196 protein-coding genes, 1 other RNA gene and 1 pseudogene (1 of these 198 cut by a window edge) are annotated in these 230,686 nt (G+C 41.0%); 79 read left to right on the top strand and 119 right to left on the bottom strand.

Annotation, left to right across the window (positions count from 1 at the left end; genetic code table 11):
• The 13 genes from NU09_RS04995 to NU09_RS04935 form a co-directional block, all read right to left on the bottom strand.
• Positions 1 to 933 carry the 5' portion of a glycosyltransferase gene (locus NU09_RS04995; RefSeq protein ID WP_129750160.1) on the bottom strand. Its footprint begins 63 nt before the window's first position, so 933 of the gene's 996 nt are visible here — the first part of the coding sequence; the start codon lies at positions 931 to 933; the stop codon falls past the left edge of the window.
• 113 nt (positions 934 to 1,046) lie between these two features.
• A complete protein-coding gene (locus tag NU09_RS04990; protein ID WP_165357665.1) occupies positions 1,047 to 6,182 on the bottom strand; it encodes a fibronectin type III domain-containing protein in 5,136 nt (1,711 codons plus the stop codon).
• Between the two features lie 408 nt (positions 6,183 to 6,590).
• Positions 6,591 to 11,738: a GEVED domain-containing protein gene (locus NU09_RS04985; RefSeq protein ID WP_129750158.1), complete on the bottom strand. Its 5,148-nt coding sequence runs from the start codon at positions 11,736 to 11,738 to the stop codon at positions 6,591 to 6,593.
• 282 nt (positions 11,739 to 12,020) lie between these two features.
• Positions 12,021 to 12,836: an enoyl-ACP reductase gene (locus NU09_RS04980; protein WP_129750157.1), complete on the bottom strand. Its 816-nt coding sequence runs from the start codon at positions 12,834 to 12,836 to the stop codon at positions 12,021 to 12,023.
• Between the two features lie 61 nt (positions 12,837 to 12,897).
• The gene (fabV, locus tag NU09_RS04975) at positions 12,898 to 14,088 is read right to left on the bottom strand and encodes an enoyl-ACP reductase FabV (RefSeq protein ID WP_129750156.1); all 1,191 of its coding nucleotides are present in this window, start codon (positions 14,086 to 14,088) and stop codon (positions 12,898 to 12,900) included.
• A gap of 60 nt (positions 14,089 to 14,148) precedes the next feature.
• Positions 14,149 to 15,801: a DNA repair protein RecN gene (gene recN / locus NU09_RS04970; protein ID WP_129750155.1), complete on the bottom strand. Its 1,653-nt coding sequence runs from the start codon at positions 15,799 to 15,801 to the stop codon at positions 14,149 to 14,151.
• Positions 15,802 to 15,838: 37 nt separating this feature from the next.
• Positions 15,839 to 16,723 carry a DUF4835 family protein gene (locus NU09_RS04965; protein WP_129750154.1) on the bottom strand — a complete coding sequence of 295 codons (885 nt, stop codon included), beginning with the start codon at positions 16,721 to 16,723 and terminating at the stop codon, positions 15,839 to 15,841.
• Entirely contained in the window at positions 16,716 to 17,927 is a 1,212-nt protein-coding gene (gene coaBC, locus NU09_RS04960; protein ID WP_129750153.1) for a bifunctional phosphopantothenoylcysteine decarboxylase/phosphopantothenate--cysteine ligase CoaBC, read from the bottom strand. Before coaBC ends, NU09_RS04965 begins: the two co-directional genes overlap by 8 nt.
• 6 nt (positions 17,928 to 17,933) lie before the next feature.
• Positions 17,934 to 18,251 (bottom strand): DNA-directed RNA polymerase subunit omega, encoded by a 318-nt coding sequence (locus NU09_RS04955; protein ID WP_129750152.1) that lies wholly within the window; start codon positions 18,249 to 18,251, stop codon positions 17,934 to 17,936.
• A gap of 9 nt (positions 18,252 to 18,260) precedes the next feature.
• Positions 18,261 to 19,067, bottom strand: coding sequence for an outer membrane protein assembly factor BamD (locus tag NU09_RS04950; RefSeq protein ID WP_129750151.1), 807 nt, complete (start codon positions 19,065 to 19,067; stop codon positions 18,261 to 18,263).
• A 150-nt stretch (positions 19,068 to 19,217) separates the two neighbouring features.
• Positions 19,218 to 19,730 carry a ferritin gene (locus tag NU09_RS04945; RefSeq protein WP_129750150.1) on the bottom strand — a complete coding sequence of 171 codons (513 nt, stop codon included), beginning with the start codon at positions 19,728 to 19,730 and terminating at the stop codon, positions 19,218 to 19,220.
• 33 nt (positions 19,731 to 19,763) lie between these two features.
• A complete protein-coding gene (dapA, locus tag NU09_RS04940; RefSeq protein ID WP_129750149.1) occupies positions 19,764 to 20,642 on the bottom strand; it encodes a 4-hydroxy-tetrahydrodipicolinate synthase in 879 nt (292 codons plus the stop codon).
• 8 nt (positions 20,643 to 20,650) lie between these two features.
• Complete coding sequence (locus NU09_RS04935; protein ID WP_129750148.1) at positions 20,651 to 21,175, bottom strand: DUF6913 domain-containing protein; 525 nt, start codon at positions 21,173 to 21,175, stop codon at positions 20,651 to 20,653.
• Between the two features lie 51 nt (positions 21,176 to 21,226).
• Here NU09_RS04935 and NU09_RS04930 point away from each other — a divergent pair, with 51 nt between their 5' ends.
• The 3 genes from NU09_RS04930 to NU09_RS04920 are packed head-to-tail and all read left to right on the top strand — an operon-like array spanning position 21,227 to position 23,432.
• Complete coding sequence (locus NU09_RS04930; protein WP_129750147.1) at positions 21,227 to 22,006, top strand: 5'-nucleotidase C-terminal domain-containing protein; 780 nt, start codon at positions 21,227 to 21,229, stop codon at positions 22,004 to 22,006.
• Between the two features lie 2 nt (positions 22,007 to 22,008).
• Positions 22,009 to 22,914, top strand: a complete 906-nt coding sequence (locus NU09_RS04925) for a metallophosphatase (protein ID WP_129750146.1) — start codon at positions 22,009 to 22,011, stop codon at positions 22,912 to 22,914.
• Between the two features lie 47 nt (positions 22,915 to 22,961).
• Positions 22,962 to 23,432 carry a hypothetical protein gene (locus NU09_RS04920; protein WP_129750145.1) on the top strand — a complete coding sequence of 157 codons (471 nt, stop codon included), beginning with the start codon at positions 22,962 to 22,964 and terminating at the stop codon, positions 23,430 to 23,432.
• A gap of 34 nt (positions 23,433 to 23,466) precedes the next feature.
• Here the strand turns inward: NU09_RS04920 and ligA are convergent, their stop codons facing one another.
• From ligA to rpsF, 5 genes are all read right to left on the bottom strand, one after another.
• Positions 23,467 to 25,464: an NAD-dependent DNA ligase LigA gene (gene ligA, locus NU09_RS04915; protein WP_129750144.1), complete on the bottom strand. Its 1,998-nt coding sequence runs from the start codon at positions 25,462 to 25,464 to the stop codon at positions 23,467 to 23,469.
• Positions 25,465 to 25,582: 118 nt separating this feature from the next.
• Entirely contained in the window at positions 25,583 to 26,050 is a 468-nt protein-coding gene (locus NU09_RS04910; RefSeq protein WP_129750143.1) for a DUF6495 family protein, read from the bottom strand.
• A gap of 105 nt (positions 26,051 to 26,155) precedes the next feature.
• Entirely contained in the window at positions 26,156 to 26,596 is a 441-nt protein-coding gene (rplI, locus tag NU09_RS04905; RefSeq protein WP_129750142.1) for a 50S ribosomal protein L9, read from the bottom strand.
• Positions 26,597 to 26,611: 15 nt separating this feature from the next.
• Complete coding sequence (gene rpsR / locus NU09_RS04900) at positions 26,612 to 26,908, bottom strand: 30S ribosomal protein S18 (protein ID WP_114678073.1); 297 nt, start codon at positions 26,906 to 26,908, stop codon at positions 26,612 to 26,614.
• Between the two features lie 2 nt (positions 26,909 to 26,910).
• Positions 26,911 to 27,252, bottom strand: a complete 342-nt coding sequence (rpsF, locus tag NU09_RS04895; RefSeq protein WP_129750141.1) for a 30S ribosomal protein S6 — start codon at positions 27,250 to 27,252, stop codon at positions 26,911 to 26,913.
• A gap of 174 nt (positions 27,253 to 27,426) precedes the next feature.
• Here rpsF and NU09_RS04890 point away from each other — a divergent pair, with 174 nt between their 5' ends.
• Positions 27,427 to 28,128 (top strand): LytR/AlgR family response regulator transcription factor, encoded by a 702-nt coding sequence (locus tag NU09_RS04890; RefSeq protein ID WP_129750140.1) that lies wholly within the window; start codon positions 27,427 to 27,429, stop codon positions 28,126 to 28,128.
• Here NU09_RS04890 and priA read toward each other — a convergent pair.
• The 4 genes from priA to nadC all read right to left on the bottom strand — a co-directional run bounded on the left by priA (position 28,125) and on the right by nadC (position 32,996).
• Entirely contained in the window at positions 28,125 to 30,575 is a 2,451-nt protein-coding gene (gene priA / locus NU09_RS04885) for a primosomal protein N' (protein ID WP_129750139.1), read from the bottom strand. The two genes, NU09_RS04890 and priA, sit on opposite strands and share 4 nt — an antisense overlap.
• 187 nt (positions 30,576 to 30,762) lie before the next feature.
• Complete coding sequence (locus tag NU09_RS04880) at positions 30,763 to 31,191, bottom strand: DUF2147 domain-containing protein (RefSeq protein WP_129750138.1); 429 nt, start codon at positions 31,189 to 31,191, stop codon at positions 30,763 to 30,765.
• A 21-nt stretch (positions 31,192 to 31,212) separates the two neighbouring features.
• A complete protein-coding gene (locus NU09_RS04875; RefSeq protein ID WP_129750137.1) occupies positions 31,213 to 32,139 on the bottom strand; it encodes a YihY/virulence factor BrkB family protein in 927 nt (308 codons plus the stop codon).
• Positions 32,139 to 32,996, bottom strand: coding sequence for a carboxylating nicotinate-nucleotide diphosphorylase (gene nadC / locus NU09_RS04870; RefSeq protein WP_129750136.1), 858 nt, complete (start codon positions 32,994 to 32,996; stop codon positions 32,139 to 32,141). Before nadC ends, NU09_RS04875 begins: the two co-directional genes overlap by 1 nt.
• Positions 32,997 to 33,116: 120 nt before the next feature.
• Here nadC and NU09_RS04865 point away from each other — a divergent pair, with 120 nt between their 5' ends.
• The 4 genes from NU09_RS04865 to rlmH all read left to right on the top strand — a co-directional run bounded on the left by NU09_RS04865 (position 33,117) and on the right by rlmH (position 35,104).
• The gene (locus NU09_RS04865) at positions 33,117 to 33,587 is read left to right on the top strand and encodes a hypothetical protein (RefSeq protein WP_129750135.1); all 471 of its coding nucleotides are present in this window, start codon (positions 33,117 to 33,119) and stop codon (positions 33,585 to 33,587) included.
• On the top strand, positions 33,587 to 34,081 hold the full coding sequence (locus NU09_RS04860) for a hypothetical protein (RefSeq protein ID WP_129750134.1): 495 nt from the start codon (positions 33,587 to 33,589) through the stop codon (positions 34,079 to 34,081). The genes NU09_RS04865 and NU09_RS04860 overlap by 1 nt, the downstream gene beginning before the upstream one ends.
• Positions 34,078 to 34,563 carry a hypothetical protein gene (locus NU09_RS04855; RefSeq protein WP_129750133.1) on the top strand — a complete coding sequence of 162 codons (486 nt, stop codon included), beginning with the start codon at positions 34,078 to 34,080 and terminating at the stop codon, positions 34,561 to 34,563. Before NU09_RS04860 ends, NU09_RS04855 begins: the two co-directional genes overlap by 4 nt.
• Before the next feature lie 67 nt (positions 34,564 to 34,630).
• Positions 34,631 to 35,104, top strand: a complete 474-nt coding sequence (gene rlmH, locus NU09_RS04850) for a 23S rRNA (pseudouridine(1915)-N(3))-methyltransferase RlmH (RefSeq protein WP_129750132.1) — start codon at positions 34,631 to 34,633, stop codon at positions 35,102 to 35,104.
• A gap of 112 nt (positions 35,105 to 35,216) precedes the next feature.
• Here the strand turns inward: rlmH and folP are convergent, their stop codons facing one another.
• The gene (gene folP / locus NU09_RS04845) at positions 35,217 to 36,041 is read right to left on the bottom strand and encodes a dihydropteroate synthase (RefSeq protein ID WP_129750131.1); all 825 of its coding nucleotides are present in this window, start codon (positions 36,039 to 36,041) and stop codon (positions 35,217 to 35,219) included.
• 86 nt (positions 36,042 to 36,127) lie between these two features.
• Here folP and NU09_RS04840 point away from each other — a divergent pair, with 86 nt between their 5' ends.
• From NU09_RS04840 to NU09_RS04810, 7 genes are all read left to right on the top strand, one after another.
• Positions 36,128 to 36,670, top strand: a complete 543-nt coding sequence (locus tag NU09_RS04840) for a DUF1599 domain-containing protein (protein ID WP_129750130.1) — start codon at positions 36,128 to 36,130, stop codon at positions 36,668 to 36,670.
• 58 nt (positions 36,671 to 36,728) lie between these two features.
• On the top strand, positions 36,729 to 37,712 hold the full coding sequence (locus NU09_RS04835) for a TlpA family protein disulfide reductase (protein ID WP_129750129.1): 984 nt from the start codon (positions 36,729 to 36,731) through the stop codon (positions 37,710 to 37,712).
• Between the two features lie 2 nt (positions 37,713 to 37,714).
• Entirely contained in the window at positions 37,715 to 37,951 is a 237-nt protein-coding gene (locus NU09_RS04830; protein ID WP_129750128.1) for a hypothetical protein, read from the top strand.
• A 203-nt stretch (positions 37,952 to 38,154) separates the two neighbouring features.
• Positions 38,155 to 39,231 carry an ABC transporter permease gene (locus tag NU09_RS04825; RefSeq protein WP_129750127.1) on the top strand — a complete coding sequence of 359 codons (1,077 nt, stop codon included), beginning with the start codon at positions 38,155 to 38,157 and terminating at the stop codon, positions 39,229 to 39,231.
• A 124-nt stretch (positions 39,232 to 39,355) separates the two neighbouring features.
• Positions 39,356 to 39,868 (top strand): TlpA family protein disulfide reductase, encoded by a 513-nt coding sequence (locus tag NU09_RS04820; protein ID WP_129750126.1) that lies wholly within the window; start codon positions 39,356 to 39,358, stop codon positions 39,866 to 39,868.
• A complete protein-coding gene (gene tpiA / locus NU09_RS04815) occupies positions 39,868 to 40,620 on the top strand; it encodes a triose-phosphate isomerase (RefSeq protein ID WP_129750125.1) in 753 nt (250 codons plus the stop codon). Before NU09_RS04820 ends, tpiA begins: the two co-directional genes overlap by 1 nt.
• Positions 40,621 to 40,847: 227 nt before the next feature.
• Entirely contained in the window at positions 40,848 to 44,780 is a 3,933-nt protein-coding gene (locus NU09_RS04810) for a choice-of-anchor I family protein (RefSeq protein WP_129750124.1), read from the top strand.
• Between the two features lie 95 nt (positions 44,781 to 44,875).
• On the opposite strand, the gene NU09_RS04805 is transcribed toward NU09_RS04810, so the two are convergent.
• Positions 44,876 to 46,093 (bottom strand): porin, encoded by a 1,218-nt coding sequence (locus NU09_RS04805; RefSeq protein ID WP_129750123.1) that lies wholly within the window; start codon positions 46,091 to 46,093, stop codon positions 44,876 to 44,878.
• 199 nt (positions 46,094 to 46,292) lie between these two features.
• Between NU09_RS04805 and prmA the strand changes: the two genes are divergently transcribed.
• Both prmA and NU09_RS04795 read left to right on the top strand, forming a co-directional pair.
• Positions 46,293 to 47,126, top strand: a complete 834-nt coding sequence (prmA, locus tag NU09_RS04800) for a 50S ribosomal protein L11 methyltransferase (RefSeq protein WP_129750122.1) — start codon at positions 46,293 to 46,295, stop codon at positions 47,124 to 47,126.
• Between the two features lie 23 nt (positions 47,127 to 47,149).
• Entirely contained in the window at positions 47,150 to 47,425 is a 276-nt protein-coding gene (locus NU09_RS04795; protein WP_129750121.1) for an ATP-dependent Clp protease adaptor ClpS, read from the top strand.
• Positions 47,426 to 47,479: 54 nt separating this feature from the next.
• Here NU09_RS04795 and NU09_RS04790 read toward each other — a convergent pair whose 3' ends face one another.
• Entirely contained in the window at positions 47,480 to 48,013 is a 534-nt protein-coding gene (locus NU09_RS04790) for a hypothetical protein (RefSeq protein ID WP_129750120.1), read from the bottom strand.
• Between the two features lie 476 nt (positions 48,014 to 48,489).
• On the opposite strand from NU09_RS04790, the gene NU09_RS04785 reads away from it, so the two are divergent.
• From NU09_RS04785 to NU09_RS04750, 8 genes are all read left to right on the top strand, one after another.
• Positions 48,490 to 49,371, top strand: a complete 882-nt coding sequence (locus tag NU09_RS04785; RefSeq protein ID WP_129750119.1) for a T9SS type A sorting domain-containing protein — start codon at positions 48,490 to 48,492, stop codon at positions 49,369 to 49,371.
• A 135-nt stretch (positions 49,372 to 49,506) separates the two neighbouring features.
• Complete coding sequence (locus tag NU09_RS04780) at positions 49,507 to 52,308, top strand: triple tyrosine motif-containing protein (protein ID WP_242501827.1); 2,802 nt, start codon at positions 49,507 to 49,509, stop codon at positions 52,306 to 52,308.
• Positions 52,309 to 52,542: 234 nt separating this feature from the next.
• Entirely contained in the window at positions 52,543 to 55,605 is a 3,063-nt protein-coding gene (locus tag NU09_RS04775; RefSeq protein ID WP_129750118.1) for a SusC/RagA family TonB-linked outer membrane protein, read from the top strand.
• A 4-nt stretch (positions 55,606 to 55,609) separates the two neighbouring features.
• Entirely contained in the window at positions 55,610 to 57,091 is a 1,482-nt protein-coding gene (locus NU09_RS04770) for a RagB/SusD family nutrient uptake outer membrane protein (RefSeq protein ID WP_129750117.1), read from the top strand.
• A 12-nt stretch (positions 57,092 to 57,103) separates the two neighbouring features.
• Complete coding sequence (locus NU09_RS04765) at positions 57,104 to 58,654, top strand: hypothetical protein (RefSeq protein ID WP_129750116.1); 1,551 nt, start codon at positions 57,104 to 57,106, stop codon at positions 58,652 to 58,654.
• A gap of 10 nt (positions 58,655 to 58,664) precedes the next feature.
• The gene (locus NU09_RS04760; protein WP_129750115.1) at positions 58,665 to 60,317 is read left to right on the top strand and encodes a family 16 glycosylhydrolase; all 1,653 of its coding nucleotides are present in this window, start codon (positions 58,665 to 58,667) and stop codon (positions 60,315 to 60,317) included.
• A gap of 84 nt (positions 60,318 to 60,401) precedes the next feature.
• Positions 60,402 to 62,693, top strand: coding sequence for a beta-glucosidase BglX (bglX, locus tag NU09_RS04755; protein ID WP_129750114.1), 2,292 nt, complete (start codon positions 60,402 to 60,404; stop codon positions 62,691 to 62,693).
• Between the two features lie 7 nt (positions 62,694 to 62,700).
• The gene (locus NU09_RS04750) at positions 62,701 to 63,480 is read left to right on the top strand and encodes a family 16 glycosylhydrolase (protein ID WP_129750113.1); all 780 of its coding nucleotides are present in this window, start codon (positions 62,701 to 62,703) and stop codon (positions 63,478 to 63,480) included.
• A gap of 65 nt (positions 63,481 to 63,545) precedes the next feature.
• Here the strand turns inward: NU09_RS04750 and NU09_RS04745 are convergent, their stop codons facing one another.
• The 3 genes from NU09_RS04745 to NU09_RS04735 are packed head-to-tail and all read right to left on the bottom strand — an operon-like array spanning position 63,546 to position 64,973.
• Positions 63,546 to 63,992, bottom strand: coding sequence for a DUF3592 domain-containing protein (locus NU09_RS04745; RefSeq protein ID WP_129750112.1), 447 nt, complete (start codon positions 63,990 to 63,992; stop codon positions 63,546 to 63,548).
• Positions 63,992 to 64,405, bottom strand: coding sequence for a DUF6691 family protein (locus NU09_RS04740; protein WP_129750111.1), 414 nt, complete (start codon positions 64,403 to 64,405; stop codon positions 63,992 to 63,994). The genes NU09_RS04745 and NU09_RS04740 overlap by 1 nt, the downstream gene beginning before the upstream one ends.
• 7 nt (positions 64,406 to 64,412) lie before the next feature.
• Positions 64,413 to 64,973, bottom strand: a complete 561-nt coding sequence (locus tag NU09_RS04735) for a YeeE/YedE family protein (RefSeq protein WP_129750110.1) — start codon at positions 64,971 to 64,973, stop codon at positions 64,413 to 64,415.
• Between the two features lie 111 nt (positions 64,974 to 65,084).
• Here NU09_RS04735 and NU09_RS04730 point away from each other — a divergent pair, with 111 nt between their 5' ends.
• The 8 genes from NU09_RS04730 to creD all read left to right on the top strand — a co-directional run bounded on the left by NU09_RS04730 (position 65,085) and on the right by creD (position 71,890).
• Positions 65,085 to 65,540, top strand: a complete 456-nt coding sequence (locus tag NU09_RS04730) for a 2-dehydro-3-deoxyphosphooctonate aldolase (protein ID WP_129750109.1) — start codon at positions 65,085 to 65,087, stop codon at positions 65,538 to 65,540.
• Positions 65,541 to 65,607: 67 nt separating this feature from the next.
• A complete protein-coding gene (gene kdsA, locus NU09_RS04725) occupies positions 65,608 to 66,426 on the top strand; it encodes a 3-deoxy-8-phosphooctulonate synthase (protein ID WP_129750108.1) in 819 nt (272 codons plus the stop codon).
• 30 nt (positions 66,427 to 66,456) lie between these two features.
• Positions 66,457 to 67,317 (top strand): hypothetical protein, encoded by an 861-nt coding sequence (locus tag NU09_RS04720; protein WP_129750107.1) that lies wholly within the window; start codon positions 66,457 to 66,459, stop codon positions 67,315 to 67,317.
• A gap of 133 nt (positions 67,318 to 67,450) precedes the next feature.
• Positions 67,451 to 68,044, top strand: coding sequence for a hypothetical protein (locus NU09_RS04715; RefSeq protein ID WP_129750106.1), 594 nt, complete (start codon positions 67,451 to 67,453; stop codon positions 68,042 to 68,044).
• A 2-nt stretch (positions 68,045 to 68,046) separates the two neighbouring features.
• Positions 68,047 to 68,343 (top strand): winged helix-turn-helix domain-containing protein, encoded by a 297-nt coding sequence (locus NU09_RS04710; RefSeq protein ID WP_129750105.1) that lies wholly within the window; start codon positions 68,047 to 68,049, stop codon positions 68,341 to 68,343.
• Between the two features lie 54 nt (positions 68,344 to 68,397).
• Positions 68,398 to 69,057: a DUF1361 domain-containing protein gene (locus tag NU09_RS04705; RefSeq protein ID WP_129750104.1), complete on the top strand. Its 660-nt coding sequence runs from the start codon at positions 68,398 to 68,400 to the stop codon at positions 69,055 to 69,057.
• Positions 69,058 to 69,103: 46 nt separating this feature from the next.
• A complete protein-coding gene (locus NU09_RS04700; protein WP_165357664.1) occupies positions 69,104 to 69,526 on the top strand; it encodes a hypothetical protein in 423 nt (140 codons plus the stop codon).
• 969 nt (positions 69,527 to 70,495) lie between these two features.
• Positions 70,496 to 71,890: a cell envelope integrity protein CreD gene (gene creD, locus NU09_RS04695; protein ID WP_242501826.1), complete on the top strand. Its 1,395-nt coding sequence runs from the start codon at positions 70,496 to 70,498 to the stop codon at positions 71,888 to 71,890.
• Positions 71,891 to 71,924: 34 nt separating this feature from the next.
• Here creD and NU09_RS04690 read toward each other — a convergent pair whose 3' ends face one another.
• The 3 genes from NU09_RS04690 to NU09_RS04680 all read right to left on the bottom strand — a co-directional run bounded on the left by NU09_RS04690 (position 71,925) and on the right by NU09_RS04680 (position 75,863).
• Complete coding sequence (locus tag NU09_RS04690) at positions 71,925 to 72,317, bottom strand: hypothetical protein (RefSeq protein WP_129750102.1); 393 nt, start codon at positions 72,315 to 72,317, stop codon at positions 71,925 to 71,927.
• A gap of 96 nt (positions 72,318 to 72,413) precedes the next feature.
• A complete protein-coding gene (locus tag NU09_RS04685; protein ID WP_129750101.1) occupies positions 72,414 to 74,078 on the bottom strand; it encodes an MFS transporter in 1,665 nt (554 codons plus the stop codon).
• 24 nt (positions 74,079 to 74,102) lie between these two features.
• Positions 74,103 to 75,863 (bottom strand): family 43 glycosylhydrolase, encoded by a 1,761-nt coding sequence (locus tag NU09_RS04680; RefSeq protein WP_129750100.1) that lies wholly within the window; start codon positions 75,861 to 75,863, stop codon positions 74,103 to 74,105.
• A 491-nt stretch (positions 75,864 to 76,354) separates the two neighbouring features.
• Here NU09_RS04680 and NU09_RS04675 point away from each other — a divergent pair, with 491 nt between their 5' ends.
• Entirely contained in the window at positions 76,355 to 77,056 is a 702-nt protein-coding gene (locus NU09_RS04675) for a hypothetical protein (RefSeq protein ID WP_129750099.1), read from the top strand.
• Positions 77,057 to 77,131: 75 nt separating this feature from the next.
• Here NU09_RS04675 and bglX (NU09_RS04670) read toward each other — a convergent pair whose 3' ends face one another.
• From bglX (NU09_RS04670) to NU09_RS04640, 7 genes are all read right to left on the bottom strand, one after another.
• Positions 77,132 to 79,375 carry a beta-glucosidase BglX gene (bglX, locus tag NU09_RS04670; protein ID WP_129750098.1) on the bottom strand — a complete coding sequence of 748 codons (2,244 nt, stop codon included), beginning with the start codon at positions 79,373 to 79,375 and terminating at the stop codon, positions 77,132 to 77,134.
• Positions 79,376 to 79,418: 43 nt separating this feature from the next.
• Complete coding sequence (locus NU09_RS04665; protein ID WP_129750097.1) at positions 79,419 to 80,123, bottom strand: prolyl oligopeptidase family serine peptidase; 705 nt, start codon at positions 80,121 to 80,123, stop codon at positions 79,419 to 79,421.
• Positions 80,123 to 81,520 carry a glucoamylase family protein gene (locus NU09_RS04660; protein ID WP_129750096.1) on the bottom strand — a complete coding sequence of 466 codons (1,398 nt, stop codon included), beginning with the start codon at positions 81,518 to 81,520 and terminating at the stop codon, positions 80,123 to 80,125. The genes NU09_RS04665 and NU09_RS04660 overlap by 1 nt, the downstream gene beginning before the upstream one ends.
• Positions 81,521 to 81,575: 55 nt before the next feature.
• Complete coding sequence (locus NU09_RS04655) at positions 81,576 to 82,991, bottom strand: RagB/SusD family nutrient uptake outer membrane protein (protein WP_129750095.1); 1,416 nt, start codon at positions 82,989 to 82,991, stop codon at positions 81,576 to 81,578.
• Between the two features lie 10 nt (positions 82,992 to 83,001).
• Complete coding sequence (locus NU09_RS04650; RefSeq protein ID WP_129750094.1) at positions 83,002 to 86,088, bottom strand: SusC/RagA family TonB-linked outer membrane protein; 3,087 nt, start codon at positions 86,086 to 86,088, stop codon at positions 83,002 to 83,004.
• A gap of 242 nt (positions 86,089 to 86,330) precedes the next feature.
• Entirely contained in the window at positions 86,331 to 89,075 is a 2,745-nt protein-coding gene (locus NU09_RS04645; RefSeq protein WP_129750093.1) for a histidine kinase, read from the bottom strand.
• A gap of 61 nt (positions 89,076 to 89,136) precedes the next feature.
• The gene (locus NU09_RS04640) at positions 89,137 to 90,357 is read right to left on the bottom strand and encodes an NAD(P)-dependent oxidoreductase (protein WP_129750092.1); all 1,221 of its coding nucleotides are present in this window, start codon (positions 90,355 to 90,357) and stop codon (positions 89,137 to 89,139) included.
• 205 nt (positions 90,358 to 90,562) lie between these two features.
• Between NU09_RS04640 and ssrA the strand changes: the two genes are divergently transcribed.
• From ssrA to NU09_RS04620, 4 genes are all read left to right on the top strand, one after another.
• Positions 90,563 to 90,961: a transfer-messenger RNA gene (gene ssrA / locus NU09_RS04635) on the top strand.
• Between the two features lie 299 nt (positions 90,962 to 91,260).
• Positions 91,261 to 92,562, top strand: coding sequence for a site-specific integrase (locus NU09_RS04630; RefSeq protein WP_129750091.1), 1,302 nt, complete (start codon positions 91,261 to 91,263; stop codon positions 92,560 to 92,562).
• A 51-nt stretch (positions 92,563 to 92,613) separates the two neighbouring features.
• Positions 92,614 to 93,096 carry a DUF6934 family protein gene (locus NU09_RS04625; RefSeq protein ID WP_242501825.1) on the top strand — a complete coding sequence of 161 codons (483 nt, stop codon included), beginning with the start codon at positions 92,614 to 92,616 and terminating at the stop codon, positions 93,094 to 93,096.
• 97 nt (positions 93,097 to 93,193) lie between these two features.
• A complete protein-coding gene (locus NU09_RS04620) occupies positions 93,194 to 93,391 on the top strand; it encodes a hypothetical protein (protein WP_129750090.1) in 198 nt (65 codons plus the stop codon).
• 51 nt (positions 93,392 to 93,442) lie between these two features.
• Here the strand turns inward: NU09_RS04620 and NU09_RS04615 are convergent, their stop codons facing one another.
• The 19 genes from NU09_RS04615 to NU09_RS04525 form a co-directional block, all read right to left on the bottom strand.
• Entirely contained in the window at positions 93,443 to 93,724 is a 282-nt protein-coding gene (locus NU09_RS04615) for a hypothetical protein (RefSeq protein ID WP_129750089.1), read from the bottom strand.
• 2 nt (positions 93,725 to 93,726) lie between these two features.
• Positions 93,727 to 94,002, bottom strand: a complete 276-nt coding sequence (locus tag NU09_RS04610) for a helix-turn-helix domain-containing protein (RefSeq protein WP_129750088.1) — start codon at positions 94,000 to 94,002, stop codon at positions 93,727 to 93,729.
• Positions 94,003 to 94,044: 42 nt separating this feature from the next.
• On the bottom strand, positions 94,045 to 94,329 hold the full coding sequence (locus NU09_RS04605) for a hypothetical protein (protein WP_129750339.1): 285 nt from the start codon (positions 94,327 to 94,329) through the stop codon (positions 94,045 to 94,047).
• Positions 94,330 to 94,331: 2 nt separating this feature from the next.
• Positions 94,332 to 95,462 carry a hypothetical protein gene (locus NU09_RS04600; RefSeq protein WP_242501824.1) on the bottom strand — a complete coding sequence of 377 codons (1,131 nt, stop codon included), beginning with the start codon at positions 95,460 to 95,462 and terminating at the stop codon, positions 94,332 to 94,334.
• Positions 95,459 to 96,310 (bottom strand): conjugative transposon protein TraN, encoded by an 852-nt coding sequence (gene traN, locus NU09_RS04595; RefSeq protein ID WP_129750087.1) that lies wholly within the window; start codon positions 96,308 to 96,310, stop codon positions 95,459 to 95,461. Before traN ends, NU09_RS04600 begins: the two co-directional genes overlap by 4 nt.
• 11 nt (positions 96,311 to 96,321) lie before the next feature.
• Complete coding sequence (gene traM, locus NU09_RS04590; RefSeq protein WP_129750086.1) at positions 96,322 to 97,596, bottom strand: conjugative transposon protein TraM; 1,275 nt, start codon at positions 97,594 to 97,596, stop codon at positions 96,322 to 96,324.
• Positions 97,586 to 98,125 carry a hypothetical protein gene (locus NU09_RS04585; RefSeq protein WP_129750085.1) on the bottom strand — a complete coding sequence of 180 codons (540 nt, stop codon included), beginning with the start codon at positions 98,123 to 98,125 and terminating at the stop codon, positions 97,586 to 97,588. The genes traM and NU09_RS04585 overlap by 11 nt, the downstream gene beginning before the upstream one ends.
• Positions 98,070 to 98,690, bottom strand: coding sequence for a conjugative transposon protein TraK (gene traK / locus NU09_RS04580; RefSeq protein ID WP_129750084.1), 621 nt, complete (start codon positions 98,688 to 98,690; stop codon positions 98,070 to 98,072). The genes NU09_RS04585 and traK overlap by 56 nt, the downstream gene beginning before the upstream one ends.
• Positions 98,691 to 98,705: 15 nt before the next feature.
• On the bottom strand, positions 98,706 to 99,914 hold the full coding sequence (gene traJ / locus NU09_RS04575; RefSeq protein WP_129750083.1) for a conjugative transposon protein TraJ: 1,209 nt from the start codon (positions 99,912 to 99,914) through the stop codon (positions 98,706 to 98,708).
• Positions 99,915 to 99,926: 12 nt separating this feature from the next.
• On the bottom strand, positions 99,927 to 100,532 hold the full coding sequence (locus NU09_RS04570; RefSeq protein WP_129750082.1) for a TerB family tellurite resistance protein: 606 nt from the start codon (positions 100,530 to 100,532) through the stop codon (positions 99,927 to 99,929).
• Between the two features lie 26 nt (positions 100,533 to 100,558).
• Positions 100,559 to 101,179 carry a hypothetical protein gene (locus NU09_RS04565; RefSeq protein ID WP_129750081.1) on the bottom strand — a complete coding sequence of 207 codons (621 nt, stop codon included), beginning with the start codon at positions 101,177 to 101,179 and terminating at the stop codon, positions 100,559 to 100,561.
• An 11-nt stretch (positions 101,180 to 101,190) separates the two neighbouring features.
• Positions 101,191 to 101,886: a conjugal transfer protein TraI gene (locus NU09_RS04560; protein WP_129750080.1), complete on the bottom strand. Its 696-nt coding sequence runs from the start codon at positions 101,884 to 101,886 to the stop codon at positions 101,191 to 101,193.
• 4 nt (positions 101,887 to 101,890) lie between these two features.
• Positions 101,891 to 104,371: a TraG family conjugative transposon ATPase gene (locus NU09_RS04555; RefSeq protein ID WP_129750079.1), complete on the bottom strand. Its 2,481-nt coding sequence runs from the start codon at positions 104,369 to 104,371 to the stop codon at positions 101,891 to 101,893.
• A gap of 11 nt (positions 104,372 to 104,382) precedes the next feature.
• On the bottom strand, positions 104,383 to 104,700 hold the full coding sequence (locus NU09_RS04550; RefSeq protein WP_129750078.1) for a DUF4133 domain-containing protein: 318 nt from the start codon (positions 104,698 to 104,700) through the stop codon (positions 104,383 to 104,385).
• Positions 104,701 to 104,711: 11 nt separating this feature from the next.
• Entirely contained in the window at positions 104,712 to 104,990 is a 279-nt protein-coding gene (locus NU09_RS04545; RefSeq protein ID WP_242501831.1) for a DUF4134 domain-containing protein, read from the bottom strand.
• Positions 104,991 to 105,164: 174 nt separating this feature from the next.
• Positions 105,165 to 105,524, bottom strand: a complete 360-nt coding sequence (locus NU09_RS04540) for a hypothetical protein (protein WP_129750076.1) — start codon at positions 105,522 to 105,524, stop codon at positions 105,165 to 105,167.
• Between the two features lie 270 nt (positions 105,525 to 105,794).
• Complete coding sequence (locus tag NU09_RS04535; protein WP_129750075.1) at positions 105,795 to 106,991, bottom strand: hypothetical protein; 1,197 nt, start codon at positions 106,989 to 106,991, stop codon at positions 105,795 to 105,797.
• A 4-nt stretch (positions 106,992 to 106,995) separates the two neighbouring features.
• Complete coding sequence (locus NU09_RS04530) at positions 106,996 to 107,838, bottom strand: helix-turn-helix domain-containing protein (protein ID WP_129750074.1); 843 nt, start codon at positions 107,836 to 107,838, stop codon at positions 106,996 to 106,998.
• A 23-nt stretch (positions 107,839 to 107,861) separates the two neighbouring features.
• Positions 107,862 to 108,578 carry a hypothetical protein gene (locus NU09_RS04525; protein WP_129750073.1) on the bottom strand — a complete coding sequence of 239 codons (717 nt, stop codon included), beginning with the start codon at positions 108,576 to 108,578 and terminating at the stop codon, positions 107,862 to 107,864.
• Between the two features lie 306 nt (positions 108,579 to 108,884).
• Between NU09_RS04525 and NU09_RS04520 the strand changes: the two genes are divergently transcribed.
• A complete protein-coding gene (locus NU09_RS04520) occupies positions 108,885 to 110,546 on the top strand; it encodes an AraC family transcriptional regulator (protein ID WP_129750072.1) in 1,662 nt (553 codons plus the stop codon).
• Positions 110,547 to 110,597: 51 nt separating this feature from the next.
• On the opposite strand, the gene NU09_RS04515 is transcribed toward NU09_RS04520, so the two are convergent.
• From NU09_RS04515 to NU09_RS04445, 15 genes are all read right to left on the bottom strand, one after another.
• On the bottom strand, positions 110,598 to 111,677 hold the full coding sequence (locus NU09_RS04515; RefSeq protein WP_207209758.1) for a BsuBI/PstI family type II restriction endonuclease: 1,080 nt from the start codon (positions 111,675 to 111,677) through the stop codon (positions 110,598 to 110,600).
• A 2-nt stretch (positions 111,678 to 111,679) separates the two neighbouring features.
• On the bottom strand, positions 111,680 to 113,395 hold the full coding sequence (locus NU09_RS04510) for a class I SAM-dependent DNA methyltransferase (RefSeq protein WP_242501830.1): 1,716 nt from the start codon (positions 113,393 to 113,395) through the stop codon (positions 111,680 to 111,682).
• Positions 113,396 to 113,611: 216 nt separating this feature from the next.
• Entirely contained in the window at positions 113,612 to 113,965 is a 354-nt protein-coding gene (locus NU09_RS04505; RefSeq protein ID WP_129750070.1) for a hypothetical protein, read from the bottom strand.
• Between the two features lie 98 nt (positions 113,966 to 114,063).
• Positions 114,064 to 114,366 (bottom strand): hypothetical protein, encoded by a 303-nt coding sequence (locus tag NU09_RS04500; protein WP_129750069.1) that lies wholly within the window; start codon positions 114,364 to 114,366, stop codon positions 114,064 to 114,066.
• A 123-nt stretch (positions 114,367 to 114,489) separates the two neighbouring features.
• Positions 114,490 to 115,203 carry a hypothetical protein gene (locus NU09_RS04495; protein ID WP_129750068.1) on the bottom strand — a complete coding sequence of 238 codons (714 nt, stop codon included), beginning with the start codon at positions 115,201 to 115,203 and terminating at the stop codon, positions 114,490 to 114,492.
• A 14-nt stretch (positions 115,204 to 115,217) separates the two neighbouring features.
• The gene (locus NU09_RS04490) at positions 115,218 to 116,243 is read right to left on the bottom strand and encodes a phage exclusion protein Lit family protein (protein ID WP_165357661.1); all 1,026 of its coding nucleotides are present in this window, start codon (positions 116,241 to 116,243) and stop codon (positions 115,218 to 115,220) included.
• A 38-nt stretch (positions 116,244 to 116,281) separates the two neighbouring features.
• Complete coding sequence (locus NU09_RS04485; protein WP_129750066.1) at positions 116,282 to 116,620, bottom strand: hypothetical protein; 339 nt, start codon at positions 116,618 to 116,620, stop codon at positions 116,282 to 116,284.
• Positions 116,621 to 116,696: 76 nt separating this feature from the next.
• On the bottom strand, positions 116,697 to 118,271 hold the full coding sequence (locus tag NU09_RS04480) for a hypothetical protein (RefSeq protein ID WP_129750065.1): 1,575 nt from the start codon (positions 118,269 to 118,271) through the stop codon (positions 116,697 to 116,699).
• A 1-nt stretch (position 118,272) separates the two neighbouring features.
• Positions 118,273 to 118,599: a hypothetical protein gene (locus NU09_RS04475; protein ID WP_129750064.1), complete on the bottom strand. Its 327-nt coding sequence runs from the start codon at positions 118,597 to 118,599 to the stop codon at positions 118,273 to 118,275.
• Positions 118,600 to 118,612: 13 nt separating this feature from the next.
• On the bottom strand, positions 118,613 to 119,044 hold the full coding sequence (locus NU09_RS04470; RefSeq protein ID WP_129750063.1) for a DUF1801 domain-containing protein: 432 nt from the start codon (positions 119,042 to 119,044) through the stop codon (positions 118,613 to 118,615).
• Positions 119,045 to 119,121: 77 nt separating this feature from the next.
• Positions 119,122 to 119,514: a hypothetical protein gene (locus NU09_RS04465; protein WP_129750062.1), complete on the bottom strand. Its 393-nt coding sequence runs from the start codon at positions 119,512 to 119,514 to the stop codon at positions 119,122 to 119,124.
• A 47-nt stretch (positions 119,515 to 119,561) separates the two neighbouring features.
• On the bottom strand, positions 119,562 to 120,470 hold the full coding sequence (locus NU09_RS04460; RefSeq protein ID WP_129750061.1) for a hypothetical protein: 909 nt from the start codon (positions 120,468 to 120,470) through the stop codon (positions 119,562 to 119,564).
• Positions 120,471 to 120,552: 82 nt separating this feature from the next.
• A complete protein-coding gene (locus tag NU09_RS04455) occupies positions 120,553 to 121,002 on the bottom strand; it encodes a hypothetical protein (RefSeq protein ID WP_129750060.1) in 450 nt (149 codons plus the stop codon).
• Between the two features lie 8 nt (positions 121,003 to 121,010).
• Positions 121,011 to 121,976: a restriction endonuclease gene (locus NU09_RS04450; RefSeq protein ID WP_129750059.1), complete on the bottom strand. Its 966-nt coding sequence runs from the start codon at positions 121,974 to 121,976 to the stop codon at positions 121,011 to 121,013.
• Positions 121,977 to 122,090: 114 nt separating this feature from the next.
• The gene (locus NU09_RS04445) at positions 122,091 to 122,315 is read right to left on the bottom strand and encodes a transcriptional regulator (protein ID WP_129750058.1); all 225 of its coding nucleotides are present in this window, start codon (positions 122,313 to 122,315) and stop codon (positions 122,091 to 122,093) included.
• 618 nt (positions 122,316 to 122,933) lie between these two features.
• Between NU09_RS04445 and NU09_RS04440 the strand changes: the two genes are divergently transcribed.
• The 3 genes from NU09_RS04440 to NU09_RS04430 are packed head-to-tail and all read left to right on the top strand — an operon-like array spanning position 122,934 to position 129,989.
• A complete protein-coding gene (locus tag NU09_RS04440) occupies positions 122,934 to 125,939 on the top strand; it encodes a SusC/RagA family TonB-linked outer membrane protein (protein WP_129750057.1) in 3,006 nt (1,001 codons plus the stop codon).
• An 11-nt stretch (positions 125,940 to 125,950) separates the two neighbouring features.
• A complete protein-coding gene (locus NU09_RS04435) occupies positions 125,951 to 127,363 on the top strand; it encodes a RagB/SusD family nutrient uptake outer membrane protein (protein WP_129750056.1) in 1,413 nt (470 codons plus the stop codon).
• Positions 127,364 to 127,373: 10 nt separating this feature from the next.
• A complete protein-coding gene (locus NU09_RS04430) occupies positions 127,374 to 129,989 on the top strand; it encodes a S9 family peptidase (RefSeq protein ID WP_129750055.1) in 2,616 nt (871 codons plus the stop codon).
• A 61-nt stretch (positions 129,990 to 130,050) separates the two neighbouring features.
• Here the strand turns inward: NU09_RS04430 and NU09_RS04425 are convergent, their stop codons facing one another.
• From NU09_RS04425 to NU09_RS04395, 8 genes and pseudogenes are all read right to left on the bottom strand, one after another.
• Positions 130,051 to 130,338 (bottom strand): DUF6520 family protein, encoded by a 288-nt coding sequence (locus tag NU09_RS04425; RefSeq protein ID WP_129750054.1) that lies wholly within the window; start codon positions 130,336 to 130,338, stop codon positions 130,051 to 130,053.
• Positions 130,339 to 130,413: 75 nt separating this feature from the next.
• A complete protein-coding gene (locus NU09_RS04420; RefSeq protein WP_129750053.1) occupies positions 130,414 to 131,427 on the bottom strand; it encodes a hypothetical protein in 1,014 nt (337 codons plus the stop codon).
• Between the two features lie 135 nt (positions 131,428 to 131,562).
• Positions 131,563 to 131,907: pseudogene (locus tag NU09_RS17280) on the bottom strand (MauE/DoxX family redox-associated membrane protein); the annotation flags it as partial.
• A gap of 151 nt (positions 131,908 to 132,058) precedes the next feature.
• Positions 132,059 to 132,355: a hypothetical protein gene (locus NU09_RS04415; RefSeq protein ID WP_129750052.1), complete on the bottom strand. Its 297-nt coding sequence runs from the start codon at positions 132,353 to 132,355 to the stop codon at positions 132,059 to 132,061.
• A gap of 501 nt (positions 132,356 to 132,856) precedes the next feature.
• The gene (locus NU09_RS04410) at positions 132,857 to 136,018 is read right to left on the bottom strand and encodes an AAA family ATPase (protein ID WP_129750051.1); all 3,162 of its coding nucleotides are present in this window, start codon (positions 136,016 to 136,018) and stop codon (positions 132,857 to 132,859) included.
• On the bottom strand, positions 136,011 to 136,556 hold the full coding sequence (locus tag NU09_RS04405) for an ABC-three component system middle component 1 (RefSeq protein WP_317125760.1): 546 nt from the start codon (positions 136,554 to 136,556) through the stop codon (positions 136,011 to 136,013). The genes NU09_RS04410 and NU09_RS04405 overlap by 8 nt, the downstream gene beginning before the upstream one ends.
• Entirely contained in the window at positions 136,543 to 137,829 is a 1,287-nt protein-coding gene (locus NU09_RS04400; protein ID WP_129750049.1) for a serine protease, read from the bottom strand. Before NU09_RS04400 ends, NU09_RS04405 begins: the two co-directional genes overlap by 14 nt.
• Positions 137,826 to 139,049 carry an MBL fold metallo-hydrolase gene (locus tag NU09_RS04395; RefSeq protein ID WP_129750048.1) on the bottom strand — a complete coding sequence of 408 codons (1,224 nt, stop codon included), beginning with the start codon at positions 139,047 to 139,049 and terminating at the stop codon, positions 137,826 to 137,828. The genes NU09_RS04400 and NU09_RS04395 overlap by 4 nt, the downstream gene beginning before the upstream one ends.
• A gap of 274 nt (positions 139,050 to 139,323) precedes the next feature.
• Between NU09_RS04395 and NU09_RS04390 the strand changes: the two genes are divergently transcribed.
• Genes NU09_RS04390 through NU09_RS04375 form a run of 4 tightly spaced genes read left to right on the top strand, consistent with a single transcriptional unit; the run spans position 139,324 to position 143,947 of the window.
• Positions 139,324 to 139,707 (top strand): plasmid mobilization protein, encoded by a 384-nt coding sequence (locus NU09_RS04390; protein ID WP_129750047.1) that lies wholly within the window; start codon positions 139,324 to 139,326, stop codon positions 139,705 to 139,707.
• On the top strand, positions 139,695 to 140,966 hold the full coding sequence (locus NU09_RS04385; RefSeq protein ID WP_129750046.1) for a relaxase/mobilization nuclease domain-containing protein: 1,272 nt from the start codon (positions 139,695 to 139,697) through the stop codon (positions 140,964 to 140,966). The genes NU09_RS04390 and NU09_RS04385 overlap by 13 nt, the downstream gene beginning before the upstream one ends.
• Positions 140,967 to 140,978: 12 nt before the next feature.
• Positions 140,979 to 142,961: a conjugal transfer protein MobC gene (mobC, locus tag NU09_RS04380; RefSeq protein ID WP_129750045.1), complete on the top strand. Its 1,983-nt coding sequence runs from the start codon at positions 140,979 to 140,981 to the stop codon at positions 142,959 to 142,961.
• A gap of 11 nt (positions 142,962 to 142,972) precedes the next feature.
• Positions 142,973 to 143,947: a YhcG family protein gene (locus tag NU09_RS04375; RefSeq protein ID WP_242501823.1), complete on the top strand. Its 975-nt coding sequence runs from the start codon at positions 142,973 to 142,975 to the stop codon at positions 143,945 to 143,947.
• A gap of 16 nt (positions 143,948 to 143,963) precedes the next feature.
• Here the strand turns inward: NU09_RS04375 and NU09_RS04370 are convergent, their stop codons facing one another.
• Together NU09_RS04370 and NU09_RS04365 are read right to left on the bottom strand one after the other, a co-directional pair.
• On the bottom strand, positions 143,964 to 144,905 hold the full coding sequence (locus tag NU09_RS04370; RefSeq protein WP_129750044.1) for a hypothetical protein: 942 nt from the start codon (positions 144,903 to 144,905) through the stop codon (positions 143,964 to 143,966).
• A gap of 79 nt (positions 144,906 to 144,984) precedes the next feature.
• On the bottom strand, positions 144,985 to 147,162 hold the full coding sequence (locus NU09_RS04365; RefSeq protein WP_129750043.1) for an AAA family ATPase: 2,178 nt from the start codon (positions 147,160 to 147,162) through the stop codon (positions 144,985 to 144,987).
• A 191-nt stretch (positions 147,163 to 147,353) separates the two neighbouring features.
• Here NU09_RS04365 and NU09_RS04360 point away from each other — a divergent pair, with 191 nt between their 5' ends.
• From NU09_RS04360 to NU09_RS04345, 4 genes are read left to right on the top strand one after another with little or no spacing between them, the layout of a single operon-like run.
• Entirely contained in the window at positions 147,354 to 148,796 is a 1,443-nt protein-coding gene (locus NU09_RS04360; RefSeq protein ID WP_129750042.1) for an exodeoxyribonuclease VII large subunit, read from the top strand.
• Positions 148,774 to 148,977, top strand: a complete 204-nt coding sequence (gene xseB / locus NU09_RS04355) for an exodeoxyribonuclease VII small subunit (protein WP_129750041.1) — start codon at positions 148,774 to 148,776, stop codon at positions 148,975 to 148,977. The genes NU09_RS04360 and xseB overlap by 23 nt, the downstream gene beginning before the upstream one ends.
• 6 nt (positions 148,978 to 148,983) lie before the next feature.
• Positions 148,984 to 149,343, top strand: coding sequence for a hypothetical protein (locus NU09_RS04350; protein WP_129750040.1), 360 nt, complete (start codon positions 148,984 to 148,986; stop codon positions 149,341 to 149,343).
• Complete coding sequence (locus NU09_RS04345) at positions 149,343 to 150,080, top strand: GIY-YIG nuclease family protein (RefSeq protein WP_129750039.1); 738 nt, start codon at positions 149,343 to 149,345, stop codon at positions 150,078 to 150,080. The genes NU09_RS04350 and NU09_RS04345 overlap by 1 nt, the downstream gene beginning before the upstream one ends.
• An 18-nt stretch (positions 150,081 to 150,098) precedes the next feature.
• Here NU09_RS04345 and NU09_RS04340 read toward each other — a convergent pair whose 3' ends face one another.
• Both NU09_RS04340 and NU09_RS04335 read right to left on the bottom strand, forming a co-directional pair.
• Positions 150,099 to 150,344 carry a hypothetical protein gene (locus NU09_RS04340; protein ID WP_129750038.1) on the bottom strand — a complete coding sequence of 82 codons (246 nt, stop codon included), beginning with the start codon at positions 150,342 to 150,344 and terminating at the stop codon, positions 150,099 to 150,101.
• A gap of 27 nt (positions 150,345 to 150,371) precedes the next feature.
• Positions 150,372 to 151,139: an XRE family transcriptional regulator gene (locus tag NU09_RS04335; protein WP_129750037.1), complete on the bottom strand. Its 768-nt coding sequence runs from the start codon at positions 151,137 to 151,139 to the stop codon at positions 150,372 to 150,374.
• A 97-nt stretch (positions 151,140 to 151,236) separates the two neighbouring features.
• Here NU09_RS04335 and NU09_RS04330 point away from each other — a divergent pair, with 97 nt between their 5' ends.
• The 5 genes from NU09_RS04330 (at position 151,237) to NU09_RS04310 (ending at position 157,986) form a co-directional block, all read left to right on the top strand.
• Positions 151,237 to 151,974, top strand: a complete 738-nt coding sequence (locus tag NU09_RS04330; protein WP_129750036.1) for an ImuA family protein — start codon at positions 151,237 to 151,239, stop codon at positions 151,972 to 151,974.
• A gap of 47 nt (positions 151,975 to 152,021) precedes the next feature.
• The gene (locus tag NU09_RS04325) at positions 152,022 to 153,467 is read left to right on the top strand and encodes a Y-family DNA polymerase (RefSeq protein ID WP_207209757.1); all 1,446 of its coding nucleotides are present in this window, start codon (positions 152,022 to 152,024) and stop codon (positions 153,465 to 153,467) included.
• Positions 153,440 to 156,643: an error-prone DNA polymerase gene (locus tag NU09_RS04320; protein ID WP_207209756.1), complete on the top strand. Its 3,204-nt coding sequence runs from the start codon at positions 153,440 to 153,442 to the stop codon at positions 156,641 to 156,643. Before NU09_RS04325 ends, NU09_RS04320 begins: the two co-directional genes overlap by 28 nt.
• Before the next feature lie 67 nt (positions 156,644 to 156,710).
• Entirely contained in the window at positions 156,711 to 157,322 is a 612-nt protein-coding gene (locus NU09_RS04315; RefSeq protein WP_129750034.1) for an alpha-ketoglutarate-dependent dioxygenase AlkB family protein, read from the top strand.
• Between the two features lie 199 nt (positions 157,323 to 157,521).
• Positions 157,522 to 157,986, top strand: coding sequence for a hypothetical protein (locus tag NU09_RS04310; protein WP_129750033.1), 465 nt, complete (start codon positions 157,522 to 157,524; stop codon positions 157,984 to 157,986).
• 80 nt (positions 157,987 to 158,066) lie between these two features.
• Here NU09_RS04310 and NU09_RS04305 read toward each other — a convergent pair whose 3' ends face one another.
• The 3 genes from NU09_RS04305 to NU09_RS04295 form a co-directional block, all read right to left on the bottom strand.
• Positions 158,067 to 160,232, bottom strand: a complete 2,166-nt coding sequence (locus NU09_RS04305) for a KAP family NTPase (protein WP_262708014.1) — start codon at positions 160,230 to 160,232, stop codon at positions 158,067 to 158,069.
• 372 nt (positions 160,233 to 160,604) lie between these two features.
• On the bottom strand, positions 160,605 to 161,873 hold the full coding sequence (locus NU09_RS04300; RefSeq protein ID WP_129750031.1) for a type II toxin-antitoxin system HipA family toxin: 1,269 nt from the start codon (positions 161,871 to 161,873) through the stop codon (positions 160,605 to 160,607).
• A 2-nt stretch (positions 161,874 to 161,875) separates the two neighbouring features.
• Positions 161,876 to 162,139: a helix-turn-helix transcriptional regulator gene (locus NU09_RS04295; RefSeq protein WP_129750030.1), complete on the bottom strand. Its 264-nt coding sequence runs from the start codon at positions 162,137 to 162,139 to the stop codon at positions 161,876 to 161,878.
• Positions 162,140 to 162,378: 239 nt separating this feature from the next.
• Between NU09_RS04295 and NU09_RS04290 the strand changes: the two genes are divergently transcribed.
• From NU09_RS04290 to NU09_RS04245, 10 genes are all read left to right on the top strand, one after another.
• Complete coding sequence (locus NU09_RS04290) at positions 162,379 to 163,839, top strand: amidohydrolase family protein (protein WP_129750029.1); 1,461 nt, start codon at positions 162,379 to 162,381, stop codon at positions 163,837 to 163,839.
• A gap of 6 nt (positions 163,840 to 163,845) precedes the next feature.
• On the top strand, positions 163,846 to 164,952 hold the full coding sequence (locus NU09_RS04285; protein WP_129750028.1) for an alpha/beta hydrolase: 1,107 nt from the start codon (positions 163,846 to 163,848) through the stop codon (positions 164,950 to 164,952).
• Between the two features lie 365 nt (positions 164,953 to 165,317).
• Complete coding sequence (locus NU09_RS04280; RefSeq protein WP_129750027.1) at positions 165,318 to 165,731, top strand: single-stranded DNA-binding protein; 414 nt, start codon at positions 165,318 to 165,320, stop codon at positions 165,729 to 165,731.
• Positions 165,732 to 165,769: 38 nt separating this feature from the next.
• A complete protein-coding gene (locus NU09_RS04275) occupies positions 165,770 to 166,813 on the top strand; it encodes a DUF932 domain-containing protein (RefSeq protein WP_129750334.1) in 1,044 nt (347 codons plus the stop codon).
• Positions 166,814 to 166,860: 47 nt separating this feature from the next.
• Positions 166,861 to 167,229 carry a hypothetical protein gene (locus NU09_RS04270; protein ID WP_129750026.1) on the top strand — a complete coding sequence of 123 codons (369 nt, stop codon included), beginning with the start codon at positions 166,861 to 166,863 and terminating at the stop codon, positions 167,227 to 167,229.
• Between the two features lie 15 nt (positions 167,230 to 167,244).
• Entirely contained in the window at positions 167,245 to 167,868 is a 624-nt protein-coding gene (locus NU09_RS04265) for a prtrc system protein e (protein ID WP_207209755.1), read from the top strand.
• Positions 167,813 to 168,031 carry a PRTRC system protein C gene (locus NU09_RS04260; protein WP_129750025.1) on the top strand — a complete coding sequence of 73 codons (219 nt, stop codon included), beginning with the start codon at positions 167,813 to 167,815 and terminating at the stop codon, positions 168,029 to 168,031. Before NU09_RS04265 ends, NU09_RS04260 begins: the two co-directional genes overlap by 56 nt.
• A 16-nt stretch (positions 168,032 to 168,047) precedes the next feature.
• The gene (locus NU09_RS04255; protein WP_129750024.1) at positions 168,048 to 169,211 is read left to right on the top strand and encodes a hypothetical protein; all 1,164 of its coding nucleotides are present in this window, start codon (positions 168,048 to 168,050) and stop codon (positions 169,209 to 169,211) included.
• A 1-nt stretch (position 169,212) separates the two neighbouring features.
• Positions 169,213 to 169,899, top strand: a complete 687-nt coding sequence (locus tag NU09_RS04250) for a PRTRC system protein B (protein WP_242501822.1) — start codon at positions 169,213 to 169,215, stop codon at positions 169,897 to 169,899.
• Positions 169,899 to 170,681, top strand: coding sequence for a PRTRC system ThiF family protein (locus tag NU09_RS04245; RefSeq protein WP_129750022.1), 783 nt, complete (start codon positions 169,899 to 169,901; stop codon positions 170,679 to 170,681). Before NU09_RS04250 ends, NU09_RS04245 begins: the two co-directional genes overlap by 1 nt.
• Positions 170,682 to 170,758: 77 nt before the next feature.
• On the opposite strand, the gene NU09_RS04240 is transcribed toward NU09_RS04245, so the two are convergent.
• Genes NU09_RS04240 through NU09_RS04230 form a run of 3 tightly spaced genes read right to left on the bottom strand, consistent with a single transcriptional unit; the run spans position 170,759 to position 174,870 of the window.
• Positions 170,759 to 171,025 (bottom strand): helix-turn-helix domain-containing protein, encoded by a 267-nt coding sequence (locus NU09_RS04240; RefSeq protein ID WP_242501821.1) that lies wholly within the window; start codon positions 171,023 to 171,025, stop codon positions 170,759 to 170,761.
• Between the two features lie 22 nt (positions 171,026 to 171,047).
• Positions 171,048 to 172,871, bottom strand: coding sequence for a UvrD-helicase domain-containing protein (locus tag NU09_RS04235; protein ID WP_165357658.1), 1,824 nt, complete (start codon positions 172,869 to 172,871; stop codon positions 171,048 to 171,050).
• A gap of 1 nt (position 172,872) precedes the next feature.
• Complete coding sequence (locus NU09_RS04230) at positions 172,873 to 174,870, bottom strand: ATP-dependent nuclease (RefSeq protein ID WP_129750019.1); 1,998 nt, start codon at positions 174,868 to 174,870, stop codon at positions 172,873 to 172,875.
• Between the two features lie 249 nt (positions 174,871 to 175,119).
• On the opposite strand from NU09_RS04230, the gene NU09_RS04225 reads away from it, so the two are divergent.
• Complete coding sequence (locus NU09_RS04225; RefSeq protein WP_129750018.1) at positions 175,120 to 175,476, top strand: DUF983 domain-containing protein; 357 nt, start codon at positions 175,120 to 175,122, stop codon at positions 175,474 to 175,476.
• Positions 175,477 to 175,584: 108 nt separating this feature from the next.
• Here the strand turns inward: NU09_RS04225 and NU09_RS04220 are convergent, their stop codons facing one another.
• The 3 genes from NU09_RS04220 to NU09_RS04210 all read right to left on the bottom strand — a co-directional run bounded on the left by NU09_RS04220 (position 175,585) and on the right by NU09_RS04210 (position 181,020).
• Complete coding sequence (locus NU09_RS04220) at positions 175,585 to 176,451, bottom strand: T9SS type A sorting domain-containing protein (RefSeq protein WP_165357657.1); 867 nt, start codon at positions 176,449 to 176,451, stop codon at positions 175,585 to 175,587.
• A 336-nt stretch (positions 176,452 to 176,787) separates the two neighbouring features.
• Positions 176,788 to 178,737 carry a sigma 54-interacting transcriptional regulator gene (locus tag NU09_RS04215; RefSeq protein WP_129750016.1) on the bottom strand — a complete coding sequence of 650 codons (1,950 nt, stop codon included), beginning with the start codon at positions 178,735 to 178,737 and terminating at the stop codon, positions 176,788 to 176,790.
• Between the two features lie 18 nt (positions 178,738 to 178,755).
• Positions 178,756 to 181,020, bottom strand: a complete 2,265-nt coding sequence (locus NU09_RS04210) for a tetratricopeptide repeat protein (protein ID WP_129750015.1) — start codon at positions 181,018 to 181,020, stop codon at positions 178,756 to 178,758.
• 325 nt (positions 181,021 to 181,345) lie between these two features.
• Between NU09_RS04210 and NU09_RS04205 the strand changes: the two genes are divergently transcribed.
• Complete coding sequence (locus tag NU09_RS04205) at positions 181,346 to 182,212, top strand: helix-turn-helix domain-containing protein (protein WP_129750014.1); 867 nt, start codon at positions 181,346 to 181,348, stop codon at positions 182,210 to 182,212.
• 63 nt (positions 182,213 to 182,275) lie between these two features.
• On the opposite strand, the gene NU09_RS04200 is transcribed toward NU09_RS04205, so the two are convergent.
• The 6 genes from NU09_RS04200 to NU09_RS04175 form a co-directional block, all read right to left on the bottom strand.
• Entirely contained in the window at positions 182,276 to 185,818 is a 3,543-nt protein-coding gene (locus tag NU09_RS04200) for a hypothetical protein (RefSeq protein ID WP_129750013.1), read from the bottom strand.
• 21 nt (positions 185,819 to 185,839) lie between these two features.
• Positions 185,840 to 186,487, bottom strand: a complete 648-nt coding sequence (locus tag NU09_RS04195; RefSeq protein ID WP_242501820.1) for a RidA family protein — start codon at positions 186,485 to 186,487, stop codon at positions 185,840 to 185,842.
• Positions 186,488 to 186,615: 128 nt separating this feature from the next.
• Entirely contained in the window at positions 186,616 to 186,915 is a 300-nt protein-coding gene (locus NU09_RS04190; RefSeq protein ID WP_129750012.1) for a tautomerase family protein, read from the bottom strand.
• A gap of 215 nt (positions 186,916 to 187,130) precedes the next feature.
• Positions 187,131 to 188,135 carry a zinc-dependent alcohol dehydrogenase family protein gene (locus NU09_RS04185; RefSeq protein ID WP_129750011.1) on the bottom strand — a complete coding sequence of 335 codons (1,005 nt, stop codon included), beginning with the start codon at positions 188,133 to 188,135 and terminating at the stop codon, positions 187,131 to 187,133.
• Between the two features lie 47 nt (positions 188,136 to 188,182).
• Positions 188,183 to 188,626, bottom strand: a complete 444-nt coding sequence (locus NU09_RS04180; protein WP_129750010.1) for a nuclear transport factor 2 family protein — start codon at positions 188,624 to 188,626, stop codon at positions 188,183 to 188,185.
• Positions 188,627 to 188,637: 11 nt separating this feature from the next.
• Positions 188,638 to 189,453, bottom strand: a complete 816-nt coding sequence (locus tag NU09_RS04175) for an SDR family NAD(P)-dependent oxidoreductase (RefSeq protein WP_242501829.1) — start codon at positions 189,451 to 189,453, stop codon at positions 188,638 to 188,640.
• Here NU09_RS04175 and NU09_RS17175 point away from each other — a divergent pair.
• Positions 189,428 to 189,583, top strand: coding sequence for a hypothetical protein (locus NU09_RS17175; RefSeq protein ID WP_242501832.1), 156 nt, complete (start codon positions 189,428 to 189,430; stop codon positions 189,581 to 189,583). The genes NU09_RS04175 and NU09_RS17175 overlap by 26 nt on opposite strands.
• Positions 189,584 to 189,595: 12 nt before the next feature.
• On the opposite strand, the gene NU09_RS04170 is transcribed toward NU09_RS17175, so the two are convergent.
• A complete protein-coding gene (locus tag NU09_RS04170; protein ID WP_129750008.1) occupies positions 189,596 to 190,540 on the bottom strand; it encodes an NADP-dependent oxidoreductase in 945 nt (314 codons plus the stop codon).
• Between the two features lie 2 nt (positions 190,541 to 190,542).
• Entirely contained in the window at positions 190,543 to 191,625 is a 1,083-nt protein-coding gene (locus NU09_RS04165) for a Gfo/Idh/MocA family protein (RefSeq protein ID WP_129750007.1), read from the bottom strand.
• A gap of 96 nt (positions 191,626 to 191,721) precedes the next feature.
• Between NU09_RS04165 and NU09_RS04160 the strand changes: the two genes are divergently transcribed.
• A complete protein-coding gene (locus NU09_RS04160; RefSeq protein WP_129750006.1) occupies positions 191,722 to 192,093 on the top strand; it encodes a winged helix-turn-helix transcriptional regulator in 372 nt (123 codons plus the stop codon).
• A gap of 129 nt (positions 192,094 to 192,222) precedes the next feature.
• Here the strand turns inward: NU09_RS04160 and NU09_RS04155 are convergent, their stop codons facing one another.
• The 5 genes from NU09_RS04155 to NU09_RS04135 all read right to left on the bottom strand — a co-directional run bounded on the left by NU09_RS04155 (position 192,223) and on the right by NU09_RS04135 (position 196,486).
• Positions 192,223 to 193,188, bottom strand: coding sequence for an MBL fold metallo-hydrolase (locus tag NU09_RS04155; RefSeq protein WP_129750005.1), 966 nt, complete (start codon positions 193,186 to 193,188; stop codon positions 192,223 to 192,225).
• An 18-nt stretch (positions 193,189 to 193,206) separates the two neighbouring features.
• Positions 193,207 to 194,187: an alpha/beta hydrolase gene (locus tag NU09_RS04150; RefSeq protein ID WP_207209753.1), complete on the bottom strand. Its 981-nt coding sequence runs from the start codon at positions 194,185 to 194,187 to the stop codon at positions 193,207 to 193,209.
• 251 nt (positions 194,188 to 194,438) lie between these two features.
• Positions 194,439 to 194,975, bottom strand: coding sequence for a carboxymuconolactone decarboxylase family protein (locus tag NU09_RS04145; RefSeq protein ID WP_129750004.1), 537 nt, complete (start codon positions 194,973 to 194,975; stop codon positions 194,439 to 194,441).
• Positions 194,976 to 194,987: 12 nt separating this feature from the next.
• Entirely contained in the window at positions 194,988 to 195,563 is a 576-nt protein-coding gene (locus NU09_RS04140) for a DUF417 family protein (RefSeq protein WP_129750003.1), read from the bottom strand.
• A gap of 65 nt (positions 195,564 to 195,628) precedes the next feature.
• The gene (locus NU09_RS04135; protein WP_129750002.1) at positions 195,629 to 196,486 is read right to left on the bottom strand and encodes a helix-turn-helix domain-containing protein; all 858 of its coding nucleotides are present in this window, start codon (positions 196,484 to 196,486) and stop codon (positions 195,629 to 195,631) included.
• 230 nt (positions 196,487 to 196,716) lie between these two features.
• Here NU09_RS04135 and NU09_RS04130 point away from each other — a divergent pair, with 230 nt between their 5' ends.
• Entirely contained in the window at positions 196,717 to 197,772 is a 1,056-nt protein-coding gene (locus NU09_RS04130; protein WP_242501819.1) for a type I glyceraldehyde-3-phosphate dehydrogenase, read from the top strand.
• Between the two features lie 75 nt (positions 197,773 to 197,847).
• Here NU09_RS04130 and NU09_RS04125 read toward each other — a convergent pair whose 3' ends face one another.
• The 4 genes from NU09_RS04125 to NU09_RS04110 form a co-directional block, all read right to left on the bottom strand.
• Entirely contained in the window at positions 197,848 to 198,957 is a 1,110-nt protein-coding gene (locus tag NU09_RS04125; RefSeq protein ID WP_207209752.1) for an alpha/beta hydrolase, read from the bottom strand.
• 50 nt (positions 198,958 to 199,007) lie between these two features.
• Entirely contained in the window at positions 199,008 to 199,439 is a 432-nt protein-coding gene (locus NU09_RS17230; RefSeq protein WP_129750001.1) for an OsmC family protein, read from the bottom strand.
• A gap of 5 nt (positions 199,440 to 199,444) precedes the next feature.
• Positions 199,445 to 200,053 carry an HPP family protein gene (locus NU09_RS04115; RefSeq protein WP_129750000.1) on the bottom strand — a complete coding sequence of 203 codons (609 nt, stop codon included), beginning with the start codon at positions 200,051 to 200,053 and terminating at the stop codon, positions 199,445 to 199,447.
• A gap of 599 nt (positions 200,054 to 200,652) precedes the next feature.
• Entirely contained in the window at positions 200,653 to 201,012 is a 360-nt protein-coding gene (locus NU09_RS04110; protein ID WP_129749999.1) for a winged helix-turn-helix transcriptional regulator, read from the bottom strand.
• 116 nt (positions 201,013 to 201,128) lie between these two features.
• Here NU09_RS04110 and NU09_RS04105 point away from each other — a divergent pair, with 116 nt between their 5' ends.
• Positions 201,129 to 201,734, top strand: coding sequence for an FMN-dependent NADH-azoreductase (locus NU09_RS04105; RefSeq protein WP_129749998.1), 606 nt, complete (start codon positions 201,129 to 201,131; stop codon positions 201,732 to 201,734).
• Positions 201,735 to 201,794: 60 nt separating this feature from the next.
• Positions 201,795 to 202,844, top strand: a complete 1,050-nt coding sequence (locus NU09_RS04100) for an LLM class flavin-dependent oxidoreductase (protein ID WP_129749997.1) — start codon at positions 201,795 to 201,797, stop codon at positions 202,842 to 202,844.
• 107 nt (positions 202,845 to 202,951) lie between these two features.
• On the opposite strand, the gene acnA is transcribed toward NU09_RS04100, so the two are convergent.
• From acnA to NU09_RS04065, 8 genes are all read right to left on the bottom strand, one after another.
• Entirely contained in the window at positions 202,952 to 205,729 is a 2,778-nt protein-coding gene (gene acnA / locus NU09_RS04095) for an aconitate hydratase AcnA (RefSeq protein WP_129749996.1), read from the bottom strand.
• A gap of 127 nt (positions 205,730 to 205,856) precedes the next feature.
• The gene (locus tag NU09_RS04090; RefSeq protein WP_129749995.1) at positions 205,857 to 206,228 is read right to left on the bottom strand and encodes a (2Fe-2S) ferredoxin domain-containing protein; all 372 of its coding nucleotides are present in this window, start codon (positions 206,226 to 206,228) and stop codon (positions 205,857 to 205,859) included.
• The gene (locus NU09_RS04085; protein WP_129749994.1) at positions 206,218 to 207,021 is read right to left on the bottom strand and encodes a nickel permease; all 804 of its coding nucleotides are present in this window, start codon (positions 207,019 to 207,021) and stop codon (positions 206,218 to 206,220) included. Before NU09_RS04085 ends, NU09_RS04090 begins: the two co-directional genes overlap by 11 nt.
• Before the next feature lie 3 nt (positions 207,022 to 207,024).
• Positions 207,025 to 207,360, bottom strand: coding sequence for an SH3-like domain-containing protein (locus NU09_RS04080; protein ID WP_129749993.1), 336 nt, complete (start codon positions 207,358 to 207,360; stop codon positions 207,025 to 207,027).
• Between the two features lie 18 nt (positions 207,361 to 207,378).
• On the bottom strand, positions 207,379 to 208,053 hold the full coding sequence (locus NU09_RS04075; RefSeq protein WP_207209751.1) for a nitrile hydratase subunit alpha: 675 nt from the start codon (positions 208,051 to 208,053) through the stop codon (positions 207,379 to 207,381).
• A complete protein-coding gene (locus NU09_RS04070; RefSeq protein ID WP_129749992.1) occupies positions 208,023 to 208,337 on the bottom strand; it encodes an SH3-like domain-containing protein in 315 nt (104 codons plus the stop codon). The genes NU09_RS04075 and NU09_RS04070 overlap by 31 nt, the downstream gene beginning before the upstream one ends.
• Before the next feature lie 1,120 nt (positions 208,338 to 209,457).
• Positions 209,458 to 209,592 (bottom strand): hypothetical protein, encoded by a 135-nt coding sequence (locus NU09_RS17225; RefSeq protein WP_262708011.1) that lies wholly within the window; start codon positions 209,590 to 209,592, stop codon positions 209,458 to 209,460.
• Positions 209,593 to 209,755: 163 nt separating this feature from the next.
• Complete coding sequence (locus NU09_RS04065; protein ID WP_129749991.1) at positions 209,756 to 210,136, bottom strand: hypothetical protein; 381 nt, start codon at positions 210,134 to 210,136, stop codon at positions 209,756 to 209,758.
• 634 nt (positions 210,137 to 210,770) lie between these two features.
• Here NU09_RS04065 and NU09_RS04060 point away from each other — a divergent pair.
• From NU09_RS04060 to NU09_RS04035, 6 genes are all read left to right on the top strand, one after another.
• Positions 210,771 to 214,988 (top strand): hybrid sensor histidine kinase/response regulator transcription factor, encoded by a 4,218-nt coding sequence (locus NU09_RS04060; protein WP_242501817.1) that lies wholly within the window; start codon positions 210,771 to 210,773, stop codon positions 214,986 to 214,988.
• A 191-nt stretch (positions 214,989 to 215,179) separates the two neighbouring features.
• Positions 215,180 to 218,260: a SusC/RagA family TonB-linked outer membrane protein gene (locus NU09_RS04055; RefSeq protein WP_129749989.1), complete on the top strand. Its 3,081-nt coding sequence runs from the start codon at positions 215,180 to 215,182 to the stop codon at positions 218,258 to 218,260.
• Positions 218,261 to 218,273: 13 nt separating this feature from the next.
• The gene (locus tag NU09_RS04050) at positions 218,274 to 219,749 is read left to right on the top strand and encodes a RagB/SusD family nutrient uptake outer membrane protein (RefSeq protein ID WP_129749988.1); all 1,476 of its coding nucleotides are present in this window, start codon (positions 218,274 to 218,276) and stop codon (positions 219,747 to 219,749) included.
• A gap of 77 nt (positions 219,750 to 219,826) precedes the next feature.
• Positions 219,827 to 220,885, top strand: coding sequence for a glycoside hydrolase family 130 protein (locus tag NU09_RS04045; protein WP_129749987.1), 1,059 nt, complete (start codon positions 219,827 to 219,829; stop codon positions 220,883 to 220,885).
• On the top strand, positions 220,885 to 222,177 hold the full coding sequence (locus NU09_RS04040) for an MFS transporter (RefSeq protein ID WP_129749986.1): 1,293 nt from the start codon (positions 220,885 to 220,887) through the stop codon (positions 222,175 to 222,177). The genes NU09_RS04045 and NU09_RS04040 overlap by 1 nt, the downstream gene beginning before the upstream one ends.
• 18 nt (positions 222,178 to 222,195) lie before the next feature.
• Entirely contained in the window at positions 222,196 to 223,914 is a 1,719-nt protein-coding gene (locus NU09_RS04035) for a hypothetical protein (RefSeq protein ID WP_129749985.1), read from the top strand.
• A 71-nt stretch (positions 223,915 to 223,985) separates the two neighbouring features.
• Here NU09_RS04035 and NU09_RS04030 read toward each other — a convergent pair whose 3' ends face one another.
• The gene (locus NU09_RS04030) at positions 223,986 to 225,779 is read right to left on the bottom strand and encodes a hypothetical protein (protein ID WP_129749984.1); all 1,794 of its coding nucleotides are present in this window, start codon (positions 225,777 to 225,779) and stop codon (positions 223,986 to 223,988) included.
• A 280-nt stretch (positions 225,780 to 226,059) separates the two neighbouring features.
• Between NU09_RS04030 and NU09_RS04025 the strand changes: the two genes are divergently transcribed.
• Positions 226,060 to 230,686 (top strand): PKD domain-containing protein (locus NU09_RS04025; protein WP_129749983.1); only part of this gene is annotated, 4,627 nt, incomplete at its 3' end.

Genomic DNA, 230,686 nt, shown 5'->3' with positions numbered 1-230,686 from the left:
CAATGATTCCGCATAGCCGTAACCATAACCATAAAACTGTATAAACGCAGCCACTACCGACAGAAAGCTTATTTTAAGGCTTTTATTTTGTATAGCTGAGAGTACAAACAGTAAACAGAAGTACAAAATATAAACATCTATAAAGAAATGCACATTAATTAACAGTAATATAAGAGAAACTATAAGTCCGAACATAAAAATCGACGGAAACAGAAACACCGGCTTTTTATATTCAGGATGCCACAAATCCAGTATTGGCCTTGCTTTACCAAACTTATTTACCTGTATATAAAATTTTTCCCAATCTATCCTGCGTTTATGAAAAACAAAGCTATCCTTAAACAGTTTTGTAGTGTAGCCCAGCTTCCATAACCTTATGGAAAGATCAGGATCTTCGCCCGGATGGATATTACCAAATCCTCCCGAAGCTTCAAAGGCCTGTTTGGAAATTCCCATATTAAAACTTCTTGGCTGGAACTTTTCTATTTTCTCTGATTTGCCCCTTACCCCTCCTGTAGTTAAAAATGAGGTCATGGTAAAGTTTATGGCTTTTTGCACATCACTAAAAGATTCGTGTGCAGCATCGGGGCCGCCAAAACAATCGGTATAATCTTTCTCAAGATTATCTGCAATGCTTTGCATGTAGTGTGGCGGTAAAATACAATCGGAATCTAAAATGATAAAATAGTCTCCCTTTGCTATTCTCATACCGTAGTTACGGGAGTCGCCGGGACCGCTGTTCTCCTTAAAGTAATAAGAAATCATCAACCTGTTCTCATAGCTGCTCACCACATCTTTACAGGTAACAGAAGAACCGTCTTCAACAATTACTATTTCAAACTGCTGTTTATATGTTTGTTTTGTAAGGCTTTCCAGTAATTCCTGTATTTCATCGGGCCTGTTGTAAACAGGTATAACAAGAGAGAAAAACATCTAGCTATTTTTTTTTAACAAAGTTACTCTTAAAAAAACAAAAAGCCACCAAAAAAATGGTGGCTTTTACTTTTTTTTAAAACAAGTATTCAAATACCCGTTTTATAACATGATTATTGTTTTTTAACTACCCTTATTGTTTTAGTCGCCGTTTCTGTAGCAACTATTACAATGTAAGTACCTTCTGAAAGATTAGCCATATTAACAGTACCTTCAAGAGCATTGATTTGCTGAGATATAACCGGCTGACCAAGCATGTTGTATACTGTAGCCGAAGTTATAGCCGAAGAGTAAGAAACAGTAAGCACATCTTTTACAGGGTTTGGCCAGTAAGCAAAGTTAGCTGAATCGAAATCTTTAGTGTCAAGCACTACAGAAACCGTTACCGCAAAAGGCTCACTAGGACAACCATCTAGAGTTTGTACAGCATAGTAAGTAGCTTCATTTTCAATTACATAATCATCACCAAGAGAGTTTTCGTTGTTAATAGCATCCTCTTCTGTAAGGTACCATGTAATAACACCACCTTCTACACCTGTTACTTCTATAAGGCTTATATCAGCAGTTTCGCCTGCATAAACACCTATTTCCTGAACTGATTCACCCTGTGGTGCCGGAGTAATATTAACCGTAACCTCAACAGCTACCCTTGCACTTTCGCAACCATCTATCATTTGAGAAACAAAATATGTTCCGGTTTCAATAGCAGTTTCTTCTGTAAGAACCTCATCAGCAGTTTCATCAGCATACCACTGGATATCGTTACCATCAGCAGTTAAGTCTGCCACGGTAGAAGCACCACAAAATGTTTGTTCTGCATCTGCAACAGGAGTTTCTGTTACGTTCACATTAATCGTAACATCGGCAGTAACCGAACATCCGGCAGCATTAGTAGCTGTTGCCGTATAAGCAAACTCACCTGCTTCGTTAGACATGAAGTAAACCATATCAACATCGTCACCTTCTGTATATGCAACTGTACCTTCTTCATCTGTATAAAGGTTTGTAGCCGGTGCCCATGTTACAGCATTAACCACGCTGTAGTTAAAGCTTATGTTTGGCCTGCTTGTAGATGAATTTGAAGTATCATAAGAAGTAAGAGCGTCAAAACTTGCCACACCTGCAGGCGTAACACCATCTTTCGCACCATAGTATACACTTGCAAACCCTGTTGTGGTAGTATTTGTTCTTGTACCACTACCGTTACCATTATTACCCTGATTGTGTACTACCTCTACAATAAGGTTACCACCTGTCCAGGTATAAGATGTTGAAAGGTTAAAGTCAACAAATCCTGTAGTACCACTTACCGAAGTAAAGTTTTGGTTATATACAGTTTGTAAAGCAGCTGAAGTTACAAAGCCACCTTCCATATTTGTATTAGTAGTACTACCCATCCTGATAGTTAAATCGTTACATGCATTAGCAACCGAAGCATTAAAATCAAAAGCTAAAGAGCTAATTTGTGCACCTATAACCAGACCCTGAGCTAAAAGCTCCTGTTCTGTATACAATATTTGTGTTTTAACACCTCCGTAGTATGCACTAAGCGGATTAGGATAACTTGTAGTTGACGGAGCAGTTGTACCGTTACCTATTACCACCTCGCCAGATACATTAGCTCCCTGAGCTGTAAGCGGCTGTAATGCATTACCACAAATTTCAATTGGTTCTTCGGCAATTGTTATTTCATCCGGAAGAAGGTTTACAGTTACTGTAATTGTAGCTGTTTCTATACATCCTGAAACCTCATCGGTAGCTGTTACCGTATAAGTTGTAGTCTCTGTAGGAGATACTGTTTGTAAAGCTCCTTCAAGGTCACCCGGTGTCCAAACATAAGTATAATCTGTATTATCACTTGTTACAGAAAGATCTGTACTACCACCTATACAAATTGCCTCTTCTGTTGCTGCCGGAGTAATATCAGGAGCATCTGTTACTACAACTTCAACCTCTTCACGGCTTGAGAAACAAAGTCCGTTACCGTTAAATATAAACTGTGGCCTTACTGAATAGGTAAGCACAGTACCACCCTCTGTAGCAGCACATGCGTCTGCACCAGAAGTACTCTCACTAAAGTGATGTTTAATAGTAGAAACATAAGCTGTTACGTCACTTTTCACAGTTCTGCTCATTGTTGCAGATGACGAACTGTTACCATGACAAAACTCTACTACTATATTAGAAGTACCATCCCAGTTAAACAGAGTTTCAAAATCAAATGTATTAACTCCTGTTACAGGAAGGTATGACACATTAGTATATACAACACTAAACGCATCGTTTGCAACAAAAGCTTCCATATTAACAGCTGAAGAAGTACCTATCTTAATTGTAAGATCTTTCATAGGCAGTGTTCCTGCAGATGTAACATCAAGAGCAATTGAATTAATATCACCCGCAGATAATCCTGCAGCTGTAAGTTCGGCAGCTGTAATTAAATGTTGTGTATGGTTGTTACTCCAAGCCGAGTATAACGGGTTGCTGTACGTATTTGTAGTAGCTGCACCCTGACCAACTTTTACAAGAGCACCAACACTTGTTTGAGCGCTACTTACATAGAAGCTCGTAGTTTCAGTAATATAAGGAATCTCAAAAGTAGTACCTTCTCCTAAAGGTAAAGCAGCATCTTCACTTTCAAACCAGTATACAGTACCTGTAGTACTTGACGCCTCAAGCTCTGTAGTACCTTGTCCGCAAACCTCACCCGGCTCAGTAACCGTTAAGTCAGACGGAGTACAAGCTGTCATAAACGATACCGGACCAACCCATTCGCTTTGAGCATCTTCACTACAATTAGATCTTACCCATACATAGTTTCTTGTACCCGATGTTAAATCGGTCACTTCAGCAGTTAACACACCTGCTTCAACACTTCCTGTAGCTTCGGTAGCCGGAGTAGGAACTGTGCCATCCTCGTTTACATAATACTCATATCCGTTTGCCGGAGCTGTAGCCGGAGCCGTCCATGATATCTGAACTGAATTTTGTGCTACATCAGAGTATACTAAATCAATAGGTAATGCACAAGCAGGCTGAACATCAACAACAAAATTATCAATATAGAACCTACTATCCGGAGCATCGTCCTCACTGTGGGCGTAGAAACCTATTTTAATTATACCTGTATAACCCTCAAGAGAAATAATATCAGATACTCCTCCGGCAGGGATATTATCTCCGCCATATGTTTTTATAACATTAACAAGATCCCAGGTATTACCTGCATCTGTAGAAACAACAATTTTTACAAACTTGTCTTCCATATCTGCAATTGGAGTACTGCCAGACCAAGGTATTACTGAAGCATCAAGACTTAACTGATACGTTACAGAGCCATCACCTAAATCAATAGCCGGAGATACAAACCAATCGTCTAACTCTTCATATAAATTAATGTAAGCCGCTTTACCGTTAGCATTTCCCGAATTATTGTTATAGTTACCGCTTTGCCAGCTACTATCTGTATTTTCTAATACAACTGCAGTACCTAAAACTCCTGTTTGCTCTTTCCAGCAATCGCCCGGTATGCTTTCTGTATAATCTGTAAAATCCTGCATTACCACCGGAGTTACAGCATCACATTCAGTTCTGAAAGAACCACCGCTTATCCACTCGCTGTAAGTTCCACTACAGTTACTTCTTACCCAGTAATAATACACCGTATCAGGATCAAGTGTAGTTAACGACAAGGTTATCTCTTCGGTATTACCTGTAGGTGTTGTTTCATCTGTAGGAGTTGTATTTTGTGTGCTATAATAATAGTCGTAACCTCCTGTTGGGGCAGTTTCTAAAGCTGTCCACGATAAAGTAATCCCTTCATAAGTAACCACATGATTTGCTTCTTCGGGAGCAAAACAAGTAACCTCAGTTACACTAATATTATCAACTGCCGCAGCTGGTGATGAACCTACTCCGTCATCATTTATCCATTCAAATACCAGTCTTACTGTTTGCCCTGCATAATCTGCAGCATCAATTACATATTGTTCAGTTAAGAAAGCATCGCCGCTAAGGCTTAGCTCTTCCACAACCTGTAAACCGTCTGTGTCTTCAATTTCTTCTCCTGCAACAGGAATATAAGTAACAGGAACTACCCATACAGAAAGATAATCGTAACCATCTTCTCCTGTACCTTTCCAGTCAAAAGAAACCATTGCCTGAACAATATTAGCAGGAAGTGTTATATCTCTGTAAGCGTGTACAACAGAAGTTGAACCATTGTTATAATCATTGGTAGTACCATTATCATTTGATATATATAATGAGCTTGAGCCTCCATTATTTACAGCAGTACCAATAAACCATTTGTTTGTTTGAGTACCGTTTGCAACATTCCAGTTTGGTGAAGTTTCAAAATCTTCACTAAATGGCATTGTTGCAGGAATCTGGAAAGTTGTAAAAGTAATTGCAGAACTCCAGTCTGAAGTTTCATCTCCACAATCAGATCTTACCCATACATAATATTGTGTAGTTGGGTCCAGTGTTAGAATTACACTTGTTTCATCTGTATTATCAGTAGGAACTGTTGCCGCTGTAGGTGCTGTACTACTTTCAGATACATAATAGTCATATCCGTCAGCAGGTGCTGTAGTAAGAGCATTCCATGAAATAACTGCCGAACTGTTTGTGATGCCCGAAACCGCTAATCCCGAAACCGGGAAACATGCTGGTGGCGGAGACATTGTAAACTGTATCTGTGGTTTAAAGTTATTTGCAATATCTGTAGCAACACCACATCTTGAAGAGTTGTCTGATCTTGCAAACCTACTGCTGTTATCTGCAGTACCGTAGGTATAAACAGTACCAAACTCTGCTGTGTATGTCACAGAACCATAACAAACATCAACTAAGATATTACTGGTTCCATCCCATAAAAAAGGCGTTGTAAGATCTATCATATCAAATCCCAACGCCGGAGTGTAGTCTCCACTGTAAACTTCTGTAAGTTCAGCCGTATTATTTGAAGCTGAATCTGTAGCATCTGTTAATGCAAATCTGATTTTGTAGTTAGGAAGTGTACCTGCATTAGGCAGCGCTGCCACATTCCAGCCCATTTCGTCAATAAAACCTTGGGCACCACCCGCTGCTGTAATCTCTGCAGCTGTGTAAACTACCTGATAACGCATGTACTCATAATATCCGTTTACAGGACCTAAGCCAGAACCGACCGTAGAGTTCGTTGAAGTATTGGTTCCGGAACCAATTGTAACTGTTTGTGCATTTACCCCCGTAAAGGCAAGACACATAACAAAAAAGAGTAAAAATCGGGAAAACCGATTTTCGGTCAAATTCCCGAGGTAAGGCCGGAAATTAACCCTTGAAGTAATTTTGTTCATGAAATTATATTGATTTTAATTAATTAGTTTGCTAAAAATATAAAAATACAGCCCAGATATGTGTTAATTTTAACATATACATGTTATTTTTAAAATAAAACGATTTTTTGTTATATTTTAATGTAAATATTGTACTACAATTGATATTTATTTAAAAAATCAATTACACGACAATAATAAAATGTTATATTTTTTGAAGCTTTGTTAAATTAAAATCAATATGTTATTAAAATAAAATAAAAAAGCCGTCATTTTTATGACGGCTTTTGAATATTTGAAACTAAAACAGCCAAAAAGACTGTTTAGTTATAATATGGATTATTGTTTTTTGACAACTCTTATAGTTTTTGTTGCAGTTTCTGTAGCAACTACTACTATATAAGTACCATCTGAAAGATTAGCCATGTTAACAGTACCTTCAAGAGCATTGATTTGCTGAGATATAACCGGCTGACCAAGCATATTGTATACCGTTGCCGAAGTTATAGCTGAAGAGTAAGAAACATTAAGCACATCTTTTACAGGATTTGGCCAGTAAGCAAAGTTAGCTGACTCAAAATCTCTGGCATCAAGAGTAACTGAAACCTCTACTCCAAACGGAGCACTACTACAGTCGCCTATATACTGTACTGCATAGTAAGTATTACCTGAAACAAGTACTGCTCCCGGAGCTAACTGGTTAGTTCCGTTCATAGCATCTTCCATAGTAGCATACCATGCAACTGTAGCACCATCTGCAACAGTTATTTCAATATCTTCGATAACTGCATCTACTCCGGCATCAACTGCAATTTCCTGCATAGACTCACCTTCAATTTCAGTTACTGTAGTTATGGTTACCATAACAGCAGCCCTTACTGCACTTTCACAACCTTCATACATCATAGAAGCGTAGTAAGTTAAGCCGTCTTCAAGAGCTGTTTCTGCTGCAAGAGGCTCACCTCCCATTTCGTCTGCATACCACATAACCTCGTCGTCAGCCATTAAATCTGCCACAGTAGCACTCCCACAAAAAGTTTGTTCTGCATCTGCCATTGGTGTATCAACCACATTTACAAATACCGCTACAGGAGCTCTCATTAAACTCTCACATCCGTCTACTGTTTGAGAAGCAAAGTAAAGAGCGATACCTGGCTCAAGTTCAGCAGCAGGATCTAGTGGCTCGCCACCTGCAAAATCAGTATACCATTGTATATCTGTACCTGTTGCCATTAAATCTGCCACAGTACCAGAGTTACAAATAACCTGTACATATTCTTCCATTACAGGAGCAGGAGTTGTATTTACTACAGTTGCTACCATAACTCTTGCTACGCTCTCACATCCGTTTACTGTTTGTGAAGCATAGTATGTTGTACCATCGTTAAGCATTACAGTATCGGCAAGAGGGCTACCCCCTGTAGATGAGTAATACCATTTAACCATTTCGCCATCTGCTACTAAATCTGCTACAGTGGCACCTGCACAAAATGTTTGTGTTGCATCAGCTGTTGGAGCCGGAGTAACAACAATTGTAAGATCTGTACTTGCAGAAACTGAACAACCAAATTCACTTGTTACGGTTGCTGTGTAGCTTGCATCAGCTGTAGCATAGTAATATACCGTTCCTGCCGGTTGGCCTGTATATGGCATAGTAGCAGCAGCATCTGTATAAAGACCTCCTTGTGGAGACCAAACATAATCTACAGGGTTTGCAGCACCTGTAATATTTACATTATAATCTTCATATTCGCCATAACCATCAAAGAAACAAGAGTCTGCCACATCTGATAACACATTATAGCTACAGAACACCCTCATTCTTGTAACACCGTTGTAAGCTGTTGCAGGGATTGTAACTGTACCTGTAAATACTACTGACGAGTTACCTCCTGTTACTGAGTTATAAACACTCTCGTCTGCACCAAACACACCATCCTGGTTGTAGTCAATCCAAACTCTAAAGTATTCAGTCCAGGTAGGGTTACCAGCCTGTAATGATATAGTATAGCTTTGTCCGCCACTTACGTTAGCAGTAAGGGCACTATAATAAGTATAGTCACTAGCTGCATCACCAGAAGCATTGTTTACAATGTTTGCAAAAGTAAAGTTGTTAAGGTAGTCACCAGAAGCTCCATCTTCTCCTACTGTAGGAGAACAGTATGGCTGTGTAATAATTGTACTTCCTCCTGAAGCCATAAGGGCAACAACAGAGTTTTGACAAACATCTGAAGAAGCAGGCATTATTGTTACAGCAGACGGAAGCGGATTAACCACAACTGTTACTTCCTGCACTGCAACACATCCTGTATTAGGATCTGTAGCTGTCACCATATAAGTTGTTGTTTCAACCGGAGATACAGTTTGCATAGCACCAGAAAGGTCACCAGGCATCCATACATATTCATAATCAAGGTTATCACTAGTAACAGAAAGATCTGTACTTCCACCTTCACATATTGCTTCCATAGAAGCTACTGCTGCAATTGCAGGTGCTTCTGTCACAGTTGCAGTTACCGCAACCCTAGGGCTTGAACAAATAGCTGTACCATTTAAAATCATTTTAGCCCTGTTGTTAACTGTTGTTGTGTTACCAGAACCATTAACACCACCGGTTACGGCTGCACAAATATCTGCTGCACTCTGGTTATCAGCATAAGTATAAGTTGTAGATACAAAGCCTACGTTATCATACTGTACTGATGATGATGAACCACCAAAATTCACGTTACTGTAACATACCTGTACCACAATGTTACTTGAACCATCCCACATAAACGGAGTAGTAAAAGTATAAGTATTAACACCTACAGTTAATGGCTGAGCCGCATTACTGTATACAGGAGTTAATCCGTCAATATGTGTAGTAGTAGCTGCATTTTGAGTAGTTGCCCCCATACTTACAGCAAAGTTATTGAAGGTTGAAGTACCTAATGAGGTAATTGTAAAGGCAACAGAATTAATAGGACCTGCATATAAACCAGCTGCGTTAAGCTCTGAAGCTTTTAAAATATATTGTGTTTTAACTCCGCCCCAACCATGATAGTAAGGTGAGTTACCACCGCTTGAACTTGTACTGCCTCCGTTACCAATAGTTACATTTGTATCTGGAGTTGGTACACCAGAGCTAACATAAAAGTCAGTAGTTTCAGTAATTAAAGGAGTAGTAAACATTGCACCTTCACCAAGTAAGTTACCACCTGTTTGTGCATCATACCAAGCAAGTATACCTCCGTCTTCAGTAGTAGCATTAAGTTCTGCCTCACCTTGTCCGCAAACTGAACCACCGTCGGTAGTTAAAATGTCCGGGTAATCACAAAGTGTAGTGAATGTTTGAACTAAAGCCCAGTCACTATACACATCTGTACATTGTGTTCTTACATATACATAATATGTAGTGGAAGGAAGTAAACCTGTAACGTCTACAGAAGTTTCTGTAGTAGAATCACCTGATGCCGGAGCGGTATCAGAAGTTATAACCGCATACTCATAACCCGTAGGAACACCTACCGTTGGTGCAGTCCATGAAACAGTTACACCGTCTTTAAGTATGTCTGAAGGAGCTGCCAATACAGGCACATCGCATGCAGGAAGCTCTTCAATAAGAATATCAGCAATATGGAAATCATAATCAGGTGACTGATCAAGAGGACCGTCTGTTGCCTGGAAACCTATCTGGATGGTTTGGCCTGTATAAGCCCCTAACATTAAAGTATAGTCTGTTAATACATTCGTTAATGTAGTTGTGTTTGCTGCCTCAAAAGTATAAAGAGGAGTCCATGTTGCACCACAGTCAACAGAAACCATAACTTTAACTTTATCATCTGTACCCTGCATACGTGACGGATCAGCAGATGAACTTGCAAAATCAGTTATAGCTGCTTTAAATTTAAGCCTTGAGTTTGCAGTAAGTGTTATTTTAGGGCTTATTATCCATGCATTCGCATTACCTAAATATAGGTTAAACTTAGCAGTAGGAACACCTAAAGCATTACTGTTAATCCAATCTGAAGAAACTCCCGAAGGATTAGCCGACGTAGGTTCTACGTTTGTTGTGCTTGAAATAGCAGCCTCAAACCATCCCGGAAATACTACACCTAAGTTTGCACCTGTATAGCCCGTAAAGTTATTTGTTATTGGTAAAGCACCTGCACTGGCAGGAGCAGTAATTGTAAGCGCATTTGTTCCTGCTGTTACATTTATATATGTATCATAAGGACCGCTACCGCATCTGTTATACTCATAAACTTTTACAAAGTAAGAAGTACCGCAAGTTAAACCAGTTACTGTAACAGATGAACCTGTACCGTCAAATACTATTTGCTGACCACCTGCATAAGTAGAAGAAGCTGTGTAAGCCGCTATACCTATTCCATCGATAGGATCTACAATAGCAACATTACTAACCACTACCATTCTGCGACCACCGTTTCCGTTCGTCCAGCTTAAAGCAGCTGCTGTATTACCAATATTACCTAAAATTAAAGCTGTAGCCTGAGTATCAGGAGCAATAACAGGATTAAAAGTTACTGCATCAGAATAATCCATTGCAGCACCATTAGCACAAGTTACCTTTAAACGGTACTGAATACTTGCACCGGCAAAAGCTGCCGGAGTATATGAAGCTGTTGTTGCTCCCGTACCGCCTGTAACATCTGTCCAGTCTGTACCAGCATTAATAGATTGCTGCCACTGATATGAAATACCAGACACAGCTAACGGACTCGCACCTGTAACTGTAATTACAGAAGGTGTAGCACCTGAACAAGCACTACGTACTAAATCTCCTGATACAGCACCTCCTTCAGGAGTACCACTACAAGGTGGCTGAAGCTGCATGAAGAAACGAACTCTTGGCTTAGACGAAGAGTTATTGTTTGAAGTTGCATTTCCACACAAATCTGATCCATCCGCCTGACGGCTTCGGAAATTATTAGCTACACCTGTATAGTTCCAACATTGCCCGTGTACTCCACCCGACAGGTATGGCGCAGTATTAAAACAAATATCAACTAAGATATTGTCTGTACCGTTCCAGTTAAAAGGAGTATCAAAAGTAATGTCGTTAAAACCTAATGCAGGAATGTAACTAAAGGCAGTTTTAACTGTAGTTAATGGCTCCACATAATCTGCTGTAGGAATATCAGCCGTAGTGATGTGGGTCATTTTAATAGTGTAGTTTGGAAGTCCTCCCCCGCTCCAGTAAACGGCTGAAACGTCCCAGGCAAGTTTTTCAATGTTGCCTGCCGCAGCACCTCCGGCCAATAGCTCTGAGGCTGAGTAGACAATCTGAATCCTGCGGCTATTATAATAACCGCTTACAGGGCTTTGTCCGGTATTACCGCTTTGGGAGCCCTGTGTCCCTAGGGTTACATAACCCTGTGCAAAAGCATCATTGCCCATTGTTAAGAAAAGGATGCTCAAGATAAGGTAATGCAATACCTTCATCCCCCCTTTAACAAAGGAAGTTTGTGTAGTTTTTTCCATAAAAACATCAATTTTAATTAATAGTTAATAAAATTATAAATTTTAACCTTAAAATTTAGAGTATTTCACAAAGGGTGATATTTTTAAAGAAAAAAGACATTTTGTTATATTTTGTTATATTTTATTCATTACAGACTACTTATTTCTAATTATTTATATTTTAAATAATGTTTTTATGTTAATTCTTTAACATCTTAACTTAACATAATTCTTAAGATTTACTTAAAATAAAATAAAAAAGCTCCTTCCGGAGCCTTTATTGTAAAATATATGTTAAAAATATTAATCTTCAGGATATAACTTTTCCATCATAGATGCACTTACACCTGTAGAAGAATACCCTCCATCGTGGAAGAGATTTTGCATGGTTACCATACGGGTTAAATCCGAAAACAATGTAATACAGTAATCTGCACACGATTCGGCATCGGCATTACCCAGTGGGGCTATATTATCTGCATAATCATAAAAGTCACTAAACCCTTTAATTCCTGCACCTGCCGTGGTTTTTGTAGGCGATTGCGATACCGTGTTTACACGTACTTTCTTAGCCACACCATAATGGTATCCAAAACTCCTTGCAATAGACTCCAGCATGGCTTTAATATCTGCCATATCGGTATAAAAAGGATAGGTACGCTGAGCAGCCATATAGGTTAAGGCCACTACACTTCCCCCCTCGCTTATAGCATCCATTTTCTTAGCAACACTAAGCATTTTATGGAATGATAATGCCGAAACATCTATCCCTTTCATAAAATAATCGTAGTTAGACTCCACATAAGGTATTTTTTTACGAATGTTTACACTCATACCTATAGAGTGAAGTACAAAGTCTATCTTACCTCCCAGTATCTCCTGAGCCTGGGTATATAAATTTTCTAAATCCTCTGTATTGGTAGCATCTGCAGGAATTATCTGAGAACCTGTCTTTTCTGCAAGTTCATTAATTTCTCCCATTCTCATGGCTATAGGAGCATTAGTCAATACAAATGTTGCACCCTGCTCATGAGCTTTTTCAGCAACTTTCCATGCAATGGAATTCTGATCCAGTGCTCCGGTAATAATCCCTCTCTTACCTTTAAGTAAATTATTCATATTTCAAATATTTTGGTTAAAATAAAAAGTCCCGCCTTAGCGGGACCTCCATTTATATATCTTATTGTAAACTCTTTACAGGAACAACCTCGTTTACGTCTGCTTTATAATCTACTCCTTCGTAATCAAAACCAAACAGGTTATAAAAGTCTTTTCTGTATCCTTCAAGGTCACCTAACTGTTCAAGGTTTTCAGTAGTTGCCTGTTCCCAAAGCTCAGCCACTTTTTGCTGAATATCATCTCTCATTTCCCAGTCGTCTATTCTTATACGGCCTTTCTCATCAACAGGAATATCTCCACCTGTATAAAGACGCTCTGCATAAAGACGCTGCATCTGTTCTATAGTGCCTTCGTGTATGCCTGCTTCTTTCATTATTTTGTATAATAATGAAATATAAAGCGGAATTACAGGAATAGCAGAACTTGCCTGAGTTACCAATGCTTTGTTTACAGAAACATAAGCCTTAACGTTAAGGTCTTTAAGTTTGTCTGTAATTTCAAAAGCTGTAGCTTCCAAATGGTCTTTAGCACGGCCAATAGTACCTTTTCTGTAAACCGGCTCAGTAAGCGCAGGGCCAATATATGAGTAAGCTACTGTAAGAGCACCGTCTTCAAGAACATCTGCTGCTTTAAGTGCATCCATCCACATAGCCCAGTCTTCACCTCCCATTACGGCAACCGTGTTTTCAATATCATCATCTTTACAAGGCTCAATTGAAATTTCAGTAACCTTACCTGTATGGAAGTCAACTGTTTTATTGCTGAATGTTCCACCAATAGGCTTTAGTACACTACGGTGAGTAACACCTGTTTCAGGATGTGTACGTACCGGAGAAGCAAGACTGTAAATTACAAGATCAACCTTACCAAGGTCTTCTTTAATAAGATTAATAGTCTGCTCTTTTATTTCTTTGGAGAACGCGTCTCCGTTTATACTTTTTGCATAAAGTCCGGCTTTGTTTGCTTCGCTTTCAAAAGCAGCCGAATTATACCAGCCCGGCGAACCCGGTTTGCCTTCGCTTGGTGCTTTTTCAAAAAACACACCTATAGTAGCTGCATCGCTACCAAAAGCACTGGTAATTCTTGATGAAAGTCCGAATCCTGTAGAAGCACCTATAACAAGTACTTTTTTAGCACCGTTAATAGGTCCTTTAGACTTTACATATTCAATTTGATTCTTTACATTTTGCTCAGCTCCCGTTGGGTGGGCAGTTAAGCAAATAAATCCTCTCATTCTTGGTTCTATAATCATACCTAGAAGTAATTTATATCAATACAAATAATTAATTCTTTACAAATATAGGCTGTTTTTTCAGTTGAGCAACGCCTTAGCATGGTTAAGAGCAGAATCGGTAATATCTTTACCCGAAAGCATTTCTGCAATTTCCCTAACCCTCTCATCTTCAGTAAGCAATTTAAGCTCTGAAACTGTTGTATCAGCCTGTGTGGTTTTAAATACTTTATAATGCTGCACGCCTTTTCCTGCAATTTGCGGCAGGTGTGTTATGGCAAACACCTGCATTTCGCTACTCATTACCTTCATAATGTCACCCATCTTATTGGCAATTTCACCCGAAACCCCGGTATCAATTTCATCAAAAATAATGGTAGGAAGCTGAGAATAATTAGCCAGTACAGCTTTTACAGCCAGCATAATCCTGGACATCTCCCCTCCCGAAGCTACCTTTTTAAGCAGCCCGAAATCTGTACCTTTATTAGCCGAAAACAGCAGGCTTATTTCATCCTTACCGTTTGGCGTATAGTTTTCCTTATGTGTAATATTAAACTGAAAACGTGCATTAGGCATACCCAGCTGGGTAAGTATAGCAGTAACCTTATCGGTTAATACCGGTATTGCTTTTTGTCTGTTTTCAAAAATTGTTAAGGCAGTTCCATCAGCTTCCGCTTTTGCTTTTTCCAGTTGAGCTTCCAGTTTTTCTATTGTACTGTCAAGTTCATCTGCCATTACAACCTTACCATCCAGTTCTTCCCTTATAACAATAAGCTCTTCTACAGTAGCTACCTGATGTTTTTTCTGCAGCATGTAAATCAGCTGTAGTTTTTGATTTACCAGTTCCAGCTGCTGCGGATCGTCTGCAAGCTTTTCCGCGTCCTGCCCTACTTCATTGTTTATATCATCAAACTCTATAAGCAGACTGGAAATTCTTTCATGAAACTCATTATACTGGGCACTTATACCACTTATTTTTTGAAGCGAAGCCTTAATCTCTTTAAGATTTTGCAACACTCCCATCTGTTCTTCGTTTGCTATGGAAACTACTCTGGCTAGCGATTCCTTAATAAACTCTACATTACTAAGCTTATCAAGTTCTGCTTCCAGCTCTGCCTGCTCTCCTTCTTTAAGATTTGCTGCCATAAGCTCCTCAAGCAAAAATGTATTGTAATCCTGTTCTTTTGACAATGATTCTTTTTGCTCTTTCGCTTTCTTTAAACCAGACTGTGCCGACTTAACAGCAGTAAGCTCTCCTTTGTACTTAGTAATAAGCGCAGTATTATCTGCAATGGCATCCAGAATCTGCATCTGGTACTGCTCATCAGATAATTCGCGGGTTTGTTGTTGTGAGTGTATATCTATAAGGAAATCGCCCAGTTCCTGGAGCTCCTGCAGGTTTACAGGGCTGTCGTTTATAAATGCACGCGATTTACCACTGGGAAGTATTTCCCTTCTAATTATTGTAATATCCTCATAGTCGAGGTCATTTTCGGCAAAAAATTCCTTGAGGTTATAGCCGTTTATTTTAAAATGTGCCTCGATAACACATTTCTGCTCCTTATCCTTAAGTGATGTCAAATCGGCACGCTTACCCAATACAAGCCCAAGGGCACCTAATAATATAGACTTACCCGCACCTGTCTCACCTGTAATGATAGACAGCTTATCGGAAAACTCGATATCAAGATGCTCTATAAGAGCGAAGTTTTTAATTGATAATGATTGTAGCATATTAAATGGTGGCTGTGTTTTTGCTTACACAAATGTACTATTTAATATTACTCCATTTATTAGAATTAAGCGGAGAAATTCTATTTAAGATATCAACAAGGTCGTTAATACTAACCATAGGCCCTCCCGAGAAAACCGATACAATTTCATCGGCTTTTGCGTCAAAAAACACTCGGGTTAAAAATGCATTTGGCCTTGCCCTGTTAACTTTATTAAGCGTTTTAATAGCTTCAAGTATTTTTTCTTTTCCTGCTTTAGGGTTGTCTGCCATAACATCAAGCCCTAAGCGGTGGTAGTCATAAAGTGCTACCCTAAAATCTTCAAAAGTGTTAGAAAGTACGTTGTCTACCAGTGCAAACCTGGTTTGGTTACCATCCTGCTGGCTCCAACCCTTATAACCACTTTGCTGTGCAGACGATACAATTCTTTGTGCAACCGTAAAGTATGGAGAACCTCCGTTAACCACATAGGTGTCGGCATCCATACCAATAATCATGTTTGCATAAAACGATATAACACTTACAAGGTTTGAGTTAAAACTTTCAGGGTTATATACAAGGTTTTCATATTCCGTGTAACTAAAACCAAAGTCCTTATCGTTATAGTTACAAACCGGAGACTCATAAGTAGAATTAAATACAGGCCTTGCAGACTGTACCTGTAATGTAGCATTAAACTGATTTGATTCGTATGCTGTTACTGTGATAAAAAACGAACAGTTTATTCTTTCGTTTCTTTCAAAATTCCTGCTTGTAAACTTAGTGTTGTTTATAAACTCGGTAAGCGATGTTTGTAATGTTTTAAATATTTGCGGATTAGCATCGGTAATAAAGCTGGCATTAACCTGCACCGTAGCGTTAAGCTCCTGTCCTTTTGCAGTAAAAGAAAGAAACATCAACAATAATCCTAAATATCTATACATTGTACCGTGTTTTAATTTTATTAATAATATCCTGCGCCACCTGTTCTTTAGATTTAAGCTCATGAGGCTCTGTATTAAACGCTGCATCTATAAAGGTAACCTTATTGGTAGGTTTTCCAAAACCTGCTCCTTTATCATTGAGTGAGTTTAAAACAATCAAATCTAAGTTTTTTTTCTTAATCTTTTGCTTTGCATGTTCAATTTCATTCTCGGTTTCAAGCGCAAAGCCTATTAAGTACTGGTGCTTTTTCTTTTCGCCTAACGACTTTAAAATATCGGTCGTTTTTTCCAGCTCAAGCGTAAGATTATCTTCGTTTTTCTTTATTTTCTGGTCGGCAACGTTCTTAGGCCTGTAATCTGCAACCGCAGCTGCAGCGATAGCCACATCCACATCATCAAAATACTTATGACAGGCTTCATACATATCCCTGCCCGAAACAACAGGTACAAGTGTAATGCCGTCACCCTGCACTTTTAAATGGGTAGGCCCGCTAACCAAAATAACCTCTGCACCTTCTTTTGCTGCTGCATGAGCTATATCAAACCCCATTTTACCGGAAGAATGATTACCTATAAAACGCACAGGATCTATAGCTTCGTATGTAGGACCTGCTGTAATAAGTATTTTTTTTCCTCGCAGCGGAAGTTTCCTTTCAATATCCTTTTCAATAAACGCAACGATATTTTCAGGTTCTGCCATACGACCTTCTCCCGAAAGTCCGCTGGCAAGCTCACCGGATTCGGCTGGTATCATGATATTACCATACTCCTGCAAAGCCTTGAAACTGGCAATTGTAGAAGGATGTTTGTACATATCAAGATCCATTGCCGGAGCAAAATACACCGGGCATTTAGCCGATAAATAAGTAGCAAGTAAAAGATTGTCGCAATTGCCCGAAACCATTTTAGACATGGTATTTGCAGTAGCCGGAGCAATTAAAAAGAGGTCGGCCCAAAGGCCCAGTTCGACGTGGTTGTTCCACACCGCGTTTTCATCCTCCTCATCAAAAAAGGAAGAATGAACCGGGTTTTTAGATAATGTGGAAAGCGTTAACGGAGTAACAAAATCTTTAGAAGCAGGCGTCATGACCACGCGTACATCGGCGCCTGCTTTTATAAGTAACCTTACCAGTGAAGCTGTTTTATAGGCGGCAATCCCTCCTGAGATTCCCAGTAATATTTTCTTACCGCGTAAAACAGACATGGTAAATTATTTGTTTGGTTCCCTGTAAGCAACTTTTTCTTCCAGCCACTCCTGTACAGCTAGTGCGTGAGGCTTAGGAAGCTTTTCGTAAAATTTAGACACTTCAATCTGCTCTTTGTTTTCAAAGATCTCTTCAAGACTGTCGTTGTAAGTAGCAAACTCCTCAAGCTTCTCGATCAGTTCCTTTTTAATTTCGGTATTGATCTGGCTTGCTCTCTTAGCTATAATAGTAATAGCTTCATAGATGTTACCTGTAGGCTCTTCAATTTTGCTTTTGTTGTAGGTAACTGTGTTTACCGGAGCAGTTGTCTTCTTTAAATCCATCACTCGTTCTTATTTAGAAAATTTTTGTAATTCCGTTTCAATTTTAGCATACATCTCGTCTGCCTCCTGCTTGTATTTAGTATCAGGCCTGTATTTAAGAAGCGCCTTATAATTTGCTTTTGCATCAAGCAAACGCTCTTCCATTTTACTTGCAATACTGTTTATTGCAAACCTGTAAGAGGAGTCAAACTTATAGAACAAAGCATCTTCCTTAAGTTTTGTACCCGGAAAGTCTATCAAAAAGTTATCAAACGTTTTGATGGCTGCCGTATAATCACCAAAGAAATCAGCCGTTGTATGATACTGCTTAGCTATTTCAAATGCTTTTTTCTCAAGCTTCTCTCTCATCTCCTTTGCTAACTGGTTAGCCTCATCCATGTACTGAGACTCAGGGTATCTGTCTATAAAAGCCTGTAGAGCATCTACCGCCCTATATGTTTCATTTTGGTCTTTAGAGTAAACCGGAGACAGCATATAGTAACATTTAGCACTTAAAAAAGCGGCTTCTTCAACCATATCGCTTTTAGGATAGCTGCTAACAAAGCTGCTAAACTCATAACCTGCATTATAGTACTGCTTTTGCTTGTACATAGACATAGCGTAAATAAAGAACAGTTTTTGCCCTGAAGGTTTCCCTTTCATAACCGGTTTAAGTTTCTCGGCAAGGGTTATCACTTTAGCATATTTTTCTTTTTCATACATTTTTACGGCAACATCATACTGAAGCTTAATATCATCTGATTTTAAGGCTTTTTGGTATTCGTTACACGAAGAAAAAAGTACCGCTAGTAATAATAAATAAAAGTATCTGCTCATGTTTTGTTGTTTACGCCATAATTTGGCCGCAGTTTTAAAAGCAACTGCAAATTTAGTTAATAATTAGAGAATACAAAATCTTTTTTTACGGTTGTAAAACAATAAAAAAAGATGCCCGCAGGCATCTCTTTAAACTGTTTTTATATTTTTTTATTGTACGATATTATGACCTGTAGAAGAAAAAACCTTCATATCATTATCAAACAGGTACAATCCGCCTTTATCATCACCTATTAAGTCTATCTTATCAAGTATCACTTTTGCGGTAGCTTCCTCCTCTATCTGTTCAGAAACGTACCATTGTAAAAAGTTATGTGTAGCATAATCTTTTTCGGATAAAGCAATATCAACAAGATCATTAATGCATTCTGACACCCTAACCTCATGCTTGTAAAGCTGGGTAAAAAGCTTTTTAAAAGAAGTGTAATCCAGTTTAGGTTCTTCAAGAGCAGAGATAGCTGCCTGGCCTCCCCTTTGGTTTACATATTTTACAAGCTTAAGCATGTGCGCCCTTTCTTCATCAGACTGCTTAAACATAAACGTAGCTATACCCTCAAACCCCTTTACTTCTGCCCACGAAGCCATAGCCAGGTAAATTTGTGATGATTCAGCCTCAACTTTTATCTGCTCGTTAAGCGCAGACTGCATTTTATCAGATAACATGGCTTTTCGTTTTAATGGTTTATCACCACTAAATTAACGAATTTTATCAACAAAAGCGTTAAGTCTTCCTGCTAAATCTTCGTTAACATTAACAAGCGGAAGCCTTACTGTATCTTCGCTAAGCCCTAAAGCCTTAAACACGTGTTTGATACCTGCAGGGTTACCCTGTTCAAAAATCATATCAATAGAATCTGCTAAAAGGTAATGTAACTTATAAGCCTCATCTACTTTTCTCTCAAGACCTAACTGCACCATTTGAGAAAACTCTTTAGGGAAGCCCTCGCCTATTACAGAGATTACACCTGCACCACCGGCAAGAACCATCGGAAGGGTAATCATATCATCACCTGATATTACAAGGAAACCTTCAGGAGTACCGTCAATAAGTTTCATTGCCTGAACAATATCTCCGGCCGCTTCTTTAATAGCAACTACATTTTTAAAATCGTTCGCAAGACGTATTACCGTAGACGGAAGCATATTGCTTGCTGTTCTTCCCGGCACGTTGTATAGTATTACAGGAATTGGCGAAGCCCCGGCCACAGCCTTAAAGTGCTGGTAAATACCTTCCTGTGTAGGTTTGTTATAATATGGAGAAACCGAAAGTATAGCTGTAAAAGCAGAAAGGTCACGTGTTTTAAGCTCGCTTACCACCTCATGTGTATTGTTACCTCCCACACCAAGAACAAGCGGAAGTCTTCCGGCATTTGCTTCAATAACAGTCTTTATTACAAGTTCTTTTTCTTCCTTGTTTAAAGTAGCTGCTTCTGCTGTAGTACCAAGAACAACAATGTAGTTTATACCGTTTTCAACCTGGTAATTCACAATTCTCTTTAGCGCATCGGTATCAACTGAAAAATCTTTTTTAAAAGGGGTTACCAGTGCAACACCCGTACCTATTAATGACTGCATAGTTCTGTTTATATTATATTTAGGATTTTTAAATATCTGAAAAGTTCTGCTATATACTCTTTATACCTTTCAGCGCCTTCGGCTATGGTAAAATCGTTAAGCCTTTTGTCTACGTTGGCAAAACCTACCTTAAACTTAGCCTGCGACTCCAGTGTAGCCAGCATAAGCAAAGGCTTCTCGGTATCATAATAGCTTATCAGCATATCAAAAGGGGTTTGCACAAAGGTTTTTATTTCCTCTTTTTTCAACTTGCTTCCTGTCGAGATATCCTTTCTCGTATACACCGGATAATCAAGCTGCGCAGCCTCTTTTGCCGAAACTTTTTTCTTACAAACAAGCAAACTTATGTTTTCTTCTTTTATACCATATCCGGTAATCTCGTTTACAACACGTTCCCTGTCGGTAAACCATGCCTCGTCCATCAACAACCCTACGGTTACCACCTTAGCTGGCATACCTGCGGGTTCATACTGAGCTAAACATTTCTTAATGTTTTTTTTCAGCCCAACGCCCTTAATAAACTTTAAAAACATAGTACCTTTACTTGTTTGATTGCAAAATTAATTTAAATAACCTACAGTACAATGCCATTACCTAAAAAGTATAACACAACGCTAAACAGGTTTGTTTTATTTTTAACTTTCTTATTAATCCTCTCCTGTAGCACAAACAAACTGTACAACAACAGGATTGAAGGAAAAAATATAAGCATTACAACAGAGTACAAAGATAATACCGAAATTGAGAATTTTATTACTCCTTACCGCAATCATATCAATAAAGATTTAGACAGTGTACTGGCCTACTGTCCAGAGACTTTAGACAAGAGCCAGGGTAAATGGCAAACCTCTATCGGCAACCTTATGGCCGATGTTACTTTTGAGACAGCTGACAAACTTTTACTGATCCGCGAAAACAAACATTTAGACATTTGTCTGCTGAATCACGGTGGCATCCGCTCTATAATACCTAAAGGCAATGTCACTACACGAAACGCCTATGAGATTATGCCTTTTGAAAACAGCCTTATAGTTGCAGCCCTTAAAGGCGAACAGGTTAAGGAGATTGCCCAGTATATGATAGACGGCAAAAAACCGCACCCGCTTAGCGGCATGCAGATTGTTATCGATTCCAACAACACCATTAAGAGCATAACGGTACAGGGCAAACCCATAAACGATAGTCAGGTTTATTATGTAGCCACATCAGACTATCTGTTTAACGGCGGGGACAATATGGATTTCTTTAAAAAAGCCATTGCACAGTATGATATGGACTACAAACTTAGAAACCTGCTTATTGATTATTTTAAAGAAGTGGATACGCTTCCGGTTATTACTTCACAACGTATAGTTAACGAATAGCCATGAAAAGAAGAGACTTTATACAGAAAACAGCAGCCGGTTCGGCATTAGTGTTAGGCGGTTTATCGTTAAGCAGTTTTAACGACCCTGTAAAGAAGATTACCATACTACATACTAATGATGTACACAGCCATATAGACCCTTTTCCTGCCGATGATCCTCGAAATGCTAACATGGGCGGTGTAGCAAGAAGGGCGACACTTATAGAAAGCATCAGGCAGGAAAACGAAAATGTACTGCTGCTTGATGCCGGTGATATTTTTCAGGGAACCCCTTACTTCAACTACTATGGCGGAGAGCTGGAATTTAAGCTGATGAGTATGCTAAAGTACGACCTTGCCACCTTGGGTAATCATGACTTTGATAATGGTATAGACGGCTTTTATGCACAACTGCCTCATGCAAAGTTTGATTTTGTATCTGCCAACTACGATTTTAAAAACACCATGCTGGACGGTATTGTTAAGCCCTATAAGGTTTTTGTAAAAAACGGAATAAGGATTGGTGTTTTCGGTTTAGGAATTGAACTTGCCGGACTCGTAGACAAACGTCTTTACAAAGAAACAGTATACAACGACCCTATTGAAGTTACAAAAGACATAACCAAAACCCTTAAACAGGATGAAAAGTGTGATCTAGTTATCTGCCTGTCACACATTGGATTTCTGTATAAAAATGATCCTGATAAAGTGTGTGATATTACACTGGCTCAAAAAACAAGAAACATTGACCTGATTATAGGTGGTCATACCCATACCTTCCTTAAAAAAACTTACATAGAGAAAAACCTTGACGGCGAAGAAGTACTTATCAATCAGGTTGGGTGTTACGGACTTAACCTAGGGCAGGTTGATTTTTACTTTGAGAATGGCTCCAAAACCTTTAACGGGAGAAGCATTACGGTATAGATAATTATAATTATTTATATATTGCGATAACCAACCACAATAATTACATGGAAAAACAGTATTTTAAATATCGTTTTGGTTATATAAATATTGATGATGAAAACCTGTATTTAAACGAAATAGGAAACTGGTCTTACATCGAAAAATTAAAAGAAAAAGAAAAGGCTTCCCCTCCCCAAAAACCTATTACTACAATAATTTACAAATCAATATTCCTTCTTTCATCAATAGTAATATTATTATCTATAATATTTTACAACATGTCATTTATCAATGTAGCAATCATATTTCTTAGCTATTCAGCTATTTATTACTTCGTATTTAAGTATCTCAACCTAAAAACAGATTTTAATTACAAAATTCCGTTATCTAAAATAAACAGCATCACTCAAAAAGGCAATATACTGGAAATAAACTTTCGCCTAAAGGACAATGTTCAAAATCAAAAATTTATATTGGACAAAATTGACCCAAAAGGTTTTGAGATACTTACTCAAATGAATTTACTGAAAAGCTAAGGCGCCTAGTAACTAAGCACCTTAGTATCTATAATTATTTTACAAGCTCTATAAAATCGTCTTCACTTATTATGGCAACACCCAGCTTATTGGCTTTTTCCAGTTTGGCAGGTCCCATATTGTCTCCCGCCACCACATAATCGGTTTTAGCGGAAATGGAACTACCTACTTTACCACCGTTATCTTCTATAGCTTTTTTAAGTTCGTCGCGTGAGAATTTCTCAAACACTCCCGAAACCACCAGCGTTTTTCCGGCTAGTTTATCGCTTACTGTAGTATCTTCTTTTGCTACTGCTTCCAACTGAACCCCATAACCTTTAAGGCGTTCTATAATCTTCTGGTTCTCTTCGTTGGCAAAAAAATCAACCACACTCTGAGCTATCCTCTCACCTATCTCATCCACAAGAATAAGATCCATTAACGATGCTGCCGCAAGATTATCTATAGTTTTATAATGTTTTGCCAGTTTTTTAGCTACAGTTTCACCCACATAGCGTATACCTAAAGCATACAGAACACGCTCAAACGGAATCTCTTTTGACTTTTCAATACCGTTTACAAGGTTCTCTGCCGATTTATCTGCCATACGCTCTAACGGAACAATCTGTTCCTTTTTAAGATCATATAGGTCGGCATAGTTTTCAATAAGCTCTGAGTTGTACAGCAAAGCAACCGTTTCTCCTCCCAGACCTTCTATATCCATCGCCTTACGCGAAATATAATGCTGTACCCTGCCTATAATTTGCGGAGGGCATCCGTAAAAATTAGGGCAGTAATGCTGTGCTTCACCTTCTTTACGCTCCAGTTCGGTAAAACATTCAGGGCACTGGTGTATATAAACCGTAGGCATAGAGTCTTCTGGCCTTTTGGCAAAATCGACAGCTATAATCTTAGGGATAATCTCCCCTCCTTTTTCAACAAAAACCTCATCACCCACACGCACATCCAGTTTTTCAATCTGGTCGGCATTATGAAGCGATGCACGCTTAACCGTAGTACCTGCCAGCTGTACAGGCTCAAGGTTTGCTACCGGAGTAATAGCACCGGTACGACCTACCTGATAGGATATTGAGTTAAGCCTTGTAGAAACCTGCTCTGCCTTAAACTTGTAGGCTATGGCCCATCTTGGTGATTTTGCGGTATAGCCAAGTTCCTCCTGCTGATGCAGGTCGTTTACTTTTATTACCACACCATCAGTTTCATACGGAAGTTCGTGGCGATGGGTATCCCAGTAATCAATAAAAGCCATTACCTCATCTATACTCTTTGCCAGTTTAGCTTCTTTAGGCACTTTAAAACCCCACTGACGCGCTTTTTCAAGCCCTTCAAACTGAGTGGCTATCGGCAGGTTACTGCCTATAATTGAATATAACAAACAATCCAGTGGACGTCTTGCAACCTCAGCACTATCCTGCAATTTAAGACTTCCCGAAGCCGTATTACGCGGATTAGCATAAGGTGTTTCCCCTATTTCAATAAGATCCTGATTCATTTTGGCAAATCCTTCTAACGGAAGTATAATTTCGCCACGAATATCAAACTTTTCAGGATAGTCGCCTTTCAGCTTAATAGGTACGGCACGAATGGTCCTTATATTATTAGTAACCTCATCACCCTGAAAACCGTCACCCCTTGTTACCGCTTTAACCAACCTCCCGTTCTCATAAGAGATACTTATGGAAGCTCCGTCATATTTCAGCTCACAGGTGTATTGCACATCTTCTGTACCCAAACCTTTTTGTACACGCTTTTCCCACTCCAAAAGCTCTTCTTTCGAATAGGAATTATCAAGCGAATACATTCGGTATTCATGCTGAATGGTATTAAAATTCTTGGTAATACTACCACCTACACGTTGTGTAGGCGAATCTTCGTCAAAATATTCAGGATGTTTGGCTTCCAGTTCCTGTAATTGTTTAAGTTTTGCATCAAACTCAAAATCGGAAATGGTTGGGTTATCTAATACGTAGTAATTGTAATTGTGCTGATTAAGCTCTTCCCTAAGCGCCTGAATAGTCTGAAGGATATCCATTTAATAAAAAGTTAGTTTACGGTACTAATTTAGCCAACTTTTAAATAACGGGAAACGATTTTTAATTCAAAAAAATTAAAAACCATTTATTATAAAAAAATCGCCCTAAGGCGATTTATTAAAACATATCTTCAAATTGCTTGTAAAGCTCTCCGTCACTTAAAATTGCGCCTTGTTTTAAAATATCAAAAACTTCGGCATTCCTGTCTTCACCAAACGATTTTTTACCACGTTTGATTTCCACTTCCTTGCTAAAAATATTTTCGTTAAGCCACTGTAGTCCGCCTTCCGTTAAAAAGTCGGCATGAGGCACATGAGAATGAATAACTATACTCTCCATCTCTTCCTTACCCAGCTTAAATAAAAAAATGTGGTTTTTAGAATAATGCTCCAGGTATTCGGTTTGGTTTAGTACACCTTCCCAAATCAGGTCTGAAAAAACATCCAGTTCCTGCTCGGCAACCTCAGGTTTTTCAGCCTTAAGCTTATCCCACTCCGGCTTATCAATTTGCTGTGAAGCTAAAAAGTTAGCAAACTCTTCGTGCAGCTCTTCAAACTGTTCTTTTGTTAACCTTATGTATTTCATACTACTATTTCTGTTATTAACACTTCCCTGTCAATTTTTAGAAAGGAAACAAGTGTAAAAAAAAAGCCTCCCGTAAACGGAAGGCTTTTGCTATAATTTTGATAATTACTGCTCAGCAACGATTTCATACGGAAGCTCAACGATAACATCTCTGTGAAGTCTTACGTTAGCAGTGTACTTACCAGTACGCTTAACGATACCACTGTTGATGAATTTTTTCTCGATAGCCTGACCGTTTTTCTCTAAAGCTTCAGCGATATCTGCATTGGTTACAGAACCAAATAGTTTCTCACCACCTGCTTTAGCAGTAATTTTGATCTCTAATGCTTTAAGAGCTTCAGCTGTTTTCTTAGCGTCATCAACTAATTTCTGCTCTTTAAATGCTCTTTGTTTTAGGTTCTCAGCTAAAACTTTCTTAGCTGTTGGAGTTGCAACAACTGCAAATCCCTGAGGTATTAAAAAGTTACGACCGTATCCCGGCTTAACTGTTACAACATCATCTTTAAAACCTAGGTTTTGTACGTCTTGTTTAAGTATAAGTTCCATAATATTGCCTCCTTTTTATTTTAATAAATCAGCCACATATGGCATTAATGCTAAATGACGTGCTCTTTTTACAGCTACAGACACTTTTCTTTGGTATTTTAAAGAAGTACCTGTTAAACGACGAGGAAGGATTTTACCTTGCTCGTTAACAAATTTCAATAAAAAGTCAGGATCTTTGTAATCTACATATTTGATACCTGATTTTTTGAAACGGCAATACTTTTTAGTCTTGTTCGTCTCTATGTTTAAAGGCGTTAGATATCTGATATCCCCGTCTTTTTTTCCTTTAGCTGACTGTTCTATACTTGACATAATTAGTTTGCTTTAGCTTTTAGTTTTTCTCTTCTTCTCTCTGCCCATGAAATAGCGTGTTTGTCAAGAGCTACCGTTAAGAAACGCATAATTCTCTCGTCACGTCTGAATTCAGTTTCAAAACCGATAAGGATATCAGCAGGTGCCTGAAATTGTAATAAATGGTAAAAACCACTTTTCTTGTGCTGGATTTCATAAGCCAGTTTTTTAAGGCCCCAGTCCTCTTTTGCCACGATCTCGGCCCCTTTAGAAGTAAGATAATCTTCGAACTTACTTACTGTTTCCTTTACCTGGGTTTCAGATAAAACGGGATTCAAGATGAAAACAGTTTCATAATGATTCATAATACAATGTATTTATTTGTTATAAAATTGGGTGCAAATTTAGTCAATAAAATTAAACCTGCAAGCGCAAAAAGTAGTTTTTTAAAAGTTAAAAAGTAGATTTTTTATCTATATTTGTATTTATCCAAACTAAAACAAGAAAAACATTGCTAAACGTTACAAATCTAACTAATCATGAAACTTAACTGTGTTGTTGTTGACGATAGCACAATACATAGGATCACGATTGCCAAGCTCGTAAACGATCACCCGGATCTAAACCTGGTAGGTGATTTCTCTAATGCATCGGAAACACGTAATTGCATACTGAGCAAACCTGTTGACCTTTTGTTTCTGGATATAGAAATGCCGGTACAAAGCGGGTTTGACCTACTTGACGGGCTTAAAAAAAGACCTCAGATTATTGTTGTATCGTCTAAACCCGATTATGCGCTTAAAGCATTTGATTATGCTGCAATAGATTACCTGCATAAACCTATTACAAAAGACCGCTTTAATAAAGCCGTTGAAAAAGCGCTTAACCTGCAGAACCTTAAAAAGGAAGGAACGGAAGACGAAGGTGATTTTATCTTCATAAAAAGTAACCTTAAGAACTTTAAGATTTTTATCTCTAAGATTAAGTGGATTGAGGCTTATGGCGATTATGTAAAGATTATTACCGAAGACGAAAATCATTTGGTGCTATCTACCATGAAGTCTTTTGAGAACGAACTTCCAAGCGACAAATTTATGCGTGTTCACAAATCGTTTATTATAAACATAGACCGCATAGAACGCTTTAACAGCAAATTTGCTGAGATTGGCCCGGTAAAAATTCCGCTGAGCCGAAACAAAAAGGAAGAACTCGCGCAGGCGCTTAACAAATCGTCGTCTTAATAAGGATCTACGTTAACTGTAATCTTTATTGATTTATATTGCGGGACAGCGTCAAAACTGTCCAGTATCTTTCGTATTGCCTTTTTCGTACCCCCCAACGAATTCCCCTGAGGCAGTTTTATCATTATCGTACGGATGTACTCATTTCTTATTCTGCTGATTGCAGGTTCTTCAGGACCAAGTACTGGCATATTTAAATTTTGAGACAACACATTGTACACCCACAGTGCGCCATCCTTTAGCTTTTCATAATCCCTTTGGCGTAGCGTTAGCCTTATAAGCCTGTAAAAAGGAGGATATTTAAAGTTATGCCTTTCATACACCTGCTCTTTATACATGGCCGGATAATCGTTATCGGTAACCTGTTGGATTATATTGTGCAACGGATTATAGGTTTGAATAAGCACCTTACCCCTAACATCCTTACGCCCGGCTCTCCCTGCTACCTGAACCATCATTTGGAAAGCACGTTCAAAAGCACGAAAATCAGGCTGATACAGCATATTATCAGCATTAAGGATACCTACCAGGCTTACATTATCAAAATGCAGTCCTTTGGCAAGCATCTGTGTACCCACCAGTATATCTATTTCCTTATTTTTAAAGGCATCTATAATTTTTTCGTAACCAAATTTACCCCGTGTGGTATCCTGATCCATTCGCCACACATTTTTAGTCGGGAACAGCTCTTTAAGTTCCATTTCTATCTGCTCTGTCCCAAAACCTTTGGTAGACAAATCGGTCGAGTGGCACTGATGGCAATGCGTAGGGTTTGCAATACTATAGCCACAGTAATGGCAGCGCAACTGGTTTTTAAACTTATAGTAGGTTAAACTCACATCACATTGCGGACATTGCGGTACGTGCCCGCAGGTCATACATTCCACCCATGGTGAAAATCCTCTCCTGTTTTGAAACAATATTACCTGCCTGCCCTCGCTCAACGCTTCGGCAATAGCTTCATTAAGCGTATCGCTAAAGTGGCCCGTCATGCGTTTGCGCTTGTATTTATCCTTAAGATCTACCAATACAATCTCGGGAGGCATTACGTTTCCGTATCGCTCCTTAAGTTCCACATAACCATATTTCCCTCCGATAGCATTGTAGTAGGTTTCTATTCCCGGAGTAGCCGACCCAAGCAGCACCTTAGCATCAAACATTCCGGCAAGCACTATAGCCGCATCACGGGCGTGATAGCGCGGCGCAGGATCCTGTTGTTTGAATGTTTGCTCATGCTCTTCATCTATAACTATTAGTCCGAGATCCTTAAACGGAAGGAATAAAGCCGATCTTGCCCCTATTATTACCCTTGCTTTTTCGGAATCCTCCAATACGTGTTGCCAGGTTTCTATACGTTCGTTATTGGAATATTTTGAGTGGAAAACCGCCACCTGATTACCAAAATAAGCCGTTAACCTAACAACCAACTGAGTGGTAAGGGCTATTTCGGGCAACAGGTATAATACCTGTTTACCACTATTTATAAACTCTTCTATTAGTTTTATATAAATCTCGGTCTTACCACTGGAGGTTATACCATGCAGCAGCGTAACCTGAAATTCCTCAAAACTATCTTTAATTCCATCAAAGGCTTCCTGCTGTTTAGGACTTAATCCAAACGCCGAATCATCTGCCTTTTCAAACTGCACACGGTCTTCTTCAAGATGATATTCCTCAAAAATATCTTTATCTACAAGCGATTTCACCACCGCTGCCGTAGCTCCCGAAGCCTCCATAAAATGCTTTACGGCTATCGGTTTCTTTTCCCTTGCCTGCAACTGGAAATAATACATTACCGCTTCCCTTTGTTTTTGGGCGCGGGATAGTATTTCCATCAGTCCGCTCAGGTTGTCTTCCTGAAGGAACTCAGGCTGCATCCTAATATAGCGTATGGTTTTTGGCTTGTATTTTTCATTTATTTCTTCCTGTAGCGATATGGCATTCTTAGCAATAAGCTTATTGATTACCGGCAGGGTTGTCTTTTTGTTGAGAATGGCTGCCACCTCCTGTATTTTGAGTGCCGACTGCGTTTGCAGCGCTTCATATACAAGATACTCCTCATCAGAAAGCTGAGTATCATTTATACTGAAATCTTTCTTAGAAGTAATAATGGTTTCACTTTCTAAAAGATAGCCGCTTGGCATAGCCGATTTATACACATCGCCTATACTACACATGTAATAAGAAGCTATCCATTCCCAGTGCTTTAACTGAATTTCGGTTACTATAGGAAAATCATCCAGTATCTGATGAATTTCTTTTGCCTGATAAAGTTGTGGCGGAGTTTGATGCAAATCGATAACAAGGCCTGTATAAATTTTATTACGCCCAAAAGGTACTGCCACACGCATGCCTTTTTTTATAAAACCATACTCTGCCTCATTAATGGCATAAGTAAAGGGTTTTGGCAGCGCTAACGGTAAAATTACTTCTATAAAAAAGGGCATACAGGCTTGTAGTTAGATTTTAATACAAATATAAAACAACCGGATAATATATTTAAGGCTTGCTGTATTGATATTCACTCATACAACTTAACCAACTTAGCATCTTAACAACTCAGAAACTAAAAAATAAAAAAAAACACTCCGTTACCGGAGTGTTTTCCCTCTATTGTGTTTGTTTATTTGGTATTTACTTTACCCTGTGCCACGTTTGGGAACGACCGATGAACGAAAATCCAACGTATCCCCTTACATCAAGCTTGTCCTTACCATCAAGCTTAACGGTACAGCTGTAAAGTTTTCCTTTATTAGGATCAAGAATATCACCATCGGTATATTCATCACCATCTTTTGTAAGTCCTTTTATAATTACAAGTCCTAAAATAGGCTTGTCTTTATCCGCACCCGAACATTTAGTACATTTTGCATCTTTCTTCGCCGGATTTAGTATCTCTACTACTTTTCCGTAAATTTTACCATCCTTCTCATAAATCTCTACAATAGATTTTTCCTCACCAGTCTCATCATCAATGGTTTTCCATTTTCCGGTTACCTGAGCACTTGCCGAAAATACTCCGGCTATTGCAATAAACAATACTGTTAAAAAGTACTTCTTCATAAAAAATGCATTTAAGTTTTGTTAAATATATAAATTTTTCCGTTTTAATTTATGAATTAACGCATTTAATTCGAATCCTAAAAGCAAAATAAAACAGTTAATCCATATGTAAAGCATAAGTACAAGAAGCGTACCAATTGATCCGTATAGTTTATTGTACTGCGCAAACCTTAGCACGTAAATACCGAATACATAAGACGTTATTACAAACAGTATAGTGGTAAAAACCGAACCATAGCTAAAGAATGCTGCACCCTTCGTCTCCTTAGCTGCAAACTTAAAGAGCAACGAAGTAATTGTTAATACCATAAGGATAAGGAAAGCATAACGGCCAAGTTCTAAATAAATAACATCATCGGTTAAAAAGCCACGGCTTTTAAGCTGCTCTATAATTACCTGTAATGTAACGATAGCCGCAACAGTGATCAGTAATATTACAGACAGCATTAGCGACAGCCCGATTGCAACTGCATACTGCCTGAAATAGCTGCGTTTTATGGTAATGTGCAGTGACGACTGAAATCCGCTAAGGATGGCGTTCATTCCGTTAGACATCAGTAGAATGGCCAGCAAGATACCTGTAGAAAGGAGGCTGCCGTAACTGTTTTCCATAATATCGTCCAGAATGTCCTTTATGGCATAAAAAGTATTGGGCGGAACGTTTTCCTGCACAAACTGCATAAAGTCGGCCTGAAAGCCCTGTACCGGAATTTTAGGTATAAGGTTAAGTATAAACAGCGCAAAAGGAAACAGCGACATAAAAAAGCTGAATGCAATGGCACCGGCACGGTAAGACACGTCGCCTTTTACAATACCGGTTATATAAAGCTCTGTAAGGTGATACAGCGTAAGCCCCTCCCCCCATGGCAGCTTGATACTTTTACCAAACTTTACCAGGTACTTTATAACGGGCGTGCGCTCCAGTTTATGTTCCAGTTCTAGTGACATTAAAAGGCTTTTAAGCTTAAGTCAAGATTATAGATTGAATGGGTTAACGCCCCCGATGATATAAAGTCTACACCACACTCGGCATAATGGCGCATGGTATTTTCGTTTATACCTCCCGACGATTCGGTTTGGCAGTAATCGCCAATAAGCGCTACGGCCTCTCTGGTTTGCTCATAATCAAAATTATCAAGCAATATACGGTGTACACCCGGGTTTGCTATTATTTCGCGAACCTCATCCAAATCACGTGCCTCAACAATTATCTTAAGGTCAAGATTATTAGCTTTAAGATACTCGTTTGTTTTTGTAATGGCCTGGGTAATTCCACCTGCAAAGTCGATGTGGTTGTCTTTAAGCATTACCATATCATACAGGGCAAAGCGGTGGTTTTCGCCCCCTCCTATTTTCACGGCCCATTTTTCCAGTGCGCGTATTCCCGGAGTGGTCTTGCGGGTATCCAATACTTTTGTACCCGTACCTTCCAGTATATCTACATATTTTTTTGTCTTTGTTGCAATGGCACTCATACGCTGCATGGCGTTAAGCACAAGCCTTTCGGCTTTAAGGATAGACTGCGAACTACCAGAAACATGAAAAGCTACATCGCCATATTTTACGGGAGTACCATCCTGTAAAAACACTTCTATTGCAAGGTTTGGGTCTACATAGGCAAATACCTGTTTTGCAAAGTCTACCCCGGCAAGTATGCCTTCGTCCTTTACTAAAAGTTTAGCGCGTCCTGTAGCTGTTGCGGGTATACAAGCCAGCGAACTATGGTCGCCGTCACCTACGTCTTCCCTTATGGCATTTGCAATAATTATATCGAGTTCTTTTTGAAATTGAGTATCCGAAATCATCAGTATTTATTATAGTAACGCTAAAGTAATGGTTTTTTTTGGAAATGGGAAGCGAATGTTTGCAGAGGTAACGTAAGGGTAATTTTCTATATTTGCTTTATAACCTTACTTACCACACCAATGCAAAACCTACTTAACGAAAAAGATTTTGTCAAGCCAGTAAAATACAATCCGTGGAAATGGTTTATTACCTACTACGGGATAGCGTTTGTTTTTTTGGGACTTGTAATAAATCTGGTAAATATTATTCCTCATCGAATTACATCAATTGCCTCTGTAGCAATGTTCGTATTTATTATGACTTCTCCATTCATAATGGTTTTTGGAAAAAACAAAACTATTTACCATACCGACTACCCAACGCTTATTACTGCTGTAACACTAATGGCTTTTAACTCTTGGTTTTTTACTACATTACATATCAAGCTTGGAGAAGCTTTAAAGTTAAATAACTTTTCTCTACTGCTACCCGGACACTTTTTTAAACGTCAGGATTTTACAGGGTTATTAGTTTTTATGATTTATGGAGCCGTTTCATTACTTATTATTCTATTTATTGTAAAATATAAACGTAAAAAAGCAACTATATAATGCAAAACCTACTTAACGAAGAGGAATTTATACAACCTAAAGCCTATAACCCCTGGAGATGGTTCTTCCTGTGCTATGGAATTGAAATAAGCATTGTATTCCTTTTTAATATGATATTATTTTTTTTCGGACAGCCGGACATGACTCTAAACATTTCAACCATTGCCTTATACATTTGCATTGGCTCAATATTCCTGTTACCCTTTGTAATTACTTTCGGAAAAAAAAAGAATATCTACAAAACACAATATAAGACTATTTTATTAGCCGTGATGCTGGGAGTGTACTGCTCTTATTTCTTTTCTATACTATGGCGATTAACAATGGGGTTTATAAATGGTATGAACAAAGACAGTTTAACTTCTATCATTGATGAAAAAATATTTATGGGGGTATTATTTATGACTCTTTATGGAATCGTCTCATTTTTACTATGCCTGCCTATTTTAATTTACCTTCGTAAAAAGAAGCAAAAACAGATTATTACAGCATGAATGATTTATTAAGCGAAGAAGAATTTTTACAACCTAAACCTTACAATCCGTGGAAGCGGCTTATAATGTTTTATAGTATTGCAGCTATACAGACATTTTTGCTTGGATTAACCATTTTTTTGGCAGACGATAGCGGTATCTGTATTTTACAATCTGTTATATATGGAGCATGTGTGCTGTTTATACCTTTTGTTTTAGTTTTTGGAAATAAAAAGTTTATCCTATCAAAAAATAGTATAATAGCTCTAGGTTTATTAATCTTAAATTTTGTTTATAGTTTATTATTCTTTATCCCCGCAATAATAGGATCTGTCTTGAATGCTAATTTTCCTGACAGAGAAGCCCTTGCTTTTGCATTAGTAATTATTACCTCATATATATTTACAACTCCATTTATTTTTATAATGAAGTATTTCAGCTTAAAAAGAATCAAAAAGGAAAACAAAACTGCTGTTGAAAAGCACATTAGAGATTTCTCCTAATGTTGAAATGACAGCTTCTATATAACTTTGTATCTTTGCAACTCTAAACGCTGCAACTCTAAAAAGCATGAATATTAAACTGTTCGCTATAGGCAAAACCGATAACAAAGCCCTGCAAACGTTAATAGACGATTACACAAAAAGGCTGTCGTTTTATGTAAAGTTTGATTTGGAAATTATACCGGACATAAAAACCGTAAAGAACCTTAGCGAAGCGCAACAAAAGGAAAAGGAAGGTGAACTGATACTATCTAAGCTTTCCCCTACCGATCAGCTAATTCTGCTTGACGAAAACGGAAAATCGTTTTCCAGTGTTGGTTTTTCAGAAGAACTGCAAAAGAAGATGAACTCAGGGGTAAAAACACTGGTTTATGTTATTGGCGGCCCATACGGATTCTCACAGGCGGTATACGCTAAAGCACAGGGTAAAATATCACTTTCGGCTATGACCTTCAGTCACCAAATGGTACGTCTTTTCTTTATCGAGCAGCTTTACAGGGGCTTTACCATTTTGAGGAATGAGCCTTATCATCATCAGTAAGAGGCATTATTTTAAATTCTGAATTTTAGATTTTAAATTGAGATCCCTCCTGCGTCGGGATGACAAGCTGCATCTTCATTTGTAAAGAATGAAGCGAAACCTCATTTAAAATTTATAATTTAAAATTCATCATAATTTTTACTGCCTCAACCGCTTCCTTAACATCGTGTACCCTTAAAATATTGGCACCCTTACTTAGTGCTACGGTATTTAATACGGTAGTTCCGTTAAGTGCTTCCTGTGGCGTTATACCAAGCAGTTTATAGATCATCGATTTACGGGATACACCCGCTAATATTGGGAGTTCTGTCATTTTAAACAGTTCCATTTTGTTAAGCACTTCATAGTTTTGCTGCAGTGTTTTTGCAAAACCAAAACCGGGATCTATAATAATATCATCTATACCAAAACTACGGGCTTCGGCTGTTTTTTGAGAAAAATACAGCAACATTTCTTTTACGATATCCTCATAGTCAGTAAGCTTTGTCATGGTTTGCGGCGTACCACGCATGTGCATCATTATGTAAGGTACTTTAAGCTCCCCTACCGTTTGCACCATCTTATCGTCAAGGCCTCCGGCAGCAATATCATTCACTATGGCAGCACCGGCCTCAATAGCTGCTTTGACAACGGCTGCCCTAAATGTATCTGCCGATATAATCGCTTCCGGAAAATGCTTCAGTATCAGCTCAACGGCAGGCACCATTCTAGCCAGTTCCTCTTCTTCGCTTACAAAGTCGGCATTAGGCTTGGTTGAGTAAGCTCCTACATCAATAAAATCGGCACCTTCGGTTAAAATACGCTCTGCCTGTTTTATAAATTCGGTTTCCGCTTTATACTTCCCTCCGTCAAAAAAAGAATCGGGTGTACAGTTAAGTATCCCCATAACTTTGGGTTGTGTAAGGTCTATAAGAGTGCCTTTGCAGTTAATGGTCATAATTAGCCGTATTATTAAAAAAGCGCCTTTGGGAGTTGGGTGCTTTTTAGTACATTTGAAAAAATTTCAAGCAAATATACACCGAAATGAGGAATACTTCTCAGGAATATGATAACGTAATTGCCTACTGCAGGCAGCTATATACAAACAAAATGAAGGACTATGGCTGTGCATGGCGCATTTTACGCCTTCCTTCACTAACCGACCAGATTTTTATTAAGGCACAGCGCATACGCAGCCTTCAGGAAAATGAAACCCGCAGGGTTGACGAAGGTGAAGCTCCTGAGTTTGTAGGTATTATTAACTACTCCATTATGGCGCTTATACAAATTGAACTTGGCGTTGCAGAGCAGCCCGATCTAAGTGTAGATGAAGCCACAAGGCTGTATGACGAAAAGATTACCCTTACCAAAGAGCTTATGGAGGCTAAAAACCATGACTATGGCGAGGCATGGCGTGATATGAGGGTGAGTTCGCTAACCGACCTTATACTTCAAAAAATACTTCGCGTTAAACAGATTGAGGATAACAAAGGAAAAACCATAGTATCGGAAGGGATAGACGCCAATTATCAGGATATGATAAACTATGCGGTATTTGCACTGATACACATGAAGTTCCACCAATAACATCTCATTAACAAAAGCTGGGGACATATCCCCTATTTTTGAGAAAACTATACATCCAATGGAAAGCACAAAAAGATTTTTACCTGTACTATTAAGGCTTATTGTCGCCTTTTTGTTCATAATTTCGGCAATAGCCAAAATGTACCCATCACCTTATTTTGCTATCTCAACCTTTGAGGTTAAGCAGCTTTACCCTATGGGCTTTACGCCGGAGGTTGCTGTTTTCTTCTCCAGGATACTTATTGGTATCGAGCTGGCATTAGGACTATTACTTTTACAGTCGCATTTCCTTAAAAAACTGGTTATTCCGGGTACTATCTTACTATTAGTTGTATTTATAGTTCACTTAACCATACAAACCCTAAGCGGTGCGGGTGGTAACTGTGGCTGTTTTGGCGAACTGTTGCCAATGACGCCAGTTGAGGCAATCATTAAAAATGTTATTGCCGTAGCATTACTTATATGGCTTAGCAGGTTATTACCTAAAGGGTTTGACAGAAAGAACTTCTGGGTAGTTACCACTATTACTTTAGCTAGTGTGCTTATGGTATTTATGCTTGCTCCTATTAAAGCATCTCAATATGATACAGAAAATCCAGCTACGGCTACAGGCAATGGTGCTGTAGATACAGACGGACCTGCTCCAGTACAGTCGGCTTACTCTAAATACTTTGCCGAGGTTGATAACGGAAAGAAAATCATGGCATTTTTTGCCCCTGGCTGCGACCATTGCATGGAAGCTGCAAAACAGCTTACAGAGCTAAAGGCTAAAGACGAAAACTTCCCTGAAATGTATATCATATTTATGGATGAAGAACCTGAAAAGATTCCTGATTTCTTTAAATATGCAGGTGCAGAATACCCATACAAAGTTCTTGATGTGGTTGCCTTTTGGAATGCTATAGGCAATACTAAAGATACTCCGGGAGTAAGCTACCTGTGGAACGGTAACGTTATTAAAGAATGGGAAGGTATTAATGATAATAAGTTTGTACCTGCCGAACTGGAAGAAGTATACAAACAACCTTATTCAGGCAACTAATTATGGAAGAAAACAACAATCAGAATACCCAGCCGGAAGCACCAAAAAGAAAACCTGCCCCATTATTTGCAATCGCTTTCTTTTATCTGCTTGGCTTTATGCTAACCAGAAAAGGTTCTACCGAAACTACACTAAGCACCATTATGCTTGTTTTAGGATGGGTACTGTTGGCAGCATCTATGGTATTGTCTGTAATCTTTTTTGTAAGAACTTTTAAAGACATCTTAAAAAAGAAATAAGAGTTTATGAAGGTGTTCAGAACATATTTAAGTTTTTTACCAATGTGCTTGGGACTATATCATGTTTTTATTGCAAATCATGATATAACTACCGCTAATGGAATATTCATGAGAGCAATAGGTTATATACTTAGCAGTAATTATGGCTACTATTTTTTTAAATGGGTATACTCTTTTATTCAATCATTTAATAAAACATCCCATTGATAAAATACCTTTTATACAAAACAGGATATGCACTGCTAACACTTTTTGGTGTGATTACAGTCATATTTTTTTTGTTTACGGTATTACCCGGCGACCCTGCCCGACTGATGCTCGATCAAAACGAAAACTCAGAGCAGATAGCCATTATCAAAAAGAAATACGGGTTTGACCAACCCATCTCTAAACAATACCTGTACTACCTAAACGACCTGTCGTTTATTTCGTTTCACAGTACAAATCCGGATGATTATACACATCTTACTGATGGCAAGTATAGTGCAGTAAAGCTTTTTACCATAGGCAGTACAACAACTGTACTAAAAGCGCCTTACCTGCGTGAAAGCTTCCAGAAAAACGGAAAGAAGGTTACTCAGGTTATAGGTGATACACTACCAAACACGGTTGTACTGGCAATATCGGCCATTGTAATAGCCATTATAATAGGTATAATACTGGGTATAATATCGGCATTATATAAAGACACCTGGCTGGACAGGCTTATTGCTTTGGTAAGTACATTAGGCATGAGCCTTCCCTCCTTTTTTGCTGCCATATTATTTGCCTGGGTATTCGGATTCCTGTTACATAAATATACGCATCTCGACATGACGGGCAGCCTTTATGAAGTAGACGACTTTGGCGAAGGCAAATACATAAAATGGAAAAACCTTATCCTGCCTGCCATAGTATTGGGTATACGTCCGCTTGGGGTAGTAATACAGCTTATGCGTAACTCCCTGCTGGAAGTATTGAGTCAGGATTACATCCGTACGGCAAGAGCAAAAGGATTGAGTGAAATACGCATCATCCGCAAACATGCTCTTAAAAATTCGCTTAACCCTGTAGTTACTGCTATTTCGGGTTGGTTTGCTTCCATGCTTGCCGGAGCCGTTTTTGTGGAATACATTTTTGGCTGGAACGGACTTGGTAAAGAGGTTGTAGAAGCCCTAAACACCCTTGACCTTCCTGTTATAATGGGATCGGTATTGGTAATAGCCACCACTTTTGTTATTATCAATATCCTGGTAGATATCATTTACGCCTACCTTGACCCTAAGATAAGGTTAAGCTAGATACACTGCTGTTTTACGAAAACGATATAATTGTTTTTCCTTAAGTTTTCCTGCTAAATATTTAGTTTTTAAACGATATTTGTTGCTTTACTTATTGTAAATTTGTTGTTCTAACAATTAAAAAATGAAAAAAATACTGTTATTACCATTGATCTTTTTCGGGCTTTTTTCGTGTGGAGAAAAAAATGACGGACCTGCCCCAACAACATTTTCTGAACAGGCTCTTGAGGATAATATGAAATCGGCTGATGGTACCGAAGTTCCTTTTAAAGAAATACTGGAAAAATACAAAGGCAAAGTAATTGTAGTTGATATATGGGCATCATGGTGTCCGGACTGTATAAAAGGAATGCCTAAAGTACACGACCTGCAGGATCAGTTTCCCGACGTTACTTACCTATTCCTTTCGTATGATAAAACCGAAGAAGACTGGAAAATTGGCATAGACAAATACAATGTAAAAGGCGAACATTACCTTATAGGCTCTAAATGGAAAGGCGGAGCATTTAGCGAAGCTGTAAAGCTGGACTGGATTCCACGTTACATGGTAGTGGACAAAGAAGGTAAAATAGCGCTTTTTAAAGCTATTGAAGCCGATGACGAACAACTTATAGCGACACTAAAACAACTAAAATAATGAGAAAACAGATTGTTGCAGGAAACTGGAAGATGAATAATGACAGCCAGCAGACTAAAGATTTACTGACCGAAATCTTAATTAAAAAACCACAAAACCCTACTGCTAAAATTGTAGTGGCACCTACTTTTGTTAACCTGGAAAGTGCAGTTAACAAAACAGCAGGAAGCAATGTAATAGTAGCAGCACAAAATATGCATCAGGCAGAAAACGGCGCTTATACAGGTGAAATTTCTGTTAGCATGCTAAAAAGCATAAAAGTAAACACCGTTATATTAGGCCACTCTGAAAGAAGAGCTTACTTTGGTGAAACTAACAGTATACTTGCCGAAAAGGTAAATACTGCTCTAAAGCACAATCTTACTATCATCTTTTGTTTTGGCGAAGAACTAGCCGACAGGCAAAGCGGCAACCACTTTAACGTAGTGGAAAGCCAGTTAAAAGAAGGATTATTCCATATTAGCGAAAACCAGTGGCCAAACGTAGTATTGGCTTACGAACCGGTTTGGGCTATTGGTACAGGTGAAACTGCTTCTCCTGAGCAGGCACAGGAAATGCACAACTTTATAAGAACACTTATTAAAGAAAATGTAAGTGCAGATGTAGCTGAAAACACCTCTATCCTTTATGGAGGAAGCGTGAAACCGGACAATGCTAAGGAGATTTTCTCTAAACCTGATGTAGACGGCGGACTTATAGGTGGAGCATCTCTTAAAGCGGATGATTTCCTTGCCATAGTAAATGCTATATAATATTCAAGCAAGCACAAATAGTAAGGCGGTAACAATGTTGCCGCTTTTTTTATGCCTTAACTCCAAATATTCCGGTAGTTAACCTTAACATTACCTTCTTTACATAAATTTTACTATTTACAAACACTACATCGTTATATCTTAATACTTCATTATTCCACATTTAATGGTAAAGTAAAAAGAGACATAGATTTTTGCAGCAATATTAAACACCACAAAAAAATCGTATGTCAAAAAATTACTTCACAAAACTTTTGCTGGTTTTAGGGATTTTACTGGTATCTCAGCTATCAGGAGCTCAAACCCTTATCCACTATTGGAACTTTAACGACAATGCATCGGAAATAGCTATCACTACTCCGTCTCAGTCGTATGTAACAGGTTCATCAATCACTGCTAATGCAGGAACAGGTAGTATTATCGATTTTGCAGGCGGTACAGGACAGAACTTTGACGTTCAGAACCTGAATGCACAAAACGGCGATGCTGCCGGTTCACACTTACGTTTTAATGATCCTATAGGAGGTGGCCTTGTATTTGCCCTGCCTACTACAGGTTTTGAAGATATCATGGTAAAATTTGCTACCCGTCGTTCGGGCTCAGGTGCCGGTACTCAAAACTGGTACTACTCTACCGATGGTACAAACTTTACCCTTTTAACCACAGTAACTCCTAACAATGGCGATCCTGGGCTTGCAACGCTGGATCTTACAGCTATTACAGCCGCAAACAACAATGCCAACTTTAAACTAAAAGTTGAGTTTGAGCAAGGTGGTGGCGGTACAGGCGGTAACAATCGTTTTGACAACTTTACAGCCGAAGGTGCTGTAATAGGCGGTGGTGACCCAATCGCTCCGGTTGCTACAATTACTCCGGCAAATGAAGCTATTAATATATTAGTATCTCAACTGCCTACAATCTCTTTTAATGAAGACGTAAGGCTTGCTGACAATACAGCAATCACTAATACAAATATTGATGCAGTAGTAGAACTTCGTTTAGACAACGCTACAGGAACTGCTGTTCCTTTTGATGCTACTTTCGCAGACAACACCATTACAATTACCCCAACTGTTGCTCTTTTAAACAGTCAGCAGTACTATGTTGCCCTTCTTCCTAACACTATAGAAGATATGAGCGACAATGCAATTACCGAAACACAATCGGCTATATTTACTACTATATCAGTACAAACTGCATTTACAGCAGGAGATATGGCTTTTGTAGCTTACAGAATGAATGCTAGCGGAACGGAAGACCAAATTGCCCTGGTTACTTTTGTTGATATCGCTCCGGGTACATTCATCACGCTTACCGATTCTAAATATACTACTAACCTACAACCACAATGTACAGACGGTATCGTTTGGACTGCTACAAACTGTGTACCTGCAGGTTCGGTTATTTCTATACAAACAGGTGCTCTTGTTGCCAGTACAGGTACTGTAACTGGTGGTGATTTCGGACTTAGCTCAGGGGGTGACCAGGTTATTGTTTATGCCGGTACAGCTACAGCTCCTAACTATATTACTGCAATGTCATCTAACGCATGGCTAACTGCAAATACTGAGTGTGGCGGAAGCAACTCTATGCTGCCTTTAGGATTAGTTGACGGTACAAGCTCTGTTAACCTTAGTACTGCTGCAGGTAACGTTGACGGCAATACTGCAAACGCATATTACAACGGTACTCAGGAAGGAACTCCTTCTCAACTTAAAGCTGCTATATTAAACCCTGCTAACTGGGTAGGTGTTGCAGCAGGTACTCCTGCACAGGAATGGCCAACATGGGGCTTCCCTAGTTCGCCAACAGTTCAAAACGTAGCTGTAGTTAATGCTACAACTATCGAACTTACTTTTAATAACGAACTTAATGCAACAAGTGCTGCATTATTAACCAACTATACAGGTATTACCGGACTTACTACAGCAGTTGCAAACGGAAACGTAGTAACACTTACTTATACTACAGCTTTTGAAGCAGGTATGGAATATACATTGACTGTTAACGGTATTACAGATGAGAATGCTGTAGTAATGGCATGTGAGTACAGCTATACTTTTACATACAATACACTTATCTCTTTTGATGAGACTTTTATAGTAGTAAACGAAGATGCTGGTACACTTAACCTTATTCTTAATCTTGAAGGTCCGGCTACTGCTTCGTTAGACGTTGTGGTTAAAGCTTCTCCGTTCAGTACGGCAGACGCTAATGACTTTACTCTTACTACACAAACCCTGAACTTTACCGGAACAAGTTCTCTTACACAAACAATTGCTATTGCAATTATTGATGACAACGAAGAGGAACAGGCTGCTGAGTATTTTGTTTTAAGCCTTGAAAACCCTGTAGGTATAAACATAACCGGAGACAGCTTTGCAACGATCTATATTAAGGATAACGACAGAATGGCTCCTACCCCTAACCACAGCATTGAGCTTGATTACATTGGCAGTTTTGACCCTTCAGGAACAAACGAGAGTACTTGCGAAATCGTAGTTCACGATCCTGCTACTCAAAAACTGTTTACTACAAGTGCTGTTGCAGGTTACCTTGATATTGTAGATTTCTCTGATCCTACAGCACCATCAGTAGTATCATCTATAAATATGAATACGTATGGCGGAGTTACCAGTGTAGCTGTTCACGATGGTATTGTAGCAGTTGCATCTCCAAATGCTGAAGAGCATCTTGACGGAAGCGTGGTATTCTTTGATACTAACGGTACATTTATCGCTCAGGTTACTGTAGGTGCCCTGCCGGATAATATTTCTTTCACTCCGGACGGAACAAAAGTACTTACAGCAAACGAAGGTCAGCCAAAAAGTGACTACACTGTAGACCCGGAGGGTTCGGTAAGTATTATAGATATTTCAGGAGGTGTGGAAACTGTAGCACAGGCTAACGTTACAACACTTTACTTTACAGATTACAATGCTCAGGAAGCTGCACTTTTAGCTACAGGAGTAAGAAAAGTATATGCAGGAAGTACACTTTCTCAGGATTTTGAACCTGAATATATCACTTCAAGCGCCGATTCTCAAAAAGCATGGGTTACCCTACAGGAAAACAATGCTATTGCAGAAATAAACCTTACTAACAATACTATTGCTGATGTATGGTCTTTAGGAACTAAAGATATGAGCCTGCCGGGTAACGGATTTGACATCTCTGATAACAATGGTGAAGTTCTTATCGCAAACTGGCCAATACAGGCATATTATATTCCGGATGCGGTTGCTAACTACAACGTAAACGGTGTAAACTATATCATTACCGCTAACGAAGGTGATGAGAAAGAATATGACAACTTTGAGGAAAGAACAACAATAGGCAACAACGGTTACAGCCTTGATGCTACAATTTTCCCTCAGGCTGCAATGCTTAAAAAGAGCTTTAATGCCGGCCGTATGAGAGTTACCAATGCTAATGGTAATCTTGATGAGGATGCTGAGTTCGAACAGATCTTCTGTCTTGGTACACGTTCGTTCTCCATCTTTAATGCCGATACTAAAGAAATTGTTTACGATAGTGGAGACGATTTTGAAATGTATACTTCTACCGATGCTTCTATAAGCACTTTGTTTAACTCTGATAGCGAAGAAAACGGAATTAAAGGAAGAAGCCGTGCTAAAGGTCCTGAGCCTGAAGGTGTAACTGTAGCACAGATAAACGGTAAAACATTTGCTTTCGTTGGCCTTGAGCGCGTAGGTGGTGTAATGGTTTATGATGTAACAGATCCTGCTGATGTTAAGTTTACAGACTACAAAAACAGCCGTAGCCTTACAGCTTATGAAGGTGATCACGGTCCGGAAGGTATAACTTACATAAGTGAGGATAACAGCCCTGACGGTAAAGGATATGTAATTATTGCTAACGAGATTAGCGGTACATTAAGTATCTATGAGGTTAATACCGAAAACCTTGGTACAGGAGATTTTGTACAGGCACCAAAAACATTTGTGGTGTTCCCTAACCCTGCTGTAGATGGCACCGCATACTTTAACCGTGCAGCTGATATTGAGGTTTATGACCTAAACGGAAAAATGATACATAGTGCCAAACAGGCATTAAAAATAGATACAACAAATATGGCTTCGGGTATATACATCGTAAAAACATCTGAAGGCATTGTAAAGAAACTGGTAGTTAAGTAGTGTTAAGTAGCAGTTAAGTAGTTTCGTGTTTTTTTTCAAAAAAAATCCTGCCGGTGGGCAGGATTTTTTACTTTATATGTATTTTCTTTTAGCAATTATATACCTATTTCTACCTGGAAACGCACAAGCCATATCTGTCTTGAGTCACCATTATAATAATGAAGATCGTCCATAGAAACTTCCATCTGAGCCTTAAATGCATGTTCCCAAATATATTTAGTAACACCAATGCTGTACTGATCAGAATTTGGAGAATACATTTCTATATCCTTATGTACTTTCTGGTTTGAATAACGGCCAATCAGTTCATAATCTGACGGAAATAAATAACTAAGCTGATAATCCATACCATGACCAACAAAAACATAGTTAAAATCGGTTACATCATCAGGATTGTAGGTAACAGGATCTTTAGCTGTTCTTTGCATATATGCCGTTTGAAAAGACCAACCGTCGTACTTAAACATACCGTCTAATAAAAGCGACTGCATATCTCTCTTTTCAAAAAGATAGTTACCAAGCTGTCCCTGTGTTTTTCTTGCCTTGTTATTAAACTGGTAAGCACCGGAAACCATTACTTTAGGTTTTTCTTCCCTCTTTAGGTCACCTTCAAAAAAGGTACCATTACTTTTAAATGCCCCAAAAGGATATAACTCTACTTTACCTGTATAAGCCAAACCGTTATCCGGCTCTTTAGTTGAGTTTCTTCCCTCACCCATACTTATGGCTCCTTTTAGGTTATAGGAAAACTTGTCCATATATTCATTAAGGTTGTGCACCTGTAAACCAAAATCCCTGTCTATTGTATACCTGGCATTGTTTATAGTACGGTCTGTTAACTGTAATGCTCCCGATGAGTTAATACGCTGGCGGTTACCCGGAAGCTTTGTTTGACCAAAACCGATGTTCCAGTGTTTGTTAGGTCGGTAAAATACAATCGCATCCCTGATGATATTTACATTTTCTCCCTCATGTGCCTGTCCAACATCACCCGGTGCAAATGACAACTGAATTGCATAAAGAAATTTTGGGTCACCCACATAACCGTCAAAGCGCAGCCTTAACCTTCTTATTTGTCCGTCTATAGTACTTACTCCGTCAGATTCAAGATAAGAAACCCTGTTTTGCATCCTGAAGCGGATGTTAAACTGAAAAAGACTATCCGGCGAAGTCAGTCCAAGCCCCTTACCATAGCTGTAATATGGTAAAGCAGAAAGTTTAAGGTCATTATTATTTTTTGTCTTTTCTATAGTCACCTGAGCAGAGGCGGCTATACCAACAAATAATAATAGTGTGATTAACGTGTTTTTCATTTTCGTTCGTTTCGTGTGTTTTCGTGTTTTTTTTATTAACCTTACGTTGATGCAAATTTCACATTCAATCTGGCAAACATTTGGTAATTTTGTCGCGAATTAACTACCATAAAGCACCATTGTAAAGTTTGCGCAAACTTAATATTAATTATTACTGCGGTATGTTATGTTAATGTTACCTTTGCGAAAAATTAAAGTTATGCAGAACGTATATATAGGATATCATTTTAAAGTAGAACCAAAAGATCCGGGAACGGAGATACTACTTGCAGAATTGGGAGAAACTCCTTTTGAGAGTTTCATAGAAACGGAAGAGGGTCTTTCTGCCTATATCCAAAAAGAATTCTGGACTGAAAATGTTCTTGAGGACATATATATTTTAAGTTCTCCTGAATTTAAAATAGAATATACTTTTGAGGAAATAGACCAGGTAAACTGGAATGAGGAATGGGAGAAAAACTTTGAACCTATTGAAGTGGATGACACCTGTTATGTAAGGGCTCCTTTCCACGAAAAAACCAATGCCAAATATGATATTGTTATAGAGCCTAAAATGAGTTTTGGTACAGGGCATCATGAAACCACTTTCATGATGATACAGCATTTGCTTGAGACAGATGTTGAGAACAAAAAAACACTTGACATGGGTTGTGGCACTGCCATACTTGCCATACTTGCCGAGATGAGGGGAGCAAAACCCATTGATGCTATAGATATAGATAACTGGTGCTACCTTAACTCTATAGAAAATGCAGAGCGCAATAACTGTGAGCATATTACCGTTTATGAAGGCGACGCAGCCCTTTTAGGAGGTAAAAAATATGACCTGATTATTGCTAACATCAACAGAAACATATTGCTGGATGATATGCAGCAGTATAAAGACAGCCTTAATGATGGTGGCACTTTATTACTTAGCGGTTTTTATGAAGAAGACATTCCGTTTATAGATGCTTCGTGTAAAGAAAAGGGAATGAAGTTTATAAAAAAGTTTAGCAGAAATAATTGGGTTGCATTAAAATATGTAAATTAGCATCCGGAATTAAATTACTGAATATGAGCACAAAAGAAAAAATATTAGAAGAAGTATTAGTTGAAGAAGGTATTACCGGCAACAGCGAAATAGTTTTGTTTAATGACGATGTAAATACTTTTGATCATGTTATAGACACACTTATAAGGGTTTGCGACCATACACCTGAACAGGCTGAGCAATGCTCTATAATTGTTCACTATAATGGCAAATGCACGGTTAAAACAGGAGAATATGATAAGCTAAAGCCAAAATGCACACAATTGCTTGAAGCAGGCTTAAGCGCAGAATTAGTATAATAAAAAAGGGATGCATATAGCATCCCTTTTTACTTTTGGTACATTCATTCTACATTATTTCACAAATAAATACTCCACTGCACCAAAGGTTAATACTGCACCACCTGTTTCTTCATCTCTGTCGGGGTAAGTCCCAAACTCATTAGTATATCTTATTTCGTTACCAGTTTTAACAACATTCATTGTTACTGTATCGTCATTATTATCTACATAAGTAAGTCTTAGGATAACATCGCTTCCTGCACCGCTTAAAAGCTCCCAGTTACCGGCATAAGTAGCCTCTGTACATGCTGAATTTCCTTCGGTAACATCAATTAAAACACTGTTTTTTTGGTACGTTAAAGTATTATCAGCGTTTAAAACTAACTTAGTACCATCATAACAATTCGTTTCCTGCATCTGGTCTTCATGAGAAGTACCGTCTTCATCAAAGTCTGTAGGTTCTACAGTCTTTACAGCCGTTAGGTTGTAAGTACCTTCAATCTGAACCTCATTGTTTACATCCTGTGCATCATCATCACTACTACAAGAAGTTAAACCAAATCCCGTGACTAATAATGTGCATGCTAAAATTCTGAACTTTTTCATTTTGCTATTTTTTAATTTAGGTTAATAATCCCAAATCTATAAAGGCTAATACGTCTTAATGTTAAGGAAACCGTTAATTAAATTTAGTTTAACAAAGCGTTATAAATTATGGTTTTTATAATCCCTTATTATTCAATACCTACCAATATTATTGTGCTATTTTTGTTAAAAAAGGAAAACTGCCCATAATTAACACACATTTAATAAACTGACAACCAAACAGGTAAGATCTGAATTGAAAAACATTAGCTAAAAACTATACATTACCTTAACATTTTACACATTAACCACAACAATATCTTTAAGAACAAGATTAAACACTTAATAAAATAATAGCTAAAAAATAAAGCAATTCACAATTTAATAGTATAAAAATTATGGTTTTATCATTTTGTATAGTTTGTATATAGGTATAAAATTTACAACGTTTTCGTTTGGTATGTATTTTTATACCTAATCAATTAAATACCAAACCTATGAAACAAAAATTACTAAAAAACGCCAAGCTGTATTTAAGCGGTTTACTACTGTCGTTACCATTATTTAAAGCACAGGCGCAACTGGAATTTACAGTAGATGCTTCGGCAAATTGGACAGGATATGCTAATATCTTTGAAAACAACGAAACACAGGATTACCTGTGGGGAAGTCCGTGGGGATTAGGAGATATCAAAACAGTAATTAATACCGGAGATAACACCGTTACACTTTATCCTAATTACAATGTATATAACACAGGGGATGATCCTGCCTACTGGACAAACGACGAATATGGCAACAAAGTATTTGAAGGAAGTACCTATCAGGAAAGCCTTGAATGGGTGGGTCAGGATGTAACTTTTACAGGATATGTATCCAGCAACACACTTATAGAAGACTATACAGCCGTAGCTTTTGTAAAGGCATTAAATCCTGACAACAATTATTCACTTGATGTATATGCAACTGCAGAGCTTATTGAAGGTGAAAACTTTACAATTACCGTTCCTGCCGATCAGTTAACCAGCGGATTACTAGTTCAGTTTGGTTTCTCGGTTACAGGACTAAACGGAAATCCTGCCCATGAAAATGACAACGGTAATATTGTTGTTACTGAGGCGCAGGAACTGGATACGGATAGTTTTTCTCACAATACCCTAACCTTACATCCTAACCCTGTTAGTGATATGCTTACTATAGCCAATACTCAATTGGTTAAAAACATAAGCATCTATAACATGATGGGGCAAAAGGTTATGGAAAATGCTCCTCAACAGGAAACTGCAGCTGTCAACGTGTCATCATTAACATCAGGTGTATATATAATAAGTGTATCTGATAGTGAAGCCGAAACAACTGCGCGCTTTATTAAACAATAACTTTTTCTTCAATTAATTTCTAAGGAGTATCAACCGCCTAAACATAGCTTGGGCGGTTTTGTTATTTAAAGTAAGTGCAAAATTTATTTTCTAATTGTATATTCGTAGTAAACAAACTAAACTCCCCTTGCTTTCGTGAAAAAAATTACAACACTACTCCTGTTTTTTTATACCCTTACAGGACTTTGTCAGGATCTTCCTCCTATACTTAAATACAGTACGGGAATATATAATGCGGGTAACCAAAACTGGATGATTACCCAGGACAAGAACCATTTTATGTACTTTGCCAACAACGGCGGACTGCTGGAGTATAATGGTACGGCGTGGACACTCTACCCCTCGCCTAACGAAACAATTATAAGATCGGTTAAAGTAATTGGTGATAAGATTTACACCGGCTGCTATATGGAGTTTGGCTACTGGACAAGACAGGAAAACGGAAGCCTTACCTATACCTCATTAAGCGAAAAGATTAAGAACAAAATATTGGATGACGAGCAGTTTTGGAATATAGCACAATATGACCACTGGGTAATATTTCAGTCACTAAACCAGATTTTTATTTATAACACCCAAAAACAGACGTATACCATCTTTAAGCCGGAAACAGGAGTTAATAAAATATTCAGGGTTGGTAACAGAATATTTTACCAAACCTTTGGCACAGGGCTTTATGAAATAGAAAATGGCAAAAGCAGACAGGTTGACACTAATCCGTTACTTACCGAAAATAAAATAATAAACATCTATCCTTATAATGAAGGCCTTCTTATACAAACGCAATACAATGGATTACTGGAATATAAGGATGGTAAAGTTACTAAATGGGTTACCGAGGCCGATGAGGAGCTAAAACTAAGTAGTATTTACAGCGGGCAAAAGTTAAGTGATGGCAGCCTGGCATTGGGTACTGTTTCTAACGGTATTTTTATTTTATCGCCAGAAGGAAAAGTGCGCTATCACATAACCCAAAACAAAGGGCTTAGCAATAATACTGCCTTGTCTTTATATGAGGATGACGATAAAAATGTATGGATAGGCCTTGATAATGGTATTAACTGTATTAACCTTCAATCGGCAGTAAGGAGTTTTGTGGATGATACCGGATTTTTAGGTACCGTATATGCTTCGGCATTATATCACAACACATTATATATAGGTACCAATCAGGGGTTATTCTATAAAACTTACCAATCTGATGAGGAGTTTAAGTTTATACCCGGCACAAAAGGTCAGGTTTGGTCTTTATATCAATATGATGATACCCTGTTTTGTGGTCACGATTCGGGAACGTTTATTATTACAGGAAATCAGGCAAGGCAACTGTTTGCCGCATCAGGAACATGGAAATTTGAACCCCATCCTACTAATAAAAACATGTTGGTTCAGGGCAACTACTATGGCATATCAATACTGGAAAAAAACAACGGGAGCTGGAAGTTTAAAAACAAAATTGAAGGTTTTGATTATTCCAGCAGGTACTTTGCCCTTTTAGGAAATAATGAAATTTACATAAGCCATGAATATAAAGGTGTATTCAGGATTAAAGTAAACAACACCTATACCCGTGTGGAAGATTCTGAAACCTATAAAACACCGGAAAAAGGAAAAAATGCAAGTTTGGCAAGGTTTAATAACACCATCTATTATGCCTCAAAAGAAGGATTTTATACATTAAATCCTAAAAACAAAAAGTTTGAGAAAGATGAAAAGCTGTCTCAGGTATTTCGTCAGGACGAATACATGTCTGGAAAACTAATGCCGGATAAATCCGGAAAGCTTTGGTTCTTTACCAGAAACTATATGAATTATTTTTCTTCGGGTAAATTAACTACCGAATTAAAGCAAAACTCCATAGCAATACCTTCATCACTAACAAACTCAATGCTCGGCTTTGAAAACATTACCCAAATAAACCAAAATGTTTATTTGATTGGTACTACAGACGGGTATTATACCATAAACCTTAACGAACTTAACTTTAAGAGCAATACTATTACCATTACCGGTATTACAGGCAATTCGCTTAACCAAAAACCTTCTCCTGTAATTACAAACCAGGAAGGAGAGTTTAAATATGCCGAAAACAACCTCACCTTTTTCTATACCGTACCGGAATATAACAAATATGCCAATACAGAATTTCAGTTCATGCTGGAAGGAATGCAGAACGAATGGAGCGAGTGGACAAACAAACCTGTTACCGCTTTTAAAAATCTGCCCGCAGGGAGCTATACTTTTAAGGTAAGAGCTAAAACGGGCAACTCAGTTTCTGTAAATACAGCCACATATACCTTTACCATATTAAAACCCTGGTATGCTACTAATTTTGCAATAATTATATATATAATATTTGCAATAATTGCCGCATACCTTATTAACAGGGCCTACAAGAACTATTACCAGCGACAAAGAGAAAAACTAATTGAAGAAAACAACAGGCTGCTTGAAATAAAAGAGCTTGAAAATGAGCAGGAGCTTATGAGGGTTAAAAACGAGCAGCTGGAGCAGGATTTTGAAAACAAGAACAGGGAGCTTGCCGTTTCTACCATGAACCTCATCAAAAAGAATGAGCTTCTTTCCATGATTAAGGAAGACTTAAAGAAAACAGGCACCGGAACCGACAGAAATATCAAATCGGTAATTACAACCATTAATAAAAATATTAATGAGGATGACACATGGGATATGTTTAAGGAAGCATTTAATAATGCCGATAAAGATTTCCTTAAGAAGGTTAAATCAATCCATCCGTCATTAACACCTAACGATCTTCGATTATGTGCTTACCTCCGACTGAATTTATCATCAAAAGAAATAGCTCCCCTCCTTAACATTTCTGTAAGAAGTGTTGAGATAAAACGATATCGTTTGCGCAAAAAAATGGACTTACCTCACGAATTAGGGCTTGTTGAGTACATACTATCGCTCTAGCATACTACAACATTTTGCAAAATCACCTATACATTACCACAACAACAACGTTGTAAAGCATTTTTTATCAGATTTTTTTTGAGTGCTTAACTTACCCTTAACACTCTGTATCAGACGAATACCATAACAAAGGCTTAACTTTTTTAGGAATGTATAATTTTTGTTGAGGTTAATTTTATTCTTCGTAATTTATTGTGATATAATTTTAGATAATCACAAAAAACAATTTATTATATGAAGTCTAAATTACTCTTAATTGCTTTTATTCTGATTTCATCGTTTTGCCGTGCGCAGGATGTTGAGATTAAGGGTACAGTAAATGAAGCTGCTACCGGTATGCCTATGCCCGGTGTTTACATCAGCGTACAAAACAGCGAAGTTTCGACTGCTACAGACATCGATGGTAATTATATCATCAAAGCCCCTGTAGGTTCGAAACTTGTGTTTAGTTTTATAGGTTATGATACCATAATAAAAGATGTTACGGGAACCGGAAACATATCGGTTTCAATGACAGAAAATGCCAAAACCTTAGATGAAGTTGTAGTGATAGGTTATGGTACACAACGTAAAAAAGAAGTTACAGGTGCTGTAAGTGTTGTAAGCAGCAAAACACTGGAAGACATGAGACCCGTTAAAGTTGAACAAGCTTTACAGGGTACCGTAAGTGGTGTTAATGTTACAACACAATCGGGTAAGCCGGGTGCTGCACTTGACGTAAGAATTAGAGGTATAGCCACTAACGGAGACAATGCACCATTAGTATTAATAGATGGTTATATAGGAAGCCTTAGCGATATTAATGCTACCGATATAGAAAACATTACAGTACTAAAAGATGCTCAGGCTGCTATTTATGGTACCAGCGGTGCAAACGGGGTTATACTTGTTACAACTAAAAAAGGAAAGAAAAACTCTAAAACATCTTTCTCTTACAATACGTACACAGGTTTCCAGGAAACTACAAGAAAACTTCCGTTGCTAAATGCTACTGAATATGCTCTTTTATTAAATGAAAAGTATGCTAACGGCGGACAGCCTATACCTTTCCCTAACGTTTCTTCTTTAGGTGAAGGTACAGACTGGCAGGATGAAGTGTTTGATACCGGTGTGCCTATCATCAATCACGACCTTTCTGTTGCGGGAGGCAGCGACAAAGTTACTTACCGCGTGAGTGGATCTCACCTTGACCAGGATGGTATTATAGGAGGAGACAAATCGCATTTTGAGCGTAATACTGCACGTATTTCATTAAATGCCGATTTAACCGAAAAACTTAAACTTTTCACTAACGTTATTTACCTTACTACAGATACACAGGGATTTAACGAAAACGTACTGGGATCGGTATTATTCAATGCTATTAATACCCCTTCTATCTATAGTCCATATGATGCAAACGGTGATTTTACAGTATTGCCAACAGGTAGTTCTTCCATTCCGGGAAGTAACCTTGGTAATGAGATAATTAACCCGCTTGCACAAATAGCTAACACGTACAACGATTACAACCTTAAAAAATTAAGCGGAACTTTTGGTGCTGATTATGAGGTAATCAAAAACCTTACTGTAACAGGACGTGTAGGTTTTAATACTCAAAACAGGGACGAAAGAATATTCAACAAACAAATATCTTACGGAGGTAAAGTATTTGACAATGTGAGAAGCAGCGTAAACCAAAATGCTTTTGACGATAACGATTATACTTTTGATGCCTTTGCTACCTACAAATTATCTTTAAATGAAGCACACAACTTTACCGGTACTTTAGGTACAACAGTATTCAAAACATGGGGTAAAGGACTTTATGCAACAGGATTTGATGTACCAAACAACTCTTGGGAGTTTGCTGACATAAGCCTTACTACAGGATTCTCAGACAGTAAAACAGCCGGATCTTATTCTTATGATGACAGAAGGGTATCTTACTTTGGAAGAATTCAGTATGACTACAAAGGTAAATATCTTGTGTCAGGTATGCTTAGAAGAGATTCATCAACAAAATTCGGAGCAAACAACCGTGTAGGTTACTTCCCGTCGGTTACCGGAGGTTGGGTACTTTCTGAAGAAGATTTCTTCAATAAAGAAAACTCTATCCTTAACTTTGCTAAATTAAGAGCAAGTTACGGTGTACTTGGTAGCGATAGATTTGGTTCTAACTTATATGTAGGTTTATTAAACGGAGAGGCTACTTATATTTATAACGGAGCATTGGTTAACGGTTTTGCTATTGGAGCATTACCTAACCCTAACCTGAAGTGGGAGGAAGCAAGAAAACTTGACTTTGGTTTAGACCTTAACTTCTTTAATGACAAACTACAGTTTGTGGCAGATTATTTTGAAGATACAAGAGCAAATCTGTTAATTCCGGGTATCCCTGTATCAGGTATATTAGGCACTTATGGCCCAGGCGGACAGAACCCTACTCTTAATGCAGGAACTGTTGTAAATAAAGGTTTTGAATTTGCCCTTACTTATGATAATACTTTTGGAAATGACTTCCATGTTAAAGCGAGCTATAATGTTACCTTTATAAACAATGAAGTTACCGAAGTAAATAATGGTACCGGATTTTATGGCGGTGGTGAGTTTGCCGTAGGCCAGCCACAACCTACAAGAATGGAAGTAGGGCACCCAATGGGTTACTTCTATGGTTACCAAACAGACGGTATATTCCAGAATGCTGACGAATTAGCTGCTCACCCTGACCAATCGGCACTTGGAGCTGCTGCACAACCTGGTGATATCCGTTTTGTAGATACTAATGGTGATGGTGTAATAAATGCTGATGACCGTACAGAAATTGGAGATCCTATTCCTGATGCAACTATGGGCTTTAACCTTCAGTTAGATTACAAAGGATTTGACTTTGCTGTTTATACTTTTGCATCATTAGGCAACGACATGGTAAGAAACTATGAAAGAAACCTTACTGACGTAAACAGAATGAACTATACACTTAACAGATGGACAGGTGAAGGTACAAGCAACAGTGTACCAAGAATGACTACAGCTGCAACTTCAAACAATGTATTCTCAGATTTCTTTGTTGAAGATGCTTCATACCTTAGAATACAAAATGTTCAGTTAGGTTATACTATTAATCCTGATTTTACAGAAAAAGCAGGTATTACAAAACTTAGATTATATGCAGGAGTTAATAACCTGTATACATTTACTAAATACAGTGGTTTTGATCCGGGTGCTTCCAGCGGTGCTCCGCTTTCATCAGGTATCGACTTTGGTTTCTACCCTGTTCCAAGAACATACTTAATTGGTTTAAACCTAAATTTCTAAAAAAATGAAAAGAAAAATTATCACAGCCTTTATGGCTTTCAGTATACTTGCAGTAACTAATATTTCCTGCAGCGACGACTTTTTAGAGAGAGCTCCTCTTTATAGTATCTCTTCAGATAATTACTTCAATTCTGAAGAAGATTATAACTATGCGCTTATTGCAGCTTATGATATCCTTCAGTCAACGTATGTAAATGTAATATTAGGCGAAATCGCTTCAGATAATACTTTGTCTGGCGGTGAGAGCGCTAACGACGTTATCGGTTGGCAGCAGATAGATGAAATGACTCATACTCCGGTTAACTCTAACCTTAGGGATGTATGGAACTGGATGTTTGCAGGTATAAACAGAGCTGCTTACATACTTGAATTTAAAGATAAAACTGATTTTGAAGGTAAAGCACAAATTATAGCTGAGGCACGTTTTTTACATGCCTATTATAACTTTGAACTTTTAAAATGGTTTGGAGGTATACCTCTTAAAGGAGATGCAAGATTTGCTCTTGGAGATGAAACCACTATTCCCAGAGCGGATACAGATGACGTTTATGCTTCTATCATTAGTGATCTTGAAATGGCTATTGCAGATTTAGCACCTACTGCACCTCAGGTTGGCAGGGTTAGTAAAGGAGCCGCACAGGCACTTTTAGGTAAAGTTTACCTTTACAAAGGAGATTATGCTCTTGCAGGCCCTATGCTTGAAAACGTAATAAACAGCGGAATGTATTCACTTACACAGGGTGAAGACTACATGGATCTTTTTGAAGAGACTGGTGAAAACGGTACCGAATCGGTATTTGAAATACAATATACAGATGTTGAAGGTGCAGGATTTGGATGTCTTCAGTGTAGCGAAGGTAACGTAGCCGTTGGTTTTAGCGGACCAAGAAACTATAACGGACCATTATATACTTCAGGATTCAGTTTCAATGTTCCTACAGAAGAAGCTGCTTCTATCTATGAAGCCGATGATATGAGAAAAGATGTCACCATCCTTGATATGGTTGAATGGAATGCCGAAACAGGTGCTACTTACGGCCCTGGTTATAAAGATACCGGATACTTTAACAGAAAGTACATACCGAGAAAAAGAAGTGATGAGGCGGCGGGAGACTTAAATCTTACAAACCCTAATAACTATCGTGCTATACGTTATGCTGATGTACTACTTATGGCTGCAGAGGCTTACAGCAGAACAGGTAACAGCGTTAAAGCATTAGAGTATGTTAACGAAGTTAGGAGAAGGGCTTTTGGCGACCAGAATCATGATCTTGCAGGTGCAGGAGATGCGTTAACAAGCGCTATCCTAAACGAGAGAAGGCTTGAGCTTTTAGGTGAAGGACACCGTTTCTTTGACCTTGTAAGAACAGGACAGGCTTCAGGTACAATCCCTGGATTTACTGCTAATAAAAATGAAGTATTCCCTATTCCTATCGAAGAGATACAGTTCTCTAACGGACTTTGGGAACAAAATCCTAACTACTAATATGCTACTGATATGAAAAGTTTAAAATATATAATTACATTATTGTTTGTTACGGCGTTGTTTACAGCCTGTAACGATGATGAGTTTGATTCAGGATTTCTGGATAATGCTCCTGCCCCTACTAACCTGTCGGCACTGTTTACCATTACTCAGGACAACACAGGTTTAGTAACCATACAGCCTAATGGCGAAGGTGTAGCTAACTACAGTATCTATTTTGGCGATGGTACTCCAGACCCTGCAACAGTAATACCGGGACAAAAAGCCCAGCATAACTATGCAGAAGGGGTTTATGATGTAAAGATTGTAGGTAACGGTATTACCGGTAAACAAACTGAAATAATAGAGCAGCTTACGGTAACTTTTGTTGCTCCGGAAAACCTTTCGGTAAACATTGCTACAGTAAACGGTGATCCTTTCACAATCAATGTATCTGCTACTGCCGATTATGAGACTTTCTACGAAGTAACCTTTGGTGAAGACGAATCTGCAGCTCCGGTACAGTTTAACGAAGGAGATCAGGTATCTTACACTTATTCAGACATAGGTACTTATGATGTTACTGTTACTGCCTTTAGTGGTGGTGCAGCTACAGCAACAGTAACACAACAGGTTACCATTACAAACCCATTATTATTACCTGTTGATTTTGAAAATTCGACACTAAACTATGCATTTGGCGATTTTGGTAACGCTACCACATCAGTTGTAGCAAACCCAGATCAGTCTGGCATCAATACAAGTACTATGGTTGGACAGCAGGTTAAAAATTCGGGAGCTGAAGTTTGGGCAGGTACTTCACTTGCACTGGACGCTCCTATTGACTTTGCTTCGCTTAGCCAGGTTAAGCTTAAGGTTTGGTCTCCTGCCGCAGGAGTAACCGTTAAGTTTAAAGTTGAAAACCTTGCTGACTCTAATATTAATTATGAAGTAGACCAGGTTACTACAGTAGCTAACCAGTGGGAAGAACTTACTTACGACTTCTCTGCAATTGATACTAACAATGAGTATGGCAGAATTGTACTGTTCTTTAACTTTGGAGTAAATGGTTCTGGCGAAACTTATTATTTTGATGATATTAAACTGGCAGCTCCGCCACAGGCAGTGGTTATACCGTTAAACTTTGAGTATGACATTGAGTATACCTTTAACGGATTTGGTAATGCTTTTGGTGCAAAAGTGGCAAACCCTGATCAGTCTGGCATCAACACCAGCGGATTTGTAGGTCAGGTAGTTAAAAATAACGGAGCAGAAACATGGGCTGGTGTACATATACCGCTTGTAGCTCCGATAGATTTCTCTACTCAGCAAAAAATCAAAATGAAAGTTTGGTCACCACAGGCAGGTATAACTGTTCTTTTAAAACTAGAGAATAACGGTCCTACAATAACTACAGAACTTCCTGCAACTACCACAGTAGCTAACCAGTGGGAAGAACTTGTGTATGACTTTACGGGAATAGACAATGCAGCCAACTTTCAAAACGTGGTTCTTTTCTTCGACTTTAACCAGCCGGGAACAGGTGCAACGTACTATTTTGATGATATAGAACTTACAAACTAAAAAATAGCTTATGAAAACATATATAACAAAATTAGGATTTCTGTTTGCCTTTGTAGCCGTGCTATGGGCATGTCAGGAAGACGATGCAACCTTTGGGGATATAACCGCCCCTACCAACCTAACGGTTGATTATGAAATTGCAGGTCAGGATGCCGAAAATCCTGACGGAGACGGATCGGGTATCGTAAACTTTACAGCGACTGCAGATAATGCAATCAGCTATAAATACCTTTTCAGTGACGGATCGTCAACTAACTCACCATCAGGTGTAATATCAAAAAGGTTTACACAAAATGGAGTAAATACCTATACCGTAACAGTACTTGCTAACGGTACAGGCGGTGTAACAACATCTACGAGCTTTGAGGTTACTGTATTAAGTAACTTCTCTGACGACGAAGGTGTGCAGTTACTAACAGGAGGAACATCAAAAGTATGGTATTGGTACGCTGCGGCTCCGGGTCACCTTGGTGTAGGTCCTAACGATACTTCAGACAATACAGGGGTACCTAGCTATTATGCTGCGGCTCCGTTTGAAAAAGCAGGTGCAGATTCAAGCAGCTGTTTATATGAAAATGTACTTACATTCTCTCTTGATAACGGAATTATAAAATTCACGCTGGATAATGGCGGTAACACCTTCTTCAATGCTTCATTTAACAGTGTAGGCGGTAGTACTGCTCCAGATGACCAGTGTTTACCTTATGATACTTCAGGTCAAAAAGTGGTAAGCTTAGGCCCGTCAAGCTCTCTTGTTCCTGATGATCAGAAAAGAGGTACTGTTATGGACTTTAGCGATGGTGGCTTTATGGGTTACTACATAGGTACTTCTACTTATGAAATACTTTCTATTACTGAAAATGAAATGCACGTTAGAGCCGTAATGGGTGGTAACGAAGCGCTTGCATGGTACCATATCTTTACCACTACTCCTGTTGATGAACAGGGAGGCACAGGCGGTGAAGAGCCTGATTATGATACTCTGGTATGGTCTGACGATTTTGATACAGACGGTGCTCCTGATGCCAGCAAATGGACTATGGAACTAGGCAACGGATCAAACGGCTGGGGTAACAATGAACAACAATATTACCTTGCAGACAATGCAGTAGTAGAAGGCGGAATGCTTAAAATTACTGCTAAGGCAGAAAACTCTAACGGGTTTGATTACACTTCTGCAAGAATGAAAACAGAAGGGAAATTTGATTTCACTTATGGTAAAGTAGAAATAAGAGCTAAACTGCCTACAGGCGGCGGTACTTGGCCGGCACTATGGATGCTTGGGTCTGACTATGCTACAAATGTGTGGCCGGGCTGTGGTGAGATAGACATTATGGAGCATGTGGGCAACCAGCAAAATACAATCCATGGTACACTTCACTATCCGGGTAACTCGGGTGGAAATGGCAATACGGGCTCTACAAATGTTGCAGGAGTTTCAGATGAATTCCATATCTACAGTGTAATATGGAGTCCTACAAAAATAAGATTTTTTGTAGACGGTAATGAGTTCCACAGTTTTACTAACAGTAGCGAAACACCATTTAACAGCGATTTCTTCCTGATATTTAATGTGGCTATGGGCGGAAACTTTGGCGGAGATATAGATCCTGCCTTTACCCAGTCTACAATGGAAGTTGATTATGTTAAGGTATACCAATAATGTTTTTTCATAGTTAATTTACTTCATAGTAACTGAAAGGCCGGTACGGCCGGCCTTTCTTTTTACTAATCATACAACCTAATAATGAAATTAAATTTACCAAAATATGTTTTGGCAGCCACCCTTATTGCCATAGGCTGCGGTACTGCTAAACAGGATATGGTTTCCGTAAAGGAAAAACAATTGCCCATAGACCGCAAAGTAGATTCGGTTCTTAACCTAATGACCCTTGAGGAAAAAATAGGTCAGATGAATCAGTACAACGGTTTTTGGAACGTTACCGGCCCTGCTCCTAAAGATGGCGATGCAGCCATAAAGTATGAGCACATTAAAAGAGGCTGGGTAGGCTCTATGCTAAATGTAAGGGGTGTAAAAGACGTTAGGGCATTACAAAAAATTGCCGTAGAAGAAACAAGGCTGGGAATACCTGTTATTTTTGGTTACGATGTTATTCACGGATACAAAACTATAAGCCCTATTCCGCTTGCCGAAGCTGCCAGTTGGGATATGGAAGCTATAGAAAACTCTGCTGCCATTGCCGCTGCCGAAGCTGCAGCATCGGGACTTAACTGGACGTTTGCCCCAATGGTAGATATAACACGTGATGCCCGCTGGGGGCGTGTTATGGAAGGCTCTGGTGAAGACACTTATCTGGGCAGCGCTATAGGCGTTGCAAGGGTAAAAGGCTTTCAGGGCAATTTAGGAGAGTTAAATGTTGCGGCCTGCGTTAAGCATTTTGCCGGTTATGGATTTGCCGAATCAGGTAGAGACTATAATACTGTAGATGTAAATAAAAACACCTTACACAACATCATCCTCCCCCCTTTTAAGGCAGCTGCCGATGCAGGGGCACTTACATTTATGAACTCTTTTAACGATCTTGACGGAATACCTGCTACAGGAAATGCATACCTGCAAACAGAAGTCCTTAAAAAAGAATGGAACTTTAAAGGTTTTGTGGTTTCAGACTGGGGTTCTATGGGTGAGATGGTTAATCACGGCTATGCCGAAAACCTGAAGCAGGCTGCTCAATTTGCTGCCAATGCAGGATCTGACATGGATATGGAATCTCATGGCTATGTAGAATATTTAGCACAACTGGTTAAAGAAGGAAAAGTATCTGAAGAAAAAATAAACGATGCCGCACGCCGTATATTGAGGGTTAAATTCCAACTTGGTTTATTTGACAACCCTTACAAATACTGCGACGAAGCACGTGAAAAAGCCACTGTTGGCAAAAAAGAATTCCACGACGGAGTGCTTGATATGGCAAAAAAATCCATCGTGCTGCTTAAAAACGAAAACAACGTACTCCCTTTAAAAAAACAGGGACAAAAGATAGCTGTTATCGGGGCACTGGCTACCGATAAAACGAGTCCGCTTGGAAGCTGGAGAATAGGCGCCGATGATGGTACAGCCGTATCGGTTATGGAAGGGCTTGAACAATACAAAGGCAATGAACTGGTATATGCAAAGGGTGCTGATGTTGCATTGGGCACCCCTGCATTTACCGTTGAGACAAAAATAAACATGACCGACAAAAGCGGGTTCGAAGCTGCTGTTAATGCTGCTAAAAATGCCGATGTGGTTATTATGGTGCTTGGTGAACACGGTTTGCAGACAGGTGAAGGAAGAAGCCGTACCGATTTAGGTTTACCGGGTGTACAGCAGGAATTGCTGGAAACAGTTTACAAAACCAATCCAAACATTGTTCTGGTTTTAACTAATGGCAGGCCGCTCGCCATAACATGGGCTGATGAAAACATCCCTGCCATTGTTGAAGCCTGGCACTTAGGTACCGAAAGCGGTAATGCTATTGCTCAGGTGCTGTATGGTGACTATAACCCAAGCGGTAAGCTACCTATGAGCTTCCCCAGAGTTGTGGGGCAAATGCCTTTATATTACAACCACAAAAGTACGGGTAGGCCGAATTATAATGGCGGAGACAGCGTTTTCTGGTCGCATTATACAGATGAGAGCAACCACCCTCTATATCCGTTTGGTTACGGGTTAAGCTACACTACTTTTAAATACAGTAACCTAAAGCTTAGTAATAAAGCGCTTAACGCTAATGGAAACATTACTGTAAGTATTGATGTTACCAATACCGGAAAAACAGATGGTAAGGAAGTAGTGCAAATGTACCTGCAGGATTTATTTGGGTCGGTAACAAGGCCGGTTAGGGAACTTAAAGGTTTTGAACTTACCGAAATTAAAGCCGGACAGACAAAGACCGTAAGCTTTGAGATTAATGAAAAGACAATTGAATTTTATACTGCAAACAACAGATGGGAGGCCGAGCCGGGAGACTTTAAGGTTTATGTAGGCGGAGACTCTAAAGCATCGCTGGAAGCAGGTTTTACTTATTCTAATTAGAAAATTTATGAAGAAACTATCATTCCTTTTCCTTATAACCGCTGCTTTTGTTTCCTGTAGTGAAAGCAAAAAAGAAAATGAGCGCGAACTACTGTGGGAAGAAAATTTTGACGGCATTGCCCTTAACGAAACAGTATGGAATTATGAGCTTGGCAACGGCTGCCCTAACATTTGTGGCTGGGGTAATAACGAGCGCCAGGTATATACTAAAAACAATCACAGGGTAGAAAACGGTAATCTTATAATTACCGCAAAAAAAGAAAATGATTCTACTTACACCTCAACCCGCTTAACCACAAAGGGAAACAAAGAATTTAAGTACGGTTATATAGAAGCAAGAGCAAAAATTCCTACAGGAAACGGAATTTGGCCCGCTTTTTGGATGTTAGGTTCTAACATTGGTGAAGTAGGCTGGCCAATGGCCGGTGAGATTGATATTTTGGAATATGTAGGTAAAGAGCCTCATATGGCTTTTACATCATTACATACACAGGATAGTCATGGTAACACCATTAATACAAAGAAAACAGAAATTAAAGATATAGAGCAGGGTTTTCATACCTATGCAATAGACTGGACAGAAGACTTTATTGAGTTTTTTGTAGATGGCAATTCGGTTTACAAGTTTGTACCGAAAAACAAAACCCAGGAGGTTTGGCCCTACAACCAGCCTTTTTACTTTTTAGTGAATGTAGCCGTTGGAGGAAACTTTGGCGGGCCTGAAGTAGACGACAGCATTTTTCCTCAGGAGTTTGTTATAGACTACATTAAGGTATATTCAAATTGATTTTTTAGTTTATGTTTGAGTTAGTTAGTTAAAAAAAAGGGACGCTTATAAGCGTCCTTTTTTGTTTATTTCCAATCGTAATAAGCAATTAATATTCCAATTATAGTAAAAAACAATACTGCCAGATTATAATAATCAAACTTATCATCCAATACTGATTTATGAGGCTTTTGAGGGTTGTAGAAAACCTTTACTTTTTTTCCTTCAACAAATCTTTCATTAGGTACTATCTGATATTTTGAGGAACTGCTAAATATTAAGTTTTGAGTATGCCTGTCGTTATTCTGATAATGTTTGCCATCTACTGAATATTCATAAACAACATAGTTTCTCCAACCTCCGTCAGTATCTTTTTTATCCCGTTCTACAGTATTTCGCAATATCAGTCCTTCGGTTGTTTTCCATTTCTTTATACTGACTTTATAAAAATACAGAATAGATATTAAGACAACAACAGGAGATACGGCACATAACAGGCCTATATAAAATATTAGTTCCTGCTCAAAAAACATTAATGAGGTAATTTATTTCTTAATACACCATAAAGGTAAGTACCTACAAGAGCACCGAGCAGCACTACCCCTATTCCGTAAAAACCTGCTCCTATAAGTATAAATATTGGACCCGGACAGGTACCAATAAGTCCCCATCCTAACCCAAAAAGTATACCTCCTACCATATAGTTGGTAAAACCTCTTTCCTTATCGGCAATTACGATAGGCTGGCCTGTTGTATCTTTTACATTGTTGCGTTTTATTATTTGTATACCCACTACCCCAACTACTACGGCAGTCATTATTATCCCAAACATATGGAACGACTGAAAATGGAACATTTCATAAATGCGGTACCATGACACCGCTTCAGATTTTGTAAGTACGATACCAAATACTAAACCTACCAGTAAATATTTTAAGAACTTCATGTTTCGTTTAGTTTAAAATTAGAGGTAAAAGCAACCACGACATGATGAGGCCACCTATAAAAAATCCGATAACTGCTATAAGCGAAGGTAGTTGCAGATTACTTAACCCTGATATGGCATGACCGGATGTACAGCCTCCCGCATAACGTGTACCAAAGCCTACCAGTATACCACCTAGTAAAAGTATGGCAAGTATTTTAGGCGATTGTAAAGCTTCAGCGCTTGTTAGGGCATCAGGTAATAACTTACCCTGCGGCTCGTCTATATTCATCTGCCTAAGCTCCACAACAGTTTGCGGATTAAGGTTTACACCGCTTCCGTCACTAAGGTAATGTGTAGCTATAAATCCGCCCAGCATGGCGCCAAGTACCACAGTAAGGTTCCAGCGTTGCGATTTCCAGTCGAAGTTAAAGAACTCTGCTGTTTTTCCTGCCCCCATTGCCGAACACATAGTGCGCAGGTTAGACGACATACCAAAGTTTTTTCCAAACAATATAAGCGACAGCATTACTGCCCCAATTAGAAGACCGGATATATACCACGGCCAGGTACCATAAAAACTATACATAATGGTGGTTTTTCAAATTTCTACAAAAATAGCAATTTAGGATTAACACTTTCCGTTAACTATGTGAAACAAAAATTTCTTTTAACTTTGAAGTGCATTTCAACAATACTTATGAAAAAAATACTTTTCTCTATACTGATACTAACCCTTGCCACATCGTGCATAAGTACCAGAAACACCATAAAAAATATTGACAACGACGCCAGAATGCCCAATGTTACCCGAGAGCAGGCTTTTATAATTACAGAAACCGCTAAGGATAACAAATATGGTTACAATCAGGACTGGCCTGTTAATCTTGGTTTTATGTCTATACAAACGGCCGAAATAAACGTAAAACGCTTTTTTAATGCGCTTACAGGGCCTAAAGGAGAAAAACTTACCTATACTAAAACCGACAGCTGCTGCCCTTTCCCTTCTGAAAGGAATAATATGGGTGCAGGGCTTCTTGATATTTATGAAGTAACCTGGGAGGGACTTGCCCAGCCTAAAATAATATACATAAACCTTTATGAAAAAGGAGCAGTTATGGCACCTGCCGGATTTGGCATAAAAGAACTAAAATAACCATAAAAGCCTTAGTGTACTACTAAGGCTTTTATTTTTTATCTTTGCACCACAAATTAAAGTATCTATGAACTTACAAAATATACCTCAGATAAAACATACCGATAGCGGCAACTTTTTCCTTCTTGCAGGCCCATGTGCCATAGAGGGTGAAGAAATGGCGTTAAGGATAGCTGAAAAACTTGTTTCGGTAACCGACAGGCTGCAGATACCTTATGTATTTAAAGGCTCGTTTAAAAAGGCTAACCGCTCAAGAATTGACAGCTTTACGGGTATTGGAGACGAAAAAGCGCTTAAAATACTTCAAAAAGTATCGCAGACTTTTGGCGTTCCTACCGTTACCGATATTCACGAAAATGAAGACGCAGCAAAAGCTGCCGAGTATGTTGATGTACTGCAGATTCCTGCTTTTTTAGTTCGCCAGACCGACCTTGTGGTTGCTGCTGCCGAAACCGGAAAGACAGTAAACCTGAAAAAAGGCCAGTTTATGAGCCCTGAAAGTATGAAACATGCCGTACAGAAGGTGTTGGATTGTAATAACGAAAATGTAATGGTAACCGACAGAGGAACTATGTTTGGCTATCAGGACATGATTGTTGATTATAGAGGCATTCCTACAATGAAACAGTTTGCCACTACCGTTCTGGATGTTACGCATTCCCTACAGCAGCCTAATCAAACTATCGGTGTGACCGGTGGCAGGCCTGACATGATTGAAACCGTAGCCAAAGCAGGTATTGCTGTTGGTGTAGACGGTATTTTTATTGAGACACACTTTGATCCTGCAAACGCTAAGAGCGACGGTGCAAACATGCTGCACCTTGATTATTTTGAAGGTTTGATGGAAAAGCTGGTAGCGATCAGAAAAACTATCAATAATTTTTAACAAACACATTTTTTTATTTAATTTTTTATCGTGAAACAACCATTTTTATTGGTTGTACTATCTTTTTGTGTTTTTTCACAGTACACCTTTGCACAGGAAACAACTAATGCCCCTGAAAAATACACAGCACACAACAAAGGAAAGTTTTTTGTACTTTGGGGAGGAAACCGAGAATCCTACTCAAAATCTGATATTAATTTTTCCGGACCCGGGTATAATTTTACCCTACAGGATGTAGAAGCGCATGACAAGCCTAAAGGATGGCATGTAGACTACGTAAACCCAACTAAAATGACCATACCACAAACCAATTTGCGTATGGGTTATTTTATAAGCGATCATTACAGCATTTCACTTGGTATAGACCACATGAAGTATGTTATGACCCAAAATCAGGTAACAAACATTAACGGTTATGTTGATATGGATCCAAGTGAGCCCGGAGCTGCTTTTAATGGTATTTATAACAATGTGCCTATTACGCTTACCGAAGATTTTTTAACCTTTGAACATACTGATGGTTTAAATTACGTTAACGTAGAATTTGCCCGTGTTGATGATATCTCCAAATACTTAGGTATAACCAACACCGATAAGTTTCAGGTTAATTTAACCGAAGGTTTAGGCGGTGGTATTCTATACCCTAAAACAAACGCTAAGGTGCTTGGTATGGAGAGGCACGATGATTTTCATATATCAGGTTATGGCGTGGCTGCAAAAGCCGGTATTAACCTCACCTTTTTTAAATACTTCTTTATACAGGGAGAATTTAAAAGCGGTTATATAGATATGCATGATATTCGTACGACCTATTCGGGTGCAGACAGAGCCTCACAGCATTTCTCTTTCTTTGAAAGAATTGTAGCCGTAGGCGGCATCTTTAGAATCTAAAAAGAAAAACACACATAAAGCGCCCCATTTAGGGCGCTTTGTTTTACACCTTTTCCCTATTATTAATTTTTTCTAAAAAAATATTGCAGGATTAAAAAATTATAACTTACTTTGTTTTTCAAAGTACTTTAACATGGATAATTACTTAAAGGATATACAGGACATAAAAGAGATGATGAACAGATCTTCACAGTTCCTGTCATTAAGCGGACTTTCGGGAATATTAGCAGGTGTTTATGCACTGGCAGGAGCTTATGCTGTACATTGTATAGCAGAAGAGCATTATACATTAGAGAGTAAAACCTTTAAACAGATAGTATTTATTGCATTGGCTGTTCTTGTGTTATCGGTTACTACAGCAATTATCCTTACCTATAAAAAAACAAGGAAAGATGGCGAGACAATGTGGAATGCAACGTCTAAAAGGCTTTTGCTAAATTTCCTTATCCCCCTATGCACGGGAGGCATATTTGGATTACTTTTGTTAAAAAACGGATACTATGGAATTATAGCCCCCGTAATGCTTATTTTTTACGGACTTAGCCTTATCAATGCAAGTAAATATACAGTAAGAGATGTACGCTATCTTGGTATGATTATAGTAGTTATCGGACTCTTCTCTACTGCATATATGGGATACGGACTCGAGTTTTGGGCATTAGGTTTTGGGGTATGTCATATAATTTACGGCACGTTCATGCACTTTAAGTATGACCGAAAACAATAAGATTGAAGAATATTTTACAACATATAAATAAGGCTTTTGACCACAGGATACGTCTCGGCATCATGTCGATACTTATGGTGAACGAGTATGCCGATTTTAATACGCTTAAAGAACTGTTAGGTGTTACCGATGGTAACCTGGCCAGCCATGCCAAAGCCCTTGAAGGGGAAAAATATATTACCATAGAAAAACAGTTTATTGGCAAAAAACCAAATACACGTTATATTGCTACTAAAGAAGGTCGAAAAGCCTTTAAAGATCATATTGATGCTCTTGAAAAACTGATACAAAAAGGCTAACAAAATTTTTTTACACTTAAACTTTGAATTTCAAAGTACTTTAAAATAATAAATATGAAAATAGTAAAAACAGCAATCAACGAACAGTTTAGACACAATGGTATATTAATAGCCATGGGATGTTTTGCCGTATGCCTCCTTTTAACCAGACTGGTTATAACACATTCGGCATTCTATTTCTTTTTGGTCTGGAACATTTTTTTAGCCTACATACCATTAGCATTAACAGGACACATGATAGACAGGCCTCACCTTATAGAAAAAAAGCTGTATTTCTGGCCGCTCTTTTTTGCCTGGCTCATGTTCCTGCCTAATGCGCCTTACATCATTACCGATTTTATTCACTTAAAAAGGGAAAGCACTGTACCGGTTTGGTTTGATGTGCTGTTACTGATAAGCTTTTCATTAAGCGGATTATTATTCGGCATCAAATCGATGAAACATATGTTCTATATGCTGGCTGTCAGGCTCAATTACTTTGCTGTTTGGGTAGCGATGTTGGTAATAAGTTTCCTTACCGGAATTGGTATTTATCTGGGTCGGTTTTTACGCTACAACAGTTGGGATGTACTGCACAGGCCTTTTCAAATTTTAGTATCGGTCTTTCAAAGCCTTACCACCTACCCTGACTGTAAAACATCATGGGGAATGACACTTGGTTTCGGGATATTTATGTTCCTGGCTTTTATTATGCACCCTGATCTTGAAGACTAAAAAAATTTATCAATACACTTTGAAATTCAAAGTAAAAACAAAAGCTATGATACTCGTAACAACATTAATAAGACATTTTGAAAGGCCAAAATCAAACCTGACTTTAGAAGACCTTATCACCTATCCTCAGGGCACATTAGGAAACCAGTTAGGTAAATTTTTATTCAACAACAGTTATGAGCAGGACCCAATCCCGGAAAAGGAAGATATCTATCGACTGCTTATTACAAAAGAGGTTAGCAATACCGAAGAAGTTGCCATGTACTGCTATCTGTTTGGCAACGGAGACAAAAGCCCGCAAACTGTTTTCAGTATAGTAACAGGCACACTATTGTACCCTCATTATATACAGTATTTCTATAAAAGATACAAAGACGGCAAAAGAGCATTTCGCTTTTATGACCTGGACTGCTTTAAAATGCTTCATCTCCCGGTTAACAAAATAAAAGATGCCTTTTTAATACAGTAATCATGACCAAACCACCCATTAAAGCCATAATAATTTTAATACTGCCGGTAGCTGTCCTTACCACAGCTTTAAGCATTGGCACTCCCCTGTTATTTTATTCACTTCAAATCGATAAAGTTAGTTTTAGTAATCAATACTATTGTGGATTCATTTCAGGGGTTGCCATACTTAATTTGCTGGCAGTATTATTCCTTTTAATATTCTCGTCCTTTTACAGGCCAACGACAAGCCTTTGGCGGTATATACTCACTGTAGCCAATATACCTCCGGCTATTATATACATCATTTACTTTTCATCAACCCTCCCTATAAAACTATAAGATTATGCAAAACCTTCTGGCAATAGAATATAAACGGCTTAATAAAATTCTACATATACCAATAGTACTCACAACAATTTCATTTACAATAGGTACAGTATTCCTTTGTTTGCATTTTGTTGATAGTACCTCCTTATCTATAATAATTATTGGTTTCTATTACGTCTTACTGGCAATTGTTGTAAACCTGCTGTTCTTATTAGCTTTAATAGTAGTCTCCTTTATTTATCGAAAGCATCAAAAGGAAATACTTATGCGAACAGCGTGGATATTAATCAATATACCTATAGCAATTATTTACATGTTCTTCATATTCGGATTATAACATGGAAAAGGAATACTACACATATGAAGTATCGCAAAATCTTATCAGGCTTACCAAAAAAGTATATCTGATAACATTTATAAGCGGTTTGATAGCCTTGGGCATATCACTCTTAGCCGGGTACTTTTTGGTATTAATAGTTCTCTTTATTTATATGGCCTCTGCTGCAATATTCAATTTTATAATGTTTGTAAATAACCTGCAGTATATATGCTATTACAAGGAAAACCGAACGGAACTGATATATAAAAGCCTACTACTGTTTTTTAATGTACCAACGGCTATACTAATCTATATAATAATCAATTAACCCTAAATAAAATAATGATGGAACAAAATCTAAACACAACAGAAAATACCCAAAAACCTCAGGGCTTTTTTCAGTCTAACACGGCAAAAATAATAATGGTAGGATTGCTTACGCTTATATTACTTATCCCGTTACAATTTGTAAAAAGCCTCATTTTTGAACGCTCACAAAGACAGAAAGAAGTAGTAGAAGAAATTAATCAGAAATGGGGTGGCAGCGTATCGTTTTACGGCCCTATACTTAAAGTTCCTTACACAATTTATGATGAAACAAGGGTAGAAAACGAAAAGACCAAACAGGTGACTTATGAACGCACTCCTTATACGGAATATGCTTATTTCTTTCCTGATGAGTTGAAAAGTAATATAGATGTAGATGTAGATTCTGATAGCAAAAAGAGAAGTATATATAAATCTGTAGTATATACATCTAAGTTAAACTTTAAAGGGAACTACAGCCTGCCTGATTTTAGTTCTAAGAAAATTGATGCCCAAAACATAAACTGGGATCAGGCAACAATATTGATAAGAACTACTAATATAAAAGGCATTCAGGGTGGTGTGCATATAAAAGTGGGTGATAAAACACTTACGTTTGAACCAACTGCACAATTAAGTACAGCCTCTAATACTTCTGATCTTGAAACTTCTCCAATGGATATAAGGGAATTATTTAAGGATGAAAAAACTGTTTTCAACTTTGATATTGAATATCATGGTAGTGAAAACATAAGTATAGTACCTATTGGTAAACAAACTGAAGCCACAATGAATTCTAACTGGCATTCGCCAAGCTTTAAAGGAAACTTTTTACCTAAAACCGGTACTGTGGAAGGCCAAAGCTTTCCTGCTCACTGGAGTATTTCTTACCTAAACAGGCCTTTTACACAGCAGTATTTTGGTACACTACCTAATCTTAGCGATTATACATTTGAAACAGGTTTTATTATTCCTGTAGATGAATACCAGCAATCGGAAAGGGCTGCCAAGTATGGCTTCCTGGTTATAGGCTTGACATTCCTGGTTTTCTTCCTTATCCAAACAATAAGCAAAGTAAGCATCCATATTTTTCAATACGGCATGATAGGGCTTGCCCTTATTATGTTCTACACCTTACTTATTTCCATTACAGAGCACAGCAGTTTTATGTTAGGGTATGTAATAGCTGCTGTAGCTGTAGTGGTAATGATTGGGCTGTATTCTCTATCCATACTTAAAAATGCAAAGTTTCCGCTGTTTATCGCCATTTCACTCAGCGCACTTTACTCCTTTATCTATGTAATAATACAGCTTGAAGATTATGCATTGCTTGTGGGCAGCATTGGTTTATTCCTGATACTGGGGGCAATTATGTATTTCTCCCGAAAAATAGACTGGAACAACAGCACTGCACAAACGGCAAATGCCTAATTAAAAAAGCCCCGCTTAAAGTGGGGCTTTTTACTTATATGATTACGCTGATTGCTTTGATATGAACCTCTCCGTTCATTTCCCATTGCTCACCGCTTGCAGTAATCTCATCATTAACATTTACCTCTCTGTAATTACTTGGTTCGGTAAGATTAGCCCTGCTAACAGTAACAAAATAATACTGTCCGTCCCCGTCTTTAATTTTAGCCGTGTACCCGTCCTTACCATGCTCAACCTTTATAACAATACCTTTTACGGTAACACTTTTGGTCTCGGCATTTGCTGAAGGCTCCGGTGTTACAACCGTAGTATTGTCAACTTCGGTTACATCAGTTGCATCATTTGATGCACCATCTGTTTTTTTATCATTACAGGCTACTACATTTACAGCAACAGCAAGTATTGCAATAATCAGGATTCTTTTCATAAAGTATATTTTTTAGTTGACCAAAGATAGTCAACATCATATGAAAAAAAAAGCCCTGCCATACGGCAGGGCTTAAATAAGAATGCGTTTTATATTTTAGTGGGCATCTCCCAATTCAACCTCATGAGCTATACCCTGATCTTTTAATATCTGCATTACTTTAAACCCGTAAAAGGCAAGATAAGCAAAACAAAGTACAGGAATAAAATACGAATTATGAATACCTATAATATCAGCAATTTTACCTTGCAGCGGAGGGATAATACCACCTCCTAAAATCATCATAACAAGGAAAGCTGAACCTTGTGAAGTATATTTACCTATACCTGCAATTGCTAAAGCAAATATTGAAGGCCACATAATACTACAGAATAAACCACCACTCATAAAGGCATAAATTGCAGTATTACCTTCTGTAAGTAAACCTATAACCATTGCAGCCATACCAAGGAAACCAAAAATCATAAGTGTCCTTGCCGGACGATCCTGGCCCATAAAGAATCCTCCTATCTGTATAAGGATAATAGCAGCATATGCATATAGCGGAGTGATATCCTGGCCTGAAATAGCATTTGCGACTAATACTACACCGTAAGCAAGGTAAGGTACTACGATAAGAAGTATTTTTCTCATTTTATTTGACGGATTAAATACTGAGATAGCTCCGGCCCAGCGTCCTATCATTAAACTTCCCCAATACATTGATATAAAAGGAGCGATTGCAGAACCTGTTAACGAACCAAATGCAGGCTCACCTAAAAGTTCTCCAAGGTTACTTTGTATAGTTACCTCTACACCTACATAGGTAAAGATTGCCAACATACCCAAAACTAACTGCGGATATCTCATAGCTCCCCAACCTTCCGGTTTTTTTCTTGCTGCAGTATTAGCAAATAAAAGACCTAAAACTACTATCAGTAAAGTAGCAACAGTTAACCCTAAGCCTAAGAAGTCCTGCTCCCTGTTCTCAACAAAACGGGTTACAAACTCAGGATCCTCATATCTTGAAAAGATGTATCCAAAAATGGCTATAAGTAGCAATGTTATCCCTAAAAGCGTATTCATTGCTTTTTTAGCAGGTTCAAATGTATCATCAAGCTTACCCGAAGGAAGCTTTTTCGAGAAATAGAACAATGCTGCGGCAATAACAAACAAAGCGCCTACAAACATGTAAAGTACTTCCATTTTATCTAGTGATTCAGGACGCTGTGCAAACTCTTCTATATTAACCCCTGCTGCAACTCCAAATAAAGCTATTGAAACTACAATAGGACCGATAGTAGTACCCAGGGAATTTATACCTCCTGCAAGATTAAGCCTGTTTGATGCGGTATGAGGCTCTCCTAAAGAGGCTGCAAAAGGTTGAGCTGAAGTTTGCTGAAGGGAAAAACCAAGCGCAACAATAAACAAAGCACCAAGTATTAGTAAATAATTTCCCGATTGAACTGAGAATATCATAGCTACGGCACCTACAGCACTAACTATTAACCCGTTGATAATACCTTTTTTAAAGCCCCAACTGTTAAGTATGTCTCGTTTAACCAGCGTACTAAAAACAAATAATAAAATAGCGCCAATATAATATGCTCCATAAAAAGCAAAATCAATTAATTGACTTTGAAATTGGTCTAAACCAAATTTTGCTTTACAAAAGGGAATAAAAACCCCGTTTGATGCACCAATAAAACCCCAGAAAAAGAAAACTGTAATTAACGTATACAGCGCTGGATTATTGGTTTTTGTTTGTTGTTCTGAACTCATAAATTTACTTATTATTAATAGTTGTTATTCGGATTTTTTGATCTCGGTACGTGGACCAATTCCGTTGTTATTGAATGCTTCTATCTGAAAATAATATGCGTCTGTTTTATCCAGGCCTGCAAAGTAAAACTCATTTTTACCATAAACCATAATTGAACCATACATTTTATCAGGCGATTTGCCAAAGTATATAACATAACCATCGGCATTAGGTTCCTGCTGCCATTTGAACCATACGTTTCTCCTCTCCCCTTTTTTTCTTGGTGCAGACCTAAGGGGGGCAAAGTTTTGTACAGCACCCGGTTTTTCACCGTTACCTTTACCAAAAACCCTTAAACCGCTAATGGCAAATTTACCTGTTGGCATTTGTATGTTCTCCAGCTTAATATATCTTGCCGTAGCAGGCTTTTCAAGCTGAATGTAATCGTGAGGTACATCTTTGGTATTTTTGCTTTTATCTGCAAGTATACTCCATTTTTTACCATCGTTTGAAGCATATATAATATATTTATGCCCTGTAGTGGTTTCCGGTTTACCCATTATATCCACATCCTGATCGGCATAATTTATCTGAATTGCATTTATTGTGCTTTTCTCTCCTAAATCGGTAATGATATACTCGCCTTTGTCTGCTGTTTTTGCACTCCAGTATGTTTTAATATCCTCATTAACGGCATAATTAGGCTGAAAACCTCCAAAGGTAGAAGATACCTGTACAGGCTTGTTGTAGTTAAGCAGCATCCATCCTGTAAACGAATTAAGGCCTGTATGGCCTTTATGCTGAGCCGGTAAATAGGTAGGATAATCGCCATAGGCAGTATTAGAGTACATTACACCATCCTTATCAAACCCTGCCGGCCATATACCTATACGTCTTTCAAAATTGTTTTTTGTAGAAATTACTATAGTAGAAACATGCCAGTAATCGTTATTAACATCCTGATATGTACCTCCATGCCCTGCTCCCCTTGCAAAACCTCCCGGTTTGTATGAAAACGGATTGAACGACTGGTATTCAAATGGACCAAGTGGTTTGTCGCTTACAAATACACCGTCGGCATATCCGCTAAACTCAGTACCAGAAGCACCATACTGCAAATAGTATTTACCGTTATGTTTGGTCATAAAAGCACCTTCCATAAACGGTTGCATAAAAGTATTGTCATTGTATTCGCCAAAACGCTCCCATCCGTGTTCGTCGTCATTAAGGGCTATAAGCGGTATAACGTTACCTTCTGGCTGGAACGTTTTTCTATTAAGCTTTACACCATATATCGGGTACAGGTTACTGGAACCATAATAAAGGTATACCTCATCAGTATCCTTATCCCAAAATATCTGCGGATCCCAAGCACCGGCTTCAAACTTATATACCAGTTCTTTCCAGTCGTCCACAGCAGGTTTTGTACTCATCCATATAGGAAATTCTTTTCCGTGTGTAGAACCTACTACCAGCATGGTATCGTTAACAAAAGACACCGATGGTGCACAAAGCTCATCATACACCTTATGCTCAGGCCTTAAAAATTTACGTGATATAAATTTCCAGTCAACCATGTCTTTACTGTGCCAGTACCCCCATTGGTTTGTAGAAAAAAGATAATATTCGCCTTTAAAGTATGTAATAACGGGATCGGCAGTAGCACGGTGCTTACCCTGCTGCACAAAATTAGGAATAGGGCAATATCCGTAATCTACATTTACAGGATTACAGTAAGTAGTTTGCTGGCTGTAACCAGCTATTGTGAGTAATAATGTACTAACTAATGCTACTAATTTCTTCATGTTTACTAATTAACCGGAATTAAATTAACGGCTGCTCCTTTCCCGGTGCCGAAGAACAACCGTGATACTTAAAACTAAGCGGTAAACTCTTCTATGGATAAAGGATATGCCGGAAGCCGGTTAAAACTGTTCTTATTAAACTGTAAGGAACAGCGTAAATTTTCGTCAGTTAAAAATTTCATAAATATACATATAAGAGGTTGTACCATACTAAATGAATCTGCTAAAAATTGTATTAATTTTTGACCAGTCCCTTAAAATTATACCGCATAATACTACATAAAATGCAGAATTGATAAATTCAAAGGTTTTCGTTAACACGATAAAAGCAGGCGTCAAAAATGTGATGCTATAAATACCTTATTCAGTTTTGAGGCGTTATTTAAAAAAAATACTTTTCATTAAGGCTTTTTAAAAGCAATATGTAATTTTACAAATGCATCCAACCCTGCTGTATATCATCATACAGTAAGCATAAAAACCAAACAACTATGAATCTTACCAAAACATTACGCGATTTGGGCTACGATTTAATTGAAGGCCCTGTTAGAAACCATAAACCTTTACAGCTTTGGCTTAAACGAAGCTTTGATGAAGCTGAACTGTATTATGAATCGATTGACCACGCTTTTAAAAGCGATGTTGAGCTGAATGAAATAACTACCGATGCACTTACGGTAAACTCCAGCACAAAAAATGACTATAGCTTTAATATAGGAATCACATTGCTGGAAGATATTTTAAAATCATTAGGCCTTGGCGCTTTTAATGTGTCTGCTAAAATACAGTCAGGCTATAAGGTAACTATCAGTTATGATAACTCCATCACAAAAGAGTATGCCATAGGTAACATTATCAATTACCTGTCTTCAGCCGATTTTGTTCATCCTAACCCTATCCTTTTAAAAAATGCCAACCGCAATAACATCCTTTTAATTACGGGAGCAATTTTTGCTAAAAACCTTATTGTAGAGATTGAAACCGATTTTACGCTTGACAGCGAATTGCTAATTAAGCTTAATAACGCGGGGCAGGGCAATCTGGACTTCTCTAAAATGGGACAGAATGTGCTTAAAATGACCTCTTCGGCAAACATGCATTTCCCGATAGCGGTTAAAGCCAGCAGGATAGATTTTGACAGGGGTAAGTTTAGTAACCTTAACCTGATAGGCGATAACAGAAATTTTTTTTAAAGAACGTAACTATAATACAATTAAAAGGCTGCCACTTAGGGCAGCCTTTTTGTTAAGCAAAAAACAATTTCCAAATTACCTAACTAACACAAATTTATTATTCATTTCAGTTGCAGAGCTTCCGCCAACGAATACTTCAAAATCGCCCGGTTCTGCAACAAAGTCCATATCTATATTGTAAAAACGAAGGTCTTCTGCCGAGATTTCAAACTCTACAGTTTTCTTTTCGCCTTTTTTAAGAGCTATCTTCTCAAAGCCTTTCAGTTCCCTTACCGGACGTGTTACCGTACCTACCTTATCCTGAATATAAAGTTGTACAACCTCTTCCCCATCGTAGTTACCTGTATTGGCAACTTCAACGCTGATTTTCAGCTTATCGGTAAAGTTGATTCTATCTGAAGACAGTTTTAAATTAGAATAACTGAAAGTAGTATAACTTAAACCGTAACCAAACGGATATAACGGGCTGTTGTCTACGTCAATATATCTTGATTTGTATTTCTGCTCAGGATCGGTTTTACCAAGGTATGGCCTTCCAGTATTTTTATGATTGTAGTAAAGAGGCACCTGACCTACATTACGAGGGAACGTCATAGGTAGTTTACCACTAGGGTTGCTCACACCATAAAGTGTTTGTGCAATAGCATCTCCACCCATAGTACCCGGCCACCAAGCTTCAAGAATGGCATCCATATTATCATTCTCCCAAGTAAGGGTTAACGGCCTTCCGTTTAATAATACAAGTACAATTGGTTTGTTTAGTTTTTTCAGTTCAGCAAGAAACTCCTTCTGTATACCCGGTAAATCGATGTTGGTACGGGATGCGGCCTCACCAGTCATATTTTCAAATTCACCCATTACAGCCACAATAACATCGGCATTACGGGCGCTTTCAATAGCCTTAGCCATCATGCTTCTGTCATCCTTAAGAATTTCAACACCTTTTTCAAAGCTTACTTTACTTTTATCTTGGATCAGGTTGTTTACACCTTCCTGAAGGCTTACTGCAAAACCGTAACGGTCTCCTGTTGCAGCCCATGAACCTATAATATTCCACTCATCGCTTATTAGGGGACCAACGAAAGCTACTTTTTGGTCTTTTTTAAGCGGAAGTACATTGCTGTCATTTTTAAGTAACACCATTGATTTGTTTGCAATATCTAGTGCTGCATCAAGGTATTCTTTTTTAGTTATGGTTGCTTTTTCCCTTTTCTCATCGTTATAACGGTAAGGATCGTGAAAAAGACCTAAATCATATTTTGCTTCCAGTATTCTACGACAGGCATCATCAATTTGCGCGATAGTAACTTTACCTTCGTCAAGCGATTTTTTAAGGTTTTTTAGGTAAACTCCGCCTACCATATCCATATCAACACCTGCTGTAAGGGCAAGCTCGCCGGCATGCTGGTTGTCTTTAGCATATCCGTGAGGTACCATTTCGTTGATACCTGTATAATCGGTTACTACAAAACCATCAAAGCTCCATTCGGTTTTAAGAACACCGTTTACAAGGAACTTACTACCTGTAGAAGGAACTCCTGATATTTCATTAAACGATGTCATAAAAGTTCTTACACCTGCATCAACCGTAGCTTTAAATGGTGGCAAATAAGTTTCCCTAAGCACCCTTTCACTCATATCTACAGTATTATAATCACGGCCTGCTTCGGCAGCACCATAAGCAGCAAAGTGCTTAGTACATGCAAGTATAGTACCCAGAGACATTAGGTCGTTACCCTGAAAACCTCTTACTCTTGCAAAAGCCAGTTTAGACCCCAGGTAAGTATCCTCACCCGATCCTTCAGACACACGGCCCCATCTTGGATCACGTGAAATATCTACCATTGGTGCAAATGTCCAGTGCACACCGGATGCTGCTGCTTCCTCTGCAGCAATTCTTGCAGAAAGCTCTGCCGCTTTTAAATCCCAGCTGGCAGCCTCCCCTAATGTAATAGGGAATATTGTTCTGTATCCGTGGATAACATCATAACCAAAAAGCAAAGGAATTTTAAGCCTTGAGTTATCCATATTAAGTTTTTGTAGTTTTCTTGTGTACTCAACACCTGTGGCATTAAGTATAGAACCTACATTACCTTTTTTAATTTCATCTATAAAGTTGTTACCGCTTTTAGGACCAGTAATGGTACCATCGGCAGTAAACTGAACCAACTGACCTATTTTTTCGTCAATGGTCATTTTCCCCATAAGTTCTGTTACAAACTCTTCACGGGGTTTAATTTTTTTGTCGTTTTTCCCTTTTTGTGCGTGTACACTTAGCGAGAAAGCTAATAAAAATAGTGCGGTTTTAGTGTATTTCATTTTATTGTAATGTAAATTGAATCCTTTCAACATTAATCAGCTGCTATTGCTTTTGCTGCTTTAACATCCATTCATAAATTTCAGGGTTATCATATACCCTTGTCCAGCTATCGTGGTTAGCATCGTCAAAAATGGTAAGCTCTATATCCTTACTGCAGGTTTTAAGCTTTTTATAAATATCCATTGAATAACTTACATCTACCACATCATCCAGCAAACCATGAAAAATGCGTGTTGGTATATCTTTTATCTTACAGTTTTCTATCATAGGTACCCTGTCTACAAATCCGGCTATAGGTACAAGTGCCGCAAACATATCAGGATGTGAAAAAGCCAGGTTCCATGCTCCCCAGCCCCCCATGCTAAGTCCGGTAAGATAAATTCGGCTGCTGTCTATATTGTTTATCTTTTGAACCTTTTGAATCAGTTTATACAGTACTTCTGAGTCCCAATACTGGTCACTTGGGCACTGTGGTGCTAACACATAAGCATCCAGCTTATGGTCTTTCAAGTATTTTAAAGGTCCGTGAACCTTTACTTTTTCGAGGTCATTACCTCTTTCTCCCGAACCGTGAAGGAATATTATAAGCGGTTTCTCCTCTTTAGTATCTTCCGGTTCGTATAATAAATAATCCAACTGTTTTTCATGCTGAATCTTAACATTAAACGAACCTTCTTTTACCGCCTGAGCAAAAGAAGGAACGCTAAATAATAATGCGGCAACAGCTGTTTTAAGTAAGCTCTTCATTAAAATCCGTATTTACCTGAATGGAATCCAAGTTTTGTTAAACCCTGCTGAACTTCAGGAGCATTCATAAACAATTCCCAAAGTAATCCTGAACGGTAGTTTTCAATCATAACTACCATAGGCCCCTGGTCTATTGCCAGATATCTTTTTGCTGCCCAGTTGTCATACTCTGCACTGTGTGCATCATAAAAACCAGCCGGACCCCAAATAGTAGATTTATAGTTTTCATAAAAATTACGCATTGCTGCGATAGATTCTGTAGGCATATATACAATAGAACTCACAGCCGCCGTAGGAGAAATAACTCCCCTATCGTTACTTGGCATGTGTGCCGTGTAACCTACGCTACCGTCTTCACTACGCGTATAAGAAGCAGTAAGGCCCCAGTAGTTTTCACCATAACCTTTATACTGCTTAGGATTTTCCACACAGTACAAATAGTCAATTTTAGTTTGGTTGTAGTTTACATCCCAGTAATTAGCATACTTATCTGCCAACTGATTAGGATCTAGCCCTACATAAGAATAATGTGCCCAAAACAGTGGCCCGCCATACTCTTCGGCACCATTGTGCTTTACAAGTAAAGGAAGGTTGTATTTAACATTATCTGATTTGATTCCGCCTCCGTTTCTTGCCCAACACTCATGGTAAACTTCAGGTTTAATAGAATGATCCGGTGAAGAAGCACCTAGTACATAAGTAATAAGACATTCATTATAACCTTCAAGGGCAAAATTCATTTCCCAGTTATATTCCGGAGACCAGTGCCAAAACAGTTTATTCTGATTGTTTGTATACCAGTTCCACTCCACACCTTTCCAAAGAGCATCAAATTTTTGAGAAAGCGCTTTTTCCTCTTCGCTACCATCCTTAAAGAACTCCCTTACACAAATGATACCTTCACATAAAAAAGCGGTTTCCACAAGGTCACCACCATTGTCTTTTTTTCCAAAAGGCTGTACTTTTCCTGTATTACCGTTCATCCAGTGTGGCCATGCACCATGAAAACGATCGGCATTCTCAAGAAAGTTTGCAATACGGGTAAGCCTTTCTACCCCCTGTTCGCGGGTAATGTAATCCTGGTTTATACCTGCCAGTATAGCCATAAGTCCGAAACCTGAACCCCCTGTTGTAACAACATGTGCATCGTTTTGCGGGTAGTTACCATCAGGATGGAAACGTTCACGGGCTAATCCCGAATTTGGTTCGGCATAATCCCAAAAATATTTAAAGGTTTCCTTTTGTACCACATCAACTAACTGCTCATCTGTAAGCTTCTTTTCGGTGGTTTCTTTTTTATCTTCTTCAGATTTAGAACTTCCCGAACCACAGGCTACAAACAATAAAGCCGGAATGGCTAATACTAAACTTTTAAGACTTGTAATTTTAACTTTCATACTAAGATATCTTCCTCTCAAAGTAATAGTGAGAGGAAGATGTATTTATTTTTTATTAATAACCAGGGTTTTGAGACATTTCAGGAGTTTGGATCAACTGATTGTAAGGTACCGGGAATAATTCGTGTGTACCTACAATAAACGTTTTACCGTTTGCCTGCATAGCTGCTGCTGCCTGTCCTGTTCTAATCAGGTCAAACCATCTGTCGTGCTCAAAAGCAAGCTCAAGCCTTCTTTCTTTCCAAATTGCCTGTCTAAGAGCATCTCCTGATATTCCTGTTACAGGATCAAGATCTACCCTGTCTCTTACAATGTTCAGGTTAGTTAGAGCCGCTCCAGTATTACCAAGTTCGTTTGCTGCCTCGGCTGCAATAAGGTATATTTCACCAAGTCTTAATACACGGATGTTTTTATCTCCGTCACCATCTCCTGCATTTGCACTGGAGTAAGCTTTTTCATTGTACATAGGGTTTTCAACCGATGCACTTACCTCACGTCCGTCAAATAGTGTTTCACCTGCAAAAATGATTGTAGCATCTCTACGTATAACATCACCTTCTGCATTAAATGCATCAAGAAGGTTTTGTGATGGTGTATTAAAGCCCCAACCCCAACCACTGGTACCACGGGCACCTTGTGTTTGCGAATATTGTTGTACACCGTGAGCTACAGATTCTCCTCTTGCCTGTACTTCAAATATAGACTCTGTACCATTTTCGCTGCTAGCTCTCCAAAGCACAGCATAATCTGTTTCAAGACCATATTCACCTGAAGTAATTACAGTTTGAGCCATATCATAAGCTTCCTGCCATTTTTCCTGATACAGGTATACTTTTGAAAGTAATGCCTGTGCAGCACCTTTAGTAGCACGTCCTAAATCTTCAGAAGCGTATTCACTTTTTTGTGGTAGTCTGTTTATAGCATCTAAAAGATCCTGTTCTATATAAGCATATACCTCTTCTTTAGGAACTCTTTCTACAAGGTTTACATGTTGTAACGGCACATCGCCCCAACCTCTTACCAGAAAGAAATAGTTGTAAGCTCTAAGAAACTCTGCCTCACCTATTAAGCGGCTTCTATGTGCATCACTTATCCCTTCATAATTCTCTGTTAACTCAATAGCTGCCGTAGCACGACCGATAGATTTATACCAGTTAGACCACATAGCACCAAAAGAACCTGAACTACTTGTAAACAATAACTGATCCAGTTCCTGCTTATCTCCTCCTGTATCTGAAGGTGAACTACCTTTATCTGCATTGTCGGATAAGATTTCAGTGATTCCAAGATAAGAGAATGCGTAATCCCACTCTGTAAGCTGCCCATATATACCTATAACAAGAGCATCGGGAGTTGCCTGATCTGTTTCCAGATTTTCTCTTGACGGTACATCCAGATAATCTTCACTACAGCCTGCTAAAAATGCGGCTGCAAAAAACATACAAACTATTTTTCTATATTGATTTTTCATAATGCCAATTTTATAATGTTAGTGATACACCAAAAATGAAACTCTTAGTGTTAGGATAAGCAGAAAGCTCTATACCTGTAGTTTCACCCGGTAAACCATTACTGTTAATCTCCGGTGTAAATCCTGAATATTTAGTAAACAGGAATGGATTTTGCGCTGTACCATATACTCTTACTGATTCTATACCTTTAAACAGTTCTCTAAATGTATAACCCAGAGTAATGTTGTTAATTCTGAAATAATCACCATCTTCAAGATAGTAGCTTGAAGCTCTTGAATCTCTGTTCGCACCCGGTGTAGAGTTTGAAGTACCTGGACCAGTCCAACGACCATCGAACATATCGACAGGGAAGTTTTCACCTCCGTCTATACGTGTACCTTTAAGTCCGTTATACACTTTATTACCTCCTACACCATAACCATCAACAGAAAAATCTATGTTTTTGTAATTGAATCCGATGTTAATACCATAAGTAAAGGTAGGGATATAAGAACCAAATGTCTTTTTATCGGCATCATCAATCCTTCCGTCACCATTTTGGTCTTTATATTTCAAATGACCCGGTTGTGCTCCTGCAATATGCGGGTTAGCATTAATCTCTTCCTGAGTTTGCCAAACACCATCTGCCTCATACATCCACCATGAATAAATAGGCTGACCTTCTGTAAGCCTCTTAGTTATCTGACCGTTAGCTAAACTACCTCCAGTATAACCATCATAAGCGGGCTTAACATTTTGAACTGTATTTTTGTTGTTAGCAAATGTACCTCCTATAAAATAGTTAAAATCGTCTCCAAGAGTATCTCTCCAATTAAGGCCTACTTCAAAACCTTCGTTAAGGATATCACATGCTTCATCATAAAAAGCAGTACTAGCAGCAGAATTAAGTACAGGATTAATTAATAAGTTTGCGCCATCTGTAAGTCTGTGGTAATAATCAAGACTACCTGTCAGCCTTCTGTTAAGCAATTCAAAATCAAGACCGGCATTCCACTCTTTTGTGGTTTCCCATGATATAGGCAGAGCCGGAGAAGAATAATAACTACCAAATACCATATCCTGGTTTGGTCCTAATACATAATTATATGAACCACTATTGTTTCCTGATCTTAAAGTTGTTAAATTGAAAGGAACACTTGCATTACCAATTTCACCATATCCACCTCTTACTTTAAGGAAATTAATAAAACTTACACTGCTTAAGAAGTCTTCTTTGGAAAGTACCCATCCCGCAGAGAAAGAAGGGAATGTACCCCAATATTCAGCATTTTCTTTAAAATTACTGTTACCGTCTCTTCTTATATTAGCAGTAACTAAATACTTTTCATTATAATTATACTCAATACGGCCAAAATAAGAAAGCAAATGAATCGGCGTACTGTAAAATTGTGATGCTTCAGCTGTATACCCCTGAGATTGGTCTATATTCCAGTACTGCTCCTCATAAGGTACATTCCAGTCTTTTAACCTTGCAGTATAAACATCATTTCTCTTATCTTTAGTAATACCTCCTATAACGGTAAAGTTATGGTTTTCAAAAGACTTGTTAATTGTAAAGAAGGTATCCCAGTTGTAACGGAAACTCTCTACATTTTTATATTCTAATGAGTTGTTTGCCCACGTTACAGATTCGGGGTTTGCTATTTGATTATCAATAAACTGCTGCTCTGTTCTTGTTGGGTCATTTGTTAACCAAATTCCTTTAATATCACTAAAAGTTCTTGTTTTAGCAAAACTCTTTGTAAGCCCCAGCCTTGAGTTAACTTTTAACCAACTTGTCACTTTTAACTCTGCATCAAACATACCCTGAAGATAATCTACATTAGTTTCTTCGTTTTGGTAGTAAACATTAGCAAGAGGGTTACCTATAGAGTTTAGTCTACCAATGCTTTCACCGTCTCCGGCAACATAACCAACCATACCTGTTGTAGTGTTATAGAAAGACTGACCAAAAGCACCATTATCATAATGCGTAGGTACTATAGGAGCCTGTCTGTAAGCGTCATTAAACGCACCAAAAGGTTTAGGGTTTATTCTTGTATGAGCATAAGTAACATTTTGGCTTAGTTTAAGCCTGTTATCTAATACCTTAAATGAAGTATTAGAACGTAAAGTATTTCTTGCTATCTTTTGATTCTCAAGGATACCGTCTTCAGAATAGTTGTTATAACTTACATAATAATCCGCATTGTCACTACCTCCTGAAATAGCAATGCTATTGATTGTAGTTTTGCCTAAATCAGTAGTTTCATCTAACCAATCAGTATCATACGGCTGATTTTCCTGTAAGAACCCTGAGGTTCTTCCTTGGAAAGTAAGATTTTCGTTAAAATAGGTTACATACTGACCTGCATTAGCCATTTCAACTTTGTTAAGCAATGATTTTACTGCATATGATGAACTTGCAGAAATTTTCATTGTTCCGGATTTTCCTTTTTTAGTAGTAATAAGGATTACACCGTTTGCAGCATTAGAACCGTAGATTGCAGCAGATGAAGCATCTTTAAGTACATCCATGGTAAGAATATCGCCAGGGTTGATATTATCAATACTACCCACGACAATACCATCAACAACATATAGAGGGCTACTTCCACCTACAGCCGTACCCAAACCTCTAACTCGTACAGTTGGAGTAGCACCGGGGGCATCGTTATTAATAATGTTAACACCCGCAATTTTACCCTGAATAGACCCCATTGCATTGTACTGAGGCTGTTTTGCAAACTGTTCTGCCTTAACTGTACCCACAGCACCTGTTAAATCAGATCTTTTTGTTGTACCGTAACCTACAACTACTACCTCTTCAAGTGTAGAGTCGGCACTTGGTTTCATAGTAACAGACATGCCGGTTGAAGCATTTACTGTCATAGTATCAAATCCAAGCATTGAAAACGTAAGGGGCTCCCCTTCTTTTGCCGTGATAATAAAATTACCATCTAAATCGGCAACTGTACTTGTGTTAGATTGTGTAGCCACAATATAAACATCAGGAATAGGCAGGCCGCTTTCATCCACTACCTTTCCTGTTATTTCCTGTGCATAGGTTATATAACCACCAAGCATAAGAAATACTCCAAGAATAAAGTTTTTCATAAATCGATTATGTTAAAGTTAGTTGCAGACTAAATTAGTGACTATAACGTTGTAGTATACCTTTTTCAAACATATCTTAAACACATCATACATACAATAAAACCACGCAATAAATTGATATTCAATAAATTAAAAAAGAAGCATGTACATCATTATAATAGCAAATGATGTAGTATTGATGTGTTGAAATATGCTAAATATTATAGTTGAAAAATAGTTTTTAGACAAAAAAACAATCTTAATTATACATTAATCATAAAGCTATATAGACTGTCTTCCTGATTTATGTCTAGTTTTTTTCTCAACCTGTATCGATGTAATTCTACTCCGCGGTAAGAAATATTCATTAAAGGAGCTATTTCTTTAGAGGATAAATTCATCTTTAAGTAGATACTCAGTTTAATATCTTTTGAAGTAAGGGCAGGATATTTTTGTGTAAGTCTGTCTACAAATTCCTCGTGGCTTTTTATAAGGTTTTTCTCAAAACTTTGCCATTCATTTTTACTAAGTGAACTGGTTTTAATAATTTTCTTTATTTTTCCTTTAAGCTCATCACCTTCGGCTTTACTTTCTAATGCTTCCTGAATACTTTCTATCATTTCGCTATGCTTGGCGATAGATAATGACTTACCTGCAACCTCCGAAGCTTTATTTTGCACTTCCATTTCAAGCATGTGCTTTTCATGTTGCTGTTGTCTTAGTTTATTCTCAGCCTCCATTTCAAGCTCAAGTATTTCTTTTCTGTGCTTAAGCTCTTCATCATTTAACCTTATCTTTTGTATATACCTAACTTTATTCCAACGATAGTATACAAAGAATACCGAAGAAATGACCAATACATATACAAGTATCATCCACACAGAAAAATACCACGGCAATGCTACCTGAAATTTATAGTTGGCAACTTCAACATACTCTTTACCGTTATTATAGTATACCGAAAATTCCTGCTGTCCGCTACTAAGGTTATTTAGATTTACATTGCCATTTTTAACCGGTATATAATTTCCATCATCATTAAGCCTGTAAAACAAATCTGGCTTGTTATATCCGTAATAATCGGTAACAATATTCATTTCAACCGGCTGATTGTATTTTATCCTGATATCCTGGTCTATTAGTATGTCTTTATAAAAAGCCTCAATAATAATATCTGACTTCATTTTTACAGTATTGGAATCATCAAAACTTAAAAATCCGTCATCAAGATTAACTAAAAGATTATCTCCACCTTTAAATACACGTGTATCTTCCATTATGAGTTTACCCTGATAGTATTTCTCAGGTAACATATGCCATACAAAACCTTCGGCATCTCTGGTTATTAAATAAAGTAAACTATTTTTAATAACTAGAAAACGATTATCATCAATAGGCGAAACATCAGTTATATTTCTAAAAGAATCATTAAAGATTTCATTTTCTTCCAGCTTAGAGGTAATACTATTATAGGTATACCAGGTATTATTTATATAAAACAATATTTCATCCCTATACCTGAAAATCTTAACGGCATAATCGTTATCTATACCATTTTGCTTAGACACATCTGTAAAACGGATTGTATTAAAACCAGCATCATAGGTTATCCTGTATAAACCACGGTAATTATCGGCTGCCCAAATTTCACCAGGTTTGTTTTGCGCCAGGTTTTTAAGAGGCTTACTAAGACTGTCTATCTTTTTATAATTGCTTAGATCATTAATATCTTTATATACAGCTATACCAGCATAATTAGCCTGAAAATAGGCCTGATCATAATCGCTTTTAATAAAGCGCCAACCACCATTTATAGCCCCTTTTTTAACAAATGATTTACCATCATACTTAAAAGTACCGTCGTTATGACCTATTATATACTCAGAACCATGCTTATAAATATCCCAAACCTGCCCTTGTGAACCTTCAACCGTTTTTAGTGACTTATCACTATATTTAAAGAGTCCGTGATTAGTCGCAAACAGATATTCATCATTAGTAACTGAAAGTGAGTAAACAGATCCTAAAATACCCGAATTATCAAAAAATACTGACACAGGAGAATTAACCTCCACATGTGCTATACCATTGTCGAGCCCTAACCAAAGGTCTTTTTCCTTATCGAGAGTAATAGAGAGTACGGCATTATTATTTAAAGCATTTTGCCTGTTTATATTATAATATGAACCGGTACTTATATCCATTATATAAATACCTCTTAAAGCACTCCCAATAGCCAACCTGTTAGTATCAATAAATTTGGCGCAAAGAGTAATATTTTTTTTAAGCAGATTATTTACAGGAGAATCCCATGCGGTTATACCTTTTTCATCACCCACAAAAACTCCATTGTTTTTTGTGAATATAAAAAAGCGACCGTTATTCATTTCCATACCGTGAATAACATTATTTTCCAACTGTGTCCATGCAGTAATCTTTTCCCAAATCTTATTATTTAAGACATATATACCATGCTGAACTGAGGCAGCATATATTTTATCATCTACCACATAACAGTAAGAAACAAGCGAAGGGAATCTTAATTTCTCTATTTGACCATTATTTTCTACATATAAGGCATTAAAAGACTGAAAATAGAATTTACTATTATGCTTAAATATTTTCCAAATTTCCTCATTGTCAGAACTTCCGGTAAAAACATTCTTGTCTTTTGATAATGAAAAGTATTCCATTAGTCCATTGACCCTTTTCCAGTAACCAAACTCACGATAAGAGCCGCAATAAACTTTATCCCCATCTGGATAAATAGAACGAATAATGGTTTTATTAGGTAACGAATATTTTTCCCATTTTACTCCGTTATAACGTAAAAAATAATGTGTGTTAGCAAAGTAAAGCGCATTATCATCACCCTGATTTACACTCCAAACCTGATTATCTCCATTATAGTCTGCCTTTGTAAAGTTCTCTACAAAGGGAAGTAAATCCTGAGCGGTAAGTTTAAAAGTGGTTATTAAAAAAAGGGTAAGCAAAAATCTTACTTTCATTATGAGGGTAGTTTAACATACCAAATTTAGTAAACTAATATCATTATAAAAAAAATGCCCCTTAATTATGGGGCACTTCATTGTTTTCACTTATGTAGTCTTCAAGGTATTTAAACCTTTCAGTAAGATTTCCGTTATGGGTTATTAATGCCCTTTTAAGTATACCATCGGCATCATCATTAAAAAATGCAGGGATAACATGTTTAAGGAACATATCACCAAAACCTTCACTGGCATCCTTAGGCAATTCACAAGGTAAATTATCTACAGCCATCACTACAATAGCTGAAGGATGATACATATCTATCTCCGTATTTTGCCCCGGGTGGTAACCGTAAAAAGGTTCTGCAATAGTAGAGGCTCTTAGCGTACTTGCTATAGGTCCGGCAACATCACAGGAAATATCAGCAATTACCTTAATCTTATTGTTTTTTGAAGCCAGCATATCACGGGTTACTATAGCAGGAGAGCCATTTGCATAAAAATGACCGGCTATAAAAATATCTGCAACAGTAGAAAACCTTTCGAAATCTGACTCATATTTATCCGGATTTATATAAAAATCCTCTTTAGTAGCTTCTTTACCGTCTTTACGCCTGTTATAATCTGTAACATCAAGCTGTACATAAACAGGTTCTGTATAAGTTTTAGTAAGGAAGTTTTCTACGCTCACCTCTTTTACTTTAATGGCATCTAAAATTTCTTTAGCACCCATCCCTACTTTTCCTTTTCCTGTTAAAACAATTTTTACAGGTGGCAGGAACTGTTTTTTTAATTTTGAAATAAGCATCTGCTTATCAGGCAAGGTTTCTGCTTTAGGTAAATTAAAAAGATCAAATTTTAAACCAAATGCCCTAAAACAATTATATGCTCCTACATTACCGGCATACTGACCAAACCCAATTAAACGCTTGTTATTAGCATCTACTATAGTTTCATGGTCATATAGGTCTATATGTTTATTGATAATAGCCTGAAGTAGTTTGCGGTTATGAGCCTGCTTTTTAATGGTATGCGAAAAGAAAAAATATTTTTTACCGGGAATAAGAGCTTCTACAGGTACCTCTTTTACTCCTAATAAAATATCACAGTCACTCAGGTCATTACTCAATTCAAAACCCAGTGCTTTATATTCTTCATCTTTAAAAACCCTTATATCCGAAGGTTCTACCTTAATTTCTGCATGCGGAAACTGCTTCTGCAGCTCGGCCAGTTTTTGTGGTGAGAACACTACCCTTCTGTCTGGCGGAGACTTTCTTTCTTTAATGATTCCGATTTTCATTGCAACTTTTTTAAAGATAAAATAATGTTATCATACCGTCTTCGAAAACGTTTTTTATAAAATAATATAACTTTAGATTGAAAACAGTGCTCAAATATAACAAAATTTGAATGCCTCAGCAATTAAAAAATAAAAATAAAAATGCTTAAATTTGCTGTCTTATTTGGTATCTTTATTAGATATACCTTATTAAGAAACTTACTATGGGGTCGACTGGTTTTGACAGCAGGCCGAATTGAACAGTAAGCACGTCGAGAAGGGGACGATTCTCGTTAATACAAGTCTCAACACTTTTAAACGGCGAAAATAATTACGCTCTTGCTGCTTAATCTGAATTATAGTAAGATTTTAAGCCTCGTTCCTACTAGGTAGGAAGGCGGGATTCTCCTGAAAAGCTCTGGTTTATGGCGTTTCGTATAGGAGAACCGAAAAAATAGACCTGGAGGTTTTTTTGCTTCGCAGAAGCCTCGAGACTTTAGAAGCTAGGTAGTGTGTGGCAGTTTTCGGTCTTGCACACTATCGAAAATCCAAGCGAAAACTAAACGTGTAGAAAGCTCTTTGCTTCCCTGTTTGGACCCGGGTTCGATTCCCGGCGATTCCACAGAGACGGTTGGAAACAAACTTTTCAAAGTTTGCAAAACCAGCCAAAATCTTCTGAAAAGCCTTTAAAACCTGCAAATTTTACGATTTGCAGGTTTTTTTATTTCTGCCTGTATCAACAAATTTTTCAAAAGTGCATAATATCCAGGGTGCAATTCTGGTGCAATCCTACCTTGGATAAAAAAGTGCACCGAAATAGCATCAAAATACTTATCAAATCATTGATAATCAAGGTGTTCAAAAGATATACATCTTGACTTTAGAGTGGCATAGTCGTAAATTTATTAACTTAAACATTGGATTATGTTAGAAAGCAGCTTTGGGTTGAGTTTCTTTATGAAACCCCAAAAAAAAGAAACAAGCCTTAGGTACATCTACCTTAGGATAACCGTTGATGGCATCCGAAAGGAAACGTCAACCAAAAGGACCTGGGACCTCCAGCGTTGGGATGCAAAGCGTGAAAGGGCTGTTGGGACTAAGGAGGATGCAAAAACCCTGAATCACTTCCTTGATACAATGGAAATGAAGATCAATAAGTTCAAAACCGATCTCATGTACACCGAAAAGAGTATTTCAGCAGAGCGGATTATGGATTTTGTATTGGGAAGGATGACATCCAAAGCAACCCTACTGGATGAGTTTGCAAAGCATAATGAAGAGGTAAAGGCACTTATAGGGATTGACTATGCCCTTGCTACCTATAAAAGGTATGAGATTGCCAAATCCCATATTAAGGATTTTATCCTCTACAAGTACCGTACTGAGGACATCGAAATGAGGGATCTGGATTTTGATTTCATCAGCAGTTACGACCTTTACCTGAAGACTGTACGTAATTGCGTCAACAATTCGGCATTGAAGTATATTACCTGTCTGAAAAAGGTCATCTACAGAGCCATGGACAAAAATATCATAGCACAGGACCCATTCAGGGCTTTTAAAAAAAGGGTAACCAAGACCAATAAAAAGCCTTTGACAGCAAGGGAACTCTCAATTATCGAAAATACCGTTTTCTCAACAGCGAGGCTTGAGGTGATTCGTGACATATTCATTTTCCAATGCTACACCGGCCTCGCTTACATAGATGCCTATCAACTGAAGAAAACAGACATCGCTATCGGAATCGACGGTGAGCAATGGATAATATCAAAAAGGCAAAAGACCGGTAATAGCACGAACATTCCGCTTTTGCCTAAAGCGCTCAAAATTATAGAAAAGTATAAAGCACATCCACTATGCCTTTCCAGGAATTCGGTGTTGCCTGTCTCTTCCAACCAAAAAATGAATGCCTATCTTAAAGAAGTAGCCGCAATCTGCGGTCTGGAATGCGAGCTCAATACCCACAAGGCCAGACGCACTTTTGGAAGTACAGTGACTTTGAACAATGACGTGCCAATACACGTTGTGAAGGAAATGCTCGGGCATACATCCATCCGTCAGACCGAATCATATGCTATTACGACCGAGCAGACGATCGGTAGGGAAATGAAAGGCCTTCGCGATAAGCTTAACCCTGAGGTGAAAGAACTTCCTCAGGAAGCTTTTGCACTGATACGGAAACTCGAGGAAGAAATAAAAGCGATTCGGGAAAAATACCAAATCTAAAGGAGGCCTGTTCTGCTAAATTTATAATTTTATACACTTAACCTACCGCAGATGATTATAATAGATCTTGAGGACACCATCATGCCGCACTATGCAAGCGAAGATATGATGAATTATCGTATCATGTCACCTCAGAAAGACGGCACACAGGAGGAACTGATTGTTGAGATTAAGGATATCAACGACCCTCTGCTTCCCAATGCTTTCAACATTGGGTTTGGCCCGCCTGACGGCAATGGCGGCTTTCTGCATAAAGTTTCATTGCCGCATGTCAATACCAACAGGGTATTTTCCACTGTTATAGTATTAGCCATTGCTTTTTTGCAGCAATACCCGGGTACCATCATAGGTATCGATGGCTCCGATGACAGGCGTGCCTATTTGTATCACCGGATGTTCCGTTCGAATTACCAGGCCCTAAGCGATATCCTTATAATAACCGGCGTGGACTGGTATGTACGGCTTTTGAGAAATGGCAATGTAGAGACAGACGAACTCGGAGGCCCGTATTTCAAACCTGCCGGAACCATTTGATTTTCAACGACAAACAGTTGACTTGTACCGCTATTATCTGATAAACTTAAAGGAATAGTTTTTGATTGTTCAACGAAATCTTTATATCTTTATTACTATGAAAGGAGAATTGCAACATACCATTAATGCCATCAAAGGCGTTGCAGCAGGAAGTAAAGCCGTACCTGCGACACATAAGGCTGTCGATGTAGGTAGGCCTGATAATGCGCTTTCAAGGTCGATACGCAATCAAAAGGACGCAGCCCAGTTCAGGTCTGAATTGAAAGCGGCAGTAGCTTTTGAAAAAATGCGCTAGAAATACAGGATAATATAAACAGAAAGCCCGCGATTGCGGGCTTTATCATTTTTAAAGGTTAAGATTTAAAACGCTTCGTAGTCCGGGATGATAGGAAGGCACGTAACTGAAATATCCTAATTCCTGCAAGTCCTTGAAATACTTATGATAGGTGGCTATGCTGCCAATATGGGACAACCGCATTATTGATCGGCGGCTGACTTTGATACCCGTTACCCTATCCTGACGGAACGCCAGGATGAAAATGGCTGTCATTATAGCGACATGACAAGCACGAAGCCTGCCGTCCGATTGGGTCTTTTCAATAAACCCTGCAATTACAGTTGTATCCATAATCAATTTTTGTTCTCACTGAACAGTTCCATAAGGTCCGGTTTGTTATAATAGTAGGAACCCAAAACTTTCCTGAAACGTACTTTACCATTGATACGGAGGTTTTGCAGTGTTCCTGGAGAGATATCCAATAACTTTCTTACCGCACGGCTTTTCAGCCATTCCGGTTCAGTATCGGGCTTGCTGGATTCAATGCCCGGCTGGACAAGGTCGCGCACCGCCTTTAGAAGAGAAATTCCAAACTGGCGCAAATCTTCTTTCGATATACCCTCTTCCATAATTTTACAGTTTTGAATTATATGATACGGTCTACCGGACCGTCACTCATTGATATAAATTTTACTGGCCTGGTTCTTCTTGAAGGAAGGCTCATAACGCAGGTAGCCAAAGTCACTGAGGTCCCTTACACATTTGCTGTATGTTTTGGGCGCTGAGATTTTAGCTATTTTCATGATCTCGAAACTGAAGGCTTGGATAGGATTGATAAAGCCTTTAGCCTTCCTGTAATGGAGCAAAGCAGCAAAAACCCCTATATGGGTGCTGCTTATGCGGTAATCATTGCCGATGGCTGCAAAAAAGTCGGTTAGAGGCTTATCGATTTCCATTACTATAGCGATTGTTTCCTGTGGCATCGCTTTTTTTCTTCCTGGCTTCCGGAACCCTGGTCGTCTACGCCGACATTTTGTTTGCTGCCCTGGCTCTGAGACTGTTTGACCTCTTTGGATTGCTCTTGCTCCTGCCTTGTATCAAGACGTTTCTGGCTGGCATCATAAAGGGTCAGCGTCTTAAACTGCGGAGTGGCCTCGATAAATTGTTTGATCTCTTTTCCGTCTTTCAGGAAAGTAGCCGACTGGCGGTTACCTTTTTTGAGCGAATTCATTAGGTCTTCCTTATGGCTGCTATTCTGGAGCTCTTTTATGGGATGCTTCGACAGGGCAGCCTCCAGGTCAAAACCATAGTTCTGATGATAGTGCTTAAGGTTGAAATTGCCCCTGCTGTCGGCATCCTTGAAATCCATCTGTATCCAGGCATTGTACTCCTCACCTGCCTTATTGGTCAGGTCTTTATTAACGGACCTGCCTTCCATAAGGTTGTACGCCTCCTTTAGGGTTATATTATTTCCTCTGTTGATGTAGATGGTCTGTGCGAGAGTTTCTTCAGAACCCTCTTTTTGAAGCTGCACCCTGTAGGAATTGAAGAAATACAGGTCACTCTGTTCAGATTTTTTAAAATTCAGCTCGGCAGAGACCTTGTCATTGCCGTAAAAGGCATCGTGCTTCATGCTGAATTCAGGCTGGAGCTGCTCCAGATGCTGTCGCAGCTCTCCCTCGAGGGCTTCTCCAAAACCGGTATATTTGACCTGGTCTTTGAGATAGTCAAAATTTTTCTCATTCATAATATCACTATTTAAATTGTTATTTATAAGTGGTGCTGGATTATCATAAAGCGCTGACAGCCCGGTTATCTCATAAGCTTCATGAACCGTAGTATCAATATTGGCATGTTCTATCGCCTCAAGGTCTTTTATAGGTGAATCCATAGGCAGGCTTTTGTAGAAATCGACATCGCTGGACATCTCATAGCAGTGCTCAGCAGCTTCCCATTGGGTTTTAAAGCAGGACACCTCGCTGGTCCAGGTTATTTCCGCAATGGGGAATACTACGAAGTGAAAACCTTTCTGATGCATCATTCTCATAGTTTCTAATAGCTTTTTGTGCTCAGCGATATCAATGATCATCGTAAGGGATTTAAAAGTGGCTTAAGTACTGAAGGTCCTTCCAGCTTTCTGTTACTGATGTCCAGTTCCAGATGTCTTCCACCCTTATTTTCGACCAGCTGGATAACCAGGTTCTTCTTATCGGGAATGGTGAACTTTGGCAGGACAGACACAAAGGTGGTGCCTGATTGCGCAGGGATTTTGCCTGCCAGCCGGTGCATTGCAACAGGATATATTTCCAGTTCCTGTGAAGCGGTCCTCTTGGATCTTTTCTTGTCCCTGACAAAGAAGCGCAATTGGTCGATATCATAACTTATATTCGTTTCATTATCGATTCTCATGCGATAATAAATCAGGTCGTCATGGATGAATAGGCCCGTAATTGACAATGTAATACCATACTTGTGCTCGGTAATTCCATTTATTCTTTTTCGTATATGAAAAACATGCTCGGCAGCTTCCAGAAGCGCTTTCTCATTTGATGCCTCTGAACTGAACTGGATAAGGTTTCCGGTCTTCATGTCAGGAAAAGTGTAGGTCTGGCAGTCAGGGGATTCATCATAACAGACGGCAAAGCAATAGAGTTTTCCGTCACTGGTAAATACCGTGAGATTGGTATCGGCAAAGCCCTGCTGGGCCGCTTTGATCTGAAGCACGTTTTCCATTCCTCTTACTTTCTGGACCAGTATATGCTGGCTCCCCCTATCCACACCCGAAACAGCGAATGGGAACACCAAAGTGGTTGTTTTAGAATAAGCTATAGCGATATCCTGTGTCAGGGCCGGATTTAGTTTGGCTCTTTGTTGCCCGTAACCGATAGGACATGCAAAGGCCAGCATTGCAATTAGTAGAAGTTGTATAAATTTCATAATAGGTTTTTCTAGGATTTGTCTTTTTGTTTTTCATCTCGCAGTAGTACCTGGTAGCCGGCTTTTAATACTACTTTTACCTGCTTTACTTTTTTGCTGAACAGGCTTTTCGCTGCTTCGAAACCGGCACCCGCAGCCTGGGCCTCCCATGAATCCTCCAGAGCGCTTACCCCTAAGGTTTGCATGCTGCGGTCGGCAGAAGCCTTTGCTACATCTCTTGTGATAGCTCCCGGGATGAAGATCCCGCTAAGGCCGTCGAGGTCGTAGATGCTTAGTTCAACCGGAAACAGGGTATTGTTGTAACGGATACTGGGAATGTTTACCTCCAGGCGTTCGCCCTTTAAGGAGCAGGTCCCGTAAATGAATACATTTTTAGGGATTTTTGTCCCGTTAATGGAAATTTCCTGTGTAAGACGCATTTTGATTACAGTGCCGTTCACGATAGTCTGCGTTTCCGCTATAACGGCAGTGATAGCGGCAATCTGGGCATTCTGGTTTGGCGCAGATTCTTCCAGGGAATAAAAGCCATTAGTCTTCTTCCTGCTTACGAAAACCTCGTTGCCCCTTGTATCGGCCCCCTGTAGCAGCGTTACCGGCTGAGCCTCGTTGGTGCCAAAAACCGGAAATACCCGGCCTCTTTCCGCTTCGGAAGCCTTCCTTAGCTTTTCCTGCATACGTCCCGGATACTGTATATCCAGTATATTCTCGAGCATCCCGCTTATTTGCTTGAGCTCCTGGTCGCCATCGATTCCATTATCCAAAGATTCCATTATGGATTCCATTTCCTGTGACCTGACGGGTAAAGGGGGCAGCGTATGATCCCTATAGTTGCTCTTCGTCTTTTCAGCTAGCGGTGGCGGGGCGCTGATGGCCCTTTTTAAGGCTTCGAGTTTTTCGTACACCTTCTCTTCGTTGGGATCGCGATAGGATGACATGATCAATCCCTTTTTTCTGTTAGGGAATTCATGAAGTCTTAAGCTATCCTGGACTTCCGTCGTCGGGACCCTGTAATTGGGGTCTTTTTTCTTAAGCTCTTCAAATTTCATGGAATCCAGGGCAGCCCGGTCATAATAATTGAGCTTGTTCATGGGGTCCTCCCCCGTAAGCCTGGATTGGGGCAGCTTGATATTGAATCCCTGTCTTACCTCTGGACTGTCTGTAACTTCACCTTTTCCCCCACCCATGATCCAGAACAACAGGGTCACAAATGGCAGAGCCAACAACGGAAGGACAAGCAATAGTTTTCGTTGCCTGATTCCCCCTTGGGAGTCTTTTCTATTTTCCATTCTTTTTGTTTTTATAGTTTGATTCATAATAATTACTTACCATCCTGATGCTGTCCAGTAGCCCGGGACGTGCACGGCGAATACTGTCATATTGCACCGGATTGTAGCGGCACAGGCTGTCTATCTGCATTTCGAAACGAGTGATCTCATAGTAATCCTGTTGGTTCAGGTCTGAAGGTGCGGGGCCCGCCCTATAACCTGCGGTCTTCACCTGCCGCATCGGCTCAAGCTTTGGCGAGAGGCTGTTGTTGCCCCAAAATCCATGAAATATCAAAAAAATGCAATAGCTTCCGAAACTAAAAAGTAGGGTTCCGAAGAGCACGTATACTCCTGCTACCGACAGTCTGGCCGTCTTACGCTCCATCCATCCGGCCCAACGGGACTTAGCCATAAGATACACGTAATGTGAATAGCCACGGATGCTATTCCTGAAGTCGCGTTTCGTATTTCGGTCGTTTTGGCGTTCCATAGCATTATTTTCTGTTTTCTGAGTTGATATCCCTATTCTCCAGTGTAGTCCAACGCTCAATGAGGAAGCCATGCGGATTATTATCGCTGCGGGAGACATTTCTCAGGCTGCCCTCGGTCACAAGGCTTCGCCTGACAATGCTCGTTGGTCGTATGATCTTTTGGATTGCATAACAGCGAAATTGATAGGGGTAGCTATCGGTATTGATACGCACGCTGTCCACCCTGATGGTCTGATTGATATTTCCTGATATGACTCCGGCGTAATACCCGTTTTCTTTCAGGTCATCGTAGATGCGTTTTGCCGTATCATCAGCCAGATAGAGCGCCTTGGTGATATTCTCTTTTATTGCCTTATCATCCGGATCCAGGGTAAAGAAAAGGCTATGGAAGGTTTTAACGTGGTCACGCGCCTCCACAGGGATGTTATCCCTGCGGTCGGAAGCATAGGCCTCCAGTGCTTTGCCATTGGCAAGGATATAAATTTTGTCCTGCATCAGTTCTACCAATGTATAGCTCTTATACAGAGCATATATACTCACTGAGCCACAGCTCAGCACCACCACAATAGAAAAAGCCCTTACATAACGGAAAGCGCTATCGATGTTTTTGAGTTTGGTAAACATAGTAAACGGTTTTGGTTAGGAATTCCCTTTGAGCTTATCACCCATGTACTTATCCTTGTCGTCGAAATACTCCGAGGACCCACCGCGTCCTGACATGCTTTGCCATAGCTTTGATGCAGCATTTCCCATTGCATCTGCCGCCATACCCGTACTGGCAGAGGCAGCACCGGCCGTATTGGAGACTGTGGAGGTCGCAGCACTGGTGAATACATTGGTCACTTTTTGCGGCAGTGCACCACCACCTGCTGCATGCACTATATAATTGGCAACAGAAGGGACCGTAAAATACCCTACTATGCCGATGATCATAAATACCAGATAAGCCATATCGGTCCGGCTAAAGAAAGTATCTCCGTACTCGTTGACCTGGTCGATATCGATCAGAAGCATTTTTTCCTGGATCTTGCCGATAATGCTTCCGAAAATATTGGCCACAGGCAGCCAAAGGAATATGTTGATATAACGTGCTATCCAAACCGTAAGGGTATGCTGAAATCCGTCAAATACTGCTATGCCAAAAACTAACGGGCCCAAAATTGATAATACGACCAGTTGGAAGGTACGCAGGGTATCAATACACAGGGAAGCGGCCTCAAAAAGCACACGGAGTACTTCACTCATCCATTCCTTTACAGAGTTCCTGAAATTATAAGACATCTTTGCCATATAGAACTGCATTCCGGTATCCATACGCTCGAAGATCCCCTGATCGGAAAACTCTGCGCCGTCGTGCGTGTACTTGTACCACCGCTCTTTGTCCCCATCGCCGTCCTCACCCACGTACATCTGCCAGGTGTCCGTAGTTTTGATCGCTTCCTCTTTGCGCTGCAGCAAAACTTCTATAGCCTTGTTGGAATCCTCTACCATTCCCGCTGTAGCGGTTACCGTGGGCTTCATAACGCCATTGATCAGGGCGAGCACCGATGGGAATATCGTGATGCAGAAACCAATCACAAAAGGTCGGAATAAGGGATAGAAGTCGATGGGTTCCGCATTGGCCAAATGCCGCCAGACTCGTGATGCGATATACCATATCGCGGCAAATCCGGCAATTCCCTGGGCCACGCCGATAAGGCCCGAGCACAGTGGCATCATCTCATCATACAATTGTTCCAGCGTGCCGTGCAGACTCTCCATCTCGTCTGCAAATGACTGCGACCGGGCGGAAGAAGGCAATAACAATGCTGTAGCGGCAGTTAGCGCAGCTGTTCTTAGGTTTTTCATGAGCGGTGGGGTTTAGTTGTTGATTCCGTTCAGTATGCGTAGCGCTTTTACATCATGTTCTTCTTTAGCACGCTGTAATGCAAGTATTTTGGCATCACCGTTAAAGTCGCGCAGGAAGAGCAGTTTCTCCTGCATATCGTCATAGATCCTGTCAATGGCCTCTAACCTTTCATTGTCCGACATCCGCATACTCCCGGCAGTCAATATTCCTGTGAGCTCGTCAAGATTACGCAGACTCTGCTTGAAAAGATTATCATAGACCGTGGTAAGATATGACAGCTCATCAGGGTTAAACGCCCCACTGATGCCAAAGGCATTCCTGGCAGCCTGATATTCCTGCACAAGGAGAATCTGGTAGTCGATAATATCGGCGACCCTCTTGTAATTGCGTACGGTCGGGCTCACCTGTAGCAGGGCATCCAAAAATGTCTCGTGCAGTTTAAAGTTGCCTTCCGACAGTTCTTTTACGGTATTATAGCCTCCATTGAGTATCTCATAACCTTTTTTCATATCCTTCAGAATGGATCTGAACTGCACCAGTTTTTCAATGTTTAGGGCCAATTGCTGCAATTCCTGCATTTGTGCCGTTGTTTTGGCAGGTAACAGCCAGATCAGCATAAAAACGGCTGAGGCAAGTAGCTTTTTCATGGTTCGGCGGTCAGCTTGTTCAGTACTCTTCCTTTGTTGATATCATTTTGGTCCTGCTGCCTTGAGGCCAGCAAAACCTCCAACTCTGCGCTGAAGCTTTTGGAAAAGGCATAGTTGTCAAGCATTCGCCCATGCAGATAGTCGATTCTGGCAAGACGGTCCGAATCCTCCATCACCAGTGAAGAATCGGAAAGCACCACGAGTAGTTGGTCAAGATTTTCACGGCAATCGGCCATAAGCCTGCCAAAAACCCTTTCTGCGTACTGGCGTTCGTTCCCCAGATACAGGTCGTCATACAGGAGATCCGACGCCTCCTGCCGTTGCTTTAGGATCTTAAGCTGAAGGCCAATGATTTTGGCAATCTTATCATAACCGGCGATGTTGGGATTGACAGTCGCTAGGGCACTAAAAAAAGTGGAATGCAGGCTGAATTCTCCATCCTTGAAATCACTTATCGTATTCAACCCTTTTCTTGCTATGGAATAGCCTTTTTGTACATAGCCTCCGTACACTTTAAGTGCGGCGATTTGCTGCAGCAGCACCTTTTTTTGGGAAGACTGCCCAAAAATGCATGCGCAGGCAAATAATGCGGAAACTGTTATCAATACTTTTTTCATAACTGCTCAGTTTAATGGTTAAGACCGTACAATCGTCTCACCCAATCTACATCACGTTGTGTTTTGGCGCGCTGCAGGCTAAGCAGGATATTTTGCCGGTTGAAGCGGGTGAGGTCATCATAGTTCCTGTCAATCCGGTCTGCAGCTGCATTGATCATATCCAGTCTCCGGGCATCACTCATCTGGGTAGAGAAAGATTCCAGGATCATGAAAACCTGATCCATATCGGACAGGCTCTCGCCGAGGATCCCGGAATAGACCTTTTGCATATATTCAATCTCATCATCGCTGAAATGGGTGTCCTGCTGGAAAAGCGCCCATGCCCTCTGATACTGATCCACCAGCCTTGCCTGCTTTTCGGTAATGTCCCTCACCCGCTGGTAAGTACTGATGACGGATTTCACTTGCATAAGCTCGTCGTAGTACTCCTTGTAGAGATCTTGCTGTCTTTGGGTCCAGTCGGATATCTCATTGAGTTTTAGCTTTGAAAGGGTATTCTCAATTTCCTTTTGGGCATTCTGGAGCCAGATGGTCTTGTTCTGTAATCGTTGTATCCTGAGGTCAATGGCCTTAATCGCTGCTTTGACGGCTGCCTTTATAATCCCGAAAATCGGCGGTGGCGGCGCCGGTGCAACCGTTCGGGCTTCTGTTACGCTAATGAACAGAAGGCACAACAGCCCTATGGTAATTCTGTTTCTTATACGCATGGCTTTACTTTTTAGATTCGTCACGAATATCCTGAGCCAGTGCTGCTATCGCCTTGCGGATATCCCCGTCAAAGCGTGCGGCATAGGCCTGTACTTTTACTTTTTCGCTTTCCTCGGTAGTGTAGGCAAGATATTCCTCCAATGATACCTCTGTCCTGTATACCTTGGACTGCATTCCTCCCAGTGAAATAAAGACTTCCTTATATTTTCTTGAGGTGTCATTGGCTTTATTGACCGATAGCACCAAAGCCTTTTCTTTTTCGGTGAGCCCCAGTAGTTCCTGTATCTGGTCAAATTTGTTCTGGTATTTGCTCTGGTCCAGCAGGATCTTGCAATCACTGTTGTTGATAATGGCCTGCTTTACAACCGGTGAAGAAATAATATCCTCTACCTCCTGTGTAACCACGATCGCCTCACCAAAGAACTTGCGCACTGTTTTAAACAGATACTTTATGTATTCTGCCATACCTTCCTTTGCGATAGCTTTCCACGCTTCCTCTATCAATATCATTTTACGGATTCCCTTAAGCTTTCGCATTTTGCTGATAAAGACTTCCATGATAATGATGGTCACCACCGGAAATAAGATGGGATGATCCTTAATGTTGTCCAGTTCAAAAACGATAAATCTTTCTTTGAGCAGCTCGAGATTTTCGGTAGCATTAAGCAGGTAGTCAAACTCTCCGCCCCGGTAATAGGGTCGCAGAACATAAAGGAAATTATTGACATCGAAATCCTTTTCCTTTACGTTGTCACCTTTGAGGACTTCCAGAAAATCATTCTTTAGGAACTCATAGAATGTATTGAAGCAAGGGAACAGATCAGGCTGGCTATCTATCTTGGAATAATAGAGTTGCAGGGCATTGGAAAGCGCAACATATTCACTGCGGTTATAGGTCTCATCGTCCTTTTTCCACAAAGCCAGCAGCAGGGTCTTGATGCTTTCCTTTTTTTCGGTATCCAACTTATCCCCTTCACCGATATAGAAAGGGTTGAAACGGATAGGGTTACTTTCCTCATAGGTGAAATAATAGCCCTTTACCATATCGCAGAGCCCCTTGTAGCTATGCCCCACATCAACCAGAACGATATGTGTTCCCTGCTCATAATAGCTGCGCACCATGTGATTGGTAAAAAAGGATTTGCCGCTGCCCGATGGTCCAAGAATGAATTTATTCCTGTTGGTGCATATTCCTTTTTGAACCGGCTCATCACTAATATCCACGTGCACCGGCTTTCCGGTAAGCCTGTCGCCCAAACGTATCCCTATCGGGCTTATGGAGGAACGGTAGCCCGTCTCAAGGTTCAGAAAACAGGCGGCCTGTTCCGCAAAAGTGTCAAAAGTATCATTGATAGGGAAATCAGCAGCATTTCCCGGAATTCCTGCCCAATAGATCTGTGCTGCCCCAACGGTCTCCTGTTTTGCTGCTGCGTCAATCTGCGCCAGGGCTGAGGAGACCTTATTCTTGAGATCTTTAAGCTGCTCTTTCTCGTCACACCAGACAAGTACGTTGAAATGTGCTTTGACAGGTAACCGCTGGGCTCCGATGGCCTCATTAAGGAAGTCATTGGCAGCATCCCTTGCGATATGGTTTTCCCTGCTGTAGGCAGAGAGCGACTGTAGCCGAAGCCTTTTGCTCTCGATACGCTTCAGGGTTTTGGCCGGATCATCGATAAAAAGGTATTGGCTGTAAATATGGTTGCAGGAAAGCAACTGGCCAAGTGTCGAGGCAAAGCCTACGCTGAATTTTGTCTTATCGGTAGAATACCTGTCGTAGGTGATCCTCGAACCGCACAAGGCCGGAAGATCGGCCGCATCTCCAAGGGTGTACAACTGGCAAAACTTGCCATTGATCAAAAGGCCGTCTTCAAAAGCGATATCTCCATACATATAATTTCCCGTGGTATCGGAAAGGCTGCAATACTGCTCAAGGATCCCCACTTGCCTGGGAAGGCTGAGTAGCTGCTGGTCCGAAAGTCGTGAAAAACATACAAAACCGCTGTCTTCCATAATCCTGCGGAACTGTCCTGCTGCATCAAGAAAATCCTGTAGTGCCGTTGGATTAAGCGACTCTTTAGGAACCAGTGTCCTTCTGAGAAGACTGGAAAACAAGGAGGTAGATCCATTTCTTCCTTCCGGTTTTTGGGTAATGAAAAGATAGCAGGAATGGTCAAGGAACGGGCGTTCGTTAAAGAACCGTTCGCTGCTCCTGCTTAAAAAGCTTGTGTCATCGTTAGTAAAATCGGGGACGTACCCCTTTTCCAGGAACCAATCCTGTTTGTAAAGGATACTGTGTTTAGGCAGTACTTTTATAGCCTTTAGCCAGGTTTGGTGTAATGACTCATATTCCTGATCTGACAGGGTAAATAACTCGGGCAGCTCAACTTTATAGGCAATGGTGACATCGCCCATTTTTGAGAGGATGCAATCGTGCTGTACATCCATGATCGGGAATACCTCTTCCAATCTTGTTTCCTTTTTCATCGTCCTTTACATTATTTATTCCAAAAAAACACACTTCTGCCGTAACACTTTATAGCACTGGGGAGCTGTCTTCTGGCCAGTGCCTTCATCATTCCGTACTCCCCGTACTTATGGCTCATCTTATAGACCCTGACCACCAATAAAGTCCCTGCAATACCGATAAGTGCAATACAAAGCAGTGACGGCACACCGGCTATATACATAGATGCAAAAAGCACCATCAGCACTAGTACCCCAGCCCCGAGATACCATATGTATTGCGCTTTTAGCCCTTTAAATACAATGCTTTGGTTGATCCCTTTATTGATCTTGTAAACGCTGCTGGACATCGCTTGGACAATCAGATGCCAAAGAAAGACTGTATGACCGTAGCAACGACCACAAGAAAAACGCAACTGCCAAACCAGGCTGCCGCAACCTTTCCGGTATCAGGATCGCCCGCATTCCATTTCTGGTACACTTTTACTGCTCCGATGAGCCCCAATATGGCCCCTACAGCATACATAAGGTCGGTACCGGCGTCAAAGTAGCTCCTGACCTGCTGATTGGCTTCATTTATGCCGGCTATGCCATCCTGGGCATAGATACTGTGGGCCGGGAGCAGGACAATAAATGCCATAAGCCAATACGGCTTTGTCGCTTTTAATTTCCAATTCATGTTTTTCATATCGCATCATTTAAAAGTTGCATATTTAAAAATAGCGGAGGCTGTGCCGCTGTTACGCTCCCCTTTCCTTCTGTCACGTTTCCTTGCTGCACTGGGATGAGCAGGGACCAAACCTCCGCATAATTTTTAATGGTCTACCCATAGCTTATCGACTTCTTCCTGAGTGAGGGAAGCCATACCCTGCTCTTCGCCTTCAGAGACAATAAACTCGTTTATCGAACCGCGGAACCGTGATTTTCCAAGGGAAGGATAATCACCCAGTACCTTTCTGATCCCGGGTAGGAAATTTTCCTTTTCCGTTCTTTGCTCCACAGCATTTGTAACCAATGATTTTACCCTTTCAACCAATTCTTCAACCGTCTCAAAGTCGGTCAAAATTGTTTTTTTAGGAATATTTGTTACTGTCTGACCGGTAGTTTGTGTGGATTCAAAGGGTGTACTTTCATCGTTTTCGCCCGGCAGGGTTTGGGGGTGGCTTCTCAACATGCCGCTCCAAAGGGACTTGATGTCGTAGTAGTATATTTTAGCCCCGAGGAAGGAATACCATAACAACAGTACAACTGTTGTAGTGGTCAGGTAGGCAGACCATGAGATTTCTGTAAACATAAGCATTCATTTTTCGTTCAACATTTATCAGCTATATTCCGGTTTCTCCGGATGTAAACATTTACAAAACAAAGGAATGCTATATTTCAAGATGTAAAAAGTACAACTTTGGGTTGTACCCCAGGTTGTACCCTGGCTATATAATAAGGCCTAATAGGTCTTGAGTTTCCTAATGAGTTTTTCCAGGACTTCGATCGCAATGGCTTTATCTCTTTCTTCCGCGTTATAGGATTTCGATCGCACTGAATCATAGGATAGTTCACTCTTGTTGGCTGTAGAAAGATGGGGCACAATCTTTTTGAATACATCGCTCATTGAACGGGCATGCAGCAACTTTGATTCATCTGCTGCTCGTAAAATGAGTGCGATCTGGTCGACGGACAGATTGACGGTAAGCTTATCGGTCACTTTGGTTTGCCCCAGGTTGTTCTTCTTAAGTTCCTTTATCGGATTGGGTGCAAGGTGCATAGTCTTTTCCAGATAGGCGATTTCCTGCTCAAACCAATTGCTCAATATCGCCTTTAGTGTTTGGTGTTCCGGGTAGAGTATCATACTGCGGTGGGTATGCATCTGACGAAATTCCTTGAAGTGGAAATGAAGGCTGTCGATCCGTTCCGTCTTGGTGGCGAGCCCATTGATTTTATTGGCGATACACCGGGTAAAATAATTGATGTAACTCCTGCTATTGAAATTCATATAGATCAAAAGCTCATTTAGGGCATTGTATATGCTGGTCTGGGTCTCGGATAACCCGAGCAATTCAAGTTTCTGGACAAGTTCTTTGCGATAAAGCAGCTCTCTGAAAGTGATACTTTCTGTTTTCTTGGCATTTACGAACTTATAGAGGTTATCCAATACAAGAGAGCTGAAAATGGGATCTGCTACATCCGCTACAAGTTTTTTTTGGAGGTGGTCCAGTTTTAGCTTTAGCTCTTTTCGGGACACATTGAGATAGGTAGAGGGCACGCGCTCCTCCATACTAAGGAAATTCGCAAACCTTACCTCAATAAAAAACAACAGCTCATCCAGGCAGGATACAACTGTCCTGGAGAGATTACAGTATTCGGACTTTTCAAAGGCATCGTTTTTTTCATATCCTTTCACCGTGTCAAGCAGGATGATCAGTGCAGAATGGTATTTTTGGACCAACAGCCGCAACTGACTTTCTTTATGTAATGAAAAGACCTGGTTTTTGAGCTCAGATTGTATCTGAGTGGTTTCTATAAGTGCTTTTTCAGACAGGCTTTGGATATCATCCTTGGTAAGGTCTTGAAGATATATTTTGGCGGGGTTCAGGGTTAGCGAGATGAGGGTGTCAAGCCACTCTAGGGGATAGTGTTGTGCCATTTTCTCATGTTTTTAAATAACTTTTCCGATACGCTGAGGGGGTCTTTCCCATATGTTTTTTGAAAAATGTACTAAAACTCGCCGTGCTGCTGAATCCAAGTGAGTCAGAAACGGAAGTAATTGTAGCATACCCATCCAGTAGGAGCGTCTTCGATCGGGAGATCAGCGCTTCAGAAATATAAAATTTCGGCGTTTTGTTACTTGTTTCCTTCATGATCCTGGTAAGATGCCCTCGTGTAATGCATAACTTGTCCGCATAATAGCAGACCTCGTGGCTTTCGGTGCATCGAAGTTCTACAAGATCAATAAAACGCCTGGCTAGTTGCCCTTTCGGGGTCAGCAATGAAATGGCGTTTCTGAGGCATCCTTCAAGCCGCTCGCTAAACTTCCCCGATAGAAGGCCGATCAGATAAACTAGAAAATCTGATGTTATTTCATGTGTGGCGGAATAAGAGATGAAAAGGCCCTCCAATAGTATAACGATAACCCGGTGCTCCGCCGGAGCAGGATCATACCGACCTCCTCCAAAGTGCACCGGGGTTACCTGGAATTTCAGATGCTTAAACCGTAATCCCTCATGTTTAAAAAAATTACTTGAAAAAGAAATTACAAAACATCTCAATGACCTTAATTCATTGGCTCTGACATCGTATAATCCATTCTCGATCCAAGTAATAGTCTTCGCTTCCAGAGACAATATAGTGTTGCTTTTGATAGTCAGGCAGCCTTTTAAGACATAAACGATATGAAAGTAATGCTCTGCCAGAACACCTTGCAGCGCATGGGGAGATCGTATCAATCTTGCTACAATATCCTCTTTTAGAGCAATCATGGTTTCGTCATCCATAACGATCAAAAACAATCATAATGTTACAATAAACTATATTTACCGGAGAGGGAATATGTTATGGCATCAGCCGGACCAAGGTCGGCACCATAGGTGGTGGTGGCAATGTGTCCTATGGACAGATCCCAGTCACGGTCCCTCCTTCTTTTTTTGCTCTCGGCATAGAATCCGTTGTTCAGGATGGTACTGGTGATCAATAGGATCTCGGAATCATTAGGTGTAAGGCCGGGATTGTTCGAAACAGAAGCATCATATTCCAGCATATAGCTATTGACGGCATCATACTCCATATTTTCCATTTTTAGAATTTCTAAATTCTCATATAGCTGCAATAATTTTTGTTTTCCGGCTTCCGATAATGAGGTTGCCTGCAGGGCAGCATACAGGGAACTGTTTATAGCCTGGCTTTTAATGGCTGCCACGATATCAGGGGATACGGGAATATAAGGCTGGCTATTTAACAATACCGAAAAAGAAGGATCCGATATAGCAACGGATTCAACGTTGGCAGCAACATTCGTACTGCTCCCGTAACCATACCCCTGCGCTGTATAACTCTCATAAATACTGATATATAATTCACCTAAGGGTGTTACGCCGAGAGCCGGATTGATTATAGTATCGGATTTGATAGTAACCAGCGTCGGTTCTGACTGGTCAGTGTCTGAAAATCGGACAGCGTCATCACTGCACGATGTCATTAAAAGGATCAAAATAAAAATAGCTGTTGCTTTTCTCATGTTCGCAAATGTTAAGTAAGATTTTATAATCGGTTCATTTGCCCGGGCGAGGAATGTTAGCGTGTCGCTGTCACCCCCTGAATTCGAAAGCAAAGCTATCCGGCATAATCATGTGTTGCAAACAGTTACTTCCTTCTTTTCAGAAATTGCACTGTTGAATTCCGGAATTACATATCATAAAATTTCCCTAAAGAAGCGTATTAATAAAAGCTTTGGATTATTTTTGCCCCCCCACTACTACTTACATCTTTGTAAGGCCTGTCCTAAAGAAAGTGCTATCGCGCAACAAAACAATAGTCTCTTTAAATGATACAGCGAACCTTAGTTTTCATCACAATCCTATTCCTATGTTCTGAAGTTCTTTGTCAGGAAAAGGCAGTTGACTCGCTTTGCTCTCATAGTTTCGACCAGCTCTACAGCCATATTGAGAAATACAGCGGGCAGAAAGAAGTATGGCCCTATCTCCAGGCTTACCTTATCAAGGCCAAAAAATCCATAGAATGGGACGAGACCGTTAACGCTTACCATTATATACTTTCGGAGTTGCCGGATGACCAGCGAATGGTTTATGCAGACAGTATGATCTACGCGGCAGAAAAAAGTGAAAGCAATAAAGTAATCGGCTCGGCCTACCTTACCAAGGGGATACTATTTTACAACCGAAAAAATCATACCCAGGCCCTTGATAACTATGTCATTGCCAACCGTTACTTGTCACGGGTGAATGACGATTATCTTAAATACAAGCTCAAATATAACATAGGACTGATCAAATACTATCTGGGGTTCTATAATGAAGCGGTTTCACTCTTCAGGGAGTGCGTAAATTATTTTGAACAAGAAGACAGACGGGCATACCTTAACGCGTTGCATTGCCTTGCGCTTTCTTATAACCGTCTAGGCAAAATCACTGAATCCGTGACGATTAACGATAAGGCCTTTCAGGAAGCCCGCAGTTTAAAGAGAATCAAAATAATGCCTTATATACTACAGCTGAAAGGTGTTAATCTGTTTTACGTATCCGACTATAAGGATGCCATCGCTGCTATTAAGGGAGTACTGCCTCAGATTAAAAAGGACGGGGATTTTGGTAACGAGGCCGTAGGCCTTTTTTATATAGGCAGAAGTTACTGGGAACTTGGGGAGAAACAGCAAGCGGTAAGTTACTTTAAGAATGTGGACAGAATATTTCTGGAGAAAAACTATATCCGCCCTGATCTGAGACAAAATTATGAACTGCTAATAGATTATTACAAACAGCAGGAGAACCTGAAAATGCAGCTTTATTATATTAACAGGTTATTAAAGGTAGATAAGTTAATGGCCAGGGACTACAGGTATCTTTCAGCAAAGATCCATAAAGAATATGACACTACAAGGCTTATAGAAGCTAAGAATTCAATACAAAAGGAGCTTGAGCGGGAAAAAAATAATCGTATAATCCTTGTTGTAGTCATTGTGGTTCTTATGATATGCCTGGGTAACTTCACCTATTTTCATCTCAACACCAATAAAAGATGGAAAAAAAACTTTGAGGAATTGATGGCCAATAAGGACAAACCCAGGTCAGCCCTGGTTAAGACCTCCGCCACAAAAAACCTTGATATAAATCCTGAAGTAGTCGGGCAGATTCTCAGGAAATTGGAATTGTTTGAAAAGCGGCGGTGTTTTTTAAAAAAGGATATAAATGCCTCAATGCTTGCCTCGGGTTTCCAAACGAACTATAAATACCTTACAAAGGTCATCCATTTTCATCGAGAGAAAAATTTCACGGCATATCTGAATGATTTGCGCGTCGACTACATAATAACCCAATTGCAGAGCGATGCAAAGTTGAGGTTATATACCAACAGTGCCCTAGCTGATGAAGCAGGATTCAGCACTACTCAGCACTTTACCAAAGCCTTTCAGAAGAAAGCAGGGATGTCTCCAACTTTCTTCATAAATGAATTGAACAAATCTCTTTAAAAGGGTTTTGTGATCTCAGTTCATTATATAAGATAAAGTAACTGTTTTTTTCTACCGCATCATATCGGTAAGTGTCATTGCGTCACCCTCCCTGAAATGTACTATTTTATCAGGTTCTGAGACAAACCAGACAAAAGAGCCCCAGGCTAGATCGATGATAGTTTTCTTGAAACCTGCTTTTTGACGATCATGGTAAGCCGTTAGAAAGGCAATATGCTCCCGCATAAATCCTGCGGCGTCCGTTAGGGCATATATTGCATCTTTCCTTCTCTGGGTAATGGCACCATCGGTGGCGACAACCTCCACAAATATCAGTATGGTGTTGCCATGCCTGACATCAGCCAGGATTATATCCGGGAGATCCCTGTCGGGCTGTATCCTCAGGCCTATATCGTTTGCAAGCGATTCGTCGAGATAAGGTACCTTCGCATCGCTGGTACTTAACCATAAAACCGCTGGATTTTCTAAAAATGAACTGGCGAACACCTCTATCACTGCCTTGGAAATATCCGAACTGGCTCCCGTACTGAGCCTTCTTGCCTCTCCGTTAGGAAATCTGACCAGGACATGATTATCGCCCGATCCCGAGGTGCGTCTGGCCAGACTTATCCGTAACCTTGCATTTGCTGTAAGGTTTTGTTCCTGCCAGTTGGTTATGGCATCGGTAAGCGCTTCTCCTGTCAATCCGGGATCAAAAAGTTCTGAGAACTCTCGTTGGAGGGCGTATCGTGGCCGGCTTGATGTTGTAGCGACAGATTGCAGGACGAGTACCGCACCAACCTGCTGCAAGCCCTCTCGTAGCGTTTCATCGCGGATTGGCTCCCTTGTATTATCCGCATACCATCGTGTTCCCTCAACTTGTGTCCCTTTTTTTAAGGCTTCACGACCATAAGTCAGGCGTTCTGCATTGCTTTGAAGTACAGCCTGTTCTTCGGTCATCCTATAAACATGTTTGGGGCCAGCATAGATCGAATTGCCATCTACTGCACCTATATACAGCATAGTAAAAATGGTACTGGCAGCCATTGTTCGGGTTACGTAGTTACGATTGGCGGTACCCTCAGGAAATATTATAGGGAGGCGTTCAAGTATTAGATCTCTGCTTATGTATGGTGGTAATTGTATCTCCATTATTATAGGGTGTAAAGCTCGTAGCATTCTTTTTCGATAAGTGCCTTATGCGCCTTTTCTGCTACGAGTTGTGTTAATTTCTTAAGTTTTGAAGGGCTCGGGATTGGTAATGATTCTAGCTCATATGCTGAAACTGCTACACTTCCGCTTATGGTACGGAAAGCATCATTGACTGCCCTGCTATTTAAAAAAGCACATACAACTTCTAAGCTGACCGGCGGGGATTCCGTAACAGGAAATATCATATTGAGATGATTTTCTATCACTACCGCTTTTCGCTTATCTAGTAACGATTGCGGCAATACCGCAGCATTTAGGCGTTTCTCCTGCTCTTTTGATGTTGTGCGTTGCAGAAGGATGCAGGGCCTGGTAGTGAGAAGGAATTCCTCGCCATTATAATGAAACCAAAAAGAATGATTTTTTTTCTCCGCTCTGTGTATAAATTCACCATCCTGTGTCACTGCTTCTGACCATATAACCGGATAGGCATTTTTTTTATAGCTGTCATTGAGTTGTTCCTTGTGGCGGTTCCACACTAACTGCCCCGTGCTGATTCTAAAGCCCCAGTTTGACAATCTGTTTGACATTTTAACCATGGCAGGAACCGAGAGAGACTGACCGATGCTTCGCGGCAGGATCCATGGTTCTGACTTTTTGGTTGGCAATGAAAAATCACCCAGCCTTTCTATGATTGACTCGTCATAAATGGAGGTGGTAATCTCATTTACCAGCACCTTAGATCTTTTGAATTTCGCTTTTCGATAGGTCGCCAGCATGGTTTCCTGCAGCACATCATCAAAAACTCCTTTACGAACCGCAACAAAATCAATCTCTAACGGTGTTGCGGTGCTTAGGATGTATTGCCTTAAGTTCTTAAAATACTCACCCGAAAGGAAGCTTGTGGGAGTGAGATATCCCACTACACCATTGGTTTTTACCATATTTAACGCCAAATGCGTAAAAAGCCCATAAAGATTAGGATGCCCAAATAGACTATCCTTATATTTCAGTTTTGTCTGTTCGCTTAATTTTAATTTACCGTAAGGAGGATTTCCAATGACAAGGTCAAACTTCTCCTCTCTTTCGAAAGAATATTCAAGGGTATCGCAAACCGTCACGAGATTGCGCATCCTTCTGCCTGCTCCGGATATTCGGTCCTTAACGGCTATTTCCAGGAAAACCTGCGTCAGCCAGGCAGCGAAAGGGTCGAGCTCATAGCCTTTCAGATGTCTTTCAAGATGTTCTAAGAATTGGATATTGCTCAAATCAGGCAATGCTTCCATCATTTTTAGCGCTACGGGTGCTAAAAATGCCCCGCCACCGCAGGCAGGGTCAGCTACACGTGCCTTGTCCCAAGCTACGCCACCAAGGGTCGCCATATCAATTAGTCGTTGAGTAAGCCCGGGTGGTGTATAAAAAACTCCGTTGCCTGAACGAATGCCTTCAGGTAAAACAGCAGTGTAGATATTTCCAAGATAGTAAGCTGCTTCTATTACTCCCAAATGCGCAGCGGCTCTTCCAACGGCGCCGGCTACTGCCAAGGTTGCATTGTCCAGTTTTGACTTTGTCAGATGGTATTGTAGTGCCGGCAAAGGTTTCTGCCGCAGACTGCTCTCATGCACAACCTGCCAGTAGATACTTATTGCCTGTCGTATAAAATTCTGTGCCTGGATTAGATGTTTGTCCGCTCCCAACGTCCTGGACCACGCCTTAGCCATCACTCTTCCGCTGTGGAGCGTCTTTAGGGGGTCTCCTTCAGGAAGAAGTACCTGCATGCCACTTTCTTTTAGTAAAGAATGGACACTCTGGCTGGAATTTCGGCGTGTTACTGAAGAAGTGTTCATGGTTCAAAAATAGTAAAATTTACCTTAGTAAGCTTACTAAGCTACCGCCATAACGTACGAAAAAGACTTGAGTATTTCGCATTTCCTGAATTAAAGTATAGCAAAAGAGGTTGGCAGTATCAATTCAAACTGAAAATTATTCCAAGCCTTTTCTTCTTTGTTAAAGTATTTATTTACAGCGTACCTGTCTGCGGATTTATTGAAGAACCTGCTATGGTGAGTAGCCATGTAGTCTAAAAACAATTTCACTTGTCCTTCAGTAACCCCTAAACTGACAAAGGGCCTGTTATACATCGCTACCCATGCGGGAATTTCCTGATTATTAGCGTAAGCTGAGGTTGATTCTGAATTTCCGTCTGTAGAGTGCTGGATCAACTTTTGAAATAATTCAAGATTGATCCCATTATCGAACAGGTGTTTCAATTGTACGATTCTCTCTTCCATTTACAATATTTTTATTTATGCATCATATATAATGTAAGCTATGAACTCTTTTGTTTTATAGGGTGCAATTAATTCAATATCCAAAGCCGTAAAGAATCCTAGAGTCCCGTTTGCGTTGTCTCGTACTGTAAAGGAATATGTTTATCAAGCACAAAAATATTGTCTATCTGGTTAGGTGTTATTCTCACAGGATACGTGAAACTTTCAGTTGAGCCGTTAGCGTTACTGCATCTGAAAATTATATCAACGTTTGAAAGGTAATTAGAAAGCACGTTCTGGCTGATCTTGGAAAGAAAAGGAATTTCAATCGAATGTATGGTAATGCCTGTTTGTTGGTGAGTAAATTGAAGATTTATTTTTGGGGTAACAGGGCTTAGTGCTAAAGTTTTGAATTGGCTCATTTTTAATCTTTTGAATTTTTATAGCATTGTATAATTAAAGTCTTTAAGGTAACCAAATTTATTGTACATATCTGTTTTATTCCGGATGTGGAACAAAAAACGTTGAAGTGTAAAGCTGCAAAACTAATATACGCTATTCCATTTCTTAGTTTCATTATAAAATTCTCCTAGCATTTTTTTTGAAGCTGAGTCTTTAATTGCATCAATCCAGTCCTCGTAATTCCAGGATAAGACATTGCAAACAGTGGCTTTAGCGAGTAGAGAATCCATATTCTGTTTTAATTTGAAGTCTTCATCATATTCGACAAATCTAGTTTTGATTCCATCGAGTAAGTTTTCTATCTCAATTTGCTCGTTAATTTTGGTGAGTTTAATTTTTGGAGCTACTACTATAAAATATATTTTACAGTTTTTCTCGTAAGTATTACTGCTTATGCAGGCGAGTATTCTGGCTGCCTGATTGTAGTTTTCAAAATTGGTGGTTCCCTTACTTAAGCTACTTCGCATTTTTGCTTCGATGACACCGAATATTTTTACCCCTTCTTCTACCTCAACCTTACCACTTACTTTATAATTGACAATAAAATCTCCAAATACAATATCCGCATGAGTATATCCTTCACGCTTTTCTTTTGTTTTGATAAACGGGCTAGATATCAGTGCCTCTGATGTCCATTTTGAAAAATCTTTGAAATCAAGACCCCCGAACTTAATTTTCTCCTTTACAGACTGATTCATTAACATTCTCGTCAGCCATCCCTCGTTGTAAATCTGAGTTGGATTCACATAAGGTAATTCTGACTCTATACTCTTAATGATATCAACAATGCTTTGCATACATATTTTGAATTTTATTGCTGGGCCTTGATTTGCTCAATAATTCTATAATACTGTTCACGATAGGATACGGGGTCGTTTTCCCATGTTAATTGGAGATTAAATTGTTCATCCCACATCTGTAATCCAATGCAAGCTATCCCCCACGCCTCATGATCGTCTTCAATTGGCAATCGTTCAAGAGCATTTGTTAATCTATCTTCCATGTTTGGGTGCCTGGTACCTGACGTTGTAGCTGTAAAATAAAACATAGATAGTATACCAATTATTATACCGATGCATACTGCCAGTTTTTGAGCATCAGCGGCGAAATGATTTTTTGGAAAAAGTCCGGCTATCAATATGTCTATTGCATTGTTATCCGCTTCAGCTTCGAATACAAGATAGCTGGAGTTTGGTGTATTTGCATCTATTTGATCCGCATGAAGTTTCAAATGAGTATATTCATGACCCAAAATAAACTTGACAGCTTCGGTATAATATAGATTTGTTTGTTCAGGATAAGTTCTTTGTTCCGCCAAATAAATTTCAGGGTTAGGGAGATTATCTTTGTCCCAGTCTTCAAAATTGACAATAAGAAGCCTTGCATAGTCAAACATTTCACGCGCCTTTTGGATATTTTCCTCATTTATAGGGTAAATCACTCGACCATTAAGTCTATTCATGCGAGGAAAATCGACTTTTTCAAGATATTGAACGTATATGGAATAGGTACAGCACCATAAAAAAGAAAGGAAAGTTTCATGCAATTCAATAGTCTTGGTTGTTAGATCTACTCTTGGAGTATGAAGCCTTCCATCATCCTGACGAATACTATCCCTACCGTACCTTAACTCTAATTTAGGTGCAATCTTTCCTTTCGCAATTTCCTCACTCAGTTCACGTAAAAATTGAGGGTGAGCGTTTTGAAACATATAAACAAGCATATGATGCACTACCCTAACAGGCTGTGTCCCGTTGTGTATTCTCGGCCTAAAATGATTTATTGGGCCTTTTTTTTGCCATATCCAATTCACCTTATTAAATAATTTATGCAACAATGGTTTATAATTCAGTATTTTATTACAGCGTCAAGTATCTAGTCTTCATGAAATGGATAATCAATAAAAAAATCTGCTATATTTTTCTTCCCTTCAGTATTATGCAAGTCTGTAAGATTGATTCTCAACATGAGTAAATTGAACTGCATGATAATCGTTTCATCTAAATAGGTTTCCCAAGTAATCGGATAAATTTGAAATTGGGAATCTGAAATATCTTGCCCTACCTCTAAAATATTTATTTTCGTTTGAATTCCGGTGACTGTAACTTTGTCGGCCTTTCGAATTATGGTTAATTTACAATTAAGTTCTGTATCTGATACCTCTTTGTAAGTTCTCTCTAAATAGTAGTCTTCTTTAAGTTGCTCAGTGGTCATATGGTAAAGTTTCTTATTTGTTATATCGTAATATACTTGTTCAATATTTAGGGTTCGGAAATAGGTTCTAAATAAACTAGGAACGGTCATTATCCTTATAACCTCCAAGCCCCACTTGAGAAATGTAATGCATTCCTTTCCGCATTTCTTCTATCCCTTCATTTGTAATTTCTTCATTTTCGTAATGTATACCTTTCATCCATATTACAGTACCGATTTTCGAGTGAATAATAGCAAAGTCATTGTCAATTTCGATAACTTTCTTAAGAAGATCAATAGCCTCGTCTACCCTCTCAGCATATATCTCATTGATTTTCTCAGTGCCTTTCTTCGCGTATCTGATTACTTCAGACATTGACAATAATATAAAAGGATTATCCTTATCCAACTGCGAAAAACTATCCTCCAGATAATCTATCATTTTTTGAGAAGAATCTCTCCTAAGTATTTCCTTAATTATCTCATAATTGTATGTTGCAAAAGGATGTTCTATTTGTTCAACCAAATTACCCATAATAGAGAAATTTTCTTCTATTCTGGCAATATCGGCCTCAGTATCATCATAAAATTCGGGCATTTTTGATATAACCTCAATCGCATATCTTTTTGTATAATCCTGTTTCAAAGATTCGTAATCTTCGTACGGGTAAAATGGATTGTATTTTATTGATTTCATTATATGCTGAAATGCTGCAAGTGTCTGCCCTTGTTCCAATAAAATAATTGATCTGTATCTCTCAATATAGCTACTCCAAAAACTTATAAATAAATTGATTTGGGACTTATGTTTATCAGGGATATCGGCTATATCATTTCCAATACCTTTGAGTAGCTTTTCCATATCATCAATCATATAATGGACATCGGTGAACTTTTTAAAATCAATAAACATATCCATTATTGATTGCCCAAAATACAACATATAAATTTTTATGCTGATTTCAATTAGTTTAGTAGAATGAACAGCTTTATCTAAAGCTAAGTCGTTTATAAGCTTTTCCAAGTTGTCGAGAGCTTTAGTCTGAACTAAAGAGTTTTTATTATAATTTACAACTATAGAAAGATTTTGATCATTTATATTTCTTGTAAAATGGATTGATGCAAGATGCTTTCCTGCATTGACTCTGTTTTTTATATACCTATTCAGTTTCCTGGGGCCTAATGCAATAGGAATGAATTTTGGTAAATCAATGTTTATTGGCTTTATGAAATGCTTTTTATAGGTGTGAAATGATGCTGAAATGTTTTCAATTGTCTTTTCAATTCTTTCATTCAAATTCTCTGCATCTATATCAATAGTAAGATATTCATTTTCTTTTATCGTAAAACAACCATAGAAAGCAATATTGATTGGCTTGTAGTTTCTATACAATTTTTGAAACAATGTGATAATAAAAATTACAATCACATTTGTTAGAAACAAATAGACGGAAAACTCAACAGAATAAAAATCTCCCAGCACCTTTCCGCTCAGATAGTTAAAATAGATAATTGCTATTGAAAGGATAATTAAAATATACCATTTCCGAAATACGGAAAAAAACATAAATTTAATGACCTCTCTTATTAGTGTGATTAGATGTTTTGGTAAAAAAATCGATCCTAAAAAAGTTGCTACAATGGCTATAATTTCTTCACTAAATTTTGACATACTATAAATCAATTACTTTATATTCATAATCGCCATAAGTAGCGGGCAGGAGATACTCTGTAAGTAAATCATGTTGTCTTACAAAATTATTGCAGTACGTACAAGTATCGGCATCGTATGATTGCCCCATCGTTCCGGAATGATACTTCTCAATTACCATGTTATGAGCTTCTGCAAGTTCCCTTTCTGTATCTGAAAATCTTTCAGTCCCGTAATAACCTCCAATAATTTTTTTCAAGTCACTTTTGCCAACAGCAACATTAAGCTGATTGTTACAATTCCAGCATTCTGCTTCAATAATGTACGTCTGCTCTTTTAGTATATTCATTTATTAAAGATTATTACGTCCCACATTTATTATTTTCGCTTATGTATTTGATTGTTGACTTACATAGTTTTTCCAATACGTCGAGATTAATGTCTGATAGTTTCTTGAAATAAATACAAGCTTTAGTCATCTTATATTTTCCTAGGCTCTCTAGCAGTATTTGGTTCTCATCGCTTGGAGTGTAGACATAAAGTGAAAATTCAGCTTTACGGGGAGAAAAACCAAGTATTGGTGCATCTCCCTCATGACCGCTGGCATACTTATAATGATAACTGCCGAAGCCTATGATTGTGGGACCCCACATTTTCGGCTCGAAACCTGACCATTCCTGCATTAGTTCAATAAGCCGGAAACTATCATCTTTCTTCTCCTGTTTATCTACAAACGAGTTTATAAAGTCAGTGACATTTACTTCTGTGGTGGTTGTTTTGTTTTTTACTGCCATTTAATATCTTAGTCTATTTCATCAATGTCTGCTCTATTGTTCTCGAAACGAGTAAGAAATATTTACTAATGTAAATATTAAACTTGTTTTTGTAAGCTTTTAAACTTTTTAATCATAGAATTGAGCTTTTTTCCATTGTAACCTATCTCTTCGTGTTGCAAGAAAAGAGCATTTTCGTCAACCCAGCGTTCTTCTCTTGCATTTTTTTGTAATTCTTCAAATTGATTATCTAATTCTTTCAACTCTGCTTCCAGATAAACAATAAAGTTTTCTATAAATTCATTTCTATTTCTAAACTTAATAAACTTCTGAGAGTCTAAAATCAGTGCAAAATGAATTTGATCAGTTGTCATATCTTTAATCTGGAGAAATCTTTCAAATATAATGTTACTATTATTATATTGAGCTTTAAATTTTATTCCCAAGAGTTTTACAAGAACTTCATAAATTGAATCACTATTACTTTCCATAGTATATAAATACCTTTTACAATTATTTGGAGGTAGTTCTTAAAAGATCAGATGTATAGATTAGATTTAATAAGCTTACGATATTGCTTGTAATCATCCTCAAATTTTTCTGAAACTTCTTTTAAAGCTTTGAAAAGAGCAACATGTTCTTTGTGTTCTTCGTCTCCACCGACCCCAAGTCTATCTACGTTCAAAGTTGGTCTCAAACATGCTCTATATCCATTAGTCATTGGTTGATTATAGGGATACATGTCAAATTCTCTACCTAGAAAAATAAGTAAACTTTTTAAAGATGAAACTAAATCATTTTTTGAGAGTTCAATTGAATCATTAAGAAAATCATTTGACGATTTTTCATAGAAAGATTTTAAATTTTCTAATTTATCTTGATCTTGACTCCAAATAGATTCATCAGTAAGCATACTATCCATTACTTTGTTCAGGTCATCTTCATTGAAAATTTTATCTGCTTCATAGAATATACGCTTATCATGTTCTATTTTTGGATCAGTTTGATTAATATTATGCAAGTTGACAATATTGGCAGTGATTCCTCCAGATTGATTTGCACTAGTAGCTGTATAAACGGGAGATTCACGAGTTAACGACTTATTTAAACTACTGCGTACCCACCTTTCATGTTGGGCTTTCCAGTCATATAGCTGTTCATCTGTATAATCTAATCCATTGTTTTTGTCAATCATGGTCGAGCAATTATTACACAAAAATATTGCATTGGAAATTGCTTGTCTTTCCTCTTGTGTTAATTCTTTATTATAGCGTGGTCCACCAATCGAAGCAGCTGTAATATGTGCAGCTACTCCAATATATTGAACTTTAAGTTCATCCTCAATCGAAGGAGCAATCGTCATGCATTTGCATTCAGGATTTGAGCAGATGAAGGCTGCTCTTTTTTTCAAAACTTCTATAACATTCGGAGGAAAATTATCTCTCATTTTATAAATACTTTAAATCATATGCATTGAACTATGATGCACTTGTAAGCACCGAAGGTATTTTCGTGAAGTTACGTCCTCCCTATTTCAAACTTAAAAATTCTTGAATTAGATCCCATTTATCTTGGAAATCTTGATAGTCTTTCAACTTCGATTTCGAAATTTTTCCCCAGCCGCTTCTATCTTCTGCAGCAATTTTTATATATTCAACAGGAAACACATAACACGTTGGTGCCATTATACCTGTCTCGCCATTTTTTTTAGGTTTGTCAAAACCTCTGTTTAATGAAACTAATACAACAAAATCACAATCAAAGTTATTAATTATAAATCCTTCCCAACCCGTTTTGAAACGACTCTTAACTTGGATTCGAGCTGACGTATTATTTTCAGCATTCACGGCAATTAGATCATAACCTTTAAAATTATGGTAAGCTTTATATGCTGATATTCCTTCAATAAGCAAGTTCCCAAGCACCAAAAATTCCGCGCCTTCTGACTGCAATCGGGTATCTTTTCTTTCTCTCGCCATTATAAATTCTACCTCTTGTATTTTCTAATATAATAGGCCATATCACTCAGAGATTTTCCCCTAAAACTCCCGGTTTCAAAATTTCTTAAGAAAGGAAGATAGTAATCTTTATGATCGGGATGAAAATGATCACTTGTAAAAGAAGCTTCTACATAGTTCAAATCCCAGTCAGGTTGATTTACATACTTATGATCTTCAGTCGTAAATTTACTTGTAAGTTGATGGTAAATTTTGTCAGGGGAAACAATATGTTCTTCACTTCTTCTATCATACAAATAATCCATAAATACTGTATGTACACAATGTTTGTCATCATAGTACACAGCTCTTACACGAAGGTCGTGTGAGTGATACTCATCTCCTTTATATATTTCTACACGCTCAATGAGGGAAACAATAGTTTCAATTCCTTTAAGATTTGGGTATGCATTAGCATCTCTAGAACTCATATAAAGAAAGTATTGTTTATAGTTAGCCGCCCAAAATGATGGTGAATTGGCATTATATATCTGCCATTGATATTGTTTACAGCTAACAGGAAAAAATGTATGAATTAACGAAAATGTATTAGGGTTTAGTAATTTCTTTTCAATTTCAATTGAATCCCAAAATAAGGTTGTAATATTATTATTATTTCCTATTTCTTCTAATCTTGTTACTGTTGGTGCTGAAGGCTGAGTACTAGTTACTAAGATATATCCGTCAGCCTTTATTGAGAGACAGTCTTCCACTGGACTGCCTAGCTCTTCACGCCCAACAGATCTTCCTGAATTAGCATAATGTTTGCAACTTACAACCCATTTTTTTGTTGTTTTTGACAAAGGTCCGTTTAAAACTTCTGTTATAATCAAATCTCTACCACCATCAGGTCCAATACCGGTCCAATGTGTATCATATCCCTCTCGAATTAGAATTTCCCTAATCAGTTGTTCAAATTTAATTCCATCGTCTGGCAATTCACTAAAATCAATCATAATTTAAAGTTGGTTGGCAATATATATAAAGTAAATATAAGAAAATGGGAAAAGTTACAACTTCTTCAATATCGATCTTTCATAAAAAAAGATGCCTCGCAGCATCTTTTACTATTATAAACCGACTAGCTTAAAAAATTCAGAAAGTTTAATGTTTCTAGCTTCGCAAATTTTGTTTAGAGACTCTAAGGTAATCTTATAATCGTCGGCATCATCAGCAATTCTGCGGACAGTTTTATCATCAATTCCATGATCTAAAGCAAAAGCACGCTTGGATTTTGCTGTTGCAATCCAATTCTTTGTGATATATGAGCATATTGCTTTATTAAAATTATCCATAGAAACAAATTACTATCTAATTTGTTAAAAAAATGCGGATAGATATCCGCGTCAGATTAATTTCGTATATTTGTCATAATAATATATATTTGCGATACTTCTATAAAAATATATGAAGCATTTGCTTTGAGTCCCGCCCTCAAAACTGGTAATTTTAGCACGTGGGATGATAAGTGTAAATGCTCACGCCTCTTATGGTGGCGTGGGCTCACTTATTCGCGTGCAGGTATACCAGTACCAGAGGGCAATAAGCTGAGTTTAAACCCACGTCATCTTTCTTTTGTACTCTGGTATAACTCCTCTTATCTCTTAGCTCCGTTTCTGTACAAGTATCTCATGGTTTTTAAGCTCTGATGGATGCATGTAAGACAGCAATTTGTTTCTTCCTCTACCGGTTCATTCCTTGTGGGCCGGCATGCATCCGTACCCGGAATCTCCAAAGCAGACTTTGGTTCAATTCCACTACAAAACGCAAATAACTAATCATTAACCGATAAAACCTACCCATGCCCATGAGAGACTAACCTACAGACACAAAAAATCCCTCTGCTGTTACTTGGCGGTGCCAGCAGAAGGCATGATTAAACAAAATGTTGTTTCATTTAACTATTCAAAATTATGAAAATAATTTCAATAGATAAGGGCTTCTATGCCATTATTTTAGGGCTGTTTCTATGGTGCCCTGCCCGAGCCAACACTGTTTTGGCTTCCACAGGTACCTATTTTTTCCAGCAGCAGGTACACGGTACCGTTACAGATGCCTCTGGGCCGCTGCCGGGTGTTATAATTGCCGTAAAAGGCAAGAACATAGCCGTGAACTCCGATACGAACGGAAATTATACCATCGCAGCTTCGGCTGGCGACACCCTTATCTTTTCCTTTATTGGCTTTAAGCGGGTAGAAAAAACGGTATCCTCAGGTGCGATAAATGTCGTGATGGAACCTGAGAGCTCTGGCCTTGAAGAGGTGGTGATCAATACGGGATATTATACGGTGAAAGACAAGCAGCGTACCGGAAGCATTTCTCGGATTACTTCCAAGGATATAGGGGATCAGCCGGTGACCAATGTGCTTGCGACCATGCAGGGACGTATGGCGGGTGTGGATATCATACAGGATGGAGGCTCCCCTGGAGGCAGTTTCCAGATAAAGATCCGTGGTATAAACAGCCTTCGCAGGGATGGCAACCAGCCGCTCTATGTCATCGATGGGGTACCCTACTCCTCCGAAACCATCGGATCGCCCGATACCTCAACATCGACTGCCAGCTTTACCTCTCCCCTTAACAGCATCAATCCTTCGGATATCGAAAGTATTGAAGTGCTAAAGGATGCTGATGCTACGTCCATCTATGGTTCGCGGGGTGCTAATGGTGTGGTATTGATCACAACCAAAAAGGGAAAGATTGGGAAGACATCGGTGAATGTCCTTGCCTCTACCGCTATTGGTAAGGTAACAAAAATGATTGACCTGATGCAGACGCCTGAATATCTGGAGATGCGTCGTCAGGCTTTCGCCAATGATGGCATCGACACCTATCCTGATTTTGCTTATGACATCAACGGTACGTGGGATCAAAACAGGAATACCGACTGGCAGAAAGAGCTTATCGGTGGGACAGCCCATATAACCTCAGCGCAGTTATCTTTGTCGGGAGGATCGGAAAATACCCAGTACCTGCTTAGCGGAACCTACCGCAGTGAGACTACGGTAACACCGGGGGATTTCAGGTACGATAAGGGTGCGGCGCATTTCAACATGAATCACCGCTCGCAGGATAATAAGTTCAGGCTTGCGGTTACAGCCAACTATACCAGTCAGGACAACAACCTGCCTTCTACAGACCTTACGGCTATTTCCCGTAAGCTTGCGCCTAATGCACCCAAACTATATAACGAGGACGGAAGCCTCAACTGGGAGGATGGTACTTTCGAGAATCCGTTGGCGGCTCTGGAGAGTAAGGCATCTATCAAGACCAACGACCTCTTGGCCAATACGCTCATGAGCTACGAGCTTTTCAGGGACTTTGAGGTCAAGCTGAATCTTGGGTTTACGGACCTGAGCAACAACGAGGAGCGTATTATGCCCTCTACCATGTATAATCCGGCCTACGGGATAGGCAGCAGCGAGTCTTTATTGCTTACTAACCTGACGAGCCGCAAGTCATGGATTGCCGAGCCGCAGCTGCATTGGAAAAAGGATATGGCAGGCGGCGTATTGGATGTGCTTGCAGGGGCAACGGCCCAACAGCAGCAATCGAAAAGGCTCTACCAGATAGGATACGGATTCTCCAGCAACAGCCTCATTTATGACCTTGCCTCTGCCGGTGCCGTATTTACTACAGCCAATGATGAGGCCGTGTATCGCTATCAGGCATTCTTCGGGAGGCTGAACTACAACTGGCAGGACCGTTATATTATTAATCTAACTGGGAGAAGGGACGGTTCAAGCCGCTTTGGCCCCGGCAAACAGTTTGCCAGCTTTGGTGCTGTAGGTATGGCATGGCTGTTCTCTAACGAAGCCTTTCTAAACGGGAGCAAAGTGCTCAGCTTTGGGAAACTGCGTGCCAGTTATGGTACCACCGGAAATGACCAGATCGGCGATTACCAGTTCCTGAACTCTTATGCTTCTTCAGGGATAGCGTATCAGGGTGTGATCGGGCTTACACCGCAACGCCTTTACAATCCTGACTTTAGCTGGGAAGTGAACAAGAAGCTGGAAATGGGCCTAGAGATGGGCTTTTTGAAAAACAGGGTCAGTCTCTCGGTAGCCCATTACCGCAACCGCTCTTCCAACCAACTGGTAGGTATTCCTTTACCGGGTACCACAGGATTCGCTTCGGTGAATGCCAACCTTGCCGCTACAGTGCAGAATACGGGATTTGAATTCACTTTAGGTACAACCAATGTTGAAACTAAGGATTTCAACTGGACATCCAGCCTGAACCTGACGATAGCACGAAACAAACTGATCGAATTTCCGGGGCTTGAATCCTCTCCTTATGCCAATACCTATATCATTGGCCAATCCCTCAATATAGCACGCCTGTACCATTATACCGGACTGAATGAGCAGACCGGGGTGTATCAGGTACAGGACTTTGACGGTGACGGGGCGATTACCGCTGCCAATGATAAGCAGGTTATCGCTGACCTTACCCCTAAATTCTTTGGGGGTTTCCAAAACCAGTTGAGCTATAAGAACTGGAAGCTTGACTTCCTGTTCCAGTTCACCAAACAGAAGAACTATGACTATATCCCGAGTTCCGCCGCCGGCCTGCCCTACAATCAGCCTTCGGGTCAGGTCTTTTGGCAGCAGTCAGGGGACAAAGGTCCACAGCAGATAACTACTACCGGTGCCAACAGCGCGGCTGTAGCTGGGTATTATCAGTATGCGGCAAGCGACGCCGTTATCGTTGACGGGTCTTACATCCGCCTTAAAAATATAGCATTGAGCTATAATCTGCCATCAGAGGCTCTTGGAGGCATCCGATGCAGGCTCTTCTTCCAGGGACAGAACCTGTTGACTTTCACCCCTTATGAGGGAGGCGATCCCGAATTCAAATATGCCGGTTACCTCCCTCCTTTGAAAATTTACTCCCTCGGTGCGCAATTAACATTTTAAAAAGCTAACTTATGAAGACAAACTATTTGATAAGCACAAACAGGACCGCACGGATAGCCGGGACTGTTTCCTTGACCCTGTGGATTCTTATTGCGGGTATCACGCTGGTGTCCTGTGATGATTTCGTTCAGGTGGATCCGCCCAACTCACAACTTACAGGCGATGTAGTTTTTGATGATAAAACAACGGCAAATGCGGTGATCGTTGGCATCTACGGCAAAATGCGCGATTCAGGACTGATGACGGGCCAAATAGGTGGGATCTCCTGCAGCCTCGGCCTATATGCCGATGAACTCGATTTTTATCAGGATATCGGAGCCAATAATTTTTATACGAATTCCCTCTATGCGGAGGCCACACCTGTAAGGGATCTCTGGAACAGCAGTTACAATATCATTTACGCGGCCAATGCCGTTGCTGAGGGTATTCCGAAATCTGCTTTGGCTTCCGGGGATAAGGATCATTTCCTTGGTGAAGCCTTGTTTATAAGGGCTCTGATGCACTTTTATCTTGTAAACCTTTACGGGGACATTCCTTATGTGACCGGGACCGACTACCTGGCTAACAGCAGGGTATCGAAACTGCCTACGGCAGAGGTATATCAATCAATAATTAATGATCTGAACCAGGCGCACGAATTATTGCCGCAGGAGGATTTCTCATGGGAGAGGGTACGCCCGCTTAAGGCGACGGCTACTGCCCTGCTGGCAAGGGTATACCTGTACAATGGACGGTGGGGTGAAGCCGCTGACAGCGCCTCGGCGATCATCAATGATCCCTCCTATGTACTCGAAAATGATCCGGATATGGCATTTTTGAAGGAAAATCCGGGAACGATTTGGCAATTCAGTCCTGCAGCAGAAGGAAACAATACCAATGAAGGAAATCTTTTCATTTTTAATCAGGGCCCGCCTCCCGTAGTAGCACTGAAGGAAAGTTTTGTTAACGCCTTCGAGACAGGGGACCTCAGGAGGCAGCATTGGATACGGGAGATAACTGACGGCAGTTCTGTATGGTATCACCCTTTTAAGTACAGGATGAGGGCCGTTGTGGGTAGTTCAACGGAATATTCCATTGTATTGCGTCTGGGAGAACAGTACCTGATCAGGGCCGAGGCACGTGCCAGGCAGGGCGATCTTATCGGTGCAAAGGAGGACTTGGATATCATACGTGCCAGGGCCGGACTGGCCGGTACAACCGCAATTTCTCAGCAGGATGTATTGACGGCTATTCTGAAAGAGCGCCAATGGGAACTATTTACCGAATTCGGGCACCGCTTTATGGATCTCAGGCGTTTTGGAATGCTGGACGCAGTGCTATCGCTCACGAAACCGGGTTGGGATACCAACGACAGGCTTTGGCCGCTTCCCGGACAGGAACTTCTCGCCAATCCTAACCTGAATCCGCAAAATCCGGGTTACTAATACTATTGCGATGAATAAGAGCAAGAAAAACAATACCGATAAAGGGGCTTCGATTTATTTTGCAGTTAGTTTTTTGCTTCTTTTTAATGTGCTGTCCCTGCCCTGTTTTGGGCAGGGAGGCACTAAAAAAAAGGTTACGGAGAAAGATTATGGCAAATGGGGCACACTGCATACTGTAGATGTCGCCGAACAGGCGGACTGGGTCAGCTTCAGGATGGTTTACGAGAACGCCGATACCCTTTTTGTAACGAACAGCAGCAAGGCAAAAAAATTCCTGCTTCCCAATGGCACAGAGGGCAGATTTATAGGCGATTCCCATTTTGCCTATCGCCAATCTCCTTTCTGCTATGAGATCATATCGCTTTCGGATTCGAGAAGAATAAGGCTCAATGGGGTACAATGGCTTGATGCCGTCAACAACAAAAGGTATATCGTGACCTCCTCTGCCACTTCGGGAAGCCCGGCTACGATGTTCATAAGGGATCGTAAAGGAGTGGTGCTGCGCGAGATTACTGATGTGGTCGAATACAGTATCAGCCCGGATAAGAATGCGATGGCCTACATCGTGAAAAAGGGTCCGCACTTTGAAGTATGGGTTGTTGATCTGGATACCTTGTCTGCCATGGAAATTGCATCGGGAGCATATAGGTACACTTCATTGGCATGGCAGAAGGATGGATCGTCAGTGGCTTTTGTGAAAAGCGTAGCTAAAAGTGAAGCTGTGTTCTCTAAAATCTGCTGTTATAATCGCAGTCAAAATAATCTGAAGGAATGCAATATTGGTGATAAGCTCCAGCCAGCAGGGAGAAGGATTGACATCGAAGGTGGGTTGGTACTATCCAGCGATGGGGATAAGGTTTTCTTTTCAGCGGATGGGCGGAGCAACAGGGACATTGCCGGAGGTCCTGTGAGCGACAGCCCTGAGATATGGTATAGCAATACACCGCTTCTATATCCGACGGCAAAGTGGATTGAAGGTTTCCAAAATAATGCAGTCCGTTATGTCTGGTACCCGAACCTTGGAATGGTAAACAGGATTACCACTAAAGGGATGACGCAGGTAGGGCTGACAGGCAGGGAAAACTACGCCATCGCAACAGGTTCAAATTCCTATCCCGTCAATTATAAATTTTATCCTGAAAAAGACTATCATATCATTTCTATAAAAGACAAAAGCCAAACAGTCATGCTGGAAAAACAGTCTTCAGATCCCTCAATGATCAGCCTGTCACCGGTCTCGGATCTGCTGGCCTATTACACGGGAGAGGACTGGCACCTTTATGATCCTGCAAAGCAGGTACATCGAAATCTGACTTTGGGCATCGATACGAAATGGGACACCGGGGGAGAAAACCACATCCCACCGGTCATACCTTACGGTGTTGCCGGATGGTCTGAAGATGGTAACGGGCTATTGCTCTATGACAAATTCGATATCTGGTTTATCAATGTACATAGTGGAAAGGCACACAGGATTACCAATGGCAGGGAACACAATATGGTTTTTCGGTTAGAACTTAACCTGACCGGCAAAGCTGTTAACACTAACAGGATGGTCCTTGTTGCATATGATAACGCAAAGGCCACAAGGCGATATTGCCTGTGGAAAAAAGATGCTGCTCTTGTAAACCTTTGTTCCGAAAACACATGGAATGACCAGATAAGCGGCGATTGTGGGGGGAACCTTATTTTCAGGGAGCAATCCTTTGAGGCTGCACCCCGTCTGGTTTTTATATCCGCTAAAACCAATGAGAGAAAGATAATACACTATTCTAATGCACATCAAAAGCAATACGAATGGGGACGGTCCGAACTTGTCCGTTACTCCGATGGCAAAGGAAATAAATTGAACGCGGCCCTGTTCTATCCGGCAGGGTATATGCAGGGAACCAAGTATCCCATGATTGTCTTTATCTACGAATCACTCTCTCAAAGGCTACATCAGTATAAGAATCCGTCGATGCATAATGAAGATGGTTTCAATACTGCCAACTATACCCTGGATGGCTACTTTGTGCTTATGCCGGACATAAATTATACCATCGGCAGCCCCGGCGAATCGGCAACAGACTGCATTTCCGCCGCAGTAGCTGCCGCTCTTGAAACAGGAAGTATTGACCGGACAAAGATTGGGCTGATAGGACACTCATTTGGAGGGTATGAAACCAACATCACCGTAACGAAGAGCGACATATTTGCAGCAGCAGTCAGTGGTGCCGGGGTCAGCGATGTGACAGGGACGTATTTCAGTATTGGGGAAGATATCGGAGAACCTGAGGCATGGCGTTTCGAGAACCAGCAATACCGGATGGGCAAATCCTTTTTTGAAGACCATCAGGCTTATGCGGACAACTCTCCGATCGTTCATGCTGCTGCTATCCGGACACCCCTGCTGTTATGGTCAGGCAAGGATGATTCGACCGTTAAGATAAGCCAAAGCATTGCTATGCATATCGCCCTTAGGCGCCTCAACAAACAGAATATATTCCTGGCCTATCCTAAAGAGAGCCATGTGATAAGGAACAAATTGATGCAGGAAGACCTTACTGTCCGCATTCGGGAATGGTTCGCTTATTTTCTAAAAGATGACAGGACTCACCAATGGATTGCCAAAGGTCTGAGATAAGTTTTTACGCACGAATGCAGTCCCTAAAAGGACTGCATTCTTTTTTAATAAGTGCAACACTTTATGGCTGATCCATAAATAATGGAAGCGTACATGGTGATTGATCTGAGAGTCTCCTGTATGCAGTCCAGGTATTCCCTCCAACGCTGTAGGTACAGGTTGGTCCCGAGATGGTATTACAGTTTACGCTAACAGCCTTACAGCTGCTTTCAAGCGGGTCATGGATGTAAGCTGTTATTAGCGGTTTTGCCGTTTTGCTTACTGTTGAATCGCTGGTGCTTACCGCTCCCGCGCTTGCCAGGGCGAACGCTGCGACAGGCAGCACCATAGCTTTGATGATTGTTTTCATAATTTATTAAATTTAAAGTTGGTGACCTACTCTTTTTACAGGTTTTCGGTCTTGCCCCTGCACTCGGCCGATAGCTTATTTAGTATTGTTTACCATGCTTTTAAGTGTGGGTTTGCCATAGTTATAGTGATTCAATTCCTGATTGATAATGCTGTAGAAGCCGTGTTTTGTAGCTATGAATTCTTTAGGTTTATACTTGTCGTTACCATAAAGATAGAAGCTGAATTTATATTGGTTGCTAAGGATATCATACACGTCAATTACCTTGGCGTATTCCCGGACGCTGCGCTCCTCAAACCTTCCTATGAGCTCGGAATTGACAAACAGCAGATTATTGTATAAAGTTGTATTCCTGTTTACCATATAGGGAGGGGCAGCGAGCTTAGTATCCCCTGATTTTTTCAGGTGTACGACTTTCAGCCGGGCTTTTGTAGTGGTGTCAATGGTGTGGCCTCTGTAGAGCAACGAAAGATCCTTATCGCTTACGATAAACTGATTGCGATAATGATAGGTATAGACAAATCTTTTGAGCCCTTCGCTGTAGCAAAATGTACCATCGGTATCAAAAATCCCATCGATTTGCTTTTCCAGTAGATCAGGAGCATAAGTAATGTTAGGTGTATCGCCCACTCCTAATTTCCCTAATATATGTTCGCCGGTCTGTGGCTTTTGTCCCCTTATGGCAAACCGCAGGGAATCCACGGCGATACCCTTTGTAAAATAATGATTTCCCTGGTAGACAGTCTCTGCTTTCCACTCCCCTATCCTTCCCTTATACACTATCGGTATCAGGCCGTCATAGAGATAGAAATAAGGCGCGGCAATTCGGATCTCCGCCGAGCGAAATGGATATTTGTCGTTATCTAAAGTAATAGTGTAATGCTTTTTCTCCTTTAGTCCAGGATCAAAGGCGATGATGTGTAATGGCGCGGAGTGGTTGCCCAGGTAGATCTGACCGTCATCGCTGCCCGCAAAATAAAATGAAGAATTTTCAAGGTCGGTGCTTTGCCTTTCCGATAATGCAAACATCTGGAATCTTCGTATAAAGGGATTCTCCTGGCTCATGATTTCTTCGGACCTTAGATACAACAATCCTATAATTGACGGTGCGGCAACCAGCGTGCAGATCAACAAAACCGTTTTAGTTTTATCTATGCCTGAAAGCACAATTGCAACAACCCCAAAAACAATAAAGACGAGATTGAAAATAAGGTGTTCCCTCCAACCCAGATGTTCCAGGACACCGCCGCACGAGCAGGGGATAAAGGAACTGAAATTCAGGATAATTATGATGTAAGTAGTGAACATGGCCATCAGTGCAACAGAGAGGTACAGCCCCGACATCCTGAGCTCTGGAATTACCAGAAGGCATGAGATGCCGAGCTCCCCCACTACCACCGCATAAGCTAGAAATCCCGCGAAAGCGCTGAGCAACGGAGACTGGCCAAGCTGTACCTGAAAGTTTTCGAAATCAAGTATCTTGCTTACAGAAGCATAAACGAATAAGAGCACATAGAGATAAGAGGCTATCTGGATCAGGCTGTTATTTAGTTGTGGGCGTAGTTTCATGTAAGGTTATGATAAAGTTAGACAACCAAAAATTCACTAGGCCAAGTTAGTTCGGTTCTGTTATAGATCGCATTTTAAAACGATGCAGAAATTTTAAAAAAAAGTGCAAAAAAAATCGGAATGGCTGTCAGGCTATTCCGATTGAAGAGGATTACTTTTTACCGGCACTGCTCAGTTGCGCCAGCTTTTCACTGAGTTCCACAAGGCCCGCCTTTTGAAGGCAATCACTGGCAAGCGTCTTTAATTCTTCCAGGGTATCACCCGATGCTGCGGCAAAGAGATTTAAGCTCCCTTCATCTCCCTTAAGGGAGAGACCACGCTCGATGATATGGTTCAGTAATAATACATTTTTTCGGGAGATTCTAAGATCAATCCTCACCGCTTCATTCATTCCCGGACTGCTCAATATCGTATCGAACACCTGGGCTACTTCATTTGTTGTCAGCATACGTTTACGGTTTTAAATTAGTATTACGCTTATACAAATTTAGGATAGCCAATCGGATTTTTCCCAGTCAATATTTACCTGGGTTCAGCTTGTACTTAATATGTTTCAAGAGACGATTACAGTATATTTATTTACTTTATTAGGACCTGCATAAAGTTTATCTGACACCCTGGCAAATACCTTTCTTATTCAGTCAGGATTTTGCCCTTTTAGCTCTGAAGGGAGCGAAAAAGCATTGCGCAATTGCATTGGCAACGCACTTTCGAGATGCTAAAAATACAGACTCAAAAAGGTTGGTAAGATGGCAGACGTTGAAGAGATTGCCATTTCAGGTGCAATCGGCAAGATGAACGGTTGTATCACAACCGCATTCTTGCCGCCCTTTCCTCGGAACTCGGGGGCAGGTTCTGCCCGTACTAGTAGGACATCTCAATATTAGATGAAAAACAGTGTAATTATCTAAAATATTTATTAGTTCACTCCAATAATAGGATACATTAACTAAATTAAAATTTTGGCTTTCCCAAAGCTTTCTATTTGGTAGTACCGTACATTGTATTCTTCAGTAGGCATCTTATTACGAATGAGATTGAAAAAATTCTCGTCATGTGAGGATATTACAATTTGTCGATCGTATTTAGTGGTCATTGTCCGTATTAAATCTATAAATGAAAGCACATTTATATCGCTTAAGTTCTGTATGGGGTCATCCATAAATATAGTCTCAATTTCATCATTTCGGCTTTCGAAAGCTTTAGCTAAAAAAATGCTTAATGACAGTACGTTCAACTGTCCAGCACTTAAATATAATGACGGATGTAATTCTTCATTATTACTAACGGCTTTGATATCAATTACAGGCATTCCTTTATCGGTAATCTTAGGATTGATCATGATATGATTTAGATTCGGATGGGGTTCTATTCTGGAATAAATTTGGTTTATAACATCCTGACTGAAATGATTGTTAATCTCATTGTTTATGTAGCCCTTTGCGGCTGCTCGCGCTTTCTCTACTTCTTCAAATGCGATATCAATTGAAGGTAGTTCTTTGTCTAGCCTTTCAATCTCGTCCTCCAAATGATTCTTACGCACATTTTTTTCAATGACTTTTAAGTCCACGACAAGACTCTCCAGTGCTTTCAGTTCATTTTTTATTCCTTCCAGATCATCGTTTTTCTCGATGAGTTTCGCAACGAAAAAATCAGCCGTTGGCTGGGCATCATCTGAAAACATTGCTAATGAGGTTTTATACTCGGTGATCTTTCTATTATTAGCTATTAGCACTTGTTCAGTTTGAATGCGTAGACCTTCTATTTCTTCTTCTGGGATTTGTGTTGTAAACTGTTTTAGTTTTACATTCAATTGATCTATAAAACCTGTGATTTCTTCTTTTTTGGCAACTATAGAATCAAGCTCTTCATGTTTTATTAAAGTATGTGATGAAATATTGCCTTTCGAAAAATCTTCTTTAGTAAGACTAACATGGTTCAGTATTTTTTCAGCTTCAATTACAAGTCTATCAGATAAAGCTATATCAATTAAATTTTGCGAAGTTGAGATTTTATTACGTAAAATTCCTATCTCATTGTCAATACTTGAAATACGGTGCTGAATATACTTCTGTATGTTCTCTAGTCGAAGATACTTTAATTTAATATCCGCTAAATTTTTCTCCAGGTCCGACTTGTTTTGATTAAACTCTGTTACTACCCCTTCTAAAGCCATGTGATTTTGTAGATTGAGAGCATTAATACTATTTGTAGAGGAGTTGTTAGCATGCTCTAAAGAACTTTCTAAGTTACTTATTTCGCTTGTATAGTCATCACGTTCCTCTTGCAAAGATAATAGGTCTTCTTCAAGAAGAATAATTTGGTCTTTTATATGGTTGATAATTTGTTTGTTGAAATCTGCAATTTCAGTATCGTAGTCTTTTTGTTTTGCTATTAAATCATCAAGATCCGTTTTTAGGTTCTTACCTCTACTTTCTACCGCTTTTTGTTTTTTTATCTGAGCCAACAAAGTAGAAGTATTTTTAAAGTCAGTGGCGCATAAAGGACAATGATTTACGTCTGTCCTAGATACGAGATCCTCTCCCCACGTCACAATTTTGTCGAAAATCTCCGCTAATGAATTTGCATTCTCCAGTTCAGCCTGAAATTTAATGATGCTTTCCTTTGTTGATGCAATTAGGGCAATTTTTTCACTACGCGCGTCCAGTACTTCGCTTATGTTTTGCTGAACACCATCAGGTAAAGTTTCAAATTTTCCATTTTCTATAATCGCATTAAGAACTCTGCGTTTTGCAAGGTTATCATCGATCTTTAGTATATTACCTTTCAAAAGGTTTTTTTTCTCTTTAAGAATCTTTTCAATTCGCGATCTCTCACCATTCCAAAAATTATATTTTTCAACTTCAGAATCCCATATAGATATCTGACTTTCCTTTAGGGTTATATTTTCATGCCATTCTCGCAATATACTGTTAAATTTTGCGTCGCTAACCCTGTAGTTTTTCTGTCTTTTATATAGGTCGTCAATTATTAATCTGGTAGCTTCCATAATTTTTAACTGCTCGTCAGATCTAGCATAAATACCTTTAACATGATCAAATAATTCGCTAAGGCGATTATAACTTTCTATAATGGATTTCGCTGATGTAGCTGAGCTTTCGATTTCTTTCAAGGTTTTTTTATAGAGATTAAAATCTGAATAAGCCCTTGACAGTTCCGTCAGCTGTGATAATTCTTTTTCGGCTGAATCGAAGTCTTTTTCAGCCTGTAGAAATGAGTCCAGCTGTTTGTGCAACTCACTAAGCCTGGTTATCTGTAATGAGGTTCCGTCTATGATTATCTTCAATCGCTCAACGAATGTTTGGGTTGTAGTGAGGATCACCTCATAGGTTTCTTGATTTACATTTGCGTTTAGAGGTTGAACATTAAATCCGCTTTTTGAATTATTTGTTAGATCCTCGATAATCTTATTTAATTTATCTATATTTTTCCCTTCATTCAAAAGATTTTTTAGTTCCTTTTGGTAATCACCTATTCTTCGCTTAATGTCAGCTCTCTCATTTTCAAGTGAACGGTAGTAACTGTCTATCTTTTCAAGTATGGAAAGTGCATTTTGGCCTTCTGGCCAAAATTGGCTTAATTGAACAAATCTTTCATCGGGCTTGGTATGACGAAGAAATTCATCAATTTGGTCCTGTGTTAAAATGTTTGTTTTTACAAGCCGATTAAGCACATCAGGATCAAATTCCCCGAGTTCCTGATCGCTCTTGGTCAGATAGTCATACCTGTAGTCGACATTTACCCCTTTACGTTCAGTAGATGTACGTTTCAGTATCTTTTCTTCAGAAGTACAAATTTCAACCATCCCGTGTCGACCATCTTTAAATGATGTCCTGTTTGTCAAGAGAATTTTGTCGCCGCTGGAAAAATCCTTGCCTTTAATCTCACTTGATAACACCAATGATTCAAACCTTCTGATTTTACTCGTATAACACCATTCAACAGCATCAAAAAAGGAAGTTTTCCCATATCCATTGGGGGCATAAATCACCATAAGATTAGCCAACTCCTTTCCTGTTTCAAAACTAAACTCCTGGCTTCCGTTATAGATACGGAAATCGTCTATCTTAATTTTCTTTATCTTAGTCATGGCTTAGCAAATTAATAAGTGTTGGCAAGTTATCTCTATTGTTCATCATGCCTATTTGTGAAATAGCATTTTCAACCCGTGGGTGATTCAGTTTAATCAGCTCATAAAGTTTGTCAGTTGTGGTATCGCGTTGCGGTATTTCAATATCAATAAGCGTCTTTGCAACCAGTTTTTCAATATAGTCTTTTGAAACTTCATCCTGACCAATGTTGTATACCATTTTTCTGCTGGAAAACTTATCCTGAATAATTTGTTGTTTAAGTTCCTCAGGGACTTCCTCCCTCACAAGATAAAGCAGATAAAGATTCCATCTTTCCACTGACTTATCAAGCATTCTGCCTTGGAAACTAACAGCAACGTGGTCGCGTAATTCAATATAGTTGTTCTTCAAATCTTCATTTTTCTCATATATTTTAGAAAACAGATTTAAATTAATATTCGCCGAAGGTGCTTGCCACAATTCTGTACCCGACGTTTGAAAAAACTCATCATATTGGGATAATTTCTTTATAATTTCGTCAGACTTATTTAATTGCATCAGTAAAAATTTTAATTAAGTTGGTAGTTGCCTCCTGTAGGGTAGTACTTGCCGCTACGTGGGAAGTTAATTGAGCAAAACTCAGGACGCCAATATTAATGTTATCGGGTATAAGAAGCCCGCTGCCTGTTGGGCTAGAAATATCATGAATAATATTTTTCTTGGCATCGCTTGTAAGGTAAACGTTTCCAAACAGTGGATTATGAGAATGGAAAAGGTGACAATGATTTTCTCGCAAGGAATCTTCAATTTTTTTTTCGGTCAGATATTTTTTTGCTATCGAAAAATAATCTTTCCCTTCTGCAAAGAAAAACTGTAGTGTTAACTCTATATCGTGTTGAATTTTAGTTTCAACTCCGGGAATCATTTTTGAAACTTCTGCATTAGGCAGGGAAATCGAAATTGCATTAATATTTGTATAACTACCTTTTAAAAGTTGAACATAACTCAAAAGTTCTAACCAAGTACGCCACAACTCGCTGCTAAGCGTTGTTTGACTTTTCAGGTATGCAATAATTTCTTTTAAACTACCTGCTCGGGTTGGAATTATCAATTTACCTTTAAGTGCTTCAGCAATTTGCTGTGGCGAGGTTCTTTGTGCGACAAGGGCTGCTGACGCAGAGCCTATCGTTTTAAAATCATCGGGGGTATGTTCAAAAGCAGCTTTGAGATAATGGGAAAAGTCATCGAGTTCGTCCGATATAATCGTAATACCATTTCTCGAAATAAATTCCTCTGCCTTTTTTACGCTCACAGCGCCGACGGAATTAACATCTTGAAATCTTAAAATAGAGGTAACTTCATGTTGTGCGTTTATCACACCAGCTCCGGAGAATCCGCTATAAGTAGTTAATATTCCACCGTTAACGTCGAGAACAATATCATGTGGATGCTCAACCGTTATAATATTTGATATTGTTGTTTCAATTTTTTTTCCAACCTTCAAACCTTCCACAGTGGCAGGAAAACCAAATGCAGCAGAGTTTGCACCGTTAACAGGCTCTTCAGAACGGAGAGGTACATATTTGTCAGATGCGTAGCTCAATACTTCAATTATGGCCAAATCATTTTTTTGGCAATGATCTTTTACGGTCGCATTCAATATCTTGCCGCTACGATCCTGAATAGTGAAAGTGGCGGATAAATATAAACTTACCACATGTAACGAAGTCAATAATAACGTATCACTTACAAAAAAAGCAGTGCCCTTTGGTTGACCCCCAGGATTGATTACTTTCCATGTACAATCAGCAAGGTTTGTTGTGTCTATCATGGCAGTTCAATTTTTGTAGAAACCTCAGCAGTATAATTAAATTCAACTTGAAGATCTTCTTCAAAAAGTCCGGACAAGTGCTGGGGGTAATAATTAAAAATTAACCTACGTTTCCCTTTGAAACATCTTATAGGCCTATTAACGATAAACGAAACGGTCTGGATATCAGGATGAACGTGCGACGGATGCTTGCCATTTGTTGAAATAAAATATAGTGGGCTATCTATAAGATCAAATAACTCTTTTGGATTATTGTTAGCACTTCCGTGGTGGCTGATTTTCACTGCATCAAAATAAATTTGCTGTTTACCTGGATGTAATTCTTTCAGCCTTTCCATTATAGGTTCAGCATGCGCATCTGCAAGCATTAGTATTTTTTTACCGTTTGCATTTAAAATAAAAGAAATAGAACTGCCATTGCCTGGTGCTCTATCGCGGTTATACACATGATGATCAGCTATATACCTAATTAGTTCAGCCGTTACTGGTACTATTGAATCGCCACTTATTTCTCCAGATTGATCTTGCAATATTTGGCAAGAACTGTACCTGCTGTATAATTCAAAGGCATCATCAACAAGCTCATTTTCTGAATACTCTATACCAAAGTCGTTCAAAGCTGATTTGAATTCGTCTTCCAAAACTTCAAGTTGCAGTTTATCGGGGCCTAATAATTCGATAGAAATATTATCACTAATGTTTACTTTTGGATTGTTTTCTATACATGCTGCCTTGCCATTGAAATCCTCGTTCCAAGAATATTTTCCCGCAAGAATTTGTTTACCAAGCAGGGATGCCTGCCTTGCTCCAATTTCACCTCCTTCTGGATCTATATCCGGATTGTTTGTTGTAATAAAATTTTTTAGTACTTCTAACTCTTTTTTGTCGGCTTTCTGAAGTTCCACTTTTTGAAACTGGAGGTGCCGAAAAGCATTTAGCCAGACTTGCGATACTTCAATTATATTTGGGGAGGAAGCTAAACCATTTTCTTCAAGGAATTTTGAAGCATTCCTAATATGGTCGTCGTCATAATGGGTAATTATAAAACGATCTATTATTTTACCGCTTGTTTTGTAATCTCTTAATAATGGTAATAATCTGTCGCGATAGCTAAAGCCGCAATCAATAAGTATATTCTTATTAGTGGAATTTTGCGTTTGGCCGATATCTATTAAGATTGTGTCACCATATAAGGCTGGCAATAGATGAATAGTAAGCATTAATGAATTAGTTGATTTTATTTAATTTGGTTGATAAATATATGAATTTTTTAACATTTGATATTTCCAAGCTGTGACATATGTCAGAAAATCGTATTTGTAAACGAATGCTAGAATATATATTAATGTAATTCTCCTCAAAACCTCACTTAACTTCAGTTTTTTCTTCCCTGTTAGATGTAAAATTTACTTGGGATTGTATGCGTATTATAACATGGTTAAATTTACATTGTGATTCGTTGGGAAATGAATTTGGCAATAATGAAGAGCGGTTATGAAAGTGAAAAACAATAGGATCAGGTTAGTTCATGTAAGGCTGACCACGGGAGAATATAACGGGATACATAAGAAATTTAAACGGACGACCTGCAGGACATTCAGTGAATACATCCGGGCGGTCTTACTGGAGCGTCCTGTTATAACTACTTACAGGAATTTATCTCAGGATGCCCTGTTGGAGCAGATGGCTATCCTTAACAGGGAGCTCAACGCCATAGGCAACAACATCAATCAGGTCGCAAAAAAGCTGCATACATTACGACACGGGGAAATTGCCTTGTGGCAGGGGGAGTATGACACTCAGTCGACTGTTTTTACACAAAAGACAACAGAGATAAAATCCATCCTTAAAACACTCACAGAGGAATGGTTGCGGTAATTAAGGTAAGCGGCCGTATGCAAAGGATAATAAACTACAATGAAAACAAGGTAAAGCAGGGCAAGGCAGTGTGCATCGCTGCTGTGAATTATCCACTTGATGCGCCATTTATGACTATCGCCATGAAAATGAAACGATTAATGTTACAGATGGAACTGAACAGGAACGTAATGCAGAACACCTTACATATTTCCCTGAATTTTGATGCGTCTGAAAATGGTTTATCAACGGATAAGCTGAAGGCTATAGCCGGTAGTTATATGGAAAAACTGGGTTTTGGGAACCAACCTTACCTGGTATATCAGCACCACGATGCGGGGCATCCGCATATCCATCTGGTAACCACCAATATCGAATCTTCCGGTAAAAGGATAGACCTGCACCATCTGGCCATACGCAAATCCGAACCCGCCAGAAAAGAAGTAGAAACTGAATTCGGACTGGTCAAAGCCCAGGATAAAAAACGGCATACGGAAAGGCTTCAGGCTGTTTCGGCAAAAAAAATCACTTATGGAACGACTGAAACCAAAGCCGCGATTCAAAACGTACTGGATGTAGTAATTGACAAATACAGTTATACGAGCCTTGCCGAATTGAATGCGGTACTGGGACTATACAATGTAAGGGCCGACAATGGTAAAGAAAATTCAAGTGTCAATCGCCATAAGGGATTACTGTACCACATCATTGACAAACAGGGAAATGCTACGGGTGTACCCATAAAAGCAAGCCTGTTTTACAGCCGCCCGACCCTATCAAGGCTGTCCACCAAATTCATCAGCAATAAGATTACGGCACAGCCTAAAAAGGCAAGGATAATGAATGTTATCGATAAGCTCTCGTATGGAAATACCAAGGCCGGATTTCAGGATTTGGAAAACAGCTTGTCAAAAGAAGGGATTGCATTAGTGAAACGAGTAAATGAACAGGGATTTATTTATGGGATTACCTATATCGACCATAGCACGGGAGGTGTCTTTAACGGAAGCACTTTAGGAAAGCAGTATAGTGCCAAAGCAATACAGGAGCGCTTTCCTGTAGGTAGGAAGACTGAAAAACAGGCAGAAATTTCAGTTGGCGAGAGTCTGGCGAAGCTGCAGAATATTAGGTATGATGCCTTTATAAACCCTATAATAAAGGACATATCCAGAATAATAGAAAGCTTTACAAAAGCAGAGCAATCTACAGCTTTCCTGCCCCGGGAATTTAAACGGAAAAAGAAAAGAAGGAGAAGAAAAGGGCCCTCGGATAACAATTAAAAATAGCATGGGATGCAGACGGGTGAAAATGAGCAGGCATTGCGAAAAATACTTGATATGACAAGGCTTATCAGCCTTGTGGTGCTCTTTCTGCATTTTTATTATCAGTGCTATTGGATATTTTTTGCCTGGGGTATGCACAGTGGCCTTTCAGACCGCATACTTTCAAATATAATTTTGACAGGGTTGTTTACACCTTTTGTGAAAGCAAAGCTCATAAGCCTGTTGTTCCTTCTCATAAGCCTGCTTGGCGCAAGGGGAAAAAAAGATGAAAAGCTTGAAAAAAGGATTGCCTTAAAGTATGCCGGAATCGGATTGGTCCTATACTTTGCGTCCCAATTGATTTTCCATAGCAGGCTTGAAAAAAGCACCACTGCCCTGCTCTATATGATGACTACTGTTTCCGGTTATCTATACTTGCTCAGGGCCGGTACAGTACTCTCACGCATTATCCGCAGGAAACTGGACGGGCGTGATATATTCAATAAGCTCAATGAGACTATTCCCCAGGAAGAAAGGCTTTTGGAGAACGAATTTTCCATTAACCTGCCGGCATGTTATCACCTTAAGGATAAAGTACGCAGCAGCTGGATTAATATCATCAATCCTTTCAGGGCACTTATGGTACTCGGTACGCCGGGCTCGGGTAAATCCTATTTTGTGATCCGCCATGTAATAACCCAGCATATCCGCAAGGGTTTTACCATGTTCGTTTATGATTTCAAATTTGATGACCTCACAAGGATTGCTTACAATACCTGGCTGAAACACACGGACTGTTATGCTGTACCACCGAAATTCTATATCATCAATTTTGATGACCTGAGCCGGACCCACCGATGCAATCCTTTAGAACCCTCGGCTATGACAGATATCACTGATGCAGCGGAGTCGGCGCGTACCATACTGATGGGGCTAAACAGGGAATGGATCAAAAAGCAGGGAGATTTCTTTGTCGAATCACCCATCAATTTTGTGACGGCCATTATCTGGTACCTTAGGAAATACAAGGACGGGGAATTTTGTACCCTTCCCCATGTCATCGAGCTCATGCAGGTCGATTATGATAGCATGTTTACCCTGCTGCGTACCCAAAAGGAAATCGAGGTATTGATCAACCCTTTTGTCAATGCTTACCTCAATGATGTCATGGAGCAGCTTGAGGGGCAGATCGCATCAGCAAAGGTGGCTATGGCGCGCCTGTCTTCTCCCCAATTGTATTATGTGCTTTCAGGAAATGATTTTAACCTGGATATCAACAACCCTGATGATCCGAAGATTGTCTGCATGGGCAACAATCCCCAAAAGATCCAGATCTACGGAGCTGTACTTTCCCTTTATGTGACACGGCTGGTAAAGCAGGTCAACAAAAAAGGGAAACAGAAAAGCAGCCTTATTTTTGATGAATTCCCTACGATATACCTGAACAATATGGACAGCCTCATCGCTACGGCCCGTAGCAATAAGGTTGCAACCTGCCTGGGTATCCAGGATTTCAGCCAGCTACGTAAGGATTACGGCAGGGAACAGGCCGATGTGATTATGAATATTACGGGTAACATCATCAGTGGGCAGGTTACCGGTGATACGGCAAAACAGCTTTCGGAGCGGTTCGGAAAAATTATGCAGGACAGGGAAAGCCTGTCCATTAATAGCAATGACACTTCCATCAGCCGGTCCAAACAGCTGGAATCCGCTATTCCCGCCTCAAAGATTGCGGCGTTGTCCTCCGGGGAATTCGTAGGCATGGTAGCCGATGACCCATTGAACAAGATTGAACTGAAAACCTTCCATTGCGAGATTAAGAACGACCATGATCAGATCAGAACGGAAGAAATGGCATACCGGGATATTCAGGAGATAAGAAAACTTGAGCCGTTTATGGTTCAGCGAAATTATACTCAGGTAAAACAGGACATCCAGGAAATCATACAATCAGAAATGGAACGCTTGCTCAGTGATCCCGCACTGGCTTATATGGTAATAAAAAAGTAATACATTCAATTATGCAGTCTATACAGGATCAGTTTGCCGATGTAGCACAGCTCATCAGGCAGGCACGCAGCAAGGCCATAAAGGCCGTTAATACCCAGTTGATCGATCTTTACTGGAATATAGGGGAATATATAAGCCGCAGGGTTAACAATGCAGAATGGGGGCAATCGGTAGTCAGTGACCTGGCCCAATACTTGCAGTTAAAGGAGCCGGGGGTAAGAGGATTTTCGGATAAGAACCTCTGGCGAATGAAGCAATTCTATGAGGCCTACAAGGCTTATCCAAAACTCTCATCGCTGATGAGAGAAATTACCTGGACCCATAATCTGGCCATATTGGGCAGAACAAAATCAATAGAAGAGAAGGAATTTTACCTGAACCTTTGTAAGAGGGAGAAATTCAGCGTAAAGGAACTGGAGCGGCAGATCAGCAGCGGGGTTTTTGAAAGGACTATCATGGGAAATGTAAAACTCTCATCGGTAATGAGAGAAATTCATCCGGAAATAGCAAATACCTTTAAGGATAGCTACATGTTTGATTTCCTGAATATTCAGGAACCTTATAGCGAACGCGACCTGCAACAGGGACTGATTGCCCAAATGAAAGATTTTATCATGGAACTGGGTAAGGACTTCCTGTTTTTTGACCAGGAATACAAGCTTCAGGTAGGGAGCAGTGATTTTTATATCGACTTACTATTCTATCATCGCGGGCTCCAATGCCTGATCGCCATTGAGCTCAAGACGGACAAGTTCAGGCCCGGGCATCTGGGACAGCTTAATTTCTATCTGGAAGCATTAGACAGGGATATCAAAAAGCCTTATGAAAATCCAAGTATAGGCATCCTGCTTTGCAAGGACAAGGATAACGAGGTCGTAGAATACTCCCTGAGCCGAAGCCTCTCACCTACCATGGTGGCGCAATATCAGACACAATTACCTGATAAGAAGGTTCTGCATGAAAAATTTCAGGAGCTAATACGTTGATTTGCTGCCTTTTTCACTATAGATCTGGACTTTCAAATATATCTTTTTTAAGTTTACTGAAAGGGCGTTTATGGACATTCTCATCCTCAAAATGACATTCAAAAACTATTTTGTAGGCGTCTTCAAAAGTAAGGGTGTAGGCCCCGGCAAGCTCCTCCATATATCGCTTGCTAAAAGCAATTTTTTTGAAGATTATATCACGAATCAGTTCACCATGACACTTGTCATAGATATCTTTGATCCCAAAAAAAGCCTTTGAGTTGCTTAGGCGGATTCGCATTTCATCCGTACAGTTGTATTCAAATCCAATTGATATAGCGGATCCTCCGCCATAAAGGGATGCCACATCTTTAGGGAAATCGGTGAACCTAAAAGCTCCGTGCTGGTGTAGGGTATAAGGATGAAAAAGATGAGCCGAGTCCCTCGAATTTTTGTAATGGGTATTGCATACCGTACAGCTGGGTATCAGGTTATAGAATGAGAGTGCCAGTACGGGATGTAATTTCTGGGGGTAAAAGTGGTCAAATTCAGGAAAAACTCTTTTTTCGACTGCTGTTCCATTATCATTTACATAATATGTATGATGGGTTGTCGTATAATGCCTGTTGCAGTACGGACAACAATCAATTCCCAATTGTTCTGCCAGGGTATAACCGTTGTATATACTCGCCTTATAGGAACGAAAAGCTTTGTAATTAAATATCAGCCCCAGAACCGATCCCGTTACAAGTTCTCCATTATTTGTGGCATAGGTTAATTTCAGGTCCCGATAAACTGTGTACGCTTCACTTTTTTCAGATAAACCCTCGGGAAGACAGGCCAGTATTGCTGCGATATGTACCGGGGTTAGTGCAGCCTTTAAGTTTTGTAAGGCTTCAAGATGTCCGGGGTCAGGATTAAGTGCCAAATTTTGGCCTGATAAATACTTATTGGCTCTTTTGCTTACCCACCCGATCATGCCTTTTAGGAAAACACCATTTATTTTTTTGCCCATACAGAAATCCTGACACTGTTCTGAGGCCTTACCGAAGTTTACACTAAGCATCTTTATCCTTTTTTAATTTAGTGATAGCCTCTTCCAGTCTTGCGATTTCTTCTTCTTTGGCCCGCTGATCATCCGTGACAAATGCAAGGTACATGGATCGCAGCTTTTGTTTTACCAGTGGCTCATCCACCAGTTCAATGATCTGTTTGTAGTATTTTTGTTCTCCAGCTCTGGAACTGAAGCGCTTCAGATTCCTTGGTTCGGATTTCATATCCTTAATTATTTTGCCTTCTTTGTGAAGCCAGCTTAGTGCTTCCTGTATTTTAATTTTTGCGAAATCTCCTACGAGCCCGTCAGTTATAAAAAAACTATCCGCCAGCAAATCTGATATATTGGCCCCAAATGATTTCATTTTTTTATAATCCAATGGCTTGGAAAAACCACTTTCTTTATTGATATCAAGATATAAGATATTTTGTTTGGGAATATCCGAAAGAATGAAGGGTGAATGTGTTGCCAGGATAATGTTTATGGCTTTTATCTTATCCAATCCCAGCCTGCCGATACTGGTTCGGAGATAGTCTACATATTTTTTTTGATATTCCGGGTGGAAATACAGTTCTATTTCTTCCAGGACAAGGTTTATATACCTGTATTGTACCTTATTCTCTGAAACAGAATTAAGATTTGACAGGTGATACAGTATGGAACTGACCGAATAGATCAGCTGCTTTTCTCCCGAACTGAGGCGCTCCATAAAAATATCCTTTTTGTCATCCCCCCTAAGCGATTTTAAAATAATGTCTACTTTAAATATAGGTGGTGGCAGCAGCTCTATAAGTTTCCTGCCTGATTTTAGTGCAAAAATTTTATTGGAGAGCCCCTCAATGGTAACTGGCTCGTCCAAAGGATAATCGATAGTCCCGTTTATAAGATAATTAAGGCTTTGTTTAAGTTTAAAAGTGATATGGCTTGTATCATCGGCCAGGTTTTTTAGAAATTTATAATCGAAATTCTTTCCGATATCGAATATAATCTTTTCAATATTTTTTGCATCTGATATTTTACCTTTTGATTTTAACAATAATTGCCTGTCTGCTTTTTTAAAATAAGGGAAGTAATCGTTATACTCCTTGTATTTTTCCGAAATGCTCACAATTTTATATAAGATATAACTTCGTACCTCCTGATAATATGGTCTTTCTGTATTTACAAGCGCTGTGGAATCTTTCAGATAATAACGGACCAGTTCCTCAACCAGCTTATCTTCCAATTCGAGGAGTTCAAATATCCTAAGATGTATAGTATGTGGTTTATCAGTGTTTTTGTCATATCCATACTCTACATACTGCTTTTTGTCTTTTAATGAGAATAGTAAGTGGTCTGCCTTAAGGTTATCACCGAAATTTCTGAAATCGGCGCTCCCATCCTTAGCTGAAGGGCGTAATATATTGGCAAGCAGGCGTTGTCGCAACAGATCATTTTCGCGGTTGATATCAAAGTTACCCTCAGTGCGCATGGGATTGAGCACCAGTGGGGTCTGGTAGGAATCGTTCTTATGGAAAAGCCCGTCGATCCAGAAATCCAGTTCTTTACTGTTGTATGCATAATGGGAATAATTTACCACTTCTGTATAAAAAAGATCCTTCAATCCAAAAGCGTCCTTTTCGGTCAATAGACGAAACTCTCCGTCTTCCATTCTGTAGGCTTCATAATTTGGCTTCTTTTCTATGGCCGACCCGATTTTTATCTTATAATAATTCGTTTTTTCTATAATTAGGCCTTCTTTATCTTTTCTTTTATTTCCATCATGATCTTCATTTAGGATTTCATCAAGTGCTGTAAAATAGAATTCTACAAAAATGCCTTCCACCTGCTTGAGATTAGCCGTAATACTATGTGTTTTTTGCTTCTCCTGGGATTCATACAGGAAATTGGTGGCAAAGTTATTAATGGCCCAAAAGAAAAGCTCTAAGATACTGCTCTTACCGCTTCCGTTTTTTCCGACAATAGCTGAAATATTGATACTCAGATTATTGATGTCATAAAAATCCGAGGGGACCGACGAAGCCTTGGGTGCAATTGAAAGTAGCTCTGCTTTAGGGTCACCATTTTCAAAAGCATACTCGTATTCACTATATAAAGGATAAATTTTTCCAATTTCAAGATTCTTTAAAAATTTATCGATGCATCCCTCAAGTGGTCGTATAGCAATTAATCTGAAACTCATAATCAATATTGGTTTTATATTTCAAATTAACAAAAATTTAATTACAATAACGGTTATGGTCTTAAATATTGGAATCAGAAAAAAATGAGTTTTTTTAATGCTTTTGATTAGGAATACATAATTTTATGCCTACATTTTCTGTCTGTCTTCCAATCTATTATTTATAATAAATATTATCTTTGGTTAGCATTATGAATACACAGGTTAACCATCCCATTCGGCTTTCCCAGCTTACCCAAAGCATAGCTAGTACTTTAGAAGATGCTTTCAGGGAAATGCGCTTTTGGGTGATTGCTGATATTACCAGCCATTCCTATAAAGCCGATAAGCAGTACCACAATTTTGAGTTGGTGGAAAAAGACCCTCGGTCAAATGCCATAATTGCTAAGATCAACGGTAAAGCCTGGGGTAACGGTTCATTGCGTATTGCAGAATTCGAAAATACAACCGGGCAGAGATTTACCAATAACCTGCAGGTATTATTACAGGTGAGCGTGGAATACCATCCGCTTTACGGATTGGCGATCACACTACTAAATATTGATTCCAGTTATACCCTGGGGCAACTGGAGCAGCAACGCAATGCGACATTACGGCGCCTTGTCCTTCAGAATGAATTCATACAGAAAATTGGTGAAGCCTATATAACAGATAATAATCGTTTAAAGCTTAACCCCGTAGTACAACGTATTGCACTTATTTCTTCGTCCATCTCAGCGGGAGCGGAAGATTTCAGGCACACCCTTGAAAACAATTCTTTTGGTTACGCCTTTAAGGTAGATGACTATTTTGCTACGGTACAGGGAGATAAAAATGCAGGGCTTTTATTGGAGAAATTAATTGCTGTGTATGATTCCGGGATAAGATATGATGCTGTAGTGATAACCCGTGGCGGTGGTGCACAAACTGATTTCTTAATTTTTGATAATTATAGGATTGCGCGTGCAGCTGCCAAATTTCCTATCCCGATCATAACAGGTATCGGACACCAAAAAAATCAGAGTATCACCGATATGATGGTCCATACCCCAACCAAAACCCCTACTAAAGCTGCAGAATTTATTATTGCTCATAACAGGAGTTTTGAAGAAAGGCTATTTTCCTTTCAAAAGGATATAATAATTGCATCCCAGCAATTAATTACCGTTCATGGGCGTGCACTCATAGAGATGAGACATAACCTGGCCAATACGGTAAAAGATACATTAAGCGAAAGGAAAGATGCCCTTGTTAAGCTCAATCTGCTGACAATAAATGCTACCGGTACTATTTTCCTTAGCAACAGCCAAAAACTCCATGTAACAGCTAATAGGCTGACGGCCTCACCGTTGCGTATCATGAATCACAAAAACAACGGCCTTGGAAATCTCCGTGAGCGTATCAGCACTGCTAACGCTCAATACAATAAAAACCGGAAAAGGGAACTCGATAATTTCACCACACTTTTTAAAATGATCTCACCCAGGAATCTCCTTAAAAAAGGCTATGCTATAATTAAACTGGAAGGTAAGGTAATCAGTAATCCTGAAATGCTTGAACCGGGAATGAAAATTGATGTAATCCTCTCACAAACCGCACTGACTGCAACAATACAGAACAAAACAGACTATGATGGAACAGAACTTGACATATGAGCAGGCTTACGCCGAGCTTGAAAGTATAGCCCGTGAAATTGAAAACGAGACTATCTCGGTTGATCTTTTGGCTGATAAAGTGAAAAGAGCCTCAGAATTAATCACTTTTTGTCAGGAAAAGCTAAAAAATACGGAAACGGAGGTCAATAAGATAATCGGACAGATGGAAACTCCAAAATAAGACACGATGAGAAAATTGATGCCTAGGGAATTTCGTATAAAAAACCTAAACAGGGAAACTGCATTTAAAGCATTCATGCAAAAAGAGGGCTTTAAGGAGGCTATTGATACAAAAGGAAATTTTGAAAAGGGAATGCCACTTTTCTATAAAAGGATAAAAGAGAGTACTTTTATTATTTTTAATGTGCCCTATTACGGCAAAGAAAAAAATGCAGATTTTCAGACTGATCTGTGGCTTGTAGAATGCACCTCGGCAAACCTCTTTCTGAAACATTCCATTACAGATGGCATACGTCGGCTGATATTATTGGGATTTGAACTGGAAAAACATCTTGAAATTTATAAGGGATTAAAAGGCAATAACTGATGAATAAGGAGCATTACCAAAAAAAAAGTTTTGATCTTGGCTTGCCTTCACGCTGTCCCCTGCTACAATATTGCGAAAGGCATGCAAGGACCATCTATTTCTTTTCGGATTATTCAGAAGTAAATTATACCAATGATTACGTCAGGACACTTATAAGTGAAGGAGTACTGCCGGATGATTTTAATGAAAAGAAGATCCCTGTCATATCCGAGCAGCCTTCACGTTCCAAAAGTACAGGTTATCTTGCCTTTAGCAACATGTGCCCCGAGGTCAATCTTTATGATACCGACAACCGGATTTCGATTGCCGGAGAAAAGCCTTGCACGGATGGCATTTACGATAAGGAAAGTCATACCCCATTTATATCTTTAACCGAGAAACATTATTCGGAATGCCTTGAGTTTTCCAATTATGTATTTGAAAACAAATTCAGGTCGGGTAAGGATCAGACCTCAAAAACCGCAGCATGTTATGTATATCTCATGCAGGACTGTAAAAACAGGCGCTATAAAATTGGAATGTCTAAAAATCCCGATTACAGGGAAAAAACGTTACGTTCCGAAGATCCGGAAATAACAACCTTAGGCAGTAGAAGATTCATGACTCGCAAACTGGCAGCAGATTTTGAAAAAAATCTACATGCAAAATATTTACATCAGCGCGTACGTGGCGAATGGTTTTGCCTGGGACAGGAAGAGGTAGATGAAATTTTATCCTGCCTGCTTAATACTGTCTAAAGCCCACTGGCTTAGGCATTACAATATCCATAAAATGCTTTCCAACTCTTTTTCCTTTAGGTATAATGTGATAAATTCAAGGGCTTGCTGCTTTTTTTCTGACGTTGTTACAAAATGATTGATATAAAAATCTTCTCCTTCATCACTGATATGGATAATATCAGTATAAGTCCCTGAAATGAGCGTTCCTTTTAACTGTATTACTTTCTTTTCCTGCTCTGTGGTTAACTCTTTTCTTATTTTAAGACGTATGCCCTTGTCCATGTTTCTAATAGATGTCTTGTGACGTGATTATTGTTTTATTTTGCTTAATGCTTTTATTTCATTCCGTATTCCTATCAGATGCTCGCGGATGCTTTGGGGTTGCATATCGTCAGGTTCAAACTCTTTGGTGGCAATACTGCAGGCATATTCCCATATCTCGAGCACATCGGAAAGCTTAACGCTATAGGGCTCATAAAAAGTATTATCGGAAATGAGCGTCAGGTTATTTTTTCCATTTTTGTTTAGCCTTTTGTATACGATCCCCTCCTCTTTGGTAAGCAGTATATAGGTTTTGCCATCCCTGACTTCTCCCAGGCTCTCTACATAACGGCCAACGATAAAAGAACCATCCCTGTGCGGAGGCATGGAATCACCTGTCACCGGGAATGCCCTGAATTTTCCGTTTTTCAGAAAGGGCAGCGATATCTGCTGCAGCCCTTCTATGAATTCCGGATCGCTATAGCCGTTCAGATAACCCGCTTTTGCCTTCTGGGGAATGATCTCTATGGTGTTCTCCCCGGCCTGATCTACCGTAATGGGCAAAAGGATACGGTTATCCTCCAGCCGTATTAATCCGTTGGTGTCCACTTTTCGGATATCAACCGATAACAGGATATCAATACTGTAGTGGTAGTATTGAGCAATGCGTCTCAGGATATCATAAGGGGCCTCTGAGGTCCCGGACTCATATTTGACATATCTTGCACGCGTTATAGTAAGCTCCTCGGCGAGCTTTTCCTGTGAAATTTTCTTTTGGATCCTTAAGAACCTGATGTTGTCGGAAAATAGAGACATAAGCAAATTGTTACTATTTGTAACAGCAAATATATAATATTTTGTTTCATTCTGGTCTAATTTTGTATCGTAATAGAGTTCAGAAATAAAATTCAGCATGATCCCTTCGGCAGAGAAAATAGAAATCGTACGGCAGCTCCAGGCAAAGATCGATGCCATGCAGGGACTGGGCAAACCATTGCGTGAACCAGCCCATGGTGATCTTGCTCCCTTTACAGCCGCTTTTCCGGGACAGGTATTTCCAACCGGGGCTATCCATGAATTTATCAGTTATGAGGTTACAAATGCTGCCGCAACAAGAGGATTCATTACAGCACTCACCGGCAGGCTGATGCGAAAAGGCGGCCTCTGCCTGTGGATCTCAAGAAACAGGGATATCTATCCTTCAGGGCTCAGGAATTTCGGGTTGGAGCCCGACCGTATCGTATTTATAAATGCTGCGCATCCCAAAGATGCGCTATGGATTTTAGAGGAAGCCCTGAAATGTGAGGCCCTTACGGCAGTCATAAGCGAGATAAGGGAGCTCAGCTTTACAGATTCCAGAAGGCTACAGCTGGCCGTAGAGAACAGCGGGGTAACCGGCTTCATTCACCGTCTCTGCCCCCGCGCTGAGAATGCCCTGGCCTGTACTACCCGTTGGAAGATAACTACGCTACCCAGTGTATCTGTTGACAATCTGCCCGGAGTGGGTTTCAGCGCATGGGATGTGCAACTGCTCAAGGTACGCAACGGAAGGCCTCTTTCATGGCAGGTCAGCTGGTCGGGAAGCAGCTTTGTGCCTTTGGGAGAGAAAAATAATTCAGAACCGCTTTTAAACAAACGTTATACAGGATAATGGCACGGTATGTTTCCATAGCATTCCCTCACCTTCTCACGGATTACGTGGCACGCAGACACCCTGAATTCAGGGCCAGCCCTTTTGTGCTGGCCTCCCGGCGGCATGGCAGGATGGTTATTGATGCTGTTAGCAAAAAGGCAGCACAAAAAGGCATCCATACCGGAATGGTACTGGCGGACTGTAAGGCTCTTTTTCCAAAGCTGGAAGTAATGGAAACTGAAGCCGGCAGGGCTGAAAAACTACTACAGGCTTTGGCGGAATGGGCCATACGCTATACGCCTTTTGCGGCTGTGGACCTGCCTGATGGGCTGGTACTGAACAGTAGCGGCTGTACGCACCTTTGGGGTGGGGAGGCTGCCTACCTTGAGCATATAAGTACAAAATTGGGTAGCTATGGCTATACGGTACAGATAGCCATAGCCGACACTGTCGCTACTGCATGGGCTGTGGCGCGCTTTGGCAGTCACCGGGCCATTGTAAACCCTGGGCAACAGCGGCAAGTGCTGAAAAGCCTCCCTGCGGCAGCGCTTAGGCTGGATGTCACAATCCTGGCACGGCTGAAAAAGCTGGGAATGCAGCAGATAGGCAGTTTTATAGATATGCCTCCTTCAGTGCTTCGCAGGCGTTTCGGGCAGGAACTGCCCAAAAGGATATCCCAGGCCCTGGGAAGGGAAATAGAGCTTATGGTACCTGTAAAACCGGTTGAACCTTATCAGGAGAGACTCTCAAGTATGGAACCTATTGCCTCGAACACAGGAATAACCATTGCGCTGAAAAAACTTCTCGATACGCTTTGCAATCGCTTTGAGTCGGAAGGAATAGGCCTGCGCCAGTGCATATTCCGGGCCTACAGGGTTGACGGTGCCCTACAGCAGATAAGCATTGGTACCGGACACCCTTCCCGGAATGTTAACCATTTGTTCCGGCTTTTTGAGCATAAGATTGCCACGCTGGAGCCGGCATTAGGCTTTGAATTGTTTGTGTTGGAAGCCCCAAAAGTTGAAAAGATGACCCGGGAACAGGCAGCCCTATGGGATGCAGCCTCACAAAATGACAGGAAGGTTGCAGAACTGCTGGACCGCGTGGCAGCAAAAGTTAATCCCTCTAACATAAGCCGGTATCTGCCTGTAGAGCACCATTGGCCCGAACGCTCGATGAAAAGGGCTACCCCTATCTGGGAGAAGCCTGCAACAGGCTGGCGCAGCGACCTTCCACGTCCGGTTCACCTGCTTCCCCTGCCTGAAGCCATTGAGGTGACTGCGCTGCTGCCCGACTACCCGCCAATGCTATTTCTTTATAAAAGGCAGCGGTATACTGTCGTGAAGGCCGACGGGCCTGAGCGTATCGAGCAGGAATGGTGGCTCTCAGACGGGCTATACAGGGATTATTATACTGTTGAAGATGAGAATGGTGCGCGGTATTGGATGTTCCGCTCCGGCCCCTATGATGGTGAGCGCCCCAAATGGTTTTTACATGGATTTTTTGCATGAGCTACACAGAATTACAGATTACGACCAATTTCAGCTTCCTGCGCGGAGGCTCGCACCCTCATGAACTTGTAGAAGAGGCAGCCAGGCTGGGCTATAAGGAGCTTGCGATTACCGATCATAATACCCTGGCTGGTGTGGTACGTGCCCATGTGGCGGCAAAAAAAGCAGGGATACGCCTTATTATAGGATGCAGGCTGGAGCTTTTGGACGGGCCTCCCCTGCTTGCCTACCCAACCGATAAGCAGGCCTACACCGGGCTTTCACAGCTGCTTTCCACCGGTAACCAACGTGCTGAAAAGGGGCAATGCCACCTCTATAAGGCCGATGTCTATCAACATGCCCGGGGGATGCGATTTATCGCCCTGCCCCCACTTTCCCTGAATGAGGCTTTTGATTTTGAGGACAGTTACAAGGCGGAATTGCAGCAATACAGGGATAATTTGGGCAGTTATCTTTATCTGGGCATCAGCCGTTCCTATCAGGCCAATGATAACAAACGTATGCACAGGATCCGGCAGTTATCAGAAACGCTGGGGTTAACACTTGTCGCTACCAACGATGTCCATTACCACCTGCCGGATCGCAGGCAACTACAGGATGTATTAACGTGCATCCGCGAGAAATGCACCATAGATACGGCAGGCTTTCGCCTGCATCAGAATGCGGAGCGTTACCTCAAACCTGCCGATGAGATGCAGCGGCTCTTCCGGCAATACCCTCAGGCGCTTGGTGCTGCATGCGAGATAGCCGATGCATGCAGGTTCTCCCTGGACAGCCTAAAATACATCTACCCGGAGGAGATCACCTCAGAAGGACGCTCCCCGCAGGAGGAACTGGTAATGCTTACCTGGCAGGGCGCTAAGGAGAAATTCGGTGGCAAGATCCCTGAAAAGATTGCCCAAACCATCCGGTATGAGCTTGACTTTATGGAGCGCAAGGAGTATGCTTCCTATTTTTTAACGGTATATGATTTTGTGCGCTTTGCGCGCCAGCGCGATATCCTGTGCCAGGGGCGTGGGTCTGCCGCCAATTCGGTAGTATGTTATTGTTTAGGGATAACCTCGGTAGACCCCTCCAAATTCAAGGTGCTTTTTGCGCGTTTCATGTCCGATGCCCGGGATGAGCCGCCTGATATCGATGTGGATTTCGAGCACGAGCGCCGTGAAGAGGTCATCCAGTACATTTATGAGAGATATGGCCGTGAGCGCGCCGCAATTGTAGCTACGGTAACGCAGGTACACTGGCGGGGAGCCGTACGGGATGTAGCAAAAGCTATGGGCTTATCAACCGATGCGGTGGACAGGCTGGCTGCCTCCATACAGGAATTCCGCGATGAGCTGGAAGAAGGGCGTATCACCTCAGAAGGCTTTAATCTTTCTGATCCGCATTTGATGAAAACATTGGAACTGACACGGGAATTCGTTGGGTTTCCAAGGCAGCTCGGCCAGCATACCGGTGGCTTTATCATCACCCGTGATAAACTTGCCGATCTGTGCCCGATACTCAATGCCCGTATGGAAGGGCGTACCAATATAGAATGGAACAAAGACGATATAGAAGCACTTGGCTTTTTAAAGGTGGATGTGCTTGCACTGGGGATGCTGACCTGTATCCGAAAAGCCTTTGACCTTTGCAAAGAGCACTATGGCAAGGCATATACCCTGGCGGAAATCAACAAAAAAGATGATCCTGCGGTATATGAGATGATCAGCCACGCGGATACCCTTGGGGTTTTCCAGATCGAGAGCCGTGCCCAGATGTCAATGCTGCCACGCCTGAAGCCAAAGTGCTTTTATGATCTGGTCATAGAGGTAGCCATCGTTCGCCCCGGCCCTATCCAGGGGGATATGGTACACCCCTACCTGAGGCGTCGCAACGGTACCGATCCTATAGAATATCCCTCGGAAGAGCTGAGGGAAATTTTGGGACGTACCCTGGGAGTGCCGCTTTTCCAGGAGCAGGCCATGGAAATTGCTATCGTAGCGGCGGGCTTTACCCCGGCCGAAGCCGATGGGCTGAGGCGAAGCATGGCCACCTTTAAGGCCAAAGGCAAGGTGAGTGACTGGGAAACAAAACTGGTAAACGGCATGGTAGCCAAAGGATACCAGGAAGATTTTGCCCGTCGGGTTTTCCGTCAGCTGGAGGGCTTTGGATCCTATGGCTTCCCGGAAAGCCATGCAGCTAGCTTTGCTTTACTGGTCTATGTATCCTCTTATATAAAATGCTATTACCCTGATGTGTTTGCCGCAGCACTGCTCAACAGCATGCCTATGGGATTTTACCAGCCTGCCCAGATTGTCATTGATGCACGCAGGCACGGTGTAGAAGTACGGCCCGTGGATATCAATCATTCCTTTTGGGACAATACCCTTGAGGAAAAATCCGGTCGCTACTTTGCCCTTCGTCTTGGCTTTAGGCAGGTAAAAGGTCTGTCGTCTGATGATGTGCAATTGCTTATGGCTGCACGTCAGAAAAAAGCCTTTCGGTATGTACATACATTGCTGGATGCTGGACTTTCACTCGCAACACTGGAGAGGCTGGCGGATGCCGATGTGTTCCGCTCCATTGGGCTTGATCGCAGAAAGGCACTATGGGAGGTATCTTCTTTATCAGACAGCCCTATCGGGATGTTTGAAGGGCAACCTTCGGTGAGTGCCGGAGAAGGACAGCTGGAACTGCCGCTGCTGACTGATGCCGAGCATGTAGTTGAGGATTATGTAACTACCGGCCTCTCCTTAAAAGCACATCCTGTAAGTTTTGCACGCCCGCAGCTGGACAGCATGCGTATACTACCTACAGCAGATCTTCCCAAAATGGCAAATGGGGACATTGTTGCTGTAGCCGGGCTGGTTACCGTACGCCAAAGGCCCGGCACTGCCAAAGGCGTGATTTTTGTTACTATTGAGGATGAGAGCGGTTTTGCTAATCTGGTGGTTTGGGGAAAAGTGTTTGAGACCTACCGCCGTGATATTGTCCAGTCACGCCTTTTGATGGTGCAGGGCAAAGTGCAGATAGAAGGCGAGGTCATCCACGTTGTCGCAACAGCCTGCTATAACCTCACCTACCTGCTGCGCAACAGGAATGATATTTCTCATGAAGAGCCCACGCAGCCTGTTTTGGCTCCTGAAGATAAAAGCCCTGAGGCGGTATTCCATAAAGGACGGAATTTCAGATAAACTAAACCAGGACTATAGAATGAAATTTGAAAGATTTCGGATTAGGAACATTAGCAACAATTAAGTTATGACACTATTCAACGATACAGATTTATTTACCGTGGGCTCCATGCCGAAAAAGGAATATGACCTGCCTGACCTGGAGCTCATGCAATGCGATGGCTTTATCCCAAAAGAGGAGGCAGATTCCTATTATACCTCTTTGCTGCACACTACGCCATGGCGGGAGTATGCAATGCCTATGTATGATAAGATCGTAACTGCTCCCCGAATGGTGGCATGGTACGGATCTGCCGAAGAGGCCGGAGAGAAAGCGCTGCCCTGGACTCCGGAACTATCGGCGCTGAGAGAAAAGGTGGTGAAAGAAACAGGACTTGAGTTCAATGCAGTACTTCTGAACCTTTACCGTAACGGCAATGATAGTGTGGCCTGGCATTCGGACAGGGAACACCTGATTGGCAGCAATCCCTGTATTGCCTCAGTTACATTTGGCCAGACAAGGCCCTTCCGTTTCAGGCATAAAAGCGATAAGGACGCAGGGCAATTGGAAATATTGCTTCATCACGGCACACTGCTTTTGATGTCCGGAACTACCAATACTTATTGGGAGCATCATATACCTAAGTCAGCCAAAGATATGCTGCCTAGAATCAATCTCACCTTCCGGCTGATAAAATAAACCTGCAACAAAGGAGCGTTTATCTATCGTCCTTTATATTTAATTAAGGATTATAAGTGTTTGTACAGGCTGAGATAATCAGAGGAGTCAGGTTGCAATATTTATAACTGTCTATCTGTATTTTTCTTTACACTATACTAGATTTCAAATATTTATATACATTTGTAGCATTATATGCCTTAATTAATTTATATACGCCATGAATACAACTACTTTCAAAAAGGTGCTGGTACCTATCGGCTCCGCATTGTTTACAATCGTAATACTTGGGAAAACTGCACCATTATTACTTTCTTTAGTTACACTCAAACACCTTGCAATCTGTTTCCTTTCACTGACTTTTTTAGGTTTTATTGCCTTGACTGCGTTATTCAACTCGATTGTCAGAAATATTAAAACTGGTTTAAGGGAAAATAAAGAAGTCATTTTATTATGCTCCTCTGCGGTTACAGTTACAGGATGCTGTTTGAGCATCAATTCCATACTTAATCGTATCAGAAAAATTATATCCCCTTTCTTAGGGATTTGGCTGGCCTCTAAAATTATTAAAGGTTTTAAGGAAACCCTGTTAACGATGGCCGGCTATTACATTGTTTTGTTGCTGATAATCGAACTCATCCAACTGATAAGAAACTCACTTAAAGGTCCCACAGCGGCACAGTGATTACCAATTTTACCAAACACATCCCAATCCCGGGTAATCTCTATAATGGTCAAGTGATGGTGTAAGCAATCCGGTAGTTATTAATTCGGTTTAAGGTCAGTGGTGAATTCGTATTCAGTCCATTTATCAAAACCATTGGCCTGGCTGAGATCAAAAAAAGCGAGATATTCTGTGCGTACGGTCTCATCTATAAAACTATTGGTTTCAGCCACTTTACGTAATTCAGCAGGAGAACTGAATATTTCCAGAATTTGTGGTGAAATCGTATAAATATTTCCGTTACGCATATCGTATTTAATGGAATGCTTAAGGAAATAAAAAGGGTCATAGGCAGGTAAAACCTCTCGTATAGCCACTGCCATATCCTTCTCAATCACCGTTTTCATATGGCCTCTTTTTGAGTCGTCAGGAAGCGGTATAAATTCGTCTCTCTTCGTCCCAAAAAACATATATATTGCCTCTTCACTTAAACCTTCTTTCTCTACATGGGATTTAAAATAACTGATCTGATAGGCTAAGAGTGTTTCTTTTTCAATTCCCACTTCCGTCTTATCTTCTTTTATATAATAAATCAGAGAATGGTAAAAAATATAGGGGTGTACAGCCTCTGTAAACAAACGCGTTAGAAAAGAGCCAAGGCCATTTGTCTCCTTTCGATAATACATTTTATCAATAGCATGCTCATGATTCCATAGTAAACGGACCAGGGCTTGGTAATCGAAGGTACGCCTGTTGTCGGATACGATATAGTGTGATCCCACATAAAACAGGCTCTCGATCTGCAGTTCGAATTCCTGTTTCGTTTTGGCCTTGATCTGCAATAGCCGTGCCTGTACCTTACGTAGCAGATCATCTTGTTGATATCGGTCGATTAAAGCCTGCATTGTGGGAAGGCCTCCAGCGAATGCCTCTTTAAACTGCCTTTCCGATAGCTCTGAAGCCGAGAGGCGATAGCGGAAGTAACGATCAAAGCACATTGGATACAGGATTGCATTTTTCGATTCCACAATCCTGTCAAACTTAAAGAAGAGGTTTTGCAATAAACGTACAATCAGGTCAATATCCGGTTCGCTATAGTAGCCTTCCGCTCTAAGGATACGCTCGGCCTCAAACTTACTTTCCCTACCCTCTCCATATTTCTTCAGCTCATAAACCTGCGCGTGTAGTGCACGGGAACCCGGTGTGTGGATAAAATCCTCCCTGCTTTCGTAGAGCCTGTCGTATACCTGAGGGAAGCGGAACTTGATAAGTTCCAAAACGAAAAGGTTTTCAAAGTTTACCTCTTCCGATAGTTTGGAATAGGTAATTGTAAAACTGTTGGCAAACCGGATTACATCCCGGGACTGCCTGAAAACCTCCTCAAAGGAAAATTCATGTTTTCCACCAAAGCCTGAGGGAAGGATATGGTTTCGGTAAGCTTCCAGATGTTCCTCATTGATAAATTTGCCCAAATGGTCTTCAAGGAGGATCAAAAGAGCGTCGTGATCCCTTTTTGGAAGCGGTATTTCCATTTGCATAATCTTATCCAGAAAACTGTGTTTTACATTCGCATTGAGGGAACTGACAGCCTCATTTACGAAATCCCTGTCATAAGCCACCAGATAGAATATATTGGCAAAGTCTGCCGTATTTCTGATAAGGCGCAATATCTCAAGGATTTCTTCAGGGTATAGCCTATCCAGGTCATCGATGATGATAACTATTTTTTTGCCGGATACTTTTAGCGCCGCATTGATACGTTCATAATCGTCCGTATAGGTTTCGCTTCCGAAAAGCCTGCCGGCAAAACCGAGCTGTCTGATCACCTTCTCAAAGCCCGAATCTGTCCGGGCCAGTTTCCGCGAATAATCAAGCACCATTGTAGAGAGCCGTGAATCAATTTTATTTAACCTTGAAGCAAGCAGGTCAAAGAAATCCCTTTGTATATTTTGCGCACCATCAGGACTCCAGGCATTAAAATCAATAATTTCGACCCCTGCTTTATCAAAATACTGTTTTATGAGATTTATAAAAGAGGTCTTACCGCTGCCATAAGCGCCCAAAATACCTATTGCAAATGATTTTTTATTTTTCGTCAACGTGATGAGCTCAGCAATGCCTTTAGCAAGCTCTTTCCGGTTAAAACTATCGTGTTCTGGCAGCTCAATCGCATTATCTTCTACAAAACCCTGTCCTGTGGCATTCGCTTCCACAGTAGCTTTTTTATACAAGAATGTTCTTGTCAGTGCAGTTAGAATAAGAAGCATAACAATGACATCCCAGGTATGGAGAGAAGGAATCAGGCTGTAGCTATAGAAAGTCCAGAAATTACCGATGTGGCTTACGATGTATAAAAATGTTGCCGATATTGCTAATTGCCACAGGAATTTGCTACTACTCCACAGCCAGAGCCATACGCATACTGCCAGGGATAATGTCATGAGCACAACGGCGCTGGCAAGTGAATTATCAAAATGGCTGATCAGTGGCTTTACGAAAATTCTGGCCAGAAAACGATTTACCGGTAGTCTGAAGAACAGGACAAATGCCATGCACGCAAAAAGTCCTGTCACATATGTAAAATTAGATCTGTTTATTGAAAGGTTCATAAATAACTGGATGGTTACATTTTATCTTGGTTAGCCCAAAAGTATTTTGAAATCGCTGTTTATTGATTTTATTACCTGCTCCGGAATTTCCAGTTCATTGGCGATGCCCTCCCATTGTGGTATGATGCTCTGGACTTCTTCAATGATTTTTTTTGGGTTCTTTATGGCCATATCTTCCGCAATGGGCATAAGGTCTTCTAATATGATATTAGCGCGTTTCCCATTAATGGAAAGGGCTCTGGCGGTATTGAGGAATTTATGCAGGGCATCCAACGGATAGGTGATATCATACGCAGGGGCAAGAGTCCAGGAATCATTGTCTTTGTTGTATATAAAGCTATGGTTTTTCAGGTGATCATCGGTATTGCAAAAGACAACATTGAAGACCATACGCCTGTACAATTCCCTGATATCCGAATGAGGTACCTTAAGGCCAAGGGCGAGTTGGAACAAATTCTCATAGGTTGATTCATGAGGCGTTGTAAAGTCCCAACCTGTAAGGCCTGAAGCAGTCAGGGTGTGCTGTTTTTCACCGTACTGCCTGTCATAGCGCTCAGTTGCAAAATGTTTATTATCAATCAGTTTGCAGGGCATCATTTCGATGCCGCAGGCCCTTGAAAGCAGGTGGTATCCATATTCGACCTTTTCCCTATTGTACCCCGCTTCATTATCCATATGCAGTTTTACCAGATAATGTGTATAATTATCTGAGTACTCAATATCGCCCGGAATGACCGCTCCTGTCTGCTTATGTTCGGAAATCAGTATTTTTGGACGAGCTCCTCCGGCAGAGGTACCGATCTTAAAGATATTGAGAAGCGCAAGGTCACTCAGCCCCTGCTCTGTTATACCGGTCTTTACCTCCAGCACCTTCTGTAGTACTGAAACTATTTCATCAAAATTGATCTCGCCCGATTTTGGTATATTGGCTACGGGCCTGTATTCCAAAGCGCCCATGCCCCTGTTGGAAACATAGCTCAGCTGTTCTAGGGGCGTAATCTTGTCGAAGGCCATGTTTTTGGATTCAAACCATTCTTTGAAGATAATATTTCCGAACATGTCGGGAAGGGAATCGGCTATCATGGGTGGTAATCCCTTAAATGACTTTCCTTCATACTGGGTAAATATCTGTAGGTGTTTATGACGCTTGAAAATATAAGGAAACATTTTTGAATACTGTCCCGAATCCAGAAATTGGGGATTGTACTGGAAATAACTCCTTTTCTCGTCCAGGCTATACCCTAACTTGCCTATCTCCAGTCCAAAAGCGATTACCTCTATAAGTTTATTGGATGCCATAATTAATATAATGATATAATGTTATTGTCTGAAATATTCCTGTCTATAGCTGCATATAATTCACCCAGCATATCAAAATGGTTTATTACCTTTAGCAAAGTATCAAGAGTAGCATTATGGCCTTCCTCAAGCTTTCGTATCGTTAAGCGGGACAGTTCTAAAGCTTTTGCCAAATCTTCTTGGGAGAGCTCATACATCAGCCGTTTTTGCCTGCACCATTCACCGATCTTCAGCCGCGTTTCTTTTATTGTTACCACCTCTAACATAAAGTATATTTTAATATACAAATATACATAAAAACAAGCTAAATGTATACTTTAATATACATTATTATTATTTTTAAGTAAAGGGGAGACAAAATTTGTTGAATCCTCTATGTGTGCATGGAACCGGCCCTACTCAGGCTTAATTGGGAATACCATTTATCGATAAAAAGAATTCGTTTGGCATAAGGGGTTATACATAGGAAATTTTGCATTAACTTTAGTATAACAAACTGATAACCATGAGAAAAGTAATCGACATTCACACCCACCTCTTTAACCTTAAGTACCTTCCTGTTGCAGGAATACTGGTGAGGTATGCTCATCCATTTGTTTCACCACGGATAGCCTTTGCCATTGAAAAACTATTGATCCGTCATACCGGAAGCACGTATGCAGCAGCTATGCCGGTCGGGAAAAAAATGGTTTTTGATGAAAACACCCTCGACAGGTCAATCGGGTCCGATTTCCTGAAAATGGATTTTTACCGGATAAAGAAAGACCTTGTAAACAGCGTTTCAGATTTCGAATTTTCTGACCCACAGGTACAGGAAGGATTGCTGGAATTTCAGGAAAAGGCCCTTGCCGAAAACTTCATCAGCGAACTGGAAGCTGTGCACTTCCCTGCTGATGCAGGTCTTTTGAAACAGACTGACGAGAATATCTTCAGAAAACTGCGTAACCTTTTTGAGCGGCTTATAGACTGGATATGTACTAAAGTAAAAGAGATGTCCAATTATTTCAAATGGTTCCGTTTCATGCAAAACAGTGAGGAAAATATACTGAAATACCTTATGAACAAGGATGGAAGCGGCGTTGAATTATACATACACCATTTGATGGACGTCGATAACTATTTCAATGAACCCCCTGAGCCCTCCAGATACGTATCGTATTTCACCATCGAGGAGCAGATCAATAACATGGCAATGCTGAATCAGAAATATTCCAACAAAATTTATGGCTTTGTAGCCTTTGACCCAAGCAGGGCAAATTGCCTGAATCTGGTTAAGGATGCTATAGAGAATAAAGGCTTCAGAGGAATCAAATTCTATCCCCCTTTAGGTTACCGTCCTTTTAATGACCCGAAATACAGAAACCATATTGATGCCCTTTTCACGTATTGTCAGGACAATGACATACCAATCTTTGCCCATTGCAATATGGGTGGTTTTGAAGCGTATCCAAAAAAAGATTCGGGTCACAATTCCAACCCAATGTTCTGGTACAACGCTTTAAAGCAATATCCTGACCTGCGCTTATGCCTGGCACATGCCGGTGGCGGAGAAGGATGGTTTGCCGAGCCGCTGCCAAATGATGAGATACTACCCGAGCACATTAACGACATTGTTCTGGGGCAGGATGAGCAACAGGACAGCTGGAATTCTTCGTATGCAAAAATCGTATATAAGCTCTGTCTGGAATTTAAAAATGTATACTGCGATACGGCCTACCTTGACGAACTATCGGACCCTCGCAGCTATTCCTATATGAGGTTAAGGCTGCAAAAGCTATTCCGGGCACAACCCTCATTTTCAAAAAAAATCATTTATGGCAGTGACTGGCACATGCTTTTCCAGGAAGGCATCAACCAAACTTATATGAGCGACTATATAAAGCTTTTTGACGAAATAGGATTCTCTCAGGAAAACCGGGAAGATTTCTTCTGGAATAATGCCAGCAACTACCTTAAAATACGATAAACAACTATGAGTAAACTGTATTTATCACTGTTGTTATGGCTGATGGTATTCCCCGTAGTGGGACAAACTGCTAATGTATGTTATGGCGACCGCAGCCTTTCTGACACCCGTTTGGCCGTATACTATGATAAGGATGGCACTTTATACCCCGACTATACTATATCCTGTGATCTGTTGGTGGCATCTGGAGGCTCGCTTAAAAAATTCTACCGGGATAACCCGGATGAGTTTGCAAAAATTGCTATGCTGTACCAATGTGAGGGAAGAGTTTTCACAGATGATAATTTTACCACCCTTAATACTGAAATACTGAAAAGACTCCGGCAAAAAATAAACAGTGATTCGTATTCCTCCAGTTCGGTAACCTTTTTGATACACGGCTTCCGTAAGCCTTTTACACCTACTATAAATAGCGAGTTCACTTCAGTGGAAGATTACACAACCATGAAAAACAGTATAGCTGATGCGCAGCATCGCTGCATTGTCGAAGTGTATTGGGACGGCCTCTATGGTTGCTGTTTTTCTGCAAAACCCTGGAAGAACAAGCCCCTGTTTCTCCTATTTGAGCAGGCCCAGTCCTATAATGCGATACAGGTCGGAAAAGCTCTGAACCTGTTACTTAACTCACAGCAAGCCCCCCGAATCAATATCATCACCCACAGCCTCGGGGCAAAAGTCGCTTGTTATGCCCTGTTCGATATCGATGGCGACACCATTGCAACACCTACAAACACTGAGGTTAATGTCTACATGATTGCCCCTGCTATCGGCAGCGCTACCCTTACAGACAATTATTTTAAGCGAAACAGTACGGTCCCTTACAAGACCAGGGATAACTACAATCTGAAAATAGTATATAATGAGGACGATTTCGTGCTACTTAAGAGAGACCCAAAAATAAGTGTTTTTGGTCCGGGTCCCAAGGATTATGGTTATACCACCCTTGGCTGTAACTACAAACATGAAGCTGAAAAGATGAAAGAGTTTTTTAAACAATATATGCCCAATTCGCCTTTAGAAATCTACAATCATTCCTTTGAAGGCACATGCCACCTGGTAAGATGCTATTTTAGCGGGAACGATTTAAAAGAAATCTTCTCCGACCTGAAATAAGCTTTTACCATAAGCCACAAAAAGTCATAAAGAAAATCAGCCTGACGGGGCCTCAAAAGCATATGGAACTTCCCCTATGCTTTTTTGCTTTTCTACTTACACTTCAAATCTGATCAGGAATACAGGAAACTACATTTCCCATTCGAAAACGGCCAAAAAGGGCAGCTAAGTTAGCGGGCGACGTGCGCTGCGTGCGCATAATGGCCCGGGCTTTCGCCCCTGGTCCACCCTTTGGGACTTATAGCACTGCGCGCCCTTACCGCCCGCTTTGAACTGGCTTTCTTTTTTTCCGTTTTTTCTTTTGGAAAATGTTATGCGGATTTAGGGAAGCAGATTTTTTATGTCAAACTTTAAATCTTTTGATTATGGAAATTACAGGACGTGTGACAGCGGACGCCATAGTGCGTACCCTGTCCGATGAGAGGCAGGTGGTGAATTTCTCCGTTGCGGTGAATGACAGCTACAAGGCTAAAAACGGGGAGCGTGTGACCCAGACCGAGTATTTCGATTGCTCCTACTGGATAGGCACGGGCATCGCCCAATACCTGACCAAAGGAAGTGTTGTGGAACTGTCGGGGCGCGTGAGCGTGCGTGCGTGGATTGACGGTGAAGGACAGGCAAAAGCGGGGCTGAACTTCCATACCTCCAAAATTACCCTGCACGGTGGCGCAAATATGAAGGCAGCGGCGCAGAAGGAAACCGATACTACGGCGATGGAAGTACACGAGGCAGTTGTGGTAAATCAGGACGGCGCAGCAGATGATGACCTGCCGTTCTGAACAGCGGAAATTAAGTTTAACTTTTAATGGAATTGATCATGGCACATAACATAAATACCAACGAGCTGACAGGGCAGCAGGCTTTCTTTAGCGTAAGGCAGCCTGCGTGGCACGGACTGGGTCAGACTGTACAGGACTATCCCTCAAGCAGGGAAGCGATTGCCTTTGCGGGACTGGATTACACGGTGGTTAAAGCGCCTCTCTTTGCAAAGGGACAAGACCCGCTCATCAGCTTTGCCGTACCCGAACAGTACGCTACCATGCGCACCGATACCAACGCCGTATTTGGCGTGGTGGGCAAGGATTACCAAATTGTGCAGAACAGCGATGCCTTTGCTTTCTTTGATGCCATCGTAGGCGGCGGGGACGGTATCCAATACGAGACCGCAGGGGCTTTGGGGGATGGGGAGCGCATCTTCATTACCGCCAAGCTGCCCGGCTATATCCGTGTGGGCAGCGGGGATGATGTGACACAGAAGTACATTTTCCTGACCACCTCCCACGATGGAAGCGGAAGCATCACCGCAGCCTTTACCCCCGTGCGCATCGTCTGCCAAAATACCCTGAATGCGGCTTTGCGCTCGGCAACCAATGTGGTGCGCATACGCCACACGGCAGGGGCAAAAGAACGCCTCGAGCAGGCGCATAAGGTAATGGGTCTTGCCGATACCCTCTCGGCACAACTTGAGGGCATCTTCAACAACTGGTCTAAAGTAACTATTCACGACACTCAGGTAAAACAATTGATACAGTTAGCCTTATGCCCCAATGCGGTAACCCTTGACCTTTTGAAAAAAGGCGCAGAAGACGAGTGTTCGGCGGTGTACAGAAATGCCTGCGAAGCCGCCTTTGAGTATGCGATGGCAGATGAGACCCAAACGATGGAAACCACCAAAGGCACGCTCTTCGGTGCATACAATGCCATAACGGGCTATTATCAGAATGTACGTAAGTTCAAGACCGATGAGGACAGGCTCAAATCCATCTGCCTTGGCGGCACGGCGCAGACGCGAGGTCAGAAAGCCTTTGACCTGTGCAGGCATTTTGAAAGCTACGGCGCGGCAGCACTTTTCCTGAACTGACTGATAACCGCAGCCCCCGTACAGGGGCTGCACTAAACTTACATCGTATGAAACCACTATCGATAATGAACAATGTTGAAAAGGCGAAGCTCTTTGCTGTGCTTTTCCCCGAACAGCTTGAAGAGATATTAGAGAGGATAGCCCAAGCCTATCAATACCTTAGCCTTAATGAAGATAACTTCCGAGGCTCGAGGGTTAACGGGCTTTTCACTTTTGATTTTTGGTACGGCAACGCTGAAGAGGTAAACGACCAGATTATTTTATATGGCAGCAGGCTTGCCAGGGACAGCACCTTGTTTTCTGAGAAACTTTTTAAAGGTAAGCATGCCCTCTTTACCACAGACTGCATTTATAAACATGCCAAAGGAAGCACCAGCCGCAAATACAAACAGGCTGTTGAGCTGTTCTTTGGTTAACTAAAACTACAGATTATGGCAATCACTAATTTTTTCGCCCACCTTGCCGCCATTCCCTTTGAGGGCTGCGTGGCAATGACTGTCAAAAAGGATGCGGAACTCCTGACTGTTTCGGTGCTGCTTGTAAACGAGGCGTGCGGGGATGCCGCCAAAGCGCATATCCCGCCCCTCATCCTAAAGGGGAGCGCAAAAGAGCTTTGCGAGGGATTCTTCCCTGCCATAGCCGAGCCGATAGCCCATTCCTCTGCCCTGCTTGTCAATATGGAGCAGTTCCTGAAAGGGCAGGAAACCGCAAGGAAGAATGCCGCCGCCGAAAAAAAGAAAACCGAAATGGCAGACAAGCCATTAGGCACTCCCGAGGTCAAACCCTCCAAATACGAAAGCCTTATGGCATCAGTTGATGCCTTGGAAGGCGAGGGGAAATTCAGGGAGGCGTGGATGAAAGTCCCGCAGCCTTCCGAGTTCCCCGAAAAGGCTGAGGAACTGCGCGGGCGCAGGAAAAGCCTCTCGGCTAAATTCAGCCCCGACCTGTTCGGTGGCGGGCAGTCCAATTCTACAGAAGTTGAACCTAACACTAAAGATTATGTTACAGAGCATACAGATGCCGAGGGTCTTTATGATGAGGGAGAAGGGCAATGATATTGCCCTTTCCGACCCTGACCCGAGGTGGAGCGCGGAGGCAGTGATGCAGTTCTATGCCCACACCTACCCGATGCTCACCACCGCAAAGACCATCGGTCCTGAGATAAAGGACGATACGGTGCAGTACCGTTTTGAGACCAGTATGGGAACAAAAGGATAAACCTAATTTTAAAGCTATGGACTATGCGACACCTAGTATCAGGGCAGCTATGCCTGCCCCAAAACAAAAGACAAAAGCTGCTGCACAAAAACGCAGGGCAGTTCCTGCTGTCCCTAAAGCGCAGAAAGGACTCAGCCGAGGTGCTTTCCGACCGCCTGCAATCAGCCCCTGCCCCCCTGCTGCCTATGGTTTTCTGAATACCCGCTTCCTTCCGCAAATTCCCGCGCAAGGGACGGGATGCGAAAAGGAAAAGGCGGGCTTTTACCAAAACTTCGCCCTCCTGTGCAGCCATTACGGCATTACGCCCATTGCCACGGACACCCTGCCCTATCCTTATGGCAGGGAGGTAGCCCTGCACGAGGCGCGCCGATTGCTGAGGGAAGCGCATCGCGGGTGCATTGCGATTGATTTTGAAAAGTACGATGACGGGGCTGCCTTCCTTACCGCAGCTGAAAGCTATGCCACCAACAGCACCCTGTACTATATCCCTGTAACCCCGTTGTATCAGTTAATGCGGCAGCGGAGGCGAAAAGGCGAAGCAAGGCTGTTGCTCTGCATCCTTGCCTACCTCTACCATATCGCAGGCGTACCGTATTACAGGGATGAGGGCAGCTACCTGTATTGGAATTATGAGATGCTCGCCCAATGGATTGAAGATGACCCTCAGGACAACGACTGCCCTGACCGCTACGCCGCCGAGGTCAGCGCAGCCTCCCATATTGGGCAGGTTATGTTACGGCGGTTACGGAATCCCGTCCACCTGAATAATTTCGGGGACTGGCTAAAGGGCTTTGCTCCGGGTGATGATTTCGCAAGGCAGTGCGCGGCACTCGCCAAGCGCGCCTTTGGGCTGTGGCAGGACTATCCCGAGGCACATCTTTACCGCCATGCCGATACCGACTGCCTGCCCGACCCCGATGACGGTTATGAGGATAACGACTGCATCACCATGGAGAAATACATCGGCTTTGTCGCCACAACCAAAGGGGGTTTGTATGAGAGCCTTGAGCAGTGCATCAATTCCGAATTCAACGAATGCCAGTATATTCAGGAGCCTGTACTCAGGCGTTGCTTTGACGGGCGCACACAACAGGATGACAGCCTTGATTTTGAGTACCGCCTTTTCCCCCTTATCGATGATTTATGCTATATCTTAAACAATCCGGATTATGACACCTGATATGATGCTCTACCACCCTGCCTGTGCCCTTGTGGTCTTTACCGCAAAGGGCAGCGCAAGCCCCTATATCGAATACTACGATATGGATGAGGCAGGCAGCCCCGTAAACCCACACCCGCTATCGGTAAGGGAAGCCCAAAGCCTTGCCAAAGCCCTTGATACAACAGGGCAGGCTGCAAAAGCCTTTCTTAAACCAGAAGGATTCCTGCCCACAGGTGTGCTGCACATCGACCCTTCAGGCAATGGCAGCGTGCTTTGGCACACCAAGCCACAAATACAAAGACTGCATTTTACCGAAAGCCTCGGACTGGAAAGCTGCGAGGTAAACCTGCCTGCCCTTGTGTGGAAAGCCGACAGAAAACAGCTGCAACTCTTTGCCCTTGTCACCAAAGCCAAACCTAAAGCCAATACACCTTTGTACCACGCCCCCTTCTTTAACTTCTACAGCAATGGCAACGTATGTATGGGCAATGTCGATATCCGAATCGGTAGTGCGGCAAGCCTCGAGGAATTTGTAAAGGCTTGGGAAAGCTATTTTTTCGGCAGTTATTTCAGCCACCATATCGACAGCCATAACCCTGTAAAAGGCAACCTAACAAGCCTGTATAGGGATTTGATGGACAAGGGTCACCCTTTCCCCGCTGATGCGCTTGTAAAAACCCGTTTAACCGTTAAAGACCTTCTGTGATGCAAACCAAAACCAAAGCGCATTTCCTTGCGCCCGAATTATTAAACCCTGCAAACCCCGTAACCGTATGCCTTATCGGGGCAGGCGGTACAGGTTCGCAGGTGCTGACCGCACTCGCGCGGATGTCCCACTCCCTGCAAGCCCTTGGGCATGCGGGGTTTCAGGTGAGCCTGTGGGATGATGATATAGTGACAGAAGCCAACCGTGGCAGGCAGCTCTTTGCCGATTGCGAGGTCGGCTTGCCGAAAGCTACTGTCCTTATTGCCCGAACCAACAGGTTTTTTGGGACATCTTGGAAAGCCGTTGAAAAGCCTTTCAATAATAGTACAGCGAAAGAACGGGCAGCTATCTATATTTCCTGTGTGGATACCGCGGCAGCACGTTTTGAGATTGGCGAAGTACTTAAGGAGGTTAGACTGCAAAGGCACTATTCGGATATGCCGAGGTACTGGATGGATTTTGGCAATGCGAAAGATACAGGGCAGGTTATACTGTCCTCTATCGGTAACATTGAACAGCCAAAATCAAAACTATACGATACAGTAGAGAGGCTGCCTTTTGTGACCGATGAATTTAAAGAGCTGCTTTTGCGGGAAGAGGATGGGGACTTGCCAAGCTGCTCCCTTGCCGAGGCCTTGGAAAAGCAGGAATTGTTCATTAATTCTGCGTTGGCGCAGATGGGATGCGGCCTGCTATGGCAAATCTTAAGAAATGGCTTTACCCTGCAAAGGGGTCTATTCCTCAACCTGCATAGCCTCGTTTCAGCACCTTTAAAAGTATGATGTGCGCAATCCCTTTTGGGATGGCGCGCCTTGAGTCTGTAATGTTCCATAGGATTTTTTATCCTTGGAAATCATTACTATCTATGGCGAAAGGCTACGAGGCTGGATAGCAGCTCCTGCTTCTTGTAATACACCCTGTTACCTATACCGTATGCTGTGATCTTGCCCGCCTTTGTCCAGTTCCAAAGCGTAGTGATGTTGACTTTCAGCAATGCGCTGGCTTCCGTACGGGTAAGAAGTACATCCGGCTCGCTATCGGCAAGCCTGTTTTTGAAATCATCCAGTTCTGCCTTTACCGCCTCCCTAATCATGTCCTGCAATTGCTCGGGTGTGAGCTGATGCAATAGTAATGTTTTATCCATATATTTAACTTTGAAGCAGCCCTGACCATATTGGAATATCTGATTCTGGAACTGCCATTTTCAATATCTTGGCCGGTCGCGATATTGCGACGTAGATTACTCTTAATTCCTCTTTATAGTTATCTTTTAAATTTGAGTGCGGCGTTGACAAAATTGTACTGTAGTTGGTACTTCCAGCCTGTTTGCCAAGCAAAAGAAGGACGGCTTTGAAAGTCTTTCCCTTTGCCGAATGCACAGTTCCGAAATAAAAAGGGTGCAATGTTGCACTATTGCTGTCTTCACCAAAATACTCCTCAACAAGCATTCCTGCTTTCGATAATGCTATATTCAGAAAAAATGGATAGCTACCAGTGTGCAGTGCCGTATTTGCCGCCTCGACCCATTGCCTTATTGTCAGGCCTGAAGTTGCAGGGAGGCTATGGATAAAAGAGAAAACCTCTTTCCTATGGGCAGACATACCTAAGCGCTCAATGCGTTCATTTATAAATTTAATGCTACAGTGAAAATCTTCCTGTATCCTTCTTTGCATTGCCTCAAAATAAGCTCGCTCCATCAGCGCATAACCCTGTGCAAAATTACCATTTTCATAGAGATGCTTGCCCTTTAACAGCGTCCGGACATGATAATGTTTTGCAATCCAGGGTGATTCCCTATACGGCTGTTCTTTTTTTCCAAGCCCTAAATACTTTGCATTAGCTGCCCCCCTATAGAGTACTGCGACATTATTCTTATCAATCGAAATGCCTTCGCCGGTGCATTGTGCAAGGAAGGCATTGAGCAATATAGTAAAACTTGCGATGCTCTGTGCCTCGGTAATTACTGCTGCATCCTTCTTCGTCGCTTTTTTAACGTTGATATATCCTGTTATTTCAGGCGCAATAGTACAATCCCGTACTTCTTCATTTACAGCTATTATGCGCTCGAAAGATGAAAGATTCCTGAAAAAATTACAGATAAGCTGCGAGCTGCGGCGGTTCTCTTTAAGAAGTATCTTATTCCAGGCCTCAAATTTGGCGTCAAACAGTTCCGGTTTGGCATCGTTCCATTCAAAGATTGACTGGTCTCTGTCGCCCACCAGCATAATATTCGCGCAGCCCGCATCATGCAACAGATCAATAATTGCCATCTGCACTTCAGTGGTGTCCTGGCACTCGTCTACTAAAAGGTGCGTGAATTTATGAGCAAGGTTGCGCGTAATCATAGGATATTTCCTGAGTACCTGCAGGGCGACATAGTTAGCATCCGCCTGGTTGGCGTAGCCTTTCTTGAAAAGCCGCTCTTTGGAATCGATAATGCCCTTTATGAATCCGTTAACTGTCTTATCGTTTTTGTAGTATTTTAGTCCAAAGAAAACTGATTTAAAATGAAACGCCTGATAGGGCGCTAATGGGATAATTTCACCTTTAATATTATAAGTTGTTCTGTCGAAATACTGGTCGTAGTCCCTTTCATAGCGCTTGGTATTCCAAGAGCCATGGGGTTCTCCTACAAGTTCCGGCCTGGAAGGGCAACCCATGATAAGGTGACCGAACGGCAGAAATATAAAGGTATTGATAAAACTATCAATGGTTCCCAAAAAATGAGGGAACAATAGCGGTACATTACTTGCAAAATCACTTTTGAGCTTTTCCTCAATCTCCAGGCCCGCTGTATTGGTAAAGGATATCACACCCAGACGTATCTGCCCCTCACCTTCCTCTCTAAGCAGCCGCGAGATACGTGCCGCTATCGAATAGGTCTTGCCACTTCCCGGGCATGCCTTAACGACAACCGTGCCCTCATTGAAGTTAAGGACCTTTTTCTGATCCCCTGATAAATGCGCATACATGCTATAATGATTTGTTGACCACCCACCTGATGGCATTCTGTAAATAGGTTGGAACGATAAAGGCCGCATTTACCGCAGGGTCGGTCTCCAATAGATAAGCCAGGCTCTCGGCCAGCTCCGACTTGTCCTTATTTGATTTGAGCTTTTTCAGCAGATCCCTGCAAAACGGATCAGTGGCAGCGGAAGGGTCCACATAGTTCGCCGAATGCATATCGTTGTAGACAGCGGCAATGGTAGCCTTATTGGCTTCTGCCGTTGCTGCCAGCTCATACTCGAAAGTATTTTTAGCCAGTTCTACATGCAAATGGTGTTTTTTTAAACCTAATGCTTTCGCAGCCCTTGCTGAGATGGCACCTGCTTTTGCGGCAAGCACGGTTTTTATATGTGCCTCATGCGTTTCGAATCCGGTAACGCTGTACGATTTTGAACTGTCGAAATCCACTATCCTGTTTGTGGGGTCAATATGTCCTGCTATCTTAAGTTGTGCGAAGATGGCGGTAGCGGTATTTTTATCTATACTCTCGGTCTCCGATCTTAAATCCCCTTCCTTTACAATACTTTGATCATCGTCTGTTATCAGGCTGCAATAACTTGCCAGCCTCTTGGTCGGTTCGTCATCATTGAAAAGGTTTGCGAAGGCCTCAAAGGCCACTCCATTGATATTTACGATCTCAATGCCGTTCTTGTCCAGGTCATATTCCTCCCCCATGCGTCTGGCCATCACAGGTAGTAAAAGGGCTTCTGAAATCCCTTCCACCAAGATGACCCCATTGGCAAAGAACAACTGTGATTTGGTCACATCAAGAAACTTTTCCAGATAGCTCTTATTCTTTGGCGAAAGTGCCGAGCTGCGGGGAGTAAATACCGAGGTTTTGTACTGGTCGCACTTTTGGATGATCAGAAGGTTGTCAAGATCTGATTTGGCCGTAATGGTCGGGGAATGGGAAGTTATAAATATCTGTATCCCCAGGCTCTGCAGGGAATTCAGGTAATTAAAAAACGTATTTTGCCTTTGGGGATGAAGATGAGCCTCTGGCTCTTCAATCAATAGCGCATAATAATGCTCTATCTTCTGAGCCCTCCTGCTGCTCAGGTCCCCCAAGACTGTTGCGGCAAGGATAATATTATTTTCCCCTAGCCCGTTCTGCTCAACATCAAAAAACTTTTGCAGGTGTACATCCGCTCCAAGAATGTCTGTAGCGTACACCTGCTTTCTGGTCAATAATCCTCTTACGATACTGTCATACTTATATTCCAATAATTTTAAGTGAATCTTTGATTCCCTTCTCTTTATATCGGCATTCTCAAGATGGGTATTGATGAAATTCTGTCCTGTTCCTATAAGCCCGGTCCAGTCATCATTTTGGAGCACTGTCTCAATGGCACCTGCAAGCTCGGCCTTTTTCTCTTTAGTCAGCCTTATCTTGGTTGGCGTACCGTCACTTTGCTTCTCATATTCAGTCAAATCCTTAAATAACGAAGTCACTTTGTTACTATTTGAGTAAGGCCGCAGTTCCTGAACGGCATTACGCAGAGGCTCCAGATAAGAATAATAGATCTGTTGCATTTCCATCATGTTAACCGGGTTATTGTGGCCGCCGGTAATATTCCACTTCATCTTGGAATTACCGAGGCTATCATCTATTTCATAACGGAAACTTAGCCGTAATGCTATTTTAGAAGCGTCGTCTGGATCCTGCCATAGCAGTGAATGGAAAAACGAGCTGTCATCAGCAGATTCTATTGCGAATTCAAGCTGGAACTCAATTGGCTCGGTCACGTCGGAAACGGCACTCCTCTCCACGTAAAAATCCTCAGGATTGCGGATGCCTATGTCCCGCCATTGCCTGCCCAAGCTAAGGCAGATCCTTAAGGTATCAATGACGGCACTTTTACCGGCATTGTTTTCCCCGATAATTATATTTACTCCTTTATTAAAATGGGTCTCCAGCTCATAGATTGACCGGAAACGCTTTATCAATAATCTTTTAAGATACATAAGGTGTGTTTTAGTAATCGTAATATTAGTAGGAATTAGCGTAATATTATGAAAAAATGTTCAACAAATAAGGTTGCTTAAATAGATTTCTTTAGTTCTTCTAAAATACGCAAAATATCTAATGATAAAATAATACTTCGATAGCCCGATTTGTACTATTAAATAGCAAAAAAAACGCACCTTTTCCTGACATTTATCCCCGAACTTAGCGGATAAAATTGTTTCAATGGCTAACTTAAAAGGATTGCTATGCAACTAATTAAAATAATGCAGTGCAAGTGCCCCAATTGTAAGAAAGGGGAGATATTTGAGAGCTCCGGCAACATACTGCTGCTACGGATGCCAAGGATGCATGTATCCTGCCCTAACTGCGGTTTCCGATTCGAAAAGGAAACAGGGTTCTTCTTTGGCGCCATGTATGTCAGCTACGGGCTGGCAGCGGGGATAATGATTGCTGCGATCGCACTTCTGTGGGGGATCCTGGATTTGAATCCGCTCTGGGTATTTATCGTAATAGCAGTGCTGATAGTCTTTACCAGCACGTATAACTTTATGCTTTCACGGACCATCTGGATCTATTTCTTCTATGAAAACAGGGATCGTTAGCATCCGCCCCATTATAATCCGAAGGCGCGTTATGCCCTTATGGCCAACGCGCCCGGTCGGAGAACTATTTGCTCTTGCTTATGTCCGGCCTAAAAACCGCTTAGGTAATTATTCCCTTATGACCATGCGTACGGCACTGCCGTTTTCGCCTGTTAGCCTTACCAGGTAAGATCCTGAGCGAAGGCCTGAAATATCCACTGCGGTGGTGTCGGCATTGAGTGTCCCCTTCAGGAGTTCCTTACCGGTAAGGTCATAAATCAGGTAGTTTCCTGTTATACCCTGCGGGATTGTCATGGTAAGGATGTCCCGGGTCGGATTGGGATAGAGCAGGATCCCCCCCATACCCTTAGGGTCGTTTATTCCCGCCACAATGCAATCCGGATTCTCCAGTACATGTATGACCAGGGAAGGACTAAAATTCTCAGGGCACATGTACGGTGCCGCCATTACCAGGTAGTCACCCGGTTCGGTAATCTCATAACTCGTGGCACTAGCACCCTGGATCGGAAGGCCGTCCTTATACCACTGGGCCACGGTGAAGGGTTCATTGATGGAATTGCCGATAGTATCGCCCGGGCAGAGCAGATAGCCGCCAAGGTCGGGGTCAAATACCACATGCTCCGACGGGCTGTGGATTACCGAAAGTCCTGTCCAGTCCCATGAATCAATAAGCAGCGCGTTGGACTCAAACTCCTGGCCGTCTTTGGTCACCTTCACCTTTAGTTCAGTAACTGAATATGTGTACCAGTCATAGGTAAAGGAAGGCAAGGTAGCACCGGCAATTGCGGTATAATCCCCCTGTGAGGGCCAGTTCCTGAAATACCACTGGTAGGTGTCATAGACCTCGCTGCCGGTGATGGTGGCCGTGCCGTTGGAATTCGGGCACAGTTTGGTGTCGCCCTCAATTACGGGATTCTGTGCATTGGCAGCCATGCAAGTGGCAAAGAAGGCCAAAGCTAATAATGTTCTTTTCATAGTATAAAGCATTTTTTTACGGTGCTAAAACTACAGTAATATCAATGCAAATAGCTGTCCGGACGCACCTAAATAGTGTGACATATGCCATAAAAAAAAGGACATATTTAGACAATAAACTGAAATTCAAAACCTTAAACCACTAACTTTTGGTTAGTATTTTTTACTTCTCGTTGCAATTTGCCAGGATGAAAATCCATAAGTGCTGAATTTCCTAAAGTAAAGACCTACATTTCACGTTTTGCAAGTCCGGATAACACCGATGATTTTATCGCTTTTGCGCGGAAAAATGCCTCGCCGTGCTATTTTTATGCATCAGGGACACGGAAGATACGCTCAGGATCCTGTATTTCTGCGGATGCCGAAACGCTTCATTTTGGAATGCAATGTGGTAGGTGGCAGCCCCAGTAGTTCTGCCGCCCCGTCAGGTCCCCAGACCTTGCCCCTGCACTTTCTAAGGGCTTCCAGTATGTGGTCGCGCTCGTTTTCATCTATGGATTTGAAGGCGCCCCCTTCCTCGGTTACGATAAAGCCATGGTTGTCGTAATTGGGAATCTCCAGCCGGTTAAGCTCATCGCCGCCGCAGACCAGTACCGCCCGTTCCACCAGGTTCTCCAGCTCGCGGATATTGCCCGGCCAGTGGTAGTTCAGTGCCTCATTGAGGCCTTTTTTGGAGATGCCCTTTACCGCCTTATCCGCTTTATGGTTATAGATGGTAATGAAATGGCTTATCAGCAGCGGGATATCGTCCCTGCGTTCCCTTAACGGGGGCAGGGTAACAGGAAATATGTTGAGACGGTAAAACAGGTCCAGCCTGAAGCGGCCCGCGGCCACTTCTTTTTCCAGGTCACGGTTGGTTGCAGCCACCACCCTCACATCAATCTTAACGGGGTCATTGCCGCCGATACGGTCGATTTCCTTTTCCTGGAGCACCCTAAGGAGTTTGGCCTGGAGCTCGGGAGGCATCTCCCCGATCTCATCCAGAAATATGGTTCCTTTGTCGGCCTTCTCGAATTTGCCGATCCTCCTTTCCACAGCCCCGGTAAAGGCACCTTTCTCATGGCCGAAAAGCTCCGATTCGATCAGGTTGAAAGGCAGTGCGGCGCAGTTTACACGAACAAAAGGCTGTGACCTGCGCGGTGAGAGCTCATGGACACAATGCGCAAGGCGTTCCTTTCCAGTACCGCTCTCTCCCAGAATCAGCACCGAGGTATCCACAGGGGCAACATGGGTAACGTTATCAAATACATTCAGCAAAAGATGGCTCCTGCCGATTATGCCCTCAAAGTGTGCTGCTGCCAGCCGGGGTTCGTTCTTTTTTTGTTTTGCCAGCTGCGCCGCTGTATCAAGGTTATGGTGCGACTGCTGGTCGGTCTCCATCATGTCCTGCATGGCTGCCCTCAGGGGATTGCTCAGCCGCTCCAGAAGGGTGATCTGTGCGCTGCTGTAGGCGTCTTCCTTACGGCTGAAGAAAGTAAAATAGTAGCAGCTGCCGTCGGAAAGGGTCATGGGAAGCAGGAACATGGAAGCCAGGCTGAAGGTCTCGGCTATAAGCCTGCGCACCGGGTGTTTTACCAGCATCTGCTCGAAGGCCTCACCCACAAAAAAACTGCGCGGCTCATCGTGGGTATGGGTGGGCTCAAGGTTAGCGATCTCCTCCCGTGTGCGCCTGGTGATGACCTCGAATTCAGGCATACCTATGTATTGGTATTCATCAAAGCCGATGCGCAAATAGCTCATGAAATTCGTGGGCACGGTAGCGGAGGTCGTGCAGGCAACAAGGTAATCAAAGGAGAGAAATGCCTGCAGCGCCTTTGCAATGGACAGCATCTTCTCCTGTACACTGTCTTTGGTCTGGATGACACTCAGAAGCCCGAGCCTTAGTTGTTCTTCTTTTTTTACGGCCGTCTCCAGACCGTTCTCATGGCGGTAAAGGGCTATTTCAAGGGTTACCAGCAGGTCTTTTTCCCGAAAGGGCTTCACTATAAACCCGTAGGGCTGGGTCGCTTTGGCCTGCATCAGGACCTCGTGATTGGAATTGGCCGAGACATAGATGAAGGCAATATTGCGCTCGTTGAGCACCTGGGCAAGTTCTATCCCGGAAGAATCGCCGCTGAGCTGTATGTCTACCAGTGCCAGTTCAGGCTTCTCACGTGCAATGAGTACCAGTGCCTCAGGCACTGACCTTGCCAGCCCGCATACGGTATAGCCCGCTTTCTCAAGCATGATCTGAAGGTTATTCGCCTCTATGAACTGGTCTTCTACGATTACTACTTTTAGTGACATGGTTTTTCGGGGTTTGAGCTATTGTTTGTTTGGGGTAAAGATCAATTGCTTGTACTGGAAGGCCACCCGGACCTGTGTCCCTGCGCCGGTAGTTACTTCCAGGGTTCCCCCCAGGTCATCGGCAAGCCCTTTGATGAGTTTCATTCCCAGCGATTGGGCATTTTGAGCCGAGAAGCCCTCGGGCATTCCGCATCCGTTGTCGGCAATTACCAAAAGGAAGGTATCCTCTTCGGTGTGCTTCAGGGTTATTGTTATGGTTCCCTTCTGATCAGGGAAAGCATACTTAAAACAATTGGTTATTGCCTCATTGAGGATTAGCCCGACCGGAACGGCCTGGGAAACATCCATGGCCACATTCTCCACCGAAATGCTGAACCTGACAGAGCGCGGCAGGGCAAAGCTTTCCTGGAGGTAATCCACCAGCTCATTCACATACTCGGGCATACGGATGGCGGTAAGGTTGTCGGACATGTAGAGTTTCTGGTGTATGAGCGACATGGACTGTATCCTGTGCTGGCTGTTCTGTATGGCGTCAAGGGCGGCCTTGTCCTTTAGGAAATAGGATTGCCCGTTGAGCAGGCTCATTACAATGTGAAGGTTATTTTTAACCCTGTGGTGAATCTCCTTCAACAGCCATTCCTTCTCTGCCACAAGCCGGGTAAGGGTATCATTGCTGGTAGTGATTACCTCTTTCTGATGCTCCAGTATGGTGTTGATCTTTTGCTTATTGCGATAACGGCTATAGAAAAGCCCTGTGGTAAGGGCAAGTATGACAGCACCGGCAATACTCATATTGCGGGTGGTGTTGGACTGGGAAAGCCGGGTATCCTGCACACTGGCCTGATACAGCAGCTCCCTGTTCTTTTTTTCCTTGAGCAGCAAATCCCTGTCTTTTCTGAGCACGTCGTATTTGACCTGCAGGTCTGCAATCTGCTGGCGGTTCTTCTCACCGAACATCGAATCCCTGTATATGTAGGCAAGCTTGAGGTTTTGCATGGCAGGCAAAAAAGCGGACTGTGCGGAATCTATCTGGTAGAGCTGCTTGTAGATCTGCAGGTAGGTGATCTTACTCTTATTTTTTTTAGCCACCTCTTTGTACTGCTCCAGATATTCCCTGGCTTTGCCATATTGGCCGGTTGAAAAGTAGTAGCGGGCCACAGGGGCGTAGAGGTTGCTGGTGGTAGAAGCAAGGGGCGCGGCATCAATAATGCCCACGGCCTGTCGCACATATGCCACGGCACTGGAATAGTCCTTAAGGTCACAGTAGATCTTGATGGATCGGAAAATCGCCGAGCTTCTGGAGACCGGGCCGATAAAAGTCCTTTTTTGAAGCTTTTCCAGGTAAAGGAGTGCCTCTTCTCTGCGGTTCATATCCACAAGCACCTGCGCGGCGTTGCTGATGGCAGAGGTGCCAAGATCATCAGGGATGTAGCCCTCTAAGATAGCTACCGCCCTCTGGTAATGGGCAAGCGCCTTGTGATACTCCCCGGTGGTATGGTAAAGCCTGCCCAGGTTGTTTAGCGCATTACCGCTGGTATAGGAATCCGGGTCTGCCTTTTCCGCAAGTCGTAATGCCTGAAGGCCGTAATCAAAAGATTCAGGGATACTTCCCATGAAATAACTGGCCCCGGAAGCCTCAACAAAGCTTTGCGCAAGCTCTTGGTCATGCCCCCTGATGCCCTTCAGGGCTTCGAGGCTTTTCTGGTGGCACACAAGGCTCTCCTTATACTCGGTACGGCTCAGGTGCATGGTGCCCAGTGCCCGGAGTGCCTTCCCTTGCCCGAGTTTATCATCGGCGTTTTTGTAGATTGCCAGGGCTTTTTCGGCCATGGCAAGGCGGCTCTCATCCGCTTTTTCATCATAGGAAGTGGCCGAGAGCAGCAAAGATTCAGCCATTCCTGTCGGGTTTTTCGCTTTTTGGAATAATGCAAAGGCATTGTTCGCGTCATCCTGGGCCTTCTTGTAATCGCGCTGCTGCTTTGCCATTTCACCCTTTAAAAGGAACACATACGCCTGCCCGGTTGAATTGTCCGGGGACAAGCGCCCTATTTTCTGCGCATAGTAATAAACACTGTCAGAAGATTTTGGAAAACGCCGACTGCGGGAGGCTTCCACATGCCAGTGCCCTATTTCAGCCAGACCGGCCCTGGTGAGCGAATCATTGCCTTTTTCCTGTGAAAGTGCCTTATGCAGGCGCGACAGCGTTGTGACACTGTGTTGCTGCGCTGACGCAGGCAGCATTGCCGATAGGGCTGACCCAAGCAAAATATACCGTGTTCTCATGGTAATTGTTCTTAAATGAATGATCCGTCCCTGGCAGGTACGTATAGCTATCCTTTTTTTGGTACATAGCCCCGCGCCCTACAAAGCATCAGAAATTTAAGAAAAAAATATGATATAAAAAAATGATTGCAGCCCGCCCCGCAAATACCTGATGAACCGCGGGTGCGAAGGTAAAAACCACGTTGTCTCGTGGTAAAACCACGAGACAACGTGAACAGATGCTCCGTTAATTTAAGTTAAAAAACTGAATAACAGAACATTACACGAAAGGCGTGAACATTGAAAGGGATAAGGTGACCTTTTGATTAACCAAAATTACCGTATCATGATGAACGAAAACTATAAGGACTGCCTCCAATTTGAAGTGCAGGCAGTAGCGGAAGGCGGCAGGATGTGCCTGCACAAACAGATGACTTTTGCCCTGGTATACATCATTGAGGGACGGGGTTCACATCAGCTGGAACAGGCTTCCCTGAGCTTTGAGCCGGGCGACCTCTTTATGGTAACACCCGGTGAAGAGGTACATTACCTCAGGGCGGCAACACCTACCCGGTTTTTGAAGATAAGGTTTACCTGTCTCTTTGTAAGCCGCGGTAAATCCCCTGAGAGCGCCATGCCGGAGCTGGTCCATATTCTGTACTATGCCAACCAGAACCCGTGTTATATTACGCACTTAAGGGAAAATGGCATCCTGGGGCGCCAACTCGCCGAGTATGTACTGAAGGAGGTGGAATTACCAAAGGCTGCAAACAGGGATTATACCGAACAGTTGGTCTACCTGATACTCCTGTTACTGCAAAAGGAGATTAAAAGCCTGCTTCCCGGCGACATTGCCCTGGGCGCAGAGCAAAGGGCGGTTAATATGCTTCATTACATCCACCTGAATATATTTGATCCAAAAAAGCTTACCATACGGGAAATGAGCAAAAAGTTCTTTATTTCCCCTGCGTACCTGGGAAAATACTTCAAGAGCAATACCAACAAGAACCTGCATGAGTATATATTGTTTTACAAGCTCAGGCTCATTGAGAGCCGGCTTAAAGACAGTGATATGCGCATCAGCGAGATAGCTGATGAATTCGGCTTTTCTGATAAGAGTTACCTCAATAAACTTTTTGTTAAGTACAAGGGGATTTCGCCTCTTCAGTACAGAAACAATGCTAAGGCCCTTCAGGTGGTTGCCAGGGCATAATTCAGAAAAAAGCATGTATCCCGTTACCTTTACCGGTGGCGGGATTTTTAACTTTCCCTCCCCTTAGAAAGCCAGCTGCAGGGCTATATTGATCCTGTTGCCGTCTGCGGAATTGAAATAGGCTAAATTGGCTGTAGTAAAGCCGGCCAGGGTAAAGAAAAGACCTCCTCCCTGGGAGGTATGCCATTTTGAGGAATCCTCACCCTCAAGCCAGACCCTCCCATAATCAAAGCCGCCATACAGCCCGAAGGTCATTGGCAGGATGCCGTTGCGCAGCCTCCCCAGACCCAGCCTGAGGTCGGAATTGTGATAAAAGCTGCCCTTTCCGCTGAAGCGCTGTTGCCTCAGTCCGCGCAGCCCGTCCCCGTCGCCTATGGTGGCCGCCTGGAAAAATTCGAACTGATTATTAAGCAGGAGTTTCCCCTGCAGCTTGGTTGCATATATCAGGGTTCCCTGCGGGTCAATCTTGGTGGTGAGCCTGATTTCGGGAATCAGGCAGGCAAAACCCCTGTTTTCTGCAAAGTTGGCCGTATAAAACGCGCTCAGCCCGAAAGCTATGCCTTTACCGGGCAAAGCCTGCTCGTCGAAATTCTCATACATATAGCCCGCCTGCACACTGTAGAATTCCTGTCCACGGAAAACCATCGGGCTTATCGGGGCAGTAGCGATATAAGTTCCTTCTGTCTTTTCAATATCGCTTCGGCTGTAACCCAGCCCGAAGGTAAATGTACCGCCGTAATAGCCCCGGTAGATCAGTGAGGGGGCTACATAAGCCAGGCGCTGGTTCACCCTGTTATAGGCGACATCAAACTCACCGTAGTCCGGTGTCCGGTTGCCATATCCGAAGAAATTGCAGGTATAGTCCGGGGTGGTAAAACCTGCTTTTATCCCGAGATTTGCCTTGCCTAGGACCTGGGCGAATTCACCCTGGTAATCCATGGCGACACCTGAGGTAGCGGTAAAGTACCTGCCTTTGACAATATGCCTGGCTGTGTAGGGGTTTCGCCTTAAGGCATTCACGGTATAGCTGTAGCCCACACCCACACCGAGACCGCCATCAGGATTGTACCCCAGTATCGGCAGTATGGCACTAACATTCCTGTGGGCATTCTTATAATTGTAGGTATTGAGTTCATAACTGTCGCTCAGGGTAGTGCGTACCGGAGACTCGAAATCGCTGTGCTCCGAGGCATAATCAAAAACCCTGACGTGTCCGGGGCTGCGGGCACGGTACAGGTCAGTATCCCGCCCGCCGATTATTGTGATAGGTATTGCACCGGCTGCATCCCCGTTTACCTCGAAGGTATCGTTCCCATCCAGCCCATAAATCCTGATTTCACGGGTCACCCCTTTATGGAGTTCGGTGTCCCATAATATATTGCCGGCTTCTTCCCCTTGCATGCGGTAAGCCAGAATATGCGTGCTGCCATCGGCGTTTCGCGTGACGATGAAATGGTCCGGACCATTGGTCCCTGTCACCAGGGGTCTGGATTTTATATAGCGGTAAAGCGCCACGGCATGATCTTCTATAGCCGCCAGACGTGCGGCGAGCGCTTCCATTATCTTGTTCTGCCGCTCCCTATCCACCCCCTGCGGCATACGTTCGAAAGACTCCTTCAGGAGGTCCCCGGTAAGCTGCTCTTTTATGAACCGGGCCTGCCGGATCCAGTCCTGCTCGGTATCATAGCGTAGGACCACACGGTCCACATCATCACCAGCGTCATTGAACCATCTCAGATGCCTGTATTTTGGACCATAAGGCTGCATGAAGCCCAGCGGCGGATGTAAGGCCGTTATCACCCTGATCATCATACCGTCGAAATCAGCGAAGGCCTGGTCCCTGTCCCTGGGTATGGGGCTGAAATGCAGGGAACCGTCAGGCAGCTTTTGCTCCCTCCAGCGCCACTGGTCATGATGACGGTCAAAGTCACCGATAACATTATCAAAGAGCCGCGCCCTAATGTAAAGCGACTCGTCAATAACCACCTTATGTTGGCCCGCGAGTATACCGATAAGGTCCATCGTACTCCTGTCTTTAAGCTGGCGGGTTGCCTCTCCCGCCTGTTCCCCGGCGGTGCGCGGTTCTAAGAAATACATCGCATCGCCAAAATCCGAATTAAAGGATCCGAGGGCTTTTTGTCTGGGCAGAAAATAAAGGCGGGGTTCTGCCTGTGGCAGGCCAATGGCCTTGCTGAGCCCGGCAGCTGTAAGGGGCGCAAAGGGATTGGCTGTGGTCCAGTAATCTTCCAGGAGCTCCACAAAATAGGTGTCCGAAGCATCAGCGGTGAGATAGTCCCTGCTAAAGATAAAATACTGCATGAACCGCAGGGCATCTTTCTTTACCCCACGCAGGTTGTAGCCCTTACCGCCTTGATCCGCAAGACGCAGGGAGTTGGTCTGGTGACCACCGCCATGGCGTACTGGCCGCAGTCCCCCATACAGGGTATCCAGAAGTGCGGTCTGCAGTTTAACAGGCGTAATGTAATCCCTGCGGTAGTGGTTGCCCCAAAGGGTTCTGTATACACCCGAACGCCTGAGTTCTTCAGGGCTGTAGACCGAGCGGTAGACATATGCCGGGGTATCATATTCCCCATAACCGGCGGTATCCTCTTTTTTTTGGGGTTGTAGTACCGGGGCTGAAAATACGGGGACTGAAAAGTTGTTCGATGCATCAAAAAAGCTCACATCAGCAGCTTTGTCGCTGTATATGGTAATGCGTGCAAACCCCCTATCTCCGGACACGAATCCCGTATCCGGGGCGTGGCGGGGCTTATCACCCTGCCGGGCTGAGCCGCTGATCACAACAGGGATCCCACGGGCATGTATAAACTGAAGGTTCTGCTCGTGTCCGGCAACAAAAAGAATATCACGGAACCTTTGTGCCATGGTAAGGAGCCTGTCGCTGAACTCCTTGTAATGCTTGTTGGCAATATCGCGCCTGTCAATGCCGAAAGAATAGGAGCTGCCATACCTGCCGCCGGAAGCAACGGGATGGCACATGGCAATGAGCACTATCCTGCCCTCACTCTTATTGATCTCATGCTCGAGTTCAGCATAGAAATCTTCTTTTGTCTTAAGATCGCAGTCGCGGTTCAGCCCGGGCAGATCATCCCAGTCCATCAGGGCCCATTGGGAATCGATAAGGAGAAGGTCGCAGTGCTGATTTATTTCGATTTTCTTCAATGCGCAGCCATCTGTGGGAAAGAAGGACTTATGTGAGAGCCTGGAATTGATGTACTCCTGCTGTGCTTTTATCCCGCTTACCCCTTTCTTCCAGTCATCATATCCGGGAACAAAGACAATCTTCCCCTTAAAGTCTCTTACCGCGGAAAGCTGCTGATCAAGACGGTGTGTCCCGGGGAAAGCGGTTTTGGATTCGGCATTGTTGCCCAGAAACAGTACCGAGGTATTCTCATCCTGCCCCTCAAGGGACCGGCCAAGGGCCTCAAGTACCGTGGAATCACCTTCCCTGCCGCCATTACCGGTCAGATAAAACGTATGGGATACCGTACTGCCCTGCCCCCGGGCCTCTGACCCTGGCGCAAACAACAATAGCAGCAAGGTAATTGCTGCGTTTAAGGTTTTATATTTATAGTGGGGTATCATTTTCTGTAATTGATAGTAGTACTAAGGCTCCAGCTCGACGATCAGTTCAACTTCCACTGCCCAGTTAAGGGGCAGGGAGGCAACGCCTACTGCTGTTCGGGCATGCCTGCCGGATTCCCCTAAAATCTCGATAAGCAGTTCTGAGCATCCATCGATTACCTTTGACTGTCCGTAAAAGTCAGGACCTGAATTCACATAGCCGCTAACCTTTACGATACGGCGGATCTTTTCCAGGCTTCCAAGCTCCTTTTGCAGGATCTTAAGCTGCCAAATGGCACAATACCGTGCAGCTTCCCTGGCCCGCTCCGGGCTAAGGTCACCCCCCGCCTTACCGGTTATGTACGTCCCATCGGGCAACAAAGGCCCTTTTCCTGAAAGATAAATAAGGTTGCCCTGTCTTACAAGATTAAGGTAAATGTTGCTGTTGGCTACAGCGGGAAGCTCTATGCCGAGTTGCTTCAGCTTCATATCGGGATGCTCCTGGGCAACCACTTTGAACATCAGAAGTAGTAGAAATAATGCTATAGGAAAGATACGTTGCATAGGATTTACTTTATCAGATTCTTGGTAGTTCTTTGAAAGAAAACTAAAAATACCCGGGAAGCATCCGGCCGAAAAAACAGAAGCAAAAAGTGAATAGGCAGAAAGAATAGCTGTCAGAATGATCAAGAGTGTCCAAAACCAGGAAAATCCTGCCGCCTTCTGCTCTGTTGTTATTAGTGTGACCGGCCGGCTGCCACCGGGAAGGGTTAGTATAAAAAAAAATATGGGGGCGTTTGTATTGCGGTACTAACCGGCTATTTCTTTAAGGGCATTGCTTTGGCAAATTCTGCCCTTGAGGTAGGTTTCCCATCGATCATCTCATAGATGTCTTTCGAGTTGGAAAGGGTTTGCATCAGCGACTTAGGACCCTCAAATGGTCGGCCTCCTATGTGCCAGCCGTCAGTATGCAGTTCCTCGATAAGTACCCACACTACCTCCCTGAAAGCTTCTGAGCCTTCAAATTTTACCATAACATCAGTAATGGCTGCTGCGAGCTCATGTTTCTGATCGGGTGTAAAAACACCATCTACTAGCTTAATGTTTACAAAAGGCATAACTAAATTGTTTAAGAGTTATTAAATCAATCCCTGAATGGCTGTGGGTGCAGTCCACTCCGGTTTCTTGCTTGTAATGTAAAATTAAGCCGCCGCGTTTGAAATAGCGAGGTAGTTTTGGGGTATAAAAAGGTATTTTTCCTCTATACCGAAAAAGGAAATAAAGCAAAAAGCAGGCCCTCGCCTGCTTTTTTTTTGTAGATGCACGGAGCACCTTATTCGATCTCGATGACAACCTTGCCTTTTATATTGCCATTGCTCATCTCCTTCCATGTCTGCTCCACATCCTTGAGTGAGAACGAGCCCGGGTGGGTAGTTCCCCTTAGCTGGCCGGACTCAATGAGCGCAGCGGCCCTGGTAAGGATCTCTCCATGGTGTTTCCTGCCTTTTCCCGTTATCAGGGGCAAAAGGGTAAACACACCGGAATAGGTCGCTCCCCTGAAGGATAGTGGCGCCAGGCTGTGTGTTCCCCAGCCCAGTATGCTCACCACATGGCCGGTGTAGTGTTTTACTGCTGTAAAGGAATTATCAAGATTTTGCCCCCCAACAGTATCAAAGATAATATCAAACCCTTCTCCAGCAGTATATTTCTCAACATAATCCTGCACACTTTCAGTGGTATAATCTATAGGCGTGGCTCCATAACTCTCTATAGCTTTCCTGCTTGCCGGCTCACCGGTGGCATAGACTGTAGCTCCGAAAGATTTAGCAATCTGTACCGCTATATGACCTACGCCTCCAGCCCCTCCGTGCACAAGCACAGTTTTACTGCTGTCCACATTTGCCCTGTCTACAAGGCCTTCCCAGGCAGTGATTATGGCAAGGGGAAGCGAAGCGGCTTCCTTAAAGCCGATGTTGGCGGGTTTATGCGCCAACAGGTCTGCGTCCACAGCTGCGAACTGGGCCAGGGAGCCCTGTACCCCTGCGATACCACCTGTCATTCCATAGACCTCATCGCCCACTTTATAACCCGTTACATTTTTGCCGACTGCGGTAACCACCCCTGCCATGTCGATCCCAAGAATCGCCGGCAGTGTTGTCCTTGCATGTGCTGCATTACCTGATTTGATCTTCAGGTCTAAAGGGTTTATACCGCTTGCTTTTATGGCAACCAGTACCTGCCCGTCAAGGGGCAGTGGAAGCGCTACTTCTTTCATTACGAACTCATTATTGAATTCTTCCAGAACCAGTGCCTTCATTGTATCTTTTACAGTATCCATAAGTTTTGTTTTAAATTAGTACTATAAAGGTCGTGTATTTTGCTTGATTATTCCTGCTCCATTCGTACCCTGGTAAGCCCAAGTTTTGCGATCAGCCAATGCTCTCCCTCTCGTACAAAAGAGATGTGGTAATGCCCATAGCCATGGAAGTAGGATGCGTCCCTTGTATCATTCTTTGCGAAATACAGGCGATCCTCCATAGCCCAGATCATCTCTGCCGTATCGGAGTTGATCTCCATTATTTCCTGGTTGTGGAGATGGTGTACCGTAACGGTATCTTTAAGATGTTCTATACAGACCCTGATAAATTCTGAAGGATTTTCAAAAAATGCGATGCGCTCACCTTCTGTATTCTCAAACTCAAAAGTAGCGTGGTCCGCCATCAGGGTTCTCCACTTGTCCCATTGCTGAAGGTCCAGCAGCCTGCAATAGGCAGACATTACGGACTGGATCTTTGCCAGGGTATCGGTATGACCGTTTATAATGCTCATTGTTGTTTTGTTTATTTAATATATTGTGCTGTCAATTCGTGAGAAAGCTCCCAAAGCCTGTCGGCATTGTTCCGGTCTTTGGCATAAGCGGCCACACCCTCATAATTGGCGGGCCTTACGGTAACGGTTGGCGCCTCATTACAGTTCTCAAAGTAGTGTCCGCCGTGTCCCTCCAGTAAGGGGGAAGCCGCCAGAAGTAAGGAGGTGGCAGCACCCTGGGCAGGTGTCTTGTGCAGCTCGGGAGCCGAGCGAAGCTTACCTCCGACATGTTTCTGTAAGTTAGTCTGTATGGCGCCCGGATTCAGGGCGTTGACAGTAATCCCATCCTTGATCCACCGCTGCGAGGCAGCAACTGCAAAAAGGATGCAGGCGCTCTTGGACTGGCCATATGCATCCCACGGATTGTATACCCTAAAGTTGTAATTCAAGTCATCAAATATTACCGGGGACAAGAGGTGCCCGCTTGAGCTTACGACCACTACTCTTGCGTTGCCTGCCGCTTTGAGATACGGATGCAGGCCCTGCGCTAGGGCAAAATGCCCAAGGTAGTTGGTCATAAATTGCATCTCGATGCCTTGCTCGGTACGCTCCACTTCCGGAAGTGCCATAACTCCCGCATTGTTAATGAGGATGTCAAGCTTTCCACTCCATTGCGATACAAAGGCGTTTATCGAGTCAAAACTGGCAAGGTCCAATGCGGCTACCTTGATATTGCGGCTGCCCGTGGTACCCATAATCTCATTGGCCACGGTATTTCCGGTCTCCACATTCCTTACTGCCATGGTAACCTGAGCACCTGCCATGGCAAGTACCCTTACGGTTTCTATACCGATGCCTGAAGAGCTTCCGGTAACTATTATGCTCTTTCCTGTGAGATCTATTCCTTGGAGTACCTCCTCAGAGCTTGATGAAAATCCAAATCCTGTTCTTATCAATTCCATATTCTTTTTCTTGTAATAGCGGTTATAATCAGCATACCTCAACGGCTATTTTGCCTCGGGTCTGTCCGCTCTCAATTTCTTTGTGGGCCTCGGGTATCTGTTCGAATTCATAGATCCTCGATATGTGAGGGAATATAAACCCGTCCTCAAGGAGTTTTGCTACGAACTTCATATCTTCTCCCGAGGACTGGATGGCATTGTAGAAGGCCCTCACACCCAAAGCTTCAGCCTTTTTGCTTTCCTCACCGGTCACGCCGGACCATAGGCTTATCAGGGTGCCTCCTGGCTTTACAATATTCAGGGTCCGTAAAACATGGCCCTCAGTACGTACAGCATCGATGGCCAGGTCGACCGGCTCGACCACCTCCTCAAATTTTTGGGTCTGGTAGTCGATGAATTCGTCCGCGCCACGGCTCATCACGAATTTCCTTTTGGATTCGGATGCAAGGGCAATGACATGCGCACCATAAAATTTGGCTATCTGTATAGCGAAATGCCCCACGCCTCCTCCTGCTGCGCTTATAAACACACGACTTCCCTTATGGATCCCGACTTTTCGCATCGGCTGTAAAGCGGTGAGCACCGCAAGAGTACTTACCGCTGCCTCAATGTGCGTGATATTTTTGGGCTTAAGGGCAAGATGCGAAGCGGGAGCCGCAACGTATTCTGCGTAGGCCTTGCCATGCCCGGGATGCCTGACCACCCCGAAAACTTCATCGCCAACCACAAATTCTTTCACGTTGACACCGGTCTGCACCACTTCCCCGGAAAGGTCCCAGCCCAAGATCATCGGCTCCTCACCGTTGAATATCCACTTGACACTGGGATTCTCGCGGACAATAGCGTCCGCAGGGTTAATGCTGATTGCCTTAACTTTTACCAGGACATCGTCAGGCCCTGCAGCCGGCATGGGTATATTGGAAAGGGAGAAATTTTCTATTCCTCCCTGCTCCTTTAAGATCATCGCTCTCATAATTATATGTAAGATTCTCGTCTGCCTGTCATTGCAGACTTCTCTATGGCACTGATCATCCTGTGGCGCACAACAGCGTCATCAAATGTTGGGGCATCACCGGACTGTATCAGTGTGTAATTCTGTCCTACACTTGCAGGTATGTAGTCAAGCTCCTGATCAGCCACAAGATTGTAGGCCTTAGGAACCTCAACGACTTCCATTGCTCCGTTCTCTCCAGTACTCATCTTTATAACAGGTTCGAATACTGCGAGGCTGCCCCCGTCAGCACTAATCTGTATGTCTCCTTTTGTGCCGTTGATCTCCCAAAAGAAATTGGTACCGGATAACATTCCGCCCCTGAAGTGAACGGTTGCTACCGCACCGCTCTCCAGTATGCCGCTTACGGCTACCTGGTCGGCGATCTTCATCGGAATCTTTTGGCCGTTCTCCACTATGGTGGTAGTTTTCCTTCGCGTGGCTGTGGTAGCATTTAGCTCAGAGAACTCTCCAAGGACAAAGCACATGGCGTCGACGGCATTGCCAAAGGTCACGTTGATCATTCCTGCACCGCTCTCGGGATCTACCGTATAATCATTGGCAAGGGGTGTATATTCCCCGTAAATGATTCCCGAACCGATCATACTTGTCGATAATACGTCTCCAATATGTCCCTGACTTATATAATCCTTTATAAAGCGGATGGCCGGCACCGATCTTGACTGAAGCCCAATATAGCCTTTTACATTATTTTGCCTGGCCAGTGCTGCAAGCTCTTCGGTCTCCCTTAAATTTTTGCCAAGAGGCCACTCGCTGAAAACGGTTTTGCCGGCAGCTATTACCTCGCGGACTATATTATAGTGCATGGGAACCCTTACAGCAACCAGAACCATGTCTACATCATTACTCTCTGAGAGTTCAAGAGTGGAACCGTACACGTGTCTTACAGGGTAAGTTTCCTTTAGGAGCTGCGCGTTGCCGCTGTTTCTGCTCGATAAGGCTGTAATTTCATATCCCGGTAATGCGCTAAGCGCAGGTATATGTGCCATAGAAGCCCAGCCCCTTTCAGGGTTTGCCCCTACGATTCCTACTTTTATCTTATTCATTTTTGATTACTTTTTAAATATTAATTAACTGTGCAAATTTATTGTCATTTTAGTATAACTTTGTAACCAGTATAATCGATGATACTAAACTACACTATGGCACGATGCATCAAAGATCAGCAATTAGAGGCCTCCAGGGCATTGATGGACACCATCTATGTTATAGGTGGCAAATGGAAATTACCCATCCTCTACTCTATTTGTAATGGGAATACGCGTTTTAAAGATATTGAACAAAGCATCCCGGGCATTACAAACAGAATGTTATCCAGAAATTTGAAAGAACTGGAAGAAAACCAACTCATCATTAGGAAATTTGGTAATGATTCTTCAGTTTACGAATATCATTTTACCGAATACTCAAAAGAGTATGGTGACCTTATTTACCAGATGATAAAATGGGGAAAGGCGCACAAAAAGAGAATCATAGAATCCATAAAACAGCCTTCTGCGCTTCAGCACAACTAAGAGGTAAACATCAGTGCAGCGGGAGCGTAAGCTACGATCCCACAGCACCTCAGTCCAATTAACCAAAACATTACGGAATCGGTAGCGCCATTAGGCGGATACTACCTCATTGTTTCATTTATTTTGCATTTACGCGCTCCTGTACACCAGACGGGTAAAGAAATCCGGACCGATGATAAAGGTGCCATATACTGCATCATATTTCGCTGTCGGCTTTGCAGCCACGACCTCATTAACTGACTTGCCCTGCATTTTAAGGGTACGAACCCTATCATAAATGTCCGATAGCATGTCCCTGTATTCTGTGAGTTGCTTCCTGTTTCCTACCGGTCCGTGACCTGGAATAATGATAGTGTCCTTAGAGCTGTTCTGCAGACTGATGTTCGCCGCATCAATCATGCCTTTAATGTTGCCTCCGGTATTATGGTCAATGAAGGGATAATGCCCGTTCCACCATATATCGGCGACATGCAACACGTCTGCTTTAGGGAAGTATACCGAAATATCGCTGTCGGTATGAGCTGGCTGATAGTAGCTCATCTTTATCTCTTCGCCATTGAAAGAGAGTTTTTCTTTTTTCTTAAATGTCTTCTCCGGAAGGGCACCGGCCGGTGCGGGAGGAAATGTATAATCCCAGTCATCGACACGTGTGGTCTTTGACATGTTCTTAAGCGTATTCTCGTGCGCCACTATCACAGCACCAGCCTCATGCAGCCATTCATTTCCATCAACATGGTCAAAATGCCAATGCGTATTGACAAGGTATTTCAGAGGATTCTTCCCAATACCGTTCAGTGCAGCAGAAACATTGGGTTTGGAAACCCCTATTCCCCCATCCACCATCAATTTACCATCGGGGCCATAGGACACCAGGATATTGCCTCCTGATCCCTCCAGCATGGACAAATTTCCCCTGAGTTTGGTTACATTGATCTTAGCTGTGGCTGCTGCATTTTTTATTATCGTAACGGGGCTTTCCTGGATGGGTACATGCGTTTTCTCATCAAACATCAGTCGTGGCGCAACCAAAAGCCCGGCGGCAAGAATGCCGGTGGATTCTATAAACTTCCTGCGGTTCATGTCAAAATTGCTCATAATATTAAAGTTTACCGGTTATTTCAAATGATTCTTTAAGGCAATCGATATCTGCGCAATCAGCGCTTTGGTCTCCGTGATGCCGGCAAGGCCGTTGAGCAGTCCCCAATCGTGGATTACACCATTATAGCGTACCGTACAGATCTCTCCCCCTGCCTCTGCCAGTTTTCTTCCGAAGGCTTCCCCGCCATCACGCAGTACATCATTTTCCGCCACCTGTATAAGGGCCGGCGGGAACCCCTTAAGCTGCTCGACAGTAGCCTCAAGCGGGGATGCATATATTTCCTTACGCTCCTTGGGATCTTTGGTATAAGTATCATACATCCACTTCATCAGAGGGGTAGTCAGAAAACGGTCTTCACCAAATAGCTGATAGGACTCATGTTCAAAATTGGCATCCACAATGGGCCACATCATCACCGCCAGTTTAATGACGGGACCGGAATTGGCCATGGATTTCAGACAAGTAACGGCCGTCATATTGCCCCCGACACTGTTGCCGACTATCGCCAGCGTTTTGCCGTCAACATTAATTTCATGTCCGTTGGCGGCAACCCATTTTGTCGCCGCATAGATCTCTTCGGTAGCCTGTGGATAAGGTGCCTCTGGTGAAGGTGTATAATTGACAAAAACTGCCGCAAATCCCGAGGCTACAACAATATCCCTGACAAGGCGCCTGTGGGTCGGGTAATCACCAAGCACCCATCCGCCCCCGTGGATAAACATAAAGGCTGGCAGGGTAGCTTTTACACCTTCAGGCCTTACGATCGTCAGTTTTATGTGATGCCCTTCAGTAGTGATAGTTTTTTCCGATTCTTCAATACCAGAGAGATTGACCGGTGTTGCATTCTGCAGGTCAACCAGTACTTTCCTTGCCTGTTCAATGGAAAGGGTCTCAACCCCTGGTCCCCCCGTATTGATACTTTTCAGAAAAGCTCTTACCCCGGGTACCAGATGTCCGTCTTCGAGAAAATTCGGCGCTTTTTTTATCTGTGTCATAATAGTTAGTTTTAGATTATGGATTAGACTAAAAATCTTCACAAGCCAGCTCCGCTAAGCTGAATGATTTTAACTATTTCAAAATTAGGTCAAACCGGGCCCAGGGCTGCTGTAGTTTTACAGCATAAAAAAGTACTTTTTTGCTATTTTTTGCAGGCAGGCAAACGGCCTTTGAGCATTGGGTGAAAATCTACCTCCATTAAAAACAGTGGAAGTCTTGCAGTGGTTTGTGTTGCATTACCAGGGTATGATTATAGCTTGGGTGCGGCAGGAAAATCAACAGGTATGCGGGTTACCGAATACGCATAATTGGTAAACGTCCTCGCGGTTATCAGGCCAATCAGCTCAATAAGGGCAGCCTCATCATATCCATGAGAGAAAAAGTCCTCTTTCAGATTCTCAGGTGCATTCCCTTTATTGGCCGCGATGGACTGTGCCAGCTGCAATACCGATGCGAGCTTGCCATCCTCGGCCCTGCCCTGCCTAAAGTGTAGTATCTCTTCCTGGGCCACGCCCTTCATTCCCGCCAGCATCGTATGGGCGGCAAGACAATAATCACATTCATTGACCTGGGAAACCACCAGGTTAATGGCCTCTTTTTCTACCGGGCTGAATGCGGTCCCGGCAAATGCCTGCTCGAAATCCAAAAGTCCCTTCAGCGCGCTTGCTGAATAACCGATGGTTGCATACAGGTTAGGTACTTTGCCTATCTTTTTCTGGATAGCATCGAATATCGCCTGTGACTGTTCACTCACCTGCTCTTTGGCAGGTACACTTATAGTTTTCATGATTCTAAATATTTAATTAATAACTGATTTATTCTGTTTAAGATAGTATTGGGCGGACTGGCTCATGGTAATTAGGGTTCCACCCAGTATTACCAGATCTTTTACTACCAGCCTGCCCCGTGCAGAAAGAAAGGGGAAGCCATAATCCGAATCCCCCAGGTTGCTGACCCAGCTCTCGGGCGTAGTCAGTAGGAATGATAGCGTTCCCAGAGTCATGAGGAAGACCAGCATGCTTCCGGCCATACTCAAAAGAGGGGCTTTCCTGTGTAGTGCTATCAAAATGCCGGCACCGATGAGAAAGACGCCCAGCCCTGCCGAAAAGCCATAGGTGTTGTTGTTGCGATGCCATTGTCTGTTTTCTGCCACATATTCGCCTTCCTTATTGATATGCTGGGCATATTCCTGGGGAGCGTTATAAAAAAATGACATAAAGGGGCTATTGGCAACAAACGGGGTAATCCCGTCGGCCTCATAATTGAAAAACTTCAGTCCACCGATCCACAGCAGTACTATAACTATAGCGTAACGCACAGTAGATTTGGCTGTATCTTCAAGTCCGGCGACTGCCTTGATAATTGAATGTTTCATGATGTAATTTGTTTAAAGCAAAGTTACACCGCCCGCTAAGGCAGAAACATGGATAAAAAGTGATATTACCTGTACAAATCAGCCACGATGGATATACCTGTCTTATCGCGAAAGGCCTGGGGAGAAACCAAGGTATGTTTTTTAAATACCCTGCTGAAATAAAACTCATCTTCAAAATGCAGGCTGTAGGCAATCTCCTTAATGCTTTTGCGGGTAAGGTGCAATTGCTTTTTAGCCTCCAGTATGAGCCTTTCGGTAATCAGCTGAGAAGGGGTCTTCCTGAAATATTTGGTCGAGCGCTTGGTTAGGTTGTTTGTAGTCATAGCAAGTAAACCAGCATAGTCTGAAGGTTTATGCAGGGTGAGGAAATTTTCTTCAAGCAGTCTTTTGAACTCCTCCATCTGACCATCTTTTACGATTGTCGGCGCCTCGGCGGCCTGTGAATTTAGCTTTATCTGGCTGCATTTTGCAAGGAAGAGCTGTACGATCGACTTGAGCACGATTTGCGAGGGGTTGGGCACAGTCAGCTCCTGTACTATCTGTTCCATCAGCCCGGCGAAAACCAAAGCGTCAGTTGGCGTCAGTATAATGGAGGGCTCAATATAGATATTATTAAAAAGCAGGCCATTACACGCCACTTCTTCCCTGTGATATTCAATGCAGTAAAAATCACCATGGAACTGCAGCAATGAATAGGAAATCTCCGATAGCGGTTCCATCCTGATCATCTGCAAAGGCGTTGTAAATAGTATGACCGGTCCTGTAAAGGGAAGCACGTTGAAATCAGAATAAAAGACACCCTCTCCCTGCTGCACTATAAAAACCGAATATTCATTGAACTGGACCGGCACGGTAATGCCTTCGGATTCACCGAGCTTTACGGCAAGCAAAGTTTCTGAGGAAGGGGAAAGTAATCTTTTCATTATCTCTAATTTATACCGGGACGGCCTCAGTGCTTTTACAGTACTAATCCGCCGCCATTCGATTAATTTACAAAATATTATGCTATATTTGTCCTATGTCGGTTCAGGCATAGCCTGCCTGCTTATACTTCATAAGATCCGCTAATCTCCTTGAAAGAAGTACCGGAATAATGGATTCCGCTTTACTATATTGGGTATGCCCTCATGTGCGATCCGAAATAAGATTTGGCATGCAAAAATACCCAAAGCTACAATTGATTTACTTTTTTGCTTTATTTAAATTTTTAAATATAAGAAACATGAAAAAAAGAATAGGTATAAATGGTTTTGGCCGTATCGGACGCGCCGCCCTGAAAATCATCTTAGACACTCCCGATCTGGAGGTGGTAGGTATCAACGACCTTATGAACATTGAAAATGTGGCTTTCCTTTTAAAGTACGACAGCGTGTATGGACGCTTTGAGAGGAAAGTAGAGTTTAAAGACAATACACTGCTGGTAGATGGCAAATCCATTCTTTACTCCTCTGAAAAGGATCCTGCCTCCTTACCCTGGAAGGACCTTGAGGTAGATGTCGCTATCGAAAGCACCGGGCTGTTCACCAATATGGCTGACGCCCAAAAACATCTTCAGGCTGGTGCCAAATTTGTAGTAATCTCCGGCCCGACAAAAGACACCCCGACCATAGTCCACGGTGTAAATACAGAAGAAGGTAAAGTTTCGGTATTTTCCTGTGCCAGCTGCACCACTAACAATATTGGTCCCATTATTGAAATCCTGGGGCGCAGGATAGGGATCAAAAAGGCCATTCTAAACACTACGCACGCCTACACCGCATCACAGACATTAGTAGACGCCCCCTCTAAGAAAGAGCCTCGAATGGGACGGGCCGCTGCCGTGAATTCCGCACCCGCGGCAACAGGCGCGGCAATTGCGGTAACAAAAGCACTGCCGCAGTACACAGGCAAATTCGATGGTATCGCCGTACGGGTTCCCGTACCGGTTGGTTCTATATCCGATATTACTTTCGTTACCGAACGTTCCACTACAGTAGAGGAAATCAACGCTATACTGACCGAAGAAGCATCCTCTGAACGTTATCGCAGAGTTGTAGATGTGACCGATGAGCCACTTGTATCTTCGGACATCATAAAAAGCACATTCGCCGCTACCGTGGACCTTGAAATGACCCGCGTGGTGGATGGCGACCTTGTAAAAGTTATGGCGTGGTACGACAATGAATGGGGATTCACCAATCAGATGATCAGGCAGATTCAGGAACTATAAATATTTCGATACGATAAAAAAGATGGCCCAAAAGGCCATCTTTATTTTCATCCCGAAGGTTCCTTTCCCGTACCGTTATTCTTTTCCCAGGAACTGTTTAAGCTGTCCGGCAGATTGCTCAAAAGCGGCTTTAGTAGCCGGGAGCGTGGCAAGGGCGTTCAATAATCCGAAATCATGGATCATCCCATTATAACGGGTTGTAGTCACCTGCACTCCTGCCTCGTTGAGCTTTCGTCCGAAAGCCTCACCCTCATCCCTTAGCACGTCATTTTCGGCCACTATGATAAGTGTAGGCGGCAATCCGCTGAGCTGCTCGGTAGTAGCCTGGAGCGGCGAAGCATGAATGTCATTCCTTTTCGAAGGATCCGGTATATAAAAATCATACATCCATTTCATCAACGGCGTACTCAAAAAGCGGTCCTTACCGAAACGCTGATAGGACTCCGTTTCAAAGTTTGCATCGACGATAGGCCACATCATTACCAATCCTTTAATTTTAGGGCCATTTTTTTCTTTGGCCATCAGGGCGGTTACGGCGGTCATATTACCACCAACGCTGTTTCCGACCACTGCCAGGTTTTTACCGTCTACATTGATTTCATCGCCATGCTCTGATACCCATTTAGTGGCCGCGTAAATCTCATTTATGGCTACGGGAAACTGCGCCTCCGGTGTTCTGGTATAGTTAACGAAAACCGAGGCATAACCCGTAAGGACGACAAGGTCCCTTACCATACGCTCATGTGTGGGGAAGTCGCCTAATATCCAGCCTCCACCGTGAATAAAAATAAACACAGGTAGTTTCCCTGTCACGCCTTTAGGGCGCACGATGTTGAGCTGGACCGTCAGGCCGTCCTGGGTTATGGTCTTTTCTGAGACTTCAATACCCGACAAATCGACTTTGACCGATGCCTGGGCATCCACCAGTACCTGCTTTGCAGCTATAGGTTCCATCTTTTCCAAAGGTGTACCTCCATTATTAAGTTTCCCTAAAAATGCTCTTACATCTTTATCCAGATGCGGGTCAGTAGCAAAGTCTACCGGTGTGATAGCCGCTTCCTCCGCGACTTCATTTGACATGTCCGAAACGGCTTCAGTACCTTTGTTGTTATTACAGGATCCTACCACCAAAGCCATCAGAATAAAGCCGGCCTTTGCAAAATGATGTATTGTACTTGTTTTCATAACTTATAAATATTTAATTGATTAATTAATAGATTAATTTTCTAAAGGTCTCACAACGCGGGGAGCTCTTCCTTTTTTGTTTCGTGAGGTGGATCAAACTCCCAGTCACCTTCTATAAGGCGAACTACAAAACATTTATCGGCATGCCGAAAGAGATCTTCTTTTTGCTTTTGTGTCAGCTCTCCCTGAATATGTATGCCTGTTTTAACATGGGTCGTGAAACCTCCGTCATCAGTGCGCACGGCATCCATTGTTAATTCCACCTCGACATCCCCGATAGGCCAACCACGTTTGTTAGCGATAAAGCGTACGGTTGCCGCCTTACACATTCCTATTGCACCAAGCAGCAGCTCCCTTGGGGAAAACCCAAGTCCAGTTCCGTTGGTCTCCAGGGGCTCATCCCCAAGGATACCATGGCTTCCGTTACTGATAATGGATTGAAAGCCTATCGGTAGATTCCTTACACTTATTGTTGTTGCCATGTCCTTTATTTTATGTTAGTTTTGTCTTTAACCCTCTTGCGGATATTCTTGTAAAATTTTGGTTTATCGTGTGCCGGATACTGCCTGTTATGGGGGATATTGTTAAAAAGATAAGCGGTGCCTAATAATATAAGAGTTCCGCTTAACACCGGTGAGATCACATACCAGTATCCCAGTTCTTTCAACTGTTGGGATCCTGTAACTGCAATAAGTGCGGTAGCGCCGCCAGGAGGATGCAGGGTCTTGGTCATCTGCATGGCGATAATTGACAATGCGACCGATAGCGGGGCAGCAATCCAAATCTCTACAGGCAGAAGCTTCTGCACCGTTACCCCAATAGTGGCAGCGACAAGGTGTCCCCCTATAAGATTCCTGGGTTGCGCCAAAGGGCTCTGTATAATTCCGTAAACAAGTACACATGAAGCGCCGAAGGACCCTATCAGGAAGATATAATCTTCCTCAGGAAACACCAGGTACTGCAGCCAGGATATAATCCCCATACCTGCAAATGCTCCCAAAAATGCCCAAAAATGCTCTCTTTTATCAATAAGGGTCTCCCTGTAGACAATATACCTGGCCTTCCTGTAACCTTTTTTCATTTTCTGTATCGGCATAACTATAGTTTATAGATTAAGACACTACAAAGCTATGCTCCAGTCCCATACCGTAGAATGGACAGAAAAGGAAAGTACATGGACATAAATGCCGCAAATAACTATGCCTTCAGCTGATTTTTATGTTTAAAAGGGTACTCGTTAATGCTTGCCTGTACAACATGTTTATAAGTTGTGGGCGCAACTCAAAAACGGCTCGATAGTATCGGGCATTAGCGAGGTTTTCGGGAATTTTAGCTGCCTTAAACCGTTTTGGCGAAAAAACAATTTATAGCATTTTATGATTTAATCGGCTGCAACAGTTGTTCGCTATCACTTACAATATGTATTGTGGAGGTTCCGCGGTACACTTGCTCCGAGCTGATTAATAATGTAATCGTTATATAAGGGTAACAACTACATGGTGTAAACGTTCAATATCTTAATCAAAGATATATTTTAATTTTAAAGGCTCAAAAATTAAACACTTAAAAATTAAGCACTTATCGGAAAAGTACAACTTTTTGACTGATTTTTACCGGAAAAACACCAGTGAACGGACCCTGCCCGTGGCCAGTTAGATCGTATGAGGGCTTATCGGGATTTACTAGGGATGACAATTACTTTCCGGTAATCTTTTTCCTGTGTAGTTTGCCCCAGGCACTTAGCGATACCATCACCTCATGTAAGGTATAGGCATGCTCGGTGGCAGCGTATTCAGCTATAGACGAGAATTCATCGATAGTATTTTTTACTACCAGCAAGTTTAGCTCAAGGCTCTTTAGCTCCTTGGATAACATCTTATCGCTAATCCCCTCCACATCCCTTGCTATTTCTTTGAAACGTTTTGGACCGTGGGATAAACTAACCAAAATAGGCAATTTCCAACCGCCACTAAGTACGTCCAAAGCATCCCTTATCGCTCTTGAGTTAGCGGGAGTACATAAATCATCTGCAATTTCTTCTGATAACTGTTCCATTGTATTGTATTCTATTTTACTAACCTGTGGGTTAGTGCTTACTGCTAGGTTAGCGCTAACTTTTGGTTAGTAAATGTACGTAACTTTGTCAAGTAAAACAAAAAATATACCTAGAAATGAATATTTTACATATCATAACAAGCGCAAAAAAAAGTGATTCCCAGAGCTTAGCCCTTGGCAATGCAATTGTTGATGAAATCCAGAACGCACATCCTGACGCGATTGTGACAACGCGCAACTTAAGTGATGAGCGATTCCCGCATATCGAGCAAATCCACCTGACTTCTTTCTTTACCCCTGTTGACCAAAGAACTCCTGAGCTCTATGAGGCTGCATCATATTCTGAAAAGGCTGTCGGTGAGCTTCTTGAAGCTGATATAATTGTTATTGATGCGCCAATGTATAATTTCGGTATCCCTTCTACCCTTAAGGCTTGGATCGATCATATCGTAAGGCAGGGCATTACTTTCACCTATGAAAAGGGTTATCCGGAAGGATTGCTGCTGAACAAAAAGGTGTATCTGGCAATTTCCTCAGGTGGCGTTTATTCTGAAGGACCGGCAAAGGAATTCGATTTTACAGAACCTTACCTAAGGACTGTCCTTGGCTTTATCGGTTTGAATGATGTTACCGCCTTTAGAGCTGAGGGGACCGCAATGCCCGATTTAAAGGAAATGGCACTAACTAATGCATTGCAAGCTGTAGCAAAGTTCAAATTTTAAAACAGTTACCAGGGCTATACCTGCCCAAATGCAGAGACTATCCATCAAATCACGATAAGGATGAAGAAAAAATTTGAATTTGGGTTCTATACTTTCGGAAACATTATTCCTGACCCTATAACCGGAAAGAAAACCAGCCAGCACCAGCGTATAAAAGAAATCATAGAGGCTGCAAAACTTGCTGATGATGCAGGATTTGACGTGATAGGGATAGGAGAGCACCATACCAGTGATTTTGTCTTATCGGCTCCTATCGTGCTATTGTCGGCGATTGCCCAGGCTACTAAAAACATTAAGTTAAGTACGGCTGTAGCAGTCCTCAGTACGCACGACCCTGTACGCCTTTATGAAGAATTCGCGACCCTTGACCTGATATCGGACGGCCGGGCCGAAATACTGGTAGGCAGGGGATCTTCAACTGAATCATTCCCTTTATTCGGCTATGACTTGCTGGACTATGACGAGCTCTTTAACGAAAACCTGAAGCTATTAAAGATTCTCAATAAAAATGAGGTCGTCAATTGGACGGGAAAGTTCAGGTCTCCCCTGATTGAGGCGGAAATAGCACCCCGCCCACTGGCTCAACTGCCTATTTGGGTCGGTGTGGGCGGAACACCTGCCAGTGCAGCCCGCGCAGGTGCTGAAGGGGCGCACCTAAATTTGGCAATACTGGGAGGGCCTCCGGAGCGTTTCACTCACCTGGTGGATATCTACAGGGAAGCGGCCCGGAATGCAGGACATAATGTAGAGGAACTTAAAATTGCTATTTCAAGCCACAGTTATGTGGCAGAAACTCCCATTCAGGCCCGTGAAGAGATTTATCCTACATTCTCCTATACTATGCAATACCTTGTCAAAAAACTGAGAAATCAGGTGTATAGTATTTCACGTAATGATTTTGAGGCAATGACAGGGCCCGGGACAGCCCTTACGATAGGTAGCCCGCAGGAAATGATTGATAAGATAATGCACCAGTACGAACTCTTCCATCACGACAGGTACATTCTCCAGCTGGATATGAACGGGCTTCCTTTCCCCCAGCTGGCCAGAGCAATCGAACTCGTTGCTGATAAGGTAGCACCGGTAGTGCGAAGAGAAATTAATGGCTAAAATTGCTGAATCCCTCGATGTGATTGTAATCGGGGGATTCAGCAATTTTCAAAGTATCTCCATGACACGGAATTTCATTATCCCGGCATAATAATCGCCAATTACCGTTAAGCCTTTTCTAAGAACTGCCTTAGGACATATTGTAAAATGCCTTCATTCCTGTAATATTCTATCTCAATTTTAGAGTCCAGCCTTGCTGTGACTTTAAAATGTATCGCAGCACCATCAGTTTTAATAGCCGTGATATCCAATTCCTTAAGCGGTCTGATATCATTGGCAATACCCGATATGCTAAACTGCTCCTCTCCTGTCAGCCCAAGGCTTTCAGCACTCTCGCCGGGCTTAAACTGTAAGGGCAAAACACCCATACCAACCAGGTTGCTGCGGTGTATCCTTTCATAGCTTTCTGCAAGCACTGCTTTCACTCCCAACAAAAAGGTACCTTTTGCTGCCCAGTCCCTCGATGATCCACTGCCATACTCTTTACCTGCGAGAATAATCAATGGCCTTTCGGTAGCTTTGTAACGCATTGCGGCATCGTAGATACTCATTTCTTCACCCGAAGGCATGTACCTGGTGTAGCCACCTTCTTTTTGGGCAAGTTTGTTTTTAATCCTTACGTTGGCAAAAGTACCCCTTACCATCACCTCATCATGCCCGCGACGCGAACCGTAAGAATTAAAATCATTTTTTCCAACTCCCCTGCCCACCAGGTATTTTCCTGCATCTGATGTATCCCTGAACGATCCTGCAGGCGATATATGATCGGTTGTAATACTGTCCCCTAAAACCAACAGGACATTGGCGTTCTTGATATCCTTAAGCGGCTGGGGATTATCCGGCAGGTCTTTGAAGAAAGGCGCTTCCTTGATATAGGTCGAAGTCTCGTCCCAAACATATATTTTTTCATCGGGCACTTTAAGGTTTTGCCAAATTTCATTACCTTCAAAAATGGTTCCGTAATTGTTGGCAAATTGCTCCGGTGAAAGCACAGAACGCAGTACCTCATGGATTTCATCATCGGAAGGCCATATGTCTTTAAGGTACACCGGCTGAAGGTTCGGATCATAGCTTATAGGTTCGCTGATCAGGTCGATGTCCACCTTTCCGGCAATGGCGTAAGCGACAACAAGCATAGGTGACATCAAAAAATTCATTTTTACCTGCGGATGTATCCTCGCCTCAAAATTACGGTTACCCGATAATACAGATGCCGCCACAAGTTCATGGTCATCTATTGCCTTTGCGATATGGGCGGGAAGCGGGCCTGAATTTCCAATGCAGGATGTGCAGCCATAGCCTACAATATGAAATTTCATTGATTCGAAATCATCCAGCAGATCAGCTTTTAGAAGGTAATCAGTAACCACTTTAGAGCCTGGTGCAAGGGATGTTTTTACCCACGGCCTAACGTTTAGCCCTCGTTCCCTGGCTTTTCTGGCAACCAGTCCCGCTCCTATCATTACATAAGGGTTAGACGTATTGGTGCAGGAAGTAATAGCAGCAATAACCACAGCACCGTCTGAGAGCATAAACTGTTCCTGCCCTACAGTCACTGACACTAATTTCATACCATCCTCTATCTTCTCCTCGATTTTTGTCTCCGGAGGCATTTGTGTTTCTGCGGTAATAGGCACCGCACTTCCGCCCTCTGCAAACCAACGTGTTAGCTGTTCCTGTGGTTTTATATATTTACGTCCAAAGCTTTTATGAAGTACGTCTATAAATGTTTCTTTAAAGTTTTTAAGCAGTATTTTGTCCTGCGGCCTTTTAGGCCCTGAAACGGTCGGTTCAATTGTAGAAAGGTCAAGTTCAATTATGTCGGTATAAGTGATAACTTCCTTTCCTGTGCGCCACAACAAATTAGATTTGCAATAGTCTTCGACGAGCTTTATCTGGTCTTCGGAGCGATTGGTAAGGCGCATGTATTCCAATGTCTTCTCGTCAATAGGAAAATAGGTCACAGTACAGCCAAACTCAGGTGACATATTCCCTATAGTGGCCCTGTCTGGTACGGAAAGGTTATCCAGTCCAGAACCGAAGACCTCCACAAATTTGCCAACTACGCCATATTTACGTAAAAGTTCTGCGATGGTTAACACCATATCGGTTGCCGTTGAGCCTACAGGTATTTTGCCTGTAAGCTTTAAGCCGATTACCTCAGGCATTATAAAATAAATTGGCTGCCCCAGAATTGCAGCTTCAGCTTCAATACCTCCAACTCCCCAAGCTATTACTCCAATACCGTTTACCATAGGAGTATGGCTGTCTGTTCCTACTAAAGTATCGGGAAAAATCTCTCCATTACGTTCTATAACACCTTTTGACAAATATTCAAGATTAACCTGATGGCAAATACCCATGCCAGGTGGTACAACACTGAAATTACTGAAAGATTGCTGCGCCCATTTTAAAAACTGGTAGCGTTCATTGTTGCGTTTATATTCTTCATCAATGTTGCGCGCATAAGAATATTCGGTCCCGAAATAATCGACCTGCACTGAATGGTCAATGACCAGGTCTACCGGAATCAATGGATTGATTTCATCAGGATTCTTACCTTTTCTGGCTATCTCCGCGCGTAAAGAAGCAATATCAACAACTGCAGGGACACCCGTGAAATCCTGCATCAAAACACGCGCAGGTTTAAAAGGTATATCTTTATCAGACGGCGCCGGTTTCCAGTTGAGTAATGTGTCTATATTCTCTCGGGTTATGGAAAAATCATCATAGTTACGTAAAGCATTCTCCAACAGTATCCTGATGGAAAAAGGCATCGCGTCAATATCATACCCCAGCTTCTGCATCTCGGGAAGAGAATAATAGGTGAACGTACCATTTTTGGTATTTAAAAGCTTTTTGATTTGGAAAATATCGTTATTCATGGTTTTGGAGATTTAGTGATCATCGGGATTGAAGTAGGTCAAATTTAGATCAGGATAACCGAAATAACCTGATTACTATAAAGTTAAACATATCCTGAGAATTAATAACTAGATTATTTATAATCAGTTATTTAGTTTTTTTCACCTGAGCCTTCCCTACTTTTATCTCAGCTGTATTTACGACTGCATCCCCATATTTATATAACCTTATGGATTCCGGAGTTTCACCATTCATAATATAGCTGTTTACAAAAGCCATACAGGCATCGGCAGTAATTTCTTTAAACCATATACCATCAGGCTGGCTAATTACTACCGGTCCGTCGTTACACCTGCCATTACAAAGGGTTATGGTAGTGTGAACCCTGTCCGAGATTCCTTTCTCTGATAACAGGGAACGAATACGCAGAGTGCTTTCCTCCGCACCTTTAGCCTTACAGCTCCCGCCATTACACAGGAACAGATGCATATGGATATGCGTTAAGTCTTTAATGGCCATGTTCCTCCTGATTGAATTGTAATGATTTTGTAAGATACAGGTAACCGTAAAATATAGCCATGAGTATAAAAAAACCTATTCCAAACGCAGTAAGGACGGTGTCATCAAGAGAAAGCGCCGGATAAAGCAGTGTGGTGACCTTATAACACCCCATCACCAGAGAAAGTATGACTATCAACCAACCCAGTTTTCTTCGATAATCCGAAACCGCTGAACTGTCCATCGATCGCCTCAACAAAAAATACATAATCCTACTATCCATTGTAGCTGTCAGGATCAGTCCTGCAGAAAAAGACAAGCCCAATACCAATGCTCCAAGAATACTGAAATTACTTGATGCCGTGTAAGCCCATGCGGCAACCTGCGTATTTGTATCAAATACTGTTGCAAATAAAACACCAGTTAAAATAATTGCTAAAGGGCTGCTACTGTTTCTGAGTGTCTTTGGCATAAAAAAGACTTTTAGACCCTGAGGCGTGTAAGCAGTTCGTCTGAGAAGCATCTTAAGATTCATCAAACCAACTAAAATAAGTAGGATGCCCGGTATCCAATCCAAAAAATGCCACAAATCAGCTGAAAGGTTCCACTGTTGGCTGAAGCCACTTATAATAACAGCTATAAACGTGACTACAGAGCCATGTCCAATAGCAAATAGGGTTCCTGCCCATCGGGCTGCCCTCGGACTGGAATAGGACAGTCGAACACTTATTCCATCGATAATGGCAATATGATCAGGGTCAAACCCATGCCGCAATCCGAGCATAAACATCAATACTATCCCTGATAATTCCATAGCTTAAAGTGTTACATTGAACCTTGCTGCGACTTCTTTGGTTTTCACCGCTATCGCATCGGGAGTCAGAATGCCCTTTTGAAGCAAGAGGTTGGAAGCGGAAACGATCCATTTTTCATAGTACGACAACTGGCTAGCCATCTCACTACCTATATTTTCTGTCCCCCTTCGTTTTTCTTCGGTGTTAATAATCTTGTGATAATCCAAGACGTCCAACAATGCGTGGCAACGTTTTTCCCAAGGATAGAGTTCTCTTTCAAAAATATGAACCTTGTCGGTACTGCATCCGGTTCCACCTATGTCGTTAGGCAGTTTTTTCACTAATCTTTCACTTGACATATCGCATGAGTTTTGTTGTTATATCCGGGGAATTGTTACCCCTATCATAGTATCCCTGGTTACAAGACTTTCGAGTTCAGCCTCTGTAAAATTTTCTGTTCCCTGTGGCCTCAATGGCAGTACCATGTAGCGTTGGCTGGCAGTTGAGTCCTGCACAACAATCTGCACATCATCGCTGATCACAGTTCCGAATTCAGCCAATACGGCACGGGGTTCCTTTACAGTACGTGCGCGATACTCCTTGCTCTTGTACCAATCCGGTGGAAGTCCTAATATCGGTCTGGGATAACAGGAGCAAAGTGTACAAACGATGACATGATGGACCTCCGGAGTATCCTCCAATATGGTAAATTCAGTATTATCATATATACTTATTCCCATTTCCTCCGCTGCCGCGTTCCCGTTGTGAATAAGCCGAACCCTGAAATCCGGATCAAGCCAGGCTTTTACAACAAGTTTAGACCCCAATACCGGCGATCGGGAATCGAGAACCTCAATCTGTTTTCTTACTTCATCAGCCTTGATAATTCCTTTTTCTATCAATAATTCCCGGATACTTATTTCAAGTATCTCATAATAACCGGGTTTTTCTTCATTTACAATTGGTGTATGGTCATGCTCATGACCATCTGTATGATCATGACCGTGGTGGTGTTCGTTCATCATAGTGCGTTGTTTATCGGGTCCAACCAAGGTTCAAATACTTCTATTTCAAGCAAGTCATCATCTTTGCCTTCATAATCAGGCCAAAGCTCCTTCTGAGGAATTGTTACCTGATAATACCATTCTTCATCGCCGGCATTCTTTCCGAAAGCTTCTAGTTCTGGATTTATATGCCTGCCAAGATTCTTTACGATCAAAACAGTCTTTCCCCTTACATACATCGGTACACGATAGTGTCCAATCGGAAACTTTTCAGCTATCTTGGCTTTTTCTCCTTCTTTAAATAATGCAGGTTTATGATCTACTATTTTCATGGTCATTGTGTATTACAGTTATTGTAACGCCAACAGAAAAAAATTACTCTTGGATTGCCTGGAATAAGTCTAATCATACTGTGCAAAGTTTTATATGCCAGGTAATGGATATCTTCAAAATTATGTGAAAGGAAAAAAATTATTGGAGTAGTTTCGGGCTATAAAAATGTACATTTCCGCCATAAAGATTATTTAGGAATAAGATCATTAATAATTATAGCGCAGCAGAATAGCTGGATAGATATTGTGACTAAAGAAAGTAGCGGTAGATGTCGGTAAAAAAAATAGAGTTACAATGTTTTAGTTTTTCACATCCCGACAAATGGTCTCATATTTTTTTTTATAAATTTGCTCCAACCATTGGCTTAATGTGTTCTTACAACTTCTTACATAGTAATATAACTAACTTGAAAATATAAGGCTCTTTTGTTTTTGTTTGTTATATTTTGTTCAGATATGCGCATAATTTGTATGTCAAAGTCTGAAAAACCTAATAAATATTAGGTTTTTACTTTCTGCATCGTAAATTCAACTATCAGTATAATCTTTATAAGGGTATAAATGATTAACTTTGTATTAGTATTCCCCTCTAACGATCAATTAATTTGACACGTGAGTACTTGATGCAAATTGGGTGCAATACAATTTTGAAAATTTAAAAACATCAATAAATATGCAGGTTTCCGGACTTAGGTTCGATTCCCGGCGATTCCACAGAGACGGTTGGAAACAGAATTTGCAAAGTTTGCAAAACCAACCAAAATCTTCTGAAAAGCCTATAAAACCTGCAAATTTATTGATTTGCAGGTTTTTTTATTTCTACCTGTTTCAACATGATTTTCAAAAGCTGGCAAAGTTTACGGTGCAATTTCGGTGCAATTCTGCTGCATCGGAAAAAGTGCCACGATTTTGCCACAGACACTATCATAAAGAACTGATTTACAACCAGTAAATCGTTGACTGTAATATCACCCGTACCGCTATTCAAACTAAGGTCCATCTCACTATAACGAACGCCATAGTTATTACCCATTTCTATTAAAAAAGAATCAGTACTTGTAAATATATAATACAAGCTCTGGCTACCCGGTTTGGGTATAATGACAGCTGACTGGGTACTTTATACACCGCCCAGAAGTACTGTACCATTAGGCATTATATTTTGATTTTTATCCCTAACTATTTCTCCATTAGTATAGAAAAGCATCTGTACTAATTCATCCGATATCACAGCGCAGCCTTTAAATGTCTGCATTAGATTGTCAGTTAAGGTTACTGGTGCTCCACTTTTGAAATCTAATCCTGCGTTATTTCCAAAATACCATATATTGATTTCTTTTTGGGCAAAACCTGAAAGAAGTTAAGAAACTAAAAAGGTATATGATCTTTTTTTTCATATTGACTATAGTAAACCTTACTTACATCTTTGATATAAGTTCATTTTCATAAAACGACACATTCTTTTTGATGTACTCTATATTTTGAATAGAATAATTTTTCTTCTCCAAAAATTCCAAAAATTCCTCAGGTAAATGCATTCCGTAATTAGTTATATAATAGGATAGATATGAAGGCCAGATGTATACTCCATCTGTTGAATAATATACATAATCTATCTGCTTATTATTAAAGACATCCGTAAAAACTCCCATCCAATACGAAATTGCTACTCCTTGTTGTAAATAAAGAATAATCTTACCCAAAACCTCTATACTATAATTTTTTTTATTTAAAACTTCAGTAAGCGTTTTCGCTCCATCAACTTTATTATACTCTTGTATAGATCCTAATAATACCATGTTTATTATAATTAATCTACTGATCTTTCAAATCCCTGATAAAACATTTTAAATCGACCTCCATTATCAATAAGATATTTACCCCTTCCAAAAAAATAATTTTACTGTAATAGCACTAAATACGGTTCTGTCGCATTTGTATATTAAAAGCTAATATATTTAATAACTCTGAATTTAATCCGCCAATTTGCAAAATGATTTGAACATACTTGTTCCATGCTTAATTATCTGATTTTTAGTTAGCATATGTATAACCTCTATTCTACTCAATGTTCTCTTAGCCGATTCAAAATTTTAAAAGCCTAAACTATTTTGTATTCTGCATCGGGTAAATAAATACTACTCCTTAACACACAATAAAATTATCTTAAATCTTAAATATCACTACGCTGAAAGTATAGCCAGTACTGACAAATCTTTATTGTCAGTTACCTATATTAATCCTCATAAGAGATAATTGTCTTTAATAGGGTATTAACTGATTTTATAAATCTTACTGCGAAAAATCTTTACAAGAATTAAGTAGTCAACCGGAGTATTTATAAAATAAATATTATTACATTTAAAACCACCTGGTTTGTTACTTATGTTTTACTATTTAATCTTAAAGCCCGTCAATACTTTAAAGAAAATATTGATAACTATAAATGCTTTCAAAAAGATTGCATATACAGTAAGTTTATTCCTAATCATCAGCCTTTGCTTTTCCTTATTATTTATTTCCTGCAATAATTCAAATCCCGGAAATACCCAAAAGGAAAAAAATGAGATTTCACAAAACAGCAAAGAGCATAAGTTATCCCCCGAAAAAATAAGTCAGGAATATTCTCTTGAGGAATTGGATAATTCTGCAGGGTTATCTAACAGTTCTGTCAACTGCATTTTTCAGGACTCACAAAACCTTATATGGATAGGTACCTGGGATGGCCTTAACCGTTATGACGGAAACTCATTTAAGACTTACAGACCGGAGCCAGGTAATGAAAACTCAATAAGCAATCAGGTTGTCTTAAAAATTGTTGAAGACAAAGAGGGAAAAATATGGGTGCTTACCATGCATGGAATAAACTGTTATGATAAAAAAACAGATACATTCTCTCATTATTACTTTTCAGCAGACACGAGCACTCCCCTCTCTGAATCTCATTTTAATTTAGCTCTAAATGCAGATAAAGAAGTCTTTTGTTCAGTAAAAGACTGGGGATTAGGATATTTTGACGGTAAAATTTTTCAACATCTAAACATATCCGTATTAAAAGGAAAAACAATACTTAGATTACAGTTTTTAAACAATGAAAAATTATTGGCATTAACTGAAGATAATGACCTTTATACTATTAATATAAAAAAATCAGGAAAGAACAAAACAGTTTCTAATTCAGTAAAAATAAATTCTGGTATAAGAACATTCAACACGTTACCTGATAACGGTATATGTATTGTTAACACAAGTGGTGTAAGTACAATATTAAAAGCTTCAGGTGATAAAATTCCTATAAGTAAAGAAACAGAAAATATTATCGGGCATACCGACAAAGAAATTATACTCTCGGAAAAATCTGAATATCTTATAACTGATTTTTCCGGTAACATAACAAACACAAAATGGGCAGCACTCTTATCTAAATATAAGATTACTTCAATTACAAAGGGAACAGAAGGGTTATTATGGATAGGAACCGATGGAGACGGAATCCTTAAAATATCCTTGCAGGAAAAATCATTTAATAATATTTCTAAAGCATATATTCCTGAGATTGATGGCGGTATAGTAAGAGCTTTTCTTAAATCTGACGACAACTCTATTTGGATAGGTACAAAAGGCAAAGGGCTGTTCCATATTCAAAGTGACCTGTACCCTAATGCTAAAACACCTTTATCATACACTTACTTTAATGAAAATAACAGCATGATAAACAATGCTGTTTATGTTATTTCTAAAGCGAAAGATAACCTTATACTTTTTGGAACAGATGATAATGGAATAACAGTTTATGATGAAAAAGAATCTAAATTAATATACTGGAAAGATATCGCAGGTAGCGACAAATGTGGCTATTTTAAATCAGTATATGCCATATACCAGGATTTGGATAACAATATCTGGCTGGGTACTAACGGCTACGGCATGATTAAGCTAAAAATGGAACGTGACGGCAAAAAACTTAAAATTACTGATCACAAAAAATATATTGCCAGCAATGCACAACCTAATACTTTAAGCAGCAATATTATATTTTCTATTGTTCCAAAAGATAATAACAAACTATGGATAGGAACGCGTTTGGGCGGACTTAATGTTTTTGATAAAACAACCGATGGTTTTACTTCCTTTAAGAATAATCCTCACGACAAAAGCCTTTCAAGTAATGACATTTTATGCTTAGCCGTTGATGCAAAAAATACTTTATGGATTGGAACCAGCTATGGGCTTAACAGATTAGACAGCTTAACCGATAATAACAAAGCATTTTTTACACACTATACTGTAAACAACGGACTTCCTAACAACACTGTTCACGGAATTATACCTGATGAAAATTCAAGCCTGTGGATAAGTACAAACTTTGGCCTTTCAAATTTTAATATAAGTGAGGGTAAGTTTACCAACTATGTGAAAAATGACGGATTACAGAATAATGAATTTGCAGATGGGGCCTTTTATCGTGATAGTGAGTCGGGTTATATATTCATGGGCGGAATAAAGGGTTTTAATTATTTCCTTCCTAAAAATATCACTCAATCTAATGACTTACCCGATTTGTTTATAGATAAAATAAGCGGTCATAACCAGTCTGTTCCTTATTATCAGGGATTATTAGTATCTCCTGACATCAATACACCTCCTTCTATAACATTAAAACACAATCAAAACTTTTTTGACATACACCTTACGGCACTAACTTATATAAATAATGAAAAATGCACGTATGCATATCAACTGGAAGGATTTGATAAAGGATGGAATACCATTGATAACCGAAAATTAATTTCGTTTACAAACGTTCCCCCGGGCAATTATTCTCTTTGGATGAAATGGTCTAACAGTGATGGTGTTTGGACAGATCCTGTACATACCATAAATATAAAAGTTAAGCCGGTGTGGTGGCAGTCTAACACAGCGTTAATTATATATTTTGTCCTTGCTCTTTGCTTTATTCTTTTTGTCAGAAGCTATTATTTAAAAAGACAATCTTTAAAACAAAACATTCTTTTCAGGCAAAAAGAAGAAGAATTACATGAAAACAGATTAACATTTTTCACCAATATTGCGCATGAGTTTTTAACGCCTCTTACACTTATTAGTGGTCCCGCTCAAAAACTATCCGAAACAAATAATCTTGATGACCGCAACAAAAAGTTTGTTAATATGATCAAGAGAAATGCTTCCAGACTTTCTTTTCTTACACAACAACTTTTAGAGTTCAGAAAAGCTGAGCACGACCATCTTGATGTAAAAGTAAGGGAGTTTGACCTGGTAAATATTATGGAGCAAATTGCCGAACTGTTTGATGACTGGGCTATTGATAAAAATATTGACTACACGCTAAACATTCCACATACTATGAAAGGGTGGTTTGATAAAGAAAAAATTGAAAAGATTGTTTTTAACCTGCTGTCAAATGCATTTAAGTATACCCCTGCTAACGGTAAAATAAATCTTGAATGCCTTATAGAAGATTCTCCTGATAAAAAGTTAAAAATAGCGGTTACTAATAACGGTAAGGGTATCCCTAAAGAAAAGCTGGAATCAATATTTGATCGTTTCTTCCTATCAGATCCAAATCAGGTATCTGATACCGAAATGTTCAGGACAGGTATAGGGCTCGCCTATGTAAAAAGGCTTGTTAGCGTATTGAGAGGCGAAATCACAGTATCCAGCATTCCTGACGAGAATACTGTATTTACCATTATAATCCCTTGTGAAAAAGAGTTTTTCACGGGAACAGAAATAGATTTAGGGATTACCCCTTCTTTTATCTCGCACCAGCTTAAGGATATTCTTGAGGAAACATTACCCGAACAGGAAAACATTCCTGAAAAAATTATTGCTATTGATAAGGCGGAAAGCCATAAAAAGAAAATTCTTATTGCCGAAGATGAAAAAGAAATTCATACCTATCTTAAAGATCTTTTAGGTAATAAGTATGAATTGATTTTTGCTCTTAATGGTAATGAAGCGCTGAAAATTATGGAAACCGAAACACCTGACATCATTATAAGTGATGTTATGATGCCTGTTATGGATGGTGTTGAGTTTTGCCGTACAGTTAAAACAGATGTAAGGACCTGCCATATTCCATTTATAATGCTAACGGCAAAAAGCTCTGTAGAACACAGGATTGAAGGGCTTGAAAGTGGTGCAAACTCTTATATACCAAAACCATTTTATCCTGATCACCTATTGGTAAGGATACAAAAGCTTTTAGAAGAAAAAGAGCTTATTCTAAAACACTTTGTTCAGGATACACTTGTAGACAACCTGCCTGAAATACCTATTAATAATGATGAAAAGACTTTTATAAAAACAGTAATAGACCTGATACGTGAAAATATAGATAATGAAAAACTCGACAGCGCTTTTATTGAAAAGGAAATGGGTATTAGCAACTCACAGTTATACAGAAAGACAAAAGAAATTTTTAATCTGTCGCCGGGCGATCTCATAAGGACTATACGATTAAAATATGCTGCAGAGCTTCTCCGTAAAAATATATTAACCGTATCAGAAGTGTGCTACAAATCGGGCTTTAATAATCGTTCTTATTTCTACAGGGAGTTCAAAAAGATATATAAAACCACTCCTAAAAATTATCAGCTGCAATTTAAAAACAAGGCTGCTGCATTTTAGAATAGTTTAGAAATCAACATTTTACAGATAGTGTACACTTTTGAAGAAATAGTGTACACTATTTTTTATGCCTCATAATTACATTTACAACGTTTTCGTAACCCAAAAAAAATAAATATCATAATTTAACTAACCTAAAATTACGAACATGAAAAAAAATTTACTAATTATTAACATTTTACATTTTTCATATGAGTAGGAAAATTATTTACAATTTGCTCCTTATGTGGGCAATGTTATCAGGTAGTGTAATTTTTGCACAAACTGTTCAGGGTACTGTTTCAGATAAAACAGGTCCTTTACCATCAGTCAATGTATTAATAAAAGGTACATCTGTAACCACATCAACTAATATGGATGGTGGGTATGTTTTAAATGATGTTCCGTCAGATGCAGTATTAGTATTCAGTTTTGTAGGCTATGGCACACAGGAGATTGCTAATGACGGAAGCGGAATTATAAATGTGGTAATGCAGGAAGATACAGTAAACCTAAATGAAGTAGTAGTAACCGGTTATGTGGGACAAAAGAAAAACTCCATATCCGGCGCTGTTGCTCAGGTAGATATGGATAATCTTTCCAAAACCAGGATACCGGATGTAGCACAGGCTTTACAGGGGCAGGTTGCCGGTGTATTTGTTGCTGCAAATACGGGTGCTCCCGGAGACGGAATAAAATTAAGAATACGCGGAGAAGGCACACTGGGTAATAATGATGTTCTTTATGTAGTAGATGGTGTACCTACACGTGATATATCTTTCCTTAATCAGGGAGATGTAAAGTCTATGACGGTTTTAAAAGATGCGGCTTCGGCAGCTATATATGGTTCCAGGGCAGCAGGCGGTGTGGTAGTAATTACTACTAAACAGGGAACAAAAGGCATATCGAGCTTTGATGTTGATATTTTTACAGGAATTCATAATGCTACAAACTTACCTGATCTTTTAAATGCCGACCAATATCTTACCGTAAAAGATATGGCTTGGCACAATACAATTGGGAATGATCCTACAGCAGAAAGCCCTTATGCTTTTGACCGAAGAACAAGAACCGATTTAGCCGATACAGACTGGCTTGATGAATTATTCACTACCGGTGTATCTAACAACCTTCAACTTTCAGCCAGCGGAGCTTCTGATAAGGTTAGATACATGGTTTCGGGTGGATATTATGGAATAAACGGTATAGTTACAGAAAATAATGATGCTTACAGAAGGGTAAACCTGAGAACTAATATTAATGCAGACGTTACAGACAGGTTTACTGTAGGTGCTAATGTGCAGCTTAGCTTCCAGTCTCAGGATAAACTTTCTTCAAGTGGAGATGCTCCGGGAGTTATACGCCATGCTTTAATACGACCTCCGGTATTATCTGTATACAAAGATATAAACGACCCTACATACTCAGTTAGAGACCCTTATACAGATCTTCCTTTTTATACGGGGCCTAACGACGGATGGAGTAAGATATATGAATATTCATCAAACCCTCTTGCTATTGTACATTTTACTGATGATAAGAGAAATACATACCAAACATTTGGAAATGTATTTGCCGAATATGCTCTTTTAGGAGATAAATCATTAAAATTCAGGAGTAACCTTGGAGCAGATATCAGATTCTCTCACAATAAAAACTTTGCTGAAAATTATGGAGACCCTAACATAGGAGACCCTGGTAATGTTTACTACGGATTAGGAAGAAACAACAGGCCGAACAGCCTTAATGAAAATAGAGGTCAGGATGTAACCTTTACATGGTCTAACACACTTAACTATGTAAAAACCCTTAATGAAGTTCATAGCCTTAATATTCTGGCAGGTTCAGAGTTTATTAAGAATAAGGTTGATGCTATAGGCGGAAGCAGATCAAATTATGATAATACTACCGATCCTTTCCGTTACCTTGATTATGGTGGGTTAGGAAGCGACAATACTCCGTACCCATATAGTTCGGGTTCTGCCAGTCAATGGAGCCTTTTATCTTTCTTCGGATCAGGAACCTATGGTTACGACAATAAATACTTTGCTACAGCTACACTAAGAGCAGATGCTTCCTCAAGATTCGGACCTAACAACAAATGGGGATATTTCCCTTCATTCTCTGCTAACTGGATTATATCCAAAGAAGAGTTTATGCAAAACATCAGCTGGTTATCTTACACAAAACTAAGAGCAAGCTGGGGGCAGGCAGGTAATCAGGAAATACCTAATAATGCTTATGAAACACTGGTTTCAACCACAGGAGGTGTTGTAAATATTGTACGTTACGGTAACCCTGATTTAAAATGGGAAACCACCACACAAACCAATGTAGGTATAGATTTCGGTTTCTTAAATGACAAACTATCTTTCTCGGTAGATTATTTTAATAAAACTACCGATGATATACTACTAAGCGTAGGGTTACCGGCGGTATCAGTAGGTGTTATAGGCAGAACCTATGTAAATGCCGGACAAGTAGAAAACAAAGGTTTTGAATTTTCACTTGGCTACAAAAACAACGATAATGAGTTTAAATATGGTATCAATGCAAATTTAGCCACACTTGATAATGATGTGACTAAGCTGCAACAGTATGTACAAAACATCCAAGACGATGCCACCCATACAAGAACTCAGGTAGGACAGCCGATAAGCTCATACTACGGTTACGTTTTTGACGGTATATACCAAAATCAGACTGAAGTTGATTCTTACCTGTATACTAATGCTAATGGTGCACAACCGGGAGACATGAAATTTAGAGACCTTAACAACGACGGACAAATAAATGCCGATGACCGCACATTTATAGGAAACCCTATACCTAAGGTAACATACGGTCTTGCATTTAATGCTTCGTACAAAAACTTTGATTTTTCATTCCTTTTCCAGGGAGTTAAGGATGTAGACAGGTATAACGACATGATACAAATATTGGATTACGACAGCCGTCCGTTCAACTCAACTACAGATGTTTTAAACAGCTGGAATGGTGAAGGAACCAGTAACACTACCCCTCGCCTAACCTTTAATAATAACGGAGGTGGCTTTGTATCGAGCAAGTTTGTAGAAGATGCTTCATACTTAAGGCTGAAAAATATTGAGATAGGCTATACACTAAACAATGTTATTAAAGGAATTTCCAATCTGCGACTTTATGTTTCAGGACAAAACTTACTAACCTTTACTGATTACAAAGGACTGGATCCGGAATCTACTTCACTGATAGATAAAGGTACTTATCCGCAATCAACAGCGGTTATTTTTGGAGCAAGGGTAAAACTTTAGAAAAAAAAGAATCATGAAAAATTATATAAAAATAGGACTATTTATAAGTATCATCTCACTTACTGCCTGTGACGACGAACTTACTCAGGACCCAATAGGTCTTACTACCCAGGAACAGGCAAACACCACTCCTACTATAGCTACTATAGAAACAGCAGTAAAGTCTTCTTACGACCTGCTTTCTAACAGGCTTAATATTTTAGGAGAATGGGACTGGGCCGGAGGGCTTGTTTTCCAAAACGATTATATTCTTCAGGATATAGCTTCTGATGATATGAAAAAGAAATGGGTTACAGACGGAGACCAACCCTGGATAGATGATATTGACAATTTTACTTTTACCTCAACTAACGGCGGACCTAACGGACTTTGGAAGTACAACTACGAAGGTATTAAAAGGCTGAACATTGCCATAGAACTACTTACAAACCCTGATATAGAATCTATTACAGGCATTACAACAGCCAGAAAAAATCAATTGTTAGGAGAAGCATATTTCCTTAGATCATACTATTACTTTTCGCTGGTAACAAATTTTGGTGATGTTCCCTTAATTTTAAGACCGGTAAAAACATATCAGGAAGCTTTTGAAGTTGCTGTAAGGGTAGACAAAAATGAGGTTTGGGATAATATAAAAGCCGAACTTGTTTTATCGAAAGATTTACTTCCTAACTCTAAATACTCTTCTGACACTGAAAAATGGAGGGTTCCTAAAGGTGCGGCGATAGCATTACTTGCCAAAGCTCAATTATACACGCAAAATTGGGCAGAAGTTCCGGGATTGGTAGACCAGCTTCCGGCATTAGGATACAGCCTTAACGCAAACTATTTTGACAGTTTTACCAGTGAGTATGATGATAATGAAGTAATTTTTTCATTTGACCATCAAACTAATGCAACGCCAAGAAGAGGAAACGGTATCTGCGCCCCTCTTGGTTGGGGATTCTTTGCTCCGTCTGATGATTTCTTAAATGCTTTTGAAACGAACGATCCACGCAAACTTTATACAGTAGATGTTGATAATCAAAATGTAAACAAGATGTTGGGAAGCCTTGACGGAACCAATAAAGGTAATGATGATGCTCCTAACAATAAAGTTTACATACGTTATGCGGATGCCTTGCTTTGGAAAGCCGAAGCTCTTAATGAAACCGGAGATCATGCAGGTGCTATAGCTATTCTCAATCAGGTTAGGGAAAGGGCCAGAACCACTGTAGATGCAAACGGAGAAGTTCCTCCTGCCGGCACATTGCCGGACAGGCCTGCTTCTACCGATATGGCAACCGTAAAAAACTGGCTTATTTCTGAAAGACGTGTTGAGCTGGGCTTTGAAAACCAAAGAATGCTGGATCTTAAACGTTGGGGAATCGCACAGGAAGTAATGCAGGATCATGGTAAGAATTTCCTGCCAAGGCATATGCTTTATCCTATTCCGCAATCAGAAATAGATGCATCAGCAGGAACTTTAACACAAAACGAAGGTTACTAAATACTTGTTGGGTTAGTACTCGGGAGCTGCCCATTCAGCCCCGGGTTAACCCAATTAATTACCACAATAATTATAAAATGAAAGACATAGCAAAACGTTTTGCACAAAACCCACTACTATCTCCGGCAGATTTAATTCCCAGTACTGAAGGCCTTGAAATTACATGCCTTCTTAATCCGGGTGCCTTTAAGTTTCAGGAAAAAAGCTGGCTTATAGTGAGAGTAGCCGAAAGGCCTAAACAAAAAGAGGGTATTATTTCCTTCCCTATCCTTACCGAAACAGGAGATATAACAATTATAGAAATAGAAAAAAATGACCCCGAGCTTATTGCAACAGATGCAAGAGTTATCAACTATAAAGGAACAGATTACCTTACTACATTATCTCACCTGAGGTTAGTATGTAGTGACGACGGTATAAATTTCTACGAACCGGAAGATTATCCTAAGCTGGTAGGCGAAGGTATATTAGAAACCTTTGGTATAGAAGACTGCAGGGTAGCCCAAATTGAAGGGAAATATTACCTTACGTTTACTTCTGTTTCTGATAATGGTGTGGGTGTAGGCCTAAGAACTACCGAAAACTGGAAAAACTTTGAAAAGCACGGAATGATATTCCCTGCCCACAATAAGGACTGTGCCATTTTTGAAGAAAAAATAAACGGTCTTTATTATGCTCTTCACAGGCCAAGCAGTGTAGACATAGGCGGTAATTATATATGGATTGCCTCATCTCCCGACAGTATTCACTGGGGAAATCATAAATGTATAGCCAAAACCCGTAAAGAGCAATGGGACAGCAAACGCATAGGCGCGGGAGCTGCCCCTATAAAAACTGAAAAGGGCTGGCTGGAAATTTATCACGGAGCAAACGATAAACATCAGTATTGTCTGGGGGCATTATTACTGGATCTTAATGACCCTTCAAAAGTACTTGCCCGAACGGAAGACCCAATAATGATTCCGACTGCCAATTATGAACTGACCGGCTTTTTTGGAAATGTTGTATTTACTAACGGTCATATTCTAAAAAATGATAATGATACCGTAACGGTTTATTATGGCGCATCTGATGAGTTTGTTTGCGCTGCAGATTTTTCTATTAAAGAAATCCTTTCACTTTTAAAATATAACTAATGCTAAAAAAACTTACAACAGAGGTTACTCATTTTAAAAGACAGTCGCATAATTTTCGAATACTTGTGCTTACCAATCTGGTCTACGCTCTTGTATTACCTGTTATAGACATATTTGTAGCAGCTTACATAATGAGAAATTCTAACGATACCTCAAAGGTTGTAATATATCAGTTGGCCATATATACTGGCATCCCTATAACATTTCTTATTAATGGTTTTCTATTAAAACACGTTAACATCAAAAAACTATATTCTGTAGGAATGATGTTAAGCGGTGTTTCCATGATAATCATGATGTCACTCAAAACACTTAATCTTACAGGTATTGGAGTAGCAGGTATTACTATGGGATTATCTTTTGGATTATACTGGTCTAACCGCGATTATCTGGCTGTATCTACTACTAACGACAACAACCGTAACTATTACTATGGTCTGGAAACATTTTTTTATACTATTATCGCTATTGTAGTACCGGCAGCTATCGGCTGGTTTATACAATCTAAAAACGGAGAAGAAGAAAAACATGGTGCTTATGTTATAATCACCGCAATTGTATTTGTAATTACTATGGCCGCATCTATGGTTTGTTACAGGGGCAGATTTGAAAACCCTATCCAAAAAAAATATATCTTCTTTAAATTTCATCCGTTATGGTATAAACTGCTTTCACTGGCTATGTTTAAAGGTTTGGCACAGGGCTTTTTGGTTACGGCTCCTGCTATGCTTATATTCAAAATTCTTGGCGAAGAGGGTGCATTAGGAAATGCACTTTCAATAGGCGCCATACTTGCCGCAATAATCATTTATTTTATAGGACGATTCTCCAAACCTTCAGACAGGATTAAAATTTTCGCAGTAGGACTTATACTGTTTGCAGTGGGAGCCTGCCTTAATGGCGCTGTCTTTAACGAGACCGGGGTTATTATTTTCCTTCTTTTACTACTTATAGCAAAGCCTTTAATGGATTTAGCCTATTTCCCTATTCAACTAAGGGTTATAGATATTGTTTCCAAAATAGAAAAAAGAGGAGAGTTTGTATATATACTTAACCACGAAGCAGGTTTATATGCAGGGAGATTATTTGGTGCAGCTACATTCCTGGTATTATATTACACCGTATCAGAAGATTTTGCTTTAAGATATGCCATAGGGATAATTGCACTTTTACAATTATGTTCGATATTTATCGGTAAAAAAATAATTGCACAGGGTAATAAAATAGCCCCGGAAGAAGAGGCTGTTGAGACACCTAAAGTATTGGAAGAAACAGCATCAAATTTAGTTTAAGCCTTAAAACACCAACAAATGAATACCTTTTTAAAAACCTTAATATTATGCTTTTTATTATCTGCCTGTTCTGTACAGCCACGAGTTGAACAAAAGCCTATAGAAAGGGTTAATAAAATGGCTGATATGCCACAGCCCTTTGAAATAATTGACTATAACAAAATGGCACATGATTTTAATAATGTTGTATTTGATTTTGACGCAACAGGAGAATTTTGGCCACTAGTATGGATCGATAAATCTCAAAAAAACTATCCTCAGGATGTGGTAGGACTATATACTGCAATAGGAGATGTTAGGCAGGGGCCTGATAATAACGAAGGTATGTTTCATGAAGCATTGGCAAACATGGGAGCCACACTTGGTGCCACCTTAATTGGTATTGATAAGACCAACGATAGGGGAATTGATTATGTAGGAATGCTGAAAAATTACTTTAACAGCGAAACAGGATGGGATATAATGATGAATAATACCTGTCCGGAAGTTGCCCTTTTAGGGGGTGGCTATGGGCGTGACTGGTGGTATGATGTGTACCCTAACTTATTGTTCTATGCTATATATGAAAGATACCCTAATGAACCCGGGCTTGAAGAAATTGCACGAAAAATTGCCGATAAGTTTTATGAAGCTGATGTTATACTAAAAGGCGATTACAACTATTCTTATTTTGATTATGGAAAAATGGTTCCTATGAAAAATAATATTTGCATTCAGCCCGATGCAGCAGCCGGTCACGCATGGGTTTTATATGCTGCCTATAAAAATTTTGGTGATAAAAAATATCTTGATGGAGCCTTGTCTGCCCTGTCAGCTTTACAGTCACAATCTCAAAATCCTACATATGAACTGCTAATGCCTTTTGGTGCTTATCTTTCTGCAAGAATAAATGCCGAACTGGGTAAAGATTATGACGTAGACAAAATGCTGGACTGGAGTTTTGACGGTACAGCCATCTGTCGCGAAGGATGGGGGGTTTTGGCAGATAAATGGAATGGTTTTGATATTTCAGGCACAGTGGGCAGCACTGTAGATCACGGAGGCTATGGCTTTTTAATGAATACATATGATGCAGCATGGCCTTTAGTGCCTTTGGTAAGATATGATCAGTCTTATGCCGGTGCTATTGGTAAATGGATGCTTAATGCTGCTAATGCTTCAAAATTATTTTACCCGCAATATATGCCTGATGAGCATGAAACTATTCCACAGCTGGCTAATGCCGGAAAAGGAGTTATTGCTTATGAAGGAATTATAAAACAATCTAACCTTCCTGAATACCAGGATGTAAAAGCTCCGGTTGCACAGGGTGACGGACCATTATGGGTTGCGGGTAAAAACCCACCTCAATCGCAATTAAGTGTGTATGGTAGCGGGCATGTAGGTATATTTGGTAGTATTATCCAAAAAACTGATGTTGAGGGTATATTACAACTGGATTTGCTGGCTACGGATTTCTTTCATGATAAAGCTTATCCTACCTATCTTTATTATAACCCTCATGAAGAGAGCAAAACCATAACAGTAAAAACTCCTAAAGGACAAACAGTAGATTTATACAATACTGTTTCGGGTACTTTTATTGCAAAGAATGTTTCCGATTCAACTAAAATTAAAATCAGCTCTAAAGAACCTGCAGTTATAGTAATGGTACCTTCAAAAGGAGAAATCACTTACTCCGGAACAGAAATGAAAGTAAATAATGTGGTTATTGATTATCACATCCAGGGAAAATAATATAATAAAAAGCCAATTCATAAATTATGAATTGGCTTTTTATTACTTAATTACCTGAGGTAATATGGACTCTAATTCAATATTATATTTTCCAATTGTACCTTGTAATATTGAAGACTAATTAATATTTCTTCCTTTCCCTCAAAAAAGTCATTATTATTAAACAGCTTTTCATAATAATTGACTCCTGTTAAAAGATTATCCTTAAAAACCGACCATTTCTTTAGTTGTACGGCAGTCCTGCCCCCTTCAAAAATAAGCTGTTCCTTTAAATAATTAATATAAAGTTCTAACTCCTTTATAAATATATTTGGTCGTTTTGCGTGCTGTAAAACAGATGAGTATCCGTAAATATGCCTTACCATATCATATAAAGAAACTTCCTTATCAAAATAAGCCATATTGGGTCCCGGGCAAATTACTACCCCCTGCTCCTCTCCTTTTATCTGAATATCATTTTCCATATATGCCGAATTGGCCAATCCGACACACAGGCATGACTTTACAACAATAGTATCGTGTTTTTCTTTATAATCAGCTTCAGAAATTTCATGCTTACATTGCTCCAATTCAAAAAGCTTACGCTTTTGGTATTTTCTGGATGCTGTGCAAATTCCTTTCCCATCATACTCATTATGCAGTGCAAGTAATTTTTTAGGACACGAGCTGCCTGCTTTATTCTGCTCAATACGACTACTTTTAATACCATCGTTAGTTGTTCCTTTAACGGTATTAAAAGGTACTCCCAAAGGCGATATATTACTTTTATAAAAATCTTGTTCTGTCGCTCCAATTAAGAGTTTACGTGTAGCCGCATCGGTAGTTGTTGCCTCAGGAACCAAAAGGAAAGGCGATCCCCAACCTACTGAATCGGTTTTATAATATTCCAACAAAAACTGATGTTCTGCTGCTGTACCTACACCTCCCTGAACAGTTATCTTTACCTCTAAAGGTTCTTTAGGGATAAAAGCTTGTTTTTGTTCCAGTTCTTTAACCCATAATTCATAAGCTGAATTTATAAGCTCCTCTCTTTGTTGTTTAAATTCTTCAAGGATAGGCCCTAACAAAAGTCCGTTTGTGGCAAAGGCATGGCCTCCGCAGTTAAGCCCGGATTCGATTCTGTATTCACTTACCCAAATACCCTTTTTGGCTAAGAATTTACTTTGTATTAAAGCCGACCTGAAATCACTTACTTTTAGTATAACTTTCTTTTTAAGTTTTCCGGATTCATCCGGAAAAAAATCAGGAAATTCAGCCAGATAATTATACAATGAAGGGTTCATACCAGCAGATAGTACCACCGATGATTCCAGTCTACTATGTGCAAAACCTCTTAAAGAAGCATGGGCGTCATTATAGCAGGAAGGCAATACATCATCATTATTATAATTGGCTTTATCAACCTTAGTCATAATATTTACATCTATCGCCCCGGGCCTGAAATGCTTAGAGAGAAAACTGCGTATTTCGTTTGTTTTATCAAATGGACTTGAAGCGTAAAACTGCAGGCCTTTCCTTAGGTGAGATACTTTAGGAAGCATTTCAATAAAATTATTTAGTGCCTTTTGGCTATTAGCCAGTTCTGCACAAAAGGAGCCATAGCTCTGCTTTACAATTTTATCTACCGTATTTAAATAGGCCGTTATACGTTCTGCCCTGTAATCAAGTACTTTTTTTGAAATTTCCTTATACGGAAGTTCAAATTTTTCGCTGTAAAAAGCATGCATTTTCTCAATCAGTTCATCATCTACAATGGAAATTACTGAGTCTATACCAAACTGTGCCACTTTAATTGGGGTATCTATAGTATAGGCAAGGCCCATAACGGGAATATGAAAGCTATGCGGATTTTTTATAGTTGTCATTATGCAAATAATTTATCTGCAAATATTAGATATCGCCGCGACACAAAAACTGATATTTATCATACTCTGGTTAATGTTTAATTATATTCATATAACAGACTTTCAACATCTATAAAGAATTATAAAACAACAGGAGAAAATAAAAAATAACTATCTATAATTTAGATAATTAGCAATAATTTTCTCTTATTTTTTTTAGTTAACTGTTCCTTAACAAAATATTCGTAGGTTTGCTGCACCAAACTAATTATTAACCACCCCACTATTAATAAAATTGTGTATGAAACAATTTTACGTTCTTTTCGCGCCCCTGCTATTTTTTTTCACGTTACCGGCTTTATCAGGCACCGTAAGTGTTTTTGATATAGATCCACCGGTAGTAATGGGTACGTCTATATTGTGCGGCCCTGGTGAAGCTACTTTAAATGCAACTGCTGTACCTACGGCTCAAATTTTGTGGTATGATGCAGAAACAGGCGGTAACTTACTAAGTACCGGTCCAAGCTTTAGTGTCAACCCGTTATCGGTAACCACTACTTATTATGCCGAAGCAAGTCTTAATGGAGAAACTTCAACAAGGACATCATTTACGGTTACTGTAGCTGATCCTCCGGTTATAAACGATGTCGATTTTGTAGACAATCAATGTTCCGGACTGGATATACTTTTCTCTCCGGATATAAGCAGCGGTACGCCGCCCTTTAACTATTCATGGAACTTTGGCGACGGAGTAACTTCTACAGAAATGACTCCATCACATCCTTTTAACAGTATAGGGTGTGGTACTCAGGTTTTTGATGTTGCCGTTACCGTTACCGATGCTAACGGATGTAGCGCAACCTACACTACTCCGGTAACTATTAAACAAAGGCCACATGTAGCCATTGAGGACCAGAATGTATTTAATCCTTTCAGTAATTGTGATAACAGTCCGTCACAGGGTAGTTCCAATTACACCATTACCATAGATAATATTTCGCAAAACACCTGCGCTAATAACTATTCCATAGACTGGGGAGACGGTAATACAGAAACAAACCTTGCATTTACCGATTTTCCGCTAGACCATACTTACACTCAGTTAGGTTCCTTTAACCTTGCTGTTACGGCATTTGGTGCTAATGGCTGTAATAATACAGAAATATATGTGGTGGCTAACCAGAGTAATCCTGCGGGAAGTTTAGGTACGTTAGGTTCTACAACCGGGCTTTGTGCTCCGGCAATAGTACCATTTACCATAGGCAACTGGGAACTAAACTCACCGGGAACAACCTACATACTTGATTTTGGTGATGAAACATCTGTAACACTAAATCACCCGCTTACAGAAACCACAATTTACCATAGTTATGCAGCGACTTCCTGCCCTAACGGAAGTTACACCGCAACACTTACTGTTACAAATGCATGTGACAGTACTCCATATACTGCCGGTAATGTACAGGTAAGGATAAATCCTACTGCACAATTTACAGGTCCTGCAAGGGCTTGTACTAATGAAAACGTATGCTTTACCAACACTACACTACAGGGAACATTTGGACCAAGTTGTAATGAATTGACACAATATACATGGAATTTTGGAGATCCTTCATCACCGGACAATATTGTCACCGTAAATACTACAGGCGCTCCCGATCAATGTCATACATTCTCGGCACCAGGTACCTATACGGTTACACTAACAACCGCAAACCCTTGTGGTGACTCTAATTATACACAAACTATTTGTATTGAGAGTCCACTTGCTCCGGACTTTACCCTGAATACTACAGAAGGTTGTGCACCGCTACTGATTGAAACAACAAACATTACAGACGAAAGTAATTCGTGTAATGTTATCTATACCTGGAGTGCAACATTTGTTCCTGCCGATTGTGATTCTAATACTGCTCCGGAATGGGATTTTGCTAATGGCACAACTGCTGATTCTGATGAAGCTGATTTCACTTTTAATGCTGCAGGTACATACACCATAAGACTTATCGCTACTAATATTTGTGGTAGTGAACAGATAACAAAAACAGTTACTGTAATAAGACCTCCAACAGTAACTATAGATACTATAGACGATTTATGTGGTGCTACCGAGGTAACTATAACACCAACGGTAACCCTTACCGAATGTAACGGTGGTACACCTACTTACCTTTGGAATTTTCCGGGAGGTACACCATCTACCTCTACAGATGAAGCCCCGAGCGTAACTTATACTACATCGGGCTCACACACTTTTAGTGTTGAAGTTACTAATGCCTGTGGCACCATATCCGATTCAGAGTCAATAATTATCGGCCCAATCGTATTTGCTGAAGCGGGTGACGATGTTACTATCTGTTCGGGCAGTACTGCTTTAGAAGGCACTGCAACAGGAGGCTCAGGATCCGGATATACTTACAGTTGGTCACCAACAACAGGATTAACGGGAGCAAACACAGCTACCCCTCAGGCCTCACCAACAAGTACAACCACTTATACACTAACCGTAACGGATTCTAATGGCTGTACCGCTACCGATGATGTTACCGTATTTGTAAACGAACTGGATCAGGGAACAATAGCAGCCTCACAAACTATTTGTAATGGTGGTGACCCGGTAGCCTTTACAGAAGTTACCCCAGCTACTGCAGAGGGTACAATTACTTATCAGTGGGAAAGCTCTGTAACAAGTAACATAACAGGTTATACTGATATTCCGGGAGCTACAGATGCTACTTATGATCCGCCAATTGCAACTCAAAATACATGGTACAGAAGAAAAGTTACCAGTACCTTAAACGGTGTGGAATGTACCGCTACAACTAACTTTGTAGAAATAATAATAAATGATGTTTATGAAGGTATAATTGAAGATGACCAAACCATATGTACAGGTGGTGAGCCAAATACGATTACCGTTTCAATTCCGGCAACAGGTCAGGGAACACTTACCTATCAATGGCAAAGCTCAACAGATAATATCACTTTTACAGATATTGCAGGGGCAACAGCAGATACTTATAATCCGGGAGTGCTTACCGCTACAACATATTACAGGCGTGTTGTTAGCAGCACTTCTAACGGAGTTGCATGTACCGCAGTAGGTAACACTGTTATCATAACCGTAGAACCAGACCCGGTAATAGACGTACATCCATTAGCTACTCAGTCGCTTTGTCAAAATGCACCGGCCACTCCGCTGGAAGTTACAGCTTCGGGAGGTGTAGGTACATTTAATTACCAGTGGTACAGTAATACAGCTAACGATAACACTTCGGGCACACCCGTAACAGGAGCAACAGCAGCTACATTTACCCCGCCTACAGATATTGCAGGTACATTATATTATTACTGCGTTGTATCTCAAACCGGGTTGGGGTGTACCGTTACTTCGCAAACTGCCGAAGTAAACATTATAGCTGCTCCTGTTTTTAGTGAGCAACCTCTTTCCAGCAATGTATGTTTAAACGGCACACCTAATACGCTTTCCGTAACTTATACAAACGGTACGGGAACACCAACCTATCAATGGTATTCTAATAGTGTTGATAACAGTACAACAGGAACCGAAATTGCAGGAGCTACAAGCCCTACCTACACACCTTCTACCACAACAGAAGGTACTACTTATTACTACTGTGTGATTACCTTCCCTGTAGGCGGATGTTCGCTAATAACATCGGATACTGCCGAAGTGAATGTAAATGCTATACCTGTAATAACTATACAACCAACCGAAACACAAAGCTTATGTATTGGCGGTACTGCTTCTGAGCTAAGTGTAGCTTATGATAGTGACGGAGGTAATGCTACCTATCAGTGGTATAGCAATACAACCAACGGCAATACAGGCGGTACAATAATAGCAGGAGCAGATCAGGCTAATTATACACCTCCTGCTTTTACAGCCGAAGGAACTTATTATTACTATGTAACTGTTGATTTTGAAAATAACGGGTGTGGTAACCTTACCAGCGAAGTAGCCGAAGTTATTGTAGTACCAGATCCGGTAGTTACACAACAACCATTGGCAACCCAGTCGTTATGCCAGAGTCCGTTTGCAGAAGATCTGACTGTAATCGCTACAGGCGGGGTAGGATTACTTTCATACCAATGGTACAGTAATACAGCAAACAACAATATAGGAGGAACTGAAATAGCTGGTGCAACAACAGACACCTATTCCCCTCCTGCCACTACCGTAGGGACAACCTATTACTACTGTATAATTACAGCAGAAGTGTCGGGTTGTGAGGTAACAAGTGATACTGCAGAGGTTATTGTAAACCCTTCACCTTTAGTGAGTACACAACCACAATCAGAAGACCTTTGTTTTGGTCAACCAATATCAGAACTTAATGTGGACTATACTAACGGCACAGGCACACCAACCTACCAGTGGTACAGTAATACAGTAAACGATACAACTACAGGCACTCCTATTGCAGGAGCAACATCTGCCACATACCAGCCAACAGACACCAACCCGGGAACTTTGTACTACTATTGTGAAATTGTATTCCCAATTGAAGGCTGTTCTGTAATCCTATCAGAAACTGCTGCGGTATCAATCTACACACTACCGTCGGTTAACGATATTAATGAAGAAACCTGTAGTAATGAAACATTTACCGTTATACCTACCGATGGTAACGGAAACAACGTTCCTGCAAACACTATGTACACCTGGACAGCTCCGGCGGGTACAGGCTTTACAGGTGGAAGTGCTCAGGCGACTCCGCAATCGGAAATCAGCCAGACATTAACTAATACTACCAACGCTCCGGTTACGGCTACCTACACGGTTACACCTGTTGTAAATAACTGTAACGGTGAAACATTTACAGTTGTAATTACCCTATACCCTGCTGCAACTCTTGAAGATGGCGAACTACTTGTTCTTTACAGTCAACAAGTGGCTGGCTCTC

Origin of the sequence: Flavobacterium beibuense (assembly GCF_004151245.1) — a bacterium.
GTDB lineage: Bacteria > Bacteroidota > Bacteroidia > Flavobacteriales > Flavobacteriaceae > Flavobacterium > Flavobacterium beibuense_A.
The sequence above is the reverse complement of the archived record's forward strand: the minus strand, read 5'-3'. Positions and strand labels throughout refer to the sequence as shown.

What these genes read in the sequence shown, in the direction of transcription:
- NU09_RS04990 (WP_165357665.1), bottom strand. Translation starts at nt 6,182, where the DNA reads ATGTGTCTTGCCTTTACGGGGGTAAATGCACAAACAGTTACAATTGGT.
- NU09_RS04985 (WP_129750158.1), bottom strand. Translation starts at nt 11,738, where the DNA reads ATGGAAAAAACTACACAAACTTCCTTTGTTAAAGGGGGGATGAAGGTA.
- NU09_RS04980 (WP_129750157.1), bottom strand. Translation starts at nt 12,836, where the DNA reads ATGAATAATTTACTTAAAGGTAAGAGAGGGATTATTACCGGAGCACTG.
- fabV (WP_129750156.1), bottom strand. Translation starts at nt 14,088, where the DNA reads ATGATTATAGAACCAAGAATGAGAGGATTTATTTGCTTAACTGCCCAC.
- recN (WP_129750155.1), bottom strand. Translation starts at nt 15,801, where the DNA reads ATGCTACAATCATTATCAATTAAAAACTTCGCTCTTATAGAGCATCTT.
- NU09_RS04965 (WP_129750154.1), bottom strand. Translation starts at nt 16,723, where the DNA reads ATGTATAGATATTTAGGATTATTGTTGATGTTTCTTTCTTTTACTGCA.
- coaBC (WP_129750153.1), bottom strand. Translation starts at nt 17,927, where the DNA reads ATGTCTGTTTTACGCGGTAAGAAAATATTACTGGGAATCTCAGGAGGG.
- NU09_RS04955 (WP_129750152.1), bottom strand. Translation starts at nt 18,251, where the DNA reads ATGGATTTAAAGAAGACAACTGCTCCGGTAAACACAGTTACCTACAAC.
- NU09_RS04950 (WP_129750151.1), bottom strand. Translation starts at nt 19,067, where the DNA reads ATGAGCAGATACTTTTATTTATTATTACTAGCGGTACTTTTTTCTTCG.
- NU09_RS04945 (WP_129750150.1), bottom strand. Translation starts at nt 19,730, where the DNA reads ATGTTATCTGATAAAATGCAGTCTGCGCTTAACGAGCAGATAAAAGTT.
- dapA (WP_129750149.1), bottom strand. Translation starts at nt 20,642, where the DNA reads ATGCAGTCATTAATAGGTACGGGTGTTGCACTGGTAACCCCTTTTAAA.
- NU09_RS04935 (WP_129750148.1), bottom strand. Translation starts at nt 21,175, where the DNA reads ATGTTTTTAAAGTTTATTAAGGGCGTTGGGCTGAAAAAAAACATTAAG.
- NU09_RS04930 (WP_129750147.1), top strand. Translation starts at nt 21,227, where the DNA reads ATGCCATTACCTAAAAAGTATAACACAACGCTAAACAGGTTTGTTTTA.
- NU09_RS04925 (WP_129750146.1), top strand. Translation starts at nt 22,009, where the DNA reads ATGAAAAGAAGAGACTTTATACAGAAAACAGCAGCCGGTTCGGCATTA.
- NU09_RS04920 (WP_129750145.1), top strand. Translation starts at nt 22,962, where the DNA reads ATGGAAAAACAGTATTTTAAATATCGTTTTGGTTATATAAATATTGAT.
- ligA (WP_129750144.1), bottom strand. Translation starts at nt 25,464, where the DNA reads ATGGATATCCTTCAGACTATTCAGGCGCTTAGGGAAGAGCTTAATCAG.
- NU09_RS04910 (WP_129750143.1), bottom strand. Translation starts at nt 26,050, where the DNA reads ATGAAATACATAAGGTTAACAAAAGAACAGTTTGAAGAGCTGCACGAA.
- rplI (WP_129750142.1), bottom strand. Translation starts at nt 26,596, where the DNA reads ATGGAACTTATACTTAAACAAGACGTACAAAACCTAGGTTTTAAAGAT.
- rpsR (WP_114678073.1), bottom strand. Translation starts at nt 26,908, where the DNA reads ATGTCAAGTATAGAACAGTCAGCTAAAGGAAAAAAAGACGGGGATATC.
- rpsF (WP_129750141.1), bottom strand. Translation starts at nt 27,252, where the DNA reads ATGAATCATTATGAAACTGTTTTCATCTTGAATCCCGTTTTATCTGAA.
- NU09_RS04890 (WP_129750140.1), top strand. Translation starts at nt 27,427, where the DNA reads ATGAAACTTAACTGTGTTGTTGTTGACGATAGCACAATACATAGGATC.
- priA (WP_129750139.1), bottom strand. Translation starts at nt 30,575, where the DNA reads ATGCCCTTTTTTATAGAAGTAATTTTACCGTTAGCGCTGCCAAAACCC.
- NU09_RS04880 (WP_129750138.1), bottom strand. Translation starts at nt 31,191, where the DNA reads ATGAAGAAGTACTTTTTAACAGTATTGTTTATTGCAATAGCCGGAGTA.
- NU09_RS04875 (WP_129750137.1), bottom strand. Translation starts at nt 32,139, where the DNA reads ATGTCACTAGAACTGGAACATAAACTGGAGCGCACGCCCGTTATAAAG.
- nadC (WP_129750136.1), bottom strand. Translation starts at nt 32,996, where the DNA reads ATGATTTCGGATACTCAATTTCAAAAAGAACTCGATATAATTATTGCA.
- NU09_RS04865 (WP_129750135.1), top strand. Translation starts at nt 33,117, where the DNA reads ATGCAAAACCTACTTAACGAAAAAGATTTTGTCAAGCCAGTAAAATAC.
- NU09_RS04860 (WP_129750134.1), top strand. Translation starts at nt 33,587, where the DNA reads ATGCAAAACCTACTTAACGAAGAGGAATTTATACAACCTAAAGCCTAT.
- NU09_RS04855 (WP_129750133.1), top strand. Translation starts at nt 34,078, where the DNA reads ATGAATGATTTATTAAGCGAAGAAGAATTTTTACAACCTAAACCTTAC.
- rlmH (WP_129750132.1), top strand. Translation starts at nt 34,631, where the DNA reads ATGAATATTAAACTGTTCGCTATAGGCAAAACCGATAACAAAGCCCTG.
- folP (WP_129750131.1), bottom strand. Translation starts at nt 36,041, where the DNA reads ATGACCATTAACTGCAAAGGCACTCTTATAGACCTTACACAACCCAAA.
- NU09_RS04840 (WP_129750130.1), top strand. Translation starts at nt 36,128, where the DNA reads ATGAGGAATACTTCTCAGGAATATGATAACGTAATTGCCTACTGCAGG.
- NU09_RS04835 (WP_129750129.1), top strand. Translation starts at nt 36,729, where the DNA reads ATGGAAAGCACAAAAAGATTTTTACCTGTACTATTAAGGCTTATTGTC.
- NU09_RS04830 (WP_129750128.1), top strand. Translation starts at nt 37,715, where the DNA reads ATGGAAGAAAACAACAATCAGAATACCCAGCCGGAAGCACCAAAAAGA.
- NU09_RS04820 (WP_129750126.1), top strand. Translation starts at nt 39,356, where the DNA reads ATGAAAAAAATACTGTTATTACCATTGATCTTTTTCGGGCTTTTTTCG.
- tpiA (WP_129750125.1), top strand. Translation starts at nt 39,868, where the DNA reads ATGAGAAAACAGATTGTTGCAGGAAACTGGAAGATGAATAATGACAGC.
- NU09_RS04810 (WP_129750124.1), top strand. Translation starts at nt 40,848, where the DNA reads ATGTCAAAAAATTACTTCACAAAACTTTTGCTGGTTTTAGGGATTTTA.
- NU09_RS04805 (WP_129750123.1), bottom strand. Translation starts at nt 46,093, where the DNA reads ATGAAAAACACGTTAATCACACTATTATTATTTGTTGGTATAGCCGCC.
- prmA (WP_129750122.1), top strand. Translation starts at nt 46,293, where the DNA reads ATGCAGAACGTATATATAGGATATCATTTTAAAGTAGAACCAAAAGAT.
- NU09_RS04795 (WP_129750121.1), top strand. Translation starts at nt 47,150, where the DNA reads ATGAGCACAAAAGAAAAAATATTAGAAGAAGTATTAGTTGAAGAAGGT.
- NU09_RS04790 (WP_129750120.1), bottom strand. Translation starts at nt 48,013, where the DNA reads ATGAAAAAGTTCAGAATTTTAGCATGCACATTATTAGTCACGGGATTT.
- NU09_RS04785 (WP_129750119.1), top strand. Translation starts at nt 48,490, where the DNA reads ATGAAACAAAAATTACTAAAAAACGCCAAGCTGTATTTAAGCGGTTTA.
- NU09_RS04775 (WP_129750118.1), top strand. Translation starts at nt 52,543, where the DNA reads ATGAAGTCTAAATTACTCTTAATTGCTTTTATTCTGATTTCATCGTTT.
- NU09_RS04770 (WP_129750117.1), top strand. Translation starts at nt 55,610, where the DNA reads ATGAAAAGAAAAATTATCACAGCCTTTATGGCTTTCAGTATACTTGCA.
- NU09_RS04765 (WP_129750116.1), top strand. Translation starts at nt 57,104, where the DNA reads ATGAAAAGTTTAAAATATATAATTACATTATTGTTTGTTACGGCGTTG.
- NU09_RS04760 (WP_129750115.1), top strand. Translation starts at nt 58,665, where the DNA reads ATGAAAACATATATAACAAAATTAGGATTTCTGTTTGCCTTTGTAGCC.
- bglX (WP_129750114.1), top strand. Translation starts at nt 60,402, where the DNA reads ATGAAATTAAATTTACCAAAATATGTTTTGGCAGCCACCCTTATTGCC.
- NU09_RS04750 (WP_129750113.1), top strand. Translation starts at nt 62,701, where the DNA reads ATGAAGAAACTATCATTCCTTTTCCTTATAACCGCTGCTTTTGTTTCC.
- NU09_RS04745 (WP_129750112.1), bottom strand. Translation starts at nt 63,992, where the DNA reads ATGTTTTTTGAGCAGGAACTAATATTTTATATAGGCCTGTTATGTGCC.
- NU09_RS04740 (WP_129750111.1), bottom strand. Translation starts at nt 64,405, where the DNA reads ATGAAGTTCTTAAAATATTTACTGGTAGGTTTAGTATTTGGTATCGTA.
- NU09_RS04735 (WP_129750110.1), bottom strand. Translation starts at nt 64,973, where the DNA reads ATGTATAGTTTTTATGGTACCTGGCCGTGGTATATATCCGGTCTTCTA.
- NU09_RS04730 (WP_129750109.1), top strand. Translation starts at nt 65,085, where the DNA reads ATGAAAAAAATACTTTTCTCTATACTGATACTAACCCTTGCCACATCG.
- kdsA (WP_129750108.1), top strand. Translation starts at nt 65,608, where the DNA reads ATGAACTTACAAAATATACCTCAGATAAAACATACCGATAGCGGCAAC.
- NU09_RS04715 (WP_129750106.1), top strand. Translation starts at nt 67,451, where the DNA reads ATGGATAATTACTTAAAGGATATACAGGACATAAAAGAGATGATGAAC.
- NU09_RS04705 (WP_129750104.1), top strand. Translation starts at nt 68,398, where the DNA reads ATGAAAATAGTAAAAACAGCAATCAACGAACAGTTTAGACACAATGGT.
- NU09_RS04700 (WP_165357664.1), top strand. Translation starts at nt 69,104, where the DNA reads ATGATACTCGTAACAACATTAATAAGACATTTTGAAAGGCCAAAATCA.
- creD (WP_242501826.1), top strand. Translation starts at nt 70,496, where the DNA reads ATGATGGAACAAAATCTAAACACAACAGAAAATACCCAAAAACCTCAG.
- NU09_RS04690 (WP_129750102.1), bottom strand. Translation starts at nt 72,317, where the DNA reads ATGAAAAGAATCCTGATTATTGCAATACTTGCTGTTGCTGTAAATGTA.
- NU09_RS04685 (WP_129750101.1), bottom strand. Translation starts at nt 74,078, where the DNA reads ATGAGTTCAGAACAACAAACAAAAACCAATAATCCAGCGCTGTATACG.
- NU09_RS04680 (WP_129750100.1), bottom strand. Translation starts at nt 75,863, where the DNA reads ATGAAGAAATTAGTAGCATTAGTTAGTACATTATTACTCACAATAGCT.
- NU09_RS04675 (WP_129750099.1), top strand. Translation starts at nt 76,355, where the DNA reads ATGAATCTTACCAAAACATTACGCGATTTGGGCTACGATTTAATTGAA.
- bglX (WP_129750098.1), bottom strand. Translation starts at nt 79,375, where the DNA reads ATGAAATACACTAAAACCGCACTATTTTTATTAGCTTTCTCGCTAAGT.
- NU09_RS04665 (WP_129750097.1), bottom strand. Translation starts at nt 80,123, where the DNA reads ATGAAGAGCTTACTTAAAACAGCTGTTGCCGCATTATTATTTAGCGTT.
- NU09_RS04660 (WP_129750096.1), bottom strand. Translation starts at nt 81,520, where the DNA reads ATGAAAGTTAAAATTACAAGTCTTAAAAGTTTAGTATTAGCCATTCCG.
- NU09_RS04655 (WP_129750095.1), bottom strand. Translation starts at nt 82,991, where the DNA reads ATGAAAAATCAATATAGAAAAATAGTTTGTATGTTTTTTGCAGCCGCA.
- NU09_RS04650 (WP_129750094.1), bottom strand. Translation starts at nt 86,088, where the DNA reads ATGAAAAACTTTATTCTTGGAGTATTTCTTATGCTTGGTGGTTATATA.
- NU09_RS04645 (WP_129750093.1), bottom strand. Translation starts at nt 89,075, where the DNA reads ATGAAAGTAAGATTTTTGCTTACCCTTTTTTTAATAACCACTTTTAAA.
- NU09_RS04640 (WP_129750092.1), bottom strand. Translation starts at nt 90,357, where the DNA reads ATGAAAATCGGAATCATTAAAGAAAGAAAGTCTCCGCCAGACAGAAGG.
- NU09_RS04630 (WP_129750091.1), top strand. Translation starts at nt 91,261, where the DNA reads ATGTTAGAAAGCAGCTTTGGGTTGAGTTTCTTTATGAAACCCCAAAAA.
- NU09_RS04625 (WP_242501825.1), top strand. Translation starts at nt 92,614, where the DNA reads ATGATTATAATAGATCTTGAGGACACCATCATGCCGCACTATGCAAGC.
- NU09_RS04620 (WP_129750090.1), top strand. Translation starts at nt 93,194, where the DNA reads ATGAAAGGAGAATTGCAACATACCATTAATGCCATCAAAGGCGTTGCA.
- NU09_RS04615 (WP_129750089.1), bottom strand. Translation starts at nt 93,724, where the DNA reads ATGGATACAACTGTAATTGCAGGGTTTATTGAAAAGACCCAATCGGAC.
- NU09_RS04610 (WP_129750088.1), bottom strand. Translation starts at nt 94,002, where the DNA reads ATGGAAGAGGGTATATCGAAAGAAGATTTGCGCCAGTTTGGAATTTCT.
- NU09_RS04605 (WP_129750339.1), bottom strand. Translation starts at nt 94,329, where the DNA reads ATGGAAATCGATAAGCCTCTAACCGACTTTTTTGCAGCCATCGGCAAT.
- NU09_RS04600 (WP_242501824.1), bottom strand. Translation starts at nt 95,462, where the DNA reads ATGATCATTGATATCGCTGAGCACAAAAAGCTATTAGAAACTATGAGA.
- traN (WP_129750087.1), bottom strand. Translation starts at nt 96,310, where the DNA reads ATGAAATTTATACAACTTCTACTAATTGCAATGCTGGCCTTTGCATGT.
- traM (WP_129750086.1), bottom strand. Translation starts at nt 97,596, where the DNA reads ATGGAAAATAGAAAAGACTCCCAAGGGGGAATCAGGCAACGAAAACTA.
- traK (WP_129750084.1), bottom strand. Translation starts at nt 98,690, where the DNA reads ATGTTTACCAAACTCAAAAACATCGATAGCGCTTTCCGTTATGTAAGG.
- traJ (WP_129750083.1), bottom strand. Translation starts at nt 99,914, where the DNA reads ATGAAAAACCTAAGAACAGCTGCGCTAACTGCCGCTACAGCATTGTTA.
- NU09_RS04570 (WP_129750082.1), bottom strand. Translation starts at nt 100,532, where the DNA reads ATGCTGATCTGGCTGTTACCTGCCAAAACAACGGCACAAATGCAGGAA.
- NU09_RS04565 (WP_129750081.1), bottom strand. Translation starts at nt 101,179, where the DNA reads ATGAAAAAAGTATTGATAACAGTTTCCGCATTATTTGCCTGCGCATGC.
- NU09_RS04560 (WP_129750080.1), bottom strand. Translation starts at nt 101,886, where the DNA reads ATGCGTATAAGAAACAGAATTACCATAGGGCTGTTGTGCCTTCTGTTC.
- NU09_RS04555 (WP_129750079.1), bottom strand. Translation starts at nt 104,371, where the DNA reads ATGAAAAAGGAAACAAGATTGGAAGAGGTATTCCCGATCATGGATGTA.
- NU09_RS04550 (WP_129750078.1), bottom strand. Translation starts at nt 104,700, where the DNA reads ATGTCCAGCAGCGTTTACAAGATCAATAAAGGGATCAACCAAAGCATT.
- NU09_RS04545 (WP_242501831.1), bottom strand. Translation starts at nt 104,990, where the DNA reads ATGGCATTTATTGTCCTGCTCCCGGCCCACAGTATCTATGCCCAGGAT.
- NU09_RS04540 (WP_129750076.1), bottom strand. Translation starts at nt 105,524, where the DNA reads ATGTTGAGAAGCCACCCCCAAACCCTGCCGGGCGAAAACGATGAAAGT.
- NU09_RS04535 (WP_129750075.1), bottom strand. Translation starts at nt 106,991, where the DNA reads ATGGCACAACACTATCCCCTAGAGTGGCTTGACACCCTCATCTCGCTA.
- NU09_RS04530 (WP_129750074.1), bottom strand. Translation starts at nt 107,838, where the DNA reads ATGGATGACGAAACCATGATTGCTCTAAAAGAGGATATTGTAGCAAGA.
- NU09_RS04525 (WP_129750073.1), bottom strand. Translation starts at nt 108,578, where the DNA reads ATGAGAAAAGCAACAGCTATTTTTATTTTGATCCTTTTAATGACATCG.
- NU09_RS04520 (WP_129750072.1), top strand. Translation starts at nt 108,885, where the DNA reads ATGATACAGCGAACCTTAGTTTTCATCACAATCCTATTCCTATGTTCT.
- NU09_RS04515 (WP_207209758.1), bottom strand. Translation starts at nt 111,677, where the DNA reads ATGGAGATACAATTACCACCATACATAAGCAGAGATCTAATACTTGAA.
- NU09_RS04510 (WP_242501830.1), bottom strand. Translation starts at nt 113,395, where the DNA reads ATGGCTAAGGCGTGGTCCAGGACGTTGGGAGCGGACAAACATCTAATC.
- NU09_RS04505 (WP_129750070.1), bottom strand. Translation starts at nt 113,965, where the DNA reads ATGGAAGAGAGAATCGTACAATTGAAACACCTGTTCGATAATGGGATC.
- NU09_RS04500 (WP_129750069.1), bottom strand. Translation starts at nt 114,366, where the DNA reads ATGAGCCAATTCAAAACTTTAGCACTAAGCCCTGTTACCCCAAAAATA.
- NU09_RS04495 (WP_129750068.1), bottom strand. Translation starts at nt 115,203, where the DNA reads ATGCAAAGCATTGTTGATATCATTAAGAGTATAGAGTCAGAATTACCT.
- NU09_RS04485 (WP_129750066.1), bottom strand. Translation starts at nt 116,620, where the DNA reads ATGACCACTGAGCAACTTAAAGAAGACTACTATTTAGAGAGAACTTAC.
- NU09_RS04480 (WP_129750065.1), bottom strand. Translation starts at nt 118,271, where the DNA reads ATGTCAAAATTTAGTGAAGAAATTATAGCCATTGTAGCAACTTTTTTA.
- NU09_RS04475 (WP_129750064.1), bottom strand. Translation starts at nt 118,599, where the DNA reads ATGAATATACTAAAAGAGCAGACGTACATTATTGAAGCAGAATGCTGG.
- NU09_RS04470 (WP_129750063.1), bottom strand. Translation starts at nt 119,044, where the DNA reads ATGGCAGTAAAAAACAAAACAACCACCACAGAAGTAAATGTCACTGAC.
- NU09_RS04465 (WP_129750062.1), bottom strand. Translation starts at nt 119,514, where the DNA reads ATGGAAAGTAATAGTGATTCAATTTATGAAGTTCTTGTAAAACTCTTG.
- NU09_RS04460 (WP_129750061.1), bottom strand. Translation starts at nt 120,470, where the DNA reads ATGAGAGATAATTTTCCTCCGAATGTTATAGAAGTTTTGAAAAAAAGA.
- NU09_RS04455 (WP_129750060.1), bottom strand. Translation starts at nt 121,002, where the DNA reads ATGGCGAGAGAAAGAAAAGATACCCGATTGCAGTCAGAAGGCGCGGAA.
- NU09_RS04450 (WP_129750059.1), bottom strand. Translation starts at nt 121,976, where the DNA reads ATGATTGATTTTAGTGAATTGCCAGACGATGGAATTAAATTTGAACAA.
- NU09_RS04445 (WP_129750058.1), bottom strand. Translation starts at nt 122,315, where the DNA reads ATGGATAATTTTAATAAAGCAATATGCTCATATATCACAAAGAATTGG.
- NU09_RS04440 (WP_129750057.1), top strand. Translation starts at nt 122,934, where the DNA reads ATGAAAATAATTTCAATAGATAAGGGCTTCTATGCCATTATTTTAGGG.
- NU09_RS04435 (WP_129750056.1), top strand. Translation starts at nt 125,951, where the DNA reads ATGAAGACAAACTATTTGATAAGCACAAACAGGACCGCACGGATAGCC.
- NU09_RS04430 (WP_129750055.1), top strand. Translation starts at nt 127,374, where the DNA reads ATGAATAAGAGCAAGAAAAACAATACCGATAAAGGGGCTTCGATTTAT.
- NU09_RS04425 (WP_129750054.1), bottom strand. Translation starts at nt 130,338, where the DNA reads ATGAAAACAATCATCAAAGCTATGGTGCTGCCTGTCGCAGCGTTCGCC.
- NU09_RS04415 (WP_129750052.1), bottom strand. Translation starts at nt 132,355, where the DNA reads ATGCTGACAACAAATGAAGTAGCCCAGGTGTTCGATACGATATTGAGC.
- NU09_RS04410 (WP_129750051.1), bottom strand. Translation starts at nt 136,018, where the DNA reads ATGACTAAGATAAAGAAAATTAAGATAGACGATTTCCGTATCTATAAC.
- NU09_RS04405 (WP_317125760.1), bottom strand. Translation starts at nt 136,556, where the DNA reads ATGCAATTAAATAAGTCTGACGAAATTATAAAGAAATTATCCCAATAT.
- NU09_RS04400 (WP_129750049.1), bottom strand. Translation starts at nt 137,829, where the DNA reads ATGATAGACACAACAAACCTTGCTGATTGTACATGGAAAGTAATCAAT.
- NU09_RS04395 (WP_129750048.1), bottom strand. Translation starts at nt 139,049, where the DNA reads ATGCTTACTATTCATCTATTGCCAGCCTTATATGGTGACACAATCTTA.
- NU09_RS04390 (WP_129750047.1), top strand. Translation starts at nt 139,324, where the DNA reads ATGAAAGTGAAAAACAATAGGATCAGGTTAGTTCATGTAAGGCTGACC.
- NU09_RS04385 (WP_129750046.1), top strand. Translation starts at nt 139,695, where the DNA reads ATGGTTGCGGTAATTAAGGTAAGCGGCCGTATGCAAAGGATAATAAAC.
- mobC (WP_129750045.1), top strand. Translation starts at nt 140,979, where the DNA reads ATGCAGACGGGTGAAAATGAGCAGGCATTGCGAAAAATACTTGATATG.
- NU09_RS04375 (WP_242501823.1), top strand. Translation starts at nt 142,973, where the DNA reads ATGCAGTCTATACAGGATCAGTTTGCCGATGTAGCACAGCTCATCAGG.
- NU09_RS04370 (WP_129750044.1), bottom strand. Translation starts at nt 144,905, where the DNA reads ATGATCGGGTGGGTAAGCAAAAGAGCCAATAAGTATTTATCAGGCCAA.
- NU09_RS04365 (WP_129750043.1), bottom strand. Translation starts at nt 147,162, where the DNA reads ATGAGTTTCAGATTAATTGCTATACGACCACTTGAGGGATGCATCGAT.
- NU09_RS04360 (WP_129750042.1), top strand. Translation starts at nt 147,354, where the DNA reads ATGAATACACAGGTTAACCATCCCATTCGGCTTTCCCAGCTTACCCAA.
- xseB (WP_129750041.1), top strand. Translation starts at nt 148,774, where the DNA reads ATGGAACAGAACTTGACATATGAGCAGGCTTACGCCGAGCTTGAAAGT.
- NU09_RS04350 (WP_129750040.1), top strand. Translation starts at nt 148,984, where the DNA reads ATGAGAAAATTGATGCCTAGGGAATTTCGTATAAAAAACCTAAACAGG.
- NU09_RS04345 (WP_129750039.1), top strand. Translation starts at nt 149,343, where the DNA reads ATGAATAAGGAGCATTACCAAAAAAAAAGTTTTGATCTTGGCTTGCCT.
- NU09_RS04340 (WP_129750038.1), bottom strand. Translation starts at nt 150,344, where the DNA reads ATGGACAAGGGCATACGTCTTAAAATAAGAAAAGAGTTAACCACAGAG.
- NU09_RS04335 (WP_129750037.1), bottom strand. Translation starts at nt 151,139, where the DNA reads ATGTCTCTATTTTCCGACAACATCAGGTTCTTAAGGATCCAAAAGAAA.
- NU09_RS04330 (WP_129750036.1), top strand. Translation starts at nt 151,237, where the DNA reads ATGATCCCTTCGGCAGAGAAAATAGAAATCGTACGGCAGCTCCAGGCA.
- NU09_RS04320 (WP_207209756.1), top strand. Translation starts at nt 153,440, where the DNA reads ATGGTTTTTACATGGATTTTTTGCATGAGCTACACAGAATTACAGATT.
- NU09_RS04315 (WP_129750034.1), top strand. Translation starts at nt 156,711, where the DNA reads ATGACACTATTCAACGATACAGATTTATTTACCGTGGGCTCCATGCCG.
- NU09_RS04310 (WP_129750033.1), top strand. Translation starts at nt 157,522, where the DNA reads ATGAATACAACTACTTTCAAAAAGGTGCTGGTACCTATCGGCTCCGCA.
- NU09_RS04305 (WP_262708014.1), bottom strand. Translation starts at nt 160,232, where the DNA reads ATGCTTCTTATTCTAACTGCACTGACAAGAACATTCTTGTATAAAAAA.
- NU09_RS04300 (WP_129750031.1), bottom strand. Translation starts at nt 161,873, where the DNA reads ATGGCATCCAATAAACTTATAGAGGTAATCGCTTTTGGACTGGAGATA.
- NU09_RS04295 (WP_129750030.1), bottom strand. Translation starts at nt 162,139, where the DNA reads ATGTTAGAGGTGGTAACAATAAAAGAAACGCGGCTGAAGATCGGTGAA.
- NU09_RS04290 (WP_129750029.1), top strand. Translation starts at nt 162,379, where the DNA reads ATGAGAAAAGTAATCGACATTCACACCCACCTCTTTAACCTTAAGTAC.
- NU09_RS04285 (WP_129750028.1), top strand. Translation starts at nt 163,846, where the DNA reads ATGAGTAAACTGTATTTATCACTGTTGTTATGGCTGATGGTATTCCCC.
- NU09_RS04280 (WP_129750027.1), top strand. Translation starts at nt 165,318, where the DNA reads ATGGAAATTACAGGACGTGTGACAGCGGACGCCATAGTGCGTACCCTG.
- NU09_RS04275 (WP_129750334.1), top strand. Translation starts at nt 165,770, where the DNA reads ATGGCACATAACATAAATACCAACGAGCTGACAGGGCAGCAGGCTTTC.
- NU09_RS04270 (WP_129750026.1), top strand. Translation starts at nt 166,861, where the DNA reads ATGAAACCACTATCGATAATGAACAATGTTGAAAAGGCGAAGCTCTTT.
- NU09_RS04265 (WP_207209755.1), top strand. Translation starts at nt 167,245, where the DNA reads ATGGCAATCACTAATTTTTTCGCCCACCTTGCCGCCATTCCCTTTGAG.
- NU09_RS04260 (WP_129750025.1), top strand. Translation starts at nt 167,813, where the DNA reads ATGTTACAGAGCATACAGATGCCGAGGGTCTTTATGATGAGGGAGAAG.
- NU09_RS04255 (WP_129750024.1), top strand. Translation starts at nt 168,048, where the DNA reads ATGGACTATGCGACACCTAGTATCAGGGCAGCTATGCCTGCCCCAAAA.
- NU09_RS04250 (WP_242501822.1), top strand. Translation starts at nt 169,213, where the DNA reads ATGATGCTCTACCACCCTGCCTGTGCCCTTGTGGTCTTTACCGCAAAG.
- NU09_RS04245 (WP_129750022.1), top strand. Translation starts at nt 169,899, where the DNA reads ATGCAAACCAAAACCAAAGCGCATTTCCTTGCGCCCGAATTATTAAAC.
- NU09_RS04235 (WP_165357658.1), bottom strand. Translation starts at nt 172,871, where the DNA reads ATGTATGCGCATTTATCAGGGGATCAGAAAAAGGTCCTTAACTTCAAT.
- NU09_RS04230 (WP_129750019.1), bottom strand. Translation starts at nt 174,870, where the DNA reads ATGTATCTTAAAAGATTATTGATAAAGCGTTTCCGGTCAATCTATGAG.
- NU09_RS04225 (WP_129750018.1), top strand. Translation starts at nt 175,120, where the DNA reads ATGCAACTAATTAAAATAATGCAGTGCAAGTGCCCCAATTGTAAGAAA.
- NU09_RS04220 (WP_165357657.1), bottom strand. Translation starts at nt 176,451, where the DNA reads ATGAAAAGAACATTATTAGCTTTGGCCTTCTTTGCCACTTGCATGGCT.
- NU09_RS04215 (WP_129750016.1), bottom strand. Translation starts at nt 178,737, where the DNA reads ATGTCACTAAAAGTAGTAATCGTAGAAGACCAGTTCATAGAGGCGAAT.
- NU09_RS04210 (WP_129750015.1), bottom strand. Translation starts at nt 181,020, where the DNA reads ATGAGAACACGGTATATTTTGCTTGGGTCAGCCCTATCGGCAATGCTG.
- NU09_RS04205 (WP_129750014.1), top strand. Translation starts at nt 181,346, where the DNA reads ATGATGAACGAAAACTATAAGGACTGCCTCCAATTTGAAGTGCAGGCA.
- NU09_RS04200 (WP_129750013.1), bottom strand. Translation starts at nt 185,818, where the DNA reads ATGATACCCCACTATAAATATAAAACCTTAAACGCAGCAATTACCTTG.
- NU09_RS04190 (WP_129750012.1), bottom strand. Translation starts at nt 186,915, where the DNA reads ATGCCTTTTGTAAACATTAAGCTAGTAGATGGTGTTTTTACACCCGAT.
- NU09_RS04185 (WP_129750011.1), bottom strand. Translation starts at nt 188,135, where the DNA reads ATGGATACTGTAAAAGATACAATGAAGGCACTGGTTCTGGAAGAATTC.
- NU09_RS04180 (WP_129750010.1), bottom strand. Translation starts at nt 188,626, where the DNA reads ATGAGCATTATAAACGGTCATACCGATACCCTGGCAAAGATCCAGTCC.
- NU09_RS17175 (WP_242501832.1), top strand. Translation starts at nt 189,428, where the DNA reads ATGGCAAGTACCCTTACGGTTTCTATACCGATGCCTGAAGAGCTTCCG.
- NU09_RS04170 (WP_129750008.1), bottom strand. Translation starts at nt 190,540, where the DNA reads ATGAGAGCGATGATCTTAAAGGAGCAGGGAGGAATAGAAAATTTCTCC.
- NU09_RS04165 (WP_129750007.1), bottom strand. Translation starts at nt 191,625, where the DNA reads ATGAATAAGATAAAAGTAGGAATCGTAGGGGCAAACCCTGAAAGGGGC.
- NU09_RS04160 (WP_129750006.1), top strand. Translation starts at nt 191,722, where the DNA reads ATGGCACGATGCATCAAAGATCAGCAATTAGAGGCCTCCAGGGCATTG.
- NU09_RS04155 (WP_129750005.1), bottom strand. Translation starts at nt 193,188, where the DNA reads ATGAGCAATTTTGACATGAACCGCAGGAAGTTTATAGAATCCACCGGC.
- NU09_RS04150 (WP_207209753.1), bottom strand. Translation starts at nt 194,187, where the DNA reads ATGACACAGATAAAAAAAGCGCCGAATTTTCTCGAAGACGGACATCTG.
- NU09_RS04145 (WP_129750004.1), bottom strand. Translation starts at nt 194,975, where the DNA reads ATGAAAACTATAAGTGTACCTGCCAAAGAGCAGGTGAGTGAACAGTCA.
- NU09_RS04140 (WP_129750003.1), bottom strand. Translation starts at nt 195,563, where the DNA reads ATGAAACATTCAATTATCAAGGCAGTCGCCGGACTTGAAGATACAGCC.
- NU09_RS04135 (WP_129750002.1), bottom strand. Translation starts at nt 196,486, where the DNA reads ATGAAAAGATTACTTTCCCCTTCCTCAGAAACTTTGCTTGCCGTAAAG.
- NU09_RS04130 (WP_242501819.1), top strand. Translation starts at nt 196,717, where the DNA reads ATGCAAAAATACCCAAAGCTACAATTGATTTACTTTTTTGCTTTATTT.
- NU09_RS04125 (WP_207209752.1), bottom strand. Translation starts at nt 198,957, where the DNA reads ATGAAAACAAGTACAATACATCATTTTGCAAAGGCCGGCTTTATTCTG.
- NU09_RS17230 (WP_129750001.1), bottom strand. Translation starts at nt 199,439, where the DNA reads ATGGCAACAACAATAAGTGTAAGGAATCTACCGATAGGCTTTCAATCC.
- NU09_RS04115 (WP_129750000.1), bottom strand. Translation starts at nt 200,053, where the DNA reads ATGCCGATACAGAAAATGAAAAAAGGTTACAGGAAGGCCAGGTATATT.
- NU09_RS04110 (WP_129749999.1), bottom strand. Translation starts at nt 201,012, where the DNA reads ATGGAACAGTTATCAGAAGAAATTGCAGATGATTTATGTACTCCCGCT.
- NU09_RS04105 (WP_129749998.1), top strand. Translation starts at nt 201,129, where the DNA reads ATGAATATTTTACATATCATAACAAGCGCAAAAAAAAGTGATTCCCAG.
- NU09_RS04100 (WP_129749997.1), top strand. Translation starts at nt 201,795, where the DNA reads ATGAAGAAAAAATTTGAATTTGGGTTCTATACTTTCGGAAACATTATT.
- acnA (WP_129749996.1), bottom strand. Translation starts at nt 205,729, where the DNA reads ATGAATAACGATATTTTCCAAATCAAAAAGCTTTTAAATACCAAAAAT.
- NU09_RS04090 (WP_129749995.1), bottom strand. Translation starts at nt 206,228, where the DNA reads ATGGCCATTAAAGACTTAACGCATATCCATATGCATCTGTTCCTGTGT.
- NU09_RS04085 (WP_129749994.1), bottom strand. Translation starts at nt 207,021, where the DNA reads ATGGAATTATCAGGGATAGTATTGATGTTTATGCTCGGATTGCGGCAT.
- NU09_RS04080 (WP_129749993.1), bottom strand. Translation starts at nt 207,360, where the DNA reads ATGTCAAGTGAAAGATTAGTGAAAAAACTGCCTAACGACATAGGTGGA.
- NU09_RS04070 (WP_129749992.1), bottom strand. Translation starts at nt 208,337, where the DNA reads ATGAAAATAGTAGATCATAAACCTGCATTATTTAAAGAAGGAGAAAAA.
- NU09_RS17225 (WP_262708011.1), bottom strand. Translation starts at nt 209,592, where the DNA reads ATGCAGACATTTAAAGGCTGCGCTGTGATATCGGATGAATTAGTACAG.
- NU09_RS04065 (WP_129749991.1), bottom strand. Translation starts at nt 210,136, where the DNA reads ATGGTATTATTAGGATCTATACAAGAGTATAATAAAGTTGATGGAGCG.
- NU09_RS04055 (WP_129749989.1), top strand. Translation starts at nt 215,180, where the DNA reads ATGAGTAGGAAAATTATTTACAATTTGCTCCTTATGTGGGCAATGTTA.
- NU09_RS04050 (WP_129749988.1), top strand. Translation starts at nt 218,274, where the DNA reads ATGAAAAATTATATAAAAATAGGACTATTTATAAGTATCATCTCACTT.
- NU09_RS04045 (WP_129749987.1), top strand. Translation starts at nt 219,827, where the DNA reads ATGAAAGACATAGCAAAACGTTTTGCACAAAACCCACTACTATCTCCG.
- NU09_RS04040 (WP_129749986.1), top strand. Translation starts at nt 220,885, where the DNA reads ATGCTAAAAAAACTTACAACAGAGGTTACTCATTTTAAAAGACAGTCG.
- NU09_RS04035 (WP_129749985.1), top strand. Translation starts at nt 222,196, where the DNA reads ATGAATACCTTTTTAAAAACCTTAATATTATGCTTTTTATTATCTGCC.
- NU09_RS04030 (WP_129749984.1), bottom strand. Translation starts at nt 225,779, where the DNA reads ATGACAACTATAAAAAATCCGCATAGCTTTCATATTCCCGTTATGGGC.